The sequence below is a fragment of the Ensifer sp. Root558 genome (genome assembly GCF_001427045.1).
Classification (GTDB): domain Bacteria; phylum Pseudomonadota; class Alphaproteobacteria; order Rhizobiales; family Rhizobiaceae; genus Ensifer; species Ensifer adhaerens.
In genome coordinates, this window is the sequence record NZ_LMGC01000033.1 from 1 (window position 1) to 230,686 (window position 230,686).

Here is a 230,686-nt window from a genome sequence, read left to right on the forward strand (position 1 = left end):
GGGGTTTTGCGGTCCCATGACCGGAAACCAACTCGGCATCGACACAGATATGAGGAGGGAACGTGGCAAATCATCCCAAGCTCCGTTGACGCGCGGCCCCTTCAACACCATCTCCTGCGGAATGCCCAAGACGAAGACAAAGAGCAAGGAAAGTGACGATCCCGAACTGATCAGGGAGTGGCCGCTTCCCGTGGTGGCGACCCTCGGATCTGGTGTCAGGCTTAAGGGTATTCTGCAGGAAATCCGGTCCCGGCTACCATCCACGATCCGGAAGTCGCTGGATATGCAGCCAGGCGGGCTGATCCTCGTCATGCCAGAGACTTCGAAGACAGCCTTCAGAGCTACGGCATCGGCCGTCTCCAGCGCGTTGGACGGCATCGCAAACCTTCCGATCATTCCTCGAGAGATCGAGGATATTCTGACGATCACGGCATCAGAGCGGAAGCGCTGGCTCGCAGACGGTCGTCTGCCCAGCGCCGGGACGCGAACGGTGAGGCTACAAGGACGCGCAAGGAAGATCACCTTTCACATATTCGATCCTCGTGTCGTCGAAGATCTACTCGACCGTGGCGCCGTGGATGAGTGGCGAGAAGAAGATATAGCGGCAAAAGCGGAAAATCGCAGGCGGGCCGCGTATCAGGCGAAGTTGACGCGGTCGCTGAAGAAAAAGGAAAAAGTCAAACCAAGCGAACGAGCCGACGAAGCCGCGACCGGCTTGAGCGGATGGGACGAATTCGGGAGCGACNTGACGCGGTCGCTGAAGAAAAAGGAAAAAGTCAAACCAAGCGAACGAGCCGACGAAGCCGCGACCGGCTTGAGCGGATGGGACGAATTCGGGAGCGACGGTCTCCTTCGATAGGCGTGCCGTCCGTGGAACTTTCGTGCCTTCACTTTCACCGTATCGATGTGCACGTTCCTTCAAGGAAGGAATTCTCGGGCAAAATCTCGGTTGATCCAGCGAATCCGGACTTCCCGGAGAGCCATACGTGCCAGAAAGAAGTCTAGCGTCCGGCCGTGTCATCAAACTAGCATTTGAACAGTGGCATGCTTCTGCCGGCCGCACGTTCGGTAAGCAGTGCACCAAAAAGCGTCATTATCTATGAACGCGCTGCAGTTGAAGTAGACCTACAAGCATTCTCGACCCGCCCGCGGTCCAATCCTATCGGGCCGGTTCGCGCGTGAGGGGTTACGCATGCGTCACCACCGCTCCGACCGTTGCTCGAGCGGATGTCGCTTGGCGGTTCGTGGGTGCTTCAACTTCACTTGGCCTTATCGGTACCTGTTGGTACAACCGTTTGCTGATTGCTGCCGAGGTCACTGCCTGGTTCCAAGGAGCGCGATATTGTGAACGCAATCACTGCAAGTGTTAAACCGATAATAACTGCAAGTAAGAGAGCGCGCCTGAGAAATCCCAATCCTGTTGGCAGTGGGTTCCTACCATTCGATGTCCCGACTCTGTCGCCTCCCTTATCCAGATGGGTTGGCATGGCAAAACGTCCTTTTTTACAACGATCCTATTAAACCCCCTCCGCAAGGCGATGTTCCAGAGCAAGACCGTTGTCTAAATGCGAGATTTGCAAGCGCCTTTTGTGTGCGGGAGGGTGTTTGCCGGGAGCATGGTCGTCTACGCGGTCGACATGGATCGTGAGGGACGGTCCTCCCTATCTCGCACGCTCCGCGCAAACTCGTGGTGCACCGGTCTTATCGGAATGGACCAGCCAAGCAGCCGGATCGATGTCCGTCGAATTCAACCTTGAACGCCGTCGCTTGTTCAGCGTGGCTGCATTTACCGCCGCAGCCGTCAAACTTGGCTTTGCCGACGCAGCCGATGCGGGGTCAGACACCTCCGCGACGACGTCGCGGACCGCCATTGTGGCCGCCCGACCACGTCCATTGAATCCATGAAAAGCATTAAGGTCGTCGACCTCGAAATCGATTACGCCGAGGCTCGTGCCAGCAACGAGCGCGTGGTCCTGCTGCGGCACGGCTGGCCCTACGACATTCATAGCTATGTCGACGTCGCGCCGCTGTTTGTATCGGCCGGTTATCGGATGATCGTGCCCTATCTCAGGAGGTATGGCACGGCCCGGTCCCTATCGAAGGGCACACCACGCAACGGCCAGCAATCCGCCTTGGCCGCCGCGCTCGGCGTCGAAAAAGCCATCATCGGAGGCTATGGTTGCGGTGCCCGTACGTCGAAAATCATGGCCGTCCTGTGGCCGGATCGCTGTAAGGCGATGGTGTCGGTGAGCGGATCGGCAGCCAAGAGAATGAACAAGAAGCCTATACCGCTCAAAGCCGAGCTCGCCTGGTGGTATCAATTCTATTTCGCCACTGAGCGTGGCCGGCTGGGCTACCAGGCCAATACGCACGGCTTTGTTCATCTAATCTGGGAGACCGCCTCGCCGAACGGGCAATTCGACGACGCGATCTTCACACGTTCGGCCCCTGCTTTCGACAACCCCGACCATGTCGCTATCATCGTCCATAACTATCGCTGGCGGCTGGACCTGATCGAAGGGGAATCCGCTTCGACGCATTCGAGGAAAAGCTTGCCAATAGCCCGGTGATCACGACCCCGACAATTACACTCAAAGGCGACCAGAACGCCGCCCCGCATCGGGGGCTCGAAGTTTAAGCCGGCATGTTTTCCGGCAACTACCAGCATCGCAACATCGCCGGCGGCGTCGGCCACAACCTGCCGCAGGATGCGCCGGAGGACTTCGCTCAGGCGATCATCGACGTGGACCGGCTGTGACCAAGCGAGTCTGGCCCGTCAATGCGCTCGACTGCCCGACCGCCTTCGCTCCGACGCAATGCCACCTGCCGCTGACGCTCCCGACAGTATTGACTAGCGCGTTCACCGTCACACCGCCTAGCCTTAGAATGCACCGAGCTTCAGACGCAGCTCTCTTCCCGCATTGGCGAATATCGCTTTCGCCGCCGGTGTGATGCCGAGCATATGGATGCAGGCATGGACCATTCCCTCGAGAACGATGAGCGTGGTTGGGACGCCGCATGCGTCAAGTTTGCGCGCGTAGGATTCGCCTTCGTTGCGCAAGGGATCATACTCGCTCACCATGATCGTCGCCGGTGGCAAACTGGAGAGATCGCCCCGAAGCGGGGCGGCATAGACTGGGGGCGTCGTCACTCGGTCACCGAGATAGGCGCCCCAACAGAACTTCATTGCATCGCGCGTCAGATAGTAACCGTCGGCAAACTCCTGATAGGAAGCGGTTTCCAAGTCGGTATCGACTGGCGGATACATGAGCAGTTGTTGCGCGATAGGCGGTCCACTGCGGTCGCGTGCGAGCATCGCGGTCGCGGCAGCCAGGTTGCCGCCGGCGCTGTCACCAGCGATGACAATCCTATTTCTGTCCACTCCCAGTCGTTCCGAATGGTCGGCGACAAAGCATAGGGCGCGATAGACATCGTCCAGAGCTGCCGGATAGGGATGTTCCGGAGCAAGGCGATATCCGACAGAAAACACAACGCAGCCGGTCGCATTGGCGAGCGCACGACACGGATTGTCATACGCGTCGAGCGATACCAGGCACCATCCCCCGGCATGGGCAAAAACCATAGCCGGAGGCTTGCCGCCCCATTTCGCTCCAGCGGGCCAGTAGGCCCGAACAGGAATTGAAACGTCCGGATCGTCGCCGGCCACAACGAGATCTTCAATCTGACTGACAGGCTCCGAGGGGCCTTGCATGGCGATCAGGGCTCGATCGGTCTCTGCGCGCATTTCATCAAGGGTGCCGGGATGCGTGGCCGGTAGCCCCGCCAGAAACGTGGCGATGTTCGCATCGACAGGCATCAGGCTGCCCCCTCCAGAAAGAAGGGAACAACCTGTGCGATGAAATCGTCCGGGCATTCTTCCATTATGAAATGGCCACAATCGCGGACAATCTCGCCGCGCAGGTTGCTCGCATGTCGGCGCATCGTTTGCATAGGCGCGTCCACCGTCGCGTGCTCCGCACCTATAGCCAAGACCGGCATCGCCAACAGCCGGCTCGCCCGTACCTGGTTCTGACGGATGGTTTCGGGGATCGCCCGGTAATAGGAGAAGCCGGCCCGGATACCCCCTGGTGTCCCGTAGGCAGCTGCATAGACATCCGCTGCGACCCGGTCCCTGCGGTGAGACCACTTGTCGAACATGAAGCCGAGATATTCTTTCTCCCGTCCCGATGTGAGGAATTCCGGCAGATCCAGGACCTGATTGAACATGAAATGCCAGAGGAAGATGTTGTCCGAAGGGGGTACGAAGATTTGCGGCGCAGGCGCGAGACCGGGAATGACAGCTTCTGTCAGCGCGATGCGTTCCACGGCGTCCGGGTAGTCGCTCGCCAGCGCGTATCCGACCCACATGCCGACGTCATGTCCGGCGACACCGTAGCGGGTGTGACCAAGCGCAGTCATAAGCTGGTGCAGGAGACGCGCGACTGAGCCCGTGTCGTAGCCGTTTTCCGGTCTCGTGGAAAACCCGGTGCCGATGGGGTCGACGGCAATGGCTTGGAAGCCATTTTGCGCCAAGGCGACCATTACGTAGCGCCAGGCGTACCAGGTCTGTGGCCAGCCGGGGATCAGCAACACCGGCGTGCCCTCGCCCATCGTGGCGCAGTGGATTTTCTGCCCGTCGACGCGCACATAGCGATGCGCGAAACCTTCGGACGCGCGGTCCGACACCAATAGATTAGCCATAGTGTTTTCCTGCGAAAGAGTTGGAGATGCCGAGGATCTTGTTCATTTGGCCGACGCTCAGCGGCGTTCCGGCGAAATCGTCGAAAATCTTGTCCGTGACGCGGATCACGTGATCACGAATGAAGGCAGCGCCCTCGCGCGCTCCGTCTTCCTGGTTCTTCAGGCAGCATTCCCACTCCAACGTCGCCCAGCCCGAAAAATCATACTGGGCAAATTTCGAGAAGATCGAGCGGAAGTCGACCTGGCCGTCGCCCAGCGAACGGAATCGGGCCGCACGGTTTACCCAGGACTGGTAGCCGCCATAGATGCCCTGGCGTCCGGTCGGGTTGAATTCAGCGTCCTTGACATGGAACATGCCGATGCGCTCGTGATAAATGTCGATGAAGTGGAGATACTTGAGCTGCTGCAAGACGAAGTGGCTGGGATCAAAGAGGATTTGGGCCCGCTGATGGCCACCGATGCGATCAAGAAACATCTCGAAACTGGCGCCGTCATGAAGGTCTTCGCTCGGGTGAAGTTCATAACATAGGTTGATCCCCTCTTCTTCGCAGTTGTCGAGAATGGGCTTCCAGCGGCTGGTCAGTTCGTCGAAGGCGGCATCGACCAAGCCTTCGGGACGCTGTGGAAACGGAAAGAAGTAGGGCCAGAGGAATGAGCCCGAAAACGTTCCCATCTCGGTCAGTCCAAGCCGCCGCGAGGCTTTCGCGGCCAACTTGATTTGCTGCAGAGCCCATTCGCTCCTGGCAGCGGCGTTTCCACGAAGCTCCTCAGGAGCGAACGCATCGCACATCGCATCGTACGCCGGGTGGACAGCGACAAGCTGTCCAAGGATATGCGTGGTCAGTTCGCTGACCTGCAAGCCGTGCTCGGCAAGCGTGCCTTTGATCTCGTCGCAGTAAGCTTGGCTCTCTGCCGCCTTGGCGATGTCGATCAGGCGTTGGTCCCAGGCAGGTATCTGAAGGGCGGCAAAGCCCATTCCGCTCGCCCATTCCGCAATTGATTTTAGCGTGTTGAAGGGCGGATTGGCATCGCTGAATTGAGCGAGATGGAGGCTTGGGCCTTTTATGGTTTTCACTGGATGGCCTTTCTTTGTTGATCGACAAAGAATTGGCAGCCTTGCATCTCCGCGTCAAGCGAATTATTTGTCGATCGACAAACATAGGAGCGGGACGTGGCAGGTAGACCCAGAGAGTTTGACAGGGACGTGGCGCTGATGAGAGCCCGGGATCTGTTTTGGGCGCGCGGGTTCGAAGGTGTTTCCATGACCGATCTGGTGGATGGCCTTGGCATCGCCTCCGCGCGGATTTATGCCGCTTTCGGCTCCAAGGAGGCCTTGTTTCGGGAAGCTATCGAACACTACGAGACGAATGAGGGCGGCTTTGCCGAGCGAGCCATGCTCGAGAACAGCGACGTCCGCTCAGTTCTGGAAGTCATGTTCCGGGCGGCAGTGGCGCTCTATACCGACGGACTGAAGGGATGCATGGTCGTATCGGCGGCGACGAATTGCACGCAGCAGAACGAGGCGATCAGAGACTGGCTGGCCGAGCATCGGAAGGCGCGAACGCAATCGATCATTGACCGCCTGATCGCGGGGAAACGATCGGGGGAGATCCCGGCACATGTCGATGAAATTGCCATAGGCGATTGCTGCGCAACCTTGCTGCACGGGCTTTCGGTTCAAGCACGCGATGGAGTTGAACCGCGTCGTCTTCATGCCATGGTCGACGCTTTTCTCATCGGTTTCGATTCAATGGTCAGCGCGCGTTGAATGCACCGTGGTCGCGGCCCCGCAGGTTGAGTTCAGACAAGTCCGCACCGACGGCAGACGCAGCGACAGTTGCAAGAACGAAGAGAAGCGATCGGTAAGACGGTTTGGACAACGCATCCTTGCAGGTTGGGCCGCCCGTTCAGCGATCGGCCTTTCGCGGCCTAACCTGATGGTGCTTGTGCGGCTGCGATTTTTCCAAGCATTTCGTGGCACGTACCAATGCCAGCGGCATTTCCGTTTCTTGGAAAACTCGCGCGCCTCTTGCAAAAGCTGAAGGGCAGATCCGTAAGATCTGACGTTGGCATGGATCGTTGGGACGTCTTGTAGCGTGGCCGCATAGTCATTCGGCACGCGCCGCATCACGTCGATAACCTCTTCAAAGAGATGGATTGCATTGCTCGCCACCTCTCGCACGCGCTCTGTAATTTCGCCACCATCCTCCACGAGCAGGTAGTGAAACAAATCGGAGACTGCGCGGGCGACGTTTGCACTCGCTCGCGCCCACAATAACTCATTGTCCTCTCTTTTGCGCACTTGAAGCACATCACCCCAAGCCGTTGCTGCCGCACGCAAGAGCCTGTTCCTGTCGATTGTCGGTGATGCATATGCCAGTCAGCCAAGCGCAGACGCGAGATTGTTGTTGCAGGCGGCCCAGATATCGGGATCGCCTGACTGCCTGATCCCGGCAAGAGCCTCCCGAACTGATGGCTGCAAGATCGGTTCACCTAGCTTCGAACGGCTCTTCCCGCAGTGTCGAAGATGTGGATATCCCGGCGGCGCGCGGTGAAATTAACGCTCTGCGTGCGTGAAAAAGCACTCTCCCCATCGACCTTGACCAAAAACTTTTCACGGGCGCCGTTCAGGTCCAGATAGAGTATTTGCACCTCGCCGAGATGCTCCACGAGATCGACGGTTCCGGCAAATGTCGGATCCGTCCCATGACTGTCGCCTATCCGTATGTTTTCCGGGCGAATGCCGACGCTGATCGCCTCGCCCCTTGAAAGGCTGCCACGTTCTGCCTCAATATCAAGGACCACACCGCAGTCAAGCTGGCAGCGTGCCGATGTCGCGGAACGGCCCACGACCTTACCTTTAAGGATGTTCATTGCCGGTGAGCCGATGAATTGCGCGACGAAGAGGTTCGCCGGCTTGCGGTAGAGATCGGTCGGCGTGCCGACCTGCTCGATGTTGCCGTCCTTGAAGACGACGATACGGTCCGCCAGCGTCATCGCCTCGACCTGGTCGTGGGTGACGTAGATCATCGTTACTTCCGGCATGCTCTGCTTCAACTTGGCGATCTCAATGCGGGTGGCGACGCGCAGCGCGGCATCCAGATTGGACAGGGGCTCATCAAATAGAAAGACCCGCGGATTTCGCACAATGGCACGCCCGATCGCCACGCGCTGCCGTTGCCCGCCGGAAAGCGCCTTCGGCTGGCGTTGTAGGTACTTGTCGAGCTGGAGTATTTCGCCCGCCTTTCGCACCCGCATATCGATCTCCGCCTTCGGCGTTCCGGCTATACGCAGTCCGAAGGACATGTTCTCGTAGACGGTCATATGCGGGTAGAGCGCATAGGACTGGAACACCATGGAGATGCCGCGCTTGGAGGGCGCGACGGCATTCATTCGCTCGCCATTGATGACGAGGTCGCCTGACGTGATTGTCTCAAGGCCGGCAATCGAGCGCAGCAGAGTGGATTTCCCGCACCCAGACGGGCCGACGAAGACGATGAACTCGCCCGACCTCATCTCAAGGTCTATGCCGTGCAGGACTTCGAGATCACCATAAGCCTTGCGAATGTTCCTCAGCGATAAATCGGCCATCGTTCCCGTTCCGTTATTTGCAATTGCAAGACAGCGCGCCGTCAGGGCGCGAGCCCGGCCAGGAACCGCGTGACCGGACCCGGCTTTCTGTTGATGATCTCGAGATCGTTCTTGCGCCGGATGGCATGCCGCACGACCCGCGCGCCGAGATAGCGCAGCGGCTCGGGCGGAAGCCGCGTGCGCTTTTCAATGCCAACCAACCCACACCGGCTCCAGGCGTCGTCACGCCCGAGCACAAGGCTTGCCATGATGCGGCCGGCGACGGGCGTTTGCGCGATGCCCGTACCGTTAAAGCCCATCGCGTAAAAAATGTTCGCGTGGTCCTTCAGATGGCCGAAGACCGGCAGGTGCTGCGCCGTGCAATCGATCGGGCCGCTCCAGTCGTAAAGGACAGGCACATGCTTCAACTCAGGATACACCCGGTGCATCTCGCGGATATTGTCAGCGCCGCCGTCGCCGCTGCGATTGAAGCGGGCATCAATGCGGTCGGCATAGGCGATGCCACCCGTGCCCCGGCCGAAGACGACGGTGCCCTCGGGCGTGCGCTGGTAGTAGAGCACATGCTGCTGCGCATCGCAGATCGAGGCGCCGTCCGTCCAGCCGATCTGCTCCAGGACATCGCGCGCCGGCGCCGTCGCGATGACCTGGCTGCTAACCACGTAGAGATAGGGATGCAATTCCGCGATCGCCGAAAGCCAGGCATTTGCGGCGAGCACCACCTTGCCGGCGGAAAGCACGCCGCGTGCTGTGCGCAGTTGCGGCGTGGAACCGGGCACGATTTCGAGAACCGGGCTCTGCTCATGGATGATGATCCCCCTTTCGAGGGCGAGCCGTCGCAGGCCGAGGGCGAGCTTTGCCGGCTGCACGGTTCCCGCCCTCTCCTCGATGATGCCCACATAAGAGATGTCCGAGCCGGTGCGGCGCAGGATATCGGCGCGCTGGAGCGGATGCAGGCGGTCCTCGGCGAGCGTCCGGCTGAGGTCGCGGGCCGCAGCCCAGGCCCCCTCCTGCGCGGTCGAACTTGCCGTCCACAGCCAGCCGTCGAGTCTCAGATCCATGTCGATGGCACCGGAGGCCTGCAGGCCATTAAGCTCCTCGATGGCGTCGGCGGTCGCCCGGCACAGCATGAGCGCGTCATCCTCGCCGACAAGCGCGCGCAGCATGTCGATTTCGGCAAACCAGCTATGGACCTGGCCGCCGTTGCGACCGGAAGCTCCGGAACCGCAGAAATCCGCTTCGAGCACGGAGACACGCGTTTCGGGCGCTCGTTCCTTGATCCTCAGCGCAGTCCACAGGCCGGCATAGCCACCGCCGACGATCGCGACGTCGCAATCCGCGCTGCCCTTGAGGGGCGGCGTGACGGCATCCGCCGCAATGCTCTGCAGCCAGAAGGAACGATCGCCCTTCGGTGCCGCGACGGGCGGCCTCATCGTGATGGTGTTCATGTTCCCGCCCTCTCGGTGCTGCCGATGACATCGTCATATTTCTTAAGCAGCCATTCCGGGATTGGCCGGATGGGCTGCGGGAAGCCGCCGAGATGGGTGCAGGTCTCGGATGCTCTTTCGGCGGCGCTGTCGAGCGCGGCCTGTCCGGACAGGTCTGCGAAGAACCGCGACATGATGAAGGTCGCGATGAAGCTGTCCCCTGCACCGCAGGTATCGACGACCGTGACCGGCACAGAACCCGCCGCGAACACCGTCGAACCATCATGATAGAAGGATCCCCGCCTGCCGCAGGTGACGACGACCTGTAGTGCGCCCGCGGCCCTGAACCGCGCGATCAGCGGCTCGACCGGCTTGGTCGGATCGTCCGGACCGGAGGCGAAGACAAGCGGCACGCCATCGAGCGAAAGGTCGAAATGCCGTGTGGAAATGTCGATGCTGAAGGGAATGCCATCGGCGACGAGCCGGCGGATGAGCCTTTCGCTGGAATTTGTGCCGAGATGCAACCAGTCGGCTTGCCGCAACGCCTCGTAGCGATCAGCATTTGGAACATAATCCTCGCCCACTCCGAGCGACTCGAGAAGGAAACGTCGCTCGCCGGCATCGTCCGTCAGCAGCGTCACAGCAGACGCGCCGGGACGGATTTCGACATCGTTGCGATCAAGCCCCGCCTCCGCGATGGCGGCAAGCATGATATCGCCTTCCGCATCCGGGCCCAGCGCACCGAAATAGCGGGCATTCAACCCCTGTTGCCGCCATTGGACGGCGACATTGAGGGCATTGCCGCCCACGGTGACGAACCCTTTGCTCAGATAGGCATCGAGGCAATTGTCGCCGACGGCGATCAGGTTGGGATTGGCCTTCGTCATTCTGTGTCCGTTTCATCGAGATGGGGTGCAATGGCTTCGAGGCATCGCCGCCAGGCGGAAACGGGGTCGAGCGCATAGGAGCCGTTGCCGAAAGGTTCGAAAGTCAGCGTGCCGGCGAAACCGTGCCTGCCAAGCTGCCCGATATAGTCGTCGAGCGGCAGGTTGCCGTCGCCCCAGGCAAGATGCCCCGCCGGCGTTCCATCCACGACATGCACATGCGCGATGCGCTTGCCGAAGCGCGCGAAATAGTCGCCGACGCTGTCTTCTGCCGTCGCCATGGCGACGAGGTCGAGAACGATATCGATATCGTCACCGTTGAGCGCGCGCCAGAAGCTCTCAAGCGCATCGGCATTGGTGACGATGTTGCTTTCGAGGCGCTGCAGCGGCTCCAGCAGGCAGGAGACGCCAAGCGCGCGCGCATGGGCGGCGATCCGGTTGATTGACTGGATCGAATTGGCCCAGGCGGTTTGTCGGCTTTCGCACTCGAAGCCGCGGCCCGGCGTCAGGAAGAGATATTGCGCTCCCAGCTCCGCGCAGACATCGGCGGCCTGCATGAAACGCTCGACGCTGGCCTCGCGGTAGGCGCTGTCGCCGGAGGCGATGTTGATCGGATAAAGAACCTGCTCTGGCGTGAAGCAACGTACGGCCAATCCGTTGTCGCCGAGGATCGCCTTCACCTCCGCAAGCCGTGCCTGGTTGTCGTGGAAGAGATCGAGATGCGGGGCGACGCCCCAGAGCTCCATCTGCTGAAGGCCCATGGCGCTGAGCTTTTCGGCTGTCCAGCGGAAGGAATGGTGCTGAAAGGAGAAGTTCGCACCGATGAGCTGGGTTCGTTTCAACATGTGCCCGCCCTATTTTCCGATGCCTTCGGCCAGCCCGCGGATGAAGAAGCGCTGGGCGGCGAAGAAGGTGATGACGATGGGAAGTGCGGAGAGCGTCATGGCGGCGAAGACGACGGCATAGTTGGTTCCGTGCTTTGCCATGATGGAGGTGAGGCCGACGGGCAGCGTCTGCAAATCCGCGCCGCTGGTGAAGATCATCGCGAAGAGATACTCGTTCCAGGCGAAGAGCACATGCAGGATGACGCAGGACACCAGGATCGGCTTGCACAGCGGCAGCGTCACCTTCCAGAAAATCTGCCCTTCGCTGGCACCGTCCATGGTGGCGGCCTCGTCGAGATCCCGCGGCAGCCCGAGCATGTAGGCGCGGATCAGGAAGGTCGTAAAGGGAATGCGGAAGGCGGTGTAGAGGATGATCAGCGCCCAATAGGTGTTATAGAGGCCCAGGCCCTGCATCATGCGCACGAGTGGGATGACCGCGACCGTCGGGCTTAGCATGAGGCCACCGAGCACGATGCCGACGAAAAATGGCTTTCCGGGCAATTTCGAACGCGTGAGGCCATAGGCTGTCCAGGCGCTGACCAGCACCGTGCAGACGGCCGATCCGAGCGTGACGATGACGCTTGTCGCGATGTAATTGCGGATGCCCTGGTTCCAGGCCGAGATATAGTTTGCGATGCTGAAGCCGCTCGGCAGCGCGAAGGGGTTGCCGAAGATTTCGGCATTGGTCTTGAAGCCGTTCATCGCCATCCAGAACAGCGGATAGAGCACGACGAAGCCGAGGCTGATCAGGAAGGTAACGAGGCAGGTCTTCGCCAGCACGGCGGCGAAGTCGGTGCGCTCGGTTTCCCCCGGTTGATAGGTGACGCTCACAGATCGACCCTCCGTCTCTTGGTGTACCAGAGCTGCGCGAAGCCGGTGATCAGCGTGATGACGAAGATAACCGTTGCGATGGCCGCGCCATAACCGAAGTCGTTTTCGATGAAACCCTGCTGGTAAAGCCATGTGCCGAGCACCTGGCTGCTGTTGTTCGGCCCACCGCCGGTCATCACCATGACCTCGTTGAAGACCTGGAACGCACCGGTGATCGTGACGATTACCATCAGGCCGGTCATTTCGCGGGTGAGCGGAAAGGTGATGTTCCATAGGCGCCGCCAAGTCCCTGCCCCGTCCATGATCGCCGCGTCGTAGAGTTCGCGCGGGATCTTCTGGATCGCGATAGCGAACAGCAGCGTCGAATAACCGAAACCCTGCCACTGGCTCATGGCGATGATAGCGTAGATCGCGGTGCCCTCCTCGCCGAGCCAGGCGCGCGACCACTCCGCAAGCCCGATCTGCGTCAGCGCCGAATCCATTAGGCCGATATCGGGCTGGTAGATGAAATAGAATAGAAGGCCGGTGACGGTGATCGAGATGGCCGAGGGTATGAAATAGACGGCGCGCCAGAACCGGCGCCATCTCTCATCGGCAAGCCCCTCGATGAGGGCCGCCAGCACGAACGCGCCGAAAACCTGGAATATGACGGAGATGACGGCATAGAGCGTGTTGTTGACGATCGCCGTCCAGACGACCGGGTCGCCCTGCAGGCGGCGGTAATTGTCCAGTCCTATAAAAGCGGTCTCGCCTGTGAAGATGTCCTGGTTCTTCGTGCTCACGACGAAATTGTCGATGATGGGATAATAGACAAACCAGAGGATCAGGACGAACGCGACCAGCACCCAGCGAAACGACAGGATCCCGGCCAGCGGGCCGAACCGATGGCTTTGCGCCCGGTCCGGCCCGGCGAAGCCGATTTTGACGGCTTCACCATTCTGCTCGTGCTTCATGACAGTCATCCTGGGCCGATCCTTACTTGGACGAAGTCGCTGCTTCCTTGACCCGTTCCATGACCTCTTCGGGTGTCATGGAGCCGCCGATCAGCGCCTGGAGACCGGAGAGCCAGGCGGCCGCAACGCGCGGCGGATTGGCGGTATCGAGCCAGGGCATCAGATAGGAGGCGTCGGCGATCACCCTGAGGCCGTCGACCACGGCTGGGTTCATGGCGTCTACCGAATATCCGCCGACCGTCGCGCTCGGCTGGCCATAAGGCGGCGCGGAGAGAACCTTGCCGTTTTCGGCCGAGGTGACGAACCTCATGAAATCGATCGCAAGCGGAATGTTCTTGGAAGCTGCATTGATCATGTAGCCTTCCGGCGCGCCTTCGACCGCCTTGGGGTCGCCCTTGGCATCCTTCGGCACCGGCAGCTTGAAGAAGCCGAAATCTTCCCGTTTCAGCGCACCGTCCGCGGTCGACTGGTCGAACTCGATGATTTCCTGATAGTACATGGCGGACTTGCCGTTGCTGAACTGCTGCAAGGCCGAGGCGTAGGATGAGCCGTTCGTGCCTGAACCATTAGAGCATTCGTCGATGAGCTGTTTGAACTGTGTGAGGCTGGCGACATAACCGGGATCGGCAAATTCGGCCGTAGCAGGGATGAAATCCTTTTCGAGCGTGGCCTGCGGCACGTTGTAGGCTAGCAGCTGCCCGGCATAGTGCACGCCCGGCCAGCCTTCCTTGTTGCCGAAGGAGATCGGCGTGACGCCGGATTTCTTCAGGGCGGCGCAGGCGCCGAGCAGCTCCTCGAAGGACTTGGGCTCAGCGACACCCGCCTTTTCGAACAGGCTCTCGTTGTAGCCCATGAACTTGGCGTCGAGATAAAGCGGAATGCCGTAAAGCTTGCCATTGTACTGGAAGGCGGAGACGGCAGCGGTCGCGAGCGACTTGCCCCATTCGGTATCCGGACCGATGACCGGGGTCAGATCGACGGCGCGGTTGCCGCGCACGAAATTCTCACCCCAGCTGCCCGTCCAGGTGAAATAGACGTCGGGCAGCGAATTGGAGGCCACGAGCGCCTTCGTCTTGCCCTTCACGCTGTCGTCGCTCTCCTGGATGAGCTCGACCTTCACGCCGGGGTGGAGCTTTTCATAGTCCCGGGCGGCATCGACGAAGAAGGGAGAAAGCTGCTGCAGACCGAATTTCGTCAGCACGCTGACCGTGCCGGAATAGTCGACCGTCGCATTGGGATCGGCGACGACCGGCTCCGCGCCAGATGCAGCAGCGACGCTGCCGATGACGAAGGCGGCAGCAGCGATCGACCCGAGGCTCGTCGTGCTCAAGAACGGATTGGCTTTCATTTCGCAGTTCCTCTCTGTTGTCTTTCGTTTCTTTGGGACATGCAAGGTCGGGGAACGGTCCGGCGTCGCCGCCGGACCGGAAAACCTCAATATTCGACGCGCTTGTAGTAGCGGCGCGTGGTCAGCGGATGGTCGCGCAGCACCTCCAGATGCGCGCTCAAGCGCTCCAGCATTGTCGCCAGGACAATCGGCGAGATGAGACTGCGCGTCCTGGCCGAGACGCCCGGAAGGTCGGCGGCAGCCGCATCGAGAACGCGCACCTTGTCGGTGTAGCGCTTGGCGAAGTTCTCCACGCGGTCCGTCAATGGGCGGAAGGCATCCTCGCCCTTGAAGATGAAGAGGCTGACACCCGGTTCCACCAGTTCCAGCGTGCCGTGGAAGAAGTCGGATGCCTGCACGGGGCGCGTGCGGATCCACTGCATTTCCTCCAGAATGCACATGCCGTAGTAGTGCGCTTCCGGCCAGACGGAACCGGCGCCGGTGAAGATGTGGTAGGTTTCGTCCTTGATTTCCCGGGCGAGCGCGGCGGCCTCGGCCTCGTAGCCCTCCTTCACCGAAACCAATAGCTCCGGCAACAGCGCCAGTTCGCCAACCGTCGCGTCGAAATCGGCGTATTCGCCGCGCTCGGCCAGCAGCGCGAGCACGATGAGCAGGGTCTGGAGGTAGAAGGATTCCGAGGACGTATCGTCTTCGGCGAAATTGGTGAAGTTGTAGTCGGCGTCGCGGCCGAGCGGCGTGTCCTTGTGCCCGGTGAGCGACAGCGTCTTCACCCCGCGCTCCTTAAGGAAGGCGAGAAGCTGCACGCTTTCCTTGGTCGTGCCCGACAGCGAGGGCAGCACGACCAGCGCCTTCTCGTTGAGGCCCGCCGGGGGCTCCAGCACGACCTGCGCCGAATAGGCGGCCGAAACCGGGAATACCGTCAAAGCGCGCGCAAGCTCGATGGCCGGCTGCGTTAGGAACTGCACGCCGCCGGTCCCCATGAAGAAAATGCGTTCCAGACCGTCGTCGAGCAGACCGCGCATCAGGGCGCGCATGTCGTCGGCGATTGCGACTGCACCGCTTTGTATCTTCACAAAGCGATCTCTATCGAAGTTGAGCATTTGTACCTTCCCGTTTTGCGCTGCGCGAAATCGCCTTTGAAGCGAGGTGGCGTCCCAACGCGAATAAACTTCGAGACGATGTGAGATCGATCTCACATATATTTAGCGCACAAGACTTTCGCGCTGGCAAGTGGGCGTCTCGAATTTTTTGAGGCGGGGTTTGCGGCGCTCAGACGCCGCCGCGGCGGCTCACCGAGCCGCGAACTATCAGCTTGGTTTCAAAGCGGATTTTGCGCGGCGGCTCGAATTTGCCAGTGAGCCTTTCGAACAGCACCCGAGCAGCCGTGCGGCCGATCTCGGAGACGGGCTGCGAAACGACGGTAATCTGCGGATCGGTGAAAGTCGCCAGATTGAAGTCGTCGAAACCGATGAGCGAGACGTCGTGCGGGATGGAAACCCCCATTGACCGAAAGGCGAGGAGCGCGCCCTGCGTCATCAGGCTGTCGACGGTGAAAAGCGACGTCGGCGGTGTCTTCTGGCTGAAGAGCCGTATGGTCGCATCGACCGCGTGCTCCACGGTGGATTGCGACACGGCGACCATACGGTCGTCGGCCGCGATCCCGGCCGCGGCGAGCGCCGACCTATAGCCGCTCCTGCGCTCGCGTGAGGTAAAGATACGCATGTCGTCCTGCAACAGGCCGATGCGGGTATGGCCCATGCCGATCAGGTATTCGACGGCCTTGCGGGCGCCGCCCTCGTTGTCGACGACGACGCTGTCGCAATCGACGCCCTCTGCGACACGGTCGATCAGCACCAGCGGCACGTTCTCGTCGACCAGACCCTGGAGGTGGGCGTTGTTGCCCTCCGAGGTCGGCGCGACGATGAAGCCGCGGATGCTTAGTGACCGGAGGCTCGCCAGAAGGGAAATTTCCTGCGCCAACTCCTCCTCGCTGCTGCCGATGATGAGATTGTGCCCGAACTCGCGGGCGAGGACCTCGATATCGTGCGCGATGCGGGCGAAGAACGGGTTCTGGATATCGCCGAGGATGCAACCGACGATCGGCAATTGCCCGCTACGCAGCGCCTGCGCGAGGCGGTTGCCGCGATAGCCCAGCTTTTCCGCGGCCGCCTGGATCTTTTGGGCGGTTTCGTCGCCGACATATCCGTAACTGTTGAGAGCCCGGGCGGCCGTTGCGCGCGACACATTGGCCAGCGCCGCCACATCCTTCAAAGTCGCCGGTTTCTGAACCATGTCACCTCCAATCGTACGAGCAGGACGCTTCGCGATCCCTTGTAGCTTCGGATAGCACGCTCGCCTAGTCATGCGCGTGACGCACGGGTGCCCCTACAGCGACATCATTTACGAACGAGGCTGAAGGAGAAATGGCTGCCGCGATGGTAGTCGATGGCGTAGTTCACCGGCGCGCCGGCGGCGTTGAAACAAGTTTCGGTGATGAGAAGCGCTGGGCCGAAGTCCTTCAGACCATGACGCTCGACAATGTCGTCCGGCAGCATGACAGCGGAAACGCTGGCCGCCGACATGCGCGGGCGGTTGCCGTATTCCTCCATGAGCTGCATCAGCGAGCCGCTCCAGTCGATGTCGTAGAGGCGCCCTTCAATGAGGCTGCGCGGCATGTAGTCGATGCAGTAGAGGATCGGCTCGTCCTCGTGCAGGCGGATGCGCTCGATACGGATCACGCGGTCCGTCGGGCCAAGCCTTAGGCTCTCGGCGACGCACGCGTCCGGCGCCTCCTCGGAGATCGAAAGTACCTTGTTGACCGTCCGGTAGCCGTAGTGCCGCGCCATGTCCGTAACGCTCTCGAAGACGGTGATCGGTCGATCGACCTGCACGGCTGAGAGCGCCGAGACGAACCGGCCACGGCCATGCTCGACATTGATCACATCGTCCTGTTCGAGCAGTTTCAGCGCCTCGCGCAGCGCCGGCCGAGAAATCTTAAACCGCTGCGTCAGCTGTGCTTCGGTCGGCAACCTGTCGCCCGGCCTCAGCCCTTTATCTTTGATAAGATCGGCGATCCGGTCCCGGAGCTGGACAGCGAGGGTGCGTGAATCGCGAAGGGGCTCCTCCACCGGCGTGCCTCGTCATTGATTGTCGTTGCAACTTCCTTGTCTGACAAATCCGGGATGGTCAAGTGTAGGGCGTATGCAGAAACCGTGCGAGAGGTTGCACTTCCAGCCGCTCCAAGGATCGCCTTGACAGGCAACATCCACAATGTCCGTTGTCTTACAACTTTTTAATCCATGGCAATAAAGACATGTCCCTGCTGAACTTCGACGAACAGTAATCCCTGCGCATCCAGTCGGGCGTCTCGCCCTGCAGAAGCGGATCGACACGGTGATCGCCTCCTGCCTTTCGGCGGGCGCAAAAAGCATCTTCTTGCCCTGCACAGCCGCAGGAAACTCGCTGCCCTCAAGCTTATTTCAGGACAAGCCATCCGGACAGGATGATGATCGCCGCGCCCAGCAGCGTGTACAGCTCTAACGGCGTTGCGAAGAGGAAGATGCCGTAGAAGCAGCCCCAGATGATTTGACTGTACTGGAACGGCGCAACGACCGAAGCCTCGCCAACACGGAAAGCGCGCACCAGCAACGCATGTCCGCCCAGCATCAAGGCACCGCCCGCGACTGATAAGCCAAGATCGGTAAGGCGGAGCGGTGCTGGCTCGCCCGAAACAGCCGCAACCGCGAAGCCGACAGGCGTCATAACGACGAGCAGGCTGGCAACCAGCGCTTCATCCGTTTCCGTCACCTTCGCCCGGCGCAGCAGGATTAACGACAGCGCAAAAAGCACGGCAGATCCAAAGGCGGCGAGATGGCCGAGATTGAGCGGCGCGACGCCCGGTTTCAGCGCCACGACGACGCCGGCAAAGCCGATCAGTACACCGGCCCAGCCGATGCGCGACAGCCGCTCCCTGAGGAAGACGAAGCTCAGCATCGCCACCAGGATCGGCGTGAGGAAGGCGATAAGATAGGCTTCCGCAAGCGGCAACTTGGCGAAGGCATAGTGGATCAGCAGCGTATCGAACGCCAGCAGCAGCGCTCGCCAGAAGGCGAGCGACGGTTGGCGTGGGATGAGGCGGCGAAGACGGCCGGTTGCGAGTGCATGGACCAAGAGCAGAAGGAGAGCTGCAATGGTGACGAAAAAGGTCACCTGCGGCGCAGGCATCGTTCCCGCCATGATCTTGACGATCGCATCGGTTGCGGAGAACATAAAGAAGGCGGCGAGCACGAGCAGCGCGCCCCGACGGTTCGACGACGGCACGACCGGAGTGCCGTCGCTGTCTGCCACGGATGCCTCAGCGGACATTGAAGCGGCCAAACCGTTCCTCGATGCGGGACTGGGCATATTCCAGGCAAATCGAAAGGGTCCAGTAGATCATGGAGGCGGTAATCAGCATCTCGATATGTCGGAATTCCGTCTGGCCTTGGGTGCGGGCGAGATACATGATTTCCCAAACGCCTACGACAGATACCAGCGAGGAATCCTTCAGCATTGCGATAAATTGGTTGCCAGTCGGCGGGATGATGACCCGCATGGCCTGGGGCAAGATGACCAGCATCATCGTCTGCGCCGGAGTGAGACCGAGCGCGGTCGCGCCCTCCGTCTGACCGCGATTGATGCTCTGGATGCCGGCGCGAAAAATTTCCGTCATGTAGGCGCCGTAACACAGCGAGAGCGCGAGAATGCCAGCCGGTACGGCGCCGATCACGTAACCCACCTGCGGTAGGCCGAGATAGATGATGTAAATTTGCATGAGCAGCGGCAGTCCGCGGAAAAGCGACGTATAGAATGTTGCAAGCCCGTAGATCACGCCATTGTTGGAGAGTTTCGCGATGGCGCCGGCCAGCGCGATGATGGTGGCGATGACGATCGAAATCGCCGAAATGAAGAGCGTCGTCGTCACGCCCTGCGTGATGAGGAAGCCGATCTTCTTGGCGATGAAGGCGAAGGAAAGATCGAAGGAGTAGAAGAACAGCATCAGGAGCGCGAACAGCTCGAGCCAGACGGCGACGATCTGCTGGCGGCGTGACAGCTGGCGCAGCGCCTGCCAGTTGGCGGCGGCGATGAGCGCGATCAGCACCGACGAGACGACGCGGCTGATCGCTGGGTTCTCCTTCAGCCAGTCTGTCAAGGACGGCAGAACATGGCCGATCCAGGCGGAACTGACCCCGAGGGAGTAAAGGATCGCCACGACGATCGCAAGGATTAGCAGGCCGCCTGCCCTGCGCGACGCTTCGGGATAGGTGAGTATCAGTCGACCAATCATATTCCGCCCCATTTTATTGTAGAAGCTGTTTAAGCCGCACGCTCGCGCCACCAGTCCTGCGCCTGAAGTTTCCAGTAGGTGAGCTGTGCCACCGCAAGCCCCGCCAGGCCGCCGGCCCAGACGAGACCGAAAGGTTGGTAAAGCTTGTAACGTTCGCTTGTCCCCAAAATGCCCTCGGCAATGACCTTGCCGCCGATCGCCGTGGTATTGAGGCCGTGACCGCCAAAGGCCGTGCAGTACCAGATGCCTGGGCTCATACGTCCGATCTGAGGCATCAGGTGCCGGGCATAGGACATGAGGCCTGACCAGGCGAGCTCCGTCTTGAGTCCGGCAAGTTGCGGATAGGTATCGACCATTTCGGCCCGCAGTTCCTTGACGAGGCCTGCGGTCGAGGCAGCACGCGTGGTGATACGCCCGCCCCAGAGGATCCGGCGGCCTCCGTCGACGAGGCGGTAGTAGTCACCGGCCCGGCGGTTGTCGCCGATGGCGTGCTTCGTGGCGATCGCCGTGGCGATCAGCTCCGGCGCCTCCTCGCTGACCATCACATAGGTGGCAATCGGCAGATAGGAACGCTTTAACTTGCCATTCAGCGAACCGGTATAACCACCCGTCGTGAAGACGACGTCAGGGGCCTTCACCTCGCCCCGTGCAGTTTTCACACGTTTTTCGGAACCGGAAGAAACCACCGAAGTCGCCCGCGACTGCTCGCAGATGCGCCCCCCAAGCCGCTCGATCTCCGCCGCGATGCCACGTAGATAGTTAAGCGGGTGCATATGGAAGGCAGTCGGATTGCGCAATGCCTGGAAGTAACGCTCGGATTTGAGCACAGCACGCACGGCGTCTCGGTCCATGTATTCGAGCTCGTAGCCGTATTCGCGACTTATCTCGTCGGCATAGGCCTTGAGGCTCGCGCCATCGTCGTAACGCAGAACGCTCATGATGCCCGGTTCTGGCTTCGCATTATCGATGCCGAGCGTCTTGATGTTCTCGCGGATGAATTCCATGCCTTCGACGGAGAGGAGGTGCAGCTCGCGGGCCGCATCTTTGCCCGTGACCCGGGCAATGTCGTCGCCGCCGGTCGCATAACCGGGACTGACGAAGCCACCATTGCGGCCGGACGCTCCGAAGCCGACGCTCTCAGCCTCCAGCACCGTGACGCGCTTGCCGGCGCGAGCAAGCTGCAGCGCCGTCGAAAGGCCGGCAAGACCGCCGCCGACGATGACCGCGTCACATTCGACCGTACCCGAAAGGACTGGTCGCGCCGTCCGGTCCGCCATCGTTCGTTTATAGTAGGTGTCTGGATAAGTCATCGGCATGCGCCCCCCTTCGAATGGAAGGGTGCGGGCGAAAAGGCCCGCACCGGTGTTTATCAGTCGGCGCTGTAGTCCTTGCCATACCACTTGGTGGTGAGCTGGCCGAGCGTGCCATCCTTCTTCATCTCTTCGACGATACCACCGACCTTGGCCGTCCAGTCCGGGTCGACCTTCTCGCTGATAACGACCAGCGGCTCACGGAAGGCATATTCGCCTTCGAGAACCTTGACCGGATAGCCATTCTTGATGGCATTCATCGCGGTCTGCTCGGGTGCGATTACCGCATCGAGGCGAACGCCAGCGCCGAGGCGAAGGTCGTCGAAGGGCAGCATGGAATCGGCGAATGTACGGACCTCACCCGGCTCCAGTTTGTATTCGATCGGCGGCAGGCCCGGAGCGTCGATTTCCAGCTTCCGGTTGATGAAGTCTTCCGAGGTCGTCGCCGTTTCGACGCCGATCACCTTGCCGTTGAGGTCGGTGACGGACTTGGCGTCGCTGTCCTTGTGCACGACGTACACATAAGGGCTGTAGTAATAGATGCCGACGAAATCGATCACTTGGGCGCGTGCCTTGGTGGGCGTTACGGAACCGACACCGAGGTCGTAACGGCCCTGCCAGCGACCGCCCGTGAGCGTCGCCCAGTCCGGCGTCTCGAAGCTCACCTCGACGCCCAGACGCTTGGCGATCTCGCGCGACACGTCGATGTCGAAGCCGACCATCTCGTTGCTGTCATCGAGATAGCTCTGGGGCGGCCAGCCGCTGTTGGTGGCGACGACCATCGCCTTCTTTTCCATGACGCGATCCAACGTCTCGCCAGCATGGGCCAATACGGCGGCAGCGACAAAGGCAACACCTACAGTCAGTCGCATGAAGAGCTTTTTCATGTGGTCCTCCTTGTGATCCGTCAGTTTGGATCCCCGTTTATGTAAGATGTCTGACAACGAAAGAGTCTCAACAGCTGCTGCCGCGAGTCAAGTGTCCACTGTTACCGATTCATGAAAGAACGAGATCAATACATGTCTCGTAGATATGAACTGGCCGATCGAGCGATCGGCCAGTTCATATCTAACCGTTTACTACCTCCCCACGATCTTTAAGATGCGAGAAGCAAAACCGCTCCCGAAACGCGATCGAGATCGAAGAGCTTTGCTTCCATAAAGGGGAGCGTTGATCAGGATCATGCCATCTTAGGCTCGGGAGCCCTCCGGCGATCAGCGGTAGACTGAGCATGTTGGCAACGGCAACTATCAGCGCAGAATGGGTGCCCCCATAAAAGTCGAAATCGCCCGCCAGCAGCGGGTCCACCAAGCCTGTCAGAACCAGCACCAATCCTGCAACGATTGCCGCGTTGCGGGTCCTATCTGCGTCAGCAAGGCGTGCCGCGCCGAAACCGTCTGGCCCGCCGATCCCAAGACGCAACAACGCAAATCCATATGCGAAAAAAATAATAGCAAGCACGAGGTCGATCGGCGGGTGCCAACTTGTCCAAGAGGCGAAGCGCCGATGCTGCACACGCAAATCATATGCAACACGTGCCATAGGTCGTGTGCGGCGGGCGGAATCACAGCATTCGAAAAGTGTTGGGCATGGGCTGATCCCAGACCTGCGCACTGACGCCTCGGACGTTCAGATCATTGGAAGCGACGCAAACTCTCCACTAGACGACGTAAGTCGGCAGCACGCCGGCTTTCCCTCGCCTTGAACCCATTTGAACCCGAGAGCCCCCCATGGCGAGTCTATAGGTGGTTCCAAGGATTGACGACAGGGACTCCTGCCGCCTCAAAGGGGCTTGTATCGCGTGTCGCGATTGTAAATCCCTTGGAGGCTGCAATAGCCGCAATATATCCATCAGGTGTCGGGAATCCCTTCCCCCCTGCTCGCGCGGTGGCCGCAAGGCCGGCATAGTGCCGAGCCGCCGCAGTGTCGAATGACAACACGCGATCGTCGAACAGTTCGAGCAGGCCATCAAGCGTGTCGGCCAACGCTTTTTTGCGCCGGCCCTCCGGGAGCGCAGCGATGCCAAACAGCAGTTCCGCCAGCGTTACACTGGACAGATACAAGGTTTCGGCTACCTGGTCATTCAACCAATTGCGCACAGCCAAATCCGGGGCGGGCTTCATCGCCTCCGAGACGACATTCGTGTCCAGGACGATCATTCAAACCTCATTGGCTCTGCCGGCGCTTTGTCTCGCATCTGGTCGAACACTTCAAAATCATCATTGGTCAAGCCAATCCGCCCGCTCAACTCAGCCAAGGCATCCCCGATGCGAATACGCTGTTCGGGCTTTACCGCACGTTCCAGAATCTCGCGGACTTCCGCCTCTGTGCTACGGCCGTGATTTGCCGCCCGGACGCGCAAAGCGCGGTGCACTTCATCAGGTACATTTCGTACTGTCAGGATAGCCATAGTCAGACCCTCGCAGGCGCCTTCATTGACTGCAATATAGTTCCGATGCAGTCATTCCGCAAGTTTACCGCGGTCGAGTCAACGTGTATACGGCGATGCAGGGTGTGCGCGGAATTACCAACTCCCGCGTTCCCTCAATTCGATCCGGGCGGCCGCTTTCCGGGAAAGTCGAGGAGACGCCGAACTGAACGCGCAATCTCCTCGTAGACGTACACTGACGCTTTCGGGTTTTCACTTTCAATGTAGCTGAAGATCGCGTCTCGATCGTCAAGCGCATAGTGCGCCCAGACAAGACTCATCGGTCGCCAGCCGCGGCCTTGAAGCCTTCTCGGTCGGGAAGGGCGTCTACCGGCCCTTCTGGCCGGGGCTGCCCAATACCCGCCAGCAAATGTTTGTTGGAGAAAACGTCAAACAGAAATCAGCTGGGAAATCACTCTTTCGGTTCCATTGCGTCGCGCAAACCGTCGCCAAGGAAATTGACGGCCAGCACGGTGCAGAGAATTAGCAGGCCGGGCGGTATAGCAAGCCATGGCGCAACACTGAGCCAGGGTGATGCACTGTTCAGCAAGTTTCCCCATGTGGGAACTGGTGGCTGAATGCCAAAGCCCAGAAACGAGAGCGCCGATTCAAGCATGATGGCGCTTCCAACGGCAAGCGTTGCCGCCACGGTGATCGGGCCGATGGCATTGGGCAAGATATGCCGGAACATCAGCCGTGCACCCCCTGCCCCAAGTGCGCGGGCGGCCTCTACGAATTCGCGTTCGCGCAACGCGAGGAACTGGCTGCGCACCAGTCGTGCAGTTCCCATCCAGATTAGCATGCCGACGATAGCCACAAGCAGAGGCGGGTTCGGGCGGAAAAGCCCTGAGAGCAGCAGGACAAGGGGCAGCGTCGGGATCGACAGCATCACATCCGTAAACCGCATTAGCAGCATATCGGACAAACCGCGATAGAAGCCCGATAGTGCACCAACCAGCGTGCCTGCGATGGTTGCGATAATCGCGCCAGCAAGGCCGACAGCAAGGGAAACCCGCCCTCCGTATATTAAGCGGGTCATGACATCGCGACCGAGTTCATCGGTTCCAAGCCAGTGCTCTGCAGTCATCGGGCCGGGTGAACCGATCAAGGTGAAATCCTGACCATCAAAACTGTAGGGCGACAGGAATGGCCCAATGACAATAACAATCGTCATCAACAACAGAAAGGCGAGACTGGCGACCGCCAGCCGATGTTTCAGAAAGCGCCTGACAACGCGGCGGCTGTAGCTCTGCGGCGGCGCCAAGTGAGCCAGTTGCATCGTTGCGTCAACCATAGCGAATCCTTGGGTCGAGAGCGGCATAGGTCACATCGGCGATGATATTGGCCACGACAATGCCGACAGACCCCATCATCATTAGGCCCATCAGCATGGGATAGTCGCGACCATCCATGCTTTCCATGAACAGACGTCCGATGCCCGGCCATGCAAACACTGTTTCGGTGATGACGGCGCCTGAAATGACGGTGGCGAAGTCCACCGCGATGACGGTGACGGCCGGGATCATCGCGTTGCGCAATGCGTGCAGGATGATGACGCCTCGCTCGGAACGCCCCTTCGCATAGGCGGTGCGGATGTAATCCTGGTTGAGCACGTCGATCATGCCGGAGCGGATGAACCGGCTCCAACTGGCGATGGTCGCAAGCGACAGCACGGTGGCCGGCATAATGATATGGGCGAGCCGATCGAGGAACGAGCCATCACCGATTGACTTGTAGCCGGCAGACGGGAGCCAGCCGAGTTGCACGGAGAAGAGAAGCTGAAGCAGCAGCGCCAACCAGAAGACCGGGGTGGAAATGCCGGCAAACGACAGCATCGTCAGCCCGCTGTCGAGCTTCGAGCCGCGCCGGGCAGCACTGATGATTCCAAGAGGGACGGCGAGCAACAGCGAAATCAGAAGGGCGAGACCGCCAAGTTCGAGGGTTGGCCCCAGCCGCAGGACAATTTCGGTCAGGACGGGACGTCCGGTGCGGATGGAGTAGCCCCAGTCGCCAACCAGCATCGATTTCAGCCACATGACGTATTGCACAGGCGCGGGCTTGTCGAGGCCGTAGGCGACCGCGATCTGTTGCAGCGCCTCTTTGCTGACAGCGGGATTCTCGGCGTACATGTCGAGCGGGCCGCCGGGGGCCAGATGCACGATAGCAAACAAAATCAGCGAAATACCGAGGAGCAGCGGGATGGCGCCGAGCAGACGGCGTAAAATGTAACCGAAATTCATGCCGTCTCCTGGTCAAAAGGAACGAGGCGTCCGGCCTTTGAGACCGGGCGCCTCCGTTCATGTTAGCCCATGTACCATTCGGCCGTATGCACGAAATTGGTCATGTTCGTCGGGTTCGGCACGAAGTTCTTGAGCGCCGCGGTCTTGGCAATCAAGGCGACATTGGTGGTCAAGGGGATCGAAGGCAGGTCCTCGGCCAGAATTTTCTGGAATTCCGCCGCAGCCTGCTTGCGGGCGGCTGGGTCCAGCGTCGTTTCGAATTTCGACAGGGCCGCATCGAGAGCGGGGTTGGAATAGGACTGGCCGTTGTTGGCACCGCCGGTGCCCCAGAACACCGAGTAGACCGGATCGGCAGAGGTGATCCAGCGACCGTAGATCAGGTCGTAGCCACCTTTGTAGCGCGCTTCGCGATAGGCGACGCCGGTCTGGTTGTTGGCAACGGCTTCAATGCCAATCGCCTTGAGCTGGGCGATGATCACCTGTTGGGCCAGCTCGTCGTCCGCCCGGCCCGCCTGGACCATGAAGGCATAGGACAAGCGCTCGCCGTTTTTTTCGCGTACGCCGTCGGAGCCCGGAGCATAGCCCGCCTCATCGAGGATCTTGTTGGCGGCTGCGACATTGTAGGCAATTTCCGGCGTGTTCGGATCATAGAATTCGAACACCGGCACCACCGGCGATTTGATCGGTTCCGGGAAGCCGCCCTGCGCCTTGCTTAGCACGGTGCGGTCGATAGCAGCCGCGATGGCCTTGCGAACATTGATGTCGGCCAGCGACGGGCGCTTGAAATTGAAATCGAGATGCTGCCAGGACAAGAGCGGCCCCTTGACCATTTCGATGCCGGAAATGCCCTCGACCTGCTTGGCCTGGCTGTAGGGTGTCGATACGACCAGGTTGACTTCGCCGGATTTCAGCTGGGTAATCAGCGTGTTGGTGTCCGGGATCATCTTGAAAATGATCTTGTCGAGATAAGGCAGCGCATCACCCTTCTCGCTCTTTGCCCAATAGTCATCGAAACGCTCGGTCACCACGTACTGGCCGCGCACGAACTCCGTCACCTTGAACGGGCCGGTGCCCACAGGAGTTTCGTTGTAGGAGGACGTGTTGAGATCGGTGCCTTCCAGCAGGTGCTTGGGGAAGATGCCGAAGGTGAAGAGAGTAGAGGCAAAGGTCGGCAGTATGGAGTTGTAGTGAACCACGACGGTCAGGTCGTCCGGGGTTTCGATGCTGGCCACCTCGGCGGAACCGTCCTTGGATTCAGCTTTGAACGCCGGGTCCTTGACCGCTTCCCAGGTGTATTTCACGTCGGCTGACGTAAAGGGTTTGCCGTCGTGCCACTTCACACCGGGACGGAGCTTGTAGGTCACCGTCATCGTCTTGCCGTCGGCCGCCACGACAATGCCGCCATTCTCGATGGTCGGCACTTCGGTTGCGAGCACCGGCACATATTTCGCATGCTGATCCGGCGCGAGAAGTCCCTCGACGACGGCCGCCTGTGCATCCCCCAGAAAGCCGGTCGAGTACACGTTCATCGTGTCGATCTCGTAGGTCAGGCCCACCGTCAACGTACCGCCCTTCTGCTGCGCGAGGGCCGGAAACGCATGCATCGTGGCAAGGGTCGCAGTACCAGCGAGTATCGCCTGAAGTGCTGCGCGTCGGGTCAGTTCAAATGTCATGGCATCGTCCTCTCTTTTGCCCTTGCGGGCGTTCCCTATTCGCCGGCCGTGTTGGATCGGCCGGTCGTTAAGTTTTCAGTAGCCCAGCGAGCGATCGACAATGTGTGGCAATTTTTCACCGCGTTCGAAGCGTCGGATGTTTTCGGCCATCTCCTTCACGGCAGCATCTGCATGCGTGGGAGCGGCGACGTGCGGCGAGAGCAGGACTTTCGGATGCCGCCACAGCGTGTCTTCAGCTGGCAGCGGCTCGATGCGGAAAACATCGAGAGCCGCGCCGCTGATATGTCCGCCGTCAAGGGCTCCGATCAGGTCCGCATCCACGACGTGGCCACCACGGGCACCGTTGATGAAGAACGCGCCCTTGGCCAACGCCGCCAGCACCTTTGCATCCACAACATCGGCGGTTTCGGCGGTCATCGGCAGGAGATTGACGAGAATATCGGCGCCGCTGATCGCATCCATGAGTTTGTCGCGGCCGGCGAAGCTCCGCGCTCCCTCGATCGCCCGGCCGGACCGGCTCCAGCTACGGGTCTTGAAGCCGAAACGAACGAAATGCCGGGCAACCTCGGAACCAAGTGCGCCCGCGCCCAGGATCGTCACCGTGCGCTCGCGGGCCAGTTTCTCCGCGCAGGGTGCCCATTCGCCCTTTGCCTGAAGATCCTTGTAGACCAACAAATTGCGATGCCATGCCAGCGCCTGCGCCAAAACCCATTCGCACATGCCCTCGGCAAGGCCATCATCGACCAGGCGAACGATCGGCAGATGCCCGGGCACTTCGCCGCTGGCCAGCAGGTGTTCGATCCCGGCATTGAGGCTTAACACCAGCTCAAGCCCCGGCACCGCTGCAATGACGCCCGGCAGGGGTCGTCCGACGACGATATAGGGCACGGGACCGTCGTCCGTCTTGGGTTGTTCGGTCGTGACGACGTGGCTCGGAAGCTCTTTCCGAAACAGGGTTGCCATGTGCTCAGGGTTGCCGCGAGAGGCGATAAATATCCGTTTCATGGGCCACAGCATGGTGCGTCATGAAGGCATCGTGCAATGCCCGAAAAAATCCACTTTGACCGCATTTTAACTCATGCATGAGTTTGGGCGACAATGGGCAAAAAAATACCCCGAATTGCCAATTTCCTGAGCAATTACGGGGTAGGCTGGCTAAAAATAGCCGGGGGATCGGCGCGAAAAATAAGGCTGATCTATTCTCTCAAGTTAAGTTCGTCCGCTCGAAGGCAGGCCACCGAGTGGCGATCACCGCGCGCCTCCAGAGCCGGCACGGCCGCAGCGCATTTTTCGATGGCGAAAGGACATCGGGTGCGAAACACGCAGCCGGAGGGTGGGTTGATCGGGCTGGGCAAGTCACCTTTCAGCGTGATGCGGCTTCGGCGCACGCGCGGATCCGGCACCGGCGCCGCATCCAGCAACGCACGCGTATAGGGGTGGAGGGGTTTAGCATAGAGATCTGCGGCCGTCGCAGTTTCCATGATCTTGCCGAGGTACATGACGATGACGCGATCGCAGAGAAACTCGATAACGGACAGATCGTGGCCGATAAACAGGATCGACAGCCCAAGCTCTTGCCTCAGATCCTGCAGCAGGTTGATGATCTGCGCCTGGATCGAAACGTCAAGCGCGGAAACCGGTTCATCGGCGACGATGAATTGCGGATTGACGGCAAGCGCGCGCGCAATGCCGATACGCTGACGTTGCCCTCCGGAAAACTCATGCGGAAACCGTGCTGCCGCCGAACGAGGCAAGCCGACTTTTTCCAGCAGGTCGCCGACCCGGTCCGGACGCTCCTTCCGGGTGCCGATGTTGTGGAGCAGAAGCGCCTCGCCAATGATCTGGCCCACGCTCATGCGCGGATTGAGACTGGCATAGGGGTCCTGGAAAATGATCTGCATCTGACTGCGCAGCGCTTTGAGCTGTGCGGGCGCAAGACCCGTCACGTTGCCACCATCGAAGCTGACAGAACCGCCGGTCGGCTCGACCAGTCGCAGGATCGAACGGCCGAGCGTTGACTTTCCGGAGCCAGACTCTCCGACCAGCCCGACAACCTCTCCTTTGGCGACCTCGAAGCTGACGCCATCGACGGCGCGGATGACGACGCCCGGTTTGAACATCGACTTGCCGATCTCGAAATGCACTTTCAGATCGGAAACCTGGAGCAGGGCTTCAGCCATTCATTTCGCTCCATCTCAGGCAGCGCGCGCCGTGATCCGGGCTCACCATGAAAACCGGAGGGACCGCGGCTCGGCACGCATCGAGCGCCCAGTGACAGCGCGGATTGAAATCGCAGCCGGTTGGTGGATTGCGCGGGTCGACGACACTGCCGGGAATGGCTTTCAAGCGGGCAACCTGCCCTGCCGCGCGTGCCGCGTGATCGACCTGCGGCATGCTGGCCAGCAGGCCTTTGGTGTAAGGGTGGCTCGGCCGGTCGAACAATTCGTTGACGTCGGCGCTTTCGACAATGCGTCCGCCATACATGACAGCGACGCGATCGGCGATTTCGGCGACGACGCCCAGATTGTGGGTGATGAACAGGATACCCATGCCAATCTCTCGCTGCAGGCGGCGCATCAGCTCCAGAATCTGTAGTTGAACGGTGACATCCAGCGCCGTGGTGGGCTCGTCCGCAATCAGCAGCGCCGGATTGCAAGCTAGCGCCATCGCGATCATCACACGCTGGCGCATGCCACCGGACATCTGGTGCGGATAGATGTCGGCCCGTCGCGCCGGTTCGGGAATTTCCACCAGCATCAGCATCTCTATCGCCCGCTTCCATGCCTGCGAACGGGTCAGTCCTTGATGCAGTAGCGCCGCCTCAGCGACCTGCGTTCCGACTTTTTGGGTCGGGTTGAGGCTGGTCATCGGCTCCTGAAAGATCATCGAAATTTCGTTGCCGCGAACGCCGCGCATGGTTTTTTCCGGCAGTTGGGCCAGATCGCGCACCACGCCGTCGCGCCCGCGGAACAGAATTTCGCCAGACGCGATGCCGCCGATCGCAGGCGGGATCAGCCGCATGACAGAGAGGCTGGTCACGGATTTTCCCGACCCGCTTTCGCCCACGACGGCAACGGTCTGCCCCTGCTCAATCTTCAGGTCGACGCCCTTGACCGCCTGCACGATGCCGCTCTCCGTGCGAAATTCGGTAACGAGGTTGCGTATCTCCAGCAGGGGTTCAGCCATCAGTTCAATTGCCCCGCGCGTTGCATCTCTTCAGCGATCCACGCAAGCGGCACATGGCCGTAGCTCAGCAGCGCATCATGAAAGCCAATCGTATCCCCTTTCCATCGGCCGCGCAGCGTTTTGATGCCTTCGACGCCGATCCAGTACATCAGCCGCGAGCCAGGCAGCATGGAATTACGAACCACCTCGCCCTCGACACGAGCCGGTGCGAAGCCCGCCTTGTCGCGGTAGAAGGCCATGGCCTCCGCCATGCTCCAGTCCCCGAGATGCAATTTGACATCGACAAGGACGCTCGCCGCGTTTCTGCGCTCGTACTGCTTGAGGAGCAAGATTTCGGCCGGTTCATAAAAGTCCGGCGCTTCCATCAAAAGGTCTTCAACGTAGCATGCCCATCCTTCAATCAGCGTACCGGAACCGAGAAACGCAAGCCCCAGAGCGCAATCGGTACCGGCAATGCGTGCGAGGTGCGACTGGGCGGAGCGGGCGCGGGTGTTCTGCGTGTGGTGGCCGACGCTGCCATGATGCACGGAGTGGATCGTCTTGACCATGGCCGTGTTGCTTCCGCGCAGAAAGGTGTCGAAATCGTCACCTGGGGGCGTCACCCAATAGACGCTGCCCTGACCGGGGTTGAGGCCGGGCGGAGATCTGTAGAATAGGAAATAGAGGGACTGATTGATCTTGCGGAAGCACGGCGCCATCCAACGGTACTCGAGCCCATACTCCTGGGCCGGCGTCACCAGCGCTGCGCCATCTTTTCGCGCGGCGGCGTCGTGGTGCCGATAGCTTTCGATTACGGCTTCAGCGTCGGCTGGATGATCGTCGGACAGGCCGGCAATCAATTCCTGCCAGCTTTTTTCCGGATCGATGGACTTTGCCATTTCAACCAGTTCGTCGCCGATTCGATCGAAGGCCTCTTCGGCCCTTTTCACCGCTTCGCGCGGACCGAAATCGAGGCCATGGATCGTATTCATCAAAAGCGACAGATAGTCTCCGCCGCAAGCCGGATCGTCATCGACAATATCCGTGAGGCCAGATGCGAAGGTGTCGAACGCGGCTGCTGCGGTATCAGCGGGCGCGGCCCATTGTGCGGAAAATTCGTCGTGCAGTCGAATCTCAATACGCAGGAATTCCGCCATCGCGCGCGCCTCGCGCCGGGCGCGCGCCGTCCACCCAAATGGAGCAGTTTTTCCCTTCAGCCGTTCCAGGGCTGACGTCAGGAATGCCGGCAGAGAATTGAGGCGGGCAATCAGTCCATCCTGCCGGACCGGCGCCGACTGGGGAAGTAGCAGGGAAACAATCGCGAAAGCTGCCTCGCCGGAAAACCAGGCCGGATTGGAAAAACGTGGACGAGATGTCGCGGCTGCCTTCTGCAAGGCGAGCTCCGCCAGGATCATTTTGCGGTCCAGACGATCGCCCAAGGCCTCAGGTTCGGCCGTGTCGGCAAGCCGGCGCTCAAGAGAGGCGATACCCGCCAATTCCTCAGTCAGCGTTTCCGGCCCACAGGGCGGCATACGGTCGTCATGGTCCCTATTGCCCATGAACGTCGCATCCACAGGGTGATAGGTCCAGTGGTGCCTAAGGAAGGCGTCGACCACCGACGGATCGTAACGACACTGCGTCATGCGCCGTTGCCCGGCAGATCAACCCAGCGGCGTTCAAAATGGGCCTGAATGATCGCGTCCACGATTTCCTGGCTCTTGGCGCCATCATAGAATGTGCATTCCTGAGGCCGATCTTCGAGGATTTCATCGACGAAGAAGCGCACGAGGTTGCGATAGTAAAGCTCGGGCCACGGCATACTGAGCGTGGTGCCGGGCGGTAGGGCCGAGGCGCCGACATCGTAGGGAATGAACTCGACGGCTTCTGCCTTAGCCAACTTCAGCGTCTCCGCCGTGCCGAACTCGGAGATCAACCGGGCGATGGCCGCCCCTTTCGAACCATAGACGCGCAGTTCCACGCCGGGATAATTGCCGACCGCGACATAGCTCGTCTGCAACAGACCCTGCGCACCGCTCGCATATTCGACAAGTGCGACAGCACCGTCTTCAACCTTGATCTTCTGCAGCCCCTCTTCTCCCCGTACGATACGTTCGGGAATGAAATTCTTCATGGTGGAGGCCACTGAGGCGAACTCGCCTCCCAACCAACGCATCAGATCGATAAGATGGGAACCGTATCCGACGATAGAGGCCGGAATGAGCGAGTTGCGATCGATACCCGGCGTGATCTGACGCAGTGGCTCCTGCGGATCCAGCCATTGGCTGTTCTGCTCGAAACCGTGGATATGAAAAATCTCGCCCAGCGTGCCGTCGTCGATCCATGCCTTGATCTGGCGGATCGCCGGCGAATAGCGGAAGGTAAAGCCGAGCTTGGTGCGCACACCAGCCGCATCGGCCTTGGCAGCAGCCTCGAACGCTGGAGCAGCAAGCGTATGGAGCGGCTTTTCCGAGAGCACATGCTTGCCGCCTGCGATGGCAGCGAGGCTCAGCGGCAGATGCGTATGCGTCGGTGTGCAGACGTCCACCATCTGCACGTCCGGATCGGCGATGAGCTTTTCAGGGTCGGTATAGATTTTCCGCGCCCCGTATTTTTCGGCCATCGCCTTGGCGCGGTCGCCATCCACGTCGCACACCGCGATCAGGTCGACGCGCTCATGCGCATTGTAACCGGGGAGATGGGCCTTGTCGGCCCAGGTATGTGCGCCGATCAGTCCGACGCCGAGCTTGGTGGTCATGGGAGGGTCTTTCCGATTGAGGCAATATAAGCTTCGAGTTCATCGAAATTGTGGAAACCAAGGTCTCGCTTGCCGTCCTCGATCTCGTAGATCATCGAAAACAGTTTCTCATTCAGCCTTGTGTCGGCGCCCGTCTTCTTGCCGAAGTCGATGAGCTTGCCGCTGGATGAGCGGGTTTCCGAAGGGCGTTTGCGATAGACAATGTCCCACCAGATGCCCGAACCCTTCTTCTTGAAGTTGTGTGCGGGCTTGGTGTCCTGATCCTTCTTCAACAGCCAGATGGCATGATTGATGTTGGCCAGAAGCCTCTGGGTATCCGCAGCCGTCTTCACCCGATAGTTTGACGGATCGAAGAAATCGAAGGCCTGTACATCGATGCCGTTGGCATCGGCAATCTCCAGCGCTTCCTTGACGACTGCGCCGGCAATGCGCGCATAGCGCTCGACGCCGAGTGTGTCCCGGATTTTCGCGTCAGCAAGGGCGGAGAACACCACCTGCGAGGCATAGACTTCCTTGGCCCAGATCTGACCCCAGATGTGGGTTGAATATTGCACCTCGGTCAAAGCACTCAACGCTTTGCCAAGAGCCTTGAGGCGCGGTGTCATCTCGCCATTCAGCTCACCGAGCTGGATAGGGCCCTCATGCACGAATTCCACATAACCGGGATCGACCAGCGCGCCGCCATAGTTCGGGATAGATCCCATGACGATCCTCTCCCCGGGCAATCCCGCCTCGTTGAGCGCGGCGATCATGTCCGGCTCGTTGAAGCCGTTCTGGAAGGAGACAACGCAGCTGTCGGCGTTGAGTAGAGGAATGATCTGCTTCAGCGCCTCCACAGCGTGCTGCGACTTGGTCGCAATCAACACTGTTCCGAGTTCGCCCGTCAGTTGGTCCGGCGTCGCAGCCTTGACGGGAACGGTCATCTCGCCGCGTACGCCGTCGATGAACAGGCCCTTCTCATCGAGTGCAGCAACATGTTCGACCCAACGATCGACCAGAAGCACCTCGTGCCCGGCCTTTGTCATATACGCTCCGGCAAGACCGCCGATGGCGCCGGATCCGAGAATGGTGATCTTCATGGATCAACCCTTTTCAATTACGGTTTGCGGAAACATTTCGAGGCTCTGTGGGCTGTTGGCATGGCTATAAAGCGCCTCCAGGAACAACGGCCACTGGTCCTTGCTGACCCGTTCGCGCACGCGGCGAACACTTTCGTTGCCGGCCCAATAGGATGCGATGAACGGTCCACGGAACGGGTGGGCCGCCATGCGCAGCCTTCCTTGAACCCAGGCTTCCTGCCCCATGGCGGTACTACGCAGATACCCCGCCACGTACTCACGCGGCAGCCCCTCGACCATCAGCATCCAGGCTGCACTCGTCTGGGCGGCGGAGCGGACGCGACGAAGCTCCATATGAATTTCGTCATCCTCGTCCTCGATGAAATCGATGAGGTGGATACCCTGATCGCCGATGCCTTCCTGCACGCAGCCGGTGATCGCATCGGTTGTGATCAGCAGCGCATCGGCCGGCGCTTTGCCGGCATCGAACGCTGCCTTGGTGGACAGCAATTGGGTCGAATGGCCCGGATAGACCTCATGGCAGACAAGATGCTTGAGGGCGGCCCGCGTGAAGCTCAAATCGAAATTGAGATCCATCTTCCCTTCGTTGAAAGAACAACGCGCCGTGTAGAACATGCCGCGCACGGGATTGAGCACCATGTCGTAGTCCCCAGTGTCGAAGACCAGGCTATCGGTTCGCGCTTTCGCTTCGGCCATCAGATCCCGAAACACCGTTTCGATCTGATCTATCGGTACGGCGCGCGCCTCCTCCCAACTCTGGACCCGTTCAGCCAGCGAACCCCGGACGAATCCCGCCTTGCGCAGCAGCGCATCGGCCCTGGCACGGGCATCCTCGATCAACGCCGCGTCCTCGCGTCCGGCGGGCGCGCCGACCAGATCGGTAACCTTTTCCTCGAAGGATGGGCTCGCGCCTGACAGCATCTTTACGGCAACCCGCACCGACTTGAGCATGCCCTGCAGAAAGACCCTGCGTGGTCCAGCGGGCAAGGCGGCGACCTCCGGGTCGAGCCGGGCGAGGTCGGCGCGAATGGCTTCGCGGTCATCGTAGTGTCGGGCGTCAACTAGGCCATCGCCCAGATAGATAGGAACAAGGCCGTCGCCGCCGAGCAGGCTGCCCTGAGCGGGCATGCTGCGTTCAAGCGCATCGATACCCATCGTGATCGCGGTCAGCTCTCTGCCGATTTCAAAAGAATTCATTTGTATCTCGATCTCAGTCACAGCCGCCGCGGCCGGAAATATCAGTGTTCAAAGATGGCGTCGGGGTTCTTGAAGGACTTGAACTCCAGGGCGTTGCCAGCCGGGTCCTTCAGAAAGAATGTTCCCTGCTCGCTCGGTTCGTCCTGGAAGCGCACTTTGGGCTCCATGACAAAGGGGTAGCCGTCCTTGCGTAAACGCGCGATCAGACCATTCCAGGTGTTCCAGGGAAGCACCGCGCCAAAATGATGCAACGGCACCATGTCATTGCCGACCTTGGACGTTGCCGTCGACTTGGGATCTCTGTTGAGATGCGCTGAAATCTGGTGCCCGAAAAAATCGAAATCGATCCAGTTTTCAGCTTCGCGGCCGACCTTGCAGCCAATGATTTCGCCGTAAAAGTGACGGGCGGCTTCCTTGTCGTCGATGGCGAATGCCATATGGAAAGGGATCATGCTGAACGCCTTTTGGGTGATTGGCCTATGGGGTAGCCGATGCTCTTGCGGGCGGCTCTGGCAGAAAAGCTATCTTCTTGACCGGAGTCCGCAAGGCGCATAAAGATCGCAATTCCATGACTTGAAGGAATGTAAAATCGTGCGTGGCCGCCTTTTGCCTTCACTCAACGCTATAAGAACGTTTGAAGCCGTCGCCCGACACAATAGCTTCACCCGCGCCGCGGAGGAGTTGAACGTCACCCAGAGCGCCGCCAGCCGGCTCGTTCGCAGTCTTGAAGAATATCTGCAGGTGGCGCTGTTCACGCGCCAAAGCCGCCGGATCGAACTGACTGATCAGGGGCGCTTCTACAATACACTGCTGCGCGACGCGCTCGATCTGATCGAGGCGGGCACTGTCGAGCTGATCTCGTCGAAGGAGGGCAAGGGGACCCTGTCGATCGGCATGTTGCCGACCTTCGGCACCCGTTGGCTGTTGCCACGCCTACCTACCTTCCAGGAACAGCATCCAGAGATAGACCTGAACATCGTCTCCAGTGATGGCGAACTGGATTTCACAAAGGAGCGGATCGATGTCGCTATCCGCTTCGGCCACGGCAATTGGACGGATGCAATTATCGATCCTTTGATGAGCGAGGAGATACAGGTCGTCTGCAGTCCCAAGCTCATGGCGGGCAAACATCCTATCACCAGCTATGAGGCACTGCGCTTTCATCGCCTGATCCGTCACTCGACGCGACCCAACAGCTGGGAGCACTGGTTTCGCTCGGTCGGCGCACATCGCGACGACCTGCAGTGGGGGCCAAGCATCGAGCATTTCTTCATGATCATCCAGGCAGCTATCGCGGGTCTCGGCGTCGCTCTCTTGCCAACCTTTTTGATCGAAGAGGATATTCGCGCCGGCAACCTGATTGCGCCATTCAGTGACCGAATTTCTGGACCAGGAGCCTACTATCTCGTCACGTCCGCAGCCAAGAGCGAACTCCCGCGCGTTAAAACGTTCCGAAGCTGGTTGCTGAGCCAACTGGCATAGATTCCGCCGCCAACCTGACATTCTCGTGCGAAATAGACGACTTAGGAGACCAGACGGCAACGGTTTAGGCACGCTCGGATTTGGCTTCTGATCGCCTTGACAGCTTGGCTTATCGCCCTCGCGTTAACGCCATAGGCTGGAGAACCAATGTTCCGAAAGCTTGCCGTCATCGCCTGCATTGTGGCTACTGGATTGGCTCTGGCGAGCTGTGCGACTCGCTCTTGCCGGGAGTGGCCGGGCACCTGCATTATTCAATGATCAAACTAGCGCCGACGATGTCTGAATGACGAGAGGCAAAAGCGTTGGCGTCTGAGTACCAATGGTCGATGCGCTCCCGAGGCGGCGCTTGCCAAAGATGAGTTTTTTGCGAGACGACAGGGGCGTCGATTGAGCGACGGTGAATTTAGCTACATCGCTTACTTTGACGAGGCAGGAGACCCGGGCATAAAAACGGTTGAGGCCGCGGGCGTGCTTTCGGCGGCGCAGCGTCACAATCAATCTCCTCTCTTTTGCGCACCTGAAGCACATCCCCCCAAGCCGTCGCTGCCGCACTCAAGAGCCTGTTCCTGTCGATTGTCGTTGATGCATATGCCAGTCGGCGAAGCGTAGACGCGAGGTTGTTGTTGCGGGCGGCCCAGATATCGGGATCGTCTACCTAACTGATCCCGGCAAGAGCCTCCCGATAGCGCTCGACTGCCATAGAGCGGAGCTTCTGTCGCTCGAATCCCGAGGCGCGGATCGCTCGCTCCTTAAGGACCCGCCCACTTTGAAACGCCAGAGATTTCACCCGAAATAACCGCCAACATGCAGGAAACTCCCCTCATCTGCCCGGCCGCGCCACGGATCGGGCATCGCCATTCAATCGCTCAAGGCCATCCGGACAAGATTAGGCCTACCGTCATCGGTGATTATAACCGGAGCGGCTGGCGCCGCCTTTTTGGCGCGACCGACATCCCTTTCGAACTCTCGGCTGGAAATCGTGGTGACGTTTACAGTCGTCTCCATGAAGCTACTGATCTGAATAAAGCACGCAGGAGTCTATCAGAAGCCGTTCATTTACTCGAACGAAACTCACCCGTTCCAGTCAGCGCCTGCGTCTCGCTGGGATCGGTTGAAAAAGCCGACCGTAATCACATCACTATCGGAAGGGCACGGTAACCTCTTCTCCGATCTCCGAGGCTCCTGTCTGGAGACACTCCCTGAGACGGTTCGTTTCCTCGGCTGTAAGCATTCCTGCCCCCGCACGGATGCCTTCTTGCCAACCAGCGCCGCGCTCCCATGCTTCGTTGTAAACCAGAGCCAGGTCAGACGTCCGTCGCGTCTGCTGGAGCGCCTCGAACAGGAGCGCTGCCTGTCGCACATCCTTGTCACGCTTGACCGCGCTCTGGCCATCTGTGTGGCGACGCGACGCGACAATAAGCTTATGGACGGCATAGCGCTCTGGGGCTGGGACTGTGACAGGAACACCCGACTTGTGGAGCAGGATCGTCCGAATGGGGTCCCGGATCAAAAAGTCGAGAAAGCGCAGCGGATCCGCGCCGGCGCCACCCAGGGCAGGCATCTTTGCGGGTTGATCAACGTAGTCGTCGCTACCTCTGTTCGAGGTCAAGAACTCCACCCGATATCCGGAGCCGCTGACAAATGCAGACGAGGCCGCAGCTCCCGAGCGATGCGGAACGGGCCGGAAGGTGGGATCGACCGATTGCAGCAGATCGACGATTGGAGGCAGGCTGTCTTCGACCTCATGACTGATGGCGTAGTCTTGGGCAATGTCGGCATCCCCTGTCAGGACTGCCGCCATGGGCAGACGCACGCCAAGAAGACCGGCGTAGCATTGGAATGCCACGGTTCCGATCAGCACGCCACGCAATCGGAATAGGCCCCCGTTCGCCAACGCCTCAACGACGTCGCCTGACATCTTGTCGGGCGCGATCATCCCTCCTTCCCGCGTGAGGGTGCTAACGAGGCGGCGCCGAGCGCGGAGATCATCCCTCTGAGCTTGAAAGTCTGCGACGCGTTGCGAAATCTCGGGGTCCTCTGCGGGGCCAACATATCGTCGTGCCCTTCCGCCATGCCCATCAGGGATGTCGAAATACCAGTATCGGCGCGCCTTTACCGTCACGGGCGTGAAGCGGCCCTCAGGCGGAAAGTCGGCTGTCCATGCGGCGTCGAGCGATCTCTGACCGAGCTCGGCAAGCATCGTCTGGTACATCAGGTCAATGGTTTTCATGGTTATACCCTTTCAGTGAAAAGGTATAACGCCATTGGGGGCAGAACACGAGTGAATTTTACGGTGGAGGCGTGTCGCCTTCATCTGTCTACGCCTCGAACGGCGGCATCTGGATGAAATCGCCGACTGGATGGTAGAACGCTTTGTTGCCGACGTGGCGGACGTCGGCGCCAAGATTGGCGAAGAAGCGGTTGGCAGCTTAGATGCGCTACTTGCCCTCACCCTCGACCGGCTCGGACTCAATCGCGTAGTACCGCGATGGCAAGCCGTCGATCTGGTCGGCGCTGAAAACACTGTAGCCCACACCCCCACAAGGAATGGCCGAGATGAAGAAGCGAGCCGCATCTTCTGCCCCAATCCACGCGACGACATTGGCATCAGCTTTGCCGTCGCCGACCTTGCGTAGTTCCGAGATAACGTTGGTATCCAGCAAGTACTTCAAGAAAAATCCACTTCGCGAGGTCTGATTTCAACACGGCGCAGCCCGAAATCGATTGCCGAGAGACCCGGCATAGCGAGAGCCTCGATAAGGCTACGGTGCTTGCCGCTCAAGCGCTCGAATTCACCATAGGTCATGAGGACATGCGAAGGCTTGCCGCGGTCTGTGATGATAACCGGGCCGCTTTTTGCCGCCTTCTTGGCGCTGCTGACGTCATGATTCAGTTCTCGGCTGGAAAGGGTCGTGATGCTCATGAGGCGCACCTCCATGTAGGTAATTACCTATATGTAACATTGAAGGACGGAATTCCTCTACAAGGGCAACGATTTTTCGCAAACCGACATCGAGGCCGCGTGAGGCCGAATTCATGGTGGCTCGAAGCGGCCCAGCAAAAGCGCCCACGGACGTGTCGGCGACCACACAAAGCGGCAAGCGGAGCCAGCGCGGAAAATCCTGCTTGATCGACGAGGTATGGCTGTGCGCCGTGGAAGGCATTCCGGGTTCGGAGCGCCGCGTGATGTCGGCACACGGCGATCTCTATATCAACGGCCTGCCGAAATGAGCGAACCCGCCTCAGAATCCGTCCTCAAACGCGCTGAAGAACTCAACGCGCTCGACGCCATCCTGCCCTTCGATCGCCGCGGTCGGCTTGCGGCCCTCCTAACCAACGACGATGTCGCCACGCTCAAGCATCTGGCCAGCGAGGGCAAAGTCATTTCGTTTCGAGCCCTGCTACTTGGACTTTTGGAGAGCGGGACGGCTCGGCCTCCCACCGAGCGCCGGAGATTTGCGAAGCGCTTCGTCGCCCCTCAAGCTTGGTTAATTCGTTCGCCGCCGTTGGAAGTAATCTGGCGGGACCTGTAGCTCGATGGTTAGAGGCCGCTCAATGGGTCGCAGGTTAGAGTCCTGCCGGGCTCACCATGCCCTTAGGATCGAAGTCCGCCGTCCATGCTTTTTGGGTCTCGCCCGATTGATCTCTCTTGGGCGTCAATCCGAAGTGCTGCAGTGTAGCCGCTTTGGGCCGAAAGAAGCCATCGCGCGCTATTGGCCGCTGATTTCAACCAGTCTCGGGTGCTGATAAATAGTAGGACGGCCAGCGTGATCTCGCGGCAGCAACGTGACGTCAATCGGTCGCCCGACCCCGTTCTAAAAATAACGGCGATCGCGTCCCTGAGGACTTTTGACAGGCCGGGGACATTTAGTCCACCCAGACTCTGCCCGACTAGCACGACTCTTTTGTTCGCCGGGTTTTGAGCTGGGGACCTTGTCGCCAAACCACTTCAGGATGGCGTGCACTGCGACTGACGCGCTGAGGCGCCAGTCGTAGAGGAATTGCAGGACCGAGCTTAAATATGGATGGCCTATCCAACGGTCGGAGCCCCACGGCGATGAATGATCGAGTCCGTCGGCCTGATTGCACTGAAACCGTCTGATCCGTTGCCGCTGGTCATCAGGTCGAGCGGCCATCGAAATCAGTAAGCCGGTTCGGCAATGCCGGGTCCAGACAAGTTGGGGACATTTGAACGTCCGCTATTCGCGGAGTATTCGAGCGACGCTTTGAACGGACGCGTGGCAGGTGTTCACTTCCGACGCTTATGACGCTCAGACAAATGTAGGTAAATTCTAATTTAAAGTGCGACATGCCAATGATTTCAATGGTTTCCCCTTGGATATTTTGGCATGTCTCGACGCTATTCTCAGCTGAATCTGGCCGATCGACGCCGCCTCTTCCACTTTGTCGAACGAAAAGGACAGCCATAGTCAGACCCTCGGAGGCGCCTTCATTGACCGCAATATAGTTCCAGTGCCTGCAAGTTTAACGCGGTCGACTGTCAACGTGGATTTCACCTTGACAACCGCGTCATGAGACATCACTCTCGCAACTAAGATATCAGTTTGCGGAATGATATGTCTCAAATTGTCGAAATTCCTGCCTTACCCCTTGAAGAATTGCTTCGTTCCTTTCCGAAGGAGGGACCGGGCAACACCACGGCCAAGGTCTATCGGCTGCTTCGACAATTGATCGTCGAAGTCAGGCTTCTGCCCGGACGGGCGTTGCCCGAAAAGGAAGTGGCCGCGATCCTCAACGTCTCCAAAACCCCGGTTCGCGAGGCGATTATCCGGCTATCCGAGGAGGGCCTGGTCAAGGTCGTGCCACAGGGCGGCACCTTTGTCGCGACGATCGAGGTGCAGCGCTACATCGAGGCCTGCTTCATTCGTTTTCGCCTCGAGTCGGGCGCAGCGGCAGAGGCCGCCAAGCGGCATACGCTGGAAGATCTTGGCCGATTGGAGCTCTCTCTCAACCAGCAGATCGAGGCTGTCGCAAACGAGGACTACACGCGTTTCTTCGAGCTCGACGAGGACTTTCACCGGGTGATCTTTTCGACGGCGCGGCTGAGCGGCGTCTGGGCCTTTGTCAATCAGGCCAAAGGCGAGATTGACCGGATGCGCCATCTGAAGATGGTGTTCGGCGTGCGCAGGACCGGCGAGGTCATCCACGAACACCGCGACATCATCGATGCGATAAGGGCCGCATCTCCGGATGAAGCGGTGGCCGCTATGACTCGGCATCTTGGCTCTCTCGAAGCCAAGATCACAGAGCTTTCACGCGATCCGAAACTGTGGAGCTACATCGAATCGATCAATGCAACCACAACAGAAAAACGGAAACCACGGCGCAGCCTGACCTGAGGTAGGCGCCGTCGGGAGGAAAACTGAAATGTCTGCAGTGGAATTGAACGACGTAGTGAAACGCTACGGCGCACTCGAAGTCGTGCACTCTGTAAACCTGAATGTCGAACGCGGGGAGTTCGTCGTTCTCGTCGGGCCGTCGGGATGCGGCAAGTCAACGACCTTGCGGATGGTGGCGGGCCTGGAGGAGATTTCCGGCGGAACGGTCTCGATCGGCGGGCGGCTCGTCAATCGGGTCGCGCCAAAGGACCGCGACGTAGCGATGGTGTTCCAGAACTACGCGCTTTATCCCCACCTCAATGTCGCTGAAAACATCGCCTTCGGCCTGCGCGTAAGGCGTGAAAAGAAGGACGCAATCGAAGCGGCCGTCAAGGAAGCGGCGGCTATCCTCGACCTCACGCCCTACCTTGCACGCAAGCCCGCGGACCTGTCGGGTGGCCAGCGGCAGCGCGTTGCCATGGGGCGGGCGATCGTCCGCAAGCCGCAAGTCTTCCTGTTCGACGAACCTTTGTCGAACCTCGATGCCAAGCTTCGCACCCAGATGCGCGCAGAGATCAAGCGGCTTCACAAACGCATGGGCGTCACCAGCATCTACGTCACCCACGACCAGATCGAGGCGATGACGCTGGCAGACCGCATCGTCGTCATGAACGGCGGCCGCGTCGAACAGGTCGGCACACCGATGGAGCTTTTCCTCAAGCCGGCCAATGCCTTCGTTGCAAGCTTTCTCGGTTCACCACCCATGAACCTCCTGCGCGCAACAGTCGTTTCCGTGGACGGTGAACTGCAGGCGCGCATAGACGCTGCCGACGCGGAAGCCGCCCTCCTCAAATTACCGATGGCAATCGTTACATCCCTGCGCGCCGATCAACGTATCCTCGTCGGCCTCCGGCCCGAGCACGTCGCGGTCGGCAAGCAAGCGAGCGGGGACGTCCAGGAAATCGCCGCGACAGTCGACCTCGTGGAGCCGCTTGGGTCCGAGGCTCTTCTGCACACCAGGATTTCCGGCCAGCCGATCGTCGCCAAGATCGAAACGCCCGCCGATGTCGAGGCGCTCTCGCAGATCGGCAAGCTGCAGATACCGGTGGGCCGTCTCCATGTTTTCGACGCCGAGAGCGGCAAAGCCGTCAACGGTCATGCGTGAGGCGAGGATGACATCGATGATCGCCGGATATTTCAAGCGCCTTGGCGAGGACCTCCGGAAAGACTGGCAGCTTTACCTGCTTATCCTTCCGATGCTCCTTTGGTTTATGCTCTTCCTCTACAAGCCCATGGAAGGACTGCAGATTGCGTTCAAGGATTTCAGCCCGTTCCGCGGTATCGCCGGAAGTCCCTGGGTGGGTCTTGAGAACTTTCGCACCCTTCTTGGCGACCAGATCTTCATCCGCGCATTCGTCAATACGATCACCATCAGCGGCCTCGGGCTGATTTTCGCCTTCCCCGTACCGATCGTGCTCGCCATCATGTTCAACGAGCTTCAGAGCGAGTTGGGCCGCAGGTTTTCCCAGACCATCGTCTATCTGCCCCACTTCATCTCGGTGGTGATCGTCGCGGGCATTGTGATCAACCTGCTGTCTCCCACGACAGGCGTGGTCAACCTCATCCTGTCGAGCCTCGGCCTTGACCGGGTCTACTTCCTCACCCAGCCGGAATGGTTCCGTACCGTTTTCATCGGATCGAACATCTGGAAGGAAGCAGGCTTCGAATCGATCGTCTATCTCGCGGCGATCGCCGGCATCAGCCCGACGCTCTATGAATCGGCCCGGGTCGATGGCGCATCGCGCTGGCAGATGATGTGGCGCATCACGCTTCCGTGCATCCTTCCGACGATCATCATCATGCTGATCATCCGCATCGGCAACCTCGTCGAGGTCGGGTTCGAATACGTCATCCTGCTCTACCAGCCGGCAACCTACCGCACCGCCGACGTCGTCTCGACCTACGTCTACCGGACGGGTCTGCAGGGTACGCAGTACGACCTTGCCACCGCCGCCGGCCTCTTCAATGCGGTCATCGCCTTCGCTCTCGTCTTCGCAGCCAACCGGATCAGCCGGAAGGTTTCGACAACCTCGCTCTGGTGATCGTCATGGCTAGCTTCAATCTCTATTCTCGCGGCGACCGGATCTTCGGATATGCGAACGCGACCCTGATCGGGCTCTTCGTCCTTTCCACGCTCTACCCGTTCATCTACATCCTGTCGGTATCGATCTCGTCGGGTGCCGCAGTCACCTCGGGTCAGGTCGTGCTGTTGCCGAAGGACCTGACACTTGCGGCCTACGAATTCGTTCTTTCGGATCGGCTCTTCTGGATCGCCTACGGCAATACCTTCATCTACACCTTCGGCGGCACGGCGGTCAGCCTCGCGATCATGATCCCCGGCGCCTATGCGCTGTCGCGTGCCCGCCTAAGGGGGCGCAAGATCCTCAACATGATGGTCGCGTTCACCCTGTGGTTCAACGCCGGCATGATCCCATTCTTCCTCAACATGCGGGATCTCGGGCTGCTCGACTCGCGGTTGGGCATCATCATCGGTTTCGCCTGCAACGCCTTCAACGTCATCTTGCTGCGCAACTTCTTCGAGGCCGTGCCGAAATCCTTCGAGGAGGCCGCCAAGATGGATGGCGCCAGCGAGTTCCAGCTGCTTTGGAAGGTTTTCATCCCCTTGTCCAAACCGGCGATCATCACGGTCGCGCTGTTCTGCATCGTTTCCAGGTGGAACAGCTACTTCTGGGCCATGGTGCTGTTGCGCGGCGAGGAGAAGATCCCGCTTCAGCTCTACCTCAAGCGGATCATCGTCGATCTTACCGCCAACGACGAGTTCGCAAGCAGCCTTTTGACGTCTCGTTATTCGTTCGAGACCGTCACCGCGGCGATCATGATCGCTTCGATCATTCCAGTGCTGCTCATTTATCCAAGCATCCAGAAATACTTCAACAAGGGCATCACCCTTGGCGGCGTGAAGGAATAACGGCCGTCTCAGTCAGTTCTGTTTAAGGAGGAGAATGGAATGAGATATATTCGAGACACGTTGGCGCTGCTTGCCACCTGTGCGTTGCTGCAATCGGGTCCTGTCTATGCGCAAGACGCTTCGCCGAAGATTACGGACGACCCGCTCGAGCTGACGATCCATTTCCATTTCCGTGACAAATACGTCTACACGGAAGACTGGCCCGTCGAGAAGAAGGCGGCCGAATGGACCGGGATCCACGTGAAGAATGTCGCCTCGCTTGCGACCAGCAGCAGCCGGGATGCGTTCAACTTGCTGATGGCCTCCGGCAACCTGCCGGACATCGTTGGCGGCGACGTCACCGGCGGGCTGAAGGACGACTTCATTCGCTATGGCATGGAGGGCGCCTTCATGCCCCTGGACGACCTGATCGAGGAGAACGCCCCCAACCTCAAGAAGTTCTTTGACGAGCATCCGATCGTGCGCCAGGCCATCAGCGCACCTGACGGTCACATCTACTTCATCCCCTATGTGCCCGAGGGCGAATTCTCGCGCGCCTGGTTCATCCGCCGGGACTGGCTCGACAAACTGGGCCTGAAGGTTCCGGAAAACGTCGACGAACTCTATGCCGTTCTCAAGGCTTTCCGCGAGAAAGACCCGAACGGCAACGGCAAGAAGGATGAAGTTCCCTACTTCGCACGCGAGCCGATCGAAGCAGTCCGACTGATCAACATGTGGGATGCCCGCGTGTCCGGCTCGGAACGCTACGGCGACTTCATGATCGAAGACGGCAAGGTCGTGCATCCCTGGACAACACCGAACTATAGGACCGGCATTTCCAAAGTTGCGCAGTGGTTCAAGGAGGGCTTGATCGATACGGAGGTGTTCACGCGTGGAGCTCGGGTGCGTGAATACATGCTCGGCAACAATATCGGGGGCATGACGCACGACTGGTTCGCAAGCACGTCCAACTACACCGACGCTCTGAAGGACAGCGTTCCAGGCATCGACTTCGCGCCGATGCTGCCGCCGAAGACCGTGTCCGGGAGGCGCTTCGAGGACAGCCGGCGTGCGACCGTTCAGCCGGCAGGTTGGGCGATCTCCTATTCGAACCAGCACCCGGTCGAGACGATCAAGTACTTCGACTTCTGGTTCTCCGAAAAGGGCCGGATCCTGTCGAACTGGGGCATCGAGGGCGAGACCTATGACATGGTCGACGGCAAGCCCGTCTACAAGCAGACCGTCCTTCACAACCCCAAGCCGGTGAACGCCCAGATGTGGGAAATCGGCGCCGGCGTGCCGCGTGGCTATTGGGCCGCCTATGCCTCCGAGGAGCAATGGACGAACAAGATGGCTCTCGACGGGATCGCCATGTACGAGAAGGAACCAGGGCTTCTGCAGCCTGAGTTTACCGGCGTCTCGATGAACAGCGACGAGCGCGCCGTTTACGACAAGTACTGGCCGAGCCTTCTCACCTACATGATGGAAATGCAGCAGACCTGGGTCCTCGGAGCCCAGGATGTCGATGCCTCCTGGGACGGCTATGTCGCCCGGCTCGACCAACTCGGCTACGCCAAGGTCTCCGAGGTGATGCAGGCGGCCTATGACCGCCAATACGGAAAGAACTGACCCGATTATCGGGCGCGACCGGGTCGCGCCCGCCTCTATCACGTATTCAAAGGACGTCATTTCGATGCCCAAAACCGCTGAAGCACCCCGCCTGCAATATCTCGATGAGCCAAAACCGGGGACCCTGACGATCGGCTATCAGCCGGCCGGCGAAAGCTCTGTCGAAAATCCGCCCCGTTTCAGTTGGCTGCCGGCCCTGAACGACGATGCGCGCTATGTGGTGCGGATCTCCAGCGATGCGGCCTTTGCGCCCGGGCGGACGCTGGTCTTCAACAATATCGCCTGGAACTTCTTCACCCCGGATACAGTGCTCGAACCCGGTTCCTACTGCTGGTCATTTGCCCTTTGGAATGACGCCGAAAAGCGTGCGGCCTCCGATTGGAGCAGCGTGCGTGAATTTACGCTCAAGCCGGGCCTTCCCGAGACGGCCTTGCCGCGCGCGGCAAAGCGGCGCGACATCATGGATCTTCGCCATCCCCGCCTGTGGCTCAATCCGGATGGCATCACCAACTTCCGCAGCCGGTTGCAGGAGGATCCTGATTGCTGCGGCTGGAAGACCTTCTACGTGAACTCGGTGGAGCCGTGGCTCTCGCGGAGCCTGATCGCCGAACCGCAACGTTACCCGGATAATGTGCGCACCGCCAAGCTCTGGCGGCAGATGTACATCGACTGCCAGGAGGCGATCTACGCCATCCGGCACCTGGCGATTGCAGGTATCATCCTGGATGACGCACACATGATTGCGCGGGCCAAGGACTGGCTGCTGTCGGTCGCGACCTGGGATCCGCAGGAAGCAACGGCCCGCTCCTACAATGACGAGGCGGCATTCCGCGTAGTGACCGCGCTCGCCTGGGGCTACGATTGGCTATACGACCATCTCGATGACGGTGAGCGAGAGCGCGTGCGTCGTGTGCTCCTTGCGCGGACACGCGAAGTCGCAGACCACGTGATCTGGCGTGCGCGCATCCATGTTTTCCCCTATGACAGTCACGCGGTGCGCTCGCTTTCGGCGGCCCTCACGGCGGCTTGTATCGCGCTGGCCGGTGAGGAAAAGGAAGCCGAGTGCTGGCTGGACTACACGGTCGAATTTCTTTTCACCCTTTATTCGCCCTGGGGCGACAGCGACGGCGGGTGGGCGGAGGGTCCACACTACTGGATGACCGGCATCGCCTATCTGACGGAAGCCGCCAATCTCATCCGAAACTTCCTCAAGGTCGATCTCTATCGGCGGCCGTTCTTCCAGAAAACCGGTGATTTTCCGCTCTACACGAAGGCGCCGGGTACGAGGCGAGCATGCTTCGGAGACGACTCCACCCTCGGCGATCCGCCTGGTCTCAAGGTTGGCTACAATGTCCGCCAGTTTGCCGGCGTCACCGGCAACGCCCATTACCAGTGGTATTTCGAGCGGCTGAAGGCGGATGCCGCCGGTACCGCCATGGAATTCTATAACTACGGCTGGTGGGACCTCAATTTCGACGAGCTTGTCTATCGGCACGATTACCCGCAAGTCGAGGCAAAGGCGCCTGCCGACCTGCCGCCGGTCAAGTGGTTCAGGGAGATCGGCTGGGTTGCGATCCAGAAACACATGGACGATCCCGATCGCCACATCCAGTTCCTGTTCAAGAGCAGCCCCTTTGGTTCCTTGAGCCACAGTCACGGCGACCAGAACGCATTCCTGCTCTATGCCTTCGGCGAGGATCTGGCGATCCAGAGCGGTTACTATGTCGCCTTCAACTCGACCATGCATCGCAACTGGCGCCGGCAGACCATATCCAAGAACGCGGTCCTCATAGGCGGCAGCGGGCAATACGCCGAAGGCGACAAGGCGATCGGCAAGAAGGCGGGAGGTCGGATCACGGCGGTGCGCGAGGAGCCGACGCATGTCTTCATCAGCGGCGATGCCACGGCGGCCTATCGGGCGAACAATCCGCTGGTCCTCAGGGTCGAGCGAGACATCCATTTCGCCAGCAGCGACTTCCTCGTCATCGTCGACCGCGTCGAATGCGTCGAACCACAGCCCCTCAAATGGCTATTTCACTCCGCCCATCAAATGGACGTGGGCAGCAACAGTTTTCGTCTGACTGGCGAACGGGCGGGGCTCTACGGGCAGTTCGTGTTTTCAACCGCAGGGCCGCCGCAGATACGCATGATCGAAGGTTTCGAAGGCGTCGATCCAACCGAAATCGAGGGCCTGGCCACCCAATATCACATCGAGGCAACGCTTCCAGCGTCCACCAAGCAGACCCTGGTGACGCTTCTCGTTCCCTATGCCCTTAGCGAACCCCGGCGGGTCTTTCACTTCGTCGATGACCAGGGCTTCAGTGCCGACCTCTATTTCACCGATGTCGACGACAACCAGTTGCGCATCATCATCCCCAAGAACTTCTGATCGGAAAGGAAATGTCATGAACGGACTGAAGGACAAGGTCATTTTAGTAACTGGCGGCGGCCGCGACATCGGCAAGGCCTGCGCCGAGAGGCTTGCCAGCGACGGCGCAAAGGTCGCAATCACCTACCTTGGCTCGGCGGCTAGCGCCGAGGAGTGCGTGAGGGCGATAACGGCTTCCGGTGGCAAGGCGATCGCCATCAAGGCGGACATGACCGTGGCCGCCGATGCACAACCGGCTGTCGACGGGGCAGTTGCCGCGTTCGGTCGGCTCGATGGGCTGGTGCATGTCGCCGGCGGACTTTTGGCGCGCAAGACCTTGCAGGACATGGACGAGGCGTTCTTCCGGCAGGTGATCGACGTCAATCTCACTTCACTCTTCAACGCATCCAAGGCGGCCGTTCCGGCGATGGCCGACGGTGGCGCGATCGTCACCTTTGCCTCACAGGCCGGCCGGGATGGCGGCGGCCCTGGTGCGTTGGCCTATGCCACCTCGAAGGGGGCGGTCATGACCTTCACGCGTGGTCTTGCAAAAGAACTCGGACCAAGGATCCGCGTCAATTCGGTTTGCCCGGGCATGATCTCTACGACCTTCCACGACACGTTCACCAAGCCGGAAGTGCGCGAGCGTGTCGCTGCCGCAACGCCGGTCAGGCGCGAGGGCCGATCGGACGAGGTCGCCAATCTGGTCACCTTCCTTGTCTCCGATGAGGCGTCGTTCATCACCGGCGCCTGCTACGATGTAAACGGCGGCACGCTGTTTTCCTGATATGGTCATGACAGTGCGATTTCCGATCCATGGCAAGCGCGTCGCCCTCATAGGCACGTCGCTTGTCCAGCAGAACCACCACGCAGGCGACAGGCACATCCATTCCTGCGCCCGCGGGTGGGCGACATGGGCGGAGGTTCTCTCCGCCGGCCAGCTCGACATTACGGTGTTTCACGATACGCGCGTATTTCCCGGCTGGGAGCCAAGCGGCAGGATCGGCGTCACCCGTGGCTTCGGCGGACTGAACGCCGGCGTTTCGGGCCAGAAGGCCCGGGACATCGCACAGCGTCTCGAGGAGGTCTTGAAGCTCGATTTTGACCTGATCGTCGTCGATGCCGGCACGAACGACATGATGGTTGAGACAAAGGAAGTCATCCAGTCTATCCGCGAAGCGGTCGTTGATCGACTGATAGCGGCTGGAAAGACGGTGATCCTGCTGCCGATCCTGGCGCGTGGCACGCAGAAATGGGTCGCCGGCGGATCGGAACGGGCAAAAGCACACTGGATCAACCAGAAGAGCCTCGCCTTTGCAGCCATGAGACCGCACTGCCACGTCTTCGACTGGAATTCCGTCTGGGTGGACCCTTATTCTGCCGATGGGGCGCCACACGATGGCTTCTCCGACGACGGCACGCACTTTTCGGTTCCGGGCGGCTACGCGGTCGGCAAGGCGTTGGCAGCCTATCTTAGTGGCTTCCTCGCTCCACCCGCTCCTCGAATATGGGCGCAGGACGACCGCTTCGATGCAGTCAACAACCCGATCGGCAACATCCTGCCAAATCCTCTTCTTGCCGGGAACGGACCGTTGGCCGAAGGATTGGCCGTTTCTCACGGTCGAACGACTGCAAGCCGGATCATCTGCCAGCCCGACCGCATGGCGAACTGGCAGGAGGTCGGTGTGGCGATAGAGGGGTGCCGCGTGGATCTCCTGCCGGACGCTTTCGTTAGTCCGCTGCCGGCGGGCACCTGGGTGCAGGCAAGCGTCCAGGTGGAAGTGCCCGCGCACGGTGACTGGCGGGACATTTCGCTGATCCTGGAAGATGGTGCGGCGGAGGGCCTGGTGTCGCAGGCGCTCGCTCCGTTCGATCTCGGCGATGGAAACCTCGCACCCTTTCCAAGGGAGGCGTGGTCGGGCGTGTTGAGGACACCTCCGATCAAATTGAAGACGCCGATGCAAGATCTCCGGCTTGGGCTCAACCTGCAGGTTGGTCCGTCAAGACAACTATCAAGCATGCAGTTTTCAAGCCCCGAGTTGCGTCAGGTCATGCCTCCACAGAGCCAGCTGTTTTGACGTGAATGGCCATGGCTCGTCTCAACACGCGCTGAACGCGGCCCACAGAGGACCAAATCCGTAGGCGATACTCCAAAATCCCATGAGTTCCGATTATGCGGCAGGGCTTTTGGCTTGGCCCGGAATGCGTTCTCGTGATCTTTCTGCTAACCTCGACGACCAGAACGCGCAGAAACTCGCGACCACGGCAAGCGCTGCAATGATCGTTCCAACCCACGGCAGGGCGTGGACTGAGAGGTTTGCAAGCGCGATCCCCCCAACTGCCGTCCCGAGCCCTACACCGATGTGCATTGTCGACAGGTTCAGGCTTATGCCGGTATCGGCCGTCTCCGGCCCGGCTGAGATCAAGAAGCTTTGTACCACCGGCGAGATCATCCAGCTGATGCAGGCCCAGATCATCAACACGCTGAACATCACCCACGAGCTGCCCTCGACCAACGGTATCGTGACAAGGGCGAGCAGGTAGGCCGTCGGCGTGAGCAAAAGGACGTTGCGCGGCGAAAACCGGTCGGCAAGCCAACCACCGAGATAGCCACCGCTCACGCCGGCAATACCAAGGACCGCAAAGGCTATCGCGATGTTTTCCGCGGCAACGCTGGCAATCTCAACGAGGTAGGGGCCAAGAAAGGCGAACAGCACGAAGTGCCCGCCAATCATCAGAATGGAGACAAACTGGCCCGCAACGAGAGGCGGCTTTCGCAGGTGGTCCAGATACCTTGGAAGGGCGGCTTTACGGCGAGCGGAGACCGGAACATGCCGCCAGCTTGCCAACCACACCAAGCCGGCAAGCAGGGACAGTGCGATGAAGACGCCCCGCCAGCCGATAAGTCCGCAGATGAAAATTCCCGCGGGAACGCCGAGCACCAGCGAGCCACTGATCCCCATGAAAATGATGCCGATGGCTCGACCTTTCATGTCTTTCGCGACCAGCTCGGTCGCCAACATCGTTGCCAGAAGGCAGACGGTCGCGCTCGCCATGGCCATGCCGATGCGGGCGACGACAAGCGTTGCGAAATTGGAGCTCGCTGCCGCACAGAGATTGCTAACGACGAACAGGCCCAGAGCACAAAGAAGAAGGCGCCTGCGCTCGATCTTCATCGTAAGGACGAGGGCCAAGGGCGCCGTCAAGGCAAACACGATCGAAAAAACGGCCGTCAACTGCCCGGCAAGCGCGATCGAAACGCCAAGCTCGCCGGCGACATCGGAGACGATGCCGACTATGATGTTTTCAGCGGTTCCTGTGGCAAATGTCGCAAATGCGAGCAAGACAACGATAGGGTTCATGCGCCCGTTCTCCCTGCATGATGACCCATGCGGGCACGAACCAGCGATCGCCCCGACATGGAATGGACATGTCGGGTTTCGAGGCAGAGCTTCGGTTATCCCTATGGCAGCTTGACTAGCACGTCGGTGCCCGAGCCGGAAGCCCCTCTCGGCCACCTATACGAGCACTGCGCCGTCAGCCACCCGCGTGCCGTCGCGGCCGATTGCACCGCAGAGGCCAGGTCACGACACCTCCTGCAAAGACAGCGAGCCAGACGACGACCGGTTGGAGCGGCAGCCTGACGGCGTGATACAGCCACTGCCAAGGAGCGACTTCCGGCGCACTCAGGCTGTCCAGCGCATGCTTGATATTGGCCGGAAAGACGAGCACCGCATAAAGGGCGAGCGCAATGCCGGCATATTTGCGAAGAGCCGGGATCAGCAGACCGATCGCTCCTGCGATCTCGCAAAGTCCTGTCAGCAAGATCACCTCTGGCGCGTCAGGCACCCACGAAGGGGTGATGGCGACAAAGGGCGCTGGAAAGGCCACGTGCAGAACGCCCGCCGTTCCATAGAGCGCGACCATGCCTGCCCTGCACCTCAACCGCCAGAGATCAACGCTCGCCATCTGCCGCGATCCGCTCTTCGAGCGTCCTTGCCACGGCGCTCAGATCGACTTTCCGGCCACTGATCTTTTCGATCGCCGCGACGGCCAGATCGCTTGCGACATAGTCCGACTTGTGCCCGAGATTGTGCACGACCATAAGCCTCGCGCCGCGGATATCCCGGGCCAGGTGCCGTGCATGCACATTGGGTGAGACAATCCTGTCGACATCGCCGGTGATGATGACCGTCGGCGCCTTGATCTTGCGGTATTTCCGACTTGCCGTCCGGGTCCAGTCGTTGAGTGCCGCCACTTCCTGGGCATTGTGCCGGAAGGCTGCGGGCCTGAGGGCCTGCAGTGTCCGGGCTTCACGCAGATAGTTTTTCGGCATTTTGTTCGGCGCAAATGTCGCGCGGGTCGCGCTGCCGATCGCAAGAAGGCCGATTGGCGGGGCGATCAGAGTGCTGAAGAGCGCACCCGACACAGGAACGGCTGCTGCGTCATAATACCAGGCGACGCCGCCGTTCCAGGGGTAGACGGCTGGCGACAGGAAGACGAGACCGACAACCCTTTCGGGATGACGCACGGCAAGGGCCGCTGCGATCGCGCCGCCAAAGGAGTGGCTGACAATGATCGCCTTCGGAATCCCGCGCCTTGCCATAAGACTTGCGATGGCGTCCGCCTGTCCGTCAGGCAGTATGTTTTCAGGTCCGCCGACATCCGAGCCGCCATGTCCCGGCCGATCGACGAACAAAAGTGTCGCTCTTCCTTCGAGCTTCCCGCGAAAGGCATACATCGGGTCGTAAAGACTGGCGCTGGCACCGTGGATGAAAACGATCGGTGGCAGGCTCGTCTGCTTGCCGGGTTTAAGAAGTACGCTGTTCAGACTGAAGCCGCCGACATCGATGCGAACCGGGCGCGCCTCGTCCGCGATCGCCCTGAGCGGCTCGAAAATGGTCCCGATCAAAATCAGCAGGCTTAGGACTACCTGAAATCTTGCGCGCGCTTTCATGACGTTCCTGAAGAATAGCGACCTCCAGGAATATACGTGCGAGAAGCGCAATCGGTTTTGGTCTCTAGTCCGGTTTCGTTCGCGACAGCATCGAACACTGTCCAACCGTCAATGCGGCGGAACTCCGTCGCATCGCCGAGAACAGCGTCAAGGTGCGATGCCGAGTGACGTGTCGCGAGCCCGCATTCCTACCGGCTCGCCGGCGCGCGACCATAGAGCAGAAGCATCAGGATAATCACCACACCGTAGATGATCTGGCGCCCGGCTTCGGGCATCTGCGTAACGGAAAGGATCGACTGCAGGAGCGTGATCAGAATGACGCCCGCCACCGTACCGAGATAGGATCCCTTCCCGCCGAGGATTGACGTTCCTCCAAGGACGACCGCCGCAATGGCCGGAAGAAGATAGGCATCACCCATGGATTGCGCGGCCTTAGAGGCATAGCCCGCGAGCAGCACCCCGCCAAGGGCCGAAAGCCCGCCCGAGGCGGCAAAGGCAATCATGACGATGCGGCGGGTGTTGATGCCGGACAGATAGGCCGCACGCTCGCGATTGCCGATGCCGTAGACCGCGCGCCCGAAGCCCGTCCGGCGCAGAAGAAAGACCATTGCCGCGCCGATCAGCGCCCAGATGAAAACCACGTTCGGAATACCGGGAACCAGAGCACCGGTGGCGAGATAGCGCATGGCTGCGGTGGCGGAATCCTGTGGCGAGAAACCGCCCGTATAGACCACCATCACCCCTTGGGCGACGGCATTGGTCGCCAGCGTCACGATCATCGAGGGGATGCGCAGATAGGCAACCCCGACGCCGTTGATGAGCCCGATGCCGATGCCGCACAGGACGCCGAAGGGAATGGCAAGCGCTGTCCCGACCGGACCATAGGCCGCGGCCGCACAAGCCATCATCGCGCCCGTGGCAACGGTCCACGGCACCGAAAGATCGATCTGGCCGAGCAGGATGACGAGCATCATGCCGGTGGCGATGATGCCGAGGAAGGACGCCACCTTCAATTGCTGCAGCAGATACTCCGGCGACAGGAAGCTGCGCGAATAGAGGCTGCCGAGCACAAGCAGCAGCAGGATGCAGCCGAACGCAGTGACCACCGCCGGGTCGAGATTGCGTATGAAGGTCGATTTGCGTCCGGTTGCGCCAGTCATTGCCGTCTCGCTCACAGGAACCACTCCAATCTATTGCGCACCCTGAAGAGCGCAAGGGCCCCGAGACTGATGGCCGCCATCAGGATCAGTCCCTGGAACAGCGGTTGCCAGAGTGGATCGAGATCGAAAACGAACAACAGGTCGCCGATCGTGCGGAATGCCAGCGCACCGAAGACGGCGCCGATGGCGCTGCCCTTGCCGCCGAACAGCGAAACGCCTCCCAGCACCACGGCTGCGATCGAAAACAGCGTGTAGGCGTTGCCGCTGGCGAGTGCTGCGTCGCCGGTATAGGTAAAAAAGGTGAGAAACAGCCCCCCGAGTGCGGCGACCAGGCCCGCAAGCGTGTAGGCGAGCAACTTGCCGCGGCGGATCGGCATGCCGGACATGTAGGCGGCCGTCTCGGAGGAGCCCACGGCATAGGCTGCACGCCCATAGACCGACCGGCTGAAGGGCACCCATATCACGACGACTACCGCTGCAAGCGCGACGAGGCTCGCCGGCACAACCCCGAAAATCCGGCCGGTCAGGGCATCCGCGAGCCCCTCGTTGACGGATCCGCCGGGAAAAGGCCGCAGCAACAGGGCAAAGCCGAAATAGACCGCCCCCGTTGCGATCGTCGCCACGATCGGCTGCAGTCGCCCATAGATGACGATCGCGCCGTTGATGGCGCCGCATGCAGCCCCGACGCCAAGGACGACCACGACGCCGAAGGCCGTCTCAAGCGGCGAGCCAACGACCAGCCACGAGGCCAGGCAGTTGGTGAGAAGGAAGATCATGCCGACCGAGAGGTCGATGCCGGCGGTGATCACCACCATGGTTTGAGCCATCGCGACAAAGGCAAGCAGCACGCCTTTGTTGGCGGCCGTCTGGATAACGTTGGCGGTGAAGCCGGCCGGATGGTTCGATGTGTAGATGATGAACATCACCACGAAGATCGCAACCGCCGCCAGCGTGCCCCGGTGTTCCGTCAGTCGATACCGCCAGTCGTTCATTGGATGGGCTCCCGGTGGCTTGGGTCTGCGGACGGAATGTTGAGTGCGCTCGCAATCAGCGCGCGCTCCGTTATCTCAGGGCCCGCCAACTCCCGTTTTACCGCCCCGTCATAGAGCACGAGGACCCGGTCGCAGCAGCCGATGAGTTCGGCATAGTCGGTCGAATAAAAGAGGATAGCCGCCCCTTCGTCCGCCAGACGCCGCAAGAGCTGGTAGATCTCCTGCTTGGTGCCGACGTCAATGCCGCGCGTGGGGTCGTTGAGAAGGACGATGCGCGGCTGCCGCATCAGCCACTTTGCAATGACGACCTTCTGCTGGTTGCCGCCCGAAAGCGCCCCGACCGGCGCGTCAATGTTGCCCGCCTTGATGGACAGCAACGTCATCATCCGGTCGATAGCGCTCTCTTCTTTGGCGCGATCGATGATTCCGCCGCGCGTCAGCCGGTCGAGAGAGGCGAGCGAGAGATTGTCACGCACCGTCATCGGCAGCATCAGCCCCTCGGTCTTGCGGTCCTCGGGAATGAGCGCCATGCCGATGCCGTGCCGGCGCGCCTGCGCAGGGCTGCCGATGCTGATCGTTCTGCCGTCGACGAGAACCGTGCCGCGCAGCCCGCGCAAGACCCCGAACAGCGCCAGGAGGAGGTCGCGCTGTCCCTGCCCGTCCAGCCCGCCGAGACCGACGATTTCGCCTGCACGCAATGAAAACGAGATGTCGTGAAGGCGGTTCGCCCAGGACAGATTTCGCGTCTCAAGGACGGGTGCCGCTGGTGCAAGCGGGCCCGGCTTGGGTGGATAGACGCTATGATATTCACGACCGATCATCATCTCGATGACCTCGCTGTCGCTCCTTGTCCCTGCCGGGTAGCTTGCAACCTTGCTGCCGTTTCGAAACACGGTGCAATCGTCTGCCAGTTCCGCAATCTCGTTCATCCGGTGCGAGATGTAGACAAGCGCCAGCCCCTCAGAGCGCAGCCGCTTCAACACCGCAAAGACCTTGGAAACATCGGCCGCCGTGAGCGCCGACGTCGCCTCGTCGAGAATGAGGATGCGTGGCTTGCGCGCCAGCGCCTTGGCGATCTCGACGATCTGCTGGCGCGACAGCGGCAGGTCCTTGACCAGCGCCAGAGGGTGGATGTCTGCCGCACCGGCGCGCGCCAGCGCCTCTTCTGCCAGACGCCGCTGGGCCTTGCGGTCGATCATGCCGAACCGGGTCGGCGGATTGAAGATAACGATGTTGTCGGCAACGCTAAGTTCCGGGATCAGCGACAGCTCCTGGAAGACGCAGGCGATGCCGGCGGCGTTGGCGGCGGCCGGTGACGCAAACGTCACCGGCTGTCCATCGAGCGTCATCTGCCCCTCGTCGGCGGCGACAACGCCCGCCATGATCTTGATGAGCGTCGACTTTCCGGCACCGTTCTCGCCGAGAACGGCGTGAATGGCGCCGGTCCTGACGGACAGTTCGGCATTTTCAAGCGCCCGCACCCCGCCGTAGCGTTTCGATATGCCTTCCATGCGAAAGAGCGGTGCGCCGCTTTCCATTGCGCTCTCCGGAAAACCGTTGTTGACGACAGGGCACTGCACAGCTGTGCGGTGCCCTGATCCTGATCGAACTACTGGTTATCCTTGCTCTGCTTCATGATCTCCTGGGCGGAGAAATTGATCCCGCAGGTGGGGAACGAATTGCCGACGAAGAAATTGTCGGACTCCGCCTGGAAATAATCCTGGCCTTCCTTGAAGTTCGGATCTTCGACGATGGCCAAGGGCAATTTGACCGACTGCGGCACCACCTGACCCTCGAGCGCGGCAATCGCCGTCTTGATGGCGACGGCCACTTGCGCGGGTCCGGTTCCAGCCGACGAGCATTTCAGGCCGTCGGCGGCATGTGCCGCACAGAACTTGCGAAATCCGTTTTCGGTTTCGCCGCCGAAAGGCACGAAGGGGTGCTTTGCGTCGATCATCGCCTGAACGATGCCGGTGTCGCCGCCCTGCCCGGTAATGCCGTCGAAGGGGCCGCTGGTTGCGATTGCGTCCGCAGTCACCTTCTGGGCGACGCCGTCGTCCCATTTGCCCATGACCTCGACGACCTCGAACTTCTTGCCCGACGCCTGGAGCTTCTCATGGATGCCGTCGTGCCTGTCGGTATCGACAGACGTGCCGGCGACACCGCGCACCTCAAGCACCTTGCCGCCATCAGGCAGATGTTTGACGAGCCAGTCGCCCCACAATTGCCCGAGCCCCTTCTGGTCGACGTTGACGTTGATGGCGTCCTCGGTGTCGAGGATGTTGTCGAAGGCGACCAGCACCACGCCAGCTTCCTTCGCCCGCTTGATGACCGGCGCAAACGCCGTCGGATTCTGGGCATTGACGACGATCGCGTCATAGCCGGAGTCGATGAAGTTGTTGATCGCCGAGATCTGGGCCGGCACATCCTCGCCCGTCGAAACGACCTTGAACTCCTTCAGTTTGGCTGCGACGTCGGGTTGAGCGGCATAGGCCTTGGCGGTCTGCACCATCTGGATACGCCAGGTGTTGGCGATGTAGCCGTTGGCAAGTGCGATGCGATACGGGCCGTCCTTTTTCGGGAACTTGAAGAATTTCGTGTCCGCCGACCACGGCGCGAAACATTCCGGCTCGGCTGCAGGCCCTGAAACGATTTCCGGATCTGCATAGGCAGCAGATCCAAGCATGAAAAAGGCAGTGGCGGCAACGATGCCGCCAGCGAGTGACTTCACCATCGACATTTCCTCCCATTGGCGCGCCACTTGTTTGTTCTCCAGCCCGGGAATGAACTCACCCTCGAGCGGCACGAACTCCTGCGGCACCGGCACGCTGGATGCCTGCGTTCACCATTGACGAGGCGCTCTGGTCTCCTCCCGAAAACACCGCTGTCTCTTAATTAGGTAGCGCTACCACATGCGATTGTAAAGTAACATTTGCGGATTATGGAGGACCGAATATCACTGGTTTAAGATCGAAATCAGCCTGATTTCGACGTCTCGAAAGGAAGCCTATTTCCTTCCGCGATGATAGCGCTATCATACCGCGACGCTTAAGAATACGTTCTTTGCGCATGAGGGAGCCCCATGGCCGAGGATTTCGAGATCGTAGACCCGCGCTTTGCCCGGCTGGTCAACCACAGCGCCCGCGTGGAGCAGCTTTACACGGGGTGTCGCTGGGCCGAGGGGCCGGCCTATTTCGCCGCCGGACGCTATCTCGTCTGGTCGGACATCCCCAACGACCGGATGCTGCGCTATGACGAGACCGATGGGCATGTGAGCGTCTTCCGGCAGCCGTCGAACTTTTCAAACGGCAACACCACCGACCGGCAGGGCCGCCTGGTAACCTGCGAGCACGGCGGCCGCCGCGTGACCCGCACGAACCATGACGGCAGCATCACAACCATCGCCGATCGCTGGAACGGCAAGCGGCTCAACTCACCGAACGATGTCGTCGTGCGGTCCGACGGGTCGATCTGGTTTACCGATCCTGCCTACGGCATCGAGAGCGATTACGAAGGCCACAAGGCCGAAAGCGAAATCGGCGCCTGCCATGTCTATCGCGTCGACCCGGCGACGGGCGCGGTCACTGCCGTCATTAAAGACATGGTGCGGCCGAACGGCCTTGCCTTCACCCTTGACGAAAGACGGCTCTACGTCGTCGACACCGGCCGGACGCACGGCCCTGACCTTCCGTCGCATATGCGTGTCTTTAATGTTGATGAAGCGGGCTCCGTGTCGGGCGGCGAGGTCTTTGCCGATTGCACCGCCGGGCTGTTTGACGGCTTCCGTCTGGATGACGAGGGCCGGATCTGGACAAGTGCCCGCGACGGCATCCACTGCTATCACCCGGAAGGCACTCTGCTCGGCAAGGTCAGAGTGCCTGAAAACACCGCCAACTGCGTGTTCGGCGGGCCCAAGCGAAACATCCTCTACATCTGCGCGACCAGTTCGCTTTATGCCGTTCGGCTGATGGTCAACGGCGCACGTCCCTACTGAGGCAGGAGGTCAATTATGCCGTTCGTGCGGATCACCATCGTACGAGAGGTCCTCGGCGACGATCCTTCGGTCAAGAAAGCTGCGATCGCAAGCAAGGTCGTAACGGCGATTGCCGAAGCGACCGGGCTTGCCGAGCGTGAAATTTCCGTCGTCTTCGATGAGGTCGACGCAAGGAACTGGTATGTCGGCAACACCGATGTGGAGACCTTGCGCGCGCGCAACCGGCAGGGATCGACGTGACGGACGACATCGTCTCCAGAGACCAGGGCCGCAAGGCAAGCCGGCGCGGCAGTGGCAGGCCGACGATCGCCGACGTCGCCAAACTGGCCGGCGTCGCGGCGATCACCGTCTCGCGCGCGCTGCGCGACCCATCGCTCGTTTCGGCCGAACTGCGCGCCGAGATCGATACGGCGGTGATCCAGCTTGGCTATGCGCCCGATCCCAATGCTCGCGCGCTCGCGTCCGCGCGAGCCGATGTGATCGGCGTTCTCGTGCCGTCGCTGACGAACATCGTCTTCGCCGACACCCTTCGAGGCATCTATGACGGGCTCGGCGACGGCCCGCTGCAGATCCAGATGGGCAACACCCACTACTCTCCACGGGAAGAGGAACGGCTGATCCGGATGTTTTTGGGCCAGCGGCCATCGGCGTTGATCGTGTCCGGTATCGACCAGACCGAAACGACCCGCAAACTGCTCGAGAGCGCGGATTGCCCCATCGTGCAGATCATGGAATATGGCGAGGATCCGGTCGATATGCTGGTCGGCTTCTCCCACTTCGATGGCGGCAAGGTGGCCACCAATCATCTGATCGAGGCGGGATATCGCCGCATCGGCTTCATCGGCGCCCGAATGGATCCACGCTCGCAGCGCCGCCTCGCCGGCTACCGCTCGGCGCTCGAGGCCGCACAGTCCTTTGATCCCAAGCTGGTGACCACCACGTTGACGCCGTCTCGCGTCTCGCTCGGCGGGCAGCTCCTGGCCGACGCATTGGCAAAGGTCGCCGATCTCGACGCCGTCTTCTGCAACAATGATGACTTGGCCATGGGCGTGCTGTTTGAATGCCAAAGGGCAGGCATCGCCGTGCCGCACCGCATGGCAATTTGCGGCTTCAACGACCTCGACATGATGCACGTCGCCTATCCGTCGCTCACCAGCATCCGCACGCCGCGCTATGAAATCGGCCGACAGGCTGTACAGATGGTGCTTGATCGACTGGCCGGCCTGCCAATCGCATCGCCAATCGTTGACCTGGGCTTCGAGCTCAAGATACGTGAAAGTACGATGCAATGACAACGCACCGCGCTGGAACCGAGCGGATCGGAACATCCGGAAACTTGCCGCAGACACCTCATCGCCTCGTCAATACCTCTACTTCGAAGGCTGAGGCCTTGGTGGTATCGTCGGGCGCCTAGCTACCGCCCACTGAAGCGTCCGCAAATTGCCACCATGAATTGAGCTTTAGTGCCGATGTGCGGAATGTTCACCGAGCACGGCTACGGCAACGTCGAGTTCGGCCTAACTGCGCTTCGTTCGCGGAATGATTGTCGAGGATGGGTGGTGCTGAAGCCGAGCGCGACGATCAGGCAATTGATTAAGCGGCCCGTTCGTCTGGATTTCATCCTAGCCGGCTAAGGATCTTCACCGCGGCTCGATGGAGGTCGGCGTTTGCAGCCATCAACACGGTGTCGTACCTTGTCGCATCCGCAAGAGGCTGCCCATCCCAGTCAGTCACTATGCCGCCTGCAGCCAGAATAATGGGCATCTGTGGCAGGATGTCGTAGTCGAAAACATTGCTTTCGACGAGTAGGTCGATGCCACCCAGCGCCAGCAGCCCGGCCGCGTAGCAATCATGAGATATGCGGGTGAAGCGTACCTTGGCAGTCAAGGCGTCGAAGCGCTCGTGGCGCGCGCGGCCGAACTGCTCAAGGGCCGAGGTGTAGAGGATCGCCTCGCCGAGCGCGGTCTTTTCGCTGGTGCGGATCGGCTCCTCATTAAGGGTCGCGGAGGAGCCTATGCCGAACCATCGTTCGCCGGTGATCGGCTGATTGATCATGCCGAGGACAGGTTTGCCGCGATGGAGCAATGCGATCTGCGTGCCGAAGGCGAGCGAGCCGGAGATGAAGGACTTCGTGCCGTCGATCGGGTCGAGCACCCACACCCATTCGGCATCCGTTCGGCATGCGCCGAATTCTTCGCCCCTGATCCCGTGGTTGGGATACTGCGCCTCGATCATCCGCCGCATCGTGGCCTCGGCGTCGCGGTCGGCAATGGTGACGGGGCTGGAGTCTGCCTTGGCGTCGACGACAACACGCTTGCGGAAGTGCGGACGGATGACGCTGGCTGCGGCATCGGCCATGGCGTGCGCAAGTGCCAGATACGGCGGTGGGCAGTCAGGCTCATGGGTCATCGTTCTATCCTCAAAGCTTCGGCAGCAATCTGATTGAGCATGGTTCTTACGGTTTCGAGCTGCCGATGAGCGGCGATGGCCTCTTGGCTAAGCCGCGCGCCAAGGTCGGTGGTCCCGATGTCCGTGAAACTCGCGGAGCGAGCCGCAATGAACGGGTCGCTTTCCTCCGAGGGGAAGCGCAGGGCGGGCGCGAAATAGCCCTCTTCTTCCTCGAGCCCGAAGCTTAAGACCTGCGCACGGTCCTGGCCAAGCAGAAGCAGGTCCACGAACATCGCATGCAGCGGCAGATGGCCGGTGCCTGTTTGACAGGCGAGGTGCGCCCAGCCGTCGCGATCTTGCTGGACGAGGCAGTCTTTGACATGCACTTCGGTCACATAGGGTGCCTGTGCGGCAAGCGCCGGCAACGGTAGCTCATAGGCATTGATCATGTTGCCGAAGTCGAACAGCAGGCCGAGGCGCGGATTGGCGACCGCCTTTACGATGCCGATCAGCTCCTCCGACTTCAGGTCCTCGTGCTGTTCGAGCGTGTAGCGAAGCCGCCCCTCGGGATCGAAGGTCTCCAATCGTCGCAGATCAGCAATCGTTTGTGAGACAATTTCCGAGACGCGTCCCTCGTAGCGCGGATAGCAACGCAGAGACGTCGCGCCAGTGGCAAGCGCGATACGTACCGCATCAAAGAGACCTGTCTCCTGCGTCGTGCTGGTCTCGATATGGAGCTCCAGTCCGAACTGCTCGACTGCGGCACCATAATCAGAAAGCGCTGCGTCTGACATACCGGCGAGACTGGCTGCCTCGCCGTCCTCGACATGGACCTTGAGGCCGACGAGCCGCTGCTCATAGGCGAATTCGGCAAGCTGCAGCGGTGTCACTCCGCCAAAACGCATGTTGAGATGAAAGGCATAGGCGTGCGCAAACAGCGGCGCGTTGCGCGCCCGCTCCGCCAGCCGGGCGCGGGCCGGGCCGGAAAGGGTGGCTATTTTCGCGCGCCAGTCCGGCGACGACAGATCGTCAAACGTCGTTTCGGTCAAAGAGCCGGCTCCTTCACAGACGATTTCAAAGCTGAGGGAACATCAGGCGGCAAGCACCAGAAGATCGCGATGCGGCAGGCTGACCTCTACGGTGGTGCCGACCGAGGGCGGCGGCCTGTCGGGCTGGTTGAACGTATCGAGCGAAACGAACTGGCCCGCGACCGCCACTTTGATGCGGATCACTGAACCGAGAAAATGCACTGCTGCAATTTCGCCGGAAAGGACGACGCGATCGCAGTCGCTGCGCCCCAGTTCGACCGATTCTGGACGCATCGCCAGGCTGATGCGCTCGCCGGGCCGACCATTAAGCGGCTGGTCCAGCGCCACCGGTACACCACCAAGCCGCACCTTGCCGGTGGTCGCATCCAACACGTCGGCGTCGAGAAGATTGAGCGTACCGACGAATTGCGCAACGAAGCGCGTCGCCGGCCGGTTGTAGATCTCGAACGGCGTGCCGACCTGGTCGGCGACGCCCTGGTGCATGACCACGACGCGATCCGAAATGGACAGCGCCTCCTCCTGGTCATGCGTCACGAAAATGGCGGTGATGCCGAGATCGCGCTGGATCCGACGGATCTCGTCACGCAGGCTAATGCGGACCTTCGCGTCCAGAGCCGATAGCGGCTCATCGAGCAGCAGCACTTGCGGGCGCGGCGCCAGCGCGCGCGCAAGCGCCACACGCTGCTGCTGGCCGCCGGAGAGCTGGAACGGATAGCGCCCCTCGAGTTGAGGCAGGCCAATCAGATCCAGCATTTCACCGACGCGCCGTGCAATGGCCGCCTTGCCCTCACCCGCGACCTTGAGGCCGAAGCCTATGTTTTCCGCCACCGTCAAATTTGGGAAAAGTGCATAGGACTGGAACACCATGCCGATGTTGCGCCGGTTAGCGGCAAGCCCCGTCACCTCCCGTCCGTCGATGCGGATCGCGCCTGATGTCGGCGTCTCGAAGCCGGCGACCATGCGCAAAACCGTGGTCTTGCCGCAGCCAGACGGGCCGAGGAAGGAGACGAACTCCCCTTTTTCGATGTCGAGGTTGAAATCCTTGACGACACGGGTCGGGCCAAAGGATTTTTCCAGGTGATGGATATCTAGAAAAGCCATGGTCAACGCCTCACGGTGGAGAATTTGGAGAAACGGGTGACAAGCTGGATCAGGGCCATACAGGCCCAGGTGATGGCGAAAGCGACAACGGCGAGCGCCGAGGGTTCGTAGGCGCGGTTGCCACCCATCCAGACCATGTAAGGGCCGAACGAGCCGACGTTGAGCAAGGCGGCAAAGACATATTCGCCGATGACGATCGCGAAGGTCAGGAAGGCGCCGGATAGCACCGAGACAAAGACGTTTGGCAGGATGACGACGGCAAGGATCCGCGTCCAGCCGGACCCCAGGCTCTGGGCCGCCTCCGTCAGGCTGCCGACATCGATGGTGCGCAGGCCCGTGTCGACGGAGCGATACATGTAGGGCAGCGACAGTGTCGCATAGCCGAACAGAATGAGGAGATTGGTGCCCCACCAGCTTCCTGTGAGCGGCAGGACCGAGGATGTATTGTAGATGCGGATGTAGCCGAAGACGATGACGATCGGCGGAATGACCAGTGGCAGCAGCGTCAGGAACTCGACGACCGGGCGCAACCCGGGAAACCGCAACCGGACAAAATAGGCCGTCGGCACGATGAGCAGGATTCCAAGAACGATCGTGAGCAAGGCCAGAACGACGGAGTAGCCGAAGGTTTGCTGGAACTGCGGATCGGCCAGCACGACGCGGTAAGCTTCGAAGCTGTAGCCATCGCGCTGCATGCGCATGGAGAAGTCAAACATGCCGACGAGCGGAAGGAGGAAATAGAGCCCACCCAAAGCGACGGCGAGCCAGGACCAGAGACGCCTTTCCCTCATTTGACCCACCTTTCCGCGCGCATGCGCAGGAGGATATAGATTGCGTTGGCAATGGCGGTGAGAAGGATCATGGCAAAGGCGATCGCATAACCCAGATGCGGATCATTGAGCACGTCACCGCGGATCTGGGCGAACAGGACGATCGGCGCGATCGAGAGCGATGAGCCGGTCAGCGCAATGGCGGTCGCAACCGCTCCAAAGGCATTGGCGAAAAGCAAAGCCAGCGTGCCGAGAAGCGAGGGCCAGAGCACTGGCAACGCCACCAGGCGCCAGTACTGAAAACCGTTGGCGCCGAGACTTTCGGCCGCCTCTCGCCATTCGCGGCGCAGCCCCTCCAGTGCCGGCGTGATGATCAGCACCATCAGCGGGATCTGAAAATAGAGGTAGGTAAGCGCCAGTCCGAGGAAGGAGACGATGTTGAAGCCGGCGCCATAAAGATTGATGCCGAACCAGTGGCGCAGCAGCATCGTCACGAAACCAAGGCGGCCGAGGGTTGCGATGAAGGCGAAGGCGAGCGGCACGCCGGCGAAATTCGAAGCGACGCCTGAGAAGGTCAGGATGGCATTGCGAAGGGGTCGCGGAAAGCCGCCGAGCGTGATGGCGGCGGCCATGAGGAAGCCGAACAGACACCCGAGCGCCGCTGTCAGCAGGCTGAGCTCGATCGAGATCCAGAAGGCCGATCGTATGGATGGCGCAAGAAGCTTGCCGAGGTTCTCCAGCGTCATCTGTCCCTCAGCGTTGCGGAACGCGCCGAGCACGATGTTGAGCGTGGGCAGGATGAGGAACAGCGTGGCGAAGACGAAGAAGGGGGCGACCCCGAACCAGCTGAGAACCTGTCGTGGCCGGAAGACGGCCGGCAGGGATGCGACGCTTGTTGTCATCGGATTTGTCCCTGGGAAAATTGCGCCAAAGGGGGGCGAGAGGCTTCACGACCGGTGAAACCTCTCTCTCAAGCGGAGGATTACTTCACGTTGGCGCCGACCACCTTGTCCCAGCCCTCGACGATCGCCGTCTTGTTGGCGGAAAGCTCGTCGACCGTCGGGAAGATCGCCTTTTCATAGGCTTCGGCAGGCGGCAGCTTGTCGAGCAGCTCCTGCGGGAACTTGCCAGCCTTCAACATGGCATTGAAGCGCGCCGGGTGGCAGTAGCCCTTCAGCCAACCGGTCTGGCCTTCGTCGGAATAGAGATATTCCATCCAGAGCTTGGCGGCGTTCGGGTGTGGCGCGTAGGCCGAGATTGCCTGAACATAGACCCCGGCGACGACACCGCTTGCCGGTACGACGACGTCCATCGGCGGGTTGCCCTTCAACGCGTCACGCCAGGCCAACAGATTGTAGTCCCAGGCGGCGACGATCGGGGTCTGCCCCTGCGCGATCGTGCCGGCCTTGCCGAGCACAGGCACGAAATTGCCGGATTTGTTCAGTTCCGCAAAGAGCTCCAGGCCCTTGCCGCCCGATTCCGTTCCAGGCTTGGCGCCCCGCGAGATGCCTGCCGACATCAGCGCCAGGATGGCCTGTGCCGAAGACCGTGGATCGCCGGTGAGTGCGACAGCCCCAGAGTACTCCGACTTCGACAGATCCGACCAGTCGGCCGGTACAGTATCAAGCAGATCCTTGTTCACACCGAAGGCCATGACGCCGTAGTAGTCGCCGTACCAATAGCCTTGCTCGTCCTTGATGTTTTGAGGAATTTCGTCCCAGGTCGCCACCTTGTAGGGTTGAAGGAGGCCCTCCTTGGCGGCAGCCGGCGCAAAAGCCAGGCCAAGATCGACGACGTCAGGCGCCTGCGAACCTGTGTTGCCCTTGTTCGCGCGGATGGCTTCGAGCTCGTCGGCGGTACCGGCGTCGGGGTTCAGTTCGTTGACTTCGATGCCCGGATACTTCGCCTTGAAGCCGGCAATGACGTCTCCGTAGTTGCACCAGTCGTGCGGAAGCGCAATGACGGTCAACATGCCTTCCTTCGTTGCGGCAGCGACCAGCTCTTGCGATGCCTCAGCCTGGGCAAGACCCGGCAGGGCCGCCGCCAGGGCGAGTGTGGAGACGAAGGCGCGACTGGTTGCACGCGATAGAAGCTTGTTCATGAATTCCTCCTGTTGACCGTCGACGACGGATCGTGGGCGATGGCTGCTTTTTGTCCTTGCATCCGGTCGTCGGCACCGCCGCCTTTCCCGGTTCCCCCGCACCTTGTCTGCGTCCTGCGAAGGGATGCATCGGTGCGTTTTCGTGTAGGGACAGGATGTAACAATTGGACGACGAAGAAACGTCCATTATGATGCATTCTACTGTACCAATTTTTGGAGGCGCACCGGTGGTCAAACAGCTTGAAGGGCCAATCCTGCCTTTCCTTCGCCTCGACGCGACAGTCGCCCTGCCGAAATTCCGCCAGGTGCAGGACCAATTGCGCATGGCGATCCTGAAAGGGCACCTGCGCGCCGGAACACGGCTCCCTGCAAGCCGAATCCTTGCCGAGGAGTTGGGCCTGTCGCGCCAGACGCTGGTGCGTGTGCTCGATAACTTGAAGGCGGAGGGCTATCTGGAGGCACGACAGGGTGCCGGTACTTTCGTCTCGGCCGCCTTGCCGCGCCAACCGGCAAAGCCGCTGTCGAGGCCGACCCGCCACGACGTCGCCGACCGCGCCCCGCCGCGGCTATCGCGAATTGGCGACTTGTCATGCCGGATGTCGGCCGATATCGGCCAAATGGAAGACAGGCCTTTCCTCCCCAACCGTCCGGCGCTCGACCGGTTTCCCTTCGCTGTGTGGAGGAAATGCTGGAACGCCGTGACGCGCGGCGGCAAGGCCGTGGCCATGGGCTATGGCGACGTCGCGGGCGAACTGGTGCTTCGCCAGAGGATCGCCGAATATCTGGCCCTGCACCGGCGCGACCCTTGCGATCCCGATCAGATCGTCATCACGCCCGGGGGGCACGCCGCCTTCACGCTTTCGGCTTTGGCGCTTGCCGATCCTGGCGACGGGATCTGGTTCGAAGATCCGGGGCCGGTGACCACCAGCAACCTGTTTCGCACGCTTGGGCTGCAGCTGTGTCCGGCCGATGTCGATGCAGACGGCATGGATGTCGAGGCTGCGATGGCCCGCTATCCCGACGCGCGCCTCGCCTTCGTGATGCCGTCGCGCCACCACCCGCTCGGCATCACCTTATCGCTGCCACGCCGGCTTGCCCTGCTCGAATGGGCGCGGGCGAGCGACGCCTGGATCATCGAGGATGACTACGACAGCGAATTCCGCTACGACGGCGCGCCTTTGCCTTCGATGCGCTCCATCGACAGCGACGACCGGGTGATCTACGCGGGCAGTTTCAGCAAGGCGCTCTATCCGGGCATCCGCGTCGGCTTTCTCGTCCTGCCACCCCAACTCGTCGGAACATTTCGCACGCTCTCGGGGCTGATCAACCGTAGCGTCCCGGTGGAAACCCAGCTCGCACTCGCCGAGTTTATCGGCGGCGGTCACTTTGCCAGCCATCTGCGCCGGATGCGCGGCCTTTACACCGAGCGCCGCGAGGCTTTCATGTTAGCCGGACGGGATGCGCTTGCCGGACTTGCCCGCATCGACTGCTCCGAAAGCGGGCTCAATGCACTCGCCTGGCTGGAGGGCGGCCGGGAAGACCGGGCCTCCCACCGCGCCGTGCTCGATGCCGGACTGCAATGCTATCCCCTGTCCGACTACACGATCGCGACACCTCAGCCGGCTGCGCTCATTCTGGGCTATGCCGGCGTTCCGGCGGATCGAATGAGGCCTCTTCTTTTCCGGCTGGCCGATGCGATCGCCCGATCGCAAGGCCGCATCGGGCGATCAGGCGATTGAGGAGCCTTTCGACCGCCATGGCCCAATCCTCCGGGTCCTCGTCATCGCCGCGAAGCCGCCGGGCGACCACGTAACCGATACCGCGCAACATGACGCACCGCCCTTTCCAAGGATCATTATTGCCGGACGGCGCGAAGCGGCTTTCCGCTGCGCTGGGTGACGCCAACGCCGGGGGCGACGCCGACTGCGGCGTTGGAAGCCGCAAGCAGTGGCTTGCCGCGCACCATGTCGGAGGCGCGTTCCGCCAGCATGATGGTCGGCGCATTGAGGTTGGCGTTGGGCTCTGACGGAAAGACGGAACTGTCGATCACCCTCAGCCCGTTGATGCCGCGGACCTTGAGCTCGCTGTCGACGACTGCCATGCCGTCCTCACCCATGCGGCAGGAGCCGCAAGGATGGTAAGTGCTTTCCATTGTCTCGCGCACCCAGGCGTCGATCTCGTCATTGCTTCGAACATCCTTGCCCGGCGCCATTTCCTCGCCGCGAAAGCGGTCGAAGGCCGGCTGGGCGATGATTTCGCGCGTCAGCCGCAGGCAGCGGCGGAAGCCCTCGCGGTCCTCCTCGCGGTCGAGATAATTGAAAAGGATATCCGGTTGCTCATGGGCTTCCGGAGAGCGTAGCCGGACATAGCCGCGGCTCTTCGGCTTGTTCGGACCGGTCAGCACCATGAAGCCGTGGCCGTCGAGCGGCTTCTTACCGTCGTAGCGCATGGCGGCCGGCAGAAAGTGGAACTGGATATCCGGCCATTGCAGCGACGCGTCGGAGCGAATGAAGCCGCCGCTTTCGAAGTGGTTGGAGACCGAAAGCCCCTTCTTGAACAAGAGCCATTCGGCCCCGATCAAAGCCTTGCTGAAGAGCCCCATCTTGCCGTTGAGCGTGATCGGCTCCTTGCAGGCATACTGGATGTAGACCTCGGAATGATCCTGCAAGTTCTCGCCGACCCCTGGCAGATCGTGCAGCACGGGAACACCGGCCCTCTGCAGCATGGCGGCTGGCCCGATACCGGAGCGCTGCAACAGGTGCGGCGATCCGATCGGTCCGGAGGAAATCAGCACCTCGCGGTTGGCGCGCGCGACATGGCGCTCGCCACCGAGTTCGTACTCGACGCCAACGGCGCGCTTGCCTTCGACAAGCACGCGCCGCGTCATCGCATGGGTGATGACCGTGAGGTTCGGCCTCCCCATCGCCGGCTTCAGATAGGCGTTGGCCGTCGACCAGCGCACCCCGTCCTTGACGGTCATGTGCATCGGGCCGAAGCCCTCCTGCATGTGCCCGTTCGGGTCGTCTGTGGTGATGTAACCCGCCTCGCGGCCGGCATCGACGAAGGCGCCGTAGAGCGGGTTCTTCATCCCGTTGCCGGCATTGGTCGCAAGCGGACCTGAGGCGCCGCGATAGCTGTCGCCTCCGTCCTGCCAGCTTTCGGCGCGCTGGAAATAAGGCAGGCAGTTGGCGTAGCGCCAGCCGCGCGCGCCAAGTTCCTCCCACTCGTCGAAGTCGCTGGCGTGGCCGCGCATGTAGACGAGCCCGTTGATCGAGGACGAGCCGCCGATGACCTTGCCGCGCGGGCAATGCACGCGCCGGCCGTCGAGACCGGGCTCCGGCAGGGTCATGTATTTCCAATTGTACTTCGTTCCGTTCATCGGGATCGAAAGCGCCGTCGGCATCTGGATGAAGATCGACTTGTCGCTGCCGCCGAATTCAAGAACCAGCACCCTGGTCGACGGGTCCTCCGAAAGGCGGTTGGCGAGCACGCAGCCGGCCGATCCTGCGCCGATGATGATGTAGTCGTAGGTGTCGCTCATGGCGGTCTTCTCCAGGCGTTACGGGTATTGGCCCCAACCACGGCCACGGGCAAAAAGCCGAGTGAGCACGTAGTGGGTGGCGCCTGCGGCAAGGCAGGACGGCACGGAGGCGGTCAGGTATTTGAAGGCCGGCAGGCTTGCCAGCGTCTGCGGATTGAAGACGGCGACATAGACGATGAAGCCGACCGCAAGGGCAAAGAGCCCGATGGGGTTGAAGCCCGCCCAGAACCGATACGGTCCGTTTTCCTGCGGTCCGTGCAGGCTGCGCATGTCGAGCTTCTGGCCACGCAGGAAGAAGTAGTCGGCGATCCCGATACCGGCGAGCGCGGAATTCAGCGCGGAAGTCCAGACGAGGAAGATGAAGAAACCGTCATACATCTGCGGGTAGAAGACCACGAGCCCGAACGGGATGAGGCAGAAGAGGAACAGGATCGCGCCCCAGGAAATGGCGCGAACCGATGCAGTTCCGACCTGCCTGAGGCCAACGATCGACGTGTAGAGGATGTTTGCCATCGAGGTCATGTTGGCGAAGGCGACGAAAAGCAGCGCAACGATGCCGATCATCGGACCGGCGATCTTCGTCATCCAGATCGTCGGATCGCTTTCGCCGAGTGCGACTGCTGCAAGCAGGCCGACAATTTCGCCGAGTGCTGCCGCCGCGAAGATACCGAGAACATTGGGCCAGAAGGCGGTGCGCTCGTTCTTCGTCAGCCGCGCCAGATTGCCGATATAAGGCCACCAGGAGAAGCCGGCTGCCAGATTGACCTCGACCGCGACGATGAAGTTCAGCGTCTTGTCCTCGAAAGGCGGCGCAAGGGCCGGCAAGGCCAGAAGCTCGCCGATCGAATGATGGCTGAGGATGAGGTAGAGCATCGCCACCATCAAGAGGACCAGCGCCGGCGACACGACCATGTTGAAGAACTTGATCGAGGTCGGCCCCTTGGCGACGATGAACCAGGTGAGCAGGATTGCGCCGATTGCGGCGATGATCATCTTCGCGCCCGTCGGATTGGCGGCCTCACCGGCGCTCAGCGCCATCAGCCCGTCGATCGAGCGACCGAACATCATCGCGAGAACCGCAAGCCACCCCATGGTGAGAATGACGACGGCGAGCACATAGACGACGCGGCTGCCGTTGTAACCAAATTGGCTGCGCAGCGCCACGAACTGCTCGACGCCGTAGCGGCCGGTCATGGTGGTGGTGGCAAGCGCCGTCAGCACGACGCCGACGATGTTGCCGATGATAATGGCGGCGATACCCTCCTTCGGCCCGACGAAGAGGCCGACAGAGCCGCCGATCAGAAAGGCCCAGGTGGCAATCGCCAGTGCCGAATTGGCATAGGTGAACTCCCAGAAGCCCCAGAGCCGTTCAGACGGCAAGAGGGGCGCATCGCCGCGCTCGGCGGCAGCACGATTGCGGGCGGCCTCTTCCTGTTCCGTCTTCAAAGTGGAGATATGTTCGAGTGCGACATGATCGGTCATCTCAAGCCCCCCAGAGCCAGAAGCCGACGACCAGCACGAGCGTCAATACCGTCATGCCGGTGTAGTCGAGCGCAGTCATCGTGCCCTCGAAGCGGTCGCCCGCCTCGATATCTTCGTAGATGCGGGCGCGCCGCGCCAGTTCGCTCTGCCAGGCGATATCGTTGTTTTCCATCGTCGTTCCCCTTTTCGCGTCGCGCCTTCTGGCGTCTTTCCGCGAAGTCCATTGCGGCTCCATCAGCCGCCGATCTTCGGAAGCGGATAAACCCGCTGCCGGCTACCGAACCGTGACGGGCTCGGAATAAAAGGGCAGTCGGTCAATCCTCGGCGACCAGCTGCCGTTTTCGGCAACACGCCGCACATGGGCGGCAATCTCCTCCATCGGCGCGAACCAGACGTCACCGCGCGTGAGAACCTGTTCGAGGAAGCGATGCACCACCTCCCAACGGGCAAGCCGGCCGGTGGCAAAGGGATGCACGACCGGCACCCAGAGCGCGCCGTGGCGATAGGCCGCCTCGAACTCCTGCGAAAAGGCGGCAAAGCCCTGCTCCGGCGCGCGGATTGGCATCATGTAGTCGAGGTCCATCGACTGGACATATTGCGGCCAATCGTCGAGGCCCCAGTGCGACGGCAGCTCGACGAGGCTGCCGGCGTCGCATTCAAGCAGATAGGGAATGTCGTCACCCATCAACGAGGCGTCGTAGGCAAAGCCCCGCGACACCAGGAGGTCAGCGGACCGGTGGGAAAAGTTGTAAAGCGGCGCCCGCCAGCCACGCGGTCGCTTGCCGCTGGCCTTCACGATCACCTCGATGCCGCGGTCGAGCCAGTGCGCCTCTTGCTCGTCCGAAAGTTCGCGGGGGTGCTCGTGCAGGAAGCCGTGATGCGCCAGCTCGTGGCCGCCTTCCAGTATGGCCTCGATCGCCTGCGGATATTGTTCGATGCACCAGGCCGGCACGAAGAAGGTCTGCTTGATGCCCAGTTGCCGATAGCTCTCGACAATGCGCGGGATCGCGACTTTCGGCCCGTATTGCAGCATCGAGATCGCCGATACGCGGCTGTGGCCATCCTTTGGATGGGCGATATGGACGAGGCTGTCGGCATCCATGTCGAAGGTGATGGAGGCGGCGCATTTGGCGCCGTTCGGCCAGGGAATGGGATTGGCGATCATGGCATGATGCTCCCGCCGTTGCTGCCGATCCCCTGGCCGGTGAAGTAGCGCCCGCCGGAGCCGGCGAGAAACCATGCGAGTTCGGCGATCTCCTCGGGCTTGCCGAAGCGCGCAAGCGGGATCGCCAGTTCCCTGGCACGCCATTCGGCGCTCATGTTCGCCGCCCCAAGCATCTCGGTATCGATCGGACCGGGGCAGATCGCATTGACCAGCACGCGCGGCGCAAATTCCTTTGCCCAGGAACGCACCAGACCGAGCACGCCGTGCTTGGACGCGACATAGGGCGAAAAGGTCTCGCGGCCGTAATAGGCCATGTCGGAGGCAATCATGATCAGCCGCGCTGGCTCCTCAGCCGTTCCCCCCATCAGCCCCAATGCCATCTTGCCGACGAGGAAGCTGCCACGCAGGTTGATGGCGATGACCCGGTCGAAATCCGCAACGGGCGTTTCAAGCAAGGCCGCTTCATGAATGACGCCGGCGCAGTGGACGACGATATCCAGTCCGCCGAACGTCTGTTGCACCACCTCGCCGATGGCGGCGACCGAACCTTCGTCTGAGACATCGCAGGCAAGCGTCAGGGTTTCCGTAGCCCCTGCCTGTACAGCCGAAATCGCCGTCTCGTCCGGTTTGCGAATATCGGCAAGCGCAACCCGAGCTCCTGTCGCTGCGAATGCCAGGGCGCAAGCAGCCCCAATACCGCGATAGGCGCCGGTGACAAGAACGCGCGCACTCATGCCATCACCTCGCCGCGGTCGAGCATCAGCGCCTGGCCCGTCATGTCCCTTGCGCCATCGGAAGCGAGGAAGAGATAGGGTGCAGCGAGGTCTTCCGGTTCCAGGAGGCCCGGCAGGACCTGGGCTCCCACGATCTCGTCCAGCAGGTCCTGCTCGCTGCGCCCGGTGCGCAGCGACATGTTCTTCAGCGACAGCATCGCCGCCTCGGTGCGCACCCAGCCGGGGCAGACGGCATTGACGCGAATGCCTCGTCCCCCAAGTTCCTTGGCCATCACCCGGGTGAAACCAAGATTGGCGTGCTTGGAGGCGATATAGGCGGAGAACTCCGGCACCGCGACACGGCTCCAGATCGACGCGGTGACGACGATGCGGCCCCCCTCGCGCATGTGAGGCAGCGCATGGCGGGTCACATAAAAGGTGCCGTTGGTGTTGATATCGGTGATGCGTCGGAACGTGTCTTCTACGCTATCGTCTTCGTCGGTCACCGGCGTAATGCGCTCGAGCCCGGCATTGTTGACGAGGACATCGATGCGACCAAGCGGCGAAAGCGTTGCCTTAACGGCAGCACTGTCGGTGATATCGCATTCGAGCGCCGCGATCCTGCGGCCGAAGCGTTCAGACATCTCGCGGGCGGCCTCGTAAATTCCACGGCCGGAGGAAAGAATTGTGACCTCTGCCCCGGCGGCGGCAAAACCTTCCGCGACGGCGCGGCCGATGCCGCGGCTGGCGCCCGTCACCAGCACGTGTTCGCCGGAAAAATCGTAAGCGATACGACCCATGGTCTCAGCCTCTCTTGGCGTGCATGACGCGGCCGATGAGGTTCATCAGCACCTGGGCGGCGAGGATCGAGGTCGAGCCTGAGTGGTCGTAATCCGGCGCAACCTCGACCAGGTCGATGCCGACGATGGTGCCGCGCCTGGCGAGTATCGAGAGGATCTCCAGCACCTCGTAATAGATGAAGCCGCCATGGGACGGCGTGCCGGTGCCCGGCGCAATCGAGGGATCGAAGCCGTCGATATCGATCGTGACGTAGTAGCGGGCTCCGGCCGGCACGCGCGAAGCAACCTTCTCCGTGCCGAGCGCGCGGATCTGGCGCACGGACAGGATATCCGAGCCCATTGACCGCGCATCCTCGTAGCCTTCCTTGGCCGTCGAGGAAACGTTGCGGATGCCGAACTGCGAGAGCCCGGAGACATAGGGCTTCTCGGCGGCCCGGCGCATGGGATTGCCGTGGCCGTAGCGAACCCCGTGCCGCTCGTCGACGAAGTCGAGATGCGCGTCGATCTGGACGATATGGATCGGGCCGTGTCCAGCACAGTCGTCTTCAAACGCGTTGATGCAGGGGATGTTGACCGAATGGTCACCGCCGAGCACCACCGGAAGCGCGCCGGCGGCCAGGATCTTGCGCACGCCGAATTCGATGTTGGCATGGCTCTTCATCGTGTCGGTGTGGACGATGTCGGCGTCACCGATATCGACGATCGAAACCTTGTCGCTCGGCAGGTAGGTGACGTCGTCCTCGTGATCGTAGGCGCCCCCATGGCCGAAGGAAAACAGCGTCGATGCCTCGCGGATGGCCCGCGGCCCGAAGCGGGTGCCGGCGCGCCATTGCGTACCGCAGTCAAACGGCGCGCCGAGGATCGCCACATCCGCATCGATCGCATCCCAGTCCGGCTGGTAGGGATATTTGCCGAAGGTGCAGATGCCGACGAACGGCAGGTTCAGCCGCCCGGTTTCATAGGAATTACCCGCCATGTCTCTCCTCCTCAGGATGAAGGGAGTGTGTGGAAGGTCGATACGCTTAAAAATATCTATGATTGGATGTTTAGTTGTGACTTAATCAATGAATGATCAACAAGGTTCGCCATCGCATCCTCAATCTGTCGCTCGGCGATGCAGAGTTGAGATTGTTGCGTGTCTTTGCCTCCGTCGTGCAGCATGGGGGGTTTTCCGCCGCGCAATCATCACTCGGGATGACGCAGGCGACCATCTCCACCCATATGCGCCACCTTGAGGAGCGGCTGGGCTTACGCCTCTGCAGCCGCGGGCGCAGCGGTTTCCTTCTGACCGACGAAGGACGCCTCGTTTATGAGGCGACGCTGGATCTTTTCGGCTCGCTGGAAAAGTTCCAGAGCCGTGTCGGCGAGGCGCAAGGGGAACTGACCGGCAGCCTGACCTTCGGCACGGTCGACGCGATGATCACCAACCGGGATCTCGATCTCCAGGGGGCACTCGCCGCCTTCCACCGACAGGCGCCGCGTGTGCATCTGGAGATCGACGTCGCCGCGCCGCAGGTGCTACATCAGGGCCTTCTAAATGGTGGTTATCAGATCGTGCTGATGCCGACGGTCGGCAGCGCGACGCCGCATTTGCGCACGCAGCCCGTTTTTTCCGAGGTGCAGAAACTCTATTGCGCGCAGGGTCACCCGCTATTCGACCTGCCCGACGATGCGCTCACCGACGCAGTTCTGGAAGCGCAGTCTTTTGCTGGTCGCACCTACATGCTTACCGAGACGATCTGTGGGGTAAACTTCCACTGGGCGGCGGCCACGCCGCACATGGAGGGCACGCTGCTATTGCTCCTCTCCGGCGCCTATATCGGCTTCTTGCCCGACCACTACGCCGACGAATGGGTACGCAACGGTCGCCTGCGGCTGCTCGCCCCCGAGCGCATGACGTTCGAGGACATGTTCCACATCGCCCATCCCCGCAGCAAGCCCTCGCGTGCCGCCGAGACGCTTGCCCAGGCGATCCTCGCAAGCGCGCGCCCCGGCTAGACTCGATGGCGATTTCGGGGTGATCCTCGACACGCGGATTGGATGTGTCGGACGACTCAATCGTGGTAACGATCTGTTCGGTGAACTGCGGCAACGCCCATAGCGAACCTGAATCAGCCGGCGGCACCTTTCCGCTAGCGCCCTCGGCATGATCATGTACCCGACGCGCAGGGATTGCAGCAGCGTCATGCTGAAGGCGCCGATATAGATGACCTGGCGGGCCTGATCGAGCGCTTTCAGCGGTGGAATCGGACCGCCCCGATAGCGAAACTCGCTGCCCAGATCGTCCTCGATGATCAGCGCCTCGTGGCCGGAATGTCGGACATAATGCAGTCATGCAGGTAATCGGCGAAGGTGTCGCCATTCTGTCGGACAGCGCAACGGTCGCCATGGCGGTGCCAAGAGCAATGGCGGCATCCATCAGTATAACCCCGCACGCAACTCGACGGCATGCCAGCTTGCTGCATTCGATGAAGGCGGGCGCATTGCCCATAAGCTGACGACGCGCTCTACAGTTCGAGGCTCGGCGTGCCGGCCGGACCGGGCGAGCGAACGTATGACAGAACGCTTTCGCGCGCTATTGCCCGAGCCATGCGGCACAACATGCTTGAGCAGCACTCGAAGCTGACGCTCCGGGGTTTCGATTCCATCTGGCAGGGCAATCACAGACGGCTCACGCCGCATAAGCGGGTAGGACGGGATGCGTTCTCCCGCCCGCCTCAGGCAAATTTCTGATCGATGGCTCGACGAAAGCCGAAGAGGGTTTTCCTCGTTGTTTGGTATTGGACACGATGTTGTCCACGGCAGGCGCTTCCGTGCCGGGCAAGGTGCGCGATCTCTGATCTGTCAGCCCGTCTTGTGTATCCCCAGCGCGTCCGCGATGGACTTCACGCGTCTGCTAAGCTTGATGTAGAGCTGCACGGCTCTCATGCGGTCTTCGTACGAATACATGAACTATCTCCTGTTAGTCCAAGAATTCGTCCGCACCTCCAGGGGGATCAGTTTTTCATTTCGCCCGACACTGCGACTGCGTGAATGTCTTCATATCGTCTTCCTCGGTTCAGTTCGGCTGGCTAACTCCCCGTTCGAACCTCAAGAGCGGGCGAACGCCAGCAACGGTCCTATGTCGTGGTTATCAGCCGCCCGAAGGGCCGCAACATAACGAGCGCGGGTCTCGCCCGCATCCACCAGATCAGCTCTGCCCCAGGTAAAGGGCGGCCGGCCAAGCCGACGTGCCAGCAGATCACCAGCCAGCCGGGAAAATCTGCCGTTCCCGTTCGGAAAGGGATGAATGGCCACGAGCATATGACTGAACCGCACGGCGATCTCGTCGGGCGGAAAAGTTTCGTGTTCGACCCAGTAGCGTACGTCGTCGACCACCTGCCTGACTGCCACTGAGATGCGATAGGCATCGATACCGATATTGCGAGGCGTGGTTCTGTAGTCCCCAGCCCAGTCCCAAACGTCCCCAAACATGCGGCGATGCAGCTCACAAAGAAAAGCCTGGTCGAGCACGTCCCTTTTTCGCGACGTTGCCCACCGCAGGCCCTCGCCGATATTGACTTGCTCGGCCTCATTCAACTCGTGCCGCAAGGTGATGTAGGAAGGGATGAGCCGCTCCCGCTCCTCAGGGGGTAGAGGGGTGTTTGCCTCGTCGTCGTGCTCGAATAGAGGATCTTCAGCCATGTATCTCAATCCTCATCCCAAAGGCGCCGTGCAGCGTCGGTAAGCAGGGATTCCACGAGCCGCCGACGTTCTGCCTCCAGGTCCGACTTAAGCAGCGCCTGATTCTCCAGCCGCATGGTGTGGTCGAGCCTCGTCATATCCTCGCCCACCTTTTCGGCGGCACGCTCGTAAAGGATATCGTCGAGCGGTTTTATCGGCACGAAAGCGTAGACGAACGTGCAGTTCATTGCCGCAGCGGCCTCACGAAGGGTCTTGATTGTTGTCGCTCCGGAAACCTCGGCCTTCTCGATGGCCGGTATGCGAGACGGAGCCGCTCCCATGCGGTGGGCAAGTTGTCGGGTGGTCATACCAAGAGCTTCCCGGATGGCCTTCATCCAACCGCGAGGCGGCGAGATGATTTTGAGTTCTCGCACGGGCGCGAGACGTCTTTCCAACTGTTTTCGCGCGAGCGCGGCTTGCTTTCTGTTCATATATTTATGTCCATAAAGAAGAAAATTATCACAAATAAATGATCATGGTCAGCTTAATAGAACATATAAAGATAATCAATATTCCCATTCTTGATCATATATCCATGAGCAGTGGCCGCAATTTCAACGTGACTCTCTGGTCGCAGTGAACGCTTGCCGGCTTTCCAACCCGACATCAACAGCTGCATGGCGCCTTTTACCGCTGATTATTTCTACGCTACGAGCTCCACCGCCGGCTCGCGGACCGCATCTCGACCTTGCAATGGGATTGGAGGGTCTACACGTCATGCGCGTTTTTCTGATAACGGGCCTGTTGCGTTTCCGATGAAGCGACATTTCCGCCTGCTGACGGCAGCAAACTTTTGAGAGCTGCTTGATTGTGCGGAACCGTTTGGTTCAGATGCTCGACCACCAGTTTCGAGCCGCCGGAACCGCCACCTTCTTAGAACGCGTCGCGAACTCTTCGCGCAGGGATGGTCAGTATGGTCCAATATCAAGACTGGTGCGACTACAACGACGGGGCTCTTGGAAAAGACTACCTCCGGGTCATGACTGCGCACGGGGCCGATGTTGCGCCGTCCAAATGACAGCAAAAGCCCTGCCCGCTCACTACGTCGCCGAGGAACGGATCGCCAGACCGCTTGCAAGGATGGGTAAGAGCAGCGTGGCCAAGATAATCACCGATCTACTGCCGAAGATGCCGCAGATCCGCTCCGGCGACCTTGGTGCGACCGAAGGGATCAATGCCTATAGCGGCTACAAAGCGCCCATGTCGTTTTGCATTTAACCGCAAGACTCCGACAGCAATAGTTTCAACAAGATAGCCTGGCACTAAATTTAAGAGTTGGCAGTTAATTGAGATTGCCCCTTTGGAGACCGGTAACTTCTCGAGGGTCCGGCGGCGCAAAGGGGGTGGCTTGGGTTTGAATATCGAAGGCACGTTCGGGTCTGGCTGTCGGAATGGTGCCCTGAAGCGATCGCGAAGTCCGCCGTTCAACGCGGTCGTCCGGACCTGCGTGAGCATGTGAGCGCCGTGGAGCGACCATCGCGTCTGCTGCTTCTTGACCATCCGCTTTCCAACAAGCGAATTACCGCCGACATGGAATCGCCGAAACAGCGGAACAAGCTTTTGAGACTGCCAATCAAATTGCACGACTGTTCGACGGCGACCGCGAACGCATCGTAAGGGAGTCTGAGCGTACGGGGTCAGTCCTCCAGATCCACGAAGCCATGCGCACCAGCCCTTATCTGACCGCCCCCACGGCGATGAAACGGAGCGGACTAACCATGCCCACCGTCAACGCAGCTCTAGACCAACTCCAGAAACTTGGGATCGTCGAAGAAGCAACAGGTCGACGGCGTGGCCGAGTCTTCGTCTATCGCGCGTACATGGAAATACTGAGCGAGGGAGCAAGCGGCTAAAGCGTTCCTGTCGATACATTATGCGACCTTGGACGCACAGAAGGAACATTCCATAGCAAAGCGTCCGCCTTGCGTCACATGGAGTCATTGAGATCGCGGACAGCGTTTTTTGGTGGTTCAACCCTGTCGCGCTCTCGCGCGAGCGCGCCCTTGAATTCTATAGTTGTGAAAGCGAGATGCGTCCCGCCGATGTTGGTCAGATCGTGAACCATCGTCTCGTCGGCAGCAAAGGCGAAGACCTTGCAGTCGCCGGCGTTGTAGTCGGTAACGACAGCCTTCCCATCTGAATATGTGGAGCGGGACCGTCCTGACGTCAGCGCAATCCAGCAGTAATCCAGCTGATGTCGGTGGAAACCGAGACGTTCACCGGGGGCGAGGCAGATGTGCCAGACACGCACGAAGTCAGTTTCGGACACGAGAACCTGTCCGACCCGCTCGTCCGCATTCGCAATCTCATCGCGAAAAGCCTTCGACATTCCAACGCTGCTCTCAATCATCGGTATCATCCCGGTTTCTCCGTCACGTGGTGGGTATGACCCCACCATCGATATTGATCACGTCGCCACTAATGAACTCGGAGAGGTCCGAGGCCAGGTAAAGAACCGCCATGGCCACGTCCCGGGCGGTGCCAAGCCGCCCCGCGGGCAGTCTTGATTCAGCAAGGAACGCGTCCACCGCGCCGTCGATCGTGGTACCGTAGCGCTCCGCAAGCGCGTGAAGGAACCCGCCCGGACGGTCCCACAGCTCAGTTCGTATGTGGGCGGGCGCAACCACATTCGAGCGAATGCCCTTGGACGTGAACTCACGTGCAAGCGCTTTGGACAGAAGCGCGATTGCCGCTTTGGAGGTGCTGTAGTCTGGCAACAGCGGATGCGGCATGCGCCCGGCCTCCGAACCACAATGGATAAGCACACCCCTCTTCTGCGCGAGCATGGTGGGAATTACAGCTCGCGCCATACGGACATAGCCCATGAGATTGACATTGAGCGTCTGCGCCCAATCCTCGTCCGAAACGTCGAGAAAACCGCCGCGCGTTGGACAGATGCCAGCATTATTGAAGAGCACGTCGATGCGGCCGAAGGCTTTGAGCGCCGTGTCCGCAGCAGCTTCCCCTGCGCCTTTCTCCCCAAGATCGACCTCGTATGTCCGCCAGCGGGCATGTGCGGCTAGGTCTCTCACCGGCGCCATGTCACGGCTGACCCCCAGCACGCGGGCGCCTTCGGCAAGAAGCGCCTTGGCCGTTTCCAGCCCGATGCCGGAGCTTGCGCCGGTGACGATGACGACCTTGTCTTTCAGGTTCAGATTCATGGCTGCAGTCTCCTCCACATACTTCTCGACGGCCGCAACAAGGATGCCACGGCAATCGAGGAGCGCGTCAAGGTTTCTTCAGCATCCTCCCTCGACCGGTTGGTCAAAGAAGCTTCAGCTTCGTCGTGCGGGAGACCACCGACACGGCGATGACGATGATGATGCCCTTGACGATGCTTTGCACGTAAGTGTCCATGCCCACCAGGTTGAGACCGTTGTTCATGATGCCGATCAGCAGCGCCCCGAAGAACGTGCCCATCACGGTCGCCGTGCCGGGGCGAAGCATCGTCATGCCGATGAACACGGCAGCAAGGCCATCCAGAAGATAGGTTTCACCGCCATTCGGCTGACCCGAACCAAGCCGGGCCGAGAGTATGATCCCGGAGATCGCGGCAAAGAGCGAGCTCAGTGCAAGGCCATAGACCCGATAGGAGCGCACCTTGATGCCCGAAAGTTCGGCGGCGCGGGCATTGCCGCCGACGGCATAAAGGTAGCGACCAAAGGTCGTGCGCTCCATGACGAACCACGAACTGCCAACAATGACCAACATGATCAGCGCCGGATAGGGCAGTATGCCTAAGACCTTGCCCTGGCCGACCGCCAGATAGTCGGCGGGAATGCCGCCATAGATCGCTCGCCCGCCGGAAATCATGAAGTTGATGCCCCACAGAATGGAGCCGGCCGCGAGTGTCGCGATCAGCGACGGAACTCCGACGCCGACGACGAGCGCGGAATTGATGAGGCCGACGCCAAGACCCGCGACGAGCGCGCCGACGATCGACAAGGGGATCGGCACGCCCGCCACCATCAAGAGGGGGGCGAGCAGACCGGCGAGTCCAACGACATAGCCGACGGAAAGATCCATCTCCTTGGCGGCAAACCCAAAGGTCAGACCGACCGCGACGATGGTCAACATCGAGATCTGCTGGAGGATGTTGACGAGGTTGGTGCCGGTGAAGAACCGATCCGTGCCGACCGCGAAAGCCAGGAAAAGGATGATCAGAACGGCAAGCGTGCTGTACTTCTGGATGAGTGTGCCAATGCGCATCGGGCGGGACGCTTTCTCCGGAGCAATAGTCGTTGTCATGGTCATTGGGTTACCCCCGCAATTGCATTGATGAAGACGGCCTCGCTGAAATCGCGACGGGCAATCTGGTCGGCGTCCCGGCCATTCCTGAACGCCACGACCCGGTCAGCCACATGGGCGATCTCGAGGAGATCGCTCGATGCAACGATGACAGCCGCGCCACGTTCGGCGAGCGAGACGATGAGCTCGTGGATCTCGCGCTTTGCGCCGACATCCACGCCTTCGGTTGGCTCGAGAAAGACGAAGAGCTTGTACCTGCCCTCGGAAGCGAATTGCCATTTGGCGACGGAGACCTTCTGCTTGTTGCCGCCGCTCAGTTCGACGATCTTCGTCTCCGCACTCGATGTCTTGATGTTCAGCCGCTTGATCAGACGCTGTGTCTCGGCACGCTCGCGTCCGGTCTGAACAATTCCGAAAGGCTTGAGGCTCGTTTCCTGGATCCCGGCCATCGACATGTTCTCGCGCACGGTCCAGTCGCCGATCATGGCATTGATCATCCGGTGATCCGGGATAAGTGCTGCACCACAGCGTTTCATGTCGCGCACGCTGGCCCGGCCGACGTCCTTGCTCTTGAACCGGTATCGACCGGCCGTCGCCAGGCGCGGCTCAAACAGCGACTGGGCGAACTCGAAATGCCCCGAACCGGTCAGGCCGATCAGACCGACAATCTCGCCGCTGCGAACCTTAAGGCCGTCCATATGGAAACGCTCGCCTTGCCAGCCCTCGATATCGACGACGATCTCCGCGTCGGCAGCAAGCGTGCGCTCCGTCAGGGCACCATCAAGCAGACGATGTTGGTTGCCGGCCTGCCCACGATTGAGCATGAGGTCGATCAGTTGACGCTCGGTGACTTCGTGCCCGGCATTGGAAAGGTGGCTCACCTTGCGGCCATCCTGCAGCACGGTGATCTCATCGCAAAGATCGATCACTTCCTGCAGGAAGTGACTGATGAGGACGACCGCCATCCCGGCATCGGACAATTGGCGGATCAGCGTCCAGAGGCTCTGCTTTTCCTTAGCCGGCAACGTCGCCGTGGGCTCGTCGAGGATCAGAACCTTGGGCCGCGAGTGCAGGGCGCGAAGGATTTCGATGACCTTCTGATCGGCATAGGCAAGCTCGTCAACCTTGCGGTTGAGCGCGATTGCCGTATCCGGAAACCACTGTTTCGCGAGCTCTTCCGCCTGCCGCTGAACCTCGCGCCGGTTGATGAAGAACCGGCTTTTGACCGGCTCGAAGCCGAGACAGATGTTCTCGGCGCCGGTCAGATGCGGCACCAGGCTGCCTTCCTGCGATACGAGCGAAACGCCGTTTGCCACAGCCGCCGCCGGGTTTTCGAATGCGACCGGTTGGCCCGCCATGCTGAGCGTGCCGGCCGTCGGCTGGACGGCACCGCTCAAAATGCTGACAAGCGTCGTCTTGCCGGCTCCGTTCTCGCCGACAATGCCGTGCACACGGCCCTCGACGATCTCGATGGATACGCCATCGAGTGCGAGCGTGCCCGGCCATTGCTTGGTGATGTTCTCAAGAACAATCGACATGTTGCACCTCCGAAATGGACGGGCGGCAGCACCGCCCGCCCGACGGTTCACTTGCAGTTGTCCTTGGTGAAGAGCGTGGCACCGTAATAGACGATGTCCTTGCCGTTCGTGACTTCCTTTGGATGATCACCGTCCAGCATGACCCGCTTGGCATAGGTCGCAAGGTTCACGCCCCACTCCTCGAACTGCTGCCGCCCGGTCGCAACGAACATCGAGTTCGGCTCGCAGATCGCCTTGATCGCTTCCGGGTGCCCGTCCATGCCAGAGACCGGAACGTTCAGCCCAGCGCCTTGGAGAGCCGTGATTGCCGCTTGCGCCGGCTCGTCCCAAGGTGTCCAGACGGCAGTGATCTCTTCGCCGTAGCGTGTGGCGAAGTCCTGCACGGCGTTCAACGTTTCCTGATAGAAGTTGGCGACGTCGAAGTTGTATTCGCCGATGACCTTGATGTCGGGATATTCCTTCAGGATCGCCCGCAAGGTGTCGGTGCGCTCGCGCACCGGCTTGATCTTGTCGGTGGTGATAATGATGAGGTTGCCCTTGCCCTTCATCTGGCTGATCAGGCTCAGCGACACCTCAGCAGACATCTGCCAATTGTTGGTGGTGATGTCAGCGGTCGAGCCGGGGATCCAGCCGGAGTCGACCGTGTAGACTGGAATGTGGGCTGATTCTGCGCCCTTGAGGGCGTTGCTGGAGGCGCGCAGATCCGCATAGGTCACGTAAATGACGTCGACACCGCGGTTAACCGCATCCTCGATGTTGTTGGCGACCTTCTCGGCAGAACCGGCAGAGTCGAGATAGGTCACCTCCCAATCATCGATGTTGTTTTCGGTCAGGTACTTCTTGAAGCCGTCCTGGGTGCGCTGTTCGGCCTGGAAAGCGGCGTTACCCTGGATCCAGCCGATCTTGACGGGCTTGGCGAGCGCCGGTGACGCGGCCAATAAGGCGATGATCGCGGCGCTGGTAAATTTCAGAACTGTCGACATGATTTCTCCTCCCACTCTGTCGTCAGATTGATAGAAAACCGCCGTCGATATTGAGATCGACACCGGTGCAGTAACTCGCCGCCTCGCTTGCGAGGAACACCGCCGGCCCGCCCACTTCGTGTGGCTGCCCCATGCGTTTCATCGGTGTCATCTCGGCGAACTTGCGGACGTTCTCGGCCACTTCCGGCCGGCTGTTCATGGGCGTGGCCATGAAGCCTGGACTGAGGCAGTTGACGCGCACACCCCGCCCGGCCCATTCGGCGGCAAGGCTCTTCGTCAGGCGGATCACCGCCGCCTTCGTCGCGTCGTAGTGCACCTGCTCAAGACCGGGGATGGCGGTCGAGCCACAGATCGACGCCATGTTGAGAATGGAGCCGCGGCCACGCTCCAGCATGCGGCGGCCCTCGACCTGGCAGGACCAGAAGAGCCCGTTGAGGTTGATGTCCATCATCCGCAGGAACTGCGACTGCGGCATAGTCTCGGCCGCACTGACATTGGCGATGCCGGCGCTATTGGCGGCGATATCGATCTCGCCGAGCTCGCGCTCGGCTCGATCGAATGCGGCCTCGATCGAACTGCGATCGGTGACGTCGCCCTCGAGGGCCAGCACTCTGTTGCCGGTCGCGGAGATGGCTGCCAGCGTCTCCTCCTGGCCGACTGCACGCGGCAAGTCGAAGCAGGCGACATGGGCACCCGCTTCGGCAAGCGCGATTGCGATTGCCTGCCCGAGTCCACTTGCTGCGCCCGTGACGAACGCACGCTTGCCGCCAAGATCAAATCTGTTCACCTGCACCTCCCGAAACCTGCTGATTTTATTGATAAACCGATTGGTGCTTGCGATTGAGGACGTTGCCCTGAATTCACTCTTCAGCCCCGCTGAAGAAGGCTCAGAGAATGGCCCTGATGGTGCCGCCCTCCGCACGCATCGCCATGCCGTTGAGGTGCGAGCTTGCCGCCAGATGCACGACGCTGCGCGCCACCTCGTCTGGCTCGATCATTCGCCTGATGAGCGAGGTCGGTTCGGTTTCGTCGAAGTAGTCGGAGACGACCGTGTCGCGGGTCGTACCCTTCTCGTCGGCGATTTCCTGGTGGTATCGGCGCACCGCTTCGGTGTTCGTCGGACCCGGTAGGATGGTGTTGACCCTGACCCGGGTGCCCTTCGTCAATTCGGCAAGCGCGCGCGACAGACCGAGCAGGCAGGTCTTCATGGCGCCGTAATGCGCCATCCATGGCTGCGGCTTGACGGCGCTTTCGCTGCTGATGAAGACAACGCTGCCTTCGCCTCGCGCCAGCATGTCCTTCAGCACCAGCCGCGACATGCGCACACCGGTCATGACGTTCACGTCGAAATAGCGAAACCAGTGTTCATCCGTCGTCTCGAAGAAATCGCGAACTTCGAAGATACCGATGTTGTTGATGAGGATATCGACGGGGCGGTGGGACGAAGCGAATGCATGGAGCCGCTCGGCTTCACCCGCAGCGGTCAGATCCCCTGCGATCCCCCGGCATCGTTGACCGAGAGCGGAAACCGCCTCCTCGACCTCCGCGGCACTGATGCCGCTTACCGTGACATCCGCTCCCTCGGCGAGAAAGACGGAGGCGATGGCGCGCCCGATGCCCGTGGCACCACCCGTTATCAACACGTGCTTGCCGGTAAGACCATAATCCATTCTAAAAAACTCCATGCGTCGTCGTTCGGTGGTCAGCAAAGGCGCACCGTTGGAAACAAGGGCGATGAGAAATGCGATCAGGCGGCGCCGCGCAGCCTTGGGTACTCGGTCCTGCAGAGCTCCGCGCTTCGGCTCAGGCGCTTCACGCGCTGCAGGAGAAAATCGATGAACTCGGCCGTCCGCAAAGGCAGGCGGTGTCTCGGTTCAGACAGAAGATGAATGATCTCCGGGTCGCAGTCGAAGTCCCTGAGGACCGCAACCAGCGTTCCCTCTTCCAGTTCGCGCGCAACATCCCAGGACGACACGCGAATGAGTCCTTGTCCGGCCTTGGCAAGGTCGATCAGCGCCTGCCTGTCGGAAACAATGCGGTTGCCGCTGACGCGAACGAGCGTCGGTTCGCCATCGACGGCGAAACCCCACTTGTCGGCAGCCATCTTGCCGTCGAGATAGACGAGACAGTTATGGGCAGCGAGATCGGACGGGACATCCGGTGCCCCCACCCGCGCCAGATAGTCGGGAGCCGCACAAATGACCATCGGGTTTTCGCCAAGCTTGCGCGTGGTGAGCGCGCTGTCAGGCACGGCGCCAAAGCGAATGACGATGTCGCAATCGTCGTCGACCAGATTGACGTCCTCGTCACCAAGGATGAGGCGGAAACCGATCTCCGGGTGAGCGGCGCCGAACTCGCTGGTCAAGGGGATCAGGTACTTCCGCCCGAATTCAGTGGGTGCTGCGATCGTCACCGTTCCGTTCGGGTTCTTCTTGCGCGCGCGCATCGTCTTGTCGAGCCGCTCGAAATCCTCAAGGATCGTCTGCGAGGTTTCGAAGAGATAGCGCCCTTCCTCCGTCAGGCAAAGCGAGCGTGTGGTCCGCTTCAACAACGCGACCCCGAAGTGACATTCGAGCGCCTTCAGCCGTCCGCTCATCGTTGCCGGCGACAGGCCGAGCTTCGAGGCTGCTAGAGAAAAGCTGTTCGACTTGACGATTTCCGAGAAAACGCGGAGGTCTTGGATGCTGTTCATCGGCTGACCTCCAACTCGGGCAGGAACTGTCCGAGATCGCTCATGCTCGCGGCAAGGCCGGTGACAAACACTTCGACGCGCGCGCGGATAATCGGATCGAGATCATCCGGGATATTGTTGCGGTAAACGTATTTCCGCACGCCCATGTAGAAGAAACTGGAGTGAAAACCCCAGACGATTTCAAGCACCAGTTCGTCCGCCTTCGGACCTGTCGGAACCTCGACACCCGCTTCAGCCGCGATTTCGGCGAAGATCAGCGGAAAGGTCGTCTCATGCAGCAAACCGAGATATTTCTGGGTGATCTGCGGGTCTTCCAGCGCCGACGCGATGAAGATCCGGATCCAGCGCTCATCGAGGATCGCAGCCGTGTAGGCCCTAAGGTAACGGACGAGGCGTTCGCGGATCGACAGCGAACGATCGGCGAGCAGATCGTTCCAGCCCGCATCCCAACGCTTCAGGTAGACTTCGTCATAGATCTTCTGGAGCAGGTCGTCGCGGTTCTTGAAGTACCTGTAGAGCAGCGGCTGAGAAACGCCGAGCGCATCGGCCAGTTCGCGCGTTGTGAACCGCAGTCCTCGCTGGGCGACGAAATCGATCGCAAATTCGAGGATCTGCTGCTCGCGATCGGCCGCGTCGAGGTATTTTCGTGCTGCTTTTGCCATAGCCTATCGTTCTGACACCTTAGCGACGTCAGCCCTCATGCTTTGAAAATCAGACATGGCTCCGACCCTAACGGCGGTCGGGAACCTCCCATGCTCTCTCCCTGAGCTAACACAAGAGGTAACACCATCGCCAAAACTGATCAAGTGATAATTTATCAACTGATCACTTCTGTCAGATCGCGCGCGCCAGGAAATCCAAGAACCTGCGAATTCTCTGCGGCACATGCGTCTGGGCCGAATAGATCGCCGATATGGGTTCAGTCTCCCCTGCATCCCAAGGACCGAGCAGCTGAACGAGGCGTCCTTCGGCAAGATCGCGACTGATATGAAATGCAGAAAGCCGGGCGATACCGGCCCCCTGCAGCGCGAAGTGGCGCATGGATTCGCCGTTGTTGACGACCAGCCTGCCGGCCACGTCGACATGAACCGACGCACCGTCTACCGGGTCCTTGAACTGCCAGGTGTTGAGATGCGGACGGCCGCCAAAGGTAAGACACGCGTGCTTGCGCAGGTCCTCCGGTCTGGCCGGCTCGCCGTGCCGGGCGAGATAATCCGGCGCGGCGACGACGTGCCTTGGTGAACTCAGCAACCGACGGGAACGTAACGAAGAATCGCGCAGAACGCCCGTTCGGATCGCGATATCGGTCTTCTCCGCAATCAGGTCGACCGGTTCGTCGCTGAATTCGAGATCGATCCGCATGCCCGGGTTTTCGTCGAGAAACCGCACGACGAGAGGTGACAACACGTGCGTGCCGAACGGCAGGTTGGTGCTGACTTTCAAAAGCCCACCGACGGCCTCTGCCTTGCGTGCGATCTTTGCTTCGGCCTCGGCAATTTCCTGAACGATGGCCCGGGACGTCTTGTAGAAATCGTTTCCTTCGGTGGTCAGTCGGAAACTGCGGGTCGAGCGCACCACGAGCTGTACGCCGAGGCGTTTTTCAAGACGCGTGACCAGCTTGCTGATGGCCGAAGGCGACATCGAGAAGACCCGGGCCGCCGCCGAAAAGCTGCCGGCTTCGACGATCGTCACGAAGACTTCCATCTCGAGTGCCCGGTTTTGCATTCCAATCGCCTTCGTGAACTTAATTCACTTCAGTTATTCCTCAAGCCGGCCTACCTGACCAGAGGGTAAACCGTCATCCTCTCCACCACATGTCACAAAGGGAGGAATCCATGTATCAAAAACGCGCATTGATCGTCGGTGCGACGGGTATCGTCGGGCTGAACGTCGCCGAGCATCTGAGAGATCTCGGCGGCTGGGAAATCCATGGCGCTTCACGGCGGCCGCCGCTCGGGTCGTCCTACATCAAGCCGCACGCGGTTGACCTTTTGAAGCGGGACGAGGCGATCGCGGCCCTCTCCCACCTGGCCCCTACACACATCTTCTATTGCTCATGGACGCTCGGATCGAACGAGGACGAGAACATTCGCCTCAACGGCAATATGCTGAAGAATGTGCTCGATGCCTTCAAGGACAAGGGCTGCGTCCAGCATGTCGGCATTGTCACCGGCACAAAGCACTATCTCGGGCCCTTCGAGGACTACGGCAAGGTCCAGCCAGTCACGCCCTTCCGTGAAACAGCGCCGCGCCTGCCGAAGAAGAATTTTTATTACGAGCTCGAAGACATCGTCATGGCCTATGCCGCCGAGTACGATTTCGGCTGGTCGGTGCACCGCTCTCATACGATCATCGGCTACGCGGTCGGCAACCTGATGAACATCGGCGCGACGCTGGCTACACACGCCTCGATCTGCAAAGCCACGGGCCGTCCCTTCCGCTTCCCCGGAAGCCCGACGGCCTATCGTGGCCTCAACGATATCACCGACGCGCGCATCCTCGCCAAGCAGATCGTCTGGGCCGGCACGGAACCGAACGCCCGTAATGAAGCCTTCAACGCGGTCAACGGCGATGTCTTCCGCTGGGAGCAGCTCTGGAAGACGATCGCCGACTATTTCGACATTCCCGTGGCGGAGTATCCCGGCCAGTACAATTCGCTTGCCGAGCAGATGAAGGACCTCGGCAATGACTGGGACCGGCTCGTCACCCAGCATGCCCTGCAGCCGAACAAGCTCGATCGCCTCGCCTCTGCCTGGCACACCGATCTCGACCTCGGGCGACCGATGGAATGCGTGCATTCCATGGCCAAGGCGAGAGCGCTCGGCTTTGTGGAAACGCAGGACACGGAACGCTCCTTCATCGACGTGTTCGACCGCCTGCGCGCCGAACGCATCATTCCCTAATCGACCAAACCAATTCGAACGAAACCGCGGCGCGCCAATGGCGCGCCGTTTTCTTTTCTGGTTCGCGAAAATTCGGAACGCGTCCCGTGACGCAAAGAAGCCGCGCTCCTTGCGGGGGCGCGGCTTCTGACGTTTCTCGGTCTCTCCGCCTTTTCAGGCGATGAGCGGCCTTGAACCCAGTCTACGGGCAAGTCGATCGAGCGTCTTGATGCTTGCATTGACCTGTTCGCAGCGGACCTCCGCAACGCCGTCCACTTCCATGAGATAGGTGCGGATCGGCCCGACATAGGTCATCGCCATGTTGGGGCAGGCCTTGCAGGCGCCAACGAGCTTGATGCTCACGACGCCGTCCGAGCTGATATCGGCGATCTCGATATCGCCGCCATGGCCAAGGATCAGGGGGCGGATGCGCGCAAAAGCAGCTTCGAGCGCATCCGTCGATATGGCAGAGCGGGCCGTCATCAGACCAGCCCCAGTTCGATCTTCTTGGCCTCGATGTCGATGCCCATGCCGCGGGCAAAGGCCTTGCCGAGGATATTTTCCTTCATCTCCCGGGTGACCTCCGGATAGCCGTAGCGCTCCTGCAGCTCCTCCGGCATTTCGAGATTGGCGAGCGTATCGATGTAGGTCTGGACATGCGGCCAGATGAAGGCCTCGGAGCCGTAGCAGATGCGGTCGGAGCCGACATAGAGCAAGGCTTCGCCGAGGCGTGCCAGCATCTTCCAGGGCTGGAGGTAGTACTGGTTAAACCAGAGCGGCAGGATCAGGTAGATGTTGTCAAAACGGCTGGCGATCGAGATCGTCTCGTCGACATAGGGATCACCGAGGTGATGTATCCCGAAGTTCAGCTCGGGGAAGTCCGCGGCGGCATACTGGATGTCGTTGGGTTTGAAGGCCTCGACCGGGCCGAGTTCCAGCGGAAAACCCTTATGGAACTGCACCATCTTGATGCCAAGCTCGATCGCCTTCTCCCAGAGCGGATAGGCGATGTCGCGATCGTCGGCGCGCCATGAACAGCCACGGCGCTGGTACTGATAGAACTTCATGCTAACGGCGCCGAATTCCTTGACCTGGCGCTCCATCTCTTCGAGCGCAAAATCAAGCCCGTGATAGGCCGGGTCAACACCACCGGTGAGTACCACGCGTTTCGGGTTCGACTTGGCGAAGGCATCGCTGAGTTCGACCGGACCAAGCCCGGCCCGCCAGTGCGAGAACAGCGGCACGGAGCAGGCGCTTGCCATATCGGTGTCGGAGTTCTCGAAGAGCATCTTGTTGCCCCATTCAAGATCGGGGTTGGAGAAGGTTTCCGTTTCCGGCGGCGGCCCTCGGCGACCCGTCAAATTGATGAAGCCGGCGATCTGCGAGCGCAGCAGTTTCACACGTCTGCCGTCGCTTCCCGGCTTGATCTGGTTGTCGCCGAAGTCCTGGGTATGGACCGCCGCGTCGAAAACAAACATCCCGTCTTTCATTGTTTACCTCCTTGAGAAAACCGCCGCCTTCACTTGCGTCCCTCACTAGGTAACATGAGCCAACCCGTTCATTTCTTTGGAATAGTTGAAGATTGTTTTCAGCTATTCGTGCGGGCGGCCGCGCGTTTCTAAAGCTAAAACAGACCTCGTGATCAAGCATTCCGTGGGGCGACCCACCTTGAGGACGAGGACAGCACGTGACCCAACCAGGCAGGATCGAAATAACCGGGGGCCGAAACAGCCTCAGACCGACTGACGAGGAAATCGCGTTCCTCAAGGACCGCGCCAAATTCTGTCGCCTCGAGACAATCAGGCTGATCGAGATCGCGAAAGTCGGCCATTACACCTCGGTCTTTTCCGCAGCCGAGCTGTTCTCGGCGCTCTATTACGACGCGATGGACCTCAAACGTGGCGAACCGAAATGGGAGGATCGCGACCGTTTCATGATGGGCAAGGGGCACGCGGCCGTCGGGCTCTTTCCCCTTCTCGCCGACCTCGACTTCATCGATCGTGACGTGCTCGACGGCTATACCCGCCTCGGCAATCCGCTGGGCGATCATCCTGATATGACGAAGGTGCCCGGCATTGATTTCAGCTCGGGCTCGATCGGCCACGCCCTTTCGGCTGGTTGCGGCATGGCGCTTGCCGGCCGGATGCTGGGCAAGGACTTCTACACCTACGTGATGATCGGCGATGGGGAGTTACAGGAAGGTCAGGTCTGGGAGGCTGCCCTCTTCGGCGCGCACAACGGGCTTGGAAAACTGATCGGCATCATCGATCGCAACGGTTACCAGCTTGACGGATCGGTCGACGACATCATCGGCGTCGAGCCGATTGTCGAGAAATGGCAGGCCTTCGGCTGGGAGACCCATGTCGTTGACGGCCACGATGTGGCGGCAGTCGCAACCTTGCTTCGCACGCTCAAGGCCGATCGCGAGCGGACACGCCCCGTGATGATTATTGCGGAGACGGTCAAGGGCAAGGGCGTCTCCTACATGGAAACCGAACCAGGCTGGCACCTCGGCTATCTCGACCCTTCGGATGCTGCGCGCGCAATTGCCGAAATCGAAGCGATGGAGATCTGAGATGAACAAGCCGCTTTCCGACAAGTCCTGGCAATACCGCCAGCTCAATGCCGTGACACCCGGCCTCGATGCACTCTCGGACGCTCTTATCGAACTCGTCGCTGCGGGCGAGCCGATCGTCGCGGGCACCGCCGACCTGCAATATTCGAACGGCCTTGCGAATTTCCACGCGCTCCATCCCGATCGCTTCGTTCAGTTCGGGATCTCGGAGCAGAACATGGTGTCGGCCGCAGCAGGCATGGCCGCTGTCGGCATGAAACCTTATGTCGCAACCTTCGCATCTTTCCTCGCACTGCTCTGCTGCGAGCAGATCCGCATGGACGTCGCCTATTCCAAACTGCCGGTTCGGCTGATCGGCCACCACGCCGGCATTTCGCTCGGCTTTTACGGCACCTCGCATCATGCGACTGAAGACCTCGCCATCATGCGCTCGATCGCCAACCTCACGGTCATCGCGCCGGCCGATGGCAATCAGCTGAAGGAAGTGATCAAGGCTGCGAACGACTATCCTCATCCGATCTATATCCGTATCCAGCGAGGACGCGATCCCGAGGTCTATGCGCAGCGCCAGCCGTTCACCATCGGCAAGGCGATTTCGCACTATTCGGGAACGGACCTCATGATCATTGCCACAGGCTCCACGGTCCACCCCGCCCTCGAAGCGACCCGCGCGCTGCGGGCCGCAGGCGCAAGCGTCGGCTTCCTCGACATGGCGACGGTGAAACCGATCGACCGTGACGCCATCCTAGAAGCCGCCGGTCAAAGCCCGCGAATCCTAACGGTGGAAGAGCACAATGTGCTCGGAGGACTGGGCGGTGCGGTCGCCGAGGTGCTGGCAAGCGAGGGCCTGCCCGTCAAATTGACCCGGCATGGTATCTACGACGAGTACAGCCTGATTGCGCCGCCGACCCATCTCTATGCGCACTACGAGCTCGACGCGAAAGGCATTGAGGCGCGCGCCACGAGGCTGCTCGAAGGCCGCGCGTAAAAAGCCGCAGCGCGCGTGACGTTTGGCTCTAAAGACCACTCTACTTGAAAGACCGCGGGGCTCGAGCTCCGCGGTCTTTTCCTTGTCTCGTTTCAGGCAACGCCGCCGAGGCAGACATATTTGATCTCGGTGAACTCCTCGATGCCGTAGCGCGAGCCCTCGCGGCCGAGGCCGGAAAGCTTGACGCCACCGAACGGCGCTTCCGCCGTCGAGATCAGCCCGGTGTTGACGCCGACCATGCCGTATTCCAGCGCTTCGGCGACCCGGAACACCCGCGCCAGGTCCTTTCGGTGTCGTTGGCCTGCTCGACGACATCCGCCTCGTCGGTGAAGCGGAAGAGCGGCGCGACCGGCCCGAAGGTTTCCTCGCGTGCAACCGCCATCGCCTGGGTGACGTCGGCCAGAACCGTCGCTTCATAGAAGGTGCCGCCGAGCGTGTGACGCTTGCCGCCCTGGATCACCCGCGCACCCTTGGAGGTGGCGTCAGCGATATGCTCCTCGACCTTTTCCAGCGCCGCCTTGTCGATCAGCGGGCCAAGGATCACACCTTCGTCGAGACCGTTGCCGATCTTCAGCTTGGCGACCGCCTTGGCGAGCTTGTCGGAGAAGGCATCATAGACCTTGTCCTGCACATAGATGCGGTTGGCGCACACGCAGGTCTGGCCGTTGTTGCGGAACTTGGCGATCAGCGCGCCTTCGACCGCGGCATCGAGATCGGCATCGTCGAAGACGATGAACGGCGCATTGCCGCCGAGTTCCAGCCCGAGCTTCTTGATGGTGGCAGCACTCTGGCGATAGAGCTCGGCGCCCACCTCCGTCGAGCCGGTGAAGGTGAGCTTGCGCACGACCGGGTTCGAGGTCATCTCGGCGCCGATCTCGCGGGCAGAACCGGTGATGACNACATAGATGCGGTTGGCGCACACGCAGGTCTGGCCGTTGTTGCGGAACTTGGCGATCAGCGCGCCTTCGACCGCGGCATCGAGATCGGCATCGTCGAAGACGATGAACGGCGCATTGCCGCCGAGTTCCAGCCCGAGCTTCTTGATGGTGGCAGCACTCTGACGATAGAGCTCGGCCCCCACCTCCGTCGAGCCGGTGAAGGTGAGCTTGCGCACGACCGGGTTCGAGGTCATCTCGGCGCCGATCTCGCGGGCAGAACCGGTGATGACGCTGAAGAGGCCCTTCGGCAGGCCTGCACGCTCGGCAAGGATCGCAATGGCGATCGCCGAGAACGGCGTCTGGGCAGCCGGCTTCAACACCATGGCGCAGCCGGCAGCAAAGGCCGGGCCGGCCTTGCGGGTGATCATCGCATTGGGGAAGTTCCAGGGCGTGATCGCCGCAACGACGCCGATCGGCTGCTTCATGACCAGGATGCGCTTGTCGGGCTGATGGCCGGGGATCAGGTCGCCATAGATGCGGCGCGCCTCTTCGGCAAACCACTCGACGAAGCTTGCACCGTAGACAATCTCGCCGGTCGCCTCAGTGAGCGGCTTGCCCTGCTCCAGCGTCAGGATGCGGCCGAGATCGTCCTTGTTCTCGATCATCAGCTCGAACCACTTGCGCAGCACGCCGGCGCGGTCCTTGGCCGTGCGCGCTGCCCAGGTCTTCTGGGCGACNCCGAGATCGTCCTTGTTCTCGATCATCAGCTCGAACCACTTGCGCAGCACGCCGGCGCGGTCCTTGGCCGTGCGCGCTGCCCAGGTCTTCTGGGCGACGCGCGCGGCCTCGATCGCAGCCCTGGTTTCCTTGGCGCCGAGCTTCGGCACCCGGCCGATGATCTCGCCCATCGCCGGGTTGTTCACCTCGATCGCGTTTGCCGCGTCCGCCTCGATCCACGCGCCGCCAACGAGGGCTGCCTGGCGAAACAATGATGGGTCTTTAAACGACATGATCCGTCCTCTCTCAAATCCTACAGAACTTATACAACTTTTTTCTTGGAAACGGCAATGACCTCGAGTCGCCGTTTATGCAATTTCCTGAGGCGCACAAGGCGCGCGGGCGCTCACGTTTCCATGCATCCAACCCGTTTCTTCGCCATCCGTCCTCATGTAGCGTTCGAAACGAATCAAACCATGGGCCGCCAGTCGGTCCAGCGGCGTTCCCAGGTTCACGCGACACCGAGAAGAGGCTTGTCCATGACGGCGACCGACAACAGAAAAGCTGACCATCCGATCGATGCCATGTTCATCGAGCGCTGGTCGCCCCGCGCCTTCACCAATGAGGAAATCGACGAAAAAACCCTGCTTTCCTTCTTCGAAGCGGCGCGTTGGGCGCCGTCTGCCAGCAACCGGCAACCCTGGCGCTTCGTCTATGCGCGCCGCGGCACAGATCGCTTCCCGGTGCTGCTCGACACGCTCGATGAGGGAAACCAGCGCTGGGCGAAGAACGCGGCAGCACTTCTGATCGTGATTTCAAGAACGCATAATGCAGCACAGAACGGCGAGATGCGGCACGCCTATACCCACGCCTTCGACACTGGGGCGGCCTGGTACAGCCTCGCTTTGCAGGCCTCGCTCGCGGGCTGGCACACCCATGGCATGGCCGGTATCGATCGCGACAAGGCGATGCACGCCCTGAACGTTCCCGAGCACTACCGGGTCGAAGCCGCCGTTGCGATCGGCCGGCTTGCCGATTCCTCGACGTTGCCGGACGATCTGCGCGCACGCGAAATCCCGAGCCAACGCAACCCAGTCGGCGAATTCGCCTTCGAGGGCCAGTTCAAGGGCGAATGAAGCGCCAACGAAAAATCCCGGCTCTGAGGCCGGGATTTTCTTTATGTCTCTGCATAGGCCTCGATCAGATGTCGAGGTTTGCGACGCTCAGCGCATTCTCCTGAATGAACTCGCGACGCGGCTCAACCTCGTCTCCCATCAGACGCGAGAACAGGCCGTCGGCGTCGGTGGCGTCGGTAACCCGGACCTGCAGCAGCGAGCGGACGTTCGGATCGAGCGTCGTTTCCCAGAGCTGCTCGGCGTTCATCTCACCCAGACCCTTGTAGCGCTGCATCGACAGGCCCTTGCGGCCAGCGGCAAAGATCGCGTCGAGAAGCGCACGCGGGCCGCTGACCTCCTGCGCGCCGTCACGGCGACGCAATACCGGCGGTGCCGAGTAGATCTCTTTCAACTTTGACGCCAGTTGGTCGATATAGCGGGCATCGGACGAACCGATCAGCGCCATGTCGAGTACGGCGAATTCCTTGACGCCGCGAACCATGCGTTCGAACCGCAACCCGCCTTCGCTGGTAACTGTGCCGGTCCAGCCGCGCTCGGTTTCCTCGGCGATCACGTCGAGACGACGTGCGATCTCGGCGGCGGTCTTTTCGTACTCGTCGCGCTGGCCGTTGAGCTCGACGTTCAGCGCGCCGGCGATGGCCGCCTGCTCGACGATCGCCCGATTATAGCGCGAGTGAAGCCCGTTCATGAGGTTACGCAAGCGCAAGGCATCGGTGATCACCTCGCGCAGGTCCTGCCCGGCGCGGACTTCGCCCGATTCAAGCTGCAGCGTCGCTTCCTCGAGACCCATCGAAATCAGGTAGTCTTCGAGCGCCTGCTCGTTCTTCAGATACTGCGCCGACTTGCCGCGCGTCACCTTATAGAGCGGCGGCTGGGCGATGTAGATGTGGCCGCGCTCGATCAGTTCCGGCATCTGTCGGAAGAAGAAGGTGAGCAGCAGGGTGCGGATGTGGGCGCCGTCGACGTCGGCGTCCGTCATGATGATGATCTTGTGGTAACGCAGCTTGTCGGCGTTGAACTCGTCCTTGCCGATCGACGTGCCGAGCGCGGTGATCAGCGTACCGATTTCCTGGCTCGACAGCATCTTGTCGAAGCGCGCGCGCTCGACGTTGAGGATCTTGCCGCGCAGCGGCAGGATCGCCTGGTTTTCGCGCGACCGGCCCTGCTTGGCCGAACCACCCGCCGAGTCCCCTTCCACCAGGAAGACTTCGGACTTTGCCGGGTCACGCTCGGAGCAGTCCGCCAGCTTGCCCGGCAGCGACGAGATGTCGAGCGCGCCCTTGCGGCGCGTCAGTTCGCGCGCCTTGCGGGCAGCTTCGCGGGCGGCAGCGGCTTCGACCACCTTGCCGACGAGGATCTTGGCTTCGGTCGGATGTTCTTCGAACCAGGTGCTGAGCGCCTCGTTGACGAGGCTTTCGACCACCGGTCGCACTTCCGACGACACCAGCTTGTCCTTGGTCTGCGACGAGAACTTCGGATCGGGAACCTTGACCGAAAGCACGGCCGTCAGGCCTTCGCGGCAGTCCTCGCCCTGGAGCGTGACCTTTTCTCTCTTTGTAATGCCGGACGTATCGGCATAGGACGTGACCTGCCGGGTCAACGCGCCACGGAAGCCCGCCATATGCGTGCCGCCGTCGCGCTGCGGGATGTTGTTGGTGAAGCAGAGCACGTTTTCGTGATAGCTGTCGTTCCACCACATCGCCACTTCGACGGTGATGCCGTCCTTCTCGCCGCGGATCGATACCGGCTTGTGTACCAGCGGCTTCTTCGCGCGGTCGAGATAGGCGACGTAGGCCTCAAGACCGCCCTCGTACATCATCTCGTCCTGGCGGATGTCCGAATGGCGCTTGTCGGTGAGGATGATATGAACGCCTGAATTCAGGAACGCGAGTTCGCGCAAGCGGTGCTCGAGCGTGTTGTAGTCGAACTCGGTCTTGGTGAAGGTCTCGCTGCTCGGCAGGAACGTCACCTCGGTCCCGGTCTCATCGCCGGCGTCGCCGGTAACGGCGAGAGAGCCGTCAGCGACACCGTGGGTGAAGCTCATCTCGTGAATCTTGCCTGCGCGCCGGATCTTCAGCTTGAGCGAAACCGAAAGCGCATTGACCACCGACACGCCGACGCCGTGCAGGCCGCCCGAAACCTTGTAGGAGTTCTGGTCGAACTTACCGCCGGCGTGCAGCTGGGTCATGATGACCTCGGCCGCCGAGACGCCCTCTTCCTTATGGATGTCAGTCGGGATGCCGCGACCGTTGTCGGTTACCGTCACCGAGCCGTCCGGATTGAGCGACACCGTCACGATGTCGGCATGGCCGGCAAGCGCTTCGTCGATCGCGTTGTCCACCACCTCGTACACCATGTGGTGCAGACCGGAGCCGTCGTCGGTGTCGCCGATATACATGCCCGGCCGCTTGCGTACGGCATCCAGGCCCTTCAGCACCTTGATGGAATCGGCACCATATTCGGCGCTGGCGCCGGTTTCGGTCTCAGGATTGTCGGTCATTCAGCTACGGGTCTTTCCAGGTTCTTCGGACATGGTGATTCGTTGCGAATCACGTCTCGGACGCCTCTTGGACTATAGAAAATTTGTCCAGGGTTCCAAATCCCGGACCGCCGCGCGGCGGCCGGAAACAAGCATTCATCCCCTGTCATTATCAGGAAATGTGGCTTTTTCCAAAACATCTTGCAGCTTGCGGATCGTCTCCGGAGACAAAGCGCGAATTTGTTCGCTCAATCGGTTGGCAAAGGCCGTGTGCTCCGGCGTCAGACCCGACGTGTCGAGCACCGTTTTTGGCGAGGAGACGTTGGCAATGCGGAACAGATCCTCCGCCTCGTCCCAGATCACGTTGAAGTAACCGGTGACGCGCTGGAGGAAGTCGAAGCTCGGCGCACCGCGCTTTCCATGCTCGAGCGCCGAGAGATAAGCGGCCGAGACGCCGATCGCCTTTGCCATCTCCTTCTGCGACACGCCCTTGCGGCGCCTGAGGTCGCGCAGAGCCTGGCCGAAGGGCGTCATAGCGCGCTGCCTCTCACCCGCGCCAGGCGGACGTAGAGCGCGCCGTCGCCGCCATGATTACGGGCGGCCGGCTCATAGGACGAAATCAGCGGCCGGAATTCGGGAAGCGAGAACCAGAGTGGCACCGCCCGCTTCAAGGCGCCGTCGCTGCCGAACGAGGTGCCCTTGCCGGTAATGACAAGCACATGTCGCAGCCCCCGCTCGTGCGCCCGCAGCAGAAACTGCAGAAGAAGTCCGTGCGCTTCGCTCTGGATCATGCCGTGCAGGTCGATCCGGCCCTCAAGCACCAGGTGCCCCTTTGCCAGCTTGCGCTTGACCGGCCGCTCCAGTGGATGATGCACTTTTTCGCCGAGCTTCTTCGTCAGCGCTATGCCCGGCTGCTCGAGAGCTGTTGCCGGCTGTTGCGGCCGCTGCTTGCCCTTCGCCTCTTCCGGAGGTTTTGCCTGTTCGTCCTCGGCCAGAATCTCCATCAGGTCGGCGAGCCGGCCGGCCATCGGTCTCGCCGAACGAGCAACCTTGCCCCAGAGAATGCGATCCTCGGCCGAAAGTTTCTTGTCCTTAGCCATGGCCGTAACGGGCCGCGGCCGCCTTGGGAACGAAGACGTAAAAGTCGGCTGCGTTGCGAACCGCTCCGGCCCGCTCACCGGCCTCGAAACCGGATCCGGTAAAGATATCGCCGCGAGCCGGGCCAACGATCGCCGAGCCGGTATCGAGCGCCAGCATCAGACGCTGGAAAGGTTTTCCGTCATCGAGCCGCGTCAGGCTCTCGCTCGCGATAAAGAAAGGAACGCCAAAGGTGTGGATCAGCCGATCAACTGCCAATGAGCGGTTCGGTTCGAGCGAGACCTTGGCGGCGGCAATCGGCCCCAGCCGCTCGTCCTCGACGTCTGCCTCGCGGAAGAAGATGAATGACCGGTTGTGCCAGAGAACCTCATCGACCTCTTCGGGATGCGCTTCCAGCCAGTCGCGAATACTCATCATCGAAACCGTGGCGGCATCGATCTTGCCGCGCTCGATCAGCAATTTGCCAACGGCTGAGAAATAGTGCCCGGTCTTGGCCGAATAAGTGACGCGGCGGCGCGAACCATCCGGAAACCGGAGCCGTGCGGCACCCTGCACATGAACGAAGAAGACCTCGACCTTGGACTTCGCATAGGCGATCTCCAGGCCGCGGCCGGCCAGATGGCCCTGCTCGATCGCTTGCCTGTCCGGATACTCGCTGATCCGGCCACCCTCGGAGAGACCGAAGGCGAAGTAGGGATCCATCCCCTCCGGCCGGTTGCCATCGTGAACATCGACCAGATCGTCCGGTCGGCGGTAGAGCGGATAACGATAGGTCTCGTCCGCTTCGGCGCGGACATCGATCTCGGGCTCGTAAAAGGCCGTGACAAAACCGGAACCCGTTTCGGGCACGATCCGGAAGGGGACGAAATGCGCTTCGAAAAACGCCCGTGCGTTCTCTCCGCTACCAACCTGCTGCCGCGAGGCGGAGAAGGCCGGCAAAAGATCGTCGACTGAAATCCCGAGAGAACCCGTGCGATAGGGTTTGGCCGTCGAGACATGCTGGTGACAGCGACGCATCGCCTCGATCACCGCGGTCGGATCATCATGCTGCCAGCCCGGAAGCTCGGCGAAACGGGCTGGCTCAAATCGATAGGACATCGGTACCGCGTCCGCTCAGTTTTCGGATTCGGTGGCGATCAGCTTCCAGTTCGGATCCCGCGAACGAATGTCGCGCGCGAAGGTCCAGAGATCGTTGACCTCCGCAACCGACTCGGCGTCGCCGTCGATCAAACCGCCCTGCTTGTCATAGGTCGCCGAAATCAGCTGGCTGACGATGCGAACGGTGATGTTCTCTTCGCTGTCCTTCACTTCGGCGTGAATGATATCTGCCTTGTCGATGCCGACGAAGGTGGACTTGACGACTTCGCCCTTTCGCTCGCGATCGGTGATCGCGGCGTCGAAGCCTTCATAGACCTCGCGGGACAGCAGATTCTTCAGCGTCTTTCGGTCGCCGTCCGCGAAAGCCATGACGATCATCTCGTAGGCCATCTTGGCGCCGTTGACGAATTCCTTGGGATCGAAACCCTGATCCGCGTCGCTCAGCGCCCGCAGCTGGGTGTTGAGCGTCGTTCCGGTCTTGGCGAAAGCGTCGATCATTTCGTAGCGGTTTGCTTCTTCGTCCGCATTTTCGCGGCGCGGCAGCTGCACGACCTTGCCCTTGTCGCCGTTTTCCGGCCCCTGGCTCATGTCGCGTGGCGAATACGGATCAAACGGCGGCCGCTCGCTCCCGGTCCGGCGGCCCAAGACGCTGCGCAGTTGCAGGAAAATGACCACCGCGGCGATCAGGAAAAAAAACGTGATGAAGTCAAAAGAGCCCATTTCCACCCGGAACCGCTGTTAGAATTTCTCGTGGCTATTCCATATAGTCCGCAAGGATAGATCATTCAAATGGCGATGTCGCACCCTTAGACGGGGATGTGACACCAGGTTTCATTTTCGGGCAGCATCGATGCGTTCATTTCTTATCCCCCTTGCCATCCTCGGGCTTCCGCTGGCCGAGATCGCCGGTTTCGTTGTCGTTGGCCGAGAGATCGGCCTCCTGATGACGTTGCTGCTGGTTCTTGCCAGTGCATTTGTCGGCGTTATCCTGCTGAGAGTCCAGGGATTTACCGTCATTCGGCGAATGCAGGACGCCACGCGCAACGGTAGCGACCCGGGCCGGGAGGTGCTTGGCGGCGCATTGCTGTTCGTCGCGGCGATCCTGCTGGTGGTGCCGGGCTTCGTCAGCGACGTGATCGGCCTCCTGCTGTTTCTGCCTTTCGTTCGAAATGCGGTTGCCGGTTTCCTGCGCAAGCGAATGACGATCGTGACCGCGGCATCCGGTGCCGGCTGGACACGGCCGCACGAACCGCGCCCCTCGCCGCGCGTCATCGATCTCGATGAGGGCGAATTCTCGCGAACGGACGACGAGGATCCGCCGCAGGTCGGCGATCGCCGCCAGCCCTAGCCAAGAGGCCACGGTGACAGAATGCGCGAACGGCACTCTATCGCCCATATTCCGGAGCATGCTTTCCGCTTTCCGCTTGGAGCAGAAACCCAGCGCCCGCTGGAAAGCGCCGGGCCCGCAGGGTTGTAAGCCCTAGGCCGAAATGCTAGATGGCCTCACCTATTTTTGTCGAGGAACCCTTATGACGACTGATACCGCATCCAACGGCAACGGCAGCGCGCAGCAGAGCCCGACGCTGAACATCCTCGCCCAGTATATCAAGGACCTTTCCTTCGAAAACCCGGGCGCGCCGCGTTCGCTGCAGGCCCGTGACAAGGCGCCGTCGATCAATATCAACGTCAACGTCAATGCCAACCCGCTCGCAGAGAACGATTTCGACGTCGTGCTCTCGCTGAACGCAGAAGCCAAGGACGGCGACCGCGTCCTGTTCAACGTCGAGCTCGCCTATGGCGGCGTCTTCCGCGTTGCCGGCTTCCCGCAGGAGCACATGCTGCCGCTGCTCTTCATCGAGTGCCCGCGCCTGCTGTTCCCGTTCGCCCGTCAGATCGTTGCCGACGCAACCCGCAACGGCGGCTTCCCGCCGCTGATGATCGATCCGATCGATTTCGCGCAGATGTTCGCTCAGCGCATGGCCGAAGAAAAGGTCCGCGCCCAGGTTTCGAACGAAACCGCAAACTGATCGAATTTCAGATTGCTGAAACGAAAGGCCCGGCCAATGTGCCGGGCTTTTTCGTATCTGCCTTAGTCCTGGGGGTCGTATTTTGCCCAGATCGCCTTGGCGCCGATCTTCGCGATCAACGCCGCGTGGGCGGCCAGGTCCGCCTCCGAGAGCCGGTTCGGCAAGGGACGCGGCCGCTGGCCGATAAGGATCGGCGCGTCGTCGAGTTCGATTGCCTGATCGGTCGATCTGCTGGACACAAGGCCGAGTGCTGCCTGACGGCCGCCGATCATCTCGATGTAGACTTCCGCCAGCAGTTCGGAGTCGAGAAGCGCGCCGTGCTTGGCGCGGTGCGAGTTGTCGATACCGTAGCGACGGCAAAGCGCGTCCAGCGAGTTCGGCCCCATCGGGTGTTTGCGGCGGGCAAGCGCCAGCGTGTCGGTCACGCGCTCGATGGCGATCGGCGGCATGCCCAGACGCGCAAACTCGGCGTTGATAAAGCCCATGTCGAAGGTGGCGTTGTGAGCGACCCAACGGGCGTCGCCGAAAAACTCGAGGATCTGGTCGACCACATCGGCAAATGGCGGCTTGTCCTTCAGGGACTCGTCGGTGATCCCGTGGATGGCGAGCGCATCCGGGTGAACCTTGCGGTTGCCGGGATTGATGAAGATGTGCAGCGTGCGGCCGGTCGGAAATTGGTTCTCGAGCTCGACACCGCCGATTTCGATCACCCGGTCCTCGCGATTGTCGAGGCCTGTCGTTTCCGTATCGAAGATGATCTCACGCATCCGCGTCTCCGTTTCTGGCTGCGAGTTGGTCGACGACGGCCTTCACCTGGGCCCGGGTGACGTCGAAACTGTCGCTGGTATCGATGATGTAGTCGGCGCGTTTACGCTTTTCGCTGTCCGGCACCTGACGCGCAAGGATCATCGCAAGTTTTTCCTCGGTCATTCCTGGGCGCTTCAGCGCCCTTTGGCGCTGCAGCTCGGCCGAACAGGTCACGACGACGACGCGATCGACCCGCTTGTCCGCACCCGTTTCAAAAAGGAGAGGAATGTCGAGGACGACGAAGGGCGCGCTGGCGGCCTGGTTTTCCGCGAGGAACTCCTGCTCCTTGCGGCGCACCAGCGGATGGACGATCGCCTCAAGCTCGCGCAGCCGTTCCGGCGCCTGCATGAGCTGGCGCGAGAGTTCGGCGCGATCGACTTTTCCATCTTTCGTGCTTCCGGGAAACGCCGCTTCCACCGGCGCCACCGCCTCGGCGCTATAAAGTTGATGCACGACCTCGTCGGCATCGTTCACCGGCACGCCGAAGTCGCGAAACATCTGGGCGGTCGTCGACTTGCCCATGGCAATCGATCCGGTGAGCCCAAGGATAATCATCAGTGCCTGTCCATGTCGTCGATAATCAATTGTCGAAGGTCGGCGTCCACCGTCGGCCGACAGCCGAACCAGAGTTCGAAGCCGGGCACCGCCTGGTGCAGAAGCATGCCCAAACCGTCGACGATCGCAAAGCCCTGCACCTCTGCCTGCGCCAGGATCGGCGTCTTCAACGGAACATAGACAATATCCGTGACGACTGCGCTCGAAGCCATAACGCCGAAGTCGATCGCCGGTGCTTCGCTGCCGTCCATGCCGAGCGAGGTGGTATTGATGAACAGGCCTGCGCCGGTCATCACGTCCTTGAGTGCGCCCATCGGATGGGCTTCCACCGCCGGACCGAACCGGTCGGCAAGTTCCTGCGCCCGTTCGACGGTGCGATTGACGACATGGATCGTCTTGATGCCGCGATCACGAACAGCCTGGATGATCGCCCGGCTTGCGCCGCCGGCGCCGAGAATGACTGCCGTCGACGTCCGGTCCCAGCCGGCCGCCCGCTCGTCGAGATTGGCAACGAAGCCGCGGCCGTCGGTATTGGTGGCATGCACCTTTCCGTCCTGAACCCACAGCGTGTTGGCGGCGCCGAGTTCCTGGCTGAGCTCATCCGGCTGATCCACCAGCCGACAGGCCACTTCCTTGTGGGGGATGGTCACATTGCCACCGCAGAAACCGGATGTCCCGTCCTTGAGGCTGGCAATGAAGGCGGCGAATTCTTCCGGCTTGACCTCGTGCGCTCGATAGCTGCCGGGCAGACCGAGCTGTTTCAGCCAATAGCCATGGATCAGCGGCGACCGGGAATGCTTGATCGGATAGCCGGTGACGAAGGCGTGGTTAACAAATGTTTCACGTGAATCACGCATCGATCGTTCCCAGTTCACGGAGTTTGGCAAGCAGCGGCAACATCGGGAGACCGAGGATGGTGAAGTAGTCACCCTCGATCTTTTCGAAGAGCTGGATGCCCTCGCCTTCCAGCTGGTAGGCGCCGACGCTCGAAAGCGCCTTTTCGCCGACACGCTCTAGATGACGCTCGACGAAATCTGCCGTCAGCGGGCGCACGGTCATGTGGGCGGAAGACACATGGCGCCAGATGACGTCTTGGCCACACAAAAGGACGACGGCACTGTTCAGGCGGTGCGTCTGGCCGGAGAGCGAAAGCAGATGTGCGGCGGCTTCCGCCATGGTCTTCGGCTTGTGGTAGACCCGCGGCCCCAATGACATTGTCTGATCGGAACCGATCACCAGCGCGTCTGCGAAATACCTGGCGACATCGCGCGCCTTTGCTTCCGCCAGTTCCAGAGCAACGGTTTCGGGCGCAGCGCCCTTATCCTCAAGCGGCTTTTCCAGCGCGCGCTCATCGATCTCGGCTGCCTTCGCTTCAAAGACCAGGCCGGCATTCTCCAGGAGCGCCCGGCGAAACGGGCTGGCCGAAGCCAGGACGAGCGAAGATGTCATCATTCAAGTTCCCGAATTGTTCGAATCCGCTCTAACGCAGACGTGGACGCAGGGCAACGATTGCCGCTGCCGTTTCCTCTATCGAACGGCGGGTGACATCGATGACGGGCCAATTGTTGCGCGCACAGAGCGACCGGGCATATTTCAGTTCCTCGGTGATCGAGGCCTTGTCGGTGTACTCATCGCCGTGAAAGCCTTGCGTCGTTCCGAGCACCCGGTGCTGGCGCACTTGCGAGATACGGTCGGCCGTCGCGATCAACCCGACGACGAGCGGCTTCGTCGCTTCCATCAATCTTTCAGGCAACGGTACGCCGGGGACAATCGGGATGTTCGCTGTCTTGATGCCACGGTTGGCGAGATAGATGCTGGTCGGCGTCTTCGACGTCCGGCTGATGCCGATGAGGACGACATCCGCGTCGTCGAAATCCGCCGGCAGCTGACCGTCGTCATGGTCCATGGTGAAATTGAGCGCGTCGATGCGCGCGAAATATTCCGCATCCATCACATGCTGAGCACCGGATCTCCGCCGCGACGGGGATCCCAGATAGGACTGAAAGAGGTCGATGATGGGATCCAGCACGGAGACGCAAGGGACGCCCATCTCGCGGCAACGGCGATCGATGATATCGGCGAGTTCGCGGTCGACGATTGTATAGAGAACGATGCCCGGTGCGCCGTCGATCGCGTCGAGAACCTGCAGCAGCTGTTTGCGGTTCCGGATCAGCGGATAGACGTGCTCGAGCGCATGCGAGCTTTGAAATTGGGCCGCGGCGGCGCGCCCGGCGGCAATCAGAGTCTCGCCCGTTGAGTCCGAAATCAGGTGAAGGTGGAAGTAGTTTTTCTTGTTCTCCACGCAATTCTCCTGGTGCTGTTGATAAGCCGGGATGAAACACAGCTAACGACGGGGCCTGGATCCAGGCAAGTGGAAAACAGCCGAGTTATTCACAATTGGGGCTGCGGCGGACATTGTTTCGTGGCGGATGTGGACAAGACTCACGGCGCGGACAAAGTGTCACGGATATCAACTGCTTTTCCACAGGCGCGTCAAAAATCGAACGCGACTTAAAGAACTGATTCAAAATGCCTTTCTGAGATTGACCACGCTGTTTTTCCAGAGATCGAACTCATTGTCCCTTCGCTGAGCGTCGTGATCGCCGGTCGTGGACAAGTCAGTGCGTTGTTTTAATCCTTGATACCCACCGACTCTAAGAAATAGAAACCTTCTAAATATCTTTGATTTTTAATTGGGAGAGACGATCCGTGACCGAAACACGCAGAAAGGTTCTGGAGGTTTTGGTAGGGAAGACGGTGTCACCTCCTCCGATCTGGCTCATGCGCCAGGCGGGACGCTACCTGCCCGAGTACAGGGCAACGCGCGCCGTAGCCGGAAGCTTCCTCGATCTTTGCTACACGCCCGATCTCGCAGTCGAGGTCACATTGCAGCCGATCCGTCGCTACGCTTTCGATGCCGCCATTCTCTTCTCCGACATCCTGGTCATTCCCGATGCGCTGAAACGCAACGTGCGCTTCGAGGAAGGCCATGGGCCACGAATGGACCCGATCGATGCTGATGGTATCCGTCTCCTGAAGCCTGAGGGCATCTCTGAACACCTCCAGCCGGTCTTTGAGACGGTTTCGCGGTTGCGCGCAGAGCTTCCCTCGGAAACGACCCTGCTCGGCTTCTGTGGCGCTCCCTGGACGGTTGCGACCTATATGATCGCCGGCCAGGGGACGCCGGACCAGGCCCCTGCCCGTCTCTTCGCGTATCGCAATCCCGAAGCCTTCGATCATCTGCTCGGCTTTCTGGCGGATGTATCGGCTGAATATCTCGTGCGACAGATCGATGCCGGCGCCGATGCCGTGCAGATCTTCGATTCCTGGGCAGGTGTTCTCGGTGAGGAGGAATTCGCCCGCTACGCCGTCAAGCCGGTGCAGCGGATCATCGCCTCCGTTCGGGCGCAGCGGCCGCAGGCAAGGATCATCGCCTTTGCGAAGGGCGCGGGGCAGCTGTTGAACGGATATCGGCAGGCGACCGGTGCTGACGCGATCGGTCTCGACTGGACCGTTCCGCTTTCCTTTGCGAAGGATCTGCAGAAGGAAGGGCCGATACAGGGCAATCTCGATCCGATGCGGGTCGTTGCCGGCGGCGTGGCGCTTGAGGAAGGCATTGACCGCATTCTCGACGCACTCGGTCACGGTCCGCTGATCTTCAATCTCGGCCATGGCATAACGCCGCAGGCCGATCCCGATCATGTCTCGGCGCTGGTTGCCCGGGTTCGTGGAGCGCGGTGATGGCGGAGAAGCAGACCGACCGGGCGCCGGGCAACAGGGCGCGGCTCAGGGCAGCGATCGCGCTTGGTGCGTTCGTGGCGCTTCTCGTCGGTCTGTTCGTCTGGCGCCCGGATGATCTCTATCTCTGGATCAAGGCGCTGCATGTTATCGCCGTGATGTCCTGGATGGCGGCGTTGCTCTACATGCCCAGGCTGTTCATCTACCACACGGATGCGGAGCCCGGCTCCGCCCAGTCGGAAACCTTCAAGATGATGGAGTTGCGGCTCCTGAAAGTCATCATGAACCCGGCCATGATGATTTCCTGGGTGCTCGGGCTTTATCTGGCCTGGAGCATTTATGGCTTCCAGGGTGGGTGGCTGCATGCCAAGCTTCTGTTCGTGGTGCTGCTGACCGGTGTCCACATGCGTTTCAGCCGTGCTGTGCGCGCCTTTCAGCGCGACGAGAACAGGCACGATGCGCGCTATTGGCGGTTGATGAACGAGGCGCCTACCGTCTTGATGATCCTCATCGTCATCATGGTCGTCGTGAAGCCATTCTGAATTTAATCGATTTGCGGCCTGTCATAGGCGTTTCTAATTTGCGACAGCCCCTTGCAGGGTTTCACGTGAATCGCTATTTTCTGCCATCTCCTCTTCATGGCTTGTGACAAAGACAAGAGCCTGCCCCTTCCTGCTGCAGCTCCCTAACGAATACTCGCCATCTCCCCACTACCCATACCAAACATGGATCCTTCATGGCTGAAATGAAGCTACAAGAACTCAAGAACAAGACGCCGACCGATCTGCTCGCTTTCGCCGAGGAGCTCGAGGTGGAGAACGCCAGCACGATGCGCAAGCAGGAGCTGATGTTCGCAATCCTCAAGATGCTCGCGGCCCAGGATATCGAGATCATCGGTGAAGGCGTCGTTGAAGTGCTCCAGGACGGCTTCGGCTTTCTGCGCTCGGCGAATGCAAACTACCTCCCCGGTCCGGACGATATCTACATCTCGCCCTCCCAGATCCGCCGCTTCTCGCTGAAGACGGGCGACACGGTCGAGGGTCCGATCCGCGGACCGAAGGAAGGCGAGCGCTACTTCGCCCTCCTCAAGGTCAACACCATCAACTTCGACGATCCGGAAAAGATCCGTCACAAGGTTCACTTCGACAACCTGACGCCGCTTTACCCGAACGAGCGCTTCAAGATGGAACTCGACGTTCCGACCTCGAAGGATCTGTCGGCCCGGGTCATCGACCTGGTTGCGCCGCTCGGCAAAGGCCAGCGCGGCCTCATCGTCGCTCCGCCGCGCACCGGTAAGACTGTTCTCCTGCAGAACATCGCCCATTCGATCACCGCGAACCATCCGGAATGCTACCTGATCGTTCTCCTGATCGACGAACGTCCCGAAGAAGTGACGGACATGCAGCGCTCGGTGAAGGGCGAAGTCGTGTCCTCGACCTTCGACGAGCCGGCGACCCGCCACGTACAGGTCGCCGAAATGGTGATCGAGAAGGCCAAGCGCCTCGTGGAACACGGCCGTGACGTCGTTATCCTGCTTGACTCGATCACCCGCCTCGGCCGCGCCTACAACACCGTTGTTCCGTCATCGGGCAAGGTCTTGACCGGTGGTGTCGACGCCAATGCTCTGCAGCGCCCGAAGCGCTTCTTCGGTGCCGCCCGTAACATCGAAGAAGGCGGCTCGTTGACGATCATCGCGACGGCGCTGATCGACACCGGCAGCCGCATGGACGAAGTCATCTTCGAAGAGTTCAAGGGCACCGGCAACTCGGAAATCGTGCTCGACCGCAAGGTCGCCGACAAGCGCATCTTCCCGGCGATGGACATTCTCAAGTCCGGTACGCGTAAGGAAGACCTGCTCGTTCCGCGCCAGGATCTGCAAAAGATCTTCGTGCTGCGCCGTATTCTGGCGCCGATGGGCACGACCGACGCGATCGAGTTCCTCATCGACAAGCTCAAGCAGACGAAGAACAACGGCGATTTCTTCGACTCGATGAACACCTAAGACGCGTTCATCATCCGACTTTGGGACCGGTCGACCACGCGTCGGCCGGTTTTCTCGTTTCGAAACCTTAGCCGGATTCTCCGGTCATTCGATTCGGTTTCGCAACAATCTCCGACTAGGCCCGCAATCAGACAGACACCGTTTCTGCTGATTCACGTGAAACACGTGCGCACCGTGAAATACGAGGATACGGCGAGGCCTTGAAATTTCGGCATTCTTTCGGCATAAGCACGCCGACCCATTGAGATAGCGTTTGCCCCGCGTGAGCGCGCTCCGCGAAGCGGAACGATCCGGTCCGGAACTTCGACGATCCCCATTGCATCGACCATCGACGCGCCCTGCGTGTCCGCGGTCTTTTCAGGTGAGCCCATGACAGCGACGCACACGATTTATGCGCTTTCCAGCGGATCTCTGCCCGCCGGCGTCGCAGTCGTGCGTATCAGCGGCGGGCGCACCGAAGCGGTGTTGCAGGCGTTGTGTGGTGGTGTGCCAACACCTCGGTCGGCGACATTTAGATCGATTCGGTCCCGTAACGGCGATGTCATCGACAGCGGCCTTGTTCTCTATTTTCGCGGACCTGCCTCCTTTACAGGAGAAGACTGCGCCGAGCTTCAGATCCATGGTGGTCGGGCGGCAGTAAACGCCTTGCTTGAGGAACTCTCGAAGCTCGAGGGTTTGCGCCATGCGGAAGCCGGTGAGTTTTCGCGCCGCGCCTTCCAGAACGGCAAGCTTGACCTGGTCGAGGTGGAGGGTCTCGCCGACCTGATTGCTGCGGAAACCGAGATGCAGCGCCGGCTCGCGATCGAACACTCCGGCGGTGGACAATCAAAGATCTATGCCGGCTGGGCGAAGCGCTTGACCCATGCGCGGGCGATGATCGAGGCCGAGCTCGATTTTGCCGATGAAGACGATGTGCCGGGCTCGGTCAGCGAGCGCATCTGGCAGGATATGTCCATGCTGTCGCAAGAGATAGCAGCACATATTGCCGATGCGCCGATCGCGGAGATCATCCGCGACGGCCTGAAGATCGTCATCGCCGGTGCGCCGAACGCCGGCAAGTCGAGCTTGCTCAATGCACTGGCCCAGCGTGACATTGCAATCGTCACCGAGATTGCTGGTACGACCCGCGACGTTCTTTCCGTGGACGTTTCCTTAGCCGGATTCTCCGTTAAGCTCTACGATACGGCGGGGCTGCGGGAAACCGACGAGAGAGTAGAGCAAGAAGGTATTCGTCGCGCACGAGAAATTATCGAGAGAGCAGATCTGATCTTGCTGTTGGCCGATGCGCCGGACGGTTTTGATGTCATGTCCGACTTCCCATCCGACACGACGCCCGTGCTACGGGTTGGAACCAAACTTGATCGCGGCAGTGATGGCTGGCGCGAGGGGGCCGTGGATGTGTTGGTCTCGACGAGAACCGGCGAAGGCATGGAGCGACTGCTGGACGCGATCGCGGCGCACCTGCCGGATCTCAGTGGGCGGACCTCGCTGTCGCTGCCTTCGCGGCGGCGCCATGTCGATAGTCTCCGGCAGGCGCAGCGGTCGATCGACGACAGCTTGGCAAGTCAGGACTTGGGGCTGGATATACGCGCGGAACTGTTGCGCCTTGCTGGCGACGCAATTGGACGGATAACCGGCCGCGTGGATGTTGAGAACCTTCTCGATGTGATATTTTCTGAATTCTGTATCGGGAAATAACCAGTAGGCCAGTGCAATACAACGTGTGCGAGTCCTTCGTTGTGTTTCACGTGAAACGATTCGTGCCGGGTCAACCCCGGAGAAGAGGCAATGATGCAATTTGACGTAATCGTCATTGGCGGTGGCCATGCCGGCTGCGAAGCCGCGGCTGCGGCTGCGCGTCTGGGCTCCAACACAGCGTTGATCACGCACAAGGCATCCACGATCGGCGTTATGTCCTGCAACCCGGCGATCGGCGGCTTGGGAAAAGGACATCTGGTCCGCGAGATCGACGCGATGGACGGCTTGATGGGGCGCGTCGCTGATGCCGGCGGTATTCAGTTTCGTTTGCTCAACCGCCGTAAGGGTCCGGCAGTGCGCGGACCGCGTACGCAAGCCGATCGCCGCCTCTATCGCGAAGCCATGCAGCGGGAGATCGCTGCCATCGAGAATCTGACCGTTATCGAGGGCGATGCCTTCGACCTTCTGGAAGAGCAAGGCCGCATCCACGGTGTCGTCATGAAGGACGGCCGCAGCTTTCAAGCGAACTCCGTTGTTCTGACGACGGGCACGTTCTTGAAGGGCCTCATCCATATTGGCGATCAGAAGATACCGGCCGGTCGCGTCGGTGAGGAACCGTCCGTCGGGCTCTCGGGAACCTTGCTGCGTTTTGGGTTGCGGCTCGGCCGCCTGAAGACCGGAACGCCCGCCCGCCTTGATGGACGCACCATTGACTGGGCGCGTGTTGGCCGGCAAGGTCCAGACGAAGATCCCGTGCCCTTCTCGTTCATGACCGACGGGATCGTGAATCGCCAGATCGATTGCGGTGTGACGCGGACGACGGAAGAGACGCACAAGATTATTACCGACAATATCGGCAAGTCGGCGATGTACTCGGGACAGATCGAGGGTGTCGGACCGCGCTATTGTCCGTCCATCGAGGACAAGATCGTACGATTCGGCGAGCGTGATGGCCACCAGATCTTCCTGGAACCGGAGGGTCTCGACGACGATACGATCTACCCGAACGGCATTTCGACGTCGCTGCCGGCTGACATCCAGGAAGCCTTTATCAAGACGATCCCGGGATTGGAGAATGTCGCGATACTGCAGCCTGGTTATGCCATCGAGTACGATCACGTCGACCCGCGTGAACTGAACGCGACCCTTGCCGTCCGCAAGATGCCAGGGCTTTTCCTCGCCGGTCAAATCAACGGTACGACCGGCTATGAGGAAGCCGGCGCGCAAGGTCTTGTTGCCGGCTTGAACGCCGCCTTGGCCGCGACCAACCGTCACGAAATCGTGTTCAGCCGAACGCAGTCCTATATTGGTGTCATGATCGACGACCTGACGTCGCGCGGGATCACCGAGCCCTATCGCATGTTCACCTCCCGCGCGGAGTATCGATTGTCGCTGCGGGCCGACAATGCCGATGCGCGCCTGACACCGCTTGCAATGGAGGTCGGCTGCATCTCGGCTGCGCGGCGCGAACGCTTTGTCGATTGGCGCGCGCGTTTCGACGAAGGACGTGCCCTGTTGAAAGGCCTCTCGGTAACCCCGGCTGAAGGTAACCGTCATGGCCTTAAGCTCAACCAGGATGGCCAACGGCGCACTGCTTTCGAGATCCTGTCCTATCCCGATCAGTCGATTGCCGGCTTGCAGCCCATCTGGCCCGAGCTGTTGTCGATTGGTCCGCGCGTCGTTGAGGCGCTTGAGATCGATGCGGTCTATGCGGTCTATATGGATCGGCAGGCAGCGGATATCGCCGGCATTCAGCGCGAGGAAAATCTTGCCATACCCGATGGCTTCGACTTCGATATGCTCTCGGGCCTCTCCAACGAGCTGAAGCAGAAGCTGAAGCAGCAGGCGCCCCGCAATCTGGCTCACGTGATGAAGGTCGACGGTATGACGCCGGCAGCAGCATCGCTGATCCTGGCGTGGGTGAAGCGTCAGAACCGAACCGTAGAACGTGAAGAAAAGGCCGGCGTACAATGAAGGCGAGTCCAATCGATGTGTTGAACGGACTGCGTGTTTCACGTGAAACGAATGAACGGCTGGAGCATTTTGCCAAGCTCTTTCAGAAGTGGGCGAAGTCGATCAATCTTGTTGCGCCGTCCACTATCGAGGATCTTTGGCGTCGGCACATTGTCGATAGCTTGCAGCTCGCGCAGTTGTCGCCCGGTCCGAAGACCTGGGTCGATCTCGGCAGCGGTGGCGGCTTTCCAGGTGTCATCACGGCGATCTATCTCGCCGAACTTGGCGACGGTTGGGTCCATCTCGTTGAAAGCAACAACAAGAAGGCTGCCTTTCTGCGTGTAGCTCTGGCCGAGACGGGTGCGCGCGGCTCGGTTCACCCGGTTCGAATCGAAGAAGCAGGCGCATTGATTCCCCGCGCGGACGCGGTTTCGGCGCGCGCGCTCGCGGATTTGACCTTGCTGCTCGACTATTCTGCGCCATGGATGACGGCGAAGGAGCAGAAAGCGGTCGCCTACTTCCACAAAGGGCGGGATTACCAGCGCGAAATCGACAAAGCCGTTGGCCGCTATCAGTTTGATCTGGTAAAACATCCAAGCGTGGTCGAGCCGGATTCTGTCGTGCTCGAGATCGCAAATCTGGCGCGCAGGGCCCAGTGATCGCGAGCGGAAACATGTTTGGTGGCAAAAACCGGATCATCACAATCGCAAATCAGAAAGGCGGCGTCGGCAAAACCACGACCGCCATCAATTTGGCGACCGCATTGGCGGCTATCGGCGAACACGTTCTGATCGTTGATCTGGACCCGCAGGGCAACGCCAGCACCGGGCTCGGCATTCAACGCCGCGATCGGAACCTGTCATCCTATGAGCTGATGATGGGATCGCACGGGATCGGCGAGATCGCTCAACAGACAGCCGTTCCGAACCTCTCGATCATTCCATCGACCATGGACCTTCTCGGCGTCGAGATGGAAATTTCGCAGGAACCGGATCGTGTCTTCCGTTTACGCAAGGCCTTGGTTAGCCCCGCCGCGATGGAATATTCCTACGTGCTCGTCGATTGCCCACCATCGTTCAACTTGCTGACGATGAACGCGATGGCGGCCGCCCATTCGGTGCTTGTCCCTCTGCAGTGCGAGTTCTTCGCGCTCGAGGGTCTGAGCCAGCTGCTGGAGACAGTGGATCAGATTCGCCGAACCGTGAATCCGAGCCTGGATATCCAGGGCATCGTCCTGACCATGTTCGATTCGCGCAACAACCTGGCACAGCAGGTTGTTAGCGATGTGCGGACGCATCTCGGCGACAAGGTCTACCACACCCTGATCCCGCGCAATGTTCGCGTCTCGGAAGCGCCTTCCTATGGCAAGCCGGCCATTCTTTATGATCTGAAGTGCGCTGGCAGTCAGGCCTATCTGCAACTGGCCTCCGAAGTCATTCAACGCGAGCGCCAGCGCAAAGCGGCATAATCATTTCGGTAGCGTAATTTAACTCGGGTGACGATATGAACGACGATAGCTCGAAGAGGCGGCTTGGTCGCGGACTGGCCGCGTTGATCGGCGAGATGGATCAGCCGTTGCAAACAGGGGCAGCTGCCCCTGCCCCGGTCAATCCGGATCGGCGCGTGCCGATCGAGTTCGTATCGCGCAACCCGCGCAACCCGCGTCGTCAGTTCGACGAAGCCGAACTCCAGGATCTCGCCAATTCGATCCGTCAGCATGGTATTGTCCAGCCTGTCGTTGCTCGCACCATCGGCGTCGATCGCTACGAGATCATCGCCGGCGAGCGCCGCTGGCGTGCCGCACAACTGGCCGGGTTCACCGAAATCCCGGTTATCATTCGCGACGTCGACGATCGCACGGCGCTTGAAATCGCTATCGTCGAAAACGTCCAGCGCTCGGATCTCAATCCGCTCGACGAAGCGCTTGGCTACGAGCAGTTGATCGCCGAGCACGGCTATACGCAGAACGATCTCGGCGAGATCATCGGCAAGAGCCGAAGCCATGTCGCCAATAGCCTGCGTCTTTTGAAACTGCCGGAACCTGTTCGGGACATGTTGTCGGAAGGCGCGCTTTCGGCTGGACATGCCCGTGCACTCATTCCGACCTCGGATCCGGCTACCCTCGCCCGGACGATCATTGCCAAGGGGCTCTCGGTGCGTGACGCCGAGCGCATCGCGCAGAACGATATTCGCGCGCAGAACGATCCGAATTACGGCAAGACCGTCCGTCGCGACGAGAAGGATGCCGATACGCTAGCGCTCGAGCGCACGTTGTCGGATAGCCTCGGGCTTGAGGTTACCGTGAACCACAAGGCATCCGGTGGTCATTTGCGCATCGCCTACAAGACGCTGGATCAACTGGAAGAAATCTGCCGGCTGCTCGAGCGGCGATAAGCCACTCGTGCGTATTTTTGCTTAGGCGTATTGATGGCGCGTCTCTCCAACGAGCGGCGCGCCTAATTATTTGATATGATGAGATCTTTTGGCGTCCAGTTGAATTTCGGACGGCGAGGTCCACCCATCTCCCTCATGCAGCCTGAAGACCTGTTGGCGAAATTCGAGCACTAGGCTGCGGTAACGGGACTGGGTCGACAGAGGCAGGTCAGCGTCGCGCCGATTGCACCGCGATCGCCATCAGGTTCTGCAGCACCAGGCTTTCCTCCAGGCTCGCACGGCTGCGGCTCTGAAAGATGGTCGTCTGCAGGCGATTGAGCTCGCGGCGGATGGCCGGGCTCGACCAATGCTTCAAGGCTGCCTCGACGATCGGCTTGCGGCGAAAGTGCAGCCCACGCCCCAGCGTCGCGATCACTTGCCCCGCCTGCTGGCGGCTTGCATCCATCTCGGCGCGCATCACATCGAGCTGCTGAAACTGGCGCAGGCACGCCTGCAGCACCAGAAAGGCCGGCGTCTTGGATGTGGTGATCTTCTGCATCGCATGCAGCAATCCATCGAGGTCGCCCTTCAGCACGGCATCGACGGCATCGTCGACGGAGATGGCGCTGGCATCCCCAACGATATCGAGCACGTCTTCTTCGTCCACCGTGGACTTGCCACGGCAGTAGAGCGCAAGCTTGCGCAGCTCGTTTCGTGAGGCCAGGCGGTCGCCACCGAGCGCCTCCAGCAACCGTTGCCGTGCTGCGGTGCTGATGCCCAGCTTCTCGTCGCCGAGTTCCTTGTCGATCAGCGCCTGCAGGCTGCGCGCGTCGTCACTGTAGCAGGCGATACAGGCGACCGAACGCGCGCTCTCGCCGATCTTTCGAAGTGCGGAGCCCTTCTTGAGGTCGCCGGCTTCGACGATCACATAGCTTCCGGTCGGTGGCTCGGACGAAAGGATCTGCAACGCATCGACCAGCGGCTTTTCATTGGCTGCGCCACGGACCCAGACGAGCTTTTCTCCACCGAAGAGGCCGATCGAGTTTACTTCATCGAGCAGCCGCCCGGGCGATTGCGTCAGTTCGCTGACATCGAGCTTCAACAGGGAAAACGGATCGTCGAGCGGCACGCCGCAACGGGCGGCGATTGCAGTGGCACGCTCGGAGACGAGCCCGCGGTCGGGCCCGTAGAGGATGAAAAGCCGGTAGATTCCGGCTGACTTCTGGAGAAAGGAGTCGAACTCGTGCGACTTGACCTCGCTCATGCCGACACCCGTTAGCGGCTGAGAGCCGCGGCGATGTCGGCCCGGATCAGCTCGGCGAGTTCCTTGGCTGCGCGGTTTTCACCGTCACGAACGGCGCGCACCTTGGCAAATTCCTGGACCGGGAAGTCAACGAGAGCAACGGCGGTGCGGTTGCCGGACTTGATGGTCTCGCCCGTACCGATCTTCGTCAGATTGTAGTCCGCCTTGACGACGATACGGCCGGCGCCGGCGCGGTCCTTGGCCTGATCGTAGAGCACGCCCATCGACCGGTGGGTGACGGTGAGCGCCAGGTGATACTGCGGATTCACGGGCTCGCCCTGACCACCTGCGGCCAGGAAGATCAGCGCGTTACGCACTTCCTGCTCGACACGGTCGGTGGCTTCGGAAATCTCGATCGCCGCCAGTGCCGTCGAGGTGCCGACCGGGTCGGAATAGAGCGGCCGGACCTGGCAGCCGGCGAGCGCGGTCAACATGAGCGCGCCAGCCAGAACCGGAATCGACCGGATACGGAAACCAGCTCTATCAGACAACGACATTGACGATCCTCTGGGGCACGACGATGATTTTCTTGGGGCTGCTGCCGTTGAGCGCGGACTTGACGGCATCGAGCGCCAGGACGGCGCTTTCGATCGCACTCTGATCCGCATCGCGAGCGATTGTCAAATCGGCGCGCTTCTTGCCATTGATCTGCACCGGCATGGTGATTTCGTTCTCGACGACCAAAGCGGGGTTGAAAGCCGGCCAGCCGCGTTCCGCAATCAGGCCCTCGCCCCCGACCTCGCGCCAGCATTCCTCGGCGAGGTGCGGCATCATCGGTGCGATGAGGTTGATCAGGATCGTCGTCGCATCCTTCACAGCCCCCGCCAGGGCCGCGTCGGCCTTGCCGGCTGCTACCTGGGTCAGCGGTGCGGCAAGCGTGTTCACGAGCTCGTAGATGCGCGCCACGGCCTTGTTGAAGGCGAGCTTGTCGTAGTCGGCCTCGACCGCGCGCAGCGTCTTGTGCGCGGCTTGCGAAACAGCGAGAGCCTCGCCTTCGAGCGCCGGGGCGGCCTCGATTGCCCGCAGCTTCTCGGCCGCTTCGCTGATCAGACGCCACACGCGCTGCACGAAGCGATGCGATCCTTCGACACCGGCTTCCGACCAGATCACGTCACGATCCGGCGGCGAATCGGAGAGAACGAAGAAGCGGGCGGTATCAGCGCCATAGGAAGCGATGATGTCGTCGGGATCGACGACGTTCTTCTTCGACTTCGACATCTTCTCGATCGAGCCGATGGTGATTTCCTCACCGGTTTCGATCAGCGTCGCGCTACGGCGTCCATCGATCTCCTCGATGCGGATCTCGGCCGGCGTCACCCATTCGCGCTGGGCGCCTTCGCCGCGGCTATAGGTTTCATGCACGACCATGCCCTGCGTGAACAGGCCTTTGAACGGCTCGTCGACGGCAACATGGCCGGTGGCCTTCATCGCGCGGGTGAAGAAGCGCGAATAGAGCAGATGCAGGATGGCGTGCTCGATACCGCCGATGTACTGATCGACCGGCAGCCAGTGGTTGGCGACCTTGGGGTCGGTCGGATTGTCTTCCCAGGGTGCGGTGAAGCGCGTGAAATACCAGGACGAATCGACGAAGGTGTCCATCGTGTCGGTCTCGCGACGGGCGTCCTTGCCGCAGTGCGGGCAGGCGACGTGGCGCCACGTGGCGTGACGGTCGAGCGGATTGCCCGGCTTGTCGAAGGTAACGTCCGGCGGCAGCACGACCGGCAGGTCGGCTTTCGGAACTGGTACCACGCCGCAGTCCTCGCAATGGATGACCGGGATCGGGCAGCCCCAGTAGCGCTGGCGCGAGATGCCCCAGTCGCGCAGGCGGAAATTGACCTTGCGCTCGGCACGCGGCGCACCGTCGAGCATTTCCTTCTCGAGCTTCGAAGCAACGGTCTCGAAAGCGTCTTCCGTCGACAGGCCGTCGAGGAAGCGCGAGTTGATCATCACGCCGTCGCCGATATAGGCCTCGTCACCAATGGCGAAGGTCGCGGCATCGCCGTCCCTCGGCATGACGACGGGAACGACCGGCAGGTCATATTTGCGCGCGAAGTCGAGGTCGCGCTGGTCGCCGGAGGGGCAGCCGAAGATGGCGCCCGTGCCATAGTCCATCAGCACGAAATTGGCGACATAAACTGGCAGCTCCCAGCTCGGATCGAGCGGATGCTTGGCACGGATACCGGTGTCGATACCCTTCTTCTCTGCCGTTTCCAGCGCGGCAAGGGAGGTACCGGCGCGGCGGCATTCCTCGCAGAATGCATCGACCTCAGGGTTGCTGGCCGCCACCTGCCTTGCCAGCGGGTGATCGGCGGCGATCGCCAGGAAGGAGGCGCCGAAGAGCGTGTCCGGACGGGTGGTGTAGACGGTGAGCTCGGTTGCGTCGCCGGCGGTGCCTTCGACGATTTCCCAACGCAGCGACAGGCCCTCGGAGCGGCCGATCCAGTTCTTCTGCATCAGGCGCACCTTCTCGGGCCACTGATCCAGTGTATCGAGCGCGTCGAGCAGTTCCTGGCTGAAGTCGGTGATGCGGAAGAACCATTGCGTCAGTTCGCGCTGTTCGACCAGCGCGCCGGAGCGCCAGCCACGGCCGTCGATCACCTGCTCGTTGGCGAGCACGGTGTTGTCGACCGGGTCCCAGTTGACCTTGGACTGCTTGCGGTAGACGAGGCCCTTTTCCAGGAAGTCCAGGAACAGGTACTGCTGGCGCTGGTAATAGGCGGGGTCGCAGGTGGCGAACTCGCGGTTCCAGTCGAGCGACAGGCCCATAACCTTCAGTTGCGCCTTCATCGAGGCGATGTTCTGGTAGGTCCAGCTGGCCGGGTGCACGCCACGCTCCATTGCGGCGTTTTCGGCCGGCATCCCGAAGGCGTCCCAACCCATCGGATGCAGCACGTTGAAGCCGCGGGCGCGTTTGTAGCGCGCTACCACGTCACCCATGGTGTAGTTGCGCACGTGGCCCATGTGGATGCGGCCCGAGGGATAGGGGAACATCTCGAGCACATAGTACTTTTCGCGCGGATCGTCGTTCTCGGTCTGGAAGACCTCGTTCTTATCCCATTCCTGCTGCCAACGGGGCTCGGCATCACGCGGATTGTATCGTTCGCTAGACATGTCTTTTCGATGTTCCGGAAGTTCTGCGGCGCATAGTGGCGCCTCATGATAATTGGGGTGACCTTCACCACGAAACCGCCTGACGGTCAAGTTTTTGAAGGGTTTGCCGCGACACTTTGGCGGATTTGAGCCTGTCCATGGCGGAGCGGCCTTGGCAATCGGCTCAACTTTGCCTAAGCCGCTCGGTCAGTGGTTTGGAAATCCCGTGTCGGAGAGCAGGTCCATGGAAGTTCAAGAGCGGTTGCAGGATGTCGTGAGCCGGGTTCAGGCAGCGGAGAAGTCTGCCGGTCGCGCCAAGGGTGCCGTCACGCTGGTCGCTGTTTCCAAGACCTTCGACGCCGACGCCATCCGCCCGGTGATTGCCGCCGGGCAGCGGGTCTTCGGCGAGAACCGCGTGCAGGAAGCGCAGGGCAAGTGGCCGGAGCTGAAGGCCGAGACATCCGGTCTCGAACTGCACCTGATCGGCCCGCTGCAGTCGAACAAGGCGGCGGAAGCCGTCGCGCTGTTCGATGTCATCGAGACGGTCGATCGCGAGAAGATCGCCCGCGCGCTTGCGGCCGAAATGCAGAGGCAGGGCCGGGCGCTTAGGCTCTACGTCCAGGTCAACACCGGGCTGGAGCCGCAGAAGGCCGGCATCGCGCCGGAGGAGACCGTTGCCTTCGTGGATCTCTGCCGCAACGAGCTGGGTCTTTCGATCGAGGGACTGATGTGCATTCCGCCGGTGGAAGAAAATCCCGGCCCGCATTTTGCCCTGCTCGCGAAGCTGGCTGCTGCCTGCAAGCTCGAGAAGCTGTCGATGGGCATGTCAGGCGACTTCGAGACGGCCGTCCAGTTCGGCGCCACCGGCGTTCGCGTCGGTTCGGCCATTTTCGGCGCGCGCTGAGGTCCGTTCGTCACATACCGCTTTCGTCGGGGTTCCCCTCGTCTCTCATTAGCCTATCCTTGTGCACGAGGAGGCCGGACATGTCCGGCAATATGCGCAGGGAGGAACGGACATGGCGAGTCGCTATGCCGACGTGTACGCGGGCTGGAAATCGGACCCGCAGAGTTTCTGGTCAAATGCCGCCAATGCGATCGACTGGTTTGAAAGACCGGCACGTGCATTTGATGCGGACGCTGGCATCTATGGGCACTGGTTCGCCGAAGGCATCACCAATACCTGCTACAATTGCCTGGATCGCCATGTGGCCGCGGGCCGTGGCGAGCAAATCGCCTTCATCTATGACAGTCCCGTCACCGGGCGGGTCGAGCGCATCTCCTATGCGTCTCTGCTCGGCGATGTAGCAGCGCTTGCCGCCGTCTACCGGAAACTCGGCGTTGGCAAGGGCGACCGGATCATTATCTATATGCCGATGATCCCGCAGGCGGCGGTTGCTATGCTGGCGGCTGCGCGCATCGGCGCCGTGCATTCCGTGGTTTTCGGCGGTTTTGCCGCCAACGAGCTCGCCGTACGCATCGACGATTGCCAGGCCAAGCTCATTGTGTCCGCAAGCTGCGGCATCGAACCTGGGCGCACCGTGGCCTACAAGCCGCTGCTGGATGCGGCGCTCGACATCGCGACCCACAAGCCGGCCCATTGCCTCGTCTTCCAACGCGAGATGGCGGAAGCCGCCATGACCGAGGGACGCGACCTCGATTTCGCTGCGGCTTTGGCGGCGGCCAAGCAGGCGGGAGAAGAGGTCGGCTGTACTCCGGTCGCCTCGACCGATCCGCTCTATGTGCTCTACACGTCGGGCACGACCGGCCAGCCCAAGGGCGTGGTGCGCGACAATGGCGGCCACATGGTCGCGCTCAAATGGTCGATGGAGAATTTCTTCGGCGTGCAGCCGGGCGAAGTGTTCTGGGCTGCGTCCGATATCGGCTGGGTCGTTGGCCACTCCTATATCGTGTACGGTCCGCTCCTCAACGGCAGCACCTCGATCCTGTTCGAAGGCAAGCCGGTCGGCACGCCGGATCCAGGCACCTATTGGCGCATCATTGCCGAACACGGCGTCGTGGTGATGTTCACCGCGCCGACGGCGCTGAGAGCGATCCGCAAGGAAGATCCGGAGGCTTCCCACGTTCGCCGGTACGACCTGTCGAAATTCCGCGCGTTGTTTCTTGCCGGAGAACGGGCGGATCCCGACACGATCCAATGGGCAGAAAACGCGCTCGGCGTGCCCGTCATCGACCATTGGTGGCAGACGGAAACGGGATGGCCCGTGGCGGGAAATCCGATGGGGCTCGGGCTCCTGCCGGTAAAGTACGGTTCTCCGGCGGTTCCGCTGCCGGGATACGACGTCCAGATTCTCGACGATGCCGGACATCCGGTTGGCGCCGGTACGCTCGGCAATGTGGTGGTAAAGCTGCCGCTGCCGCCAGGCTGCCTGCCGACGCTTTGGAATGCTGACCATCGGTTCCGTGCGGCCTATCTCGACGAGTTTCCCGGCTACTACAAGACTGCCGATGCCGGCTACCTCGATGAGGATGGTTACATCTTCATCATGGCGCGGACGGACGACATCATCAACGTGGCTGGCCATCGCCTCTCCACCGGAGCGATGGAGGAGGTCTGCGCCAGCCACCCCGATGTGGCCGAATGCGCCGTGATCGGCATTGCCGACGACCTGAAAGGCCAGGTCCCGGCCGGCTTCCTCGTCATAAACTCCAATGTTTCCCGTGAAACGTCGGAGATCGAGCGCGAGGTCATCAGCCTCGTGCGCGAACGCATCGGACCTGTTGCCGCCTTCCGCCTGGCGATCTGCGTCAAGCGGCTGCCGAAGACGCGGTCGGGCAAGATCCTGCGCGCCACGATCCAGAAGATCGCTGACCGCCAGCCCTGGAAGATACCCGCGACGATCGACGATCCAGTCATCCTCGACGAAATCACCGTTGCGCTGCAAGGGCGCGGCATCGGTGTATAACGATTGCTAAGCCGGCTCATGAATCTGCGAGGTGCATTCCGTATTAGGCGTGCACAACGGCCGCGAACCAATCGGCGAAACTGGCTGCCGCCTTCGAGCGTGTGACTTTGGTGATCAGGAAGTAGCTCTCGTCCTCCAGGGTGGCGACATCGGACAGGATCACCAGGTCACCGTTTTCGATTTCGCGGCGGAAGACTTCGACCGGGCAAAGCGCCACGCCATGGCCGGCAATGACCGCCGTCGCCAGAAGATTGAAATCCTGGAAAACCGGGCCACGCAACGTCTGCGTGGTTTCCTGCCCTGCTCTTGCCAGCCAATCGCGCCAGCGTGACGTCGTTTCGTCGTGCAGCAGATCGGCAGACGCGATTGCCTCTGGTGTCCTCAACGCGCCTTTCCGCTCGAGATAACGGGGGCTCGCAACCGGTCGATTGATGCGGGAGAACAGCCGATCGGAGCGGGTCCCCTCGCTCTTGTCGGCGCCGAGCGTGATGAGGACGTCGCAGCCGGTTTCCCGCAATTGCTGCTCGGCCATCGCGTAGACGACCTTGACGTCCACCTCGGGGTGACGCTGCAGGAATTCGCCGAGTGCCGGGATCAGCCAGCGCGTGGCGATCGAGGGTATGCAGGCAACGCTCAACTGCGCCTTGGCGTTCAGCCGCAGCAACTCCGTTTCCGCGGCGATGCGCTCGAATGACGATGTCAACACGGCGGATAGGTTCTCCGCCTCGGGCGCCAGACTGACCCCACGCTTCTCGCGCATGAAGAGCGGCCGGCCGAACCACGCCTCCAGCAGCCGGATCTGGTGACTGATGGCGGCGTGCGTCACATGCAGTTCGTCACCGGCGCGGGAGAAGCTCGCCAGACGCGCTGCGGCTTCGAAGGCACGCAGCATGCCGAGTGGGGGCAATATCATCTGTAAGTTTTCCTCATCAAATCCTTGAGGAATCGTCGTTTGATCGGCTGTCGATGTCAACGGATACTGGGCTTCCAACCGAGGCGGGAGAGAGCTTTTCAGTTGGCGGATATTAGGAATATTTACAGATGGAGGGGCCCATGTTCGTCCGCAGCCTGCAGCAAATCGAAGCAACTGATCATTTCGTCGAGTGGGGCAGCGGTACTAGCCACCGCCTGCTCACCGAGAGGGACGGTATGGGTTTCACCGTCTGCCACACGGTGGTGCGCGCCGGAACGGTATCGCTGCTCGAGTACCGCAACCATCTCGAGGCCTGCTATTGCATCGCCGGGCACGGCGAGGTCGAGGACATGCAGGGCAAGGTCTTCCCGATCAACAAGGGTGATATCTACGTGCTGGACCAGCACGACAAGCATTTCTTGCGCGGCGGCAAGGACGAAGATCTGGTCCTCGTCAGCGTCTTCAATCCGCCGCTCAAGGGGACCGAGCGCCACAACCTCGATGACCCGTCCGGTTCGGCCTACTGAGCACGTTGCTGAGCACTGATCAACAAAAAAGCCCGGATCGTCGATCCGGGCTTTTTTCATTGGGCTGGACGGCGATCAGTACTGATCGTCTTCGTCCTCGTCCTTGCGGTCCGACTTCAGCGACTTGAGCTTGGCGAAGACGGCATCGGCGTCGATTTCCTTCTCTTCCTCGCGCTCGTAGCTGAAGCCCAGCTTTTCGGTTTCCTGGGCCGATTCCAGTGTCTGGCCGAGTTCGGCAGCCGTCGGCAGCGGACGGCCCTTGGAAGCGCGTTCGACTTCGAGGTCGAGGTCGATCTGCGAGCAGAGGCCGAGGGTTACCGGATCCATCGGCGTCAGGTTGGCGGAGTTCCAGTGGGTGCGCTCACGGATCTGCTCGATCGTCGACTTGGTCGTACCGACGAGGCGCGAGATCTGCGCGTCCTTGAGTTCCGGATGGTTGCGAACCAGCCACAGAATGGCGTTCGGGCGATCCTGGCGCTTGGAAACCGGGGTGTAGCGCGGGCCCTTGCGCTTGCTATCAGGTACGCGAACCTTCGGCTCGGACAGCTTCAGCTTGTGGTTGGGGTTGCCTTCGGCGCGGGCGATCTCGTCGCGCGAAAGCTGACCGGTCGCAATCGGGTCGAGGCCCTTGATGCCCTGCGCGGATTCACCGTCGGCGATCGCCTTCACTTCGAGCGGGTGCAGCTTGCAGAACTGCGCGATCTGGTCGAAGGACAGCGCGGTATTGTCAACCAGCCAGACGGCGGTCGCCTTGGGCATAAGCAGTTGCTGAGCCATGGATATAGTCCTTTTGTCCGCCGCGCCGGTGTCGCGGGCCGTGGAGTCTACCACTGATTTCCGGGAAATGTGGGCCTCTATACCGTCGTTGTCGCGAAATTGCAATTCTTCAGTTCCAAATGTCCTTTTGTCTAATTGCGGCGGGCATTTGACCTGCTATGAATGTGCGCGAAACGGGGGAGCCCTAGGAGGGGCGAACCGCACTAGGAATGCGTAGGGAGGAAAATATGTCCGCCAAAATCTATCCGGTGTTGAAGTCTGCCAAGAGCCGGACGTTGCTTGATAACGCCACTTACCTGAAGTGGTACGAGGAGAGCGTTTCCGATCCGGCAAAGTTCTGGGGCAAGCACGGCAAACGGATCGATTGGTTCAAGCCCTATACCAAGGTCAAGAACACGTCCTTCAAAGGCAAGGTCTCGATCAAGTGGTATGAAGACGGCCTTACCAACGTCTCCTACAACTGTATCGACCGCCACCTGAAGACGCATGGCGAAAAGACTGCCATCATCTGGGAAGGCGACAATCCCTATATCGACAAGAAGATCACCTACAACCAGCTCTACGAGCAGGTCTGCCGCCTTGCCAACGTCTTGAAGAAGCATGGCGTCAAGAAGGGCGACCGCGTCACCATCTATATGCCGATGATCCCGGAAGCATCCTATGCGATGCTCGCCTGCGCCCGCATCGGCGCCATCCATTCGGTCGTCTTCGGCGGCTTCTCGCCGGACGCACTTGCTGGCCGTATCGTCGACTGTGAGTCCACCTTCGTCATCACCTGCGACGAGGGCGTGCGCGGCGGCAAGCCGGTCCCGCTCAAGGAAAACACCGATACGGCGATCGACATCGCGGCCAAGCAGCATGTCATCGTCAACAAGGTTCTGGTCGTGCGCCGCACCGGCGGCAAGACCGCCTGGGCACCGGGCCGTGACCTCTGGTACCACCAGGAAATCGCGACCGTGAAGCCGCATTGCGAGCCGGCGAAGATGAAGGCGGAAGATCCGCTGTTCATCCTCTACACCTCGGGCTCGACCGGCAAGCCGAAGGGCGTGCTGCATACGACCGGCGGCTACCTCGTCTATGCGTCGATGACGCACGAATATGTCTTCGACTACCGCGATGGCGAGGTCTACTGGTGCACCGCCGACGTCGGCTGGGTCACTGGTCACTCCTATATCGTCTATGGTCCGCTCGCGAATGCGGCGACGACCGTGATGTTCGAAGGTGTGCCGAATTTCCCGGACGCCGGGCGTTTCTGGGAAGTGGTCGACAAGCACAAGGTCAACGTCTTCTACACCGCGCCGACGGCGATCCGCTCGCTGATGGGCGCCGGCGACGACTTCGTCAAGCGCGCCTCGCGCTCGTCGCTTCGCCTGCTCGGTTCGGTCGGCGAGCCGATCAACCCGGAAGCCTGGGAGTGGTACTACAACGTCGTCGGCGAGCAGAAGTCGCCGATCGTCGATACCTGGTGGCAGACCGAGACCGGCGGAATCCTGATCACGCCGCTGCCGGGTGCGACCGATCTCAAGCCCGGTTCGGCCACGCGGCCGTTCTTCGGAGTTCAGCCGCAGCTCGTCGACAACGAAGGCAATGTTCTGGAAGGTGCTGCCGACGGCAACCTCTGCATCATCGACAGCTGGCCGGGCCAGATGCGCACGATCTACGGCGACCATGCGCGTTTCGGTCAGACTTACTTCGCCACCTACAAGGGCAAGTATTTCACCGGTGACGGCTGCCGCCGCGATGAAGACGGCTACTACTGGATCACCGGCCGCGTCGACGATGTCTTGAACGTCTCCGGCCACCGCCTCGGTACGGCCGAAGTGGAATCGGCGCTCGTGTCGCATCATCTCGTCTCGGAAGCGGCCGTCGTCGGCTATCCGCACCCGATCAAGGGCCAGGGCATCTATTGCTATGTTTCACTGATGGCTGGTGAAATCGGCAACGACGAACTGCGCGCCGCCTTGGTGAAGCATGTCCGTTCGGAAATCGGGCCGATCGCGACGCCGGACAAGATCCAGTTCGCTCCGGGCCTGCCGAAGACCCGCTCGGGCAAGATCATGCGCCGCATCCTGCGCAAGATCGCGGAGGATGACTTCGGTGCGCTCGGCGATACCTCGACGCTCGCCGATCCGGCCGTTGTCGATGATCTGATCGCGAACCGCCAGAACAAGGCCTGACGTTGAAAACCGCCGCGCGTCTCTTGGACGTGCGGCGGTTCTCCTCTCGTCGCCAGGTGGCCGTCGAACCATTTCGTGAGCCGGATTCAGATCGCGGTTGCAGGCGCGGGCGCCCGACCCGAACTTAGAAGTCGATCGCCCGACCCTTGATCTCCCAGTCGCCGTAACGGGCTGGATCTTCACCTCCGCGCCCGCCGATCTCCTGCGGCAGTTCCTTCTTGATCTCCGCCTGACGCCGTTCTTCCGCTTCCTTCAGCGCCCGCACAGCGGCGGGCGGCAGCGGCTTCTTCGGGCGGTCGGCGGCGTTGTCATTGTCGTTCTGCATCTGAACGGTATCCGGATTCGAGCATCAATATTGAAGAATTGGGTGTTTGCACCCATCATATAGGATGCCGTTCCCCGGACGGGAACCCTGATTCACGTGAAACGTAGACGACCCGGAGCCTCCTGATGAACCTTGTCCGCACCGCCATGCTGCTTGCAGTCATGACCGCCCTGTTCATGGCGGTAGGCTTCGCCATTGGCGGACGGGGCGGCATGATGATCGCCTTCGTCATGGCCGCAGGCATGAACTTCTTCTCCTACTGGAACTCGGACAAGATGGTGCTGCGCATGTACCGCGCGCAGGAGGTCGATGAGCGCAGTGCCCCGGAATATTACGGCATCGTGCGTGACCTCGCTCGCAATGCCGGCCTGCCGATGCCGCGCGTCTATGTGATCGATAGCCCGCAGCCGAACGCGTTTGCCACCGGTCGCAATCCGGAGAATGCCGCGGTCGCCGCGTCGACCGGGCTGCTTCACGCTCTCGACTATGACGAGGTCGCCGGCGTGATGGCGCATGAACTCGCGCACGTGCAGAACCGCGATACGCTGACGATGACGCTGACGGCAACCCTTGCCGGCGCGATCTCGATGCTCGGCAACTTTGCCTTCTTCTTCAGCGGCAACCGTGAAAACAACAATCCGCTCGGCTTCATCGGCACGCTTGTCGCGATGATCGTGGCGCCGATGGCGGCAATGCTGGTGCAGATGGCGATCAGCCGAACGCGCGAATACTCGGCCGACCGTCGCGGCGCCGAGATTTGCGGCAAGCCCCTGGCGCTCGCTTCGGCGCTGCAGAAGATCGCAGGCGCCGCCCATCAGATCCACAATGACGATGCCGAGCGCAACCCGGCAACGGCGCATATGTTCATCATCAATCCGCTCTCCGGCGAGCGCATGGACAACCTGTTCTCGACCCATCCGAACACCGAAAACCGCATCGCGGCCCTGCAGCAGATGGCGCAGGAGATGTCTTCGGTCTCGACGCCGCCGGTTCGTGCTGATAATCCCGTGCGCAAATCGCGCTCTGTGCCCTCTACCGGATGGGGTCGCGGTGGTTCCGAACCGCCCAAAGGTCCCTGGTCCTGATGTCTGCAGAAAACAACAACGATTCACGTCCGAAACGATCGCACCGCAACGGCGGCGCAGCGAAGTCGAAGAAGCCCGCTCCGGCGCCGCGTGGTCCGGAGAAGCCGGGGTTGAGGGCTCGTCAGGCCGCCGCGAAGATCTTGGCAGCAGTCATCGATCGCAAGACGTCGCTCGACGGCATGCTCGACAGCGAGCACGGCAACCCGGCCTATCGCGAGCTTAACGAAGCCGACCGCGCTCTGGTCCGGGCAATACTCAATTCCGCCCTTCGCCATCTCCCGCGCGTGCAGGCTGCGATCAATTCGCTGCTGCAGACGCCTCTGCCGGAGGGAGCGCGGGCGCTGGAGCATGTGCTTGCCGTGGCAGCGGCACAGATCCTCTATCTCGACGTGCCCGATCATTCCGCCGTCGATCTCGCCGTCGAACAGGCGCAGAACGATCCGCGCAACCGCCGCTTCGCCAATCTCGTGAACGCCGTGCTGCGGCGCCTGTCGCGCGAAAAGGAAGCCGTTCTCGAAAGCACGCGCCATATTCCGGCGATGCCGGAATGGTTCTTCGAGCGCCTCATTGCCCACTACGGCGCAGCGGCGGCCGAGAAGATCGCCGAGGCGCAGTTGACGCCGGCGGCAATCGATCTTTCCGTCAAATCCGAGCCTGCGGCTTGGGCCGAGCGGCTTGGTGGCACCGTCCTGCCGACCGGCTCTGTGCGGCTCGGCGCATTCTCCGGCTCCATCCCTTCCTTAGCCGGATTCGATGATGGCGGCTGGTGGGTCCAGGACGCGGCTGCATCGATCCCTGCTCGACTGTTTGGCGACCTCAAGGGCAAGCGGACCGTCGATCTCTGCGCCGCACCGGGCGGCAAGACGGCCCAACTCATTCTTGCCGGCGCCGAAGTGACGGCGCTGGACCAGTCCGGCAGCCGCTTGCGCCGGCTGAAGGGCAATCTCAAGCGGCTGGGGCTCGAGGCCGAGACCAAGGAAGTCAACATGGCGGACTTCCAGCCGGAAGCCCTGTTCGATGCGGCGCTTCTCGACGCTCCCTGCTCCTCGACCGGCACGACACGACGTCACCCTGATGTGTTGTGGACCAAGGGACCGGAAGACATCGAAAAGCTTGCCGACCTGCAGGAGCGGCTGCTTCGTCATGCGCTGACGGTGGTCAACCCCGGTGGCACCGTCGTCTTCTCGAATTGCTCCCTCGACCCGCGTGAAGGCGAAGAGGTCGTTGCCCGGGTTATCGGTTCGGGCGATAACTGTGAGCGCGTTCCTATTTCCGCAGCGGATTGGCCGGGGCTCGAGGACGCGATCACGCCGGTCGGCGAAATGCGGACGACGCCGGCCATGCTGCCGCTCGATGCACCGTTTTCGAGTGGCCTCGATGGTTTCTACGCGGCAGTGATTCGGCGCAAATAACAGCGCAAACTGAGCTTTCAGCAGCTCGAACCGGGCCTCAAGGCCCTGTTTCACCGCATCATTTGACGCTTTCGACCGGGAAGCCTATCAAAGATGGCAGGATTGATAAAAGTTTAATGGTCTTCGCGGCACCATGCGGACGCTGGCGCGAGGTCCTGGCGCGCTCCGATGATGTGAGTGATCGTGCCAGAAATGAGGTAACCGGCGGCGTTGATGTTGTTTTCCGGCAGGCGAAGGCTTTCTTACCTGTATGTGCGTGAAGGCTGGCGCCGCGTGTCGCGTCGCCTGTCGATCGGGCGCGTCTCCACTCTGCGCTTTACCGGCTCCACCCCCAATCGCCTGATCGTTGCGCCGACGGATCTGAGGGCCGTCGATCCCTTTGTCGCGGAAGAAATTCTTGCCGGGCGCTTCCCTCTTGCCGGCCGCGTGCTCGACACGGAGGGCGAGTCGCCGTTCGAGATCGATCTGCCGTCGCGCGAATTTGCGGCCCGGCTGCATTCCTTCGGCTGGCTGCGGCACCTGCGGGCGATCCGCGAGGATGCGGGTTTCGTCCGGCTGCGGCAGATCGTCGACGACTGGATCGGCACCCATGGACGCGATCTCGGCGGCATCGCCTGGGATGCGGATATCATGGCGCAGCGCATCATCGCCTGGCTGTCCCATTCGCCGGTGGTGCTGCGCAATGCCGAGCATGGCTTCTACCGCCGTTTCCTGAAGAGCCTGGCGCTGCAGGTACGCTATCTCAGGCATATCGCCGATACCGTGCGCGACGGCGAGCAGAGGCTTCGGGTGCGGCTTGCGCTTGCCATGGCGTCGGTTTCCATGCCGGCATCGCCGAGCGCCATCCGCAAGGCATCGCGCCATCTCGATCTCGAACTCGACCGCCAGATCCTGCCCGACGGCAGCCACTTCTCGCGTAGTCCGCGCGCGGGCCTAGAGCTGTTGCTGGATCTGCTGCCACTCCGCCAGACCTACGTTAATCTCGGGCATGACGTGCCGTCGCGCCTCATTCCCTGCATCGACCGGATGTACCCTGCCCTGCGCTTCTTCCGGCACCAGGGCGGCGAACTCGCGCTGTTTAATGGTGCTACCTCGGTTCTGGCGCATGAACTGGCGTCGGTGCTGCGCTATGACGAGACGGCCGGCGAACCCTTCCGCTCGCTGCCGCACGCCCACTACGAACGTATGGCCATGGAAAACACCGTTGTCATCATGGACACCGGCCGGCCGCTTTCCGTAGACCTGTCGCGCAGTGCCCATGCCGGCTGCCTGTCCTTCGAAATGTCCTCGGGCAAGACGCGCTTCGTCGTCAATTCCGGCGCCCCGAAGTTTGCCGGGGAGCGATTCCGCCAGATGGCGCGGATGACGGCTGCCCATTCGACCGTGACGGTCAACGACACGTCGTCGTCGCGCTTCTCGCAATCGCGCTTTCTCGGACCGATCATGACGTCGGGCGTCAAGCACGTGACGGCGGCCCGCAAGGACGAAGCGGGCGGGCTCGAATCGGTGACCGCAAGCCACGATGGCTATCTTGCCGCCTTCGGCCTGGTCCACGAGCGTGGCATTGGTGTTTTGAACGGCGGTCGCATGGTCCGCGGTCGCGACCGGCTGTCGCACGCCGACGGCAGCGACCCGGAGGCAAGCGATACCGCGATTGCCGTGGCGCGGTTCCACATTCACCCGGCGGTCGCCATTCGCCAGAACAGCGCCCGCGAGATCTTCCTGACGGCGCCCGATGGCGAGATCTGGCTGTTTGCCTGCCAGGATGGTGACCTTGCCGTCGAGGAGGATATCTTCTTTGCCGATCCTTCGGGTATCCGGGCCTCGCAGCAGCTGACGGTGACCTTTGCAATTGCGCAGCAGCCGGAGATCCAGTGGACGTTTTCACGCGCGAACTGAGCCTTCTGTCTTGACGACAGGCACGCCCAAGAAAGCGCCTCAAGTTTTCCGTTCGCGTTTCAGGAGCGATCGCATTGATGAATTTGGATCGATCCGATCCAGATTCATCGCGATCTTCAGGCCCGGCGAGGTTCCTTCGCCCGGCAAGCTATGCTAACGGGCAGCCATCTCAACCGCCGGAGCTTCCTCCCGGGGCGTCCGGCGCCGCCAAAGGAGCATGGTTGTGGCTGTCGCCTCCAAGAAAATCCCCGCCCCGAACGAGGTTACGGTCCGCACCGCCCTCCTCTCCGTCTCCGACAAGACGGGCGTCGTCGAACTCGCGCGCGCCCTTAACGAAAAGGGCATTCGGCTCGTTTCGACGGGCGGGACCCACAAGGCACTCTCCGAGGCTGGCCTGCCGGTGAGCGACGTTTCCGAGCTAACCGGCTTTCCCGAGGTCATGGACGGCCGCGTGAAGACGCTGCATCCGGGCGTTCACGGTGGCCTCTTGGCGATCCGTGACGATGCCGATCACGTTGCGGCCATGTCGACGCACGGCATCACCGCCATCGACCTCGCGATCATCAACCTCTATCCCTTCGAAGAGGTCAGGGCCAAGGGCGGCGACTACCCGACGACGGTCGAAAACATCGATATCGGCGGCCCGGCCATGATCCGCGCCTCGGCCAAGAACCATGCCTATGTGACGATCGTCACCGATCCGGCCGACTATCCGGTGCTGCTCGAAGAGCTTGCTTCCGGCAAGACGACCTATGCCTTCCGCCAGAAGATGGCCGCCAAGGCCTATGCCCGGACTGCCGCCTATGACGCGGCCATTTCCAACTGGTTTGCCGAAGCGCTCGACACCCCGATGCCGCGTCACCGGGTGATCGGCGGCGTACTCAAGGAAGAGATGCGCTACGGCGAGAACCCGCACCAGAAGGCAGGCTTCTACCTGACGGGCGAGAACCGCCCGGGTGTCGCCACGGCGACGCTGCTGCAAGGCAAGCAGCTCTCCTACAACAACATCAACGACACGGATGCCGCCTTCGAGCTGGTGGCCGAGTTCCTGCCGGAGAAGGCACCGGCGGTCGCGATCATCAAGCATGCCAACCCTTGCGGCGTCGCGACCGCGCCAACGCTTGCCGAAGCCTATCGCCGGGCGCTTGCCTGCGATTCCACCTCGGCTTTCGGCGGCATCATCGCGCTCAACCAGGAGCTCGATGCGGAGACGGCCGAAGAGATCGTCAAGCTCTTCACCGAAGTGATCATCGCGCCTTCGGTCAGCGATGCGGCCAAGGCCGTGATTGCCCGCAAGCCGAACCTGCGTCTGCTTGCGACCGGTGGCCTGCCGGATCCGCGCATTCCGGGTCTTGCCGCAAAGACCGTCTCGGGCGGCCTGCTCGTGCAGACGCGCGACAACGGCATGGTGGAGGATCTCGAACTCAAGGTCGTCACCAAGCGCGCGCCGACGCCCCAGGAACTCGAAGACATGAAGTTCGCCTTCAAGGTGGCCAAGCACGTGAAGTCGAATGCGATCGTTTATGCCAAGGACGGCCAGACGGCCGGCATCGGCGCCGGCCAGATGAGCCGTGTCGATTCCGCCCGCATCGCCGCGATCAAGGCCGAAGAAGCCGCAAAAGCGCTGGGCCTTGCAACGCCGCTCACCAAGGGTTCGGCCGTTGCCTCCGAAGCCTTCCTGCCGTTTGCCGACGGCCTGCTCTCGGCGATCGCCGCGGGTGCTACGGCCGTCATCCAGCCGGGCGGCTCCATGCGTGACGAAGAGGTGATTGCGGCTGCGAACGAGCATGGCGTCGCCATGGTCTTCACTGGCATGCGCCACTTCCGCCACTAAGATCGTCGGGCGGGCGCTGGGCGTCTGTCCGGAATTGGCCGCTAAGGCCCAACAGTCAGAAGCCGTCGCTTCCCCAGGATGCGGCGGCTTTTTTGCGACCGTCATCGGCCGGATAGGGCGTGCGCAGAAGGATCAGCAGGCCGATCACCAGAAAAGCAATCAGCGCCATCATGCCGATCCGTGCCGAGCCGGTGGCAAGCGTGATCGTGGCAACGGATGCGGGGGCGAGGAACGAGGTGGCCCGGCCGGACAGCGCATAGAGGCCGAAGTAGCGACCGGCCTCGTCGAGGCTGACGCTGCGGGCGAGGTAGGAGCGCGACGAGGCCTGAACGGGGCCGAAGGCGACACCGACGAGCAGGCCGTAGAGAATGTAGGCCTTTTCGGCGGCCGTGCCGAACAGGCCGCCGGTATCTTCCATCGACAGCGGCAGCAGCCCGAACAGCGTGAAGCCGGGGCCTGTCGAGACGATGCCGATCGTGGCAATCGTCAGGCAGATCAGGCTGGCGGTGACGATCACCTTGGAGCCAAGGTGCGCATCCAGCCAGCTGGCGCAGAGGCAGCCGCCGATCGCGACGACGTTGAGAATGATGCCGTAGACGCCGAGCTCCAGGGTCTGCCAGGCGAACATCGCGGCCGCGAAGGTGCCGCCGAGTGCCAGCAGACCATTGACGCCGTCCTGGAAGACCATGCGCGCGATCAGGAAGCGCAGGATCCCACGCCTTTCCCGAAGCTCGACGAGCGTGCCCTTGAGCTCCCTGAGGCCAGTGACGGTTGCCTTGCCGAGCGACATTGCCGCCTTGGTGGCATCGGGCGTGAACAGGAACATCGGCAGGATAAAGACGAGGTACCAGACGGCGGAGATCGGGCCGGTGATGCGTGCATCCTCCCCCTTTGCCGGATCCAGGCCAAACAGAGGGTCGATGCCAAGCGCCGTCTTGCCGGTCTCAGGACTTCCGGCAAGCAAGGCCACGACGGCGACCAGCACGATCATGCCGCCGAGATAGCCGAGCCCCCAGGCGATGTTGGAAATGCGCCCCACGTCCTTCTCCGGCGCCAGACGGGGCATCATCGAATCGTTGAAGACGATCGAGAACTCGGCCGCGACCGTCGCGAGGATCATGAAGATCGCCGGATAGAGGATCGGCGAGCCGGGGGCTGCGAACCAGAGCATAGCCAGCGATGCGATCTTGATGACGGCGAAGAAGGCGATCCAGGGTTTGCGCGGCCCGGTGGCGTCGGCGATCGAGCCGAGCACCGGCGAAAGAACCGCGATGATGATGCCCGAAACCGTGAGCGTGTAGCCCCACATCGCCTGGCCGACCGCATGGTCCTCCGTCAGCCGCGATACGAAATAGGGGCCGAAGATGAAGGTCGTGATGACGGTGAAGAAGGGCTGCGCGGCCCAGTCGAACAGCATCCAGCCGCCGATGCCCGCACGGGACGTGCGTGGCTGGTCTTCAGTCCCCCCGGCCGAAATCTGCAAAGTCCCCTCCCGAAACGACTGCGCCACGCGTCCCCTCGAACGCGCGGCGCAGCCTATCTTCAATTGAACCGATTCCAAAAGGTCTGGAACCGGACGCGGGCGAAAAAACTGCCCGCATCCTCTTTGGTACCGTTACTTGGCCCTTCCGCGTGCCAGGTCGTTGAGGAGACCTGCAGCGACGGTGATCTTGGCAAGCGTCGTTTCACCCTTCTCGGTCAGAAGGCGCAGCTGGCCAGTCGCCTGGGCGACACGGACGCGCTCGCTTTCTTCCCAGGCCGCAACCGGGTTGCGCTCCTTCTTCTGCTCGCGCAGGGCTGCCGCGGTGATATCCCGGCGTGCCGCCGCGATATCGGATACGGCGCGTGACAGAGCCATGGCCTCGAACTGCTCGGTTGCCGGAACGCGATCGGATGCCGCCAGCAGACGGTTGATGCGAAGCGTGTCGGTGACGGCGAAATAACCTTGCGCCGTGCGGCTCAGCGTCTCGCCGGTTTCTGCGGCAATCTGCATGATCTCGGGCACCAGCGTCATCAGCGCCAGTTCCGAGATTTCCTCGGCGAGCTTGGCGGGAACGCCACCCTCGACGAAGGCTGCCGTCTTCAACCGGGCTTCTTCGGCGCTCTCGCCGGACACTGCAGTGCGCATGGTCGCACGCAGCTTCTGCAGGCCGTCGCCGAGGCGCGATACGGCCTCGGAGACCGAGCCGGTCGCCGCATGGGTGCGCAGCGCCCGCTCGGTGACGAGCGTGAAGATGCGGCCGACTTCCTGGTAGAGGATGTTCTGCAGGCCGCCGCTGATCTTGTTGTCGAGCGCGTCGATCTCGTCATAGATCCGCGGCAGGTCGAAGCCGTCGAGCGCCAGCACCGCCGCCTTGACGACGTCGGCCGAGAGGAAGCCGGTGGCGTCCGTCAGGGTCGAGACAAAGGCCGGACCACCGCGGTTGATGACCTCGTTGGCGAGGATCGTCGCGATGATTTCGCGGCGCAGGCGGTGACCGTGGATATCGCCGGCATAGGCCTTGCGCATCTTGCCCGGGAAGTAACGCTCGAGCGTCGCCGTGAAGTACGGATCGTCGGGCAGCTCGCTCGCAATCAGCTCATCGAAGAGAACGAGCTTGGAGTAGGAGAGCAGCACGCCGATCTCCGGGCGGGTCAATGGCTTGCCCGCCTGGTAACGCTCGGTCATGGCCTGGTCGGTCGGCAGCGTCTCGACCTTGCGGTTGAGATGGCCGTCGGCCTCCAGCCGGGTCATGAGCCGGCCGAGCGTCGTGCGGTTGCCGAGCCCTTGCATGGCGGTCAGAGAGATCGCCAGCGACTGCTCGTAGTTGTTGCGCAGCACTAGGTGGCCCACTTCCTCGGTCATCGAGGCGAGCAGCGTGTTGCGCTTCGGACGGGTCAGGCGACCATCGCGCATGGCGGAAGCCAGCGCGATCTTGATGTTGACCTCGACGTCGGAGGAGTTGACGCCCGCCGAATTGTCGATGGCATCCGAGTTGCAGCGGCCGCCATTGAGGCCGAAGCCGATGCGGCCCTTCTGGGTGACGCCGAGGTTGGCGCCCTCGCCGATGACGCGGGCGCGGACCTCTTCGGCTGCCACGCGAATGGCGTCGTTGGCGCGATCGCCAACTTCGGCGTCCGTTTCGTTGCTGCCGCGCACATAGGTGCCGATACCGCCGAACCAGAGCAGGTCGACCTGGCTCTTCAGGATCGCGTTCATGATCTCGAACGGCGTTGCCTTCTGCTTGTCGAGGCCGATGGCGGCCATCGCCTCAGGCGTCAACGTCACCGACTTCTCGGCACGCGAGATGATCATCGCGCCGTTCGAAAGCGTCTTGCGGTCATAGTCCTGCCAGCTCGAACGCGGCAGGTCGAACATGCGCTTGCGCTCGGCAAAGGACCCATCGATATCCGGATTCGGATCGATGAAGATATCGCGATGATCGAAGGCTGCGATGAGGCGGATCTTCTCGGACAGAAGCATGCCGTTGCCGAAGACGTCGCCCGACATGTCGCCAACGCCAGCAACGGTGAAGGGCGTCGTCTGGATGTCGGTGTCCATCTCACGGAAGTGCCGCTTGACGGTCTCCCAGGCGCCGCGGGCGGTGATGCCCATCTTCTTGTGGTCGTAGCCGGCGGAACCGCCCGATGCGAAGGCGTCGTCGAGCCAGAAGCCCGCTTCCTGTGCAAGGCCGTTGGCCGTGTCGGAGAAGGTCGCGGTGCCCTTGTCGGCAGCAACGACGAAGTAAGGGTCGTCGCCGTCATGGCGCTGCGTGTCGGCCGGCGGTACGACATCCTGGCCGACGATGTTGTCGGTGACCGACAGCAGCGTGCGGATGAAGGTCTTGTAAGCTTCGGTGCCGGCCTTGAAGATTTCGTCGCGGGTGCCGCCCACCGGAAGCAGCTTCGGATAGAAGCCGCCCTTGGCGCCGACGGGCACGATAACGGCGTTCTTGACCTGCTGCGCCTTCACCAGACCGAGCACTTCCGTGCGGTAGTCCTGGGCGCGGTCCGACCAGCGAAGGCCGCCGCGGGCGACCTTGCCGAAGCGCAGGTGCACGCCTTCGACCTCGGTGCCGTAGACGAAGATTTCGCGGAACGGATGCGGTTCCGGCAGACCGTCGAGCTGCTTCGGGTCCAGCTTGAAGGCGAGGACTGCGCGCGGTTTTCCGTCGGCGTCATGCTGGAAGTAGTTGGTCCGGAGCGTCGCTTCGATCGCGTTGACGTAGCGTCGCAGAATCCGGTCCTCGTCGAGGCTCGGAACGGCCGAGAGCGCGTCCTCGATCGCCGACAGCAGCGCGTTGCACTTCTTGGCGCGCGGCTTTTCCTCGAGCTTCGGATCCATGCGGGTCACGAACAGCTTGAAGATATCGGCGGCAATCGCCGGATACTTGTTCAGCGTGTCGGCGATATAGCCCTGAGAGTAGGTGATGCCGGCCTGTCGCAGATAGCGGGCATAGGCGCGCAGCACCGTCACTTCGCGGGCGTTGAGGCCCGCAAGCAGGATCAGCCGGTTGAAGTTGTCGTCCTCGATCGCGCCGTTCCAGGCGGCCAGGAACGCCTCTTCCAGCGCCGGGCCGGATTTTTCGAGATTCAGCGCAAGGCCATCGCGATGGATCAGCTCCATGTCGTGCAGCACGACCTTGCGCTTCTCTTCGCCATGGGCATTGACGCCGATGTCGTAGGTCTGTTCGCTGATGACCCGGAAGCCCAGGTTTTCAAGCAAAGGTACGCGGCGCGAAAGCGACACTGGTTCGCTGGCGTGGAAGATCTTGAGCTCGGCCGTGTCCGGCCGCGAGACGGCGCGGGGATAGTGGTAGAACTCGATGCGGATCGGATCCGGGCCCTTGCAGGCGGCGATGTCGGCCAGATCGGCATAGGCTTCAGCCGGCGTGAAGAACGACTGGTAGGCATTGTCGACATCGAGCTCGATGCCGTCCTTGCGGGCAAGCAGGTCGAACCGGTCGATCCAGCGGGTGACGATGCCGCGAACGGCTTCTTCGAGCTTGGCCTGCGGAATGCGCGGCGTCTTGCCGGCGGAGCGGCCGATGATGAAGTGGACGCGGGCAAGGCCCCCTTCCGGGAAGGCCGGGTAGTAGGCGGAGACGCGACCGTCATAGACCGTCTTCAGGTAGTCGCCGATCTTTTCGCGCACATCCGAATCGTACTGTTCGCGCGGCACGAAGACGATCACCGAGACGAAGCGGTCGAAATGGTCGATGCGTGGCAGCACGCGGATGCGCGGCCGGTCGCCGAGTTCGTTGATCTGTTCGCAGAAAGCGGCGAGCAGGCCGACATCGATCTGGAAGAGATCGTCGCGCGGATAGGATTCGAGCGTGTTGTCGAGCATCTTGCCGGAATGGCTCTGCGGATCGTAGCCGAAGTGATCGACGATCTTTTCGATCTTGTGGCGCAGCAGCGGGATCTCGGCCGCCTGGCGGGTATAGGCCGAGGAGGTGAAGAGGCCGACGATGCGCAGTTCTCCGGCGACATTGCCGTCGGCGTCGAAGCGCTTGACACCGATATAATCCATATAGGCGCGGCGATGGACGACCGATTTGACGTTGGCCTTGGTGACGATCAGGAAATCCGGGCTTTCGAGGAAGGCGAGAATTTCAGGCGTAGTCAGCACCGCGTCCTTGCCCTGGCGCAGCACGCGCACATCGGGATTGGAGAGCATGCCGAGGCCCCTGCCCTTGCCGCGCTCGACCATCGCCTTTCCGCCCTTGCCGGAATAGGTGTATTCGCGCATGCCGAGGAAGGTGAAGTTGTTGTCACGCAGCCAGCGGAGGAAGGCGAGCGCCTCGTCGCGGTCGCTCTTCTTGCGCGAGGCGTTATAGGCCTCCAGCTCCTGCATCGCATGATCGAGCAGCGCGGTCATCGCTGGCCAGTCGTGCACAGCCTGGTGCACCTGCTCCAGCACGTCGCGAATGCGGTTGCTGAGCTGTTCGGCCTCGACCGGCGCGAGCTTCGTCAGATGGATCTGGATATGGCTGACGCGGTGCGACGGATCGCTTTCCTCTTCGGGATCGAAGAGCTTTGCCGGCTTGCCCGGTTCCTTGACCAGGATGGGGTGGATCGCGAGGTGAATGTCACGGTGCGTGCTGGTGATTTCCCCCATGACCGAATCATAGAGGAACGGCATGTTGCGTTCGGTGACCGCGATGATCGACACCTCGGTGCCGCCAGGTGCTACACCGGCGACGGATTCGACGGAAACCTGCGGCTTGCCGCCATCCCAGCGGGCGAGTTCCTGATAGGCATGGGCGGCCGTCAGCGCCAGCATGTCCGCCGAATAGAGATCGAGGTCATCGTTGCTGGCCCCACCGAAGAGGATCTCCGGCGCCAGCGCCTCGACGCCCAGTTTGATGGCGGCCGCCTTCGCTGCGTCGATGTGTCTGTCCCGCTTCGGATTGTATTTCACGCCCATGAAGTCTCTCCCATTCATGATAGGCCAAACCCTATCAGAACCATGGCTAATGGCGACCGCTTTTTACGCTGATTTCGGCAAAATCGAGCCCAAAATCGGAGAATTTCACGTGAAAACAGCTTAAATCCATTTAAATCGAAGGTAATTTCGCGAAAATTGCTCGAAAATCGAAGAAAAAGCACGAAAACGCCAGAGGCTTCTCCGGAGCCTATCTGCCATCGGCTGTTGACAGGGGGGTGACAGTCGGGTGAACAGAGTTTCGAGATCGTAGGATTGGACTGGTCGATGCCCGAAATGCCTTCCCTGCCCGGCGCCGTCATCGTCATCTCTAGCCATGTCGTGCGCGGCAAGGTGGGCAACAGGGCCGTGGTCTTCGCGCTTGAAACTCTGGGGCATCCAGTCTGGGCCCTCCCGACCGTCATCCTCCCCTGGCATCCGGGCCACGGCCGCTCGACGCGGGTCACCATTTCCGATCAGGATTTCGGGTCGGTGATCGATGACCTCATGGCAGCACCCTGGGCCGGAGAGGTGCGTGCCGTGCTTTCGGGCTACCTCGGCTCGGCCGGACAGGCCGAAAGCGTGGCCCGGCTGGTGACGGCGCTGAAGGAGCGCAATCCCAAACTGATCTACGCCTGCGACCCCGTGATCGGCGATGCTGGCGGTCTCTATGTGCCGGAAGTCACGGCGGTTGCCATTCGCGACCGGTTGCTGCCGCTTGCAAATCTCGCGACCCCGAACCGTTACGAGCTTGCCTGGCTTGCCGGGGCGACGTTGGAGACGAACACGGCGATCCTTGACGCAGCGCTCGGCCTCGGTCCGGCCCGCGTCTTGGTGACGTCTGCCGTGCCGATGATGAGCGGCGGGACCGGTAATCTCTTTCTCTCGGGCAACCACGCCCTGCTTGCCGAACATCGTTTGGTCGAAAACCCGCCGAATGGTACGGGCGACCTGTTGGCGGCGGTGTTTCTCGCCCGGATCCTTGAAGGACTTTCAGAGGAACGTGCCTTGCAGATGGCGACTGCGAGCGTATTTGAGATCATCGCGCGGAGCGTCAAGCGCGGCGCGGATGAACTGACCATCGAGCAGGACGCGTCGAGCCTATCGACGCCAATGGCGATGGTGCAGATGCGCCGACTGGTTCATCCGAATCAGATGCGGCGCAAGTGAAGAAGCTGTTCACGGACCGCCACCCCTATGGCATCGTGGATTGAATTTTAGATCGCGATCATTTTCATGACGGAGGCGCAGGTGGGCGAAAGCCGGCCATGCCGCCTTGAAGCACGAGCGGAGCAATCGATGGACAAGCAGCAGCAGCGTTTTCCGGACTATCTTCTGAACGGCTACCACAACTTCATGAACGGTCGCTTCAGCGAGCAGCAGAAACGCTACAAGGCGCTGGCGGAAACCGGTCAAAAGCCGAAGACGATGGTGATTGCCTGTTGCGACTCGCGCGCTGCGCCGGAAACGATCTTCGACAGCGGCCCGGGCGAACTCTTCGTCGTGCGCAACGTCGCCAATCTCATGCCGCCCTACGAGCCGGATGGTCACTACCACTCCACTTCGGCAGCCCTCGAGTTCGCCGTGCAGTCACTGCGCGTCAGCGACATCGTCGTCATGGGCCATGGCCGCTGCGGTGGTATCAAAGCGGCACTCGATCCCGATGCGGAGCCTCTGTCACCGGGCGATTTCATCGGTCGCTGGATGCATCTGCTGAGGCCCGCGGCTGAGCAGATCCAGAGCAACGACGTGATGACGCAGGCGGAGCGCCAGCGTGCGCTCGAGCGGGTTTCGATCCGCAACTCGCTTGCCAATCTGCGCACTTTCCCGTGCGTCCAGATCCTCGAGGCCAAGGGCAAGCTCCACCTGCACGGCGCCTGGTTCGACATCTCGACCGGCGAACTCTGGGTGATGGACCCGGTGACGGGCGACTTCTCCCGCCCGGGAATGTAATCGGTCAGCAAAAAAAGGCCCGGCTCTTTCGAACCGGGCCCTTTGTCTGGTTGGTTATGCGTTCCGAAGGACGAAAATCCTAGAGACCGTCGATCTCGGCGCCGATGATGGCGATCGCCTGCTGGTAGACGCTTGCGGCGTTCCAGCCCTGGATCGCAGCGAAGTTCGCCTGACCCTGCTGATAGCCGGCGCCCGGCTGCCAGCCATGGCCGCGCAGGAAATTGGCGGTGGATGCCAGCGCGTCGGCCTTGGAGCGAACCATGTCGACATGGCCGTTGCCATCGCCATCGACGCCGTATTTCAGGACGTTGGCGGGCAGGAACTGGGTCTGGCCGATCTCGCCGTGGGCGGCGCCACGCGCATCCGGGCTCAGATCGCCGCGCTGCACGAGCTGCAGGGCCGCATAGAGCTGGTTGGTGAAGTAGTCCGAGCGACGGCAGTCATAGGCCAGCGTCGAAACGGCCGAGAGCGTGTGCTCCTTGCCCATGAAACCGCCGAAGCCGGTTTCCATGCCCCAGATGGCAATCAGCGGGCCAGCCGGCACGCCGTAGCGCCGCTCGATGCTGGTAAAGAGTGCGGCGTTCTGCTGCTTCATCTTCTTGCCGCGGGAAATGATCACCTGGCCGCCGCGCTTCTGCATGAACTGCTCGAGCGACAGCTTGAAGCTCTTCTGGCCGCGGTCGGCGCGGATCGTCGCCTTGTTGTAGGAGACGCCGGAGAGTGCACGGTCGAGCACCTGCGGGCTGATGCCGTTGCCGGAGGCCTGCTGCTTGAAGTTCTGCACCCAGGCTTCAAAGCCGCTTCCGTCATTGCCGCATTGGGCGGCAGATGCCACCGCCGGAAAAACTGCAGTCGAAATCAGGGCGGCAAGCCCCACTGCTGCGCACTTCGCCCTGTGCATGAAATACCCCGTCATAGCCCGAATCTCGTTGCTCTTAAAAATGCCAGCCTTCGCCGGCCGTGTCACCTACCGCAAGCGGCAGGTAACTTTATCGTGGTTTCACGTGAATCCGGGAAGGATCGGCCCCTCGTGAAACAGGAAACCCGCCAGGCTCGAAAGAGCCTGGCGGGAGTGAATGGTTCTAATGCCGTTTTCAGGCAGCCTGCTTGCGCGGCTTGATGAGGCCACGATTGACCAGCAGCTCGGCAATCTGGATCGCGTTCAGAGCGGCACCCTTGCGCAGGTTGTCGGAAACGACCCACAGGTTGAGGCCGTTCTCGACGGTTGCGTCTTCGCGGATGCGCGAGATGTAGGTCGCATCTTCGCCGGCGCACTCATAAGGCGTGACGTAGCCGCCGTTCTCGTGCTTGTCGACGACGAGGCAACCCGGCGCTTCGCGCAGGATGTCGCGCGCTTCGTCAGCGGTGATCTCGTTTTCGAACTCGATGTTCACCGATTCCGAATGGCCGATGAAGACGGGAACGCGCACGGCAGTGCAGGTCACCTTGATCTTCGGGTCGAGCATCTTCTTGGTCTCGGCGAGAACCTTCCACTCTTCCTTCGTGTAGCCGTCTTCCATGAACACGTCGATGTGCGGAATGACGTTGAAGGCGATGCGCTTGGTGAACTTCTTCGATTCGATCGGATCGGCAACGAAGACGGCGCGGGTCTGGTTGAAGAGTTCGTCCATGCCGTCCTTGCCGGCGCCGGAAACCGACTGGTAGGTCGAGACGACGACGCGCTTGATCTTGGCGTGGTCGTGCAGCGGCTTCAGCGCGACGACGAGCTGGGCGGTCGAGCAATTCGGATTGGCGATGATGTTCTTCTTGGTGAACTGCGCGATCGCGTCCGGGTTCACTTCCGGAACGATCAGCGGCACTTCGGCGTCGTAGCGCCAGGCCGAGGAGTTGTCGATGACGACGCAGCCCTGCTGGCCGATCTTCGGCGAATACTTCAGCGATACGGCGCCGCCAGCCGACATCAGGCAGATATCGGTGTCGGAGAAGTCGTAGTTTTCGAGGTTCTTGACCTTGAGGGTCTTGTCGCCGAAGGAAACTTCGGTGCCCTGGGAGCGGGCGGAAGCGAGGGCGACCACTTCATCCGCGGGAAAGCCGCGTTCGGAAAGGATGTTCAGCATCTCCCGGCCGACATTGCCGGTGGCGCCTGCGACTGCAATCTTGAAACCCATGATCTAAGCTCTCTTTTCTGTCTCTCCTCGTCGGGTGAGGGGGAAACCGCGCGACCTGCCGCGAGGGTTCCTGTCCCCGGCCAAACCGGGGAGAGAGCGGAGGGCCAGAGACGTCAGACGGTTTTCGTCGTCGTTTTGGCCGTTGTTTTGCAAGCGAACGAAAAATCGACATCCTGCCCCGCGGCAAGAGCCGGCAGGATCAAAGCAGCGATGGCTGGACCGATCGGTCGCATGGTGGTGATTTCCTCGTTCGTCGCTGCTCTTACGCGGTTTTGGGGAAGAGTCAAGACATTGCCGCGCGCCGGCACGCCCCCGCCCTGCCCGCGATCGATCGCCGCATTAGACGAAAGTCATAAGCCGAAAGCATCTCTGCCTGTGATGACACTTTTCTGACATCCTCATTTCAGGCGCACCACGTCCGGACGTTCGAGGGAGGAATGCTGGACCAGCCAATGGGCGCTCCTTTGGAGTGGAGGATTATCAAAATGGCAAATGTCGCGACAGCGGACGACGCAAAAACGCGTCCGATGACCGGCGAGGAGAAGAAGGTCATCTTCGCCTCGTCGCTCGGTACCGTCTTCGAATGGTACGATTTCTATCTCTACGGTTCGCTCGCCGTCTACATCGGCGCGACCTTCTTCAGTTCCTACCCGGAAACGACGCGTAACATCTTCGCGCTTCTGGCCTTTGCCGCGGGCTTCCTGGTTCGCCCGTTCGGCGCGCTCGTCTTCGGTCGCCTGGGTGACCTCGTCGGCCGCAAATACACCTTCCTCGTGACGATCCTGATCATGGGTCTGTCGACCTTCCTGGTCGGCATCCTGCCCGGCGCTGCCTCGATCGGCATTGCCGCGCCGATCCTGCTCATCGTGCTGCGCATGCTGCAGGGCCTGGCGCTCGGCGGCGAATATGGCGGTGCGGCAACCTACGTGGCCGAACACGCGCCGCATGGGCGTCGCGGCTACTTCACGTCCTGGATCCAGACCACGGCGACGCTCGGTCTGTTCCTGTCGCTGGTGGTGATCCTGCTCGTGCAGTTCGCGCTCGGCAAGGAAGCCTTCGCCGCCTGGGGCTGGCGCATTCCGTTCCTGCTGTCCTGCGTGCTTCTCGGCATTTCCGTCTGGATCCGTCTGAAGATGAACGAATCCCCGGCCTTCAAGAAGATGAAGGAAGAGGGCAAGGGCTCCAAGGCGCCGCTTCGGGAAGCCTTCGGCCAGTGGAAGAACGCCAAGATCGCGCTTCTGGCGCTGTTCGGTGCCGTCGTCGGACAAGCCGTGGTCTGGTACTCCGGTCAGTTCTACGCGCTGTTCTTCCTGACCGGTGTCCTGAAAGTAGACGGTCAGTCGGCCAACATCATGGTCGCCGCCTCGCTTTTGATTGGCACCGGCTTCTTCGTGCTCTTCGGCTGGCTCTCCGACAAGATCGGCCGCAAGCCGATCATCATGGCCGGTCTGCTGCTTGCGATGCTCACCTACTTCCCGCTGTTCAAGGCGCTGACCTGGGCCGGTAACCCTGCACTCGCTGAAGCCCAGGCAACCGTTCGCGCAACGGTGACCGCGGCTCCCGGCGACTGCAAATTCCAGTTCAACCCGACGGGCACGGCGAAGTTCACCACCTCGTGCGACATCGCAACCGCGTTCCTCACCAAGAACTCCGTTCCCTACGACGTCGTCACGACGGCAGCAGCGGGCACGGCGGCGACGGTCAAGGTCGGCGACACCACGATCAACAGCTACGACGCAGTCGCTGCTGGCGATGGTGCCAAGGCCGCCAACGCCGCCTTCGAAAAGCAGACCAACATGGCGCTCCACAATGCCGGCTACCCGCTGGTTCGTGGCGCGGCAAAGGTTCCGGACGCCAAGCTTGACGGTTTTGTCACCGCCAACCCGGAACTGTCGCTTGACGCAGCCGCTGTCCGCGGCGGCGAAAAGACCATGGTTCCGGCCGAAAAGCTCATCGCCGACAAGCTGCTGACCAAGGATGAAGTGGGCGCTGCCACCGAAATGGCCGTCTACACGATCGCCGGCGGCGGCACCTACGCGATGGTCGCGGATCCTGCCAACGTCAACTGGACGACGATCATCGCGGTGCTCACCGTGCTCGTCATCTACGTGACGATGGTCTACGGCCCGATCGCAGCCCTGCTGGTCGAACTCTTCCCGACCCGCATCCGCTACACCGGCATGTCGCTGCCCTACCACATCGGCAACGGCTGGTTCGGCGGTCTGCTTCCGGCAACGGCCTTCGCGATGAGTGCTGCCCAGGGCGATATCTACTACGGCCTCTGGTACCCGATCGTCTTTGCAGGGATCACGCTGGTCATCGGCCTCCTCTTCCTGCCGGAAACGAAGGATCGCGACATCCACGCGATGGATTAAGCCCGGCGCTCCCGGAGAGAACAAATCCCGGGAGCACCTCAAATCTTCCCCGAGCTATTATGGCTCTCCTGACTCCGGCGCGGTCTTCCGCGCCGGCTTTTTTATTGGGTCGGCTCGCTGCGTCCGGCAAGCGGCCAACCGCCCGGGCCGAGGCGAAACAGGCGACCGTATTTGGCAAAGACAAACGCCATCATCACCGATGTCCAAAGGCCGAGCAGCAGCCCGGCGGCGACGTCGCTCGGATAGTGTGCGCCAACGATGACGCGGGAAACACCGATCGTCAGCGCCAGGACCAGAAAGAGTGGCCTCAGTCTCGGCAGCAGCATGGCGAAGACGCCGAAAAACGCACCGGCCGCAGTCGAGTGCCCGGACGGAAAGCTCTCATAGAGATCACTGGCGGCGAACGGCGTCAGGCTGTAGGCGCCGAGCTCGGCAAAGAGTTCCGGTCGTGCCCGGCCGATCAGGAGCTTCAGCGTATGCACCAACGCGCTGGCGGTGCCGATCGTCAAAAGGAAATAGGCGGCGAGGTCGCGGGCAGTGCGCGCCTTGTTTTGAAGCGGCCCCTGGCTTGCCGCCCGGCGCAGCACGAAGGCCCCCGCAAGCAGGATACCGGAAAGATAGATCATCCAGCCAAAGGTACCGAAATCGGTGATCCTTTCATTGAAGGTGACGATGTTGTCCGGCAGGCCTTGCGCGCGCTGTGACAGGAACGGATCGAGCGGGATGAGCGCGAACACGAGGATGGCTGTTGTCAGCACGATCCATCCGGTGGCCGCAAGTGGTCGGTTCATGGTTCTCCCATCCTGCCACCCAGATCGCGCGGCAATTGTCTGTTCCTGTCGGGGCACGATGCAGGGCGCTTCCCGCGCCAGGCGGCCCCGGTCCGTCTTTTTCCGATGTGTCGGTTCTTTTGGCAAATTCAAGGCCGTGGAATGCAAAACACCTCCGGATGCGCTCCGGAGGTGTTGGTTTTCGTAGGCCTGTTGGCGTCGGCGTGACGCCGATCCGGGATCGGTTGTCGCTTACGCCGACAGCGCCTTGAACTCGGCAAGGATGGCTTCGCCCATTTCGACGGTTCCGACCTTCCGTGCGCCTTCGGCCATGATGTCGCCGGTGCGGATGCCCTGGTCGAGCACGTTGGCGATCGCCTTCTCCAGATTGTCGGCTTCCGTCACCAGGTTGAAGGAGTAGCGCAGGCACATGGCGAACGACGCGATCATCGCGATCGGGTTGGCGATGCCCTGGCCGGCAATGTCGGGTGCCGAGCCGNGCGTCGGAACTTGTCAGGATAGAGCACGTTGGCGATCGCCCTCTCCAGATTGTCGGCTTCCTTCACCAGGTTGAAGGAGTAGCGCAGGCACATGGCGAACGACGCGATCATCGCGATCGGGTTGGCGATGCCCTGGCCGGCAATGTCGGGTGCCGAGCCGTGCACCGGCTCATAGAGCGCCTTGCGCTTGCCGCTGACACCATCCGGCGCGCCGAGCGAGGCCGAGGGCAGCATGCCGAGCGAGCCGGTGAGCATCGCGGCCACGTCCGACAGCATGTCGCCGAACAGGTTGTCGGTGACGATGACGTCGAACTGCTTGGGCTGGCGCACCAGCTGCATGCCGCCGGCGTCCGCCAGCATGTGCTCGAGCTGGACGTCGGAGTACTTCGCCTTGTGCGTCTCGGTCACCACCTGGTTCCACAACACGCCCGACTTCATGACGTTGCGCTTTTCCATCGAGCAGACGCGGTTGTTGCGGGTGCGGGCCAGCTCGAAGGCGACGCCGGCGATGCGCTCGATCTCGTAGGTGTCNCTTCATGACGTTGCGCTTTTCCATCGAGCAGACGCGGTTGTTGCGGGTGCGGGCCAGCTCGAAGGCGACGCCGGCGATGCGCTCGATCTCGTAGGTGTCATAGACCTGGGTGTCGATGCCACGCTTCTGGCCGTTGCCGAGATCGACGATCTCCTTCGGTTCGCCGAAATAGACGCCACCGGTCAGCTCGCGCACGATCAGAATGTCGAGGCCTTCGACCAGTTCCGGCTTGAGCGACGAGGCGGCGGAAAGCGCCGGGTAGCAGATCGCCGGGCGCAGGTTGGCGAAGAGCTCGAGATCCTTGCGCAGGCGCAGCAGACCGGCTTCCGGGCGAACCTCGTAGGGCACCGCATCCCACTTCGGACCGCCGACGGCGCCGAACAGCACCGCATCGGCGGCAAGCGCCTTTGCCATGTCCTCTTCCGAGATCGCCTGACCGTGGGCGTCATAGGCCGAACCGCCAACCAGGCCCTCGTCCGTCACGAAGCCGGCACCAAGCTCGGCATTCANCCATGTCCTCTTCCGAGATCGCCTGACCGTGGGCGTCATAGGCCGAACCGCCAACCAGGCCCTCGTCCGTCACGAAGCCGGCACCAAGCTCGGCATTCATGTAGGCGATGATTTTGCGGACTTCCGCCATGGCTTCCGGGCCGATGCCGTCGCCGGGCAGAAGGAAGAGGTTGCGCACAGTCATGGATAGTCCTTCTCGCGGGGGGAAAACTCGGCCGCGTTCTAGCGCAACTTCGTATCGAGGGAAATCGGCGAAACGAAAGATTTGTGCGCGCCCGCGAGCGGAACGTTCCCTACGGAACAGCTGATCGGTCGAGGCACTGCGATCATGGCCCAGAAGCCGCGTACCTGCCTGGCCGTCGATCCCTCGAGGAGAAAAACATGCGCAATTTTGTTCACGCCGTCGCCGCCCATATCTGCGCCACGACCAAGAACCTGACCTTTACTTCCGGCAAGCGCTCAGCCGCGTCTTCCTATAGTTGGCTTAGCTTTCCTCTTGACTGAAACGGTGCCTCCGGATCGAATGCGGGTAACACAACTGGGAACCCGCCATGTCCGAGACGCTGCTGATTGGAGCCTTTCTCGCCGCCCTCTCCTACGTCCTTATTCCCGGACCGGCGTTTCTGGCGCTGCTCGGCATCGGCGCCGGCCAGGGGCGCAAGGCAGGCGCCTTGTTCATGGGCGGACACCTTGCCGGTGACGTTCTCTGGTCGACCCTGGCGCTGGTCGCAATCGTCGGCGCGCGCTCCGTCGGCACGACGATTTTCGATATCCTCGGTCTCTTCTGCGGCGCCTATCTCGGCTGGATCGGCTGGACGGCATTGCGCGCACGCCCCGCCGGCGAGAACCGCGCGCTCGTGACAGTCGAGCGTCCTTTGAGGCGCGGACTGATTTTTGGACTCACCAATCCCAAGGGCTATCCGGTAGCGCTCGCAACCTTCACGGCGCTGCTTGCCAGCTCGGCCAACGCGCTCGAGTTCGATGCGCTGCCGGCGCTGCTCGGCGTCTCGCTGATCGGATTTCTCGTGGCCGATCTGATCCTGATCGTCATCATCGGCACCTCCGTCGTGCGGCGTTTCTACCGACGCCACGAACTCGCGATCGTCCGGCTCTCCGGTCTCCTGTTCATCGGCTTTGCCGTTCAGGCGGTCTGGCACGCTGCCCCCGGGCTTCTCGGTTTGCGCAGGCCTTGACGGCAAGCCCCCTCACGACCACCTCCATTGCCTCCGCGTCCTGATGTCATAGATAAGCGACGCCCCTCCCCGGCCCCGCGTCGGACCGCATGCGAAAGGATTTCTGATGACCACCAGCACCCCGCTCAATCCCGCGCTCACCGCATGGACCGGCCACGAAGGCCTGCCGCGTTTCGACCTGGTGAAGGACGAGGATTTTGCTCCGGCGTTCGACGCGGCTTTCAGGGAACATGAGGCGGAGATCGACGCGATTGCCGAAAACCCGGCGGCGCCGACCTTCGAAAACACGATCATTGCGCTGGAGATCGCCGGTGACGAACTGTCGCGCGTATCCTCGATCTTCTGGAACAAGGCCGGCGCCGACACCAACGAGACGATCCAGGCGCTGGAGCGCGATATCGCGCCGAAGATGTCCCGGCACTATTCGAAAATTGGCATGAATGCGGCGCTGTTCAAGCGCATCGACACGCTGTGGGAAGGGCGCGCAGGGCTTGGCCTCGATCTTGAAGCGACGCGCGTACTCGAGCGCCACTGGAAGGGTTTCGTCAAATCCGGCGCCAAGCTCGCAAAGCCGGAGCAGGAGCGGCTGGCAGCGATCAACGAGAAACTCGCCGGTCTCGGCGCCAGGTTCGGGCAGAACGTGCTCGCCGATGAGAAGAGCTGGGTTCTGTTCCTAGAGAGCGAGGAACAGCTCGCCGGCCTGCCGGACTTCCTGCGCGACGCCATGGCGGCGGTTGCCGAAGACCGCGGCCAGAAGGGCAAGTATGCCGTCACCCTGTCGCGCTCGATCATCGAACCGTTCCTGACCTTCTCCGACAATCGCGAGCTTCGCGAGCAGGCCTTCCGCGCCTGGATCGCGCGCGGTGAAAATGGCGGCGACACCGACAATCGCGGGCTGATCGCCGAGATGCTGGCGCTGCGGGCCGAAAAGGCGAAGCTGCTCGGCTATCATAACTTCGCGTCGCTGAAGCTCGACGATACCATGGCGAAGACGCCCACTGCCGTGAACGGCCTGCTGATGCAAGTCTGGGAAAAGGCGGTTGCCCGCGCCCGCGAGGAAGAGGCCGAGCTTGCCCGGCTCGTTGCCGACGAGGGCCGCAATCACGACGTCATGCCCTGGGACTGGCGCCATTACGCCGAGAAGCTCCGCGCCGAGAAGTTCAATTTCTCCGAAGGCGAACTCAAGCCTTACCTGCAGCTCGAAAAGATCATCGAGGCCTGCTTCGATGTCGCCAAGCGTCTGTTCGGCATTACCGCGGCGGAGAAGAAGGGCATTGCCGCCTACCATCCCGACGTGCGCGTCTTCGAGGTCAAGGATGCATCCGGCAAGCTGGTGGCATTGTTCCTTGGCGACTACTTCGCCCGGTCTTCGAAGCGCTCCGGTGCGTGGATGAGTTCGTTCCAGTCGCAGCACAAGCTCAAGCTGAAGAATGGCGCCGAAGGCGAGCTGCCGATCATCTACAACGTCTGCAATTTCGCCAAGCCCGCCGAGGGCAAGCCGGCGCTGCTGTCGCTCGATGATGCCCGAACGCTCTTCCACGAGTTCGGGCACGCATTGCATGGCATGCTATCCAACGTCACCTACCCTTCGGTGTCCGGCACGGGTGTGTCGCGTGACTTCGTCGAGCTGCCGTCGCAGCTTTACGAACATTGGCTGACGGTGCCGGAGATCCTGAAGCGTTATGCGGTGCACTACCAGACCGGCGAGCCGATGCCGCAGGCGCTGCTCGACAAGGTGCTGGCGGCGCGAACCTTCAACTCGGGCTTCGCAACAGTCGAGTTCACGTCGTCCGCACTGGTCGATATGGCCTATCATACGGCCGCGGTGACGGCGGAACCGATGGCGCTCGAAGCCAAGAAGCTCGATGAGATCGGCATGCCGAAATCCATCGTCATGCGCCATCGCAGCCCGCACTTCCTGCACGTCTTCTCGGGCGACGGCTACTCGGCCGGCTACTATTCCTACATGTGGTCGGAAGTGCTCGACGCCGATGCCTTCGCCGCCTTCGAGGAAACCGGCAACGCCTTCGATCCGGCCATGGCCGCCCGCCTCAAGGACAACATCTATTCGGTCGGCGGCTCGATCGATCCGGAGGATGCCTACAAGGCCTTTCGCGGCAAACTGCCGAGCCCGGATGCGATGCTCGCGAAAAAGGGCCTGGCTGCCTGAGCCACGCGGAACTCCGATCACGCCATCCGGCGTGATCGGTTGTTCCAAAGTCCCCGCACTGTCTCGCAAGCAGCCTCGAAGTCGTCGTAATTGCGCAGACTGACAAGGGCGGCAGCCGCCGTCGTAATGATGGTGGTTTCCGCGCGCTCGTCGCGGGCAGCACCAGTCCAAACCGCCTGCCAGTATTCGCGGCTGCTCAAGCCGGTGCGCGGTTCGGCCGGCGGCGCGATTTTCGCGGGAATGATGACGTCGGAGGCTTCGCCGCCGACAAGGCGGAAAAGGGGCGTCTGGCGGTAGGGCGTGAACTCAGCGTGGTCGCGGGTGTTGCCGAGGATCGTCAACTCTCTCGTGCCGAGCAGCATGGCGATGTCGCGGCTGAGCGTGCGGCTCGAGGGATTGGCGACGCCGAGCAGGCTTGTCCGTCCGCCCATCGGATTGATGAGGTGTATGGCGGCGTTTAGCGGCATGCGCATCTCCATCAGCCGATAGAGCCCCAGCAAGCGATAGACCTGCGGCGCAAAGGCCGAGAGCGGCAGATAGGCGATGCCTGCCGACCGAAGCGCTGTCTTGGCGGCCGTGATCGACGTGCAAACCGGGATGCCGGCTGCGGAAGCGGCCACCTCCAGCTTGTGCCGATCCGTACCCTCTTCACCGTAGCTTCCATGCAGCACGACGCGATGCCCGGCATCGACGACAAGCCGTGCCGCATGCAGGAACCAGGGCGCAGTCTTCAATTTGGGCGAGAGGTAGCAGGGCCAATCGAGGTCGGCGATGCCGTTTCCCGGTTCAATTGCGCCGATATGGCGGCGCATGGCGCGCACGAAACCGGCCACCTCCACCGCCGTCGGTCCGCGATAATGCAGCACCGTCATCAGCGCACCGATCTGCACCGGGTCCGCTTCGCCGGCAAGGATGATCGCCAGCGCGTCCTCGGCCTCCTCTTTGCTCAAGGGGCGGCTGCGGCCGGCGCCGGTGCCGACAGTCGCGATGCAGCGAGCCAATCGTCGTTCAGGGGCGGCATCGTCGCCGATTTCGGCCAGCTTTGCGGCGAACTGTTCCGGTGCCGGCTCCCCCTCAAGCAGGCGGCTTGGCCGGACCGCCAGCGGTGGTGCGTCGGTCAGTGCCTGCCCTTCCCAGCCGGCGTGACCTGTCTGTGTGGGTGCGGACGCGGAGCCAGCGGCGCGTGCGTCAAGCAGGGCTTCGGTCTCTGCGGCAAGAGCGCGCACGCGTAGCCGCAGAGACTCGGCAAGCGGGGTCGGGCGCAGGCCATGACCTGTGCGCAGGAACAGCGGATCGGCATAGTCCTCACGCAATTGACCGAGCAAGCGGCTCATTGCCGAGGGCTGCAGACCGACGCTTGAAGCGGCACGGCTGACGCTGTTTTCGCGTAGCAGTGCGTCCAGCGCCAGGAGCAGGCGCAGCTTGCTCAGATCCGTCTGACGTTCGTTGGAGGCCGACGCGCCTCCTGTCACGCTCGCCGTTGCTTTCGCCATGGTTCCGTCCCGCCTTTCTGTCTCATCCGGCATATTCGCGGGCGCTGTTTTGCGTCGTTTCGTATTTGGAACGGTTCCAAAACAGCGTCGTTGACCGTCTCCCTCGCCAATAACTAAGTGGAGTTCATTACTCAAGATATATGCGGGGCGAAGATGATGAAGCGGATGGGGCCTGAGACCGAAACCGAGGAGCAGCGGCAAGGGGACCGCTGGAACCGGTGCGGCTCGGCCGGATGGTCACATCGTTTCGTCTGCGCCTGCCTCGCCGGCACGGCGCTGACGGTGCCGACGGAAGCCTTGGCACAGAAGGCCAAGGAAAAGGAGAAGGCGACCGAACTCGAGCAGATTGTGGTGACGGCGACCGGGTTCGAGCAAAACGTCAAGGATGCGCCGGCGAGCATCACGGTGATCTCGGGCGAAGACCTGCAAAAGCGGTCGTTCCGCGATCTCACCGATGCGCTTCGCGACGCGCAAGGGGTTGCGGTGACCGGTGTCGCCAACGAGCGCGACATCTTCATCCGCGGCCTGCCCGGCTCCTACACGCTGATTCTTGTCGACGGAAAGCGCCAGAGCACGCGTGACGCGCGCACCAATGGCAACTCCGGTTTCGAGCAGAGCTTCATTCCGCCGGCCGCCGCCATCGAGCGTATCGAGATCGTCCGTGGGCCGATGTCGTCGCTCTACGGTTCCGATGCCATGGGTGGGGTCATCAACATCATCACCCGCAAGGTCGCCGACAGCTGGACCGGCTCGTTTACCACCGACGGCACGATGCAGCAGCACAAGCAGTTCGGCAATTCGGGCCAAATGTCGTTCTATACCAGCGGGCCGATCCTGAAAGACACGCTCGGCGTACAGATCTGGGGCCGCGGCCTGAAGCGCAGTGAGGACAGGTTCCTTTCCGGCATCACCGGTTCGAAGGAACACGATCTGACGGCGCGGCTTTCCTATACGCCGAACGAGGATCATGACTTCTTCCTCGAAGGCGGGACCGCACGGCTTCGCCGCGATGCCAATGTCGGCAAGACGATCGAGCCTGGACCGCGCGCGGTCAGCACCTACAACGACAACGACCGCGATCACTGGTCGTTCTCCCATACGGGGCGCTGGGGACCGACGACGTCTGACTTCTCCATCCTGCAGGAATGGGCGGAGCGCCGGACCTACAACTACAGCCACGCAGACGGTCGCTTCGTCAAGCAGCCGCGCGCGCCCGAGGTGCGCAACACCGTCATCGACGGCAAGTTCACCACTCCCTTCGATCTCGGCGGCAGCCACACGCTGGTGACTGGCGGGCAATATTTCGAGGCGCGGCTTTCCGACAGAACCCGGGTCGACGCACGGGCTTGAACGAGACCTTCTCGGCGACGCAATGGGCGCTGTTTGCCGAAGACGAATGGCGCATGGTCGATGACTTCGCGCTGACTACGGGCTTGCGTCTCGATCATCATGAGGAATATGGCTACCACTTGAGCCCGCGCATCTACGGCGTCTGGAACGCGACCGACATGCTGACGGTAAAGGGCGGCATTTCCACCGGCTTCCGTGCGCCCGATATCCGCAGCATCGCGCCGGGTTATGCCTATACGACCGGCGGTGGCGGTTGCTCCTATGGTCCGACCGGCACCTGCGGCGTGATCATCGCCGACCCGAACCTGAAGGCCGAATCGAGCACGAGCTATGAAATCGGCGCGGTTTGGGACAATGGCGACGTCATTCTCGGCGGTACCTATTTCTATACGGATTTCCGGGACAAGATCTCCAACTCGATGGTGCTGGATTCGGCCGGCAATCCGGTGCGCTGGAGCGAGGACCCGAACTACCGCCTCTGGTACAACTACAATATCGACGACGCGATCATTCAGGGCGTCGAGCTGACCGCGACCTGGAATGCGACGCCGGATCTGACACTTCGCGCGAGCTACACCTACACGCAGTCCGAACAGAAGACCGGTACCTTTGCCGGCTTCCCGCTGGCGCGCACGCCGGAACACATGGCCAATCTCAGGGCTGATTGGTACACGCCGGTCGAAGGGCTAGAAGCTTGGGCTTCCGTCAACTATCACGGCGAAGAGATCGCCGCCGGTCCGCGCATCGGCACCAACGGCAAGCCGGTGACGATCAACGGCCAGCAAGGCCGCAAGTACGACGCCTATACGACGGTCGATATCGGCACGAAATATGATGTCGGCGAGGGCCTGACGCTGAACGCTGCGGTCTACAATCTCTTCGACAAGGAAGTCGAGCAGACCGATTTCAACACGGTTATGGAAGGCCGCCGCTTCTGGATGAGCCTAACGGCAACATTCTGATCGTCCGGCCGGTCCCTGCCCGGCTCCCGATCGAAAACAGACGGCGCCCGGAAGGCGCCGTCTGTCATTTCTCAAGCGCCGCTCTTTCTCAGGCGCTTTGGTCCACGCCGAGGGTCGATAGCAGGCTTTTCATTCTCTGGAGCGCCAGTTCCGGCCGGTCGAGCACATTGGCGCGGTCGGCGAGGCGGAAGATATCGGCGTAGTGCAGCACCCCGCGGGCGGACTGCATGCCGGCGGGCATGGTGAAGTGGCGCTGGTGGCCGTTCAGCCAGGCGAGGAGAACGACGCCGGCCTTGTAATACTGTGTCGGTGCCTCGAAGATCTTGCGGGACAGGGGCACGGTCGGCTCGATCACGCCGCGGAAGGTGGCGAGATCGTCCTTCGCCAGCGCCGCGAGTGCCTTGGAGGCGGAGGGCGCCACCGCATCGAAGATGCCGAGCAACGCGTGGCTGTACTTCGTGCCGTCGCCCTCGATCAGTTCGGCATAGTTGAAGTCGTCGCCGGTAAAGCAGAGCACGCCTTCGGGCAGGCGATTGCGCAGTGCCACTTCCTTGGCGTTTTCGAGCAGCGAAATCTTGATGCCTTCGACCTTGTCGCGGTTGGCTTCGATGATCGAGAGCACCGTATCGAGCGCCTGGTCGAAATTCTCCGAACCCCAATAGCCCCGAAGTTGCGGATCGAACATGTCGCCGAGCCAATGCAACACCACCTTGTGCCTGGTCTGGCCGAGGATGCGGCCATAGACGAAGCGATAGTCGTCGGCCGATTGCGCTACGCGGGCGAGCGCCCGGCTTGCCATCATGATCGCCCTGCCCCCCTCGCCTTCGACGAAGCCGACCTGTTCCTCATAGGCGGCAATCACATCGTCAAGCGAGCGCGCATCGGTGGGCGCAAGATGGTCGGTGCCGGCGCCACAGGCAAGATCGGCGCCCGCTACCTGCCGCGCATCGCTGAGCGAGCGGCGGATCAACTCCTGCGCGCCCGGCCAGGCAAGGCCCATGCCGCGTTGGGCGGTGTCCATCGCCTCGGCGATTTTGAAACCCAGGCTCCAGAGGTGATGGCGAAACGCCATCGTCGCATCCCAGTCGATCGCCGGGTTGCCCCAGGGATCGAGATCCTTGAGCGGATCCGAGACCACATGGGCGGCCGCATAGGCGATGCGGTTGAAGGTCGGCGGCGTGTTGGGCCGTTCAATCGGCGTTCCGGTCAGGCGATACTGTTCAAGCGAGCCGTCTTGGCGCGGCAGCGTCAGGCTTGTCATTGGGGTTGGTCTCCTCCGCGGACGTTTGCCTTGGAATACTTTGGATCGTTCCAAATGGCAAGCGGCAATGTTTTTCAGGCGAGGCGATCCTCCTCCAGACGATTGCGGATCTCCGATAATGTCATTTAAATTCAATTAAATAATCCGTCAAACCGCAGGTCGCTACGCTTCTCGAGGTGCCTTTTGTCTGCACCGAACGCGGCCGGACGTGAAAAAAGTGATCAGCCAACTCTTGACGAAATTGGAACGTTCCAATTATGAAAGAAGAAAGCAGGCAGAAGAATTCGGGAGGATGCTGTGGTCAAGGAGAGGGTAACGGTCATCGATATTGCGCACGCTGCCGGCGTGTCGAAGTCGACCGTGTCGCTCGTTCTTCAGGGCAGCTCGCTCGTCAATGAGGCGACGCGCGCCAAGGTGAATGCCGCCATCCGCGATCTCGGCTATGTCTATAATCGCGGCGCTGCCAATCTTCGGCAATCGAAGTCCAAGATCATCGGCATCGTCGTCAACGATCTCACCAACAGCTTCTTTGCGGAACTCGCCGTCGGCGTCGATGCGGTCGTGCAATCGGCAGGCTTCGTGCAGTTTCTTGCCAATACCGGCGAAAAGATCGAGCGCCAGCGCGAAGTGGTCGCGTCGATGCGCGAGCATGGCGTTTCCGGCCTGATCATTTCGCCGGCGCGTGGCACCGAAGCGGCCGATCTTGCGCCTTTGGTCGAGAGCGGCATTCCCGTCGTGCTCGTCGTCCGCGACATTGCCGGGGCAAATGTCTCTTCGCTGATCTCCGACAACCACGCTGGTGCCGTGGCCGCGGTGCGTCATCTGATCGAACGTGGTCACCAGCGCATCGCCTTCCTCGGCGGTTTTTCCGACACCGCCGTCTTCGAGGCGCGCATGCGCGGCTACCGCGATGCGCTCGTCGAGGCCGGCATGCCGGTTTCGGAATCGCTGATCATCGGTTCGGCGCCGTCGCGTGCCGGCGGGGTGACGGCGGTGGAGCAGGCGATGATGCTCGCCGACCGGCCGACGGCCGCACTCTGCTTCAATGATGCGGTCGCTTTCGGCGTCTGCGATGGCCTGAGGGCCCGGCGGCTTGAGCCGGGTGCCGATTTCGCCGTTATCGGTTTCGACGACGTGATCGAGGCGAAGACAGCAGTTCCGGCGCTGACGACGGTGTCCGTCGATCCACAAGGCATGGGCCAACGGGCGGCCGAGCTGCTGTTGAAGCAGATCAAGGCCGGTAAGGCGGAGCCGGAAGCGATCGTCGGTTCGGTTCGTCTCGTCGTTCGCCAGAGCTGCGGCGCAGCAGTCGAGAGAAAAAGGGAGGCACTGGCATGACACGGTGGGGTCTGATCGGCGCAAGCACGATTGCGCGCGAATGGGTGATCGGCGCAATCCGCGCCGCCGGAGGCGAGGTCGTCTCCGTCATGAGCACGAGCGCGGAGCGCGGCGCGGCTTACGCCGAGGAGAACGGCATCGCCAAGTCGGTGACCACTGTTGCCGAACTCGTCGGCGATCCCGATGTCGACGCCGTCTATGTCTCCACCACCAATGAACTGCATCGCGAGCAGACGCTGGCGGCGATCGCTGCCGGCAAGCATGTGCTCTGCGAGAAGCCGCTGGCGATGACGCTGGAGGATGCGCGTGACATGGTGAGCGCAGCGCAGGAGGCGGGTGTCGTTCTTGCTACCAACCACCACCTGCGCAATGCCGCCAGCCACCGCGCAATGCGCGATGCGATCGCCGAGGGCAGGATCGGCCGGCCGATTGCAGCCCGCGTCTTCCACGCCGTCTATCTGCCGCCGCATCTCCAGGGCTGGCGACTGGAGAGGCCGGACGCCGGCGGCGGCGTCATTCTCGACATCACCGTGCATGACGCCGATACGCTGCGCTTCATCCTCAACGACGATCCGATCGACGCCGTTGCCATCAGTCACAGTGCCGGCATGGGCAAGGAAGGCCTGGAGGATGGTGTCATGGGTGTCATCCACTTCCGCTCCGGCGTCATCGCACAGTTCCACGATGCCTTCACCACCAAATACGCAGAGACCGGTCTTGAGGTGCATGGCACCGAAGGATCGCTGATCGGCCGCAACGTGATGACGCAGAAGCCGACAGGCACGGTGACGCTGCGCAACGCCGATGGCGAGAGCGAGCTGACGCTCGACCACCGCAATCTCTACGAAACAGCGCTTTCCGCTTTCCATGCCGCTGCCCAGGGCAACGGCCGTCCATCTGCGACGGGCGAGGATGGCGTCTGGTCGCTGGCAACGGGCCTTGCCGTCGTCAAGGCGGCGGCCACCGGCCAGGCCGTGGCGATCGAAACGGGACTTTGAACTCATGTCGATGAACAAGCACATCTCGCCGGCCGAAGCGGCTGCCCTGATCCCGGATGGCGCGGTGGTTTCGGTCTCCTCGTCCAGCGGCCTCGGCTGCCCGGATCTGATGCTCAAGGCGATCGGCGAGCGGTTCGAGACGACCGGCCACCCACGCGACCTGACGACGCTGCATCCGATTGCCGCCGGCGACATGAGCGGCATCAAGGGCGTCGACTATATCGCCAAGAAGGGTCTGCTGAAGAAGATCATCGGCGGCTCCTATCCCTCGGGTCCGTCGAGTGCGGAACCGCCGTTGATCTGGCAGATGATCGGCGCTGACGAAGTGGCAGCCTACAACGTGCCCTCCGGCATCCTCTTCGACATGCACCGCGAGGCGGCGGCCAAGCGCCCGGGCGTGATGACCAAGATCGGCCTCGACACCTTCGTCGATCCGTCGCGCGAAGGCTGCGCCATGAATGCTTCGGCCGCGGCTGAGCCTGTGGTGAAGAAGGTCTCGTTCGAAGGCGAGGACTGGCTCTATTTCAAGGCGATCGCGCCGCAAGTGGCGATCATCCGCGCGACGACGGCGGACGAGCGCGGCAATCTCACCTATGAGCACGAGGGCGCCTATCTCGGTGGTCTCGACCAGGCGCTCGCTGCCCGCAACAATGGCGGCATCGTCATTGCCCAGGTCAAGCGCATCACCAAGGAAGGCTCACTGAAACCCCACGACGTGCGCGTGCCGGGCGTGCTGGTGGATTATGTCATCGTCGATCCCGACCAGAAACAGACGACCCAGACGCTTTACGATCCGGCGATTTCCGGCGAGATCTTCCGGCCGCTCGACAGTTTCCGGGTGCCGGAATTCAATATCCAGAAGGTCATTGCCCGCCGCGTGGCGCAGGAGCTTGAAGCCGGCAGCGCCGTCAATCTCGGCTTCGGCATTTCGGCCAATGTGCCGCGCATCCTGCTCGAAGAGGGGCTGCACGGTGCGGTCACCTGGGTGATCGAGCAGGGCGCTGTCGGCGGCGTGCCGCTGCTCGACTTCGCCTTCGGCTGCGCGTCCAATGCCGATGCCTTCATGCCCTCGCCCTACCAGTTCACCTATTTCCAGGGCGCCGGCTTCGATGCCTCGCTGCTCTCCTTCCTTGAGATCGATCGCAACGGCTCGGTCAACGTGTCGAAACTCTCTTTCCGCCCGCATGTGACGGCCGGCGCCGGCGGTTTCGTCGACATAACGGCACGGGCGAAGAAGATCGTCTTCTCCGGCATGTTCAATGCCGGCGCCAAGCTCGCGGTCGCCGACGGCAAACTGGTGATCGAAAAGGAAGGCAAGCTGAAGAAGCTGGTCAACGAGGTCGAACACGTCACCTTCTCAGGCCGTCGCGGTATCGAGCAGGGCCAGGACATCACCTATGTCACCGAGCGCTGCGTGATGAAGCTGACGCCCGAGGGCGTGATGCTGACCGAGATCGCGCCGGGGGTCGACCTGCAGGCGCATATTCTCGACCAGTCGGAATTCCCAATGATCGTTTCCGACAGACTGAAGACCATGGATGCGGGTCTGTTCCAGGATGCATTGCTTGGTCTTGAACTGCCGAAGAAGCCGGCGCGCCGGCTTCAGGGAGGCGACCGTGGCTGAGGGCCGTATCCGCATCGGCGTCGACGGTGCTGTCGCGATCATGACGATCGCCCGTCCGGAAAAGCTCAACGCTTTCGATATCGACATGCTGAAGGCGTTGGCATCGGCTTGCGACGAGATTGAAGCCGACCGCAATGTGCGTGTCGTCATCCTCACCGGCGAGGGCAAGGCATTTTCGGCCGGCGGTGACATCAAAGCCTGGGGCGGCATGGATGCGCCTGCCTTCGGGCATGACTGGGTACGGTTCGGTCATCGCGTGTTCGAGCGGCTGGCGACGCTGCGCATGCCCGTCATCGCCGCTCTTAACGGCCATGCGCTTGGCGGCGGGCTGGAACTGGCGGCGGCGGCCGATATCCGGCTGGCCGAAGCGCAGATCAAGATCGGCCTGCCGGAAACGAGCCTCGGCATGGTTCCCGGCTGGTCGGGCACGCAGCGCCTCGTCTCTCGCTTTGGCGCCCAGATCGTCAGGCGCATGGTGCTTGGCGGCGAGATGTTCACCGCCGAGGCTGCTCTGCGCGAAGGTCTGGTCGATGCCGTCGTCGAGACGGGCACGGTGCTGGCCGCTGCCCGCGATTACGCGGCGCGTGTCGCCAAGCGCGGGCCTGCGGCGCTTGAGATTTCGAAACTGATGCTCGCTTCGGCGAATGGCGAAGACAACGGATCCGCAGTCGAAGCGCTCGGCTCGATCCTTGTCGCCAAGACCGGCGACCTCAAGGAAGGTGTCGCCGCCTTCTCCGAAAAGCGTGAAGCCCAATTCAAGGGAGAATGGTAATGACCGTGCTCGTGAAACCCAAGCCGATCGAGGGCCAAAAGGTTCGCGCCTTCCAGATGCTGATCGACGGCAAATGGGTGGACAGCGCCGAGGGCCGTACGATCGAGCGCGTGGCGCCGGGCCACGGCGTCGTCGTCAGCCGCTATCAGGCGGGCACCAAGGCCGACGCCGAAAAAGCGATTGCTGCCGCACGCCGTGCCTTCGACGAGGGCACCTGGCCGCGCATGACCGCTTCGCAGCGTTCGCTGGTGCTTTTGCGCGCAGCCGATATCATTGCCGAGCGCGCCGATGAGCTTGCCTATCTCGATGCGATCGAATCCGGCAAGCCGATCAGCCAAGCCAAGGGCGAACTCGGCGGTGCCGCCGATATCTGGCGCTACGCCGCGGCTCTCGCCCGCGATCTGCATGGCGAAAGCTACAACACGCTCGGTGACGGTACACTTGGCGTCGTGCTGCGCGAGGCGATCGGTGTCGTCTCGATCATCACGCCCTGGAATTTCCCGTTCCTGATCGTCAGCCAGAAGCTGCCCTTTGCGCTGGCCGCTGGCTGCACCACTGTCGTCAAGCCGTCCGAGCTGACCTCGGCCTCGACGCTGCTGCTCGGTGAAATCCTCGAAGCCGCCGGCGTTCCCGCCGGCGTGGTCAACATCATCACCGGCACGGGGCCGGAGGTCGGCGCGCCAATGACGACGCATCCGGATGTCGACATGGTGTCCTTCACCGGCTCGACCGGCGTCGGCCGCCTGACCATGGCCAATGCTGCCCAGACGCTGAAGAAGGTCTCGCTGGAACTCGGCGGCAAGAACCCGCAGATCGTTTTCCCCGACGCCAATCTCGACGAATTCATCGATGCCGCCGTCTTCGGCGCCTATTTCAATGCCGGCGAATGCTGCAATGCCGGCTCGCGATTGATCCTGCACCGTGACATCGCCGACGAGGTGACGCGCCGCATCGCCGAGCTCTCGGCCAAGGTGAAGGTCGGCGATCCGCTCAATCCGGAAACCCAGGTCGGCGCAATCATCACGCCGCAGCATCTGGAAAAGATCGCCAGCTATGTTTCTGCTGCTTCGAAGGATGGCGCTGCGGTTGCCCATGGCGGCACCGCGCTCGATCTCGGCATGGGCCAGTTCATGGCTCCGACGATCCTTTCTTCCGTGCGCCCGGACATGGCGGTGGCGCGCGAGGAAGTGTTCGGCCCGGTTCTCTCGGTGCTGACCTTCGAGACGACGGAAGAGGCGATCGGCATCGCCAATGCGATCGACTATGGTCTTTCGGCCGGTGTGTGGAGCCGCGACTTCGACACCTGCCTGACGATCGGCCGCCGCGTGCGCGCCGGCACCATCTGGATGAACACCTTCATGGATGGCGCGTCGGAACTGCCCTTCGGCGGCTACCGCCAGTCCGGCCTCGGCCGCGAACTCGGCCGGCATTCGGTCGAGGATTACACCGAGACCAAGACGCTCAACATGCATATGGGGCCGCGTACCGGCTGGTGGATGCCGCGCTAAGGCTGAAACAGGGGAGGAGAGGACATGCGGACGATGGGGAGAACATTGGGGCAGGAGGCAGCGTCACGTGACGCCGCCTTGCGTACCGTGTTCGCCCGCTCAGCCGGCCGCGCCGAAGCTCGATGGGATCTGCGGACAGAGCAGCAGCTGCAGCTTGCTGACGTCGCTTTCTCCGCCGATCTTCTGCAGGAGCACCCGGCCCATGTCCTCGCCGGTCGCCGTCAGGTCCTCGTAGATCGTCTCGACCTGCGGCTGGATGGCGCTCAGGAGATGCGAGGTCTGCTTGGCGACGATGTCGTATTCGCGTCCGAGCGTCAGCCCGCAATCGCTCATGCCGGTGATGGTTGCGAGCGCGCAGACTTCGCCGCCGCACATGAAACTGTCCGGCGGATCGGGCTCGGCATAGCGCTGGCGCACGCGGTCGCGGATGGCGCCTGCCGGGCTGTCGAGATCGATGCCCGAGAGGATTTCGTAGGCGCAGCCCGCCTCGCGCACGGCGGTCATGAAGCCGTGCTGAAGATGGCCGGCAAAGGTGAAATCGGCGGGGCCACTGATCAGTGCGGGCTTGCGCCTGCCCTTGGCGATCAGGCGCTTCGTCGCCTGGTAGGAAAAGGTGAAGTTGTCGTAGTCGACATAGGGATGTGGGGTGGAAAGCTCCGTGCGCCCATGGGTGACGAAGGGAAAGCCGAGATCGGACAGCAATCGGACCCGGGGATCGAGCGGTTCCGTGCGCGAGAAGATCAGGCCATCGGCCATCGCGTTGCGGGTGATGTAGTTGACCGCTTCGACATTGGTCGAGTTCAGGAAGTTCGGCATGACGATCAGGTGGTAGGCCGTGCCCTGAAGTGCCTTGGCGATGCCACTCATGATCGAGGTGCCGTAGCCGAGGATTTCCTCGTGCGGGTCGAGCAGCACGCCGATGACATTGGTGCGGCCGGTCTTCAGGCGCTGGGCGGCGCGGTCGGGCGAATAGCCGATCTCGTCTGCGACCTCGCGCACTCGCTTGCGGGTATCGAGCGAGATCTGCGGCGCATCGGAAAGGGCACGCGAAACGGTGGTGACCGCAAGGCCGGTGATTTCCGCGATCGTGCGAAGGGTCGGCTTGCCGCGCTTGACGGCAGAACCAATGTCTTCGGCGTGGGCGGGCTTGGAGGGATCGGCCAATGCTAGTCTTTCTGAACGCGGGCGGGAGCGGTGTTTGTATCGTGGTGCGAGGGCTTAGGCAATCGAATCATGAAAACGTTTTAAATCTCGCATCGCGGCATGGTGTGCTGCACTGCAATAGCTAATGTGAGCTATATAATTCAGTAAATTCAAACGGTTCCGAAGGTGCTAAAATACAAAATGGCGGAATGCTTGACTTGCTGAATTTATAACGTTTTAAATGGCCAGCCGCTGGCTGAAGCGGCGCGAATTCCGGGGTGGAGGAGGTTCCGCCTCGTTAACTTGCAAACGGGAGGAAAACGATGCGCAAGTTGATGACGACGACGGCCGTTGTGGCGCTGATGATGGCGGCCACCGCCGCGCGCGCAGCCGAAAATGTGGAAGTTCTGCACTGGTGGACATCCGGTGGCGAAGCCGCCGCACTCGACGTTCTGAAGAAGGACCTGGAAAGCAAGGGCATCACCTGGACCGACATGCCGGTTGCCGGCGGTGGCGGTACGGAAGCGATGACGGTTCTGCGCGCTCGCGTCACCGCAGGCAACGCTCCGACCGCCGTGCAGATGCTCGGCTTCGACATTCTCGACTGGGCCAAGGAAGGCGCACTCGGCAACCTCGACGAGACCGCTTCCAAGGAAGGCTGGGACAAGGTGATCCCGACCGCCCTGCAGCAATTCTCGAAGTATGACGGCCACTGGATCGCAGCGCCGGTCAACGTGCATTCGACCAACTGGGTCTGGATCAACAAGGCCGCCCTCGACAAGGCTGGCGGCAAGGAGCCGACCAACTGGGACGAACTGGTTGCCCTGCTCGACAACTTCAAGGCCCAGGGGATCACCCCGATCGCCCATGGCGGCCAGCCCTGGCAGGATGCGACGATCTTCGACGCCGTCGTGCTTTCGCTCGGCACCGACTTCTACAAGCAGGCTTTCATCGATCTCGACCCGGCAGCGCTCGGCGGCGACAAGATGAAGGAAGCCTTCGACCGCATGACGAAGCTGCGCTCCTATGTCGACGACAACTTCTCGGGCCGTGACTGGAACCTCGCCTCCGCCATGGTCATAGAGAACAAGGCCGGCCTGCAGTTCATGGGCGACTGGGCCAAGGGCGAATTCCTGAAGGCCAAGAAGGTGCCGGGCACCGATTTCGTCTGCATGCGCTTCCCGGGTACGCAAGGGTCCGTGACCTTCAACTCCGACCAGTTCGCGATGTTCAAGGTTGCCGACGACAAGGTTCCGGCCCAGCTCGCCATGGCTTCGGCGATCGAAAGCCCGACCTTCCAGTCGGCCTTCAACGTGGTCAAGGGCTCGGTCCCGGCCCGCACCGACGTTCCGGACACGGACTTCGACGCCTGCGGCAAGAAGGGCATCAAGGACCTGGCAGAGGCCAACACCAACGGCAAGCTCTTCGGCTCCATGGCCCATGGCCATGCCAACCCGGCTGCCGTGAAGAACGCGATCTACGACGTCGTGACGCGCGAGTTCAACGGCGAACTGACGTCCGAAGAGGCCGTCAAGGAACTGGTCTCGGCCGTCGAGGCCGCGAAGTAACGGGCTCGCTCCGGGGCGCACTCTAGGCGCCCCGGACACCCCATTCCGACATGCAGGCGCCGTCGAACCGCCGTGGCCAACAGGACACGGGGAGGGGCGCTTTGATACCCAGAACCTCGCGCGGATGCCGATATCAGGGATTTCCCGACGGCCGCGCCAGAAGTGGTGAACGTTCATGGATAGCCGCAGTCGCCTGCAGGACCTGATACCGAAGCTGGTGCTTGCCCCGAGCTTCCTCATCGTCCTGATCTTTGTCTATGGCTTTATTGCCTATACCGGCTTTCTGTCGATGACGGACAGCAAGATGCTGCCGTCCTACAATTTCGTCGGGTTAAGCAATTATTCGAAGCTGTGGGCGCTGCCGCACTGGTGGCGGGCGGTGAGCAACCTGGCGATCTTCGCCGCGCTCTATATCGCCATCTGCTCCGTGCTCGGCCTTGGGCTGGCAATCCTGCTCGACCAGAAGATCCGGGCCGAAGGTTTCCTGCGGCCGATCTACCTCTACCCGATGGCACTCTCGTTCATCGTGACCGGAACGGCCTGGAAGTGGTTCCTCGATCCCGGCATCGGCCTTGAGAACACCATGCACCTCTGGGGCTGGGAGAGCTTCTCGTTCAACTGGATCAAGGACCGCAACTACGCGATCTACTGCGTCGTCATTGCCGCGGTCTGGCAGTCGACCGGCTTCATCATGGCGATGTTCCTTGCGGGCCTTCGCGGCGTCGACAACGAGATCATCAAGGCAGCGCAGATCGACGGCGCCAAGACCTCGACGATCTATCGCCGGATCGTCATTCCCCTGATGCGGCCGGTGTTTCTTTCCGCATTCGTGGTGCTCGCGCATCTGGCGATCAAGGCCTACGACCTGATCATCGCGCTTACCGGCGGCGGCCCCGGCCAGGCGACCGAACTGCCGGCGACCTTCATGTATTCCTACACCTTCACCCGCAACCAGATGGGCATCGGCGCGTCCTCGGCGATCATCATGCTGGTGATGATCTTCTCGATCATCGTTCCCTATCTCTATTCCGAAATCCGGGGAGCACGACGCTGATGAGCGCTCCGAGCCCAGACAACATCATTTCGCACAACCGCCTCACCCGCGCGTTGATCTACACCGCGCTGATCCTCTTTGCGCTCTATTCGCTGTTGCCGCTCTACGTGATGCTGGTGAACTCGGTGAAGCCGCTCGACGAGATCCGCCAGGGCGGCATGCTCAACCTGCCGCAGACCTTTACAGTCGAGCCGTGGCTTCAGGCCTGGTCGACGGCGCAGATCGGCGTGCAGCCGACCGGCCTGAAACCCTTCTTCATCAACTCGATCCTGATGGTCGTGCCGGCCGTGGCGATCTCGACGATCATCGGCGCACTCAATGGCTATGTGCTGACGAAGTGGCGCTTCCCCGGTGCCAACATCTTCTTCGGCATGCTGCTGCTCTCATGCTTCATCCCGTTCCAGATCGTGCTGATCCCGATGGCACGCATCCTCGGCATCCTTGGGATAGCCGGTTCGATCTGGGGCCTGATCTTCGTCCATGTGATCTACGGCATCGGCTTCACGACGCTCTATTTCCGCAACTACTACGAAGCGTTCCCGACCGAGCTGGTGCGCGCAGCGCAGATCGACGGCGCCAGCTTCTTCCAGATCTTCTGGCGCATCCTGTTGCCGTCCTCCGGTCCGATCATCGTCGTCTCGGTCATCTGGCAGTTCACCAACATCTGGAACGACTTCCTGTTCGGCGCGTCCTTCTCAGGCCCCTATTCGACGCCGATGACGGTCGCGCTGAACAACCTCGTTTCGTCCTCGACAGGCGTCAAGGAATACAACGTCCACTTCGCGGGCGCGATCCTCGCCGCCCTGCCAACGCTCATCGTCTACATCGTGTCCGGCCGCTACTTCGTTCGCGGGCTGATGTCGGGCGCCGTGAAAGGATAAGCTCATGTCTTTCTTGAAAATCAGCAACCTGCGCAAATCCTATGGCTCGCTCGAGATCCTGAAGGATATCAACCTGGAGATCGAAGAAGGCGGCTTCCTGGTGCTGGTCGGCCCCTCCGGCTGCGGCAAGTCCACACTTCTCAACACCATTGCCGGTCTGGAGCCGATCACATCGGGCGAGATCGCCATCAACGGTCGCTCGGTTGCCGATCTGCATCCCTCGAAGCGCGACATCGCCATGGTGTTCCAGTCCTACGCGCTCTACCCGAACATGACGGTTGCCGGAAACATCGCCTTCGGCATGGAAATCCGCGGCGTGCCGAAGGAGGAGCGCGAAAAGGCGATCAAGCAGGTCTCGGAAATGCTGCAGATCGGCCATCTGCTCGATCGCAAGCCGAGCCAGCTCTCGGGCGGCCAGCGCCAGCGCGTCGCCATGGGCCGAGCGCTGGTGCGCAACCCGCAGGTCTTCCTGTTCGACGAGCCGCTCTCCAACCTCGACGCAAAGCTGCGCGTCGACATGCGCACCGAAATCAAGCGGCTGCACAACCGCATGAAGACGACGATCGTCTACGTGACCCACGACCAGATCGAGGCGATGACGCTGGCGACCAAGATCGCGGTGCTGAAGGACGGCGTGCTGCAGCAGTTCGGGACGCCGGCCGAGATCTACAACAACCCGGCCAACATGTTCGTCGCCGACTTCATGGGCTCGCCGGCGATGAACCTGCTGACGGCGCGGATCGAAAAGAGCGGCTCCGACATTGCGGTCACGCTGACGCGTCCGAATGCCGAGCCGCTGAAGCTTGCGGTGCCTCAGGCCAACGGCGCACTGTCTGCCTATGCCGGCAAGGACGTCGTCTTCGGCATCCGTCCGGAAGCGCTGACCGATCCTGATGGCGCCGACCGCAATGCCAAGGTGGTCGCCGAGGGCGAGTGCCTGATCGAGGTGGTCGAGCCGGCCGGCTCCGATACCTTTGCGGTCACCCGTCTCGGCGGCAAGGAAATCGTTGCCCGGCTGAGAGCCGATGCCCGCATCGCGCCCGGGCAGACCTCGCGCCTTGCCTTCAATCTCGACAAGGCGGTGTTCTTCGATCCGCAGAGCCAGCAGCGGATCGCGTAACCAACGATGCAGGAGCAGCCGGACATCGTCATTATCGGGTCGGGGATCGGCGGCTCCACGCTTGCGGCGGGGCTTGCCGGCTCCGGCGCCCGCATCGCCATCCTCGAGCGTGGCGACCGCCTGCCCGATACGCCGGAGGCGCGCAGCTACAGCTCGATCTTCGTCAAGGGCCACTTCCGCCCGAGGGAGATGTGGCGCGAACCCGACGGCACCGAGTTCAACCCCGGAAACTTCTACTTCGTCGGCGGCAATTCCAAGCTCTTCGGTGCGGTGCTCCTGCGATACCGGGCCGAAGATTTCACCGAGATGCAGCATCTCGGCGGCGTTTCGCCGGCGTGGCCTTTCCCTTACGAGGAGCTGGAGCCCTGGTACGGCAAGGCCGAGCAGCTGTTCGAGGTGCGCGGCGAATTGGGCGACGACCCGACGGAGCCGTTCCACAGCTCGCCTTACACTTTCGGCCCGGTGCCGGACGAGCCGGCGATTGCGCGGGCCCGTGCAGAGCTGAAGGCGCAGGGGCTCAATCCGGCAACGCTGCCGCTCGGCGTCGACATCGACGCCTGGCTTGCCGGCGGGCGCACGCCCTGGGACGGGTTTCCGAACACCGGCAACGGCAAGATGGACGCTGAAACCGCATCGCTCGCTTCCGCACTGAAGGATCCCAATATCGAGCTGATCACCTCGGCGCATGTCGACACGCTGGAGGCGGGACCCGGCGGCCGGATCGAGGCGATCCACTACACCCACAGGGGCGAGAAGAAGAAGCTGTCGCCGAAGCTGGTAATCCTGTCGGCGGGCGCGATCAATTCGGCCGCCATCCTCTTGCGGTCCGGCGACGGCAAGGGGCTCGCCAACGCCTCCGACCAGGTCGGCCGCAACTTCATGAACCACAATTGCAGCGCCATGCTGGCAATCAACCCGTTCAAGCGCAACGACAGCATCTACCAGAAGACGCTGATGCTGAACGACTATTACCTCACCGGCAGCAGGGATGGCCTGCCGCTCGGCAACGTCCAGCTGCTCGGCAAGATCAACGGCGACATCCTCAAGGCCAATGCGCCCCTCTGGGCGCCGCGGTTTGCCTTCGATTTCATGGCCGGCCATGCGGTCGACTGGTACATGATGACGGAGGACCTGCCGAACCCGGAAAGCCGCATCATGGTCGACGGCAACGGCATCATCATGCAGTGGCGACGCTCGAACATGGAGGCGCTGTCCGGGCTCGAAGCGAAGATGCGCGCGCATTTCAAGGCAGCCGGCTATCCGATCGTGCTGTCCCAGGCTTTCGACAAACGCACGCCGTCACACCAGTGCGGCACGGTGCGGATGGGCAAAGACCCGAAGCATGCGCCGCTCGACACCTACTGTCGCGCCTACGACCACCCGAACCTCTTCGTCGTCGACGCGAGCTTCCTGCCGACATCGGCGGCCGTCAATCCGGCGCTGACCGTTGCTGCCCAGGCGCTCAGGGTCGCCGACCATATCGCCACTAGGGAGTTTCGATCATGACGTCATCGACGCGCCCCGTCGCCATCGTCACCGGCGGCCGCCGCGGCATCGGTCTCGGCGTCGCCCGTGCGCTCGCCCGCGAGGGCTTCGATATTGCGCTCACCGGCCTCGGTGCGGCGGACGCGACGACCGCCCAGACGCTGTCGGAACTTTCCGGCGACCACGGCCGGGCGATCTACATCGAAGCGAACCTTGCCGATATCAGCGGCCATGCGGCGACTGTCGAGCGTGTTCGCGCCGAGCTCGGTCCGATCCGCTGCCTCGTCAACAATGCCGGCATCGCCTCGGTGATGCGGGGTGATTTCCTCGATCTGCTGCCGGAAAATTTCGACACGATCGTCGCCACCAACCTGCGGGGAACGGTATTCTTCACCCAGGCCGTGCTCGTCTCGATGCTGACGGATCCGGCTGATGTAGCACCGCGGTCGATCATCAACATCACCTCGGTTTCGGCAACGATGACGTCGCCCGAGCGGCTCGACTATTGCATGACCAAGGCCGGCCTTGCCGCCTTCAGCCAGGGGCTGGCGCTCAGACTTGCCAATACCGGCATCTCGGTTTTCGAGATCCGGCCGGGTATCATCCGCTCCGACATGACCGCCGGCGTCTCGGCGAAATACGATGGCTTGATTGACGGCGGGTTGGTGCCGATGCGGCGCTGGGGCGAGCCCGATGACATCGGCAATATCGCGGCCGGGCTTGCCGGCGGCAAATTCGCCTTTGCCACCGGCTCGGTCATCCAGGCGGATGGCGGGCTTTCGATCGGCCGTCTCTAGGAAACGCGCAGGATTATTGAGGCTCGCAAGCGGGCAGGATTTGAATTGAACACGTCGAAAATTTGGAACGTTCCAAATTGGTGACGGCGGAGGGAAGACAGGGAATGAGCTACGACTACATCATCACCGGCGCCGGCCCGGCCGGCTGCGTTCTCGCCAATCGCCTCTCCGAGGATCCATCGGTCCGTGTCCTTTTGCTGGAGGCCGGTGGCGGCGACTGGAATCCGCTGTTTCATATGCCGGCCGGTTTTGCCAAGATGACCAAGGGCGTTGCCAGCTGGGGCTGGGAGACCGTGCCGCAGAAGCACATGAAGGGCAGGGTGCTACGCTATACCCAGGCTAAGGTCATCGGTGGTGGCTCGTCGATCAATGCCCAGCTCTATACCCGCGGGAACGCCGCCGACTACGACCTCTGGGCGTCCGAAGACGGCTGCACCGGCTGGGACTATCGCAGCGTGCTTCCCTATTTCAAGCGCTCAGAAGACAACCAGCGCTTTGCCGACGACTATCACGCCTATGGCGGCCCGCTCGGTGTCTCGATGCCCACGGCGGCGCTGCCGATCTGCGACGCCTATATCCGCGCCGGTCAGGAACTCGGCATTCCCTACAATCACGATTTCAACGGTCGCCAGCAGGCGGGCGTCGGCTTCTATCAGCTCACCCAGCGCAATCGCCGCCGCTCGAGCGCATCGCTTGCCTATCTTTCGCCGATCAAGGATCGCCGCAATCTGACGGTTCGCACCGGCGCGCGCGTGGCGCGGATCGTGCTTGAGGGTACACGTGCCGTCGGCGTCGAAGTCGTCACCGGCAAGGGCAGCGAGATCATCCGGGCGGAGCGCGAGGTGCTGGTAACTTCCGGCGCCATCGGTTCACCCAAGCTCTTGTTGCAGTCCGGCATTGGGCCTGCCGATCACCTGAAATCGGTGGGTGTCGCGGTAAAACATGACCTACCGGGTGTCGGCGGCAACCTGCAGGATCACCTCGATCTCTTTGTCATTTCCGAATGCACCGGCGACCACACGTATGACGGCGTCGCAAAACTCCATCGTACGCTATGGGCTGGCCTGCAATACGTGCTCTTCCGCTCGGGCCCGGTGGCGTCGTCGCTGTTTGAGACCGGTGGCTTCTGGTATGCCGATCCGAACGCCCGCTCGCCCGATATCCAGTTCCATCTCGGTCTCGGCTCGGGCATCGAGGCGGGCGTCGAAAAGCTGAAGAATGCCGGCGTGACGCTGAACTCCGCCTATCTGCATCCGCGCTCGCGCGGAACGGTGCGGCTTTCCTCCTCCGATCCGGCGGCAGCGCCGCTGATCGATCCCAACTACTGGGAGGATCCGCATGATCGCAGGATGTCGATCGAAGGCCTGAAGATCGCCCGCGAGATCATGCAGCAGGCGGCGCTAAAGCCCTTCGTGCTGGCGGAGCGCCTGCCGGGCAATTCGGTCGTCAGCGACGAGCAGTTCTTCGACTACGGCTGCGCCAACGCCAAGACCGACCATCACCCCGTCGGCACCTGCAAGATGGGCACGGACGCGATGGCGGTGGTCGGGCTCGATCTCAAGGTGCGTGGCCTTGAAGGCCTGCGCGTCTGCGACAGCTCGGTGATGCCGCGCGTTCCCTCTTGCAACACCAACGGGCCGACGATCATGATGGGGGAGAAGGGCGCCGACATCATCCGCGAGCGCCAGCCCCTGCCGCCGGCGATCTTCGCCCACGAACGCAACGACAGCCGCCCGCGCGCCCGCGCCGATATCCGTTGAGGTCCCCATGATCCGCCATTGTGTCTTCATTCGCTTCCGCCCCGAAATCTCCAGCGAGGAGAAGGCGGTGATCTTCGGGGAGATTGCCGCGCTGAAGGCCCGGCTACAGGGATTTCTTGCCGCCCATATCGGCGCCAATGTCAGCCCGGAAGTGGGCATGGACAAGGGCTTTGCCGAAGGCTTCATCGTCGACTTCACTGACGCGGCGGCGCGCGATGCCTATCTGGAAGACGAGGAGCACCGCAAGACCGGCGCCAAGATCGTTGCTGCGGCCGAGGGCGGCATTGCCGGCATCTTCGTCTACGATCTCGAAATCGCCGGCTGAGGACGCCATGATCGATGCGCGCCTCTTCCTGACCCGGCTTTTCGAGGAAGCCGTTCGAGCCGCCGATCCTTATGAGGCGATCAAGGCGCATCTGCCCGCCCCGCCGAAAGGGCGGACGGTGGTCGTCGGCGCGGGCAAGGCGGCAAGCCAGATGGCCGCCGCCTTCGAGAAGCTCTGGAAGCATCCCTTCTCCGGAACGGTCGTCGCCCGTCATGGACCGATCGAACAGTGTGAGACGATCACTGTGCTGCAGTCGGCTCATCCGGTGCCGGATGAGGCGGGGCTTGCTGCCTCGGATGCCTTGCTGAAGGCCGTGGCCGGTTTGACGGCGGACGATCTGGTCATCGCGCTGATTTCCGGTGGCGGCTCGGCCCTGCTCCCGGCGCCGCCTGAGGGTTTGACGCTCGCCGACGAGATCGCCGTCAACAAGGCGCTGCTTGCCTCCGGCGCGCCGATCTCGGCTATGAACGTCGTTCGCAAGCACGTGTCGCGGATAAAGGGCGGGCGGCTCGCTGCAGCCGCCTTTCCGGCGCGTGTCGTTAGTCTGGTCGTTTCGGACGTACCCGGCGACAACCCGGCCTTCGTCGCTTCGGGGCCGACCGTTCCGGATCGCAGCATGGCGGCCGAGGCGCTGGAGATCGTTGCCCGCTATCGCATGGAACTTCCCGACCAAGTGGTGACGCATCTGCGCTCGGAGGCCGCTGCAGCGCCCGATCCGGACAATCCGCGGTTTGCCGCGCATGAGTGTCACGTCGTTGCTTCGGCAAGCGTTTCGCTCGAAGCGGCGGCGGCCAAGGCGCGCGAACTCGGCATCGAGGCGCATATACTCTCGGACGCGATCGAGGGTGAAGCGCGCGATATCGGTCGCATGCATGCAGCGCTTGCCCGCGAAGTGGCGCTGAGAGACCGGCCGTTTGGCAAGCCGGTCGTACTGCTTTCCGGTGGTGAGACGACGGTGACGATTTCGGGCAAGGACTACGGCAAGGGCGGGCGCAACAGCGAGTTCCTGTTGTCGCTGGCGCTCGATATCGACGGCGTGTCGGGGATCGATGCGCTTGCCGCCGATACGGACGGCATCGACGGCTCCGAAGACAATGCCGGTGCCTTTGCAAATGGGCAGAGCATTGCCCGCATGCGGGCGGCTGGCATCGATCCACGTCTACATCTTACCCGGCACGACGCCTGGTCGGCCTTTGACGTGAGCGGCGATCTCTTCGTGCCCGGACCGACCGGAACCAACGTCAACGATTTCCGGGCGCTGTTGATTCGTTAGGACGCGCCTCGCGCGTAGAGACGTTAGCCGGATTCAGGTGTGCAATCGAAATGCAGACGCCGCCGCCGAGATCTTCGGCGGCGGCGTTGCCTTGTCGTGCGTCGCTTGGGCTTACTTGGCGCGCTTCAGCGCATCGCCGAGGATCGAGACGATCTCGCCAAAATGTTTCTCTTCGGCGATCAGTGGCGGCGAGAAGGCTATGATGTCGCCGGTGACGCGGATCAGCAGGCCCTTCTCGAAGCAATCGACGAAGACGTCGTAGGCGCGGGCGCCGATTGCGCCGTCGCGCGACTGCAACTCGATGCCGGCGATCAGGCCGATCGTGCGGATGTCGATGACATGAGGCAGGCCCTTCAGCGAGTGCATGGCGTCGTGCCAGGCGTCCTGCAGCTCGACGGCGCGGGTCATGAGGCCCTCGTCGCGGTAGATGTCGAGCGTGGCGATACCGGCAGCGCAGGCGGCCGGATGGCCGGAATAGGTGTAGCCGTGGAAGAGCTCGATCGCGTTTTCGGGCCCATGCATCAGCGCGTCATGCACCTTGCGGCTGGCAAAGACCGCGCCCATCGGGATCGCACCGTTGGTGAGACCCTTGGCCGCCGTCACCATATCCGGGGTTACACCGAAGAAGTCGGTGGCAAAGGCGGCGCCGAGGCGTCCGAAGCCGGTGATGACTTCGTCGAAGATCAACAGGATGCCGTGCTTGTCGCAGATGGCGCGCAGACGCTCAAGATATCCCTTCGGCGGGATCAGCACGCCGGTTGAGCCGGCGACCGGCTCGACGATGCAGGCGGCGATGGTTTCGGCGCCATGCAGCGCCACCAGCCGCTCGAGATCGTCGGCAAGCTCGGCGCCGTGTTCCGGCTGGCCCTTGACGAAGGCGTTCTTCGCGGGGTCATGCGTGTGGCGCAGGTGGTCGGAGCCAGGAAGCTGCGGGAAGACGCGGCGGTTGTTGAGGATGCCACCGACCGAAATGCCGCCGAAGCCGACACCGTGATAGCCGCGTTCTCGGCCGATCAGGCGCGTGCGGGTGCCCTGGCCGATCGCGCGCTGATAGGCGATCGCCATCTTCAGGGCCGTGTCGACCGATTCAGAACCCGAACCGGTGAAGAAGACGCGGTCGAGCTTCTGGCCTTCCGGACCCGGCGCGATTTCGGCGAGGCGCTCGGCAAAATCGAAGGCAATCGGATGGCCCATCTGGAACGAGGGCGCAAAATCCATCGTCGACAGCTGGCGCTCGACGGCAGACGCGATCTGACGGCGGCCATGGCCAGCGTTGACGCACCAGAGCCCGGCAGTGCCGTCGAGGATCGTGCGGCCGTCGGTGCTGGTGTAGTGCATGCCCTCGGCGGACGCGAGCAGGCGCGGAGCCTGCTTGAACTGCCGGTTGGCGGTAAACGGCATCCAATAGCTGTCGAGAACGGGGGCGTTGGGTTTGGTGTGCTGGTTCATGGCATCCTCCTGAGTTCGGCGATTGACGCCATGATTTGATTTGCCAAACAAGTCCTTTTCTGCTGTCAGTTAAGTCATTGAAATTTATTGTACCGTTGTAGCGTGTTTGCGCTATTTCGAACAACCTGAACACCAAGGGTTCGGATCATATGACCGTCGATATCGGAAGCCGGCTTCGTCATCTCCGCCTGATGCACAATCTGTCGCAGCGCGAACTGGCCAAGCGCGCCGGCGTCACCAATTCGACGATCTCGCTGATCGAGTCGAACGCCTCCAATCCTTCCGTCGGTGCGCTGAAGCGTATTCTCGACGGCATTCCAATCGGGCTTGCGGAATTCTTCTCCTTCGAGCCGGAACGACCGCGCAAGGCGTTCTATGCGGCGGAGGAACTGGTCGAGATCGGCAAGGGGCCGATTTCGTATCGCCAGATCGGCGAAAACCTCTTCGGCCGCAGCCTGCAGATCCTGAAAGAGGTCTATCAGCCGGGCGCCGATACCGGGAAAGTGCCGCTGGTGCATGACGGCGAGGAAGGGGGCATCGTATTGTCGGGCCGCATCGAGGTCACCGTCGACGATGAGCGGCGGATCCTGGGACCGGGGGATGCCTATTATTTTGAAAGCCGGCGGCCGCATCGTTTCCGCTGCGTTGGGCCGGTGCCTTGCGAAGTGATCAGCGCCTGTACGCCGCCGACGTTCTAGGAGCGGACGGCGCCTCGGCGCCGTCCGGAGTTCGTCAAGAAAGCCGAGCGCAGGCGTCGGCGATGCGTTTGAGCGCTTCCTTCAGTTCCGCTTCCGAGGTCGCATAGGAAATGCGGAAGAACGGCGAGAGACCGAAGGCCGAGCCCGGAACAACGGCGACGTGGGCGTCGTCGAGGAGGTAGGCGCAGAAGTCCGTATCCGTTGCGATTGCCTTGCCCGAGGGCGTGACCTTGCCGAGCATGCCGGCGCAGCCGGAGAAGGTGTAGAAGGCACCTTCCGGGACGCGGCAATCGAGGCCGTCGATGGCATTGAGGCCGGTAACGACGAGATCGCGGCGGCGCTGGAAGCTGGCGGTCCGTTCCTTCAGGAACTCCTGCGGACCAGTCAGCGCGGCAACCGAAGCGGCCTGGCTGACGGAGGAGGGGCAGGAGGTCGCCTGGCTCTGGACAACAGCCATCGCCTTGATCAGGTCGCGCGGACCGCCGGCATAGCCGATGCGCCAGCCGGTCATGGCATAGGCCTTGGAGACGCCGTTGACCGTGAGCGTGCGGTCCTTGAGGCGGGGCTCGAGCTGGGCCGGGGTGACGAAGCGGAAGCCGTCATAGACGATGTGCTCGTACATGTCGTCGACCAGCAGCCACACATGCGGATGCTTGAGGAGCACGTCGAGCAGCGGCCGGTAGTCGCTCGCGCTGTAGGCGGCACCCGACGGGTTCGAAGGCGAGTTCAAAAGCACCCAGCGCGTCTTCGGCGTGATTGCGGCCTCGAGCTTGTCGGCGGTCAGCCGGAAGCCGGAGGAGGCGTCGCAGGGGATCAGAACCGGCTTGCCTTCGCAGATCTGGACGATATCCGAATAGGAGGTCCAGTAGGGCGTCGGGATGACCACCTCGTCGCCCGGATTGATCGACGCCATCATGGCGTTGAACAGGATCTGCTTGGCGCCGGTCGAAACCGTGATCTCGTCCTGCTCGTAGGCAAGGCCGTTTTCACGCTGGAACTTTTCGCGGATCGCCTTCTTCAGTTCCGGCGTGCCGTCGAGGGCGGTGTACTTGGTGTCACCGCGCTTGATCGCCTCGCAGGCGGCGTCCTTGACGAAGTCGGGCGTGTCGAAATCCGGTTCGCCCGCACCGAGGATGATGACCGGCTTGCCTTCGCGCTTCATCGCTTGCGCGCGAGCGCCGATCTTCAGGATTTCGGACACCCCGATCGAGGAGATCCGCGAGGCGGGCTCAAAGCCCGCCTCCTTGACCGTTGCGTTGATGGTCATGGTCTCTACCTACCTGGGTGCGCCGATTATTCGATGTCGAACGACACGCCCTGCGCCAGCGGCAGGGCCTTCGAATAGTTCACCGTGTTGGTGGCGCGGCGCATGTAGGCCTTCCACGAGTCCGAACCGGATTCGCGGCCGCCGCCGGTTTCCTTCTCACCGCCGAAGGCGCCACCGATTTCGGCGCCCGAGGTGCCGATGTTGACGTTGGCGATACCGCAATCCGAGCCATCGACGGCGAGGAAGCGCTCGGATTCCTGCATGTCGCGGGTGAAGATCGAGGACGACAGGCCGGCTGCGACCGCATTGTGGTCGGCAACGACGGCGTCGAAGTCGCTGTACTTCATGACGTAGAGGATCGGCGCGAAGGTTTCTTCGAGAACCGGTCCGGCCTGCTTGGGCATTTCGACGAGAGCGGGCTTGGCGTAGTAGCCGTTGTCATAACCGAGCTCGACGCGCTCGCCGCCAGTGACGGTGCCGCCATGCGACTTGGCTTCGGCGATTGCCTTCTGCATGCCGTCGAAGGCAGCCTTGTCGACGAGCGGGCCGACGAGGGCGGTGGTTTCGAGCGGGTTACCGACAGAGACCGAACCGTAGGCCTTCTTCAGGCGCGGAACGAGCTGGTCGTAGACGCTTTCATGCACGAACAGGCGGCGCATGGTGGTGCAACGCTGGCCGGCGGTGCCCATGGCGCCGAAGGCGATGGCGCGCAGCGCCATGTCGAGATCGGCCGACGGGCAGACGATGCCGGCATTGTTGCCGCCGAGCTCGAGGATGGCGCGGGCAAAGCGCTTGGCGAGGCGCGGACCGACGTCGCGGCCCATGCGGGTCGAGCCGGTGGCCGATACGAGCGGAACCTTGGGGTTGTCGACGAGAACTTCACCGACGGTGCGGTCACCGATCAGGACCTGCGACAGGCCTTCCGGCGCATCGCCAAAGCGGGCGAGCGCGCGCTCGAAGATCGCCTGCGAGGCAAGCGCCGTGAGCGGGGTCTTTTCCGACGGCTTCCAGACGACGGAGTTGCCGCAGACGAGCGCCAGTGCGGTGTTCCACGACCAGACGGCGACCGGGAAGTTGAAGGCGGAGATGACGCCGACGACACCAAGCGGGTGCCAGGTTTCCATCATGCGGTGGCCGGGACGCTCGGTGGCGATCGTCAGGCCATAGAGCTGGCGGGAAAGGCCGACTGCGAAATCGCAGATGTCGATCATTTCCTGCACTTCGCCGAGGCCTTCGGAGGTGATCTTGCCGGCTTCGATCGAAACCAGGCGGCCGAGGTCTGCCTTGAAGGCGCGCAGTTCTTCGCCGAGCAGGCGGATCAGTTCGCCGCGCTTCGGGGCGGGAACCAGGCGCCAGGCCTTGAAGGCTTCATGCGCCTGGTCGATCTTGGCGGCGGCTTCAGCGGCCGAAACCGTCTTGAGGGCCGCGATCTTCTCGCCGGTGACCGGGCTATAGGACGGCATGTCGCCGCCGGTGTAGAGTTCCTTGGCGACGCCCATCTTTTCGAGAAGCGCCGCGGCTTCCTTGGTCACGTCGACTTTCTTGGTTGCGATGTTCATGGTCTGACTCCCGTTTTATTGGTTTAGATCATTCGTTGGAGCGAAATGTCGGCGGAAGACCGCACACACTTTCCTCATTCCGCTCTGGCCTATCCGAAACGCACACTGCCGAGCTTTCCCGGCGAGGTCAGCGTCTTCAGGCCCGCGGCCATGTCCTTGAGTTTGTCTGGTGTATAAAAGTCGTAATAGGCCTGATTGCGGCGGCCGATCGCATGTTCCGCGCTGAAGCTGCCGTGATATTCCTCGACGGCGACGGCGAAAACCCATTCGCGTAGCCGGGGTTCGAAAGTCTCGTCCTTGAGAAGATCGCTGTTCTTCGGCACGACGAGGTTGAAGTGCACGCCGCCGTCGCCGATATGGCCGAAATCGCAGACGGTCACGTCGGGGAATTTCGAGGGCATTTCGGCCTTCATATGGTCGCAGAAGGCCATGATGTCACCCCGGCGGAAGGAGACATCGAAGGCGATCAGCTTGCCCAGGTGCTTGACGCCCTCAGACAGCGCGTGGCGTAGCGCCCAGATTTCGTGCGGCGGACCGACGAAGGCGTCGGCGAGCGGTGCCTCCTCCATCTCCCAGATTTCGGCCAGCGCCGTTTCCAGCACGGCGTCGAGCGACTGTTCGCCTTCGCGCGGTGCCCAGGTGCGGCTGATCTCGGCGAGAATGACGTAGTCGGGGACTTGGCCAGCCTGGAACGGGTTTTTCAGCGACGGCACGTGGGCAAAGGCTGCCTTGACGGCATTGCTCGACATGCCCTCGAAGGCCGAAAGGTAGGCGCCGAGGCGTTCTTCCATGGCGCGCAGCAGCGGCATCACATGGGCGCCGCTCGCCGGAACCAGCAGTGCCGTTGCCGTCTGCTGCGGCAGGCGCTCGAGGTTGAGCACGCATTCGGTGACGATGCCGAAGGCGCCCGAGGTGCCGACGAAGATCTGCTTCCAGTCAACGCCGGTGTTGTTCTTGCGCAAGTCGCATTGCAGGTCGAGCACGGTGCCGTCCGCGTCGGCCAGCACCACCTTGAGGCCGAGCGTGTTTCGGCGCACGTCGCCGTATTTTAGGAAGCGTGAGCCGCCGGTATTGGTGGCGATCATGCCGCCGATGCGCGGGTCGGCGCCGAGATCGATCGGGAAGAACAGGCCGTGCTCTTCCAGCCGCCGGTTGAGATCGGACAGCCGGAAGCCGGCGTCGAGCCGAACCGAGCGGTTGTCGAGGTCGAGTTCGAAGCGTTTTGCCAGCCGGTCGAGGCTGAGGATGGCTTCGTCGCCCGACTGATCCGGCGTCGAGCCGGAGACGAGGCCGGTGTTGCCGGACTGCGGGATCAGCGCGATGCCGTTGGTGACGCAATAGGCGACAGCGGCGGAAACCTCTTCGGTCGTCGCCGGCCGCAGCACGAGCGGCGTCCGGCCGCGATCATAGCGCGCGCCGGTCTCGTAGGCTTCCAGGTCTTCCGGACGCGTGACGACACCCTTGTCTCCAAGGATGTCGGTGAGCGCGTCGATGTGCAGTTGGTCGATCATCAGGGAAGCATCATTCCGCAGCGATGGCGCCGGTCAAGGCCTGAATGCAGCTTTCGATCGAAGCCTGCTCGATACCGGCATAGTGATCGAACTCGTTGAGCACGGTCGCACCGAGATCGGCCTCGAAGCGCTTCTGGTTCGGGCTGGCGACGAAATCCTGCTGCGCCCCGTCGCCGAGGTTCGACTGGAAGATGCCAGCGGCGCTGACCGGCAGGAAGTCTTCATAGACGATCGCGTCGAACTGGACGAGGCCAGCGGCGATCAACGCTTCGATGTCGTGCTTGCTGGAGACGCCGGCCTTGCGGCCTTTTTCCGTCAGCGAATAGCTGAAGTAGCCGAGCCCGGCTTCGCGGATGCCTGCCCAGGTGTCCGGGAAAGGCTCGAAAGCCCCGGCAAGTGCCGCTTCGTATTCGCGCGCGTTGGAACCGTCGGCCGCCGGGCGGACGATCTTGCGCGAGGCGTCGAGCAGTTCGTCGTAAAGCGCGCGGCCCTTGGGTGTCAGCGCGATGCCGCGCTGTTCGATCTCGCCGAAGCGGGCGGTGTGCGAGCCTTCCTTCCAGGTGCCGTCGGCATCCTTGAAGGAAACCGGCTCTTCGAGCGCCTTGAACGAGGTCTGGCGCAACAGGATCGGGCACTTGCGGGTCGGCGGGCCCTCGACGACGGCCTTCGGGGCAATCGCGTATTCCGGCATCAGCGCCTGCACCTTGTCGATGTCGAGCGTGCGCGGCGTCAGGTGGTTGATGTGTGGGCCCTTGAAGGAGACGACGTCGGCGATCAGGCGATGGGCGTCATGCAGGCGCTTGTACATGTCGGGGCTGACATTGGCCTTGTCGTGCCAACGAAATGTTTCGAGCACTTCCGAGACGAAGCGCTCTGCATCCACCTTGTCGAGACCGCCGTCGCGCTCGGCCTTTTCCGTGAGTTCGACGGCGCCGGCGGTGAAGATCTGGCGCGCGGCCAGAATAACTTCGGCTTCGGCACGCAGCGTTTCATCGGCGATGAGGTCGAGACGGAGCAGCGAGGTGAAGACGCGGAACGGATTACGCTTCAACGCGGCGTCGCCGACCGGGCGGAAGGCGGTCGAATGCACGGGAACGCCAGCGGTCGAGAGATCGTAGTAGCCGACCGGGTACATGCCCATGACGGCGAAGACGCGGCGCATCATAGCGAGTTCGGCGGGGGTGCCGAGCCGAATCGCGCCGTGGCGCTCCTCGGAGATGCGGTCGAGCGAGTCCGTCGCGTCGAGGCGCTCCTTCAGCTTGGGGTCGGCGGCGAGCGTATCGTCGTTGACCTTGGCGACCAGCTCCATCAGCGTGCCGTAGGCCGGCACCTCTTCGCGGTACATGACCGACATGGCTGCGGAAAAGGCCGAGCGGATGTCGTCGGCGGATACGAAACTATTCTCTTTCACTGGGGCTCGCCTCGCGCTATGGGTGAAGGACAAGGTCATTCTCATTTCGGATCATATCCGATCGAACTGGCCATTGATCGCGTTGCTTCTGACTATGTTGATGCGAGGGCGGAATGAAGTTGAGCCGAAGACTGGTTCCCGACGTGACGACGCTGCAGGCGTTCGAATGCGCGGCGCGACACGGCAGCTTCACGCAGGCCGCAGCCGAGTTGAACCTCACGCAGAGCGCCGTCAGTCGCCAGATCAAGGATCTCGAAAACCAGCTCGGGGTGCTCTTGTTCGAGCGCGTGCGTCAGCGGGTGATCCTGTCGGATGCCGGGCAGAAGTTTCTGCCGGAGGTGCGTCGCCTGCTCAACCAGACCGAGGAACTGATGGTGCGGGCGATGGCGTCTGCCAGGGCGGATTCAACGCTCTCGATCGCGTCATTGCCGACTTTCGGCAGCCGCTGGCTGGTACCGCGTCTTCCCGATTTCCTCAAGCGCCATCCGGACACGGTGATCAACATCGCCTCGCGCTCTGCGCCGTTCGATTTCGAGGAGCAGAATTTCGATCTGGCTATCCATTACGGGCAGCCGGTCTGGGCGCGCGCGACCTGCAGTTATCTCTGCAGTGAGATCATCGTGCCCGCCGCAAGTCCCGCCATGCTGGCAACCCATCCGGTTGCCTCCCCTGAAGATATCGTCACGGGGCCGATGCTCCATCTCGCCACAAGGCCAAAACTCTGGGCGCAATGGTTCGAGGCCAACGACATGGACGGGCGCGGCGCTTATCGCGGCAACCGTTTCGATCAGTTTTCCATGGTGATCGAGGCGGCGACCGCCGGGCTCGGCTTTGCTCTTTTGCCACGCTACCTGATCGAGCAGGAAATTGCCGCCGGCACGCTGCAGATCGTGCTCGACCGGCCGATGCAGACGGAAAACAGCTATTACCTCGCCGTGCCCGAGGGCAAGCTAGAAAACCCGATCAGCCTGGCGTTTCGCGAGTGGATCACCGAGCAGGTGGGCTGACCTGTGGTGCTTTTGTCGAAAATTCGTGGGAACCTTCCTCGCCCCATCACGTTTCGCCTCGTCTGCCACCCGCGATGAAGCTTGAAAGAGGGCATTTGAAAGAGTTGTATCGAAGTGCCACTGGGGGCGCGCACAGCGGCCGGTTCCGGCTTGATTCGGCTGTGCGCAAAACGTCCGATCTTGTATGAGCAATCCTTGCAAGCTGTTGGCACCACGGCTAAAAAATGCCATTTTCATGCATCACCGCGGCCTTGAAAACCAATGCGCCGCCGGCTTTGCGATCTCCGATGCCCAGTCGAGGGCGGTGCCTGTTACCGCCAGATCCCGGTTTCCCGGGAAATGACGGTGGATGGGAGGACACATGACCGTGTCTAGCAACGCGCCGGCTCAGCCTGATTTCTCAGGACCGCAGCCAACCCGGCACCCCGACGAGGGCCGGGCCGATCAACCCCGGTTGGATTCAGAACCCGTACCCATGCAGCTCCAAACTACGCCGCCCACCTCACCGCGCGAACCGGAAGCGAAGCAGATCGATTACAACGATTCGATCCGCTCCACCTTCTTTTCGATGGAGGACCTCCGGCAATGCGGCGAGGATCTCGCGGCCAAGGGTGTCTCCTCGCTGCCGGGCTTCTTCCCGTTCGAGTTCCGTCCGCGGCATCGCGAGAACGAGAACGAGATCCTGCGCGTCTACCGGGCGACGGCCGCGGACGTCGAGGCCGGGGCAACGATCACGCCGGCCGCCGAATGGCTGCTCGACAACCATCACGTCGTCGAAGAGGCGATCCAGGAAGTGCGGCGCGATTTCCCGCGCCGGTTCTATCGCCAGCTCCCGACGATTTCGGTTTCGGGCACGGTGATCCCGCGCACCATGGCGCTCGCCTGGCTCTACGCTGCCCACACCCACAGCACGGTGACCCGCGAAAGCATCACGGCGATGGTCGAGGGCTTCCAGAAGCACGAGACCTTCAAGATCGGCGAACTTTGGGCCTTGCCGTCGATCCTGCGCTTCGTGCTGATCGAGAACCTGCGTCGGATTGCCATCCGCGTCGAACGCTCGCGCGGCATGCGGCGCAAGGCAAACGACGTCGCCGACCAGATCATTCGCCTCAGCGATCCGGAAAAGTCGCGCACGCTGCTTGCGGAATCGGAAGCGCTGGCGGCCGACAACACCTTCGTCGCGCAACTGCTCTACCGCATGCGTGACGGGTCGCAGACCTCGGGCGCCGTGATCGGCTGGATCGAGGATCAGCTCGAGAAGCGCGGCAGCGATGTCGAAAGCGCGCTGGTCGCCGAGCAGAACCGTCTGTCGTCCGGCAATGCGACGATGAGCAACATCATCCGCAGCCTGCGCGAGATCGACGACACCGACTGGGCCGTCTGGTTCGAAAGCGTCAGCAAGATCGATGCGGCGCTGCGTGAAGGCTCCGATTATGCGGCGCTCGATTTCGGGTCGCGCAACAAGTACCGCGACACGATCGAAAAGCTGGCGCGCCGTTCGGGGCACAGCGAATTCGAAGTGACGCAAATCGCCATCCAGATGGTGCGCGAGGCGGAAGTCGTGGCCGAGACGGAAGCGCCGCTGCAGCAGCCGAATGTCGGATCCTTCCTCGTCGGCAAGCAACGCAAGCTTCTGGAAAAGAAGATCAGCTACCGGCCGTCGGTGCTGCAGACCATCATTCGCCTCAGCCGCAGGCTCGATTGGTTTGCGATCGCCGGGCCGAACATCCTTCTGACCATCCTGGCGATGATTGCCGTCTACTCCTTCGTCAGCCCGATGGCGATCCCGAGTGGCGCGAAGCTGATCATGCTGCTGCTTTTCGCGCTGCCGGCCTCGGAAGGCGCGATGGGCCTGTTCAACACGCTGGTGACGCTGTTCGTCAAACCGTCGCGACTGGTCGGCTACGAGTTCCTCGACGGGATCCCCGAGGACGCCCGAACGCTCGTTGCGGTGCCGTGCCTGATTTCCAAGCGCGATCACGTCGACGAACTGGTGCGCAATCTCGAGGTTCACTATCTCGCCAACCCGCGCGGTGAGATCTACTTTGCACTGGTCAGCGACTGGGCTGACAGCAAGGACGAGGAATCGAGCACCGACGCCGATGTGCTCGATTATGCCAAGCGCGAGATCGCTCAGCTCTCGGCGCGTTATGCCTATGACGGCAAGACCCGATTCTACCTGCTGCATCGCCGCCGCCTGTATAACGAGCAGGAAGGCGTGTGGATGGGCTGGGAGCGCAAGCGCGGCAAGCTGCACGAGCTGAACATGCTCTTGCGCGGTGACCGCGACACCTCGTTCCTGCAGGGCGCCAACACGGTGCCGGACAACGTTCAGTACGTGATGACGCTCGATTCCGACACGCGCCTGATGCGCGATGCGGTGACGAAGCTCGTCGGCAAGATGTACCATCCGATCAACCGTCCGGTTGTCGATCCGAAGACGCAGAACGTGATCGCCGGCTACAGCCTGCTGCAGCCGCGCGTCACGCCGTCGCTGACGACGGGCAGCGAAGCCTCCGCCTTCCAGCGCATCTTCTCCTCCAACCGCGGCATCGACCCTTACGTCTTCACCGTTTCGGACGTCTACCAGGACATTGCCGGCGAAGGCAGCTTCACCGGCAAGGGCCTCTATCATGTCGACGCCTTCGAGGCGGCGCTGAAGGGGCGCATCCAGGAAAACGCCGTTCTCAGCCACGACCTGCTCGAAGGGTCCTACGTGCGCTGCGCGCTGGTGACTGACGTCGAACTCGTCGAGGACTTCCCGACCCGCTACGAGGTGGAAATGTCGCGCCAGCATCGCTGGGCGCGCGGCGACTGGCAGCTGCTGCCCTATATCTTCAATCTGTCGAACGGGCTGTCGATGCTCGGACGTTGGAAGATGTACGACAACCTGCGCCGCTCGCTGATCCCGCTTGCCTGGCTCGTCGCCTCGGTCATGGGCTGGTACTACATGGAGCCGACCGAAGCGCTGATCTGGCAGATCGTGCTGATCTTCAGCCTGTTCGTGGCGCCGACGCTGTCGCTGATCAACGGCCTCCTGCCGCGCCGCAACGACATCGTTGCCCGAGCGCACCTGCATGCGGTGTTGAACGAAGTCCGTGCCGCCAACGCGCAGGTCGCGCTGCGCATCGTCTTCATCGCCCACAATGCGGCGATGATGGGCGACGCCATCGTGCGTTCGCTCTACCGCACGTTCGTCAGCGGCAAACTGATGCTGGAATGGCGCACGGCCGCGCAGGTGCAGAGCGCCGGCCACGGCACCATTGGCGACTATTACCGCGCCATGTGGGTTGCGCCGGCGCTGTCGGCGATCTCGCTGGCCCTTGCGGCGATTTCCGACACCGGCCTGCCCTTCATCGGCATTCCCTTTGCGCTGCTGTGGGCCCTGTCTCCAGCCGTTGCCTGGTTCGTCAGCCAGTCGGCCGAAACCGAAGACCAGCTCGTCGTTTCCGATGAGGCGATCGACGAGATGCGCCTGATCGCGCGCCGCACCTGGCGATACTTCGAGACCTTCGTCACCGCCGAGCAGCACTTCCTGCCGCCGGACAACTTCCAGGAAACGCCGCAGCCGGTTCTCGCCGAGCGGACGTCGCCGACGAATATCGGCGTCTACCTGCTCTCCGTCATGTCGGCGCGCGATTTCGGCTGGATCGGCTTCGAGGAGACGATCAACCGGCTGGAACAGACGATCGCCACCATCGACCGGATGCCGAAATATCGCGGCCACCTGTTCAACTGGTACCGGACGAATACGCTCGAAACCATGGAGCCGCGCTACATTTCGTCGGTCGACAGCGGCAATCTGGCCGGTCATCTGATCGCCGTGTCGTCAATGTGTCGCGACTGGGCCGAAGCGCCGTCGGCGCATGTCCAGGGCAGTCTCACCGGTATCGGCGACGTCGCTGCGATCCTTCAGGAGGTGCTGCGCGACCTGCCCGACGACCGCAAGACGGTGCGTCCGTTGCGTCGCCTGATCGAAGAACGCATCGTCGGCTTCCAGAACGCGCTCGCCGCGATCATGCGCGAACACGAGTTCGCTTCGATCCGCGTGATCAACCTGGCCGTTCTGGCGCGCGACATGCACAAGCTCACCGTCAATCTCGACCATGAGGTGCGCACGCCGCAAAGCAGCGAAGTGACGAAGTGGGCCAACTCGCTCGTCACCACCTGCGAAGCCCATATCGCCGATGGCGTCTTCGATCTCGGCGCAATCGAATCGCTGCGCCAGCGCCTGCTGGTGATGAAGGACCGGGCACGCGACATCGCCTTCTCGATGGATTTCGGTTTCCTGTTCCGTCCGGAGCGGCGCCTGCTGTCGATCGGCTTCCGCGTCAACGCCAACGAGCTCGACGAGGCCTGCTACGACCTTCTTGCGTCGGAAGCCCGTCTCACCAGCCTGTTTGCCATCGCCAAGGGCGATCTTCCGACGGAGCACTGGTACAAGCTCGGCCGGCCGATCGTGCCGATCGGCGCACGCGGTGCGCTGATCTCCTGGTCCGGCTCGATGTTCGAATACCTGATGCCGCCTTTGGTCATGCAGGAGCGTCAGGGTGGTATCCTCAACCAGACCAACAATCTGGTCGTGAAGGAACAGATCAACCACGGCCGTCGCCTCGGCACGCCGTGGGGCATCTCGGAAGCCGCCTTCAACGCGCGTGACCACGAGCTCACCTACCAATACACCAACTTCGGTGTGCCGACGCTCGGTCTCAAGCGTGGTCTCGGCCAGAACGCGGTCATCGCGCCCTACGCCTCGATCCTCGCCTGCATGTACGATCCGAAGTCGGCGCTCGCCAACCTCGGGCGTCTCCGCGAGGTCGGCGCGCTCGGCGCATACGGCTACCACGACGCCGTCGACTTCACGCCGACGCGCGTGCCTGAGGGCCAGAAGTGCGCGGTGGTTCGCAACTACTATGCCCACCACCATGGCATGTCGATCGCGGCTGTCGCCAACGTCGTCTTCAACGGCCGCCTGCGCGAGTGGTTCCACGCCGATCCGGTGATCGAAGCCGCCGAACTGCTGCTGCAGGAAAAGGCGCCGCGCGACATTCCGATCATGAATGCTAAGCGCGAGCCGGAATCGGTCGGCAAGGGCCAGGACGATCTCCTGCGCCCTGAGGTCCGCATCATCGAGAACCCGCTTTCGCAGGACCGCGAGACCGTGTTCCTCTCCAACGGCCATTACTCGGTGATGCTGACGGCCAACGGCGCCGGTTACGCCCGCTGGAACGGCCAGTCGGTTACCCGCTGGAAGCCGGATCCGGTCGAGGACCGTACCGGTACCTTCATCTTCCTGCGCGATACGACGACCGGCGACTGGTGGTCGGCGACGTCGGAGCCGCGACGCGCGGCCGGTGAGAAGATGCTGACGCGCTTCGGCGACGACAAGGCGGAATTCGTCAAGACCGTCGGTGATCTCACCAGCGAGGTGGAATGCATCGTCGCCACCGAACACGATGCCGAAGGGCGCCGGGTCATGCTGCTCAACACCGGCACCCAGGACCGCTTCATCGAAGTGACCTCCTATGCCGAGCCTGTGCTTTCGACTGACGAGGCCGACAGCGCACACCCGGCGTTTTCGAAGATGTTCCTGCGCACGGAAATCAGCCGCCGCGGCGATGTCATTCGCGTCAGCCGCAACAAGCGCAGCTCCGGCGATCCGGACATGGAAGTGGCGCATCTCGTCACCGACAATGCCGGTAGCGACCGCCATACGGAAGCCGAGACCGACCGTCGCCGCTTCATCGGCCCGGGCCGCACGCTTGCCGAAGCCGCTGCCTTCGATACGGATGCGGTGCTTTCCGGCACGGACGGCTTCACGCTCGATCCGATCATGTCGCTGCGCCGGGTTGTGCGCGTACCCGCCGGCAAGAAGGTCAGCGTCGTCTTCTGGACGATCGCCGCCCCGAGCCGCGAGGAGGTCGATCGCGCGATCGATCGCTACCGCCATCCGGAGACCTTCAACCAGGAGCTCATCCACGCCTGGACCCGCAGCCAGGTGCAGATGCGCCATGTCGGCGTGACCTCGCAGGAAGCGGCAAGCTTCCAGATGCTCGGCCGCTACCTCGTCTATCCGGACATGCATCTGCGCGCCGATTCGGCGACGGTTCAGGCCGGCCTCGATTCTCAGTCGAAGCTCTGGCCGCTGGCGATTTCGGGCGACTACCCGATCTTCTGCCTGCGCATCAATGACGACGGCGATCTCGGCATCGCCCGTGAGGCGCTGCGCGCCCAGGAATACCTGCGCGCCCGCGGCATCACCGCCGATCTCGTGATCATCAACGAGCGCGCCTCGTCCTATGCCCAGGACATGCAGCACGCGCTCGACTCCATGTGCGAGAACCTGAGGCTTCGCGGTCTCTCGGACGGTCCGCGCCAGCACATCTTCTCGGTGCGCCGCGACCTGATGGAGGCGGAGACGTGGTCGACCTTGCTGTCGGCCTCGCGCGCGGTCTTCCATGCCCGCAACGGCACGATCTCCGACCAGATCGCCCGCGCCAACTCGCTCTATTCGCCGGCACCGGTGAAAGGCTCCGAAAAGAGCGCCGAGTTCTCAGGCCCGCTGCTGGCAGCGCCGCAGGAGGACGCGGATGCCGCTCCGGCGGAAATCAAGGGCGATGGCCTTTCCTTCTGGAACGGCTTCGGCGGTTTCGCCGATGGCGGTCGCGAATACGTCGTGCGCCTGCGCGGCGGCGAAGCGACGCCGCAGCCCTGGATCAATGTCATCTCCCATGATGCTTTCGGCTTCCACATCTCAGCCGAGGGTGCGGCCTATTCCTGGAGCCGCAACTCGCGCGACTACCAGCTGACGCCCTGGACCAATGATACGGTCGTCAACCGGCCGGGCGAAGCCATCTTCATCCGCGACATGGCAAGCGGCACGGTCGCCACGCCCTATGCGGCGCTCTCGCGCCGCCGTTCCGTCGTCTTCGAGACGGCGCACGGGCTCGGCTATTCGATCTTCCGCAGCACCCAGGACGACCTTGAGATCGAGGTCGTCCAGACGGTGCATCGCAACCTGCCGGCCAAGCTCGTCCGCGTGTCTGTCCGCAACCGTGCGGCGTCGGCGCGGCAGTTGAGGCTCTATGGCTACAACGAGTGGGTACTTGGCAACAACCGTGCCCGTTCGGCGCCCTTCGTCCTTTCGAAATGGGACGAGACGGCCGAGGCGCTGGTGGCGACCAACCCTTACAGCATCGATTTTGCCGGCCGATCCGCCTTCTTCGCCGTCGATGGCGGCGATGCGGCCGGCTACACAGCCAGCCGCCGGGAGTTCCTGGGCGCGATCGGCGGCATTCTGGCGCCGCAGGCGGTCACTTCTGGTGCCGATCTTTCGGGCTCCGTCGATGTCGACGGCGATCCTTGCGCGGTGGTCGCAACGGACATTTCCATCGAGCCCGGTGCCGAACGGCAGGTCACGTTCATCCTCGGCGATACCGATACGGACGATCAGGTTCGAGCCATCATCGGCGAACTGCGTGAGACCGCGTTCGACACGGTGCTTGAGGCGAACAAGACGTTCTGGCGCGAATTCACCGACATCGTGAAGGTGGAAACGCCGGATCCGGCCTTCAACGCCATGATCAACAACTGGCTGCCCTATCAGAGCCTCGGTTGCCGCATCATGGCGCGCTCGGCCTTCTATCAGGCAAGCGGTGCCTTCGGTTTCCGCGACCAGTTGCAGGATACGCTGGCGTTCCTGATCCATCGTCCGGAACTCGCCCGGGCACAGATCCTCAACGCTGCCTCCCGCCAGTTTACCGAAGGCGACGTGCAGCATTGGTGGCTGCCGGGAACAGGCGCTGGCGTGCGCACGATGATCTCCGACGACGTCGTCTGGCTCGCCCATGCCGTGACCCGCTATTGCACGGTGACCGGCACGTCCGATCTCCTTGCCGAGAAGCTTGCCTTCATCACTGGCCCGGCGCTCGAAGCGGGGCAGCACGACGCCTTCTACAAGCCGGAGATTTCCGAAGAGGTCGGCGACGTCTACGAGCATTGCGCCCGTGCACTCGATCTTGCGATCAAGCGGACCGGTGAGAACGGCCTGCCACTGTTCCTTGCCGGCGACTGGAACGATGGCATGAACCGGGTGGGCGAGAAGGGGCAAGGCACGAGCACCTGGCTCGGCTGGTTCCTCGCCGGCACGCTGCGTGGCTTCCTGCCCTTCGCGCGCGAGCGCAAGGACGAGGCGCGCATCACGCGCTGGGAGGCGCATCTCGAAGCGCTCAAGAAGGCGCTCGCGACCGCCGGCTGGGATGGCGACTACTACCGTCGCGGCTATTACGACGATGGCACGCCGCTTGGCACGAGTGAGGCTCTGGAGTGCCGGATCGATTCGATCGCTCAGTCCTGGAGCGTGCTTTCGGGCGAAGGCGACGAGCAGCGTTCGCTGAAGGCGATGGACGCAGTCATGGCTGAACTGGTCGACCCCGACCAGCGCATCGTGCGGCTGTTCACACCGCCGCTCGAGCGGACGTCGCAGGATCCGGGCTACATCAAGGCCTATCCGCCGGGCGTGCGCGAGAATGGCGGGCAATATACTCACGCCGCCACCTGGGTCGCCTTGGCCTTTGCCGAACAGGGCAGGGCGGAAGAGGCCTGGCGGGTCTTCCAGATGCTGAATCCGATCTCGCATGCCGAAAACCGCGAAGCGGCGGAACACTATCGCGTCGAGCCCTATGTCGTTGCCGCCGATATCTACGGCGAAGGCGATCTGGCGGGGCGTGGCGGCTGGACCTGGTATACGGGATCTGCCGGCTGGCTCTACCGTGTCGGCGTCGAGGGCATCCTCGGTATTCGCCGGCAGGGCGACAGGCTGGTCATCCGTCCGGTGCTGCCGGCAGCCTGGAACGGCTACTCGGCCGAAGTGACGCTCAATGGCGCGCGGCACAAGATTTCGGTCGAACGCGACAAGAAAAGTGGCGAGCCGATCGTCAGCGTCAACAATAGTGTCACAAAAAACGCGCATGAAGGCATTTTGCTGTAACGGCCGGCATTGAAGACAGGATGAAACCGGCTTTGTTCCCGCAAGGGCAAGGCCGGTTTTTCTTTGCGGATTTGCCGGCGGCGCGACCTCGACGGCTGAGCGTCGTGCAGGAATTCAAAGTCCTACAGCGACCTTTGCGCGTCTGATAAGACGCGCGGCGCTGTAGATTTCGTGAGCGGGGTGCCGGGCGGGAAACCGCCTGCAGATGGCCTCCCGCTCTCCTTCATGGTGCCGGGCATCGCGCGAAAGGCGGGACGTCGGTACCCGTTTCAACAGGGATGGGGCAGGGGCGCCAAATCCTGGAAAACGGACCGCATGCTGCAAAAGACTTTTCAGGGTGGCGTCGACCCGATGTCCGCCCGATTGGTTCCGAAGGAGCGTGACACACGCCTTGATGTGTTCAGGGCGCTGTGTCTTCTGACGATTTTCGTCAATCACGTTCCCGGGCAATATCTCGAATACCTGACCCACAAGAACTTCGGCTTTTCCGATTCCGCTGAAGCTTTCGTCTTAATCTCGGGCCTCTCGGTCGGGATCGCCTATGGCGGCAAGTTCGTCTCCGGCGGTCGGCTGGCCATGACGCTCAAAATCTGGCGCCGGGCCCTGGCGCTTTACGTCGCCCACATCATGACGAGCATCGTAACGCTGGCGATCTTTGCCGGCGGCGCGATCTACTTCGGAAGGCAGGACCTGATCGGCGAGATCAACATCCGCCCGATGGTGGAGCAGACGGAGCAGGGCATCGTTGCCATGGTGCTCTTGGGACATCAGCTCGGCTACAACAACATCCTGTCGATGTATGCGGCGCTGTTCCTGCTGCTGCCGGGCATCCTCTGGCTGAACGGCGTCAGCAAGAAACAGCTGCTTCTGCTCTCGGCCGCGCTGTGGTTCGCCGCGGGCATCTTCAAGTTCGTGCCGTCGAACTTCCTCGACGAGGGCTACTGGTTTCTCAATCCCTGGTCCTGGCAGTTCCTGTTCGTCATCGGCGTGGTGATGATGACCTATGTGCGCAACGGCGGATCGCTGCCGCGCTGGCCCTGGCTGGTCATGCTGTCCTGTGCCTATCTTGCCGTTTCCGCCGTCTGGGTCTTGTTCTCGTTCTGGAGCATCGACCTCTCCTTCGGTCTTCCGGCCGTTCTGACAGGCTTTGATAAGACCTTCCTGTCCACGCCGCGATTGCTGCATGTGCTGGCGCTCGGCTACGTCATCGCGGTGACGCCTCGGATCAGCAACCTCGCCAAACTCGACCGCGACCATCCGCTGGCGGTGGTCGGCCGGCATTCGCTACCGATCTTCATCTTCGGCACGATCCTGGCGATGTCCGGCCAGGTGCTGCTGTTCGTGACAGGGAAGAACCCGGTCTTCGGCAGCCTCTTCGTGCTCGCCGGCATCGGCCTGCACTTTGCCTATGCCTATTATCTTGAATGGCTGCGCGGCATCGCGTCTGCCAAACCGCTAAGGGCGGCGTAGCAAGCGCCGCCCTTGACCGTGCGTCAGCATCAGGTTCGGGAACCCAGCGCCAGGCGGCAGGCAAGCCCCGTGAACACGCCGGCGAGAAGGTATTGCGGCAGTTTCGGGAAACGCCGGAAGCCGGAAAGTCTTGCGCGCAGATGGCCGCCAACAAGGATGACAGTGCCGTTCACGAGCAAGCCGATCCCGTTCAGGATGGTCGCAAGCAGAAGCATCTGCAGGACCATCGACCCGCCATTCGGGTCCACGAACTGGGGAAAAAGGGCCAGCACGAACAGCGCCATCTTCGGATTGAGCAGGTTCGTCATCAGTCCCTCGCCGAAGACCCGCCGGCGTGAGAGCCGCTTGAGCGTCGACGTCGGGGACGCGCCCGAGGGATGCGAACGTACCGTCTTCCAGGCGAGATAAAGCAGATAGGCGCAGCCCGCCCAGCGCACGATCTCATAGGCAACCGGTACGGTGAGGAAGAGCTGCGAGAGGCCGAGCGCCGCCGCGAGCGCATGGCAGTAGGTGCCAAGCGCGATGCCGGCATAGGTGAGAAACCCGACGGCACGGCCCTGGCTGAGGCTGCGAGACGCAATCAGCAGCATGTCAGGGCCGGGCGTTGCGGTCAGCACGAGGCTTGCGGCGGCAAACAGAGCGATGGTGGAGATATCCGGCATTGGTGATTCCCTTGGAATTGAAGCCGGAATTCCCGTCTACCAACAATTTGGCGAATGACAAGACTTCCTGATGCGGCGCTTGTCCAAAAAGAAAAGCCACCCGCGGCTAACCGCGGGTGGCTTGATGTACGATTTGCCTGACGTCGGGCGAGCGTTACGCTGCCGTGTGGCTCATGCGGACGTCGTCGTCCGTCAGGATGCCGCTGGCGCGGAGCAGGGCTGCAAAGCGGCCGTTGCTCTGGCTGAGCTCGTTGAAACCGCCCATCTCGACGATCCGGCCCTGGTCCATGAAGACCACCAGGTCGGCCTCGCGCACCGTCGACAGGCGGTGGGCGATGATGAAGGTCGTGCGGTTCTTGCGCAGCGCATCGATCGCATCCTTGACGCGGTTCTCGGTCTCGACGTCGAGCGCGCTGGTCGCCTCGTCGAGCACCAGGATCGGCGCGTTCTTGAGGATGGCGCGAGCGATGGCCACACGCTGGCGCTCGCCACCCGACAGACGGTTGCCGCGCTCGCCGACGACCGTATCGTAACCGGTCGTGCGGCCCTCGATGAAGTCGCAGGCAGCAGCCGCTTCGGCGGCAGCCATGACTTCCTCGATCGTCGCGTCGTCACGGCCAAGCCGGATGTTTTCCGAGATCGAGCGGTTCATCAGGCCCGCATCCTGGAAGACGGTGGCGATCGAACGGCGCAGCGACTTGCGCGTTACCTTCGAGATGTCGTTGCCGTCGATCAGGATCTGGCCGTCGCGCGGATCGTGGACGCGTTGCAAGAGGTTGACGAGCGTCGTCTTGCCGGCACCCGTCGGGCCGACGATGGCGATCGTCTGGCCGGCCTTGGCGGTGAACGAGACGTTGTGCACGCCCTGGTTCGTGTTGGCAAAGTCGAAGGAGACGTTGCGGAACTCGACCTCGCCGACAACCGGCGGCAGCTCGGTCGCGCCGGCCGGCTCGTCGCGTTCGCGCACGGCGTCTTCGAGGGTGAAGAAGTCCTCGAGCTTGGCACGAGCTTCGAAGATCTGCGTGACGAAGGCTTTCATCTGGTCGAGGCGGCCGATCAGCAGGTTGGCAAAGCCGATGAAGGCGATGACTTCGCCGACGCCGAGTTCGCCGCGCTGCACCAGCACGGTACCGATCACGAGGATCGCCATCATCGAGATGGTCGAGGCGACGCGGTTCAGCCCGCTTGCGAGTGCCCACCAGTCGAGTACCGGGAACTGGGCCGAGATCAGCCGCTCGGTGAACTTCTTCAGCTCGCGGGTTTCAGCCTCGATGCGGTTGTAGCTGTGCACAACCGAAACGTTGCTGATCGCGTCGGAAACGTGCGAGAAAACCGTGTGGTAGTGGTTCTCGACCGAAGCCTGGCCCTCCTTGGTGCGGCTCATGACCACCTTGCTGATCACCACATAGAGCGCGCCGAGTACGACGAGCACGAGCGACAGGCGCACGTCCATGGCAAAGGCGGTCGGAACGAGCAGAACGAGGGCTACGGCGGTCGCCAGATGCTGGCGCATGAATTCGAGCCAGAGACCGAAGAGGGTTTCGCAGGCGCGAAGCAGCGTGTGCAGGGCGTTGGACGTGCCGCGCTGGCTATGCCAGGCAAGCGGCATGGAAACGATGCGGCCGAAGGCTTCCGTCAGGAGCGTGGCGCGGCGGCCATGGGCCAGCCGGTCGGCCTCGCGGGCGACGAGCACGAAGGCGACGGTGTTGAAGACGCCGAGGCCTGCCCACATGAGCAGCATCGGCGTGACTTCGCCCTTCGACGAGATGGCGTCGATGATACGACCGAACAGGATCGGTTCGGCAATTGTGATCGCTGCCAGAACGACGTTGGCAAGCACGATCGCTGAGACGCGAAACTTGTGAACCGCAAGATACTGGAGCGCTCTTGCATACACCTGGAACAATGACACTGTCTCACCCCTTCCGGGTACCGGATTTGACGCGCCGCAGACCTTCTGCGGCGGATGCACCCGCGTCCTCGAGGTTCTCCATGGCGAGCATTGAAGCCTCGCGCCGTTAGAGCACTCGGGGCCGCGCTGAGACGGTCTTTTGCGGCAATGGGAAGCCGTAGCCGGACGCAGGACAGCCACTCGTTTTCCCGTTTCGCTCGTCTGTGAGCTTGGCGAGAATATTCATAGTCTGCTATCTGTCGTGCCAACTCCGATTTCTTGCATATTTCGCATAAGACCGGGCGTGGTATGACGGATTATCGCGGGTGCAACATGAATGGTCGCTGAACGGTGCCTTTATGTCCGGATTCGGAAATGCGACCATATGCATCGACCTGGAAGGTGATCCATGAACATTACGCTGCTCGTACAGTTTCTCGCGCTTCTGGAGGAGATGAAGACACGCGAAGAAATCATCCCTGTATTCGAGCGCCTGCTCGATCGCTGCGGCTTCGACTTCTACGGCGTCGTGCGCCAGCCCAAGCCGCATGACAACCCGCTGAGGCTGCTGCTTGCCGGTCGCTGGCCCGAGGGCTGGCCGCAGATCTATATCCGCAAGAAGTTCGTGGTGATCGACCCGACCATCCGCTATCTCGGCCATGCCCAGCGCGGTTTCCGCTGGCGCGATACGCTGTTTGCTTTCCGCTCCGATCCGCATCGCAAGCGCATGGAAAGCATGATGATCGAGGCCCGCAACCACGGTCTCTACGACGGCTACATCTTCCCGGTGCACGGCCGGCGCGGCCTGCTCGGCAACCTGACGGTCGGCGGCCGCGTCGTCGACTTGAGCCCTGTCGAGATCAGCCTGTTCGACTCGATCGCCAAGCGGCTGTTCTGGAAGCTCTTGGACCTGACCGACCCCGAGGTTTCGGCCGAGCTCGGTTCGCGCGTCGAAGTGCAAATGACGCGGCGCGAAATGGAAGCCCTCAATTATCTCGCCGACGGACTGACCTCCAACGACATCGGCAAGGTGCTGGATATTTCGAGCCACACGGTCGATTGGTACATGAACGGAATCCAGGAAAAGCTGAAGGCCAAGAACCGCCACCACGTCGTGGCGATCGCCTTCCGTCTCGGCCTGATTTCCTAAAGTCGAAAGGCATTCGGTTTCCTGTCGCATCTGAAATTGCGCTCTGCCCGGTGACCCGCTAATACTTTATTTCGCGGGTGCAGCATTTCCCGCAATATCAAGTCATTGAGGAGACCGACTTGCCTATCTCGAAGATCCTTGTTGCCAACCGTTCTGAAATTGCCATCCGCGTTTTTCGCGCTGCAAACGAACTCGGTCTGAAAACGGTCGCGATATGGGCGGAAGAGGACAAACTCGCGCTGCACCGCTTTAAGGCGGATGAAAGCTACCAGATCGGCCGCGGCCCGCATCTTGCGCGCGACCTCGGCCCGATCGAAAGCTACCTGTCGATCGAGGAAGTAATCCGCGTCGCCAAACTCTCGGGTGCCGACGCCATTCATCCGGGCTACGGCCTGCTGTCGGAAAGCCCGGAATTCGTCGATGCCTGTGACGCCGCCGGCATCATTTTCATCGGTCCGCGCCCGGCGACGATGCGTCAGCTCGGCAATAAGGTCGCAGCCCGCAACCTCGCCATTTCCGTCGGCGTTCCGGTCGTGCCGGCCACCGATCCGCTGCCAGACGACGAAAAGGAAATCCATCGCCTGGCCGCCGAGATCGGCTACCCGGTCATGCTCAAGGCCTCCTGGGGCGGCGGCGGACGCGGCATGCGCGCCATTCGCGATCCGAAGGATCTGATCCGCGAGGTGACGGAAGCCAAGCGCGAGGCCAAGGCCGCCTTCGGCAAGGACGAGGTCTATCTCGAAAAGCTGGTCGAGCGCGCCCGCCACGTCGAAAGCCAGATCCTCGGCGACACCCACGGCAATGTCGTGCATCTGTTCGAGCGCGACTGCTCCATCCAGCGCCGTAACCAGAAGGTCGTCGAGCGCGCGCCGGCGCCCTACCTCTCCGATGCGCAGCGGCAGGAACTGGCCAACTACTCGCTGAAGATCGCCAAGGCGACCAACTACATCGGCGCCGGCACCGTCGAGTATCTGATGGATGTGAACACCGGCAAGTTCTACTTCATCGAAGTGAACCCGCGCATCCAGGTCGAGCACACCGTCACCGAAGTGGTGACCGGCATCGACATCGTCAAGGCGCAGATCCACATTCTCGACGGCGAGGCGATCGGCACGCCGCAATCGGGTGTGCCTGACCAGGCTGACATCCGCCTCAACGGCCACGCGCTGCAGTGCCGCATCACCACGGAAGATCCGGAGCAGAACTTCATTCCCGACTACGGCCGCATCACCGGCTATCGTTCGGCGGCCGGTTTCGGCATCCGTCTCGACGGCGGCACGGCCTATACCGGCGCCTACATCACCCGCTACTACGATCCGCTGCTGGTGAAGGTCACGGCCTCGGGCAGCACGCCTCAGGAAGCGATCAGCCGCATGGACCGGGCGCTGCGCGAATTCCGTATCCGCGGTGTGGCGACCAACCTCACCTTCCTCGAGGCGATCATCGGCCACGAGCAGTTCCGCAACAACACCTACACCACCCGCTTCATCGATACGACGCCGGAACTCTTCCAGCAGGTCCGGCGCCAGGACCGTGCGACGAAGCTCTTGACCTATCTCGCCGACGTCACCGTCAACGGTCATCCGGAGGCCAAGGGCCGTCCGAAGCCGCCGGCGGATGCGGCCAAGCCCGTCGTGCCATTCATCCAGGGCGAAATCCCCGCCGGTACCAAGCAGAAGCTCGACGCGCTCGGCCCGAAGAAATTCGCCGAGTGGGTGCGCGGTGAAAAGCAGGTTTTCCTGACCGATACGACGATGCGCGACGGCCATCAGTCGCTGCTTGCGACCCGCATGCGTACGCATGACATCGCCCGCGTCGCCGGCACCTATGCTCGTGCCCTGCCGCAGTTGTTCTCGCTCGAATGCTGGGGTGGTGCGACCTTCGACGTTTCCATGCGCTTCCTCACCGAGGACCCGTGGGATCGTCTCGCCCGCATTCGCGAGGACGCGCCGAACCTGCTGCTGCAGATGCTTTTGCGCGGCGCCAACGGCGTCGGCTACAAGAACTACCCCGACAACGTCGTGAAGTACTTCGTCCGCCAGGCGGCGAAGGGCGGCATTGACGTCTTCCGCGTCTTCGACTGCCTCAACTGGGTCGACAACATGCGCGTGTCGATGGAGGCCGTTGCTGAAGAGAACCGCATCTGCGAGGCGGCAATCTGCTACACTGGCGACATCCTGAACTCGGCCCGCCCGAAGTACGATCTCAAGTACTACACGGCATTGGCGGCCGAGCTCGAAAAGGCCGGTGCGCACATGATCGCCGTCAAGGACATGGCGGGCCTGTTGAAGCCGGCCGCCGCGCGCGTGCTGTTCAAGGCGCTGCGCGAAGCGACGGATCTGCCGATCCATTTCCACACGCACGACACCTCGGGCATTGCGGCTGCAACCGTGCTTGCCGCGGTCGATAGCGGCGTCGATGTGGTCGATGCGGCGATGGATGCGCTTTCCGGCAACACCTCGCAGCCCTGCCTCGGCTCGATCGTCGAGGCGCTGCGCGGCTCGGAGCGTGATCCGGGCCTCGATCCCGAATGGATCCGCCGCATCTCCTTCTATTGGGAAGCAGTGCGTTACCAGTACGCCGCCTTCGAAAGCGACCTCAAGGGACCGGCGTCGGAAGTCTACTTGCACGAAATGCCGGGCGGTCAGTTCACCAACCTCAAGGAGCAGGCCCGTTCGCTCGGGCTGGAAACCAAGTGGCACCGCGTTGCCCAGGCCTATGCCGATGCCAACCAGATGTTCGGCGACATCGTCAAGGTGACGCCGTCCTCCAAGGTGGTCGGCGACATGGCACTGATGATGGTCTCGCAAGACCTGACGGTCGCCGACGTCGAGAACCCGGCCAAGGATATCGCCTTCCCGGATTCGGTCGTCTCGATGCTGAAGGGCGATCTCGGTCAGCCTCCGGGCGGCTGGCCGGAAGCGCTGCAGAAGAAGGCGCTGAAGGGCGAGAAGGCTTACACCGCCGTTCCCGGCTCGCTGCTGCTGCCGGCCGATCTCGACGCGGAGCGCAAGGCGATCGAGGACAAGCTCGAGCGCAAGGTCGACGACTTCGAGTTCGCCTCCTACCTGATGTACCCGAAGGTCTTCACCGATTACGCGGTCGCGGCCGACACCTATGGTCCGGTCAGCGTGCTGCCGACGCCGGCCTATTTCTATGGGCTTGGACCGGGCGAGGAGCTGCAGCCGGAGATCGAGCGCGGCAAGTCGCTGGTGATCCTGCACCAGGCCAAGAGCGAGCCGGACGAGAAGGGCATGGTCAAGGTGTTCTTCGAACTCAACGGCCAGCCGCGCCTGATCAAGGTACCGGACCGCAACCGCAGTGCGACGAGCGCCGTGCGCCGCAAGGCCGAAGGCGGCAACGCTGCCCAGCTCGGCGCTCCGATGCCGGGCGTCATCTCCACGGTCGCGGTTCATCCGGGCCAGGCGGTTAAGGCCGGTGACGTGCTGCTCTCGATCGAGGCGATGAAGATGGAAACGGCGCTGCATGCCGAGAAGGACGGCACGATCGCCGAAGTTCTGGTGCGCGCCGGCGACCAGATCGACGCCAAGGACCTGCTGATCGTCTTCGACGCGTAAGCGTTTGCCACACGGACAGACAAAAACGGCCGGATGCGAATCCGGCCGTTTTTTGTTTTGCGATGGATCAGACGACGGCTGCTTAGCGCCTAGGCCAATGGAACCGGTCCCAATGCTTCCCTTCAGATCTCGTAGTCGTGCGGAGCGCTGAGCGAGGCAATGAACTTCTTCGTTCGCTCGCGCTCGGGCGCCGAGAAGATCGTCTTTGGCGCGCCGCTTTCGACGATGAGGCCGCCGTCGAGGAAGATCACCTTGTCGGCAACGCGCGAGGCGAGCCGGAGGTCGTGGGTGGCCATGACCATGGTGGTGCCTTCGCGGGCAAGCCGGCTCAGGACTTCGACCACTTCTTCCGCCAGTTCAGGGTCGAGCGCCGAGGTCGGCTCGTCGCAGAGAAGCACGCGCGGCGAAGGGGCAAGGGCACGGGCGATCGCCACGCGCTGCTGCTGGCCGCCGGAAAGTGTTGCCGGCCAGGCGTCGGCCTTGTGCGCCATGCCGACCTTTTCGAGCAGTTCCGTTGCCCGGGTCTTTGCCCTGTCCGCCGGCCATTTCAGCACGGTGACGAGGCCTTCCATGACATTGCCGAGTGCGGTCTGGTGCGGGAAGAGCTGGAAGTTCTGGAACACCATGCCGGTCTGCCGGCGCAGACGCTGGATCGCCGTCCAGCCGATCTTGCGGCCAGGGGCGAATTCAAGCTTCTCGTCGCCAAGCTTGATCGATCCGGAGGTCGGGATCTCCAGAAGGTTGATGCAGCGCAGCAGCGTGCTCTTGCCGCCGCCGGACGGGCCGACCAGCGCGGTCACAGTGCCCTCGGCGAGCGTCACGGAAATATCCTTCAGCACGAGATTGTCGCCGAAGCGCTTTTCGATGTGGGAGAGCTCGATCATGTGCGTGCCTCCAGGAAGCCGCCATAGCGGGCGAAGCGTCGCTCCAGCCTGACCTGCAGGGCGGAAAGCACGGAGCTCATGGCAAGATAGATCAGCGCCGTCTCGATGTAGAGGATCAGCGGCTCGTAGGTGGTGGCGACGATGCGCTGCGCTGTCTGGAACATCTCGGGCACAGTAATGGCGGCGGCAAGCGACGTGTCCTTCACCAGCGAGATGAATGTGTTCGACAATGGCGGCACGGCGACGCGGGCTGCCTGCGGCAGGATCGTGCGGCGCATCGCCTGGCTCCAGCTCATGCCGATCGAATAGGCTGCCTCCCATTGTCCGCGCGGGACCGACGAAATCACCGCGCGAATGATCTCGGAGGTGTAGGCGCCGACATTCAGCGAGAAGCCGATGAGCGCTGCGGTGAAGGCGTCGAGCAGGATGCCGGCGCTCGGCAGGCCGTAAAAGATCACGAACAGTTGGACCAGCAACGGCGTGCCGCGGATCACCCAGACGTAAAAGCGCGCGATCCAGGCGACCGGTGCCGGCCCGAAGAGCCGGGCGACGGCGGTGACGAGCCCCAGGATCAGGCCGAAGATGAAGGAAAGCAGCGTCAGGGGGATGGTAAAGGTCAGGCCGGCCCAGAGCAGGGACGGCAAGGATTCCAGCATCAGTGGGAGCCAGGTGGTCAAGGGCGAGCCTTTCAAAAAGCGCGATCCGCCCCGGGGTCCGGAACGGATCGCTTTTCATAGCCGAGAATGGCCGGCTGAGAAACCGGCCGAGGGCCCAGTGATCGGGTTACTTCGAGACGTCGGCGCCGAAGTACTTCTGCGAGATCTTGTCGTAGGTGCCGTCGGCCTTGATGTCGACGAGCGCCTTGTTGATCGCCTCGAGAAGCTCCGGCTCGCCCTTGCGGATGATGATGCCGGAGAAGTCGGCATCGGCCTGCTCAGCGGCGATCTTGACCGGGGCGTCGGGCTTCTTCTTCTTGAAGTCGAGGAAGGAGAGGCTGTCGTTGATCGTCGCGTCGGCACGGCCGGTCAAGACGAGCTGGATCGACTGGTCGAAGCCGTCGGTGCCGACGAGTTCGGCGCCGGACGCGGTTGCGAGCTTGCCGAAGTTGCTGGTCAGCGACTGGGCCGACTTCTTGCCCTTGAGATCGGCAAAGCCCTTGATCTCTTCGTTGTCCGACTTGACGATCAGCACAGCCTTGGAGGCGATATAGGGTTCGGAGAAGTCGTACTTCTTCTTGCGCTCCTCGGTGATGCCGACCTGGTTGATGACCGTGTCGTAGCGGTTGGCGTCGAGGCCGGCGATCAGGCCGTCCCACTTGCCTTCGAGGAATTCAGCCTTGACGCCGAGCTTCTCGGCGACGGCGTGGCCGATCTCCACGTCGAAGCCGACGAGCGCGCCGGAGGCGTCGTGATAGGTGAACGGGGCATAGGTGCCCTCGGTGCCGATCTTCAGGACACCGGCAGATTTGATCGCATCGAGGTTCTCGCCGGCTTCAGCGGAGCCAAGTGCGGCAACCTGCATCAGAGCGGCGGCAAACAGCGTGGGGAGGAGTTTCATCGTGATTTTCCATCTTCTTTCTTGCCCGGCCCGTCGTCCGGATTGAGCGGACAATCGCATAAAAAATCGGCGATCTGAGCGTATAAAACACCAATTCCTGAGCGTTTTGATGAAGAATTTTCCTCGAATTGACCCCGATTGCGCGCAAAAGCCACGGTTTGTCGAAATTCGCGCGCCCCTCCGATTTGGGCGCCGCGCCGGCTTGAAAACGGTTTCAAAAGTTGCTATGCGCATTTATGGCGATTCATGCACGTTTATGCACGGTTGGTGAAAATGTCAGGGGAACTCCTTCTTCGTGAGCGAAAGACGCTGATCCAGGAGCGGTTGAAGGCCAATGGCCGGGTGCTGGCTGCTGATCTTGCGGCCGAGCTCAGCGTTTCCGAAGACACGATCCGCCGCGATCTCCGGGAAATGGCGGCGGCAGGACTGTGCGAGCGCGTCTATGGTGGCGCACTTCCGGTCGCGCCGGCGGCCCACAGCACATTGCGAGAACGGGTGGCGATGGCGCCGGAACGCAAGGCGGCGCTGGCGCGCACGGCGGTCGGCCTGATCAAGCCTGATATGACCGTGTTCCTCGATGCCGGCTCGACCAATCTTGCGATCGCGCAACTGATCGAGCCGGAGCTGCCGGTCACCGTCGTCACCAACACACCGCTGATTGCCGTCGCGCTCATGGAGAAGCCGGGCGTCGATCTGATCCTGCTCGGCGGCCCGCTCAACCGTGCCGTCGGTGCGGCGATCAGTGCGCGGGCGCAGCGCGACGCGGAACTGCTGCGGCCCGATCTCTGCTTCCTTGGCACCTGCGGCGCCGATGCCGCTGCGGGCCTGACGGCGATCTATTTCGAGGATGCGGAATTCAAACGGCTCATTGCGCTGCGCAGCCGGCGCCTGGTTGTCGCCGTCACCAGCGACAAGCTCGGTACGGCCGCCGCGCACGGGGTTGTCGATATCAATGACAAGGTGACGCTGCTGCTCGAGGCGGATGCGTCGGCCGAGCATCGGTCGGCCTTCGAGGCGACAAGGGCAGAGGTCCTGATGGCGGGAGAGACGGAATGACGACGATCACGCATGTGGCGCTCTGGACGCGGGACCTCGAGGCGATTGCCAGCTTCTGGTCGTCCTTCTTCGGCGCCGAAGTCGGCGAGATCTATGAAAGCCGACGGCGGCCGGGCTTTCGCTCGCGGTTCCTGACGCTTGGCGACGGGCCGGCATTCGAGATCATGGAAGGCCCCTGGGTTGGGCCGGCCGATCCGGCTGAAGAACGTACCGGCCTTGCCCATGTGGCGCTGTCGCTCGGCAGCGAGCAGGCGGTCGAGGCGATGGCCGCGCGCGCCGAGGCTAAGGGCATTCTGGTCGCAAAACCGCGATGGACCGGCGATGGCTTCTATGAGGCTGTTGTTCGCGACCCCGATGGAAATCTGATCGAAATCACAATTTGAGCCGGGCGACCCGGCACAGAGGCAAGACCATGGACCAACGTTCTCCTTCCGCGACCGTCCGCCAGGGCTACATGACCCGCAACCGGCTGGCGGTTTCGCTGCTCTTCCTATTGAACGGCTTCGTCATCGGCAGTTGGGCGCCGAAGATCCCGGAATTCAAGGACCGGCTCGGCATCAGCGAAAGCGTGCTCGGCCTGTTGATCCTGATGTTCGGTATTGGCTCGCTGGTGCTCATGCCGATTGCCGGCGGCTACATCGCCCGTGTGGGGTCGCAGAAGGTGGTCAAGGTCACCGCCATCATCCTGTCGCCGTTGCTTCTGCTTCTGACGCTTGTCCCCGATGTCTGGACGGCGGCTGTCGCCATGTTCCTGCTTGGCGGTTTTGCCGGCGCGATGGACGTCGCGATGAACGCCAATGCGGTCGAGGTCGAGAAATCCATGCGCCGTGCGATCATGTCGTCCTGCCATGCCTATTGGAGCCTCGGCGGCCTGATCGGTGCCGGTATCGGCGGTTTCCTCATGGCCCGCTTCGGTGTGCTGCCGCATGTCCTTGTCGTCACTGCGATCTGCCTGGTACTGATCGTCGCCGCTTGGCCGATGATCCTGGCTGACAAGCCGCATCCAGGCGCAGCCAAGGAAAAGCTGCGCCTGCCGATGACGCCGCTCCCCTGGCTGATCGGCATCATGGCGCTGTTCTCGATGGTGCCTGAGGGCACAGTGCTCGACTGGGGTGCGCTTTATCTGCGCAACGAGCTTGGCGCCTCCGTTGAGCTTTCCGGCTTCGGCTTTGCCGCCTTCTCCGCCACCATGGCGACCATGCGTTTTGCCGGCGATTTCGTGCGGGATCGCTTCGGCGCCAAACGGACGCTCCGCATCTGCACCGTCACGGCACTCGTCGGCATGATCGTCGCGGGCACGGCGCCCAATGCCTATATCGCCATCCTCGGTTTTGCGATCGCCGGCATCGGCATCTCCAACATGGTGCCGATCGCGTTCTCGGCCGCCGGCAACATGCCGGGCCTGCAGCCGGGCATCGGGCTCTCGGTCGCGACCTTCATGGGCTATTCCGGCATGCTGTTCGCACCGTCGCTGATCGGCTTCGTTGCCGAGCATACGGGCTTTGCCATCATCTTCGCCTCGGTGCCGCTGCTCTTCATCGTCGTGCTTCTCTTGTCGCACCATGCGATCCATGCGGATCACGCTAAGGGGCACTGAGACGGAACGGCGCCATCAAATCGCCGTCAGGGCATGATGTCGCCGTTGACAATCAGGCTTTCCTCATCCACCTGATGGGCAAATGGCCAGGGCGAGTTGAGGAAAGTCCATGCGGGTTCTGCCCGCATCCTCGCCCGGCTCAGTGACCCACGAAGAGGCCTTCATGTCTTCCGCCTTCGATTTCGATCCGCAGCCCCGCCGCGCCTCCGTCGCCGTCGATGTCGGCGGCGTCATCGTCGGGGGCGGCGCACCGGTCGTGGTCCAGTCGATGACCAACACCGATACGGCCGATATCGATGGGACCGTGGCCCAGGTGGCCGCGCTGCACAAGGCCGGTTCGGAACTGGTGCGCATCACCGTCGACCGCGACGAGAGTGCGGCGGCGGTGCCGAAGATCCGCGAGCGGCTCGAGCGCCTTGGTCTTGACGTGCCGCTCGTCGGCGACTTCCACTATATCGGCCACAAGCTGCTTGCCGATCATCCGGCCTGCGCCGAGGCGCTTGCGAAGTATCGCATCAATCCGGGCAATGTCGGGTTCAAGGACAAGAAGGACAAGCAGTTCGCCGAGATCGTCGAGATGGCGATCCGCTACGACAAGCCGGTGCGCATCGGTGTCAACTGGGGTTCGCTCGACCAGGAACTGCTGACGCGGCTGATGGACGAGAACAAGGCGAACGGTTTTCCGCTGACGGCGCAAGAGGTGACGCGCGAGACGATCGTGCAGTCGGCGCTGCTCTCGGCGGAACTCGCCGAAGAGATCGGTCTGCCGCGCAACCGCATCATCCTTTCGGCCAAGGTTTCCGGCGTTCAGGACCTGATCGCCGTCTATGCCATGTTGTCGGCCCGCTCGGACCACGCACTGCATCTCGGCCTCACCGAGGCCGGCATGGGCACGAAGGGCATCGTCGCCTCGTCCGCTTCGCTCGGCATCCTCATGCAGCAGGGCATCGGCGATACGATCCGCATTTCGCTGACGCCTGAGCCCGGCGGCGACCGCACCCGCGAGGTGCAGGTGGCGCAGGAATTGCTGCAGGTCATGGGTTTCCGTCAGTTCATCCCTGTTGTTGCCGCCTGTCCCGGCTGCGGACGCACCACGTCCACGGTGTTCCAGGAACTCGCCCAGAAGATCCAGGACGACATCCGCCGCAACATGCCGGTCTGGCGCGAGAAGTATCCCGGCGTCGAGGGCCTGAAGGTCGCGGTCATGGGCTGCATCGTCAACGGCCCGGGCGAAAGCAAACATGCCGACATCGGCATCTCTTTGCCCGGCACCGGCGAAATGCCGGCCGCCCCCGTATTCATCGACGGGGAGAAGGCAATGACGCTGCGCGGCCCCAACATTGCCGGCGACTTCGAGACGCTGGTTTCCGATTATATCGAGAAGCGCTACGGCCGCGGTCAGGCGGCCGCTGAGTAAGCAGCCGCGCTTTGTCTACGCTGTGGCCTCAGAGCCGTGATGTCAGCAGCTTGAAGCCGGCAAAGGCGAAGAAACCGGCCATCAGGCTTTCGATCAGCCGCCTGGACTTCAGATAGGCGCGGTGTACCGGCGTGAGCGAGAAGACGATCGCAAAGCCGCAGAAGGTCATCAGACCCAAGACCATGCAGCCGCCGATAAAAGTGGCGGTAACGCCGACCGGCGCGCCCGCGGGCATGCCGAGTGACACCAGCATGATCCAGGAGAAGATCGCCTTGGGGTTCGTCAGGTGGATGCCGAGCCCCTTGAGATAGAGCCGCTTCAGCGAGGTCTGCACCTTTGCCGTCGGCACGATCGCGCTCTTGTCGCTGCGCATGGCAGCGCGTAGCGCGTTATAGGCGAGCCAGAAGAGATAGCAGGCGCCGGCGATCTTCAAGACGATGATCGCGTGGCCATAGGCGCGGATCAGCGCCGAGAGACCGGAGGCCGTCAGCATTGCCCAGGTGTAACTTCCCGTCAGAACGCCAAGGGCAAGCGCCAGGCCCGCCTTTCGTCCCTGGCTGACCGAGGTGGTGATGATCGCCAGGATCGCCGGCCCCGGCGATGCGGTCGCGATCAGATAGGCGGTCCAGGCAATGAGAAGCTGCGGCAGATAGGGCGTCAGGTCGAACATGTAAGACAAGCTCCGGCTCGGTCGCCGGAGGCTAGATCAGTCCATCGCTTGTTTGAAACGGCGAAAATGTCACCGAGACAACTTAGAGGATCTCGTCTAGCGCCTCGATCAGGCGCGCGCATTCGGCATCGGTGCCGATGGTGATGCGCAGGAAATCGGAGATGCGCGGCTTGGCGAAATGGCGCACCAGCACGGCGCGCTCGCGGAGCGCCTTCATCAGCGTTTCTCCTCTATGGCCGGGATGCCGTGCGAAAACGAAGTTTGCCGACGAAGGCAGCACCTCGAAGCCGCGCGCTGTCAGTTCGGCCGTGAGCCGGTCGCGCGACGCGATGATCTTGGCGCGAGTGTCCTCGAACCAGGCTTCATCCTCGATCGCGGCGATGGCGCCGGCCTGGGCCGGACGGCCGAGCGGATAGGAGTTGAAGCTGTCCTTCACCCGCTCCAGCGCCTCGATCAGCGGGCGCTGGCCAATGGCGAAGCCGACGCGCAAGCCCGCAAGTGCGCGCGACTTGGAGAAGGTCTGGACGACCAAGAGGTTCTCGTATTTCGAAACCAGTTCTGCGGCCGACTGGCCGCCGAAATCGACATAGGCCTCGTCGATGACGACGGGCTGGTCCGGATGGCTTGCGACCAGCCGCTCGATGTCGGCGAGCGGCAAAGCGATGCCGGTCGGGGCATTCGGGTTCGGCAGGATGATCGCGCCGCAGGGCCGGTCGTAGTCGGCGAGATCGATCTCGAAGCGATCGCTGAGCGGGATCTCGACCGTGTCGATCTCGAAGAGCCGCGCATAGGTCGAATAGAAGCTGTAGGAGATATCCGGATAGAGCAGCGGCGCGTCGTGCTTCAGCAAGCCGGCGAAGATGTGCGCCAGCACCTCGTCCGAGCCGTTGCCGACGAAGACTTCTTCGGCGGTCACGCCATAGCGTACGGCGATGGCCTGGCGCAGCTTCAGCGCCAGCGGGTCCGGATAAAGGCGAAGATCGCTGCTCGCTGCCGCGGCGATCGCGTCGAGCACCTTCTCAGACGGACCGTAGGGGCATTCGTTGGTGTTGAGCTTCACCAGGTTGGCGATGCGCGGCTGTTCGCCAGGCACGTAGGGCTTCAGCTTGGAGACGATCGGCGACCAGTATTTGCTCATGGATCTAGCTCCTGCGATTGGCGATGAAACGGGCGGCTTCGACGAGAATGGCCGAGCGCACTCCATAGGGCGCAAGCAGCGCTTCTGCTTCGGCGACCAGTTGCTCCAGCCGGTCTTCCGCCCAGGTCTGGCCGTTGAGCGCGACCAGCGTGCCCTTGCCACGGGCGGCGTCCTTGCCGGTTGCCTTGCCCATGGTCTCAGCATCCGCGGTAAGGTCGAGCAGGTCGTCGGCAAGCTGGAAGGCAAGGCCGATCTTTTCGCCGAAGGCGCGAAGCCGCGCGCGGTCCTCCTTCGCGGCGCCGGCGACGATGGCGCCAGCCTCGCAGGCAAAGCGGATCAGGGCACCTGTCTTCATCGCCTGCAGCGTGACGATCCCGGCCTCGTCCGGTGGCGACTTTTCCGCGGCCAGGTCGAGCGCTTGTCCGCCGGCCATGCCGCCGTGGCCGGCGGCGCGTCCGAGCGCCAGGATCAGTTCCACCTTCTGCGCATCCGAAAGCGCTGTCTCGGGTGCTGCGATGATATCGAAGGCAAAGGTCAGCAGGCTGTCGCCGGCAAGAATCGCCGTCGCCTCATCGAAGGCCCTGTGCACGGTCGGCTGGCCGCGGCGCATGTCGTCGTCGTCCATCGCCGGCAGGTCGTCATGGACCAGCGAATAGCAATGCACGCATTCGAGTGCCGCGCCGACGCGCAAGGCCGCATCGCGATTGCCGCCGAGCAGATCGGCGCATTCGATCACCAGGAAGGGGCGCAGACGCTTGCCCCCGTTCAGCACGCCGTGGCGCATGGCCGCGAGCAGGTTTGCCGGCCGGGCGATTTCGTCGGCTTCCGTCGTCTGGCCGAGCAGACGTTCCAGCAGACCCTCGACGGTGCGGGCATTGGTGGCGAGGCGACGGGTAAAAGGCGATGTGTCCTGGCTCATGCGCGCTCTTTGACATGGGCGAAGAGGGCTTTCAACGGGGATTCGTGTCGCAGCCGCGCGCTTTCCCTGGGACAGCCTTCTCCGCGCCTTGCCTTTTGCCAGAAAGCCCGTTCAACTCTGCCTGCGCATGCACTAAGAGAAGCGGATGGACAGCGAGGTGAACAGTCAGGCCGCGAACGTCGTTCCGGAAGCGCGCGAGGAGGGCGAATTGCCTTCCAGTCGCTGGTCTTCGCTTCGCCGGACGTTGCGCACGCGTCGCCGCCAGATCGTCCTGGCTGTCCTGGGCTTTCTCGTCCTTCCCTACGCGCTGATCGTTCTCTACCTGGTGGAGTTCATCCATCCCGTCTCGACGCTCATGCTGCGCGATCTCGTGCTGCTGCGCGGCTACGATCGGCAATGGGTCGAGTTCGATGATATCGCCCCGGTTCTCGTGCAGTCGGTGATGATGTCGGAGGACGGGCAGTTTTGCGCCCATGACGGCGTCGACTGGGGCCAGATGCGGGGCGTGGTCGAGGATGCGCTCGAAGGGGAATCCACCCGCGGCGCGAGCACCATTCCGATGCAGACGGTCAAGAACCTCTATCTCTGGAACGGTCGTTCCTTCCTGCGCAAGGGCATGGAACTGCCGCTGGCGGTCGCCGCCGACTTCGTGTGGAGCAAGCGGCGGATGATGGAGATCTATCTGAATATCGCCGAATGGGGCGACGGGATCTATGGTATCGAGGCGGCCGCCCGCCATCATTTCGGGGTTTCAGCGTCGAAGCTCTCGCGCCGGCAGGCGGCGCTGCTTGCGGTGTCGCTGCCCAATCCGAAGGAGCGCAACGCCGGAAAACCAGGCCGCGGTCTCAAGCGTCTGGCGAACCTGATCGAGCGCCGCGCCAGCCGCTCCGGCGGTTACATCACCTGCCTTTATAATTAGGATCAGACCTTTTCATTGGATGGGCTCGTCGGGCGATGTCATGCTCGCGTTGTAGAGTTCTGCCATCTGGGCCTCTCTCCCTTCGAAAGGCCCGATTGCTCCATGACCCTGATTTCCCCCTCGCTTCTCGCCCTTGGCCGCAGCGCCAACGATGCCCCGCCGAGACATCTCGGCACGCGCTACAACACCCAAGGCCTCTTCCTGCTGGAACCGGGCAACACGGTCGTGTCTCACGTTGCCGCCGGATCGCCGTCCGAGGCCGCCGTGCTTGCGGTGCGCGACCGGTTGATGGCGATGCCCGAGGCGCGGCAGTTCGCCTTTACCCAACCGTCCAGCCTGCACATGACGATCTTCCAGGGCATCATCGAACACCGCCGGAAGCTCCCTTACTGGCCGGCTGGCATGCCGCTCGATACGCCGATCGAGGTGATGACGGCGTACTACCGCGAACGGCTTGCGCATTTTGCGCCGCTGGAGCAGTTCCGCGCCCGCGTGACCGGGATCACGCCGACGGGCCTTGCACTCGAAGGCGACGGTGCCGCCGACCGCGCCTGTCTCAAGGCCTGGCGCGACGCTTTCGCGGAAGCCTTCGGCTATCGACATCCGGATCATGACGACTACCAATTCCACATCACCTATGCCTACCCCGTCGACTGGCTCGACGATGCGGCGCTGCCGCGCTGGCAGGCGATGCTGGACGAGCAGCTCGCTTTTCTGCGCGAGCAGGCGCCGGTGATCGCGCTCGATCCGCCGGCCTTCTGCTCGTTCGAGGACATGAACCATTTCGAGGAACTGATCGTTTTCTCGGAGAGACCAGCAATCAAGGAACAGAAATGACCGGACTTACACTCTATGTCGGCAACAAGAACTATTCGTCCTGGTCGATGCGGCCATGGATCGCGATGACGGCAGTCGGCATCGATTTCTCGGACGTGGTCATTCCGTTCGATTTCGCCGCCGGCAATCCGGAGATCCGGGCGATCTCGCCGACCGGAAAGGTGCCGCTGCTGCGCCACGGGGACCTGCTTATCTGGGAATCGCTGGCGATCATCGAATATGTCGCCGAACTCTTTCCCGACGCCGGGCTGTGGCCGGCCGACCCTCAGGCGCGCGCCCGGGCGCGCAGCTATTCGATGGAGATGCTGTCCGGTTTTCGCGCTCTGCGTGGTGCCTGCCCGATGAACATCCGTCGGCCAAAGCAGGCGCTGGACGTTGGCGCGGACGTCCGCGCGGACGTGGCACGTATCGAGCAGATCTGGACGGAGGCGCTTGCGCGTTCCGGTGGCCCGTTCCTCTTCGGGTCCTTCAGCGCGGCCGATGCGATGTACGCGCCTGTGGTTAACCGCTTCGACGTCTACGATCTCGTTGCGGATCGAGAAACGCTCGGCTACATGAACCGCGTGAAGGCACATCCGGCGTTCCTGAAATGGGAGGAGGCCGCCCGCGCAGAGCCGTGGGTCGTCGCCGAAGACGAGGTCTGAAAAGGTCGAGTCGAAAAATTGCCCGTGGGGACTGGTCAAACGGCAGTTGTCCATGTATAAGCGCGCCAAATTTCCGTGATTAACATCTGTTTTACACGGCCATTTCGGCTGCTGAACAGTGTTTGCCCGATAAGTGGAGAATGAAATGGCTGTACCTAAAAGAAAAACGAGCCCGTCCAAGCGTGGCATGCGCCGTTCGGCTGACGCTCTGAAGACCCCGACCTACGTCGAAGACAAGAACTCCGGCGAACTGCGTCGCCCGCACCACATCGACCTGAAGACCGGCATGTACCGTGGCCGTCAGGTTCTGACCCCGAAGGAAAGCGCATAAGCGTTTCCGTTCGCGGATTAGGTTCAAAGGGCTGGCTCTGCCGGCCCTTTTGTTTTGCATCTGACATGATCTTGCTTGGACGCCGTGGTATCGCTGGCGCCTTGCGTGACGACGCCGCATAAACATGGTCCACCATAAACGCGGTCAAGGAGTTCTGATGCTTGCTGCCATACCGCTGCTGATCCTGCCTTTTGCAATCTACAATCTCGCGATGATCGGAATGTTCGGCGGCCTCGCCGGCCTGAACGCCGACATGGTGTCGCTCTCCATGCTATCAGGCGCGACCTGGACGATGCGCTTCGGCGACCTTCTGATCGTCGGCGCCCTGCTGCTGCTCTTCGTCGAATTGCTGAAAGCGACGCGCACGAGCAGCCGCGCACTGATGGATCATCTGCTCTCGATGATCCTGTTCATCGTCTTTTTGATCGAATTTCTGCTGCTCGCACCGGCGGCAACGCAGCTCTTCTTCATCCTGATGACCATCAGCTTCATCGATGTTATCGCCGGCTTTGCCGTGTCGATGCGCTCGGCCGGCCGGGACGTGTCGATCGGCCTCTAGGTCCAGACGGTTCGGGGCGACGCCGCCCCGATTTCCGCGATCTCTGTTCAGGTGAGGTGAAGGCAGGAACCGTTTTCCTGCCTGGTGGTCCTGCTTAGCCGAGATTGTCGAGCTTGGTCTGGAGCGCGCGAAGCTGCTCCTTCAGCTCGTCGATATCCTTGGCTTCGGCCTTCTTCGTTTCCTTCACGGGCGGCGCGGTGATGAAGGGTGAAAACATCTGCATGGCCTGATGGAACATCTCGGTGTTGCGACGCACCTGCTCTTCGACAAGTTGCAGCGGAACCTGCAGGTTTTTGCCGAGCGGCGTGTCGCCGAAGGCCTTGTTGATCTGCTCGCGCATCTGCGACTGCTGCTCGGTGAAAGCCTGCATCGAGTGTTCGAGATAGCTCGGCACCACCATCTGCATCTGGTCGCCGTAGAACGAGATCAGCTGGCGCAGGAAGGAGATCGGCAGCAGCGTGTTGCCGGTCTTGGACTCCTGCTCGAAGATGATCTGCGTCAGCACGGAATGGGTGATGTCCTCGCCGGATTTTGCATCCTGAACGATGAAGTCCTCACCCTTCTTCACCATCACAGCCAGGTCGTCGAGCGTGACATAGGTGCTGGTCCCGGTGTTGTAGAGCCGCCGGTTCGCATATTTTTTGATAACGATCTGGCCTTCGTGCTTCGCCATCAGGGTCTCCTCTCCCCCATCATCCCGTCTTTATTGCGTTTTTCAGAGTATCCGCAAAAGCGCGCCGCTGACAATGTCTTTGTGCGTTGCGGCGACGCAAGTGCAAAATCTTGCGGTTGCGTTTTAGGTGACGCTTTTGTGGCACTGCATCAAGGCGTTTGACTTGCGTCGCGCGCTTTGCCAGTCTGCCTGCATTAGGCAAGAAGATCTGAGGAAACGTCCCATGAGCAATCCCTCCATCGTGATCGCCAGCGCCGGCCGCACCGCGGTCGGTTCCTTCAACGGTGCCTTTGGCAATACGCCGGCGCACGAACTTGGCGCTGCCGTCATCAAGGGCGTGCTCGAGCGGGCAGGCGTCGAGGCTGCCGAGGTCGACGAGGTGATCCTCGGCCAGGTGCTGCAGGCCGGCGAAGGCCAGAACCCGGCGCGCCAGGCGGCGATGAAGGCGGGCGTTCCTCAGGAAAAGACCGCCTGGGGCATGAACCAGCTCTGCGGCTCGGGCCTGCGCGCCGTCGCGCTCGGCATGCAGCAGATTGCAACCGGTGATGCTGAGATCATCGTCGCCGGCGGCATGGAGTCCATGTCGATGGCGCCGCATTGCTCGCATCTTCGCGGCGGCGTGAAGATGGGCGACTTCAAGATGATCGACACGATGATCAAGGACGGCCTGACCGACGCCTTCTACGGTTATCACATGGGCATCACCGCCGAGAACGTCGCTCGCCAGTGGCAACTCAGCCGCGAGGAGCAGGATGCGTTCGCACTCGCCTCGCAAAACAAGGCCGAAGCGGCCCAGAAGGCCGGGCGCTTTGCCGACGAGATCATTCCCTTCATCGTCAAGGGTCGCAAGGGCGACGTCACCGTCGACCAGGACGAATATATCCGCCATGGCGCAACGCTCGACCAGATGACGAAGCTGCGCCCCGCCTTCGACAAGGAAGGCACGGTCACCGCCGGCAACGCTTCCGGCCTCAATGACGGCGCCGCAGCCACCCTGCTGATGACCGAGGCACAGGCCTCCAAGCGCGGCATCCAGCCGCTCGCCCGTATCGTTTCCTGGGCAACCGCCGGCGTCGATCCGCAGGTCATGGGCACCGGCCCGATCCCGGCGTCGCGCAAGGCGTTGGCAAGGGCCGGCTGGGCGATCGGCGATGTCGAACTGGTGGAAGCCAACGAAGCCTTCGCTGCCCAGGCCTGCGCGGTCAACAAAGACCTCGGCTGGGATCCGTCGATCGTCAACGTCAATGGCGGCGCGATCGCCATCGGTCACCCGATCGGCGCTTCCGGCGCCCGCGTGCTCAACACGCTGCTTTTCGAAATGAAGCGCCGCGGCGTTTCCAAGGGGCTTGCAACCCTCTGCATCGGCGGCGGCATGGGCGTCGCCATGTGCGTCGAGCGGTTCTGATCGGTCTGGCGGCATGAACAGCGCCAGGTGGGTTCCATTTTCCCTGCTTCTGGCCGGTTCGCCGATCGTTTCTGCACATGCCAATCCCGCGCCTCTTAACGAGGCGCGGCTGGTAGAGTGCATGCTGGAACATACGACTTCCGACGAGGAGAGCGTTTTCAAGGACGTGATGGTCGCGGCCTTGAACGATGACGGCGGCGCATTGAAGGTGTCGCTGGAGCAGCTCTCCGCGGTGATGATGGGTCTCGCGCTGGAGAAGTGCGAGGTGGCTCTGTCCGCGCTGGCTACGCCGCAGTTTCAAGCGGCCGCCGGGCTCTACGGGCAACAGGTCGGCGAAAAGCTGATGCAGAAGGCATTCGAAAAACTGAACTGATCAAGTGGGAGGCGCATATGAGCAGGGTAGCATTGGTCACGGGTGGGTCGCGCGGCATTGGTGCGGCAATTTCCATCGCACTCAAGAATGCCGGCTACAAGGTGGCTGCCAACTATGCCGGCAATGACGAGAAGGCTCAGGCCTTCAAGCAGGAAACCGGCATCCCGGTCTACAAATGGGACGTTTCCAACTATCAGGCCTGTGCCGAGGGCATCGCCAAGGTCGAGGCCGATCTCGGTCCGGTCGATGTGCTCGTCAACAATGCCGGCATCACCCGAGATGCCATGTTTCACAAGATGACGCCGGAGCAATGGGGTGAGGTGATCGGCACCAACCTCACCGGTCTCTTCAACATGACGCATCCGCTCTGGTCGGCCATGCGCGACCGTGGCTTCGGTCGCGTCATCAACATCTCGTCGATCAACGGCCAGAAGGGCCAGATGGGTCAGGCCAACTATTCGGCGGCCAAGGCCGGCGATCTCGGCTTCACCAAGGCGCTCGCCCAGGAAGGGGCTGCCAAGGGCATTACCGTGAACGCGATCTGCCCCGGCTATATCGGCACGGAGATGGTGCGGGCGGTGCCGGAGAAGGTGCTCAACGAGCGCATCATCCCGCAGATCCCGGTCGGCCGCCTCGGCGAACCGGAAGAAATCGCCCGCTGCGTGGTGTTCCTCGCCTCCGACGATGCCGGCTTCATCACCGGCTCGACGATTTCGGCGAACGGCGGACAGTTTTTCGTCTGAGCATCAGACAAGCCGAACATTACCGGACGGCGCCTTTCGAGGCGCCGTTTCCATGCGGCGGCAGCGCTGAAAATCCTGCTCGAAATCCTGAAGTTGCGCTGGCAGTTCCGTTGCCGGAGTGGGGCGTAGACACTATATCTTGTGGAGAACAAAGGTGGAATGACGCGCGGTCTGCGAGTCGCTGCCGAATGTTCCCGCACTGGTCGCGACTCTAAACTGCGATTCTCATTCTCTCACTTGGGTGAATCCCTGACGAATTTCGTGAAAAATTTTCCAGGCTTTCCAGAGTCTTGGATTCGGAATCCTTGGACCTGTCAGGCAATGGCAGAGCCGGGATTGTTGCGCGCCAAAGGGCTTGATGCGCGGAATCAGCTCCAGATTCAGCATGTGGTGCAACGTTCGGCGTTGAAATCTATATGTAGTCGTGAACATACAGTGAATCACAATGAGTCGTCGATTCGTCGCCGATTCGTTCCACGGCTGTTCCAATTGTCGATTGCGCCGACCACAACAGGTGGTGCAATGGGCTAAGAGATGCCAAGCGATAGGTTTTAGTTGTCGGCGCCCCTTGCGTTTGGCTCGGTGCGTGGGCATGTGTTTGCCGCCAGCGTGAAAAGACGCTGCCGTAATTTCTGAATGCCCGGGATCGATGACGTGTCCGTTCACCCCATGATCCTGAGCGGCCGCGGTGTCACCGCGGTGCTCGGGCCTACCAATACCGGCAAGACGCACTACGCGATCGAGCGCATGATTGCGCACGACAGCGGCGTCATCGGCCTGCCGCTGCGGCTTCTCGCGCGCGAGGTCTATACGCGCCTGGTCGAAAGGGTCGGCCACCACAATGTCGCGCTGATCACCGGCGAGGAAAAGATCACCCCGCATCGCGCGCGCTATTCGGTCTGCACCGTCGAGGCCATGCCGCGCGAGACGACGGCGTCCTTCGTCGCGATCGATGAAGTGCAGCTTGCCGGAGATCTCGAGCGCGGCCATATCTTCACCGACCGGATCCTGCACCTGCGGGGTCGCGGCGAGACGCTGCTGCTCGGTGCCGGAACGATGCGGCCGATCCTCGAGCAGTTGCTGCCCGGCATCACCGTCGTCGAGCGGCCGCGCATGTCGCAATTGCTCTATGCGGGTTCGAAGAAGATCACCCGCCTGCCGCACCGCACGGCAATCGTCGCCTTCTCTGCCGACGAGGTCTATGCGATCGCCGAGCTGATCCGCCGCCAGCGCGGCGGTGCCGCCGTCGTGCTCGGCGCGCTGTCGCCGCGCACGCGCAATGCGCAGGTGGCGCTCTACCAGGAAGGTGACGTCGAATATCTGGTCGCGACCGACGCGATCGGCATGGGCCTCAATCTCGACGTCGACCATGTCGCCTTCGCGCAGGACCGCAAGTTCGACGGCTATCAGTTCCGCAATCTCAACCCGGCCGAACTCGCGCAGATCGCCGGCCGCGCCGGCCGGCACTTGCGTGACGGTACGTTCGGTGTGACCGGCCGCGTCGATCCCTTCGACAACGAGCTGGTCCACCGTATCGAGGCGCATGAGTTCGATCCGGTGAAGGTACTACAGTGGCGCTCGAAGGCGTTCGACTACGCTTCGATTGCCGCTCTGAAGAAGAGTCTTGAGGCCGCGCCGACGGTTCCCGGCCTTGCCCGGGCGCTACCTGCGGTAGACCAGCAGGCGTTCGAGCATTTGGCCCGCTACCCTGAGGTCGTCGACATCACGACCAATGCCGAGCGGGTGGAAAAACTGTGGGAAGCCTGCGCGCTGCCGGACTATCGGCGCATTACACCGGCTCAACATGCCGACTTGATCTCGACGATCTACGCGGATCTTGTCCGCCGCGGTACCGTAAACGAAGATTTCATGGCCGAGCAGGTCAGGCGGGCCGATCATACGGACGGTGAGATCGACACACTTTCGGCGCGAATCGCGCAGATCAGGACATGGACTTATGTGTCGAACCGGCCAGGATGGCTGGCCGATCCGACACACTGGCAAGAAAAGACGCGGGAAATTGAAGATCGATTATCCGACGCACTACATGAACGGTTGACGAAACGCTTTGTTGATCGCAGGACATCTGTGCTCATGAAGCGCCTGAGAGAGAATGCTATGCTGGAAGCTGAAATCAGTGTGAATGGTGATGTCTTCGTTGAAGGTCATCACGTAGGACAACTAACCGGTTTCCGGTTTACGCTGGCGACCGGCGGCGATGGCCCGGATGCCAAGGCTGTGCAGGGTGCTGCCCAGAAGGCGCTGGCGCTCGAGTTTGAGGCACGCGCCGCGCGGCTGCATGCTTCCGGCAACAACGACCTGGCGCTTTCGTCGGATGGTCTTGTGCGCTGGCTCGGCGATCCCGTCGCCCGTCTGACGGCAAGCGACCACGTCATGCGCCCGCGCGTCATCCTGCTGGCCGACGATCAGCTGCAGGCGAACGCCCGCGAGCACGTTCTGGCGCGCATCGAGCGTTTCGTGAACCATCACATCGGAACGGTCTTGAAGCCGCTCGACGATATTTCGCGCGCTGAAGATCTCGAAGGTCTCGCCAAGGGCCTCGCCTTCCAGCTCGTCGAAAACCTCGGCGTACTGTTCCGCCGCGATGTCGCAGACGACGTCAAGTCGCTCGACCAGGACGGTCGCGCTTCGATCCGCAAGTACGGCGTTCGCTTCGGCGCCTACCACATCTTCCTGCCGGCGCTCCTGAAGCCGGCGCCGGCCGAACTTATCACGCTCCTCTGGGCGTTGAAGAACGACGGCCTCGACAAGCCCGGCTATGGCGACCTCATCCCGATGCTCGCCGCCGGCCGTACGTCTGTCGTTACCGATCCGTCTTTCGAGCGGACCTTCTACAAGCTCGCCGGTTTCCGCTTCCTCGGAAAGCGCGCGGTGCGCATCGATATCCTCGAGCGCCTCGCTGACCTTATTCGACCGCTCCTTCAGTGGAAGCCGGGCACGCAGCCGCGTCCGGAAGGCGCCTATGACGGTCGCCGCTTTACAGCGACCACCTCCATGCTCTCGATCCTCGGTGCAACGCCCGACGACATGGAAGAGATCCTGAAGGGCCTCGGCTACCGCGCAGACAGCGTCAAGGCCGAGGAGGCCCAGGCCTTCCTCATGGGTCAGGATGGTGGTGCTGCGGCTGCTGCCGCCGCTTCCGAACCGGTCGCTGCGGTTGATGACGCCGATGCCGGCGACAGTGCGGCAGAAGCCGAGACTGCAGTCGTCGAGGCACCTGCTGCCGAGGCCGAAAAGGCCGAAGCTGACGTTGCCGTCGCTGCCGACGGGGCCCAGCCTGCTGAGGCTCAGGTGACCGAGACCCAAGTGACGGAGACCGGCGAGCCGGTCGAAGCCAAGCCCGTTCTGCTCTGGCGTCCTGGCACCCGTCAGGACAACCAGCGCCAGGGCGGTGGCCGCCACGAGGGCGACCAGCGTCGCGGCGGTCAGCGCCACGGGCGTGGCCAGGGCCAGGGCCAGGGCGAAGGACGTGAAGGCGGGCGCAAGGGTGGTCAGCAGGCGCGTGGCAAGCGCCATGACGGTGGCAAGCCGGAAGGCGGCCCGCGTCAGGATCGCGGCGAGCGTCATGATCGTCACGACCGCGGCGGCAAGCCGGGTCAGGGCAAATTCGAGGCGCGTCCGCCGCGTCGCGAAAAGCCGGTGGATCCGGATTCGCCCTTCGCCAAGCTTGCTGCTCTCAAGGAGCAGATGAAGAAGTAAGGTAGACCATGGAAAAACAGCCTGCGTCCAACCCGGCATCGCGCCAGCGTCTCGACAAGTGGCTGTTTTTCACGCGGCTGATCAAATCCCGATCGCTTGCGCAAAAGGCGATCGAGGGTGGCCGTGTCGCCGTCAACGACGAGCGCGTGACGCAGTCGTCGTTTCAATTGAAGACGGGTGATATGCTCGAACTTGCGCTCGACCGGCGCAGTCTGATCGTTCGGGTCGTGGGCCCGGGTGAGCGGCGAGGTCCCTATGAGGAAGCGCGTCTGCTTTACGACGATCTGACGCCAGAGCAGCCGAAGGAGAAGTTGTCGGCCTACGAGCTTGCCACGCGCGAGCGCGGAGCGGGCCGGCCGACGAAGAAGGAGCGGCGGGAAACCGATCGGCTAAAGCCCGATTTCGATCCGCGCGAGGACTGATGGGCGCCGCCAACCCTGCCCGCCGCTGGCTGTAAAACACGACGCGCTTTTGCGCGACAGCCTTTAGAAAACTCTGCCTTTGCCGTGGCGTTTCGCGCATTGAATATTCTTGCAAAGGGTCCATAAAGCCTTTACCTGACAGACCCACGTTGGGTGCATCGGGTTTGCTTCGGCAGCTATGCGCGCCGGACATTCCTAGCATGCGCGGACGACGAGCATCACCATTGATTGCCGTCTGCCATCAAACGTGAGCATTGGCTGGAGTACCTCATGACGTATGTCGTGACCGACAATTGCATTCGCTGCAAGTATACGGACTGTGTCGAAGTCTGCCCCGTGGACTGCTTCTACGAGGGTGAGAATTTCCTCGTCATTCATCCCGACGAGTGCATCGATTGTGGCGTTTGCGAGCCGGAATGTCCTGCCGAGGCGATCAAGCCGGATACCGAGCCGGGTCTTGATATGTGGCTGAAACTGAACGCGGATTTCGCTTCGAAGTGGCCGAACATCACCGTCAAGCGCGATCCGATGCCGGAAGCGAAGGAGATGGACGGCGTCGAAGGCAAGTACGAGAAGTTCTTCTCGACCGAGCCGGGCCAGGGCGACTGAGACGAAGCGGTCGCCGCCGTTCGTCGAGGCTGACGAAGCAAAGCTGCCGCCGGGGCGCAAAGCTGGGGAAAACACGAGCCGCGCTCGCAGTTGCGAGAATGGTGGCTTGATGGCTGCCATGCAGCAAATTATTGATTTCGGCACTTTTTTGTGATAGGTTCCTTCTACTGATCCACAGAGGGTGTTTTTGCGCGCCCGAAAACCATCACGAAAGCAAACGATCTCCAAAACGCGGTTTCTCCCTAGTACGCAACATGGCGTTGCTCTGTTGTGACCGCATTTTATGAGGCTGTTTGCATTCCTTGGACGGACCAGGATGTACCCACCCGGCGGTATCCCCGTCTATCCCGGGCCTCACTGACCCGGCCCCGGCCAGAATGGCCGGCGCGAAACAGGGAGTTTTTGAAACGAATGACGACCCAGCAGAAAAAATCTTCGACACGCCAGGGCTTCAAGACCGGTGAATCGATCGTCTATCCGGCCCACGGCGTTGGCCAGATCGTGGCGATCGAAGAGCAGGAAGTCGCCGGCATGAAGCTTGAGCTTTTTGTCATCGATTTCGAGAAGGACAAGATGCGCCTGAAAGTGCCAGTGGCCAAGGCCGTCAGCATCGGCATGCGCAAGCTCTCCGAAACCGATTTCGTCGACCGCGCGTTGAAGGTTGTGCAGGGCAAGGCTCGCGTGAAGCGCACCATGTGGTCGCGCCGCGCCCAGGAATACGATGCCAAGATCAATTCCGGCGACCTGATTTCCATCGCGGAAGTCGTGCGCGATCTCTACCGCGCCGAAAACCAGCCGGAACAGTCCTATTCCGAACGCCAGCTCTACGAAGCTGCCCTCGACCGCATGGCGCGCGAAATCGCTGCCGTCAACAAGATGTCGGAAACCGAAGCTGTTCGCCTCGTCGAGGCCAACCTCAGCAAGGGTCCGAAGCGCGGCAAGGCGATCGACGAAGACGACGCTCAGGACGAAGCTGCATAAGCTGTCTGACTGCACTGAGACTACCAAAAAGCCCGGCCATCGCGCCGGGCTTTTTCTTTGATCGCATGGAACTTTTGCCGTCCGGGCGCATTTATAAAGGCCGGCAGAAGCGCGCCGCTTTCGCGCCGGGCGATCTTGCTTCTGTGATCCCGTCACCGTTCAGGTTCGTGACTTCGAAGTTAGGGCGCCGCGTCGTTTCTTCAAGTTTCGACATCGCGGCGCGAGACGCCCCCTGCTGCCGGACACTGCATCCGTCCGGCCTTTTGGACTTCACACGCAATGGCGCCCGGCGCCAGTCACGGAGTGATCGATGAAGACTCTCACTGCAGACCGGCGGATGATCAAGATCGCAATGGAGGCGCCCTATCTCGAGCGCGACGAGGAGCACAAGCTGGCGCAAGCCTGGCGAAACGACAACGATCAGGAAGCCCGCAACAAGATCGCCATGTCGCATATGCGTCTGGTGATCTCGATGGCCGCGAAGTTTCGCAATTTCGGCCTGCCCATGGGCGATCTCGTCCAGGAGGGCCATATCGGTCTCCTGGAGGCGGCGGCCCGTTTCGAGCCGAGCCGCGAGGTCCGCTTCTCCACCTATGCCACCTGGTGGATCCGGGCGTCGATGCAGGACTATGTCCTGCGCAACTGGTCGATCGTCCGCGGTGGCACCAGTTCGGCGCAGAAGGCCCTGTTCTTCAACCTTCGGCGTCTTCGCGCCCGGCTTGCCCAGGGCGACAGGCAGCTTACATCGCAGGCTATGCATGAGGAGATTGCGGCTGCCCTCGGCGTCAGCATCGCCGACGTGCAGACGATGGATGCACGTCTCTCTGGCAGCGACACCTCGCTGCAGGCGCCGGTCGGCGGCAGTGATTCCGATGGCGGTGAACGGCTGGATTTCCTCGCCAGCGACGCGCCGCTGCCGGACGAGCAGGTGAGCGAGATGATCGACGGCGAACGGGCTCGTGTGTGGCTGCGCGACGCGCTGTGCGCGCTGACGGAGCGCGAAATGCGCATCATCCGCGCCCGGCGGCTGACGGAAGAAGGAGCGACGCTCGAAGAGCTCGGCATCGATCTCGGCATATCCAAGGAACGTGTGCGGCAGATCGAAACTCGGGCGCTGGAGAAGCTCCGGGCGGCCTTGGCGACGCGAGCGCCGGCGCTGACCGCAGGCATTCATTGACCGCCTGACGTCGACCGTCTGCCGCCATGCCCGTACTATTCGCCGGAACCCCGCATTGCGCCGGGAAGCGGCACTGTCCGCTGTCAATTTGGCGATGACGATTGGCGCAGCGTGCTTTCGTTCGTGACCGTTCAGGCGCCTCGCGACGTGCTTGCCTAGCAGATGGCAGGCAATTCACGCTCGCAACCGAACGTGCTTCAGCTGCGCCTGTCTCAATCCTATTCGGAAACGATCTTCACCCTGTCGCCCGGCTTCACCGTCGAGCTGACCTGCATCGCATTGATCACCCGGAAGAGGTCGAGCTTACGATCGGTTCCCATCATGCGGGCCGACAACGTGGTGATCGTGTCGCCGGGCCGGACCGTCACCACCCGGATCCGCAGCGGCTTCAGCGACTGCGTCTCAGCGGCCGTCATGCGGCGGAACGTGCTACGCAACTGGTTTGCGGTCGGCTCGAGTGCACTCGACCCCTTGGGCACAGCGGTCAGGAAGCGGTAGATCCGCGTGTCGATGCGGATGACCGTCACGTCGAAATCCCAGCGGTCGGCGGAGGCGCGCGCGGTTGCGGCTTCCAGGCCGTTGACGCTGATCTGCCGGATCGTGTCGGGCTTCAGGCCGGTAACCCAACCGCTGGCGATATAGTCTGTCAGGCTCCGACCGCCCGTGTCGGCGACGCCATCGAAGCGCACGGCGATGTCGCCGGCGCCGGTCGCCAGAACCGCTTCGGCCTTGTTGTCGATCTGGAACCCGGCGGGCACGTCGAAGCGGATGCCGAGTTGGCCGTGCAGGAAGGTCTGGCCGCGCACGTAGCCCTCCTGCGGGCTGTCGCCATAGAGCAGGCCGTCGATGCCGGCGAGATAATAGTCGCGACCGCGGTCGCCGCTGGTGCCTTCCGGACCGAAGGCGCGGGCGTGCCGACGCGCGAGATCGACACGCTGCGGCGCGTTCGGGTGGCTCGACAGGAAGTCGAGGCTCTGGTCGGATTCCGGATCGACCGCCGTGAAGCGGCTATAGGCGGCCATCGAATCGAGGAAGCGCGCCGCTGCATAGGGGTCGTAGCCGGCTTCGCCGAGCATGCGCACGCCGATCACGTCGGCCTGAAGTTCCTGGTTGCGCGAGAAGGCCGCGAGCCGGAGCTTGCCGCGCGCGAGCGCCTGCTTGCCGGCGATATCGGAGGAGAGGACTTCGGAGACCACGCGGCTGGCGATCACTTCGGCTTCCTCGCGCTGCTGACGCTCGATGCCGTGGTTGGCGGTGACGTGCGCCATCTCGTGCGACAGCACGGCTGCGACCTCGGAGGCATCGTTGGCAAGCGCCAGCAGGCCGCGGGTGACATAGAGATAACCACCGGGCAGCGCGAAGGCGTTGATCGCCGGCGAGTTCAGGATGGTGATGCGGTAGGACTGCTGCGGATTCTCGGAGACCGCCGTCAGCGCGCCGGTGATGCGCGCGACCAGGCGCTCAGTCTTGGCGTCCTTGTACTCGCCGCCGTAGCTTGCGACGATGCGCGGATGTTCGCGCGCGCCCAGCTGCGCCCGCGGATCGTTCTTCTGAACTTCCTCGACGATCTGCGGATTGGAGGAGGGCGAAACGGTCGGCTGGTAGGTCTGCTCGATCACGGATTGGCATGCGGAAAGGAGCGTGGTCGCAAGCAATGCAACCACGGCGCGTCCACGCAGCCGTCCGCCCTTCGGCGGGAACCGGTCGTGTGTGACTGTATGCCTCTCCATGCCTCAGCCCGTTCCCATCCATCGCTCCGCCCGCATCCTGCGGACAAGTGGAACGACAGCGTTGAAAGTCCTACTTTTTCAGCCCGGCAGCGTTGCTCTGCCGCGACCTCTCAGTCCTGGTCTTGCTGTATCTGATTTCAGCGCCACCTGCCTAGTTTGTCTCGGTAGAAATAGTTGCCCCGTGGTATCACGGCAACGGATGCGGGAATATTCGCGCCTTGCCGGATATTTCGCGCGTCGCATGGCGCCGCGGTCAAATTGTGGCAATCGGCCAAGGGCGTGGAGAATCCGATCCGTCCTTCAAGTATTGCCGAGAAAGCGGTCGATCGCCGCATTGTCCCGCCGCGCCAGGAAGCGGTCGAGGCTGTCGTTTGCGATGATACGCCCCTGGTCGAGAAAAAGCACGCCGTCGGCCAGGGCCTTCACGTCTTCGGGATGGTGCGTGATCACCAGGATCGTGTTGCCTTCCTCCGCGTGCAGTTGCCGCAGGAGCGAGCGCATGCTGGCGCGCATGCCGGGATCAAGCGCTGCGAAGGGCTCGTCGAGCAGTAGCAGGGGGCGCTTTCGCACAAGCGCGCGGGCGAGGGCGACGCGCTGGCGCTCGCCGCCTGAAAGCGTCGGCGGCAGCCTTTTCCCGAAGCCTTCGAGCCCGACGCGGCGAAGCGCGTCTTCAATCTTCTCGCGGTCGGTTGCGCTCAACCGAAGCGCCGGGTCGATGCCGAGGCCGATGTTGGTCGCGACGTCGAGATGGGCGAAGAGGTTGTTGTCCTGGAAGATCATCGAGACCGGCCGTTCCGACGGCGCCCGATCGGCAACGTTCTCGCCGAGAATGCGCACCTCGCCGCGATCGGGATCCTCGAACCCGGCAATGAGGTGGAGCAGCGTCGATTTGCCGGAACCCGAGGCACCGGCGACGGCGACGATGCCCCCCTTGGCGATGGTGCAATCGAAGGTGAGCTTGGCCGTTTCGAAACGGACCTCGACATCGCGCAACTCTATCGCGGGAACGGGATCGATCATGCTTTGCGTCCTTCCGGCCGGCTGTCATTGGCCGTGCCGAGGATGGTGAATATCAGGCAGAGAAGCCCGAGGAAAAGGGCGAGACCGGCGGCGTCGGCGGTGCGGTAGCTCCCCATACGGCTATAGAGCAGCCACGGCAGCGTCACCATGTCTTGGCTGCCGAAGAGGGCGACGGCGCCGAGGTCGCCAAGCGACAGCGCCATGGCGAAGGAAAGGGCCATCAATAGCGGCTTGCGCAGCGCCGGAAAGTCGATCCATCGCAGACGATCAAAACCACGAATGCCAAGGCTTGCCGTCAGCCGTTCGGACCGTGCCGCATGGGTCGCCATTGCCGGCGCGAGGGTGCGGTGGACGAAGGGCAGCGCCATCAGCGCGTTGATCGCAACGACGATGGCGGGTGCAAAGCGCGCGACGTCACCGAAGGGACGCAAAAGCAGGAACCATCCGGCGCCCAGCACCACCGGCGGCACCAAGAGGATCAGCGAGGTGCTGGCACCGATGGCACCGGCAAAGCCGTGGGAGAGCGACGTCGCGTGACGCGGCGCGGTGGCGGTTGCCGCCGCCCGGATCATCACGGCTGCCATGGTGACGGAGGCGAGTGCCGAGGCGAGCGCGATTGCCGCACTCGTCAGCAGCGCCCGGTGCACCGCCGGATCGCGGGCGAGCTTCAGCAGATCGGCTTCGAGTCCGGAGATGAGAACCGCGACCAGCGGCGCGCCGAGAAACAGAAAGGCAAGCGTGATCCAGGTGCCATCACTCAGGCGCGCGATCCTTGACGCGCCATCGAAACGGCGCACGGTGCGGCCACCGGTCATGCCCTCTTCCGGCTCGGTCGCCAGATGACGAAGCAGGAGCAGCAGCAGGCCGGTCATGGCGATCTGCAGGGCTGACAGCGCGATCGCGCGCGGCGGATCGAAATCGAAACGCAGCGCCTGGTAGATCGCCACTTCGATTGTGCTGGCCGCAGGCCCGCCGCCGAGCGTCAGCACGAGGGTGAAGCTGGTGGCGCAGAGCATGAAGACGAGGCCGGCGGCACCCGGCAGGAGGCCGCGCAGGACGGGCCATTCGATGAAGCGAAAGAGTGCCCGTGACGGCATGCCGAGATTGGCGGCGCTGCGCCAGTATTCGGCGGGGATGCGTTCGAGCCCGGCCAGGAACAGGCGCGCCGCAA

Annotated in this window: 193 protein-coding genes and 13 pseudogenes (1 of these 206 cut by a window edge); 86 read left to right on the top strand and 120 right to left on the bottom strand. The window is 61.9% G+C overall.

What is annotated here, in order from left to right; translation table 11 throughout:
• Nucleotides 1-121 precede the first annotated feature (121 nt).
• On the top strand, nucleotides 122-745 hold a 624-nt coding region (locus ASD63_RS24030; protein ID WP_060530007.1), incomplete at its 3' end, for a hypothetical protein.
• Between the two features lie 989 nt (nucleotides 746-1,734).
• Nucleotides 1,735-2,758, top strand: a pseudogene (locus ASD63_RS24035) (alpha/beta hydrolase).
• A gap of 123 nt (nucleotides 2,759-2,881) precedes the next feature.
• On the opposite strand, the gene ASD63_RS24040 reads toward ASD63_RS24035, so the two are convergent.
• The 3 genes from ASD63_RS24040 to ASD63_RS24050 are packed head-to-tail and all read right to left on the bottom strand — an operon-like array spanning nucleotide 2,882 to nucleotide 5,776.
• Nucleotides 2,882-3,817: an alpha/beta hydrolase gene (locus ASD63_RS24040; RefSeq protein WP_060529929.1), complete on the bottom strand. Its 936-nt coding sequence runs from the start codon at nucleotides 3,815-3,817 to the stop codon at nucleotides 2,882-2,884.
• Nucleotides 3,817-4,686, bottom strand: a complete 870-nt coding sequence (locus tag ASD63_RS24045; protein WP_244497278.1) for an alpha/beta hydrolase — start codon at nucleotides 4,684-4,686, stop codon at nucleotides 3,817-3,819. The genes ASD63_RS24040 and ASD63_RS24045 overlap by 1 nt, the downstream gene beginning before the upstream one ends.
• Before the next feature lie 7 nt (nucleotides 4,687-4,693).
• Nucleotides 4,694-5,776: a sugar phosphate isomerase/epimerase gene (locus ASD63_RS24050; RefSeq protein ID WP_060529931.1), complete on the bottom strand. Its 1,083-nt coding sequence runs from the start codon at nucleotides 5,774-5,776 to the stop codon at nucleotides 4,694-4,696.
• Between the two features lie 138 nt (nucleotides 5,777-5,914).
• Here ASD63_RS24050 and ASD63_RS24055 point away from each other — a divergent pair, with 138 nt between their 5' ends.
• Nucleotides 5,915-6,469, top strand: coding sequence for a TetR/AcrR family transcriptional regulator (locus tag ASD63_RS24055; RefSeq protein WP_210339149.1), 555 nt, complete (start codon nucleotides 5,915-5,917; stop codon nucleotides 6,467-6,469).
• Here ASD63_RS24055 and ASD63_RS35265 read toward each other — a convergent pair.
• The 30 genes and pseudogenes from ASD63_RS35265 to ASD63_RS24195 all read right to left on the bottom strand — a co-directional run bounded on the left by ASD63_RS35265 (nucleotide 6,449) and on the right by ASD63_RS24195 (nucleotide 36,241).
• Nucleotides 6,449-7,042 (bottom strand): hypothetical protein, encoded by a 594-nt coding sequence (locus ASD63_RS35265; protein WP_156624181.1) that lies wholly within the window; start codon nucleotides 7,040-7,042, stop codon nucleotides 6,449-6,451. The two genes, ASD63_RS24055 and ASD63_RS35265, sit on opposite strands and share 21 nt — an antisense overlap.
• 152 nt (nucleotides 7,043-7,194) lie before the next feature.
• Nucleotides 7,195-8,292 carry a sn-glycerol-3-phosphate ABC transporter ATP-binding protein UgpC gene (gene ugpC, locus ASD63_RS24060; RefSeq protein WP_060529933.1) on the bottom strand — a complete coding sequence of 366 codons (1,098 nt, stop codon included), beginning with the start codon at nucleotides 8,290-8,292 and terminating at the stop codon, nucleotides 7,195-7,197.
• A 41-nt stretch (nucleotides 8,293-8,333) separates the two neighbouring features.
• The gene (locus ASD63_RS24065; RefSeq protein ID WP_060529934.1) at nucleotides 8,334-9,737 is read right to left on the bottom strand and encodes an FAD-binding oxidoreductase; all 1,404 of its coding nucleotides are present in this window, start codon (nucleotides 9,735-9,737) and stop codon (nucleotides 8,334-8,336) included.
• Nucleotides 9,734-10,603 carry a PfkB family carbohydrate kinase gene (locus tag ASD63_RS24070; protein ID WP_060529935.1) on the bottom strand — a complete coding sequence of 290 codons (870 nt, stop codon included), beginning with the start codon at nucleotides 10,601-10,603 and terminating at the stop codon, nucleotides 9,734-9,736. The genes ASD63_RS24065 and ASD63_RS24070 overlap by 4 nt, the downstream gene beginning before the upstream one ends.
• A complete protein-coding gene (locus ASD63_RS24075; protein ID WP_060529936.1) occupies nucleotides 10,600-11,445 on the bottom strand; it encodes a sugar phosphate isomerase/epimerase family protein in 846 nt (281 codons plus the stop codon). The genes ASD63_RS24070 and ASD63_RS24075 overlap by 4 nt, the downstream gene beginning before the upstream one ends.
• Before the next feature lie 9 nt (nucleotides 11,446-11,454).
• On the bottom strand, nucleotides 11,455-12,315 hold the full coding sequence (locus tag ASD63_RS24080; protein WP_060529937.1) for a carbohydrate ABC transporter permease: 861 nt from the start codon (nucleotides 12,313-12,315) through the stop codon (nucleotides 11,455-11,457).
• Nucleotides 12,312-13,268, bottom strand: coding sequence for a sugar ABC transporter permease (locus ASD63_RS24085; RefSeq protein ID WP_234824559.1), 957 nt, complete (start codon nucleotides 13,266-13,268; stop codon nucleotides 12,312-12,314). Before ASD63_RS24085 ends, ASD63_RS24080 begins: the two co-directional genes overlap by 4 nt.
• A 22-nt stretch (nucleotides 13,269-13,290) precedes the next feature.
• A complete protein-coding gene (locus ASD63_RS24090) occupies nucleotides 13,291-14,616 on the bottom strand; it encodes an extracellular solute-binding protein (protein WP_060529938.1) in 1,326 nt (441 codons plus the stop codon).
• A gap of 86 nt (nucleotides 14,617-14,702) precedes the next feature.
• Nucleotides 14,703-15,716 (bottom strand): SIS domain-containing protein, encoded by a 1,014-nt coding sequence (locus ASD63_RS24095; protein ID WP_060529939.1) that lies wholly within the window; start codon nucleotides 15,714-15,716, stop codon nucleotides 14,703-14,705.
• A 169-nt stretch (nucleotides 15,717-15,885) separates the two neighbouring features.
• Nucleotides 15,886-16,878, bottom strand: a complete 993-nt coding sequence (locus tag ASD63_RS24100; RefSeq protein WP_234824558.1) for a LacI family DNA-binding transcriptional regulator — start codon at nucleotides 16,876-16,878, stop codon at nucleotides 15,886-15,888.
• A 134-nt stretch (nucleotides 16,879-17,012) separates the two neighbouring features.
• Nucleotides 17,013-17,744, bottom strand: coding sequence for a GntR family transcriptional regulator (locus tag ASD63_RS24105; protein ID WP_060529941.1), 732 nt, complete (start codon nucleotides 17,742-17,744; stop codon nucleotides 17,013-17,015).
• 346 nt (nucleotides 17,745-18,090) lie between these two features.
• Nucleotides 18,091-18,963 carry a DMT family transporter gene (locus tag ASD63_RS24110; RefSeq protein WP_234824557.1) on the bottom strand — a complete coding sequence of 291 codons (873 nt, stop codon included), beginning with the start codon at nucleotides 18,961-18,963 and terminating at the stop codon, nucleotides 18,091-18,093.
• A gap of 7 nt (nucleotides 18,964-18,970) precedes the next feature.
• Nucleotides 18,971-19,942 carry an amino acid ABC transporter permease gene (locus tag ASD63_RS24115; RefSeq protein WP_060529943.1) on the bottom strand — a complete coding sequence of 324 codons (972 nt, stop codon included), beginning with the start codon at nucleotides 19,940-19,942 and terminating at the stop codon, nucleotides 18,971-18,973.
• Nucleotides 19,943-19,971: 29 nt separating this feature from the next.
• Nucleotides 19,972-21,252: an FAD-binding oxidoreductase gene (locus tag ASD63_RS24120; protein WP_060530009.1), complete on the bottom strand. Its 1,281-nt coding sequence runs from the start codon at nucleotides 21,250-21,252 to the stop codon at nucleotides 19,972-19,974.
• 59 nt (nucleotides 21,253-21,311) lie between these two features.
• On the bottom strand, nucleotides 21,312-22,139 hold the full coding sequence (locus tag ASD63_RS24125; RefSeq protein WP_060529944.1) for a transporter substrate-binding domain-containing protein: 828 nt from the start codon (nucleotides 22,137-22,139) through the stop codon (nucleotides 21,312-21,314).
• 181 nt (nucleotides 22,140-22,320) lie between these two features.
• The gene (locus ASD63_RS24130; RefSeq protein WP_060529945.1) at nucleotides 22,321-22,794 is read right to left on the bottom strand and encodes a hypothetical protein; all 474 of its coding nucleotides are present in this window, start codon (nucleotides 22,792-22,794) and stop codon (nucleotides 22,321-22,323) included.
• A 197-nt stretch (nucleotides 22,795-22,991) separates the two neighbouring features.
• The gene (locus ASD63_RS24135; RefSeq protein WP_060529946.1) at nucleotides 22,992-23,411 is read right to left on the bottom strand and encodes a type II toxin-antitoxin system VapC family toxin; all 420 of its coding nucleotides are present in this window, start codon (nucleotides 23,409-23,411) and stop codon (nucleotides 22,992-22,994) included.
• Nucleotides 23,408-23,662, bottom strand: a complete 255-nt coding sequence (locus ASD63_RS24140) for a hypothetical protein (RefSeq protein WP_060529947.1) — start codon at nucleotides 23,660-23,662, stop codon at nucleotides 23,408-23,410. Before ASD63_RS24140 ends, ASD63_RS24135 begins: the two co-directional genes overlap by 4 nt.
• 64 nt (nucleotides 23,663-23,726) lie before the next feature.
• Nucleotides 23,727-23,961, bottom strand: a pseudogene (locus tag ASD63_RS36300) (type II toxin-antitoxin system RelE/ParE family toxin).
• Nucleotides 23,962-24,092: 131 nt separating this feature from the next.
• Nucleotides 24,093-24,974, bottom strand: coding sequence for an ABC transporter permease (locus tag ASD63_RS24145; RefSeq protein WP_060529948.1), 882 nt, complete (start codon nucleotides 24,972-24,974; stop codon nucleotides 24,093-24,095).
• Complete coding sequence (locus ASD63_RS24150) at nucleotides 24,967-25,920, bottom strand: ABC transporter permease (protein WP_060529949.1); 954 nt, start codon at nucleotides 25,918-25,920, stop codon at nucleotides 24,967-24,969. The genes ASD63_RS24145 and ASD63_RS24150 overlap by 8 nt, the downstream gene beginning before the upstream one ends.
• A gap of 62 nt (nucleotides 25,921-25,982) precedes the next feature.
• Nucleotides 25,983-27,593, bottom strand: coding sequence for a peptide ABC transporter substrate-binding protein (locus ASD63_RS24155; protein WP_060529950.1), 1,611 nt, complete (start codon nucleotides 27,591-27,593; stop codon nucleotides 25,983-25,985).
• 75 nt (nucleotides 27,594-27,668) lie between these two features.
• Complete coding sequence (locus ASD63_RS24160; protein ID WP_060529951.1) at nucleotides 27,669-28,556, bottom strand: glyoxylate/hydroxypyruvate reductase A; 888 nt, start codon at nucleotides 28,554-28,556, stop codon at nucleotides 27,669-27,671.
• Between the two features lie 233 nt (nucleotides 28,557-28,789).
• Complete coding sequence (locus ASD63_RS24165; protein ID WP_060529952.1) at nucleotides 28,790-29,773, bottom strand: oligopeptide/dipeptide ABC transporter ATP-binding protein; 984 nt, start codon at nucleotides 29,771-29,773, stop codon at nucleotides 28,790-28,792.
• Complete coding sequence (locus tag ASD63_RS24170; RefSeq protein WP_200953539.1) at nucleotides 29,766-30,782, bottom strand: ABC transporter ATP-binding protein; 1,017 nt, start codon at nucleotides 30,780-30,782, stop codon at nucleotides 29,766-29,768. The genes ASD63_RS24165 and ASD63_RS24170 overlap by 8 nt, the downstream gene beginning before the upstream one ends.
• Entirely contained in the window at nucleotides 30,779-32,401 is a 1,623-nt protein-coding gene (locus ASD63_RS24175; protein ID WP_060529954.1) for a DUF885 family protein, read from the bottom strand. The genes ASD63_RS24170 and ASD63_RS24175 overlap by 4 nt, the downstream gene beginning before the upstream one ends.
• Nucleotides 32,398-33,513 (bottom strand): Gfo/Idh/MocA family oxidoreductase, encoded by a 1,116-nt coding sequence (locus ASD63_RS24180; RefSeq protein ID WP_060529955.1) that lies wholly within the window; start codon nucleotides 33,511-33,513, stop codon nucleotides 32,398-32,400. Before ASD63_RS24180 ends, ASD63_RS24175 begins: the two co-directional genes overlap by 4 nt.
• A complete protein-coding gene (locus tag ASD63_RS24185) occupies nucleotides 33,510-34,592 on the bottom strand; it encodes a 2-dehydropantoate 2-reductase N-terminal domain-containing protein (protein WP_060529956.1) in 1,083 nt (360 codons plus the stop codon). The genes ASD63_RS24180 and ASD63_RS24185 overlap by 4 nt, the downstream gene beginning before the upstream one ends.
• Nucleotides 34,593-34,595: 3 nt before the next feature.
• The gene (locus ASD63_RS24190) at nucleotides 34,596-35,789 is read right to left on the bottom strand and encodes a hypothetical protein (RefSeq protein ID WP_060529957.1); all 1,194 of its coding nucleotides are present in this window, start codon (nucleotides 35,787-35,789) and stop codon (nucleotides 34,596-34,598) included.
• Between the two features lie 41 nt (nucleotides 35,790-35,830).
• A complete protein-coding gene (locus tag ASD63_RS24195; protein ID WP_060529958.1) occupies nucleotides 35,831-36,241 on the bottom strand; it encodes a VOC family protein in 411 nt (136 codons plus the stop codon).
• A 139-nt stretch (nucleotides 36,242-36,380) separates the two neighbouring features.
• Here ASD63_RS24195 and gcvA point away from each other — a divergent pair, with 139 nt between their 5' ends.
• Nucleotides 36,381-37,271: a transcriptional regulator GcvA gene (gcvA, locus tag ASD63_RS24200; RefSeq protein WP_162253364.1), complete on the top strand. Its 891-nt coding sequence runs from the start codon at nucleotides 36,381-36,383 to the stop codon at nucleotides 37,269-37,271.
• Nucleotides 37,272-37,529: 258 nt separating this feature from the next.
• Here the strand turns inward: gcvA and ASD63_RS35270 are convergent, their stop codons facing one another.
• The 5 genes and pseudogenes from ASD63_RS35270 to ASD63_RS24215 form a co-directional block, all read right to left on the bottom strand.
• Nucleotides 37,530-37,769 (bottom strand): hypothetical protein, encoded by a 240-nt coding sequence (locus tag ASD63_RS35270; RefSeq protein ID WP_156624182.1) that lies wholly within the window; start codon nucleotides 37,767-37,769, stop codon nucleotides 37,530-37,532.
• A 640-nt stretch (nucleotides 37,770-38,409) separates the two neighbouring features.
• The gene (locus ASD63_RS24205) at nucleotides 38,410-39,501 is read right to left on the bottom strand and encodes a GSU2403 family nucleotidyltransferase fold protein (RefSeq protein ID WP_060529959.1); all 1,092 of its coding nucleotides are present in this window, start codon (nucleotides 39,499-39,501) and stop codon (nucleotides 38,410-38,412) included.
• A gap of 88 nt (nucleotides 39,502-39,589) precedes the next feature.
• Nucleotides 39,590-39,685: pseudogene (locus ASD63_RS36665) on the bottom strand (zincin-like metallopeptidase domain-containing protein); the annotation flags it as partial.
• Nucleotides 39,686-39,817: 132 nt separating this feature from the next.
• Nucleotides 39,818-39,943 (bottom strand): annotated as a pseudogene (locus ASD63_RS36310) (VapC toxin family PIN domain ribonuclease); the annotation flags it as partial.
• A complete protein-coding gene (locus ASD63_RS24215) occupies nucleotides 39,940-40,194 on the bottom strand; it encodes a type II toxin-antitoxin system Phd/YefM family antitoxin (protein WP_060529960.1) in 255 nt (84 codons plus the stop codon). The pseudogene ASD63_RS36310 and the gene ASD63_RS24215, both read right to left, overlap by 4 nt.
• A 304-nt stretch (nucleotides 40,195-40,498) precedes the next feature.
• Here ASD63_RS24215 and ASD63_RS34505 point away from each other — a divergent pair.
• From ASD63_RS34505 to ASD63_RS24265, 9 genes and pseudogenes are all read left to right on the top strand, one after another.
• Nucleotides 40,499-40,648 (top strand): annotated as a pseudogene (locus ASD63_RS34505) (integrase); the annotation flags it as partial.
• A 1,200-nt stretch (nucleotides 40,649-41,848) separates the two neighbouring features.
• Complete coding sequence (locus tag ASD63_RS24230; protein ID WP_060529962.1) at nucleotides 41,849-42,631, top strand: GntR family transcriptional regulator; 783 nt, start codon at nucleotides 41,849-41,851, stop codon at nucleotides 42,629-42,631.
• A 28-nt stretch (nucleotides 42,632-42,659) separates the two neighbouring features.
• The gene (gene ugpC, locus ASD63_RS24235; RefSeq protein WP_060529963.1) at nucleotides 42,660-43,775 is read left to right on the top strand and encodes a sn-glycerol-3-phosphate ABC transporter ATP-binding protein UgpC; all 1,116 of its coding nucleotides are present in this window, start codon (nucleotides 42,660-42,662) and stop codon (nucleotides 43,773-43,775) included.
• Between the two features lie 16 nt (nucleotides 43,776-43,791).
• On the top strand, nucleotides 43,792-44,712 hold the full coding sequence (locus tag ASD63_RS24240; protein ID WP_060529964.1) for an ABC transporter permease subunit: 921 nt from the start codon (nucleotides 43,792-43,794) through the stop codon (nucleotides 44,710-44,712).
• Nucleotides 44,713-44,717: 5 nt separating this feature from the next.
• The gene (locus tag ASD63_RS24245) at nucleotides 44,718-45,599 is read left to right on the top strand and encodes a carbohydrate ABC transporter permease (protein ID WP_060520845.1); all 882 of its coding nucleotides are present in this window, start codon (nucleotides 44,718-44,720) and stop codon (nucleotides 45,597-45,599) included.
• 39 nt (nucleotides 45,600-45,638) lie between these two features.
• The gene (locus ASD63_RS24250) at nucleotides 45,639-47,207 is read left to right on the top strand and encodes an extracellular solute-binding protein (protein ID WP_060529965.1); all 1,569 of its coding nucleotides are present in this window, start codon (nucleotides 45,639-45,641) and stop codon (nucleotides 47,205-47,207) included.
• 64 nt (nucleotides 47,208-47,271) lie between these two features.
• Entirely contained in the window at nucleotides 47,272-49,596 is a 2,325-nt protein-coding gene (locus ASD63_RS24255) for a DUF4962 domain-containing protein (RefSeq protein WP_060530011.1), read from the top strand.
• 16 nt (nucleotides 49,597-49,612) lie between these two features.
• On the top strand, nucleotides 49,613-50,362 hold the full coding sequence (locus ASD63_RS24260; protein WP_060529966.1) for a glucose 1-dehydrogenase: 750 nt from the start codon (nucleotides 49,613-49,615) through the stop codon (nucleotides 50,360-50,362).
• A gap of 7 nt (nucleotides 50,363-50,369) precedes the next feature.
• Nucleotides 50,370-51,653: an SGNH/GDSL hydrolase family protein gene (locus ASD63_RS24265; protein ID WP_082572991.1), complete on the top strand. Its 1,284-nt coding sequence runs from the start codon at nucleotides 50,370-50,372 to the stop codon at nucleotides 51,651-51,653.
• 93 nt (nucleotides 51,654-51,746) lie between these two features.
• Here ASD63_RS24265 and ASD63_RS24270 read toward each other — a convergent pair whose 3' ends face one another.
• The 7 genes from ASD63_RS24270 to ASD63_RS24300 form a co-directional block, all read right to left on the bottom strand.
• On the bottom strand, nucleotides 51,747-53,093 hold the full coding sequence (locus tag ASD63_RS24270) for an MFS transporter (RefSeq protein ID WP_234824555.1): 1,347 nt from the start codon (nucleotides 53,091-53,093) through the stop codon (nucleotides 51,747-51,749).
• A 19-nt stretch (nucleotides 53,094-53,112) separates the two neighbouring features.
• The gene (locus tag ASD63_RS24275; protein WP_060529969.1) at nucleotides 53,113-53,544 is read right to left on the bottom strand and encodes a hypothetical protein; all 432 of its coding nucleotides are present in this window, start codon (nucleotides 53,542-53,544) and stop codon (nucleotides 53,113-53,115) included.
• Nucleotides 53,531-54,532 (bottom strand): alpha/beta hydrolase, encoded by a 1,002-nt coding sequence (locus tag ASD63_RS24280; RefSeq protein WP_060520820.1) that lies wholly within the window; start codon nucleotides 54,530-54,532, stop codon nucleotides 53,531-53,533. The genes ASD63_RS24275 and ASD63_RS24280 overlap by 14 nt, the downstream gene beginning before the upstream one ends.
• Nucleotides 54,533-54,720: 188 nt before the next feature.
• Nucleotides 54,721-55,692: an ABC transporter permease gene (locus tag ASD63_RS24285; protein WP_110819009.1), complete on the bottom strand. Its 972-nt coding sequence runs from the start codon at nucleotides 55,690-55,692 to the stop codon at nucleotides 54,721-54,723.
• An 11-nt stretch (nucleotides 55,693-55,703) separates the two neighbouring features.
• Nucleotides 55,704-56,684 carry an ABC transporter permease gene (locus ASD63_RS24290; RefSeq protein WP_060529970.1) on the bottom strand — a complete coding sequence of 327 codons (981 nt, stop codon included), beginning with the start codon at nucleotides 56,682-56,684 and terminating at the stop codon, nucleotides 55,704-55,706.
• Nucleotides 56,681-58,222 carry a sugar ABC transporter ATP-binding protein gene (locus ASD63_RS24295; RefSeq protein ID WP_060529971.1) on the bottom strand — a complete coding sequence of 514 codons (1,542 nt, stop codon included), beginning with the start codon at nucleotides 58,220-58,222 and terminating at the stop codon, nucleotides 56,681-56,683. Before ASD63_RS24295 ends, ASD63_RS24290 begins: the two co-directional genes overlap by 4 nt.
• Nucleotides 58,223-58,293: 71 nt before the next feature.
• Nucleotides 58,294-59,418: a sugar ABC transporter substrate-binding protein gene (locus ASD63_RS24300; RefSeq protein WP_034798635.1), complete on the bottom strand. Its 1,125-nt coding sequence runs from the start codon at nucleotides 59,416-59,418 to the stop codon at nucleotides 58,294-58,296.
• 348 nt (nucleotides 59,419-59,766) lie between these two features.
• Here ASD63_RS24300 and ASD63_RS24305 point away from each other — a divergent pair, with 348 nt between their 5' ends.
• From ASD63_RS24305 to ASD63_RS24315, 3 genes are read left to right on the top strand one after another with little or no spacing between them, the layout of a single operon-like run.
• The gene (locus tag ASD63_RS24305; protein WP_060529972.1) at nucleotides 59,767-60,678 is read left to right on the top strand and encodes an SMP-30/gluconolactonase/LRE family protein; all 912 of its coding nucleotides are present in this window, start codon (nucleotides 59,767-59,769) and stop codon (nucleotides 60,676-60,678) included.
• A 15-nt stretch (nucleotides 60,679-60,693) separates the two neighbouring features.
• Nucleotides 60,694-60,918 carry a tautomerase family protein gene (locus tag ASD63_RS24310; RefSeq protein WP_034798561.1) on the top strand — a complete coding sequence of 75 codons (225 nt, stop codon included), beginning with the start codon at nucleotides 60,694-60,696 and terminating at the stop codon, nucleotides 60,916-60,918.
• Complete coding sequence (locus ASD63_RS24315) at nucleotides 60,915-61,970, top strand: LacI family DNA-binding transcriptional regulator (protein WP_234824553.1); 1,056 nt, start codon at nucleotides 60,915-60,917, stop codon at nucleotides 61,968-61,970. The genes ASD63_RS24310 and ASD63_RS24315 overlap by 4 nt, the downstream gene beginning before the upstream one ends.
• A 325-nt stretch (nucleotides 61,971-62,295) precedes the next feature.
• Here ASD63_RS24315 and ASD63_RS24320 read toward each other — a convergent pair whose 3' ends face one another.
• The 6 genes from ASD63_RS24320 to ASD63_RS24345 all read right to left on the bottom strand — a co-directional run bounded on the left by ASD63_RS24320 (nucleotide 62,296) and on the right by ASD63_RS24345 (nucleotide 68,087).
• Entirely contained in the window at nucleotides 62,296-63,087 is a 792-nt protein-coding gene (locus tag ASD63_RS24320) for an inositol monophosphatase family protein (protein WP_060529973.1), read from the bottom strand.
• Nucleotides 63,084-64,115, bottom strand: coding sequence for a TIM barrel protein (locus tag ASD63_RS24325; protein ID WP_060529974.1), 1,032 nt, complete (start codon nucleotides 64,113-64,115; stop codon nucleotides 63,084-63,086). Before ASD63_RS24325 ends, ASD63_RS24320 begins: the two co-directional genes overlap by 4 nt.
• Before the next feature lie 42 nt (nucleotides 64,116-64,157).
• Nucleotides 64,158-65,216: an ABC transporter ATP-binding protein gene (locus ASD63_RS24330; RefSeq protein ID WP_060529975.1), complete on the bottom strand. Its 1,059-nt coding sequence runs from the start codon at nucleotides 65,214-65,216 to the stop codon at nucleotides 64,158-64,160.
• 2 nt (nucleotides 65,217-65,218) lie between these two features.
• Nucleotides 65,219-66,007 (bottom strand): ABC transporter permease, encoded by a 789-nt coding sequence (locus tag ASD63_RS24335; RefSeq protein ID WP_060529976.1) that lies wholly within the window; start codon nucleotides 66,005-66,007, stop codon nucleotides 65,219-65,221.
• Complete coding sequence (locus ASD63_RS24340) at nucleotides 66,004-66,888, bottom strand: ABC transporter permease subunit (protein ID WP_060529977.1); 885 nt, start codon at nucleotides 66,886-66,888, stop codon at nucleotides 66,004-66,006. The genes ASD63_RS24335 and ASD63_RS24340 overlap by 4 nt, the downstream gene beginning before the upstream one ends.
• Nucleotides 66,889-66,968: 80 nt before the next feature.
• Nucleotides 66,969-68,087 carry an ABC transporter substrate-binding protein gene (locus tag ASD63_RS24345; protein ID WP_060529978.1) on the bottom strand — a complete coding sequence of 373 codons (1,119 nt, stop codon included), beginning with the start codon at nucleotides 68,085-68,087 and terminating at the stop codon, nucleotides 66,969-66,971.
• Between the two features lie 227 nt (nucleotides 68,088-68,314).
• On the opposite strand from ASD63_RS24345, the gene ASD63_RS24350 reads away from it, so the two are divergent.
• Nucleotides 68,315-69,826, top strand: a complete 1,512-nt coding sequence (locus ASD63_RS24350) for a PLP-dependent aminotransferase family protein (RefSeq protein ID WP_060529979.1) — start codon at nucleotides 68,315-68,317, stop codon at nucleotides 69,824-69,826.
• A gap of 116 nt (nucleotides 69,827-69,942) precedes the next feature.
• Here the strand turns inward: ASD63_RS24350 and betA are convergent, their stop codons facing one another.
• The 7 genes from betA to speB all read right to left on the bottom strand — a co-directional run bounded on the left by betA (nucleotide 69,943) and on the right by speB (nucleotide 76,764).
• Nucleotides 69,943-71,628: a choline dehydrogenase gene (betA, locus tag ASD63_RS24355; protein ID WP_060529980.1), complete on the bottom strand. Its 1,686-nt coding sequence runs from the start codon at nucleotides 71,626-71,628 to the stop codon at nucleotides 69,943-69,945.
• A gap of 18 nt (nucleotides 71,629-71,646) precedes the next feature.
• Nucleotides 71,647-73,110 (bottom strand): cytosine permease, encoded by a 1,464-nt coding sequence (locus tag ASD63_RS24360; RefSeq protein ID WP_034798550.1) that lies wholly within the window; start codon nucleotides 73,108-73,110, stop codon nucleotides 71,647-71,649.
• Between the two features lies 1 nt (nucleotide 73,111).
• Nucleotides 73,112-73,282: a hypothetical protein gene (locus tag ASD63_RS35770; protein ID WP_089046047.1), complete on the bottom strand. Its 171-nt coding sequence runs from the start codon at nucleotides 73,280-73,282 to the stop codon at nucleotides 73,112-73,114.
• Nucleotides 73,283-73,384: 102 nt separating this feature from the next.
• Nucleotides 73,385-74,275 (bottom strand): polysaccharide deacetylase, encoded by an 891-nt coding sequence (locus tag ASD63_RS24365; protein ID WP_034798548.1) that lies wholly within the window; start codon nucleotides 74,273-74,275, stop codon nucleotides 73,385-73,387.
• Nucleotides 74,272-75,009 (bottom strand): SDR family oxidoreductase, encoded by a 738-nt coding sequence (locus ASD63_RS24370; protein ID WP_034798547.1) that lies wholly within the window; start codon nucleotides 75,007-75,009, stop codon nucleotides 74,272-74,274. Before ASD63_RS24370 ends, ASD63_RS24365 begins: the two co-directional genes overlap by 4 nt.
• Nucleotides 75,006-75,788 carry an SDR family oxidoreductase gene (locus ASD63_RS24375; protein WP_034798545.1) on the bottom strand — a complete coding sequence of 261 codons (783 nt, stop codon included), beginning with the start codon at nucleotides 75,786-75,788 and terminating at the stop codon, nucleotides 75,006-75,008. Before ASD63_RS24375 ends, ASD63_RS24370 begins: the two co-directional genes overlap by 4 nt.
• A gap of 4 nt (nucleotides 75,789-75,792) precedes the next feature.
• On the bottom strand, nucleotides 75,793-76,764 hold the full coding sequence (gene speB / locus ASD63_RS24380) for an agmatinase (RefSeq protein WP_034798543.1): 972 nt from the start codon (nucleotides 76,762-76,764) through the stop codon (nucleotides 75,793-75,795).
• A 92-nt stretch (nucleotides 76,765-76,856) separates the two neighbouring features.
• Between speB and ASD63_RS24385 the strand changes: the two genes are divergently transcribed.
• Nucleotides 76,857-77,786, top strand: a complete 930-nt coding sequence (locus tag ASD63_RS24385) for a LysR family transcriptional regulator (protein ID WP_051659442.1) — start codon at nucleotides 76,857-76,859, stop codon at nucleotides 77,784-77,786.
• Between the two features lie 1,092 nt (nucleotides 77,787-78,878).
• Here the strand turns inward: ASD63_RS24385 and ASD63_RS24390 are convergent.
• Nucleotides 78,879-79,472 (bottom strand): mobile mystery protein B, encoded by a 594-nt coding sequence (locus tag ASD63_RS24390; RefSeq protein WP_034798541.1) that lies wholly within the window; start codon nucleotides 79,470-79,472, stop codon nucleotides 78,879-78,881.
• Between the two features lie 5 nt (nucleotides 79,473-79,477).
• On the bottom strand, nucleotides 79,478-79,942 hold the full coding sequence (locus ASD63_RS24395; RefSeq protein ID WP_034798540.1) for a mobile mystery protein A: 465 nt from the start codon (nucleotides 79,940-79,942) through the stop codon (nucleotides 79,478-79,480).
• A 583-nt stretch (nucleotides 79,943-80,525) separates the two neighbouring features.
• Here ASD63_RS24395 and ASD63_RS34510 point away from each other — a divergent pair.
• Both ASD63_RS34510 and ASD63_RS36820 read left to right on the top strand, forming a co-directional pair.
• Complete coding sequence (locus ASD63_RS34510) at nucleotides 80,526-80,729, top strand: hypothetical protein (protein WP_176960320.1); 204 nt, start codon at nucleotides 80,526-80,528, stop codon at nucleotides 80,727-80,729.
• A 314-nt stretch (nucleotides 80,730-81,043) separates the two neighbouring features.
• Nucleotides 81,044-81,364: pseudogene (locus tag ASD63_RS36820) on the top strand (Fic family protein); the annotation flags it as partial.
• A gap of 74 nt (nucleotides 81,365-81,438) precedes the next feature.
• Here the strand turns inward: ASD63_RS36820 and ASD63_RS24400 are convergent.
• The 10 genes from ASD63_RS24400 to ASD63_RS24445 all read right to left on the bottom strand — a co-directional run bounded on the left by ASD63_RS24400 (nucleotide 81,439) and on the right by ASD63_RS24445 (nucleotide 90,697).
• On the bottom strand, nucleotides 81,439-81,861 hold the full coding sequence (locus ASD63_RS24400) for a hypothetical protein (protein ID WP_177235763.1): 423 nt from the start codon (nucleotides 81,859-81,861) through the stop codon (nucleotides 81,439-81,441).
• A 22-nt stretch (nucleotides 81,862-81,883) separates the two neighbouring features.
• Nucleotides 81,884-82,672 carry an SDR family oxidoreductase gene (locus tag ASD63_RS24405; RefSeq protein ID WP_034798539.1) on the bottom strand — a complete coding sequence of 263 codons (789 nt, stop codon included), beginning with the start codon at nucleotides 82,670-82,672 and terminating at the stop codon, nucleotides 81,884-81,886.
• A 103-nt stretch (nucleotides 82,673-82,775) separates the two neighbouring features.
• Complete coding sequence (locus ASD63_RS24410; protein ID WP_234798869.1) at nucleotides 82,776-83,720, bottom strand: ABC transporter permease; 945 nt, start codon at nucleotides 83,718-83,720, stop codon at nucleotides 82,776-82,778.
• Between the two features lie 41 nt (nucleotides 83,721-83,761).
• Entirely contained in the window at nucleotides 83,762-85,297 is a 1,536-nt protein-coding gene (locus ASD63_RS24415; protein WP_060529981.1) for a sugar ABC transporter ATP-binding protein, read from the bottom strand.
• A gap of 47 nt (nucleotides 85,298-85,344) precedes the next feature.
• The gene (locus ASD63_RS24420) at nucleotides 85,345-86,280 is read right to left on the bottom strand and encodes a sugar ABC transporter substrate-binding protein (RefSeq protein ID WP_034798535.1); all 936 of its coding nucleotides are present in this window, start codon (nucleotides 86,278-86,280) and stop codon (nucleotides 85,345-85,347) included.
• Between the two features lie 22 nt (nucleotides 86,281-86,302).
• Entirely contained in the window at nucleotides 86,303-87,067 is a 765-nt protein-coding gene (locus ASD63_RS24425) for an SDR family oxidoreductase (RefSeq protein WP_060529982.1), read from the bottom strand.
• A 100-nt stretch (nucleotides 87,068-87,167) separates the two neighbouring features.
• Nucleotides 87,168-87,950 carry an SDR family oxidoreductase gene (locus ASD63_RS24430; RefSeq protein WP_034798533.1) on the bottom strand — a complete coding sequence of 261 codons (783 nt, stop codon included), beginning with the start codon at nucleotides 87,948-87,950 and terminating at the stop codon, nucleotides 87,168-87,170.
• A 77-nt stretch (nucleotides 87,951-88,027) separates the two neighbouring features.
• Nucleotides 88,028-88,972, bottom strand: coding sequence for a LysR family transcriptional regulator (locus ASD63_RS24435; protein WP_060529983.1), 945 nt, complete (start codon nucleotides 88,970-88,972; stop codon nucleotides 88,028-88,030).
• Nucleotides 88,969-89,634, bottom strand: coding sequence for a TetR/AcrR family transcriptional regulator (locus ASD63_RS24440; RefSeq protein WP_060529984.1), 666 nt, complete (start codon nucleotides 89,632-89,634; stop codon nucleotides 88,969-88,971). The genes ASD63_RS24435 and ASD63_RS24440 overlap by 4 nt, the downstream gene beginning before the upstream one ends.
• Before the next feature lie 172 nt (nucleotides 89,635-89,806).
• The gene (locus ASD63_RS24445) at nucleotides 89,807-90,697 is read right to left on the bottom strand and encodes a LysR family transcriptional regulator (protein ID WP_060529985.1); all 891 of its coding nucleotides are present in this window, start codon (nucleotides 90,695-90,697) and stop codon (nucleotides 89,807-89,809) included.
• 110 nt (nucleotides 90,698-90,807) lie between these two features.
• On the opposite strand from ASD63_RS24445, the gene ASD63_RS24450 reads away from it, so the two are divergent.
• Nucleotides 90,808-91,875 (top strand): SDR family oxidoreductase, encoded by a 1,068-nt coding sequence (locus tag ASD63_RS24450; protein WP_060529986.1) that lies wholly within the window; start codon nucleotides 90,808-90,810, stop codon nucleotides 91,873-91,875.
• 153 nt (nucleotides 91,876-92,028) lie between these two features.
• Here the strand turns inward: ASD63_RS24450 and ASD63_RS24455 are convergent, their stop codons facing one another.
• Together ASD63_RS24455 and ASD63_RS24460 are read right to left on the bottom strand one after the other, a co-directional pair.
• On the bottom strand, nucleotides 92,029-92,337 hold the full coding sequence (locus ASD63_RS24455) for a NifU family protein (RefSeq protein WP_034798527.1): 309 nt from the start codon (nucleotides 92,335-92,337) through the stop codon (nucleotides 92,029-92,031).
• Nucleotides 92,337-93,344: an amidohydrolase family protein gene (locus ASD63_RS24460; protein WP_060529987.1), complete on the bottom strand. Its 1,008-nt coding sequence runs from the start codon at nucleotides 93,342-93,344 to the stop codon at nucleotides 92,337-92,339. Before ASD63_RS24460 ends, ASD63_RS24455 begins: the two co-directional genes overlap by 1 nt.
• Nucleotides 93,345-93,541: 197 nt before the next feature.
• Between ASD63_RS24460 and ASD63_RS24465 the strand changes: the two genes are divergently transcribed.
• Nucleotides 93,542-94,429 carry a transketolase gene (locus ASD63_RS24465; protein WP_089046045.1) on the top strand — a complete coding sequence of 296 codons (888 nt, stop codon included), beginning with the start codon at nucleotides 93,542-93,544 and terminating at the stop codon, nucleotides 94,427-94,429.
• 1 nt (nucleotide 94,430) lies between these two features.
• Nucleotides 94,431-95,417 carry a transketolase C-terminal domain-containing protein gene (locus ASD63_RS24470; protein ID WP_060529988.1) on the top strand — a complete coding sequence of 329 codons (987 nt, stop codon included), beginning with the start codon at nucleotides 94,431-94,433 and terminating at the stop codon, nucleotides 95,415-95,417.
• 92 nt (nucleotides 95,418-95,509) lie between these two features.
• Here the strand turns inward: ASD63_RS24470 and ASD63_RS36315 are convergent.
• The 3 pseudogenes from ASD63_RS36315 to ASD63_RS36320 all read right to left on the bottom strand — a co-directional run.
• A pseudogene (locus tag ASD63_RS36315) lies at nucleotides 95,510-96,279 on the bottom strand (aldehyde dehydrogenase family protein).
• Nucleotides 96,280-96,316: 37 nt separating this feature from the next.
• A pseudogene (locus tag ASD63_RS24480) lies at nucleotides 96,317-97,032 on the bottom strand (aldehyde dehydrogenase family protein); the annotation flags it as partial.
• 1 nt (nucleotide 97,033) lies between these two features.
• A pseudogene (locus ASD63_RS36320) lies at nucleotides 97,034-97,305 on the bottom strand (aldehyde dehydrogenase family protein); the annotation flags it as partial.
• A gap of 246 nt (nucleotides 97,306-97,551) precedes the next feature.
• On the opposite strand from ASD63_RS36320, the gene ASD63_RS24485 reads away from it, so the two are divergent.
• Entirely contained in the window at nucleotides 97,552-98,148 is a 597-nt protein-coding gene (locus ASD63_RS24485; RefSeq protein ID WP_034800120.1) for a nitroreductase family protein, read from the top strand.
• A 64-nt stretch (nucleotides 98,149-98,212) separates the two neighbouring features.
• Here ASD63_RS24485 and gyrB read toward each other — a convergent pair whose 3' ends face one another.
• From gyrB to ASD63_RS24510, 5 genes are all read right to left on the bottom strand, one after another.
• A complete protein-coding gene (gyrB, locus tag ASD63_RS24490) occupies nucleotides 98,213-100,648 on the bottom strand; it encodes a DNA topoisomerase (ATP-hydrolyzing) subunit B (RefSeq protein ID WP_034800121.1) in 2,436 nt (811 codons plus the stop codon).
• A 135-nt stretch (nucleotides 100,649-100,783) separates the two neighbouring features.
• Nucleotides 100,784-101,161 carry a helix-turn-helix domain-containing protein gene (locus tag ASD63_RS24495; protein ID WP_034800122.1) on the bottom strand — a complete coding sequence of 126 codons (378 nt, stop codon included), beginning with the start codon at nucleotides 101,159-101,161 and terminating at the stop codon, nucleotides 100,784-100,786.
• Nucleotides 101,158-101,727, bottom strand: coding sequence for a Smr/MutS family protein (locus ASD63_RS24500; protein ID WP_034800123.1), 570 nt, complete (start codon nucleotides 101,725-101,727; stop codon nucleotides 101,158-101,160). Before ASD63_RS24500 ends, ASD63_RS24495 begins: the two co-directional genes overlap by 4 nt.
• Nucleotides 101,720-102,823, bottom strand: a complete 1,104-nt coding sequence (locus tag ASD63_RS24505; protein WP_034800125.1) for a murein transglycosylase A — start codon at nucleotides 102,821-102,823, stop codon at nucleotides 101,720-101,722. The genes ASD63_RS24500 and ASD63_RS24505 overlap by 8 nt, the downstream gene beginning before the upstream one ends.
• A 15-nt stretch (nucleotides 102,824-102,838) precedes the next feature.
• Nucleotides 102,839-103,543, bottom strand: a complete 705-nt coding sequence (locus tag ASD63_RS24510) for a Tim44/TimA family putative adaptor protein (protein WP_034800130.1) — start codon at nucleotides 103,541-103,543, stop codon at nucleotides 102,839-102,841.
• A 130-nt stretch (nucleotides 103,544-103,673) separates the two neighbouring features.
• On the opposite strand from ASD63_RS24510, the gene ASD63_RS24515 reads away from it, so the two are divergent.
• Together ASD63_RS24515 and secB are read left to right on the top strand one after the other, a co-directional pair.
• The gene (locus ASD63_RS24515; protein WP_034800132.1) at nucleotides 103,674-104,171 is read left to right on the top strand and encodes an FxsA family protein; all 498 of its coding nucleotides are present in this window, start codon (nucleotides 103,674-103,676) and stop codon (nucleotides 104,169-104,171) included.
• A gap of 181 nt (nucleotides 104,172-104,352) precedes the next feature.
• The gene (gene secB / locus ASD63_RS24520; RefSeq protein ID WP_060521526.1) at nucleotides 104,353-104,850 is read left to right on the top strand and encodes a protein-export chaperone SecB; all 498 of its coding nucleotides are present in this window, start codon (nucleotides 104,353-104,355) and stop codon (nucleotides 104,848-104,850) included.
• A 62-nt stretch (nucleotides 104,851-104,912) separates the two neighbouring features.
• On the opposite strand, the gene dnaQ is transcribed toward secB, so the two are convergent.
• The 5 genes from dnaQ to ASD63_RS24545 are packed head-to-tail and all read right to left on the bottom strand — an operon-like array spanning nucleotide 104,913 to nucleotide 108,514.
• Nucleotides 104,913-105,617 (bottom strand): DNA polymerase III subunit epsilon, encoded by a 705-nt coding sequence (dnaQ, locus tag ASD63_RS24525; protein ID WP_034800135.1) that lies wholly within the window; start codon nucleotides 105,615-105,617, stop codon nucleotides 104,913-104,915.
• Entirely contained in the window at nucleotides 105,610-106,212 is a 603-nt protein-coding gene (coaE, locus tag ASD63_RS24530; protein WP_034800136.1) for a dephospho-CoA kinase, read from the bottom strand. The genes dnaQ and coaE overlap by 8 nt, the downstream gene beginning before the upstream one ends.
• A complete protein-coding gene (locus ASD63_RS24535) occupies nucleotides 106,212-107,069 on the bottom strand; it encodes a shikimate dehydrogenase (RefSeq protein WP_034800137.1) in 858 nt (285 codons plus the stop codon). The genes coaE and ASD63_RS24535 overlap by 1 nt, the downstream gene beginning before the upstream one ends.
• On the bottom strand, nucleotides 107,062-107,661 hold the full coding sequence (locus ASD63_RS24540; protein WP_034800176.1) for a Maf-like protein: 600 nt from the start codon (nucleotides 107,659-107,661) through the stop codon (nucleotides 107,062-107,064). Before ASD63_RS24540 ends, ASD63_RS24535 begins: the two co-directional genes overlap by 8 nt.
• A 31-nt stretch (nucleotides 107,662-107,692) precedes the next feature.
• Nucleotides 107,693-108,514, bottom strand: coding sequence for a pyruvate, water dikinase regulatory protein (locus ASD63_RS24545; RefSeq protein WP_034800138.1), 822 nt, complete (start codon nucleotides 108,512-108,514; stop codon nucleotides 107,693-107,695).
• Between the two features lie 407 nt (nucleotides 108,515-108,921).
• On the opposite strand from ASD63_RS24545, the gene hemE reads away from it, so the two are divergent.
• The 8 genes from hemE to ASD63_RS24590 all read left to right on the top strand — a co-directional run bounded on the left by hemE (nucleotide 108,922) and on the right by ASD63_RS24590 (nucleotide 117,997).
• On the top strand, nucleotides 108,922-109,953 hold the full coding sequence (hemE, locus tag ASD63_RS24550) for a uroporphyrinogen decarboxylase (protein ID WP_034800139.1): 1,032 nt from the start codon (nucleotides 108,922-108,924) through the stop codon (nucleotides 109,951-109,953).
• Complete coding sequence (gene hemJ / locus ASD63_RS24555; RefSeq protein WP_090426326.1) at nucleotides 109,950-110,492, top strand: protoporphyrinogen oxidase HemJ; 543 nt, start codon at nucleotides 109,950-109,952, stop codon at nucleotides 110,490-110,492. The genes hemE and hemJ overlap by 4 nt, the downstream gene beginning before the upstream one ends.
• Nucleotides 110,493-110,686: 194 nt before the next feature.
• Nucleotides 110,687-111,952, top strand: a complete 1,266-nt coding sequence (gene rho / locus ASD63_RS24560) for a transcription termination factor Rho (protein WP_089044254.1) — start codon at nucleotides 110,687-110,689, stop codon at nucleotides 111,950-111,952.
• Between the two features lie 369 nt (nucleotides 111,953-112,321).
• Nucleotides 112,322-113,650: a tRNA uridine-5-carboxymethylaminomethyl(34) synthesis GTPase MnmE gene (mnmE, locus tag ASD63_RS24570; protein WP_034800142.1), complete on the top strand. Its 1,329-nt coding sequence runs from the start codon at nucleotides 112,322-112,324 to the stop codon at nucleotides 113,648-113,650.
• Between the two features lie 90 nt (nucleotides 113,651-113,740).
• Nucleotides 113,741-115,624 carry a tRNA uridine-5-carboxymethylaminomethyl(34) synthesis enzyme MnmG gene (gene mnmG / locus ASD63_RS24575; protein ID WP_034800143.1) on the top strand — a complete coding sequence of 628 codons (1,884 nt, stop codon included), beginning with the start codon at nucleotides 113,741-113,743 and terminating at the stop codon, nucleotides 115,622-115,624.
• Nucleotides 115,621-116,262, top strand: a complete 642-nt coding sequence (rsmG, locus tag ASD63_RS24580; RefSeq protein ID WP_034800144.1) for a 16S rRNA (guanine(527)-N(7))-methyltransferase RsmG — start codon at nucleotides 115,621-115,623, stop codon at nucleotides 116,260-116,262. Before mnmG ends, rsmG begins: the two co-directional genes overlap by 4 nt.
• Before the next feature lie 14 nt (nucleotides 116,263-116,276).
• Nucleotides 116,277-117,071: a ParA family protein gene (locus tag ASD63_RS24585; protein ID WP_060521519.1), complete on the top strand. Its 795-nt coding sequence runs from the start codon at nucleotides 116,277-116,279 to the stop codon at nucleotides 117,069-117,071.
• A 35-nt stretch (nucleotides 117,072-117,106) separates the two neighbouring features.
• Complete coding sequence (locus ASD63_RS24590) at nucleotides 117,107-117,997, top strand: ParB/RepB/Spo0J family partition protein (protein ID WP_034800146.1); 891 nt, start codon at nucleotides 117,107-117,109, stop codon at nucleotides 117,995-117,997.
• Nucleotides 117,998-118,205: 208 nt separating this feature from the next.
• Here the strand turns inward: ASD63_RS24590 and holA are convergent, their stop codons facing one another.
• From holA to leuS, 3 genes are read right to left on the bottom strand one after another with little or no spacing between them, the layout of a single operon-like run.
• Nucleotides 118,206-119,240, bottom strand: a complete 1,035-nt coding sequence (gene holA / locus ASD63_RS24595; RefSeq protein WP_034800147.1) for a DNA polymerase III subunit delta — start codon at nucleotides 119,238-119,240, stop codon at nucleotides 118,206-118,208.
• An 11-nt stretch (nucleotides 119,241-119,251) separates the two neighbouring features.
• On the bottom strand, nucleotides 119,252-119,776 hold the full coding sequence (lptE, locus tag ASD63_RS24600) for an LPS assembly lipoprotein LptE (RefSeq protein ID WP_034800148.1): 525 nt from the start codon (nucleotides 119,774-119,776) through the stop codon (nucleotides 119,252-119,254).
• Nucleotides 119,763-122,390 (bottom strand): leucine--tRNA ligase, encoded by a 2,628-nt coding sequence (gene leuS / locus ASD63_RS24605; protein WP_034800149.1) that lies wholly within the window; start codon nucleotides 122,388-122,390, stop codon nucleotides 119,763-119,765. Before leuS ends, lptE begins: the two co-directional genes overlap by 14 nt.
• 223 nt (nucleotides 122,391-122,613) lie before the next feature.
• Here leuS and ASD63_RS24610 point away from each other — a divergent pair, with 223 nt between their 5' ends.
• Both ASD63_RS24610 and ASD63_RS24615 read left to right on the top strand, forming a co-directional pair.
• Entirely contained in the window at nucleotides 122,614-123,273 is a 660-nt protein-coding gene (locus ASD63_RS24610) for a YggS family pyridoxal phosphate-dependent enzyme (RefSeq protein WP_034800150.1), read from the top strand.
• 112 nt (nucleotides 123,274-123,385) lie between these two features.
• Nucleotides 123,386-125,293: a propionyl-CoA synthetase gene (locus tag ASD63_RS24615; protein ID WP_060529989.1), complete on the top strand. Its 1,908-nt coding sequence runs from the start codon at nucleotides 123,386-123,388 to the stop codon at nucleotides 125,291-125,293.
• 43 nt (nucleotides 125,294-125,336) lie between these two features.
• Here the strand turns inward: ASD63_RS24615 and ASD63_RS24620 are convergent, their stop codons facing one another.
• On the bottom strand, nucleotides 125,337-126,203 hold the full coding sequence (locus ASD63_RS24620) for a LysR substrate-binding domain-containing protein (RefSeq protein ID WP_051659536.1): 867 nt from the start codon (nucleotides 126,201-126,203) through the stop codon (nucleotides 125,337-125,339).
• A 143-nt stretch (nucleotides 126,204-126,346) separates the two neighbouring features.
• Here ASD63_RS24620 and ASD63_RS24625 point away from each other — a divergent pair, with 143 nt between their 5' ends.
• On the top strand, nucleotides 126,347-126,733 hold the full coding sequence (locus ASD63_RS24625; protein ID WP_034800152.1) for an ectoine synthase: 387 nt from the start codon (nucleotides 126,347-126,349) through the stop codon (nucleotides 126,731-126,733).
• 75 nt (nucleotides 126,734-126,808) lie between these two features.
• On the opposite strand, the gene ASD63_RS24630 is transcribed toward ASD63_RS24625, so the two are convergent.
• Nucleotides 126,809-127,510, bottom strand: coding sequence for a DUF1013 domain-containing protein (locus ASD63_RS24630; protein WP_034800153.1), 702 nt, complete (start codon nucleotides 127,508-127,510; stop codon nucleotides 126,809-126,811).
• Nucleotides 127,511-127,737: 227 nt separating this feature from the next.
• Here ASD63_RS24630 and acs point away from each other — a divergent pair, with 227 nt between their 5' ends.
• Nucleotides 127,738-129,687: an acetate--CoA ligase gene (gene acs / locus ASD63_RS24635; protein WP_034800154.1), complete on the top strand. Its 1,950-nt coding sequence runs from the start codon at nucleotides 127,738-127,740 to the stop codon at nucleotides 129,685-129,687.
• A 124-nt stretch (nucleotides 129,688-129,811) separates the two neighbouring features.
• Here the strand turns inward: acs and ASD63_RS24640 are convergent, their stop codons facing one another.
• On the bottom strand, nucleotides 129,812-130,012 hold the full coding sequence (locus ASD63_RS24640; protein ID WP_034800155.1) for a DUF1674 domain-containing protein: 201 nt from the start codon (nucleotides 130,010-130,012) through the stop codon (nucleotides 129,812-129,814).
• Between the two features lie 125 nt (nucleotides 130,013-130,137).
• Here ASD63_RS24640 and htpX point away from each other — a divergent pair, with 125 nt between their 5' ends.
• The 4 genes from htpX to purH all read left to right on the top strand — a co-directional run bounded on the left by htpX (nucleotide 130,138) and on the right by purH (nucleotide 136,242).
• On the top strand, nucleotides 130,138-131,097 hold the full coding sequence (htpX, locus tag ASD63_RS24645) for a zinc metalloprotease HtpX (protein ID WP_034800156.1): 960 nt from the start codon (nucleotides 130,138-130,140) through the stop codon (nucleotides 131,095-131,097).
• Nucleotides 131,097-132,509, top strand: a complete 1,413-nt coding sequence (locus ASD63_RS24650) for an RsmB/NOP family class I SAM-dependent RNA methyltransferase (protein ID WP_034800158.1) — start codon at nucleotides 131,097-131,099, stop codon at nucleotides 132,507-132,509. Before htpX ends, ASD63_RS24650 begins: the two co-directional genes overlap by 1 nt.
• Nucleotides 132,510-132,722: 213 nt before the next feature.
• The gene (locus ASD63_RS24655; protein WP_034800159.1) at nucleotides 132,723-134,408 is read left to right on the top strand and encodes a heparinase II/III family protein; all 1,686 of its coding nucleotides are present in this window, start codon (nucleotides 132,723-132,725) and stop codon (nucleotides 134,406-134,408) included.
• Nucleotides 134,409-134,631: 223 nt separating this feature from the next.
• Nucleotides 134,632-136,242 (top strand): bifunctional phosphoribosylaminoimidazolecarboxamide formyltransferase/IMP cyclohydrolase, encoded by a 1,611-nt coding sequence (gene purH / locus ASD63_RS24660; RefSeq protein ID WP_034800161.1) that lies wholly within the window; start codon nucleotides 134,632-134,634, stop codon nucleotides 136,240-136,242.
• A gap of 55 nt (nucleotides 136,243-136,297) precedes the next feature.
• Here the strand turns inward: purH and ASD63_RS24665 are convergent, their stop codons facing one another.
• Both ASD63_RS24665 and ASD63_RS24670 read right to left on the bottom strand, forming a co-directional pair.
• Nucleotides 136,298-137,725, bottom strand: a complete 1,428-nt coding sequence (locus tag ASD63_RS24665) for an MFS transporter (protein WP_034800163.1) — start codon at nucleotides 137,723-137,725, stop codon at nucleotides 136,298-136,300.
• Between the two features lie 132 nt (nucleotides 137,726-137,857).
• Nucleotides 137,858-142,651, bottom strand: coding sequence for an NAD-glutamate dehydrogenase (locus ASD63_RS24670; RefSeq protein ID WP_034800165.1), 4,794 nt, complete (start codon nucleotides 142,649-142,651; stop codon nucleotides 137,858-137,860).
• 285 nt (nucleotides 142,652-142,936) lie between these two features.
• On the opposite strand from ASD63_RS24670, the gene pdxY reads away from it, so the two are divergent.
• Together pdxY and ASD63_RS24680 are read left to right on the top strand one after the other, a co-directional pair.
• Nucleotides 142,937-143,818: a pyridoxal kinase PdxY gene (gene pdxY / locus ASD63_RS24675; RefSeq protein ID WP_034800179.1), complete on the top strand. Its 882-nt coding sequence runs from the start codon at nucleotides 142,937-142,939 to the stop codon at nucleotides 143,816-143,818.
• Nucleotides 143,819-143,947: 129 nt separating this feature from the next.
• Entirely contained in the window at nucleotides 143,948-144,601 is a 654-nt protein-coding gene (locus ASD63_RS24680; protein WP_034800167.1) for a carbonic anhydrase, read from the top strand.
• A 79-nt stretch (nucleotides 144,602-144,680) separates the two neighbouring features.
• Here the strand turns inward: ASD63_RS24680 and ASD63_RS24685 are convergent, their stop codons facing one another.
• Nucleotides 144,681-145,502, bottom strand: a complete 822-nt coding sequence (locus ASD63_RS24685) for a lytic transglycosylase domain-containing protein (protein ID WP_034800180.1) — start codon at nucleotides 145,500-145,502, stop codon at nucleotides 144,681-144,683.
• Nucleotides 145,503-145,695: 193 nt separating this feature from the next.
• On the bottom strand, nucleotides 145,696-146,730 hold the full coding sequence (locus tag ASD63_RS24690; protein WP_034800169.1) for an aspartate-semialdehyde dehydrogenase: 1,035 nt from the start codon (nucleotides 146,728-146,730) through the stop codon (nucleotides 145,696-145,698).
• Nucleotides 146,731-147,215: 485 nt separating this feature from the next.
• Here ASD63_RS24690 and ASD63_RS24700 point away from each other — a divergent pair, with 485 nt between their 5' ends.
• On the top strand, nucleotides 147,216-149,105 hold the full coding sequence (locus ASD63_RS24700; RefSeq protein ID WP_034800173.1) for an MFS transporter: 1,890 nt from the start codon (nucleotides 147,216-147,218) through the stop codon (nucleotides 149,103-149,105).
• Nucleotides 149,106-149,206: 101 nt separating this feature from the next.
• Here ASD63_RS24700 and ASD63_RS24705 read toward each other — a convergent pair whose 3' ends face one another.
• From ASD63_RS24705 to ASD63_RS34520, 5 genes and pseudogenes are all read right to left on the bottom strand, one after another.
• On the bottom strand, nucleotides 149,207-149,896 hold the full coding sequence (locus tag ASD63_RS24705) for a phosphatase PAP2 family protein (RefSeq protein WP_034800174.1): 690 nt from the start codon (nucleotides 149,894-149,896) through the stop codon (nucleotides 149,207-149,209).
• Between the two features lie 231 nt (nucleotides 149,897-150,127).
• The coding region (locus tag ASD63_RS24710) for an isocitrate/isopropylmalate family dehydrogenase (protein WP_244497277.1) at nucleotides 150,128-150,374 on the bottom strand (247 nt) is incomplete at its 5' end.
• A 1-nt stretch (nucleotide 150,375) separates the two neighbouring features.
• Nucleotides 150,376-150,906, bottom strand: a pseudogene (locus tag ASD63_RS36325) (isocitrate/isopropylmalate family dehydrogenase); the annotation flags it as partial.
• 1 nt (nucleotide 150,907) lies between these two features.
• Nucleotides 150,908-151,416 (bottom strand): annotated as a pseudogene (locus ASD63_RS36330) (isocitrate/isopropylmalate family dehydrogenase); the annotation flags it as partial.
• Nucleotide 151,417: 1 nt separating this feature from the next.
• Nucleotides 151,418-151,601, bottom strand: a pseudogene (locus tag ASD63_RS34520) (isocitrate/isopropylmalate family dehydrogenase); the annotation flags it as partial.
• 197 nt (nucleotides 151,602-151,798) lie between these two features.
• Between ASD63_RS34520 and ASD63_RS36670 the strand changes: the two are divergent.
• From ASD63_RS36670 to ASD63_RS24730, 3 genes are all read left to right on the top strand, one after another.
• Nucleotides 151,799-151,921 (top strand): hypothetical protein, encoded by a 123-nt coding sequence (locus ASD63_RS36670; RefSeq protein WP_256385288.1) that lies wholly within the window; start codon nucleotides 151,799-151,801, stop codon nucleotides 151,919-151,921.
• Nucleotides 151,922-151,968: 47 nt separating this feature from the next.
• Nucleotides 151,969-152,610, top strand: a complete 642-nt coding sequence (locus tag ASD63_RS24725) for a LysE family translocator (RefSeq protein WP_034803056.1) — start codon at nucleotides 151,969-151,971, stop codon at nucleotides 152,608-152,610.
• Nucleotides 152,611-152,716: 106 nt separating this feature from the next.
• Nucleotides 152,717-154,780, top strand: a complete 2,064-nt coding sequence (locus ASD63_RS24730; RefSeq protein ID WP_060529991.1) for a M3 family metallopeptidase — start codon at nucleotides 152,717-152,719, stop codon at nucleotides 154,778-154,780.
• A gap of 17 nt (nucleotides 154,781-154,797) precedes the next feature.
• Here the strand turns inward: ASD63_RS24730 and ASD63_RS24735 are convergent, their stop codons facing one another.
• Nucleotides 154,798-156,273 (bottom strand): glycosyl transferase family protein, encoded by a 1,476-nt coding sequence (locus ASD63_RS24735; protein WP_082572986.1) that lies wholly within the window; start codon nucleotides 156,271-156,273, stop codon nucleotides 154,798-154,800.
• Between the two features lie 282 nt (nucleotides 156,274-156,555).
• Between ASD63_RS24735 and ASD63_RS24740 the strand changes: the two are divergent.
• Nucleotides 156,556-158,585 (top strand): annotated as a pseudogene (locus tag ASD63_RS24740) (TonB-dependent receptor).
• An 88-nt stretch (nucleotides 158,586-158,673) separates the two neighbouring features.
• Here the strand turns inward: ASD63_RS24740 and ASD63_RS24745 are convergent.
• Complete coding sequence (locus ASD63_RS24745) at nucleotides 158,674-159,846, bottom strand: dihydrodipicolinate synthase family protein (RefSeq protein ID WP_034803050.1); 1,173 nt, start codon at nucleotides 159,844-159,846, stop codon at nucleotides 158,674-158,676.
• A gap of 297 nt (nucleotides 159,847-160,143) precedes the next feature.
• On the opposite strand from ASD63_RS24745, the gene ASD63_RS24750 reads away from it, so the two are divergent.
• Genes ASD63_RS24750 through ASD63_RS24770 form a run of 5 tightly spaced genes read left to right on the top strand, consistent with a single transcriptional unit; the run spans nucleotide 160,144 to nucleotide 166,086 of the window.
• Nucleotides 160,144-161,184 (top strand): LacI family DNA-binding transcriptional regulator, encoded by a 1,041-nt coding sequence (locus ASD63_RS24750; protein ID WP_034803047.1) that lies wholly within the window; start codon nucleotides 160,144-160,146, stop codon nucleotides 161,182-161,184.
• Entirely contained in the window at nucleotides 161,181-162,182 is a 1,002-nt protein-coding gene (locus ASD63_RS24755) for a Gfo/Idh/MocA family oxidoreductase (protein ID WP_060529992.1), read from the top strand. The genes ASD63_RS24750 and ASD63_RS24755 overlap by 4 nt, the downstream gene beginning before the upstream one ends.
• Nucleotides 162,183-162,186: 4 nt before the next feature.
• Entirely contained in the window at nucleotides 162,187-163,806 is a 1,620-nt protein-coding gene (locus ASD63_RS24760) for an acyl CoA:acetate/3-ketoacid CoA transferase (protein WP_156623698.1), read from the top strand.
• Entirely contained in the window at nucleotides 163,799-164,578 is a 780-nt protein-coding gene (locus ASD63_RS24765) for an enoyl-CoA hydratase/isomerase family protein (protein WP_034803042.1), read from the top strand. Before ASD63_RS24760 ends, ASD63_RS24765 begins: the two co-directional genes overlap by 8 nt.
• A complete protein-coding gene (locus ASD63_RS24770) occupies nucleotides 164,578-166,086 on the top strand; it encodes an aldehyde dehydrogenase family protein (protein ID WP_034803039.1) in 1,509 nt (502 codons plus the stop codon). The genes ASD63_RS24765 and ASD63_RS24770 overlap by 1 nt, the downstream gene beginning before the upstream one ends.
• A 99-nt stretch (nucleotides 166,087-166,185) precedes the next feature.
• Here the strand turns inward: ASD63_RS24770 and ASD63_RS24775 are convergent, their stop codons facing one another.
• Entirely contained in the window at nucleotides 166,186-167,250 is a 1,065-nt protein-coding gene (locus ASD63_RS24775) for a LacI family transcriptional regulator (protein WP_034803036.1), read from the bottom strand.
• A 302-nt stretch (nucleotides 167,251-167,552) separates the two neighbouring features.
• Between ASD63_RS24775 and ASD63_RS24780 the strand changes: the two genes are divergently transcribed.
• From ASD63_RS24780 to ASD63_RS24820, 9 genes are all read left to right on the top strand, one after another.
• The gene (locus ASD63_RS24780) at nucleotides 167,553-168,797 is read left to right on the top strand and encodes an ABC transporter substrate-binding protein (RefSeq protein WP_034803022.1); all 1,245 of its coding nucleotides are present in this window, start codon (nucleotides 167,553-167,555) and stop codon (nucleotides 168,795-168,797) included.
• A gap of 175 nt (nucleotides 168,798-168,972) precedes the next feature.
• A complete protein-coding gene (locus tag ASD63_RS24785; RefSeq protein ID WP_034803019.1) occupies nucleotides 168,973-169,851 on the top strand; it encodes a sugar ABC transporter permease in 879 nt (292 codons plus the stop codon).
• Nucleotides 169,851-170,732: a carbohydrate ABC transporter permease gene (locus tag ASD63_RS24790; protein ID WP_034803016.1), complete on the top strand. Its 882-nt coding sequence runs from the start codon at nucleotides 169,851-169,853 to the stop codon at nucleotides 170,730-170,732. Before ASD63_RS24785 ends, ASD63_RS24790 begins: the two co-directional genes overlap by 1 nt.
• 4 nt (nucleotides 170,733-170,736) lie before the next feature.
• Entirely contained in the window at nucleotides 170,737-171,852 is a 1,116-nt protein-coding gene (locus tag ASD63_RS24795) for an ABC transporter ATP-binding protein (protein ID WP_034803014.1), read from the top strand.
• Between the two features lie 6 nt (nucleotides 171,853-171,858).
• Nucleotides 171,859-173,358, top strand: coding sequence for a GMC family oxidoreductase (locus ASD63_RS24800; protein ID WP_034803011.1), 1,500 nt, complete (start codon nucleotides 171,859-171,861; stop codon nucleotides 173,356-173,358).
• Nucleotides 173,355-174,134, top strand: a complete 780-nt coding sequence (locus ASD63_RS24805) for a 3-ketoacyl-ACP reductase (protein WP_034803008.1) — start codon at nucleotides 173,355-173,357, stop codon at nucleotides 174,132-174,134. The genes ASD63_RS24800 and ASD63_RS24805 overlap by 4 nt, the downstream gene beginning before the upstream one ends.
• 104 nt (nucleotides 174,135-174,238) lie before the next feature.
• Nucleotides 174,239-175,894, top strand: coding sequence for a GMC family oxidoreductase N-terminal domain-containing protein (locus ASD63_RS24810; RefSeq protein ID WP_034803005.1), 1,656 nt, complete (start codon nucleotides 174,239-174,241; stop codon nucleotides 175,892-175,894).
• Nucleotides 175,895-175,901: 7 nt separating this feature from the next.
• Entirely contained in the window at nucleotides 175,902-176,219 is a 318-nt protein-coding gene (locus ASD63_RS24815; protein ID WP_034803002.1) for a Dabb family protein, read from the top strand.
• A gap of 7 nt (nucleotides 176,220-176,226) precedes the next feature.
• Complete coding sequence (locus ASD63_RS24820; protein ID WP_034802999.1) at nucleotides 176,227-177,492, top strand: glycerate kinase; 1,266 nt, start codon at nucleotides 176,227-176,229, stop codon at nucleotides 177,490-177,492.
• A gap of 111 nt (nucleotides 177,493-177,603) precedes the next feature.
• Here ASD63_RS24820 and ASD63_RS24825 read toward each other — a convergent pair whose 3' ends face one another.
• A complete protein-coding gene (locus ASD63_RS24825; protein WP_034802996.1) occupies nucleotides 177,604-178,941 on the bottom strand; it encodes an aspartate aminotransferase family protein in 1,338 nt (445 codons plus the stop codon).
• A 149-nt stretch (nucleotides 178,942-179,090) separates the two neighbouring features.
• Between ASD63_RS24825 and ASD63_RS24830 the strand changes: the two genes are divergently transcribed.
• The gene (locus ASD63_RS24830; protein ID WP_034802993.1) at nucleotides 179,091-179,639 is read left to right on the top strand and encodes a cupin domain-containing protein; all 549 of its coding nucleotides are present in this window, start codon (nucleotides 179,091-179,093) and stop codon (nucleotides 179,637-179,639) included.
• Nucleotides 179,640-179,673: 34 nt separating this feature from the next.
• Here the strand turns inward: ASD63_RS24830 and ASD63_RS24835 are convergent, their stop codons facing one another.
• From ASD63_RS24835 to ASD63_RS24850, 4 genes are all read right to left on the bottom strand, one after another.
• Complete coding sequence (locus ASD63_RS24835) at nucleotides 179,674-180,906, bottom strand: pyridoxal phosphate-dependent aminotransferase (protein WP_034802990.1); 1,233 nt, start codon at nucleotides 180,904-180,906, stop codon at nucleotides 179,674-179,676.
• A 26-nt stretch (nucleotides 180,907-180,932) separates the two neighbouring features.
• A complete protein-coding gene (locus tag ASD63_RS24840) occupies nucleotides 180,933-182,465 on the bottom strand; it encodes an aldehyde dehydrogenase family protein (RefSeq protein WP_034802987.1) in 1,533 nt (510 codons plus the stop codon).
• 89 nt (nucleotides 182,466-182,554) lie between these two features.
• Nucleotides 182,555-183,976 carry an FAD-binding oxidoreductase gene (locus ASD63_RS24845; protein WP_034802984.1) on the bottom strand — a complete coding sequence of 474 codons (1,422 nt, stop codon included), beginning with the start codon at nucleotides 183,974-183,976 and terminating at the stop codon, nucleotides 182,555-182,557.
• Between the two features lie 10 nt (nucleotides 183,977-183,986).
• Entirely contained in the window at nucleotides 183,987-185,387 is a 1,401-nt protein-coding gene (locus ASD63_RS24850; protein ID WP_034802982.1) for a VOC family protein, read from the bottom strand.
• 113 nt (nucleotides 185,388-185,500) lie between these two features.
• On the opposite strand from ASD63_RS24850, the gene ASD63_RS24855 reads away from it, so the two are divergent.
• The 3 genes from ASD63_RS24855 to opgC all read left to right on the top strand — a co-directional run bounded on the left by ASD63_RS24855 (nucleotide 185,501) and on the right by opgC (nucleotide 196,853).
• Complete coding sequence (locus ASD63_RS24855) at nucleotides 185,501-186,394, top strand: LysR family transcriptional regulator (protein ID WP_034802979.1); 894 nt, start codon at nucleotides 185,501-185,503, stop codon at nucleotides 186,392-186,394.
• A 361-nt stretch (nucleotides 186,395-186,755) separates the two neighbouring features.
• Entirely contained in the window at nucleotides 186,756-195,383 is an 8,628-nt protein-coding gene (gene ndvB, locus ASD63_RS24860) for a cyclic beta-(1,2)-glucan synthase (RefSeq protein WP_034802977.1), read from the top strand.
• A gap of 315 nt (nucleotides 195,384-195,698) precedes the next feature.
• Nucleotides 195,699-196,853, top strand: a complete 1,155-nt coding sequence (gene opgC / locus ASD63_RS24865) for an OpgC domain-containing protein (protein WP_060529993.1) — start codon at nucleotides 195,699-195,701, stop codon at nucleotides 196,851-196,853.
• 29 nt (nucleotides 196,854-196,882) lie between these two features.
• On the opposite strand, the gene ASD63_RS24870 is transcribed toward opgC, so the two are convergent.
• Nucleotides 196,883-197,515 carry a LysE family translocator gene (locus tag ASD63_RS24870; RefSeq protein WP_034802973.1) on the bottom strand — a complete coding sequence of 211 codons (633 nt, stop codon included), beginning with the start codon at nucleotides 197,513-197,515 and terminating at the stop codon, nucleotides 196,883-196,885.
• 154 nt (nucleotides 197,516-197,669) lie between these two features.
• Nucleotides 197,670-199,427, bottom strand: a complete 1,758-nt coding sequence (locus ASD63_RS24875; RefSeq protein ID WP_034802972.1) for a glucan ABC transporter ATP-binding protein/ permease — start codon at nucleotides 199,425-199,427, stop codon at nucleotides 197,670-197,672.
• Between the two features lie 388 nt (nucleotides 199,428-199,815).
• Between ASD63_RS24875 and ASD63_RS24880 the strand changes: the two genes are divergently transcribed.
• Together ASD63_RS24880 and pyc are read left to right on the top strand one after the other, a co-directional pair.
• Complete coding sequence (locus ASD63_RS24880) at nucleotides 199,816-200,556, top strand: autoinducer binding domain-containing protein (protein WP_060529994.1); 741 nt, start codon at nucleotides 199,816-199,818, stop codon at nucleotides 200,554-200,556.
• 119 nt (nucleotides 200,557-200,675) lie between these two features.
• Entirely contained in the window at nucleotides 200,676-204,134 is a 3,459-nt protein-coding gene (pyc, locus tag ASD63_RS24885) for a pyruvate carboxylase (protein WP_034802966.1), read from the top strand.
• Between the two features lie 122 nt (nucleotides 204,135-204,256).
• Here the strand turns inward: pyc and ASD63_RS24890 are convergent, their stop codons facing one another.
• The 3 genes from ASD63_RS24890 to ASD63_RS24900 all read right to left on the bottom strand — a co-directional run bounded on the left by ASD63_RS24890 (nucleotide 204,257) and on the right by ASD63_RS24900 (nucleotide 206,575).
• A complete protein-coding gene (locus ASD63_RS24890) occupies nucleotides 204,257-205,018 on the bottom strand; it encodes an amino acid ABC transporter ATP-binding protein (RefSeq protein WP_034802963.1) in 762 nt (253 codons plus the stop codon).
• Nucleotides 205,015-205,695 (bottom strand): amino acid ABC transporter permease, encoded by a 681-nt coding sequence (locus ASD63_RS24895; RefSeq protein ID WP_090426316.1) that lies wholly within the window; start codon nucleotides 205,693-205,695, stop codon nucleotides 205,015-205,017. Before ASD63_RS24895 ends, ASD63_RS24890 begins: the two co-directional genes overlap by 4 nt.
• A 106-nt stretch (nucleotides 205,696-205,801) precedes the next feature.
• Nucleotides 205,802-206,575: an amino acid ABC transporter substrate-binding protein gene (locus ASD63_RS24900; protein WP_034802957.1), complete on the bottom strand. Its 774-nt coding sequence runs from the start codon at nucleotides 206,573-206,575 to the stop codon at nucleotides 205,802-205,804.
• A 273-nt stretch (nucleotides 206,576-206,848) separates the two neighbouring features.
• Between ASD63_RS24900 and ASD63_RS24905 the strand changes: the two genes are divergently transcribed.
• The 4 genes from ASD63_RS24905 to ispG all read left to right on the top strand — a co-directional run bounded on the left by ASD63_RS24905 (nucleotide 206,849) and on the right by ispG (nucleotide 210,645).
• Entirely contained in the window at nucleotides 206,849-207,631 is a 783-nt protein-coding gene (locus ASD63_RS24905) for a DeoR/GlpR family DNA-binding transcription regulator (RefSeq protein ID WP_090426332.1), read from the top strand.
• Entirely contained in the window at nucleotides 207,628-208,014 is a 387-nt protein-coding gene (locus ASD63_RS24910; RefSeq protein ID WP_034802951.1) for a glyoxalase/bleomycin resistance/extradiol dioxygenase family protein, read from the top strand. Before ASD63_RS24905 ends, ASD63_RS24910 begins: the two co-directional genes overlap by 4 nt.
• 29 nt (nucleotides 208,015-208,043) lie before the next feature.
• On the top strand, nucleotides 208,044-209,228 hold the full coding sequence (locus tag ASD63_RS24915) for an MFS transporter (protein ID WP_034802948.1): 1,185 nt from the start codon (nucleotides 208,044-208,046) through the stop codon (nucleotides 209,226-209,228).
• Between the two features lie 163 nt (nucleotides 209,229-209,391).
• Nucleotides 209,392-210,645 (top strand): flavodoxin-dependent (E)-4-hydroxy-3-methylbut-2-enyl-diphosphate synthase, encoded by a 1,254-nt coding sequence (ispG, locus tag ASD63_RS24920; RefSeq protein ID WP_034803175.1) that lies wholly within the window; start codon nucleotides 209,392-209,394, stop codon nucleotides 210,643-210,645.
• Between the two features lie 28 nt (nucleotides 210,646-210,673).
• Here ispG and ASD63_RS24925 read toward each other — a convergent pair whose 3' ends face one another.
• The 3 genes from ASD63_RS24925 to ASD63_RS24935 form a co-directional block, all read right to left on the bottom strand.
• Nucleotides 210,674-211,315, bottom strand: coding sequence for a LysE family translocator (locus tag ASD63_RS24925; protein WP_034802945.1), 642 nt, complete (start codon nucleotides 211,313-211,315; stop codon nucleotides 210,674-210,676).
• Nucleotides 211,316-211,397: 82 nt separating this feature from the next.
• Complete coding sequence (gene hisC, locus ASD63_RS24930; RefSeq protein WP_034802942.1) at nucleotides 211,398-212,453, bottom strand: histidinol-phosphate transaminase; 1,056 nt, start codon at nucleotides 212,451-212,453, stop codon at nucleotides 211,398-211,400.
• A 4-nt stretch (nucleotides 212,454-212,457) separates the two neighbouring features.
• Nucleotides 212,458-213,372 (bottom strand): polyprenyl synthetase family protein, encoded by a 915-nt coding sequence (locus tag ASD63_RS24935; RefSeq protein WP_034802940.1) that lies wholly within the window; start codon nucleotides 213,370-213,372, stop codon nucleotides 212,458-212,460.
• Nucleotides 213,373-213,517: 145 nt separating this feature from the next.
• On the opposite strand from ASD63_RS24935, the gene mtgA reads away from it, so the two are divergent.
• The 5 genes from mtgA to ASD63_RS24960 all read left to right on the top strand — a co-directional run bounded on the left by mtgA (nucleotide 213,518) and on the right by ASD63_RS24960 (nucleotide 216,662).
• Nucleotides 213,518-214,291 (top strand): monofunctional biosynthetic peptidoglycan transglycosylase, encoded by a 774-nt coding sequence (mtgA, locus tag ASD63_RS24940; RefSeq protein WP_060529995.1) that lies wholly within the window; start codon nucleotides 213,518-213,520, stop codon nucleotides 214,289-214,291.
• A gap of 102 nt (nucleotides 214,292-214,393) precedes the next feature.
• Nucleotides 214,394-215,128, top strand: coding sequence for a DUF1868 domain-containing protein (locus tag ASD63_RS24945; RefSeq protein WP_034802934.1), 735 nt, complete (start codon nucleotides 214,394-214,396; stop codon nucleotides 215,126-215,128).
• Nucleotides 215,125-215,772, top strand: a complete 648-nt coding sequence (locus tag ASD63_RS24950; protein ID WP_034802931.1) for a glutathione S-transferase family protein — start codon at nucleotides 215,125-215,127, stop codon at nucleotides 215,770-215,772. The genes ASD63_RS24945 and ASD63_RS24950 overlap by 4 nt, the downstream gene beginning before the upstream one ends.
• A 145-nt stretch (nucleotides 215,773-215,917) precedes the next feature.
• Nucleotides 215,918-216,103, top strand: coding sequence for a 50S ribosomal protein L32 (rpmF, locus tag ASD63_RS24955; RefSeq protein ID WP_034802928.1), 186 nt, complete (start codon nucleotides 215,918-215,920; stop codon nucleotides 216,101-216,103).
• A 157-nt stretch (nucleotides 216,104-216,260) separates the two neighbouring features.
• Nucleotides 216,261-216,662, top strand: a complete 402-nt coding sequence (locus ASD63_RS24960; protein ID WP_034802925.1) for a membrane protein — start codon at nucleotides 216,261-216,263, stop codon at nucleotides 216,660-216,662.
• Between the two features lie 94 nt (nucleotides 216,663-216,756).
• On the opposite strand, the gene phaR is transcribed toward ASD63_RS24960, so the two are convergent.
• Nucleotides 216,757-217,335 (bottom strand): polyhydroxyalkanoate synthesis repressor PhaR, encoded by a 579-nt coding sequence (gene phaR / locus ASD63_RS24965; protein ID WP_034802922.1) that lies wholly within the window; start codon nucleotides 217,333-217,335, stop codon nucleotides 216,757-216,759.
• Nucleotides 217,336-217,558: 223 nt separating this feature from the next.
• On the opposite strand from phaR, the gene ASD63_RS24970 reads away from it, so the two are divergent.
• The 8 genes from ASD63_RS24970 to ASD63_RS25005 all read left to right on the top strand — a co-directional run bounded on the left by ASD63_RS24970 (nucleotide 217,559) and on the right by ASD63_RS25005 (nucleotide 226,765).
• Nucleotides 217,559-218,740, top strand: a complete 1,182-nt coding sequence (locus tag ASD63_RS24970; RefSeq protein ID WP_034802919.1) for an acetyl-CoA C-acetyltransferase — start codon at nucleotides 217,559-217,561, stop codon at nucleotides 218,738-218,740.
• A 13-nt stretch (nucleotides 218,741-218,753) separates the two neighbouring features.
• Entirely contained in the window at nucleotides 218,754-219,113 is a 360-nt protein-coding gene (locus tag ASD63_RS24975) for a hypothetical protein (RefSeq protein WP_034802905.1), read from the top strand.
• 17 nt (nucleotides 219,114-219,130) lie between these two features.
• Nucleotides 219,131-219,856: a beta-ketoacyl-ACP reductase gene (locus ASD63_RS24980; protein ID WP_034802902.1), complete on the top strand. Its 726-nt coding sequence runs from the start codon at nucleotides 219,131-219,133 to the stop codon at nucleotides 219,854-219,856.
• Nucleotides 219,857-220,510: 654 nt separating this feature from the next.
• The gene (locus ASD63_RS24985; protein ID WP_034803172.1) at nucleotides 220,511-223,576 is read left to right on the top strand and encodes a helicase-related protein; all 3,066 of its coding nucleotides are present in this window, start codon (nucleotides 220,511-220,513) and stop codon (nucleotides 223,574-223,576) included.
• Nucleotides 223,577-223,584: 8 nt separating this feature from the next.
• Nucleotides 223,585-223,998 (top strand): RNA-binding S4 domain-containing protein, encoded by a 414-nt coding sequence (locus ASD63_RS24990; protein WP_034802899.1) that lies wholly within the window; start codon nucleotides 223,585-223,587, stop codon nucleotides 223,996-223,998.
• A gap of 270 nt (nucleotides 223,999-224,268) precedes the next feature.
• Nucleotides 224,269-224,607, top strand: a complete 339-nt coding sequence (gene fdxA, locus ASD63_RS24995) for a ferredoxin FdxA (RefSeq protein ID WP_034802896.1) — start codon at nucleotides 224,269-224,271, stop codon at nucleotides 224,605-224,607.
• A gap of 411 nt (nucleotides 224,608-225,018) precedes the next feature.
• Entirely contained in the window at nucleotides 225,019-225,588 is a 570-nt protein-coding gene (locus ASD63_RS25000) for a CarD family transcriptional regulator (protein WP_034802893.1), read from the top strand.
• A 310-nt stretch (nucleotides 225,589-225,898) separates the two neighbouring features.
• Nucleotides 225,899-226,765 (top strand): RNA polymerase factor sigma-32, encoded by an 867-nt coding sequence (locus tag ASD63_RS25005; protein WP_034802890.1) that lies wholly within the window; start codon nucleotides 225,899-225,901, stop codon nucleotides 226,763-226,765.
• Nucleotides 226,766-226,983: 218 nt separating this feature from the next.
• Here the strand turns inward: ASD63_RS25005 and ASD63_RS25010 are convergent, their stop codons facing one another.
• The 3 genes from ASD63_RS25010 to thiP all read right to left on the bottom strand — a co-directional run.
• Nucleotides 226,984-228,495 (bottom strand): M48 family metalloprotease, encoded by a 1,512-nt coding sequence (locus ASD63_RS25010; RefSeq protein ID WP_034802887.1) that lies wholly within the window; start codon nucleotides 228,493-228,495, stop codon nucleotides 226,984-226,986.
• 300 nt (nucleotides 228,496-228,795) lie between these two features.
• A complete protein-coding gene (gene thiQ / locus ASD63_RS25015) occupies nucleotides 228,796-229,515 on the bottom strand; it encodes a thiamine ABC transporter ATP-binding protein (protein ID WP_034802884.1) in 720 nt (239 codons plus the stop codon).
• On the bottom strand, nucleotides 229,512-230,686 hold the 3' portion of the coding sequence (thiP, locus tag ASD63_RS25020; protein WP_257785172.1) for a thiamine/thiamine pyrophosphate ABC transporter permease ThiP. Its footprint extends 451 nt past the window's final position; the window shows 1,175 of its 1,626 coding nt (coding positions 452-1,626); its start codon lies beyond the right edge, outside the window — the gene reads right to left on this strand; its stop codon occupies nucleotides 229,512-229,514. The genes thiQ and thiP overlap by 4 nt, the downstream gene beginning before the upstream one ends.

Bases quoted from the DNA above. Each gene is read 5' to 3' on its own strand.
- ASD63_RS24040 (WP_060529929.1), bottom strand. From the start codon at position 3,817: ATGCCTGTCGATGCGAACATCGCCACGTTTCTGGCGGGGCTACCGGCC.
- ASD63_RS24055 (WP_210339149.1), top strand. From the start codon at position 5,915: ATGAGAGCCCGGGATCTGTTTTGGGCGCGCGGGTTCGAAGGTGTTTCC.
- ugpC (WP_060529933.1), bottom strand. From the start codon at position 8,292: ATGGCCGATTTATCGCTGAGGAACATTCGCAAGGCTTATGGTGATCTC.
- ASD63_RS24065 (WP_060529934.1), bottom strand. From the start codon at position 9,737: ATGAACACCATCACGATGAGGCCGCCCGTCGCGGCACCGAAGGGCGAT.
- ASD63_RS24070 (WP_060529935.1), bottom strand. From the start codon at position 10,603: ATGACGAAGGCCAATCCCAACCTGATCGCCGTCGGCGACAATTGCCTC.
- ASD63_RS24075 (WP_060529936.1), bottom strand. From the start codon at position 11,445: ATGTTGAAACGAACCCAGCTCATCGGTGCGAACTTCTCCTTTCAGCAC.
- ASD63_RS24085 (WP_234824559.1), bottom strand. From the start codon at position 13,268: ATGAAGCACGAGCAGAATGGTGAAGCCGTCAAAATCGGCTTCGCCGGG.
- ASD63_RS24090 (WP_060529938.1), bottom strand. From the start codon at position 14,616: ATGAAAGCCAATCCGTTCTTGAGCACGACGAGCCTCGGGTCGATCGCT.
- ASD63_RS24095 (WP_060529939.1), bottom strand. From the start codon at position 15,716: ATGCTCAACTTCGATAGAGATCGCTTTGTGAAGATACAAAGCGGTGCA.
- ASD63_RS24115 (WP_060529943.1), bottom strand. From the start codon at position 19,942: ATGATTGGTCGACTGATACTCACCTATCCCGAAGCGTCGCGCAGGGCA.
- ASD63_RS24120 (WP_060530009.1), bottom strand. From the start codon at position 21,252: ATGACTTATCCAGACACCTACTATAAACGAACGATGGCGGACCGGACG.
- ASD63_RS24125 (WP_060529944.1), bottom strand. From the start codon at position 22,139: ATGAAAAAGCTCTTCATGCGACTGACTGTAGGTGTTGCCTTTGTCGCT.
- ASD63_RS24130 (WP_060529945.1), bottom strand. From the start codon at position 22,794: ATGGCACGTGTTGCATATGATTTGCGTGTGCAGCATCGGCGCTTCGCC.
- ASD63_RS24135 (WP_060529946.1), bottom strand. From the start codon at position 23,411: ATGATCGTCCTGGACACGAATGTCGTCTCGGAGGCGATGAAGCCCGCC.
- ASD63_RS24140 (WP_060529947.1), bottom strand. From the start codon at position 23,662: ATGGCTATCCTGACAGTACGAAATGTACCTGATGAAGTGCACCGCGCT.
- ASD63_RS24145 (WP_060529948.1), bottom strand. From the start codon at position 24,974: ATGGTTGACGCAACGATGCAACTGGCTCACTTGGCGCCGCCGCAGAGC.
- ASD63_RS24150 (WP_060529949.1), bottom strand. From the start codon at position 25,920: ATGAATTTCGGTTACATTTTACGCCGTCTGCTCGGCGCCATCCCGCTG.
- ASD63_RS24155 (WP_060529950.1), bottom strand. From the start codon at position 27,593: ATGACATTTGAACTGACCCGACGCGCAGCACTTCAGGCGATACTCGCT.
- ASD63_RS24160 (WP_060529951.1), bottom strand. From the start codon at position 28,556: ATGGCAACCCTGTTTCGGAAAGAGCTTCCGAGCCACGTCGTCACGACC.
- ASD63_RS24165 (WP_060529952.1), bottom strand. From the start codon at position 29,773: ATGGCTGAAGCCCTGCTCCAGGTTTCCGATCTGAAAGTGCATTTCGAG.
- ASD63_RS24175 (WP_060529954.1), bottom strand. From the start codon at position 32,401: ATGACGCAGTGTCGTTACGATCCGTCGGTGGTCGACGCCTTCCTTAGG.
- ASD63_RS24180 (WP_060529955.1), bottom strand. From the start codon at position 33,513: ATGACCACCAAGCTCGGCGTCGGACTGATCGGCGCACATACCTGGGCC.
- ASD63_RS24185 (WP_060529956.1), bottom strand. From the start codon at position 34,592: ATGAAGATCACCATTCTCGGATCCGGCGCCATCGGCGGTCTTGCCGGA.
- ASD63_RS24190 (WP_060529957.1), bottom strand. From the start codon at position 35,789: ATGAATTCTTTTGAAATCGGCAGAGAGCTGACCGCGATCACGATGGGT.
- ASD63_RS24195 (WP_060529958.1), bottom strand. From the start codon at position 36,241: ATGATCCCTTTCCATATGGCATTCGCCATCGACGACAAGGAAGCCGCC.
- ASD63_RS24205 (WP_060529959.1), bottom strand. From the start codon at position 39,501: ATGAAAACCATTGACCTGATGTACCAGACGATGCTTGCCGAGCTCGGT.
- ASD63_RS24215 (WP_060529960.1), bottom strand. From the start codon at position 40,194: ATGAGCATCACGACCCTTTCCAGCCGAGAACTGAATCATGACGTCAGC.
- ASD63_RS24230 (WP_060529962.1), top strand. From the start codon at position 41,849: ATGTCTCAAATTGTCGAAATTCCTGCCTTACCCCTTGAAGAATTGCTT.
- ugpC (WP_060529963.1), top strand. From the start codon at position 42,660: ATGTCTGCAGTGGAATTGAACGACGTAGTGAAACGCTACGGCGCACTC.
- ASD63_RS24240 (WP_060529964.1), top strand. From the start codon at position 43,792: ATGATCGCCGGATATTTCAAGCGCCTTGGCGAGGACCTCCGGAAAGAC.
- ASD63_RS24245 (WP_060520845.1), top strand. From the start codon at position 44,718: ATGGCTAGCTTCAATCTCTATTCTCGCGGCGACCGGATCTTCGGATAT.
- ASD63_RS24250 (WP_060529965.1), top strand. From the start codon at position 45,639: ATGAGATATATTCGAGACACGTTGGCGCTGCTTGCCACCTGTGCGTTG.
- ASD63_RS24255 (WP_060530011.1), top strand. From the start codon at position 47,272: ATGCCCAAAACCGCTGAAGCACCCCGCCTGCAATATCTCGATGAGCCA.
- ASD63_RS24260 (WP_060529966.1), top strand. From the start codon at position 49,613: ATGAACGGACTGAAGGACAAGGTCATTTTAGTAACTGGCGGCGGCCGC.
- ASD63_RS24265 (WP_082572991.1), top strand. From the start codon at position 50,370: ATGACAGTGCGATTTCCGATCCATGGCAAGCGCGTCGCCCTCATAGGC.
- ASD63_RS24275 (WP_060529969.1), bottom strand. From the start codon at position 53,544: ATGGCGAGCGTTGATCTCTGGCGGTTGAGGTGCAGGGCAGGCATGGTC.
- ASD63_RS24280 (WP_060520820.1), bottom strand. From the start codon at position 54,532: ATGAAAGCGCGCGCAAGATTTCAGGTAGTCCTAAGCCTGCTGATTTTG.
- ASD63_RS24285 (WP_110819009.1), bottom strand. From the start codon at position 55,692: ATGACTGGCGCAACCGGACGCAAATCGACCTTCATACGCAATCTCGAC.
- ASD63_RS24290 (WP_060529970.1), bottom strand. From the start codon at position 56,684: ATGAACGACTGGCGGTATCGACTGACGGAACACCGGGGCACGCTGGCG.
- ASD63_RS24295 (WP_060529971.1), bottom strand. From the start codon at position 58,222: ATGGAAAGCGGCGCACCGCTCTTTCGCATGGAAGGCATATCGAAACGC.
- ASD63_RS24300 (WP_034798635.1), bottom strand. From the start codon at position 59,418: ATGGTGAAGTCACTCGCTGGCGGCATCGTTGCCGCCACTGCCTTTTTC.
- ASD63_RS24305 (WP_060529972.1), top strand. From the start codon at position 59,767: ATGGCCGAGGATTTCGAGATCGTAGACCCGCGCTTTGCCCGGCTGGTC.
- ASD63_RS24310 (WP_034798561.1), top strand. From the start codon at position 60,694: ATGCCGTTCGTGCGGATCACCATCGTACGAGAGGTCCTCGGCGACGAT.
- ASD63_RS24320 (WP_060529973.1), bottom strand. From the start codon at position 63,087: ATGACCCATGAGCCTGACTGCCCACCGCCGTATCTGGCACTTGCGCAC.
- ASD63_RS24330 (WP_060529975.1), bottom strand. From the start codon at position 65,216: ATGGCTTTTCTAGATATCCATCACCTGGAAAAATCCTTTGGCCCGACC.
- ASD63_RS24335 (WP_060529976.1), bottom strand. From the start codon at position 66,007: ATGAGGGAAAGGCGTCTCTGGTCCTGGCTCGCCGTCGCTTTGGGTGGG.
- ASD63_RS24340 (WP_060529977.1), bottom strand. From the start codon at position 66,888: ATGACAACAAGCGTCGCATCCCTGCCGGCCGTCTTCCGGCCACGACAG.
- ASD63_RS24345 (WP_060529978.1), bottom strand. From the start codon at position 68,087: ATGAACAAGCTTCTATCGCGTGCAACCAGTCGCGCCTTCGTCTCCACA.
- betA (WP_060529980.1), bottom strand. From the start codon at position 71,628: ATGAGCGACACCTACGACTACATCATCATCGGCGCAGGATCGGCCGGC.
- ASD63_RS24360 (WP_034798550.1), bottom strand. From the start codon at position 73,110: ATGACCGATCATGTCGCACTCGAACATATCTCCACTTTGAAGACGGAA.
- ASD63_RS35770 (WP_089046047.1), bottom strand. From the start codon at position 73,282: ATGGAAAACAACGATATCGCCTGGCAGAGCGAACTGGCGCGGCGCGCC.
- ASD63_RS24365 (WP_034798548.1), bottom strand. From the start codon at position 74,275: ATGATCGCCAATCCCATTCCCTGGCCGAACGGCGCCAAATGCGCCGCC.
- ASD63_RS24370 (WP_034798547.1), bottom strand. From the start codon at position 75,009: ATGAGTGCGCGCGTTCTTGTCACCGGCGCCTATCGCGGTATTGGGGCT.
- ASD63_RS24375 (WP_034798545.1), bottom strand. From the start codon at position 75,788: ATGGGTCGTATCGCTTACGATTTTTCCGGCGAACACGTGCTGGTGACG.
- speB (WP_034798543.1), bottom strand. From the start codon at position 76,764: ATGGCGGGTAATTCCTATGAAACCGGGCGGCTGAACCTGCCGTTCGTC.
- ASD63_RS24385 (WP_051659442.1), top strand. From the start codon at position 76,857: ATGATCAACAAGGTTCGCCATCGCATCCTCAATCTGTCGCTCGGCGAT.
- ASD63_RS24390 (WP_034798541.1), bottom strand. From the start codon at position 79,472: ATGGCTGAAGATCCTCTATTCGAGCACGACGACGAGGCAAACACCCCT.
- ASD63_RS24395 (WP_034798540.1), bottom strand. From the start codon at position 79,942: ATGAACAGAAAGCAAGCCGCGCTCGCGCGAAAACAGTTGGAAAGACGT.
- ASD63_RS34510 (WP_176960320.1), top strand. From the start codon at position 80,526: ATGACAGCAAAAGCCCTGCCCGCTCACTACGTCGCCGAGGAACGGATC.
- ASD63_RS24400 (WP_177235763.1), bottom strand. From the start codon at position 81,861: ATGATTGAGAGCAGCGTTGGAATGTCGAAGGCTTTTCGCGATGAGATT.
- ASD63_RS24405 (WP_034798539.1), bottom strand. From the start codon at position 82,672: ATGAATCTGAACCTGAAAGACAAGGTCGTCATCGTCACCGGCGCAAGC.
- ASD63_RS24410 (WP_234798869.1), bottom strand. From the start codon at position 83,720: ATGCGCATTGGCACACTCATCCAGAAGTACAGCACGCTTGCCGTTCTG.
- ASD63_RS24415 (WP_060529981.1), bottom strand. From the start codon at position 85,297: ATGTCGATTGTTCTTGAGAACATCACCAAGCAATGGCCGGGCACGCTC.
- ASD63_RS24420 (WP_034798535.1), bottom strand. From the start codon at position 86,280: ATGTCGACAGTTCTGAAATTTACCAGCGCCGCGATCATCGCCTTATTG.
- ASD63_RS24430 (WP_034798533.1), bottom strand. From the start codon at position 87,950: ATGGATTATGGTCTTACCGGCAAGCACGTGTTGATAACGGGTGGTGCC.
- ASD63_RS24435 (WP_060529983.1), bottom strand. From the start codon at position 88,972: ATGAACAGCATCCAAGACCTCCGCGTTTTCTCGGAAATCGTCAAGTCG.
- ASD63_RS24440 (WP_060529984.1), bottom strand. From the start codon at position 89,634: ATGGCAAAAGCAGCACGAAAATACCTCGACGCGGCCGATCGCGAGCAG.
- ASD63_RS24445 (WP_060529985.1), bottom strand. From the start codon at position 90,697: ATGCAAAACCGGGCACTCGAGATGGAAGTCTTCGTGACGATCGTCGAA.
- ASD63_RS24450 (WP_060529986.1), top strand. From the start codon at position 90,808: ATGTATCAAAAACGCGCATTGATCGTCGGTGCGACGGGTATCGTCGGG.
- ASD63_RS24455 (WP_034798527.1), bottom strand. From the start codon at position 92,337: ATGACGGCCCGCTCTGCCATATCGACGGATGCGCTCGAAGCTGCTTTT.
- ASD63_RS24460 (WP_060529987.1), bottom strand. From the start codon at position 93,344: ATGAAAGACGGGATGTTTGTTTTCGACGCGGCGGTCCATACCCAGGAC.
- ASD63_RS24470 (WP_060529988.1), top strand. From the start codon at position 94,431: ATGAACAAGCCGCTTTCCGACAAGTCCTGGCAATACCGCCAGCTCAAT.
- ASD63_RS24485 (WP_034800120.1), top strand. From the start codon at position 97,552: ATGACGGCGACCGACAACAGAAAAGCTGACCATCCGATCGATGCCATG.
- gyrB (WP_034800121.1), bottom strand. From the start codon at position 100,648: ATGACCGACAATCCTGAGACCGAAACCGGCGCCAGCGCCGAATATGGT.
- ASD63_RS24495 (WP_034800122.1), bottom strand. From the start codon at position 101,161: ATGACGCCCTTCGGCCAGGCTCTGCGCGACCTCAGGCGCCGCAAGGGC.
- ASD63_RS24500 (WP_034800123.1), bottom strand. From the start codon at position 101,727: ATGGCTAAGGACAAGAAACTTTCGGCCGAGGATCGCATTCTCTGGGGC.
- ASD63_RS24505 (WP_034800125.1), bottom strand. From the start codon at position 102,823: ATGTCCTATCGATTTGAGCCAGCCCGTTTCGCCGAGCTTCCGGGCTGG.
- ASD63_RS24510 (WP_034800130.1), bottom strand. From the start codon at position 103,543: ATGGGCTCTTTTGACTTCATCACGTTTTTTTTCCTGATCGCCGCGGTG.
- ASD63_RS24515 (WP_034800132.1), top strand. From the start codon at position 103,674: ATGCGTTCATTTCTTATCCCCCTTGCCATCCTCGGGCTTCCGCTGGCC.
- secB (WP_060521526.1), top strand. From the start codon at position 104,353: ATGACGACTGATACCGCATCCAACGGCAACGGCAGCGCGCAGCAGAGC.
- dnaQ (WP_034800135.1), bottom strand. From the start codon at position 105,617: ATGCGTGAGATCATCTTCGATACGGAAACGACAGGCCTCGACAATCGC.
- coaE (WP_034800136.1), bottom strand. From the start codon at position 106,212: ATGATTATCCTTGGGCTCACCGGATCGATTGCCATGGGCAAGTCGACG.
- ASD63_RS24535 (WP_034800137.1), bottom strand. From the start codon at position 107,069: ATGCGTGATTCACGTGAAACATTTGTTAACCACGCCTTCGTCACCGGC.
- ASD63_RS24540 (WP_034800176.1), bottom strand. From the start codon at position 107,661: ATGACATCTTCGCTCGTCCTGGCTTCGGCCAGCCCGTTTCGCCGGGCG.
- rho (WP_089044254.1), top strand. From the start codon at position 110,687: ATGGCTGAAATGAAGCTACAAGAACTCAAGAACAAGACGCCGACCGAT.
- mnmE (WP_034800142.1), top strand. From the start codon at position 112,322: ATGACAGCGACGCACACGATTTATGCGCTTTCCAGCGGATCTCTGCCC.
- mnmG (WP_034800143.1), top strand. From the start codon at position 113,741: ATGATGCAATTTGACGTAATCGTCATTGGCGGTGGCCATGCCGGCTGC.
- rsmG (WP_034800144.1), top strand. From the start codon at position 115,621: ATGAAGGCGAGTCCAATCGATGTGTTGAACGGACTGCGTGTTTCACGT.
- ASD63_RS24585 (WP_060521519.1), top strand. From the start codon at position 116,277: ATGTTTGGTGGCAAAAACCGGATCATCACAATCGCAAATCAGAAAGGC.
- ASD63_RS24590 (WP_034800146.1), top strand. From the start codon at position 117,107: ATGAACGACGATAGCTCGAAGAGGCGGCTTGGTCGCGGACTGGCCGCG.
- holA (WP_034800147.1), bottom strand. From the start codon at position 119,240: ATGAGCGAGGTCAAGTCGCACGAGTTCGACTCCTTTCTCCAGAAGTCA.
- lptE (WP_034800148.1), bottom strand. From the start codon at position 119,776: ATGTCGTTGTCTGATAGAGCTGGTTTCCGTATCCGGTCGATTCCGGTT.
- leuS (WP_034800149.1), bottom strand. From the start codon at position 122,390: ATGTCTAGCGAACGATACAATCCGCGTGATGCCGAGCCCCGTTGGCAG.
- ASD63_RS24610 (WP_034800150.1), top strand. From the start codon at position 122,614: ATGGAAGTTCAAGAGCGGTTGCAGGATGTCGTGAGCCGGGTTCAGGCA.
- ASD63_RS24615 (WP_060529989.1), top strand. From the start codon at position 123,386: ATGGCGAGTCGCTATGCCGACGTGTACGCGGGCTGGAAATCGGACCCG.
- ASD63_RS24625 (WP_034800152.1), top strand. From the start codon at position 126,347: ATGTTCGTCCGCAGCCTGCAGCAAATCGAAGCAACTGATCATTTCGTC.
- ASD63_RS24630 (WP_034800153.1), bottom strand. From the start codon at position 127,510: ATGGCTCAGCAACTGCTTATGCCCAAGGCGACCGCCGTCTGGCTGGTT.
- acs (WP_034800154.1), top strand. From the start codon at position 127,738: ATGTCCGCCAAAATCTATCCGGTGTTGAAGTCTGCCAAGAGCCGGACG.
- ASD63_RS24640 (WP_034800155.1), bottom strand. From the start codon at position 130,012: ATGCAGAACGACAATGACAACGCCGCCGACCGCCCGAAGAAGCCGCTG.
- htpX (WP_034800156.1), top strand. From the start codon at position 130,138: ATGAACCTTGTCCGCACCGCCATGCTGCTTGCAGTCATGACCGCCCTG.
- ASD63_RS24650 (WP_034800158.1), top strand. From the start codon at position 131,097: ATGTCTGCAGAAAACAACAACGATTCACGTCCGAAACGATCGCACCGC.
- ASD63_RS24655 (WP_034800159.1), top strand. From the start codon at position 132,723: ATGTTGTTTTCCGGCAGGCGAAGGCTTTCTTACCTGTATGTGCGTGAA.
- ASD63_RS24670 (WP_034800165.1), bottom strand. From the start codon at position 142,651: ATGGGCGTGAAATACAATCCGAAGCGGGACAGACACATCGACGCAGCG.
- pdxY (WP_034800179.1), top strand. From the start codon at position 142,937: ATGCCCGAAATGCCTTCCCTGCCCGGCGCCGTCATCGTCATCTCTAGC.
- ASD63_RS24680 (WP_034800167.1), top strand. From the start codon at position 143,948: ATGGACAAGCAGCAGCAGCGTTTTCCGGACTATCTTCTGAACGGCTAC.
- ASD63_RS24685 (WP_034800180.1), bottom strand. From the start codon at position 145,502: ATGCACAGGGCGAAGTGCGCAGCAGTGGGGCTTGCCGCCCTGATTTCG.
- ASD63_RS24690 (WP_034800169.1), bottom strand. From the start codon at position 146,730: ATGGGTTTCAAGATTGCAGTCGCAGGCGCCACCGGCAATGTCGGCCGG.
- ASD63_RS24700 (WP_034800173.1), top strand. From the start codon at position 147,216: ATGGCAAATGTCGCGACAGCGGACGACGCAAAAACGCGTCCGATGACC.
- ASD63_RS24705 (WP_034800174.1), bottom strand. From the start codon at position 149,896: ATGAACCGACCACTTGCGGCCACCGGATGGATCGTGCTGACAACAGCC.
- ASD63_RS36670 (WP_256385288.1), top strand. From the start codon at position 151,799: ATGCGCAATTTTGTTCACGCCGTCGCCGCCCATATCTGCGCCACGACC.
- ASD63_RS24725 (WP_034803056.1), top strand. From the start codon at position 151,969: ATGTCCGAGACGCTGCTGATTGGAGCCTTTCTCGCCGCCCTCTCCTAC.
- ASD63_RS24730 (WP_060529991.1), top strand. From the start codon at position 152,717: ATGACCACCAGCACCCCGCTCAATCCCGCGCTCACCGCATGGACCGGC.
- ASD63_RS24735 (WP_082572986.1), bottom strand. From the start codon at position 156,273: ATGGCGAAAGCAACGGCGAGCGTGACAGGAGGCGCGTCGGCCTCCAAC.
- ASD63_RS24745 (WP_034803050.1), bottom strand. From the start codon at position 159,846: ATGACAAGCCTGACGCTGCCGCGCCAAGACGGCTCGCTTGAACAGTAT.
- ASD63_RS24755 (WP_060529992.1), top strand. From the start codon at position 161,181: ATGACACGGTGGGGTCTGATCGGCGCAAGCACGATTGCGCGCGAATGG.
- ASD63_RS24760 (WP_156623698.1), top strand. From the start codon at position 162,187: ATGTCGATGAACAAGCACATCTCGCCGGCCGAAGCGGCTGCCCTGATC.
- ASD63_RS24770 (WP_034803039.1), top strand. From the start codon at position 164,578: ATGACCGTGCTCGTGAAACCCAAGCCGATCGAGGGCCAAAAGGTTCGC.
- ASD63_RS24780 (WP_034803022.1), top strand. From the start codon at position 167,553: ATGCGCAAGTTGATGACGACGACGGCCGTTGTGGCGCTGATGATGGCG.
- ASD63_RS24785 (WP_034803019.1), top strand. From the start codon at position 168,973: ATGGATAGCCGCAGTCGCCTGCAGGACCTGATACCGAAGCTGGTGCTT.
- ASD63_RS24790 (WP_034803016.1), top strand. From the start codon at position 169,851: ATGAGCGCTCCGAGCCCAGACAACATCATTTCGCACAACCGCCTCACC.
- ASD63_RS24795 (WP_034803014.1), top strand. From the start codon at position 170,737: ATGTCTTTCTTGAAAATCAGCAACCTGCGCAAATCCTATGGCTCGCTC.
- ASD63_RS24800 (WP_034803011.1), top strand. From the start codon at position 171,859: ATGCAGGAGCAGCCGGACATCGTCATTATCGGGTCGGGGATCGGCGGC.
- ASD63_RS24805 (WP_034803008.1), top strand. From the start codon at position 173,355: ATGACGTCATCGACGCGCCCCGTCGCCATCGTCACCGGCGGCCGCCGC.
- ASD63_RS24810 (WP_034803005.1), top strand. From the start codon at position 174,239: ATGAGCTACGACTACATCATCACCGGCGCCGGCCCGGCCGGCTGCGTT.
- ASD63_RS24815 (WP_034803002.1), top strand. From the start codon at position 175,902: ATGATCCGCCATTGTGTCTTCATTCGCTTCCGCCCCGAAATCTCCAGC.
- ASD63_RS24820 (WP_034802999.1), top strand. From the start codon at position 176,227: ATGATCGATGCGCGCCTCTTCCTGACCCGGCTTTTCGAGGAAGCCGTT.
- ASD63_RS24825 (WP_034802996.1), bottom strand. From the start codon at position 178,941: ATGAACCAGCACACCAAACCCAACGCCCCCGTTCTCGACAGCTATTGG.
- ASD63_RS24830 (WP_034802993.1), top strand. From the start codon at position 179,091: ATGACCGTCGATATCGGAAGCCGGCTTCGTCATCTCCGCCTGATGCAC.
- ASD63_RS24835 (WP_034802990.1), bottom strand. From the start codon at position 180,906: ATGACCATCAACGCAACGGTCAAGGAGGCGGGCTTTGAGCCCGCCTCG.
- ASD63_RS24840 (WP_034802987.1), bottom strand. From the start codon at position 182,465: ATGAACATCGCAACCAAGAAAGTCGACGTGACCAAGGAAGCCGCGGCG.
- ASD63_RS24845 (WP_034802984.1), bottom strand. From the start codon at position 183,976: ATGATCGACCAACTGCACATCGACGCGCTCACCGACATCCTTGGAGAC.
- ASD63_RS24855 (WP_034802979.1), top strand. From the start codon at position 185,501: ATGAAGTTGAGCCGAAGACTGGTTCCCGACGTGACGACGCTGCAGGCG.
- ndvB (WP_034802977.1), top strand. From the start codon at position 186,756: ATGACCGTGTCTAGCAACGCGCCGGCTCAGCCTGATTTCTCAGGACCG.
- opgC (WP_060529993.1), top strand. From the start codon at position 195,699: ATGCTGCAAAAGACTTTTCAGGGTGGCGTCGACCCGATGTCCGCCCGA.
- ASD63_RS24870 (WP_034802973.1), bottom strand. From the start codon at position 197,515: ATGCCGGATATCTCCACCATCGCTCTGTTTGCCGCCGCAAGCCTCGTG.
- ASD63_RS24880 (WP_060529994.1), top strand. From the start codon at position 199,816: ATGAACATTACGCTGCTCGTACAGTTTCTCGCGCTTCTGGAGGAGATG.
- ASD63_RS24890 (WP_034802963.1), bottom strand. From the start codon at position 205,018: ATGATCGAGCTCTCCCACATCGAAAAGCGCTTCGGCGACAATCTCGTG.
- ASD63_RS24900 (WP_034802957.1), bottom strand. From the start codon at position 206,575: ATGAAACTCCTCCCCACGCTGTTTGCCGCCGCTCTGATGCAGGTTGCC.
- ASD63_RS24905 (WP_090426332.1), top strand. From the start codon at position 206,849: ATGTCAGGGGAACTCCTTCTTCGTGAGCGAAAGACGCTGATCCAGGAG.
- ASD63_RS24910 (WP_034802951.1), top strand. From the start codon at position 207,628: ATGACGACGATCACGCATGTGGCGCTCTGGACGCGGGACCTCGAGGCG.
- ASD63_RS24915 (WP_034802948.1), top strand. From the start codon at position 208,044: ATGGACCAACGTTCTCCTTCCGCGACCGTCCGCCAGGGCTACATGACC.
- ispG (WP_034803175.1), top strand. From the start codon at position 209,392: ATGTCTTCCGCCTTCGATTTCGATCCGCAGCCCCGCCGCGCCTCCGTC.
- ASD63_RS24925 (WP_034802945.1), bottom strand. From the start codon at position 211,315: ATGTTCGACCTGACGCCCTATCTGCCGCAGCTTCTCATTGCCTGGACC.
- hisC (WP_034802942.1), bottom strand. From the start codon at position 212,453: ATGAGCAAATACTGGTCGCCGATCGTCTCCAAGCTGAAGCCCTACGTG.
- ASD63_RS24935 (WP_034802940.1), bottom strand. From the start codon at position 213,372: ATGAGCCAGGACACATCGCCTTTTACCCGTCGCCTCGCCACCAATGCC.
- mtgA (WP_060529995.1), top strand. From the start codon at position 213,518: ATGGACAGCGAGGTGAACAGTCAGGCCGCGAACGTCGTTCCGGAAGCG.
- ASD63_RS24945 (WP_034802934.1), top strand. From the start codon at position 214,394: ATGACCCTGATTTCCCCCTCGCTTCTCGCCCTTGGCCGCAGCGCCAAC.
- ASD63_RS24950 (WP_034802931.1), top strand. From the start codon at position 215,125: ATGACCGGACTTACACTCTATGTCGGCAACAAGAACTATTCGTCCTGG.
- rpmF (WP_034802928.1), top strand. From the start codon at position 215,918: ATGGCTGTACCTAAAAGAAAAACGAGCCCGTCCAAGCGTGGCATGCGC.
- ASD63_RS24960 (WP_034802925.1), top strand. From the start codon at position 216,261: ATGCTTGCTGCCATACCGCTGCTGATCCTGCCTTTTGCAATCTACAAT.
- phaR (WP_034802922.1), bottom strand. From the start codon at position 217,335: ATGGCGAAGCACGAAGGCCAGATCGTTATCAAAAAATATGCGAACCGG.
- ASD63_RS24970 (WP_034802919.1), top strand. From the start codon at position 217,559: ATGAGCAATCCCTCCATCGTGATCGCCAGCGCCGGCCGCACCGCGGTC.
- ASD63_RS24975 (WP_034802905.1), top strand. From the start codon at position 218,754: ATGAACAGCGCCAGGTGGGTTCCATTTTCCCTGCTTCTGGCCGGTTCG.
- ASD63_RS24980 (WP_034802902.1), top strand. From the start codon at position 219,131: ATGAGCAGGGTAGCATTGGTCACGGGTGGGTCGCGCGGCATTGGTGCG.
- ASD63_RS24990 (WP_034802899.1), top strand. From the start codon at position 223,585: ATGGAAAAACAGCCTGCGTCCAACCCGGCATCGCGCCAGCGTCTCGAC.
- fdxA (WP_034802896.1), top strand. From the start codon at position 224,269: ATGACGTATGTCGTGACCGACAATTGCATTCGCTGCAAGTATACGGAC.
- ASD63_RS25000 (WP_034802893.1), top strand. From the start codon at position 225,019: ATGACGACCCAGCAGAAAAAATCTTCGACACGCCAGGGCTTCAAGACC.
- ASD63_RS25005 (WP_034802890.1), top strand. From the start codon at position 225,899: ATGAAGACTCTCACTGCAGACCGGCGGATGATCAAGATCGCAATGGAG.
- ASD63_RS25010 (WP_034802887.1), bottom strand. From the start codon at position 228,495: ATGGAGAGGCATACAGTCACACACGACCGGTTCCCGCCGAAGGGCGGA.
- thiQ (WP_034802884.1), bottom strand. From the start codon at position 229,515: ATGATCGATCCCGTTCCCGCGATAGAGTTGCGCGATGTCGAGGTCCGT.